Source organism: Mesorhizobium sp. M0998 (assembly GCF_040318885.1).
Taxonomy (GTDB): domain Bacteria; phylum Pseudomonadota; class Alphaproteobacteria; order Rhizobiales; family Rhizobiaceae; genus Mesorhizobium.
Genome location: NZ_JAMYND010000003.1, coordinates 115,344 through 288,865, shown reverse-complemented (window position 1 = coordinate 288,865; position 173,522 = coordinate 115,344). Strand labels below are relative to the sequence as shown.

Here is a 173,522-nt window from a genome sequence, read left to right as displayed (position 1 = left end):
AGTTCCCATCAGCCATCGCATCAAGAAATGCGCCTGGAACGACGACTATCTCATCAATGCCATCACTCATATGCGATAGCCCTGCTCGAGGGGGGAGATCCGCGCCTAGCCGCCTTCGCAAATGTCAATCCAAACCCGAAAAACCCTCTTCCTCCAGCACCTCGGTGCCGCCGAACCGGAACGGTGCGAAGGAGGCGCGGTGCAGCCGTGCCACTGGCCCGTGCAGATCGATCGCCGTGCGATGGCGGACAGTGGCGTAGCCCATATGCAGTTCGAAGCCGTAACGCGCATGATGGCTGCCGCAGCCGCACATCATGCGGTCGCGCATCACCTTGGCGACGATCGAGGCTGCGGCGATCGACTGCGAGCGCTGGTCGCCCTTGATCAGTGCTTTGCCCTCGCAGGGCAGGCCGGGCGGCACGTCGCGGCCGTCGGCCAGTGCCAGCTTCGGCCGGATTGACAGGCCGGCCACGGCACGGCGCATCGCCTCCAGGCTGGCCTTGAGGATGTTGGAGGCATCGATGCCTTCGGCGCTGACCGAGGCCATCGATACGGCGAGCGCGGAGCCGAGGATTTTCAGGAACAGCGCCTCACGCTGCAAATGCGTCAGCCGCTTGGAATCGTCGAGGCCGTCGGGGATGTTGGCGGGATCGAGCACCACCGCTGCCGCCACCACCGGCCCGGCGAGCGGGCCGCGGCCGGCCTCGTCCATCCCCGCCACCGGCCAAAGGCCTTCGGCCATCGCCCTCGTCTCGAACGAGAAGTCGGGTTTCTCGACGATTTCGAAGAGAAGCGGAGAATCGGAACGCGGGCGAGCCATGGTGCGGCGAGGTTCGCATCGGCTCCGATTCTCCGCAAGTCCCCTCCGGGTCGGGCGGGGCACCGGACCAGGAGGGGGCTACCGTCTGCAAGCCCGGGGACAGGACAGGCCGGACGGGATTTTTCGCCTGCTGCGGCCGCTTCAAGCGGCTGGCGCGAGACGCTTTGTCACAGCAGCATCAGCTGCTCGGTAGCCTTGGCGGCGGGGACGAACTGGTCGGTCCTGAGCGAGCGCCGCTCGGCGTTGAGGCCGAGCCGTTTGGCAGCTATCTCGAAACGCCGGCCGATCTGCCAGGCATAGGGACCGGAGCCTTTCATGCGCTTGCCCCATTCCGAATCGTAGTCCTTGCCGTCGCGCATCGAACGGATCAGCGACATGACGTGGCGATAGCGGTCGGGATAGTGGCGCAGCAGCCAGTCCTTGAAGATCGGCGCGACCTCCAGCGGCAGGCGCAGCAGCACATAGCCGGCCTCGCGCGCGCCCGCTGCCTGCGCCGAATCGAGGATGCGCTCCATCTCCGGGTCGGTCAGTCCGGGGATGATCGGCGCGACCATCACCGAGGCCGGAATGCCGGCATCCGAAAGCTGCCTGATCGCCTCCAGCCGCTTGGTCGGCGTCGACGCTCGCGGCTCCATCGTTCTGGCCAGCATCCTGTCCAATGTCGTCACCGACAATGCCACCTTGGCCAGCCCGCGTTCGGCCATGCGTGACAGAATGTCGATATCGCGTGTCACCAGCGCCGACTTGGTGACGATGCCGACCGGATGGCCGCGCGCCTCCAGCACTTCGAGGATCTCGCGCATGATCCGGTATTGCTTCTCGATCGGCTGATAAGGATCGGTATTGGTGCCGATGGCGATGGTGCGCGGCTGGTAATTATCCCTGGACAATTCCTTGTCGAGCAGCCGCGCCGCATCCGGCTTGGCAAACAGCTTCGATTCGAAATCCAGCCCCGGCGACAGGCCCATGAAGCTGTGCGTCGGCCGCGCGAAACAATAGACGCAGCCATGTTCGCAGCCGCGATAGGGATTGATCGAGCGGTCGAAGGAGATGTCGGGCGATTCGTTGCGCGTGATGATGGTGCGCGGCTTCTCGACCTGTACCTCGGTCTTGAACGGCGGCAGCTCCTCCAGCGAATTCCATCCATCGTCGAACACATGCCGGCTGACCGGCTCGAAACGGCCGGACGGATTGATGCCCGCCGACCTGCCGCGATTGCGGTCCGGACGGACACGCATGCCGCTCTGCTCGATCATCGCATTCGCCATTTCGGCCCTGCCAGCGCCGAAGGCTGCAATATCGGCACGCACGATCTGTTCCATCTTGGCCCTTTCCCAGGGACTGTCCGCCCGCTGTCGAATCGCTCTGCTCATGAATGTATTCCTATCGTATCGATGAGAACAAAGCAAGAACTTTCTCGCGGTGCGCCGCAAAAACTGGCGCTGCCCACCGCTTTCCGCTATTCGGCTAAACATGCTCAGCGTCCTGATCGAAACCCTGAATGACGAGGAGGGCCTTGCCCGCACGCTCGCCTCGCTGATCGGCGGCGCGGTCGAAGGCGTGGTGCGCGACGTTCTCGTCTGCGACACCGGCTCGACCGATCAGACGCACCGCGTCGCCGAACATGCCGGCTGCCACTATGTCAGCGGCGGCATCGCCGCCGGCATCAGGCAGGCCAAGGGCGACTGGCTGCTCTTGCTGGAACCGGGCGCGCGGCTGGGAGAGGGCTGGATCGACGAGGTCGCCGCCCATACCGCCAGGCAAACCATGGCGGCGCGGTTCTCGCGGGCACGCGGCAGCCGCACGCCGTTCCTGTCGCGCGTCTTTGCCGGAAATCGCGCTCTCGCCGAAGGCTTGGTGATCAGCAAGCGTCAGGCCGCGGCGCTGTCGAAGAACGCCCGCAGCGCCGAAGCGATCGCCCGCGGCCTGGCGACCAGGAGGCTCCACGCCGAGATCTGGGTCGCGCCGCGGAAGTGACGGCTTACCGTCCCGGTTATGGGAACTCCGCCCAAGCACATTTTCTGGCGGGTCGTCGTTTATTGTGCATTGCACAAAATCTGGCCGGGGGTTACCATTCCCGGCGATATGGGCGAATAGGGTTTGGGGTGTGCCGGAGCGGCGACGACTAACGTCGATGCTGTTCCCTCGACATTTTGAGGACCCCGATGACCCTTTCAAGCCCTGACAAGTCCGGCGCTGCAAGCCTCGAGGCGATCGCACGAAACGGCGGCACGCTGCGCCGCATCGCCGCCCGCATCCCGACCTATCTTTCCGACCTTCGCGAGAATCCGGCATGGCTGCCGATGTTCATGCTGGCCCGCACCATGCCGGCGCGGCGCCTGCACTGGCGCGGTGCAAAGCCCGTTCCGCCGGCGCGCAATGTCGGTGAAACGATGTTCGCCGGCGTCGATCGCGATGCCGTCGTCGGCGCGCTGCGGACGGAGGGGCTCTATTCGGGCCTGATGCTGCCGGCCGCCATCCATGAGGAGATTGTCCGCTTCGCCGAGCGCACGCCATGCTTCGGCAATTTCGACCGTCGGCTGGAATTCCTGCCCGAAAAACACGCCGATGCCGAAAAGCATTTCGGCCGCCCGCTGCTCAGCGGTCACTATTTCGAACGGGTCCTCGACTGCAACGCTGCGGTCGCCGTGCAGCGCGATCCGCTGCTTCTCGATATCGCAGCGCACTATCTCGGCAGCCAGGCCAAGCTGATCACCACCCGCGTCTGGTGGAGCTTTCCGACCGGTGGCGTCTCGGACGCCGACAAGAACATGGCCTCGCTCGGCAAATACCATTTCGACCTCGACGACTGGCGCATGCTGAAGTTCTTTTTCTACCTGGTGCCGGTCGACGCCGACACTGGGCCGCATGTCTATGTCCGCGGCTCCCATAACCGCCGCATCCTGAAGCATCAGCTGACGCTGCTGGTCGGCCATTCGGCGGAAGAGGTGCTGGGCGTCTACGGCGAGCAGAGCCCGGTCACGCTGACCGGGCCGGCCGGCCTCGGCTTTGTCGAGGATCCGTTCGGCTTCCATATGGGCACCGTGCCGACGCTCACGCCGCGGCTGATGATGGAGGTTGGCTTCGGCGTGTCGCCGCCGTCGCGCCGGCGTTTTCACGGCGAGCCGGTCATTCGCTAAACCGAGGTCGCTTGGCTGATACTTCGGTTCGTCTCAGCCGCGCCGCAAATGCTCGTCCAGCCGCGGCATGATCTCGACGAAGTTGCAGGGCATGTGCCGATAGTCGAGCTGCGGCTTCAAGATGCCGTCCCAGGCGTCCTTGCAGGCGCCGGGCGAGCCCGGCAGCACGAAAACGAAGGTGGCGTTGACGACGCCGCCGGTTGCCCGGCTCTGGATCGTCGAAGTGCCGATCTTGTCGTAGGAGATGCGGTGGAACACTTCGGAAAAGCCGTCCATGCGCTTTTCGAAGATCGGCTCCAGCGCTTCCGGCGTCACGTCGCGGCCGGTGAAGCCGGTGCCGCCGGTGGTGATGACGACATCAATCGCTTCGTCCCTTGACCAGCCCAGGACCTTGTCGCGGATCTTGTCGCGGTCGTCGGTGACGATGTCGCGGGCGGCCAGGACATGGCCGGCCTCGGCAATGCGGTCGGCCAGCGTCTGCCCGGATTTGTCGTCGGCGAGGCTGCGCGTATCGGAAACGGTCAGTACTGCGATGTGCACGGGAACGAAGGGGCGGCTCTCGTCAATCCTGGCCATGGGCATCAACCTCCGATGTCACGCTTCGCGTCGCCGCGACAAACCAGTCGGGATGGCGGCTGCGAATATCGACGGCCGCGCGCTTGGCCACATTGCCGGTCTCGAACAGCCCGAAGCAGGTGGCGCCGGAGCCGGACATCCTGGCAAAACCGGCTCCGGCCTTGTTGAGCACGGAAAGCGCCTTGCCGATCGCGGGCTGGATTGCGCGCGCCGCAGGCTCGAGATCATTGCGGGTGATCTCCAGCCAGTTGCGGATGCTGTGGAAGTCGAGGTTGCGCGGCAGCGGCGGCAGTCCCGCATTGTCGCGGCGGCCAAGCGCTTCGAACACGTCGGCCGTCGAGACGGCAGTGCCGGGATTGACGAGCACCAGACCCAGCGCCGGGAAACCCGGCACGAGCGTCAGCTCGTCGCCGATGCCGCGGGCTATCAGCGGCTTGGCTGCGAGGCACATCGGCACGTCGGCGCCGAGCGACAGGCCGATCCGCGCCAGTTCGGCATCGCCGATGTCGAGGCTCCAGGTCTGGACCAGGGCGCGCAGCACAGCCGCCGCATCGCTCGACCCGCCGCCGACACCGGACGCGACCGGCAGGTTCTTTTCGAGCCTGATGGCGACAGCCGGTGCGTGCTGGGGACCGGCCTCGCGCCGCAGTGCATCGCGGCCTCTCACCACCAGATTATTGTCGTCGACAGGCACCGCGGAGGCGTATTTGCCGGACATGGAAAACCCATCGCTGTCGGCAAGTTCCGTTTCGATGCGGTCGCCGAAGCGCGTGAACACAGCCAGGCTTTCGATCGTGTGATAGCCGTCGGCGCGCTGGCCGGTGACGTGCAGCGCGAGATTTATCTTGGCGTGCGCATGCGAAACCCGGATGCCGGCCTCGGCGTTCACTGGCTCGGCCGCGAGGGGGACGACGGTCAATCCTTGGCCAGACGGTATTCGCCGGTCTTCGGGTCCTTGACCAATGTTCCCATTGTACCGTTGGCGGCCTGCTTTTCGGTACGCCGCACCTTGGCGGTCACACGCTCGGCTTCCCTGACGAAGGAGCGGTAGCCGAAATAGGCGGCAATGCCGACGACGGCGAAGAAAATGATCTGCGGCATGTCAAACTCCTCCCTCGCAAGGCCGGCAAGGCCGCCGGTCGGGTCGGTTGATGATTTATGCTAGACGCTTTCACCGGCTTTTCAAAGCCCGAAGCGCGCCCACAGCGCGCGCTCTTCCGCCGCATCGATGACGCCGCTTGCCGCGGCGGCGGCGATATCGGGCGCCGAAAAGCTCGAGCCGAACAGGCCGAAGCGGCCGAACAGGCCGCGCGGCGCGGTGATCAGCTTGAGCTGGGTTTTCGGCCCGAAACGGCTCTTCAGCACGCTGCGCATGTCGCCGAGCGCATCGACCAGTCCGAGTTCAAGCCCCTTCTTGGCCGTCCAGAACAGGCCGGTGAACAGGTCGGGATCGTCCTTGAGCTTGCTGCCGCGCCTGTCCTTGACGAGGTCGATGAAGGTCTCGTGGACCTCGAGCTGCAGCGCCTTCAGGCGCTCGACGTCCTCCTTCTTTTCCGGCTTGAACGGGTCGAGCACCGCCTTGTTCTGGCCGGCGGTGTGGACGCGGCGCTCGATGCCGATCTTCTTCAACAGCTCCGGAAAGCCGAACGAGGCCGACACCACGCCGATCGAGCCGACGATGGAGGACGGGTCGGCAAAGATCTCGTCGCCGGCGACCGCGATCATGTAGCCGCCCGATGCCGCCACGTCCTCGACGAAAACCAGGACCTTCTTGTTCTTCTCGCTCGCCAGGTCGCGGATGCGCCTGAAGATCAGCCGCGACTGCACCGGCGAGCCGCCTGGCGAATTGATCGAGATGGCGACCGCCGGCGCGTCGAAGGAAAACAGCTTTTCGAGAAGGCCGGCGGTGGAAGCGAGCGACAGGCTCGGCCGGAACTGGCCGCCGCCGGGCATGATCGTGCCGTGCAGCCGGATGACCGGAATGGTGACGACGGCGGAGCGCCAGGATTTCGGCAGCAGGCGGTTGAAAAGGCGTTTCACGAGGGGGCGGTCTCCGGTCGATTTGCTTGACGCATGTAGGAATTCGCCGGCCAACGGCAATGCCGTCACCCCGGCAATCAGAATGGATCAGTCTCCGAAAAGCGACGCCAGCCCGTTATTGATCAGCTCTGCCCGCTCCGAAGGGCCATTGCCTGAATAGGCATGCAGCATCAGCGGTGGTTGGATCGACAGTTTGCCGCGTGCGCCGAGTGCTGCCCGGACGACGATGCGGATCGCCGCCGCTTCGGGGCGAGGATGGACGGCCAGCATCTCGGCATCGCCGAAGCGGCCGGCGATGGCATCGAGGATGGCGCCGAGCTGTTCCGGCCGGGCGATGACGGCCAGCCCGCCGCCCGGCCTGACCACCGCGGCCGCGCTGCGGATCCAGCTGTCGAACAGCCCGTCCTCCGAGACATGCGCGGCCTTTCTCAGCGGATCGGGCGTCGCGCGATCCTCGGCGGCATTGAACGGCGGGTTCATGATGACGAAATCGAAGCTGTTGTCCTCAAGTCCGGCGGCCGTTCGCGCCCGGCCCGACAGCGCGACATCGGCGACGAGCACCGAGGCGCGGTCGCTGAGATGCGCATTGCCGGGGTGGGCAAGCGTGGTGGTGGCGAAGGCCGCCATTTCCGGGGAACGCTCGACGAGCACGGCCGCGGCCCCGGGGCAGCGCGACAGGACCGCCAGGCCGGCCGCACCAGCGCCCGCGCCAAAATCGGCAAGCCGCCCGGCGAAGGAGGACGGCACGGCAGCCGCCAGCATCATCGCATCCATGCCGGCGCGGTGGCCCGCCTTTCTCGGCTGCACCAGCCAGAAGCGACCGCGATGAAAGGCATCGACCGTATGAGCCGGCATGTCCGGGACAAGGGCAGCGGGCGACGCGGACATTATTTTTGGCGGATCTCGTTAGCGATGCCGGCATCCGTCAGGATGCGCCGCGCCGCATCGGCCTTGTCGGCGTCCACCATGACACGGCGGGGCAGGATGCCGATCGAGCCGTCGAGGACGCTCATGTTCTGGTCGGCGACGAAACAGCCGATGCCGGCATCGCGCATGAGCGATTCGACAAACGAAATGATGACGGCGTCGTTGGTGCGGATGAGCTCTATCATCGGATTAGGGCCATGATCTATCGATATGGTCGAAATGGCGCCTGAAACGGCAAGAAGATGCGAGGAGAAGCGTGAAGGTCGGGGTCTTTCCCCCGGCCGAGCGGTTCGACGACGCAGCTTGCAGCCGTTTCGGCGTCCGGAGGATGTGGTCCATCTGCCCGGCTACTTTGTCGCGAAGGACTTGAAAGCCGAATGGCTTCCTGCGCCTTCGCTCCGCGTATCCGGACGGATGGCCTCACACCATTTCGATCATATCGATAGATCATGGCCCTAAACTCGCAGTTTGCGGCGTTGATGTAAACGTAGGCGTGATCATGTACCAGAGCCGGCGCGCCAATTCGCCTCTTGCCGCAGCAGTGGGTGACACCCTAGAGTCTGTCCAGGGACCATGTTGCCGTCGTGCATATCGAGGTTGGGAGTTTTGCCGTGGGTGTCGTTCTCAACATTGAAAACGGGAAGCGCGAAGCCGCCTCGATAAAGGACCTCATCGACCTGACAGCGGCCGACATGGGGCGCGTCAACAAATTGATCCTGTCGAAGGCCGGCTCCGATGTCGAGATGATCCCGGAGATTGCCAACCATCTGATCTCGTCGGGCGGCAAACGGCTGCGGCCGATGCTGACGCTCGCCGCCGCCCAGATGTTCGGCTATTCCGGCGACGGCCATGTCAAGCTCGCCACATCGGTCGAATTCATGCATACCGCGACACTTCTCCACGACGATGTTGTCGATGAAAGCGGCATGCGGCGCGGCAAAAAGACGGCGCGTATGATCTGGGGCAACCAGGCCAGTGTTCTGGTCGGCGATTTCCTGCTCGGCCAGGCGTTCCGGATGATGGTCGATGTCGCCTCGCTTGAAGCGCTCGATATCCTGTCGAGCGCTGCTTCGATCATCGCCGAAGGCGAGGTGATGCAGCTTGCCGCCGCCAAAAACCTCGAGACCACCGAGGACGAGCATTTCGCGGTGATCAAGGCCAAGACCGCGGCGCTGTTCTCGGCTGCCGCCGAGGTCGGCCCGGTCATCGCCCAGGCGACGCGCAACGATCGCGCAGCACTCCGCTCCTACGGCATGAATCTCGGCCTTGCCTTCCAGCTGATCGATGACGCGCTGGATTACGGCGGCACCAGCAAGGATCTCGGCAAGAACGTCGGCGACGATTTCCGCGAGGGCAAGGTGACGCTGCCGGTGATCCTCGCCTATCGGCGCGGCACCAAGGCCGAGCGCAGCTTCTGGAAACGCGCCATCGAGGACAATGCCGCCGACGATGCCGGGCTGGAAAAGGCCATCGGCCTGATGCTCCGCCACGGGGCGATTGCCGACACCATCGGGCGCGCCCGCCATTTCGGCGAGATAGCCCGCGACGCGCTGGCGCCGCTCGAGGCGACGCCGCAGAAGTCTGCACTGATCGACGTCATCGATTTCTGCATCAGCCGGGTGAATTGACAGGCGTCGCGGCGCGAGGCCGGGACGCCGCCTGTTCTCATCGAGCCTTTGCCGGAAGCACTATTGCTGCCAGCAAACTGACGACGATGCCGCCCGCCGCGAGCCGGAAGGCAACCTGGATGCCGTCGGCGACGGCAATTTTCAACGCATCGCCGGACAATTCGCCGATTTGGCTGTTCGCAATCGCAATCAGCACGGCCATGCCGATGGCGTTGCCGACATTGAGCGTCGTCGAAGCCATCCCCGAGGCGACGCCTTGCTGGTCATGGGCAACGCCGGAAGCGGCGGCAATCCACATTGCGGTCCAGACGATGCCTTGTCCGACGCCGGAGACGATCAGGCCGGGTACGAGGGGCAGATAGCTGCTGTCGGCAGTCGCGCCTGATACCATCAATGCTGTGCCGACCGCGCCGACGATCATGCCGCCGACCAGGGTGCTGCGCGTCGAAAAGCGCGTTGCCAGACGCTCGCCGAGTTGCGTGCCGGTGGCGATGGCGACCGACGGCACGAGAAAGGCGAGGCCCGTCTGCAAGGCAGTGAAGCCGTGCACGTTCTGCAGCAGCACGGTGAGGAAGTAGGGCAGCGCGCCGAAAGTAGCCATGTAGAGGAAGGTTATCGTCATGCCGGCGACGAGGCTGCGGTTGTGGAACACGCGCAGCGGCATCAGCGGGTCGGCGCTGTTGGCCTCGATCACGGTGAAGGCGATCAGGAAAAATGCCGCCAGTGCTGCGCTGACGATGATTGCGCCAGAGCCCCAGCCATATTCGGGCCCCTGAACCAGGGTGAAGACAAGCAGCGTCGCGCCGGCGGTGACGGTCAGCGCGCCCGGCAGATCGAAGCTGCACTGCTCGTGCCGCTTGCGATCGCGCGGGATGATGGCGAAAGCCGCGATGATGGCGATCCCGGCCAACAGCACGTTGACGTAGAAGACCGACGGCCAGCCGAAGGCGCTGGTCAGAAACCCGCCGGCAAGCGAACCGAGCGTCAGGCCGCTGGCGCCCGCGCCGCCCCAGACGGCGAGCGCCCGGTTGCGTTCCGGTCCCTCGGCGAACAGGCGGTTGATCAGCGACAACGTCGCAGGAAACAGGAACGCGGCGCCGATGCCTTGCACGGCGCGGGCCGCGATGATGATTTCCGGCGACCAGGCGAGGCCGCCGACCAGAGATGAGAGCGCGTAGAGCCAGAGCGCGAAGATGAAGACGCGGCGCTGGCCGATCAGGTCGGCGGCCCGGCCGCCGAACAGCAGGAAGCCGCCGGTGAAGACGGTGTAGGCGCTGACCACCCACTGCAGGGTCTGGCCTGAAAATCCGAGGCCGGCGCCGATCTCCGGCAACGCCACGAAGACTATGTTGAGGTCGAGCGAGATGATGAGCTGCGCGAGGCGAGCAGCGCCAGCGTTGCGCCATGTTTCGCCCTGCTTGCTCCCTGCGTTATCGCCCCGAGCGGCGCGCCTTGATCCAGTGAACTCATGCCGGTCTCCTTGTCGACAATTATTTAATGATCGACAAAGAATTGAGATTTGCAATCCGAAGTCAAGCGGATTATTTGTTGATCGACAAAAATTGGAGACCGCCATGGCGGGAAGGCCAAGGGAGTTCGACCGCGACCAGGCGCTGGAGAAAGCCCGCGACGCTTTCTGGAGACGCGGCTACGAGGGCACCTCGATGGCCGATCTCGTATCGGCGCTTGGTCTCGCATCGGCGCGCATCTATGCCGCCTTCGGCTCGAAGGAGGATCTGTTTCGCGAAGCGGTGGCACTTTACGAGGCCAATGAGGGCGGCTTCGCCACACGCGCACTGCAGGAAGAACCAAATGTCCGGCGCGTCATCGAGCGCATGCTTCGCGACGCCGTCGAAATCTATACGCGGCCGGGGCAGCCGCAGGGCTGCATGGTGGTGACGGCCGCGACCAATTGCGCCGTCGAAAATGACGCCGTGCTGCAATGGCTGGTGGAGCATCGGCTGGCGCTTACCGCATCGATCGTCGAGCGGTTGAAGCAGGCGGTGCGCGATGGCGAATTGAAGCCGGACACCGACGCCGAGACGTTGGGGGATTATTACGCCACGCTGATGCACGGCCTTTCGGTGCAGGCACGCGACGGCGTGCCGAAAAAGCGGCTGCACGATCTTGTCACCGTCGCCATGCAGGCGCTCGACGCAAGCCTTTCGCAAACGTCCTGAGTTTCAGGGCCGTGACGCTTGGCCCTCACTTGCCGGATTTCTCGGCGGCTTTCTTGGGATTGACCGCCGCCGTCGGCGGCTCGGGTGGTTCGGCAGCGACAGCTTTCGGCGGTTCCGGCTCGGTTGCCGGCGCCTCGGGGCCGGCCTTGCTGAGCGCGACCGAGATGCCGAACACCTTCCATTGCCGTTCGACCGGCGCAAACAACAGCTCGAAATTGACCTGCATCGGCACCGAGGGAAAGAAACCGGCCATATGCAACATGCCGTTGGACTCGATCTGCGGCAGCAGCGTCAATTGCGGCTCCAGCACCGCGACGCCGCCGAGGTCGATGCCGTCATTGCGGTGGCTGGCGAAGATCTCGGCAAGCTTGGCCGCATTGTTGGTCTGGAAGCCCGGCGCGCCGAGATCGCGCAGCACCGTGTAATTCCCCGTCTTGTTGGCATGGTCGAGCGCCAGCAGCGAGCCGCGCACCAGGATCAGCACGCCGTTGCGGTCGATATTGGCCGGCTTCGGCGCCTGGGGCTTGGCCGATTTCTGGATTTTCGACGTTTGCGCCAGGGCAGGCTGGACAAGCTGCGGAACGGCTGCCGTCAGCACCAAGGCGGCCAGCAACATTCTGCCCGTCGGCCGCACCGATCCCGGCAAGATTGAGGTCATGCCCGCTGCATCAGTTGAGTGTCCACGATGCGCCGACGCTGACGCCGACATCGCCACGGTTGGTGGAGGCCGACACGGCGGCGTTGAGGCGGAAATCCAGGCTCGTGCTATAGCCAAGGCCGAGCGCCAGGCCCGACTGGCCCTTGAAATGGCCAAAGCCGCCGGCCAGCGACAATTTGCCGGGCCTGTCGTCGTAACGCAATCCCGCCGTCGCCAGCGCAAGCGCCGTTCCGGCGCGGGCTTCCGAGCGGTTTTCGCTGACCTGCTCGCCAAGGTTCTGCAACCCGCCCTCCAGCGCGCTGACGCGGCCGTCGAGCAGGGCGATGTTAGCCTCGTTGATCGTGGTGCGACTGTCGAGGCTGAAAATCTGCGCGGTGTGCAGGTTGAGCGTGTTGGTATTGTTGGTGATACGCGCCTCGTGATCGGCAAGCTGGATCGTATGATTGCCGACCGTCGTGTTGAGCGCGTTGATCTGGTTGGTGTTGTTGACAATGCGCGTCTCGTGATCGGCAAGCTGCATCGTGTGGCTGCTTACCGTGGTGTTGAGCGAGGCGATCTGGGTGGTATGGGCTGCAACGTCGTCGGCCAGTCCTTCGAGTTCGTCGATGTTCACGGAAGCGGTCGCCAGATTGCCCGCGGCGTCGGACGTCACCAGGTATTTCGGTCCGCTCTGGGCCTCCCTGCTGGCTGCGCTGTTGATGCCCGACAGAGTGTAGGTGGCGCTGCTGTTGCCGATAGCCACCTGATTGGCGCGTGTCGTGGTCACACCTTGGCCTACGGCGACTGAATCGGCAAAATTGGCCGTCGCACCGGTGCCGAGGGCGGTGGCATTCACCGCATTCGCCTTGGCCGAGGCGCCAAGAGCGGTAGCGTTGGCCTGGTTAGGGCCTCCCGCACCAGCCTGAGCACGGGCGCCGATAGCCGTCGTGCTTGCATTGTTATGGTTGATGGGACCCGAGATTCCCCCGGCCCACGCATCATCGCCAAGAGCGGTACTGAGGTCTCCATCAGAAACGGCTCTACCGCCGACCGCCGTCGAGGATCCGCCCGCAGCTTGGGCGATAGTTCCGCATGCCATACCAGTGGGCGAAGCCCCGGCGCCATCTGCGCCATAATTTATATCTTCACACACAAACGCAGCCGCCGGAGTCGGCGCGAGGGCCACCAGGCCGGCTGCCGCGGCTATCACCAAAACTCCGGCCCCGCGAACCGGCACGCGGGACGACATCAGGATGCCGGCAGCCCCCAATGCAGCCGACCACTCAAAGCCTTCTACAACACGGCTCTTCATCGAATTATCCCCTTCTTTCCAGAACGGCGCCGGCCGATCGCAAAGCTCCCGATGAGATGGACCATGCATGAAGCCGGCAACGGCCGGACAGTCGGCAAATGCCTACACTTCGCGGCATTCCCCCTGTTCTTGCAGCGTTTTCAGTCCTGGCTGTTGCAATCTTGCAACGTCGGGCCGGTTGACTGACCGAAATCACGAAAACGGCCGCGCGCTCGTCAGCAGCGCCACGAGCTGGCTTTGGCGACTGGTTCCGGTTTTCCGAAAAATTCGCTCGAGATAAGTACGGGCCGATTTGACGGCGATACCGATTTCGAGGGCGGCTTCCTGTACGGAACGGCCTGAGGCAAGCACGACGGCGAGCCGGGCTTCCGCCGGCGTCAAGTCGAACAGGCCCGAAAGGATATCGGGCGACGGCACCGTCGCGCTGATGCTGACGGCAGTTGCCGCGACAAGGATATCCGCGCCCGAAAAGATGTCATGTGCGGCACGGCGCAACGGCAAAAGGTGAACGATCAGCGCAGGCCGCCCCTCAACGGCTGGGACAGGGATGGACCGCACAACGCGATGGTCGTCGTTGTGCATGATGGCTTGCTGGAAAAGCGCGTTTGCAGATAGGTCCGCAAGCACCATGCCGCCGCCGGCCTGGGGGATGAACACGTCCTTCATATCTTCCAGCAGGCGGTTGACCGTCAGCACACGGCCTGATCCGCTCATGACAGCGGCCGGCAGCCCGATTTCGCCCAGCGCCGATGCGGCGGTCCTGGCGCGTTCCATGCCAAGACGCGCGGCAACAAGGCCGGCCCGCGCCAGATGCGGACGCAGTCCGTTCAGCAGGTCGATCGCCGCTTGATCGTACTTGCCGTCCTTCAGCCAGCGCTGGAAGACGAACAGCACCAGCTCTCCGCTCGGCATGGGAATCGACGTGCAGACGGGCGATCCGACGCCGAAATTTCTTGCCCATGCGTAGATCGGGTCCCGCTCGATCTCATCGCCGGTCATGAAGTCGTCGACCCGCACAAAGCTTGCCGGCTGAGTGCTGCACATGCGCTGCACGCTCTCGGAAAATTTCCAATCTGCCATGAAAGCGTCGATCAAGGGCTCGGCCTGCGCCTCGCCGATGGCGCGAAGCGGGGAATGATCGCTGATCATGAAAATCGAGCCGCTTGCCGAGCGCGTGATCGCACTGGTCGCTTCCAACGCTCCCGGCCACTGCTCGGCGGCGAACGCTGCTTCGTAGATACGATCGACGATGGCGAAGGCTTCTTCGTCGCGCGGCACTTCCAGCATCGGCGCCCCCATGGCTGGCGAAGCAAGAATTGAAATCTCATCCTGCCACGCAAAGTTGCATGGCGGAAGCTTTCAACCGCTGGCGCTTAGGGATCGCTTACGGCGTCGGGAAATAGCACCGCGCAGGCACCGCCAAAGCGGACGCCACGCGGTCAAGAGTCGCAGTTCAGGCCCTTTCGGCATGGTTTATTAATTGCTTGACCCGATTGTGAATTCGGGCCGGGTTGAAGCACGACCCCAAAAAGGCCATGCTTTACCTGTAAAAATCGAGTCTACGGCGATCCCGCTGACGCGGAGATGGCGTTTGGCTGAAAGGGATATGATGCGGCAAGGATATGCGCGCTGGCTGACGGGGCTGGCAATCGCGACGGGCATGGCGATCTCGGCTTTGCCGGCGCATGCCAAACAGACCGCCGAGCCGGTCAGGATCACATCCTTCTCGGGGGCCTATCTCGCCGCCAGGATTGCCGACGGCGACAACGACCTCGACAGCGCCATTTCCTATTACAAGCAGGCGCTTGCGTTCGATCCGAACGATACGGGACTGCAGCAGAGCCTGATGCTGTCGCTGATCGCGCAGGGGCGCTTCGACGAATCCCTGGTCTATGCCGACAAGCTCAAGGCGGTTCCCGATGTCGAGCGCTTCTCGCGCCTGGCGCTGGCCATCGATTCCTTCCACAAGAAGGATTTCTCCAAGGCCGAATACTGGCTCAAGCTGTCGCTCGAGTCCGATCTCGACCGGCTGATCTCCGGCGTCATGACCGGCTGGGCCAAGCAGGGTGCGGGTGACGCCGGCGAGGCCATGGCTTCCATCGACAAGCTGCAAGGCCCCGACTGGTTCAGCCTGTTCAAGTCCTTCCACCGCGCCTTGATTGCCGACGCCTCCGGCCTACCCGACAGGGCGGATGCGCTCTACACCGCCACCGTGCAGGACACCGCCGCCGGCGGTGCGGCCCCCGAAACATGGATGCGCAACGCGCAGGCCTACGCCTCTTTCCTCGCCCGCAAAGGCGACAAGGCCAAGGCGCTGTCGGTGCTCGACAAAGCCGAGGCGTTTGCGCCCGGCAAGGTCGAGATTGCAGCCCTTCGCGACAAGATCAACAAGGGCGAAAAGATCGAGCCCTTCGTTGCCGGTCCGTCGGACGGCGCCTCGGAAATCCTGCTCGATCTCGCCACCGCGCTCAACCGCGGCGGCGGCGAGCCGTTCGTGCGGCTTTATCTGCAATATGCCCTGGCGCTGCGGCCCGACAACGACGCGGCGCTCGTTCAGCTTGCCGCCGTTGCCGAGCAGTTGAAAGACGGCGAGGGCGCCATCGCGCTCTATCGCCGCATTCCCGCCGGCTCGCCGCTGAAGCAGCTTTCGGACCTGCAGCTTGGCCTCAACCTTGCCGATCTCGACCGCAACGACGAGGCGATCGCTCACCTCAAGGCCATCGTCGATGCGCATCCAGACGACATGCGCGCCTATCTGGCGCTCGGCGGCGTCTATTCCTCGAAGGAGGATTTCCGCTCCGCCGCCAATCTTTACGACAAGGCAGTCGAGGTGCTGAAGACGCCGACCGCCGCCAACTGGAACATCTTCTACCAGCGCGGCATCGCCTATGAGCGGCTGAAGGAATGGCCGAAGGCCGAGCCGAATTTCCGCAAGGCGCTGGAGCTCTACCCCGACCAGCCGCAGGTCCTGAACTATCTCGGCTATTCCTGGGTCGACAAGAACATGAACCTCAAGGAAGGCCTCGCGATGATCCAGAAGGCCGTCGACCTGAGGCCGAGCGACGGCTACATCGTCGATTCGCTGGGCTGGGCCTATTACCGCCTTGGCCAGTTCGACGACGCGGTGCGCGAAATGGAACGCGCCGTTTCGTTGAAGCCGGAGGATCCGGTGCTCAACGATCACCTCGGCGACGCCTACTGGCGCGTCGGCCGCAAGCTGGAAGCCACCTTCCAGTGGAACCAGGCCCGCGACCTGAAGCCGGACCCGGATGTGCTTGCCGCCTTGCAGCAAAAGCTGATGAAAGGCCTGCCGCCGATCGAATCCAACACGGCGCAGGAAACCCCGAACGTAAAGCCCTTGCCGGCGCCCGCGCCTAAGGGGTGACCCTTCTTTCCTTCTCCCCTTGTGGGAGAAGGTGGATCGGCGCGCAGCGCCGAGACGGTTGAGGGGTGTCGGACGGATTGCCGTCGGTGCCAAGCTGGAACACCCCTCATCCGACCGAGCTTCGCTCGGCCACCTTCTCCCACAAAGGGAGAAGGGAACACCTTCAAAGGCCTGACCCCCTCTGCCTTGACGCTTGCTGGCCAGGCATCTAGGACGTGCCGGCATCCCGCCTTTCCCGCCGGAGGCCGCCGTGACCGTTGATATCCCTGCCCACATGCACCCCAGCCGCTCGTTCCAGGGGCTGATCCTGACGTTGCATAATTACTGGGCGGACTATGGCTGCGTCGTCCTCCAGCCTTACGACATGGAAGTCGGCGCCGGCACATTCCATCCGGCAACGACGTTGCGCGCGCTCGGTCCAAAACGCTGGAATGCCGCCTATGTCCAGCCCTCGCGCCGCCCCAAGGACGGCCGCTATGGCGAGAACCCGAACCGGCTGCAGCACTATTACCAATACCAGGTGATCCTGAAGCCCAATCCGCCCAATCTGCAGGAGCTTTACCTCGGCTCGCTGGCCGCGATCGGCATCGATCCGCTGCTGCATGACATCCGCTTCGTCGAGGACGACTGGGAAAGCCCGACGCTGGGCGCCTGGGGGCTCGGCTGGGAGTGCTGGTGCGACGGCATGGAGGTGTCGCAGTTCACCTATTTCCAGCAGGTCTGCGGCATCGAATGCGCACCGGTGGCGGGCGAGCTCACTTACGGGCTGGAACGGCTGGCCATGTATGTGCAGGGCGTCGACAATGTCTACGACCTCAACTTCAACGGCCGCGAAGGCGCCGACAAGGTGACCTATGGCGACGTCTTCCTGCAGGCCGAGCAGGAATATTCGCGCCACAATTTCGAATTCGCCAACACCGCAATGCTGCTCAGGCATTTCGAGGACGCCGAAGCCGAGTGCAAGGCGCTGCTCGAAGCCGGCGCGCCTGTCTCCCCCCTTGAGGGGGAGATGCCCGCGAAGCGGGCAGAGGGGGTCACCTCAGAAGGCACCACAAGTAAAACGTCGAGCACCGCACGGGCGACCCCTCCCGGCCAGACCTTGTCTGGCCACCTTCCGCTCAAGGGGGAGGGATACCACCGCCTTGTATTCCCCGCCTACGACCAGTGCATCAAGGCCAGCCACGTCTTCAATCTGCTCGACGCACGCGGCGTGATTTCGGTCACCGAGCGCCAGAGTTATATTTTGCGGGTGCGCAATCTGGCCAAGGCCTGCGGCGAGGCGTTTCTGCTGACGCAGGCGGGCGGCTTGGCGGCTTAGCTCCAGGCGGTTTCGGCAGGGGCGCTGATTGGCAACGTGCCTTGGCCGCTTGCACCGGCTATTGTCCGCAGCGCCTGCCTGACGCCGGGCATCGAGAACGTGCCATGAACTTGCGCCGTGAAGCAGGCGCTGAGCGCGAGGATCTGCAGGAATGTCGATGCCGTTCTCATGGTCGGTCAGCCAATAGCTCTCTGCCTGAGCGTTGGTCGCTTCAGCGCTGCGTTCGGTTCAGGGAAATCTTTGATCCAAGGACGGGCGGACCGGCGCGTGTCCGACAGGCGGCTGAATTTTTTCGGAAATCGCCGTTAGATGTCCCGATCGAGCTGGGAAGGGTGACAGCGGCCAGCCGAGTTGCTATGCCCCCGCTTACCTCCCCCTCGATGGGGGAGGTCGCCGCGAAGCGGCGGCTATTTTTGTCCATGAGTTCCTTCGATGCCCGACCTGCTTTTAGAACTCCGTTCGGAAGAGATTCCCGCCCGCATGCAGCGCAAGGCTGCCGGCGATCTCAGGAAGCTTTTGACCGACGGGCTGGTCGACGCCGGGCTGACCTACGAGGCGGCGCGCGAATATTGGACGCCGCGCCGGTTGACGCTCGACATTCGCGGCCTGACCGCGCGCTCGAAGGACATCAGCGAGGAGATCAAGGGGCCCTCGACCAAGGCGCCCGAGCCGGCGGTGCAGGGTTTTCTGCGCAAGGCCGGCCTTGCCTCGATTGCCGAGGCGCATGTTCATTCCGATCCGAAGAAGGGCGACTTCTACGTCGCCCATATTTCCAGGCCGGGCAGACCGGCGGAGCAGATCATCGCCGAACTGGTGCCGGGCATCATCCGCAACTTCCCCTGGCCGAAATCGATGCGCTGGGGGCCGGCTTCGGCCAAGCCCGGCTCGCTGCGCTGGGTGCGGCCGCTGCAATCGATCCTGTGCACCTTCGGCCCCGAAACCGAGGAGCCGGTGGTCGTCGATTTCGAGATCGACGGCATCCGCTCAGGCAATGTCACTTACGGCCACCGTTTTCATGCACCGGTCGCCATCACGGTGCGACGCTTCGACGATTATGTCGCCAAGCTGGAGGCGGCCAAGGTCGTGCTCGATGCCGACAGGCGCAAGGAGATTATTCTTGCCGATGCCAGGAACCTCGCCTTCGCCAGCGGGCTCGACCTCGTCGAGGACGAGGGGCTGCTGGAGGAAGTGTCGGGCCTGGTCGAATGGCCCGTCGTGCTGATGGGCGAATTCGAGCAGGATTTCTTGGCCATTCCGGCCGAGGTGATCAGGCTCACCATCCGCGCCAACCAGAAGTGTTTCGTGACGCGGCCACACGACGCGGGCGAAGAGCTCTCCAACCGCTTCATCCTGACCGCCAATATCGAGGCCAAGGATGGCGGCAAGGAGATCGCCCATGGCAATGGCAAGGTGGTGCGCGCGCGCCTGTCCGACGCGCTCTATTTCTGGAAGACCGACCAGGGCGACCTGCCGGATCTCGACCAGCTGCAGGCATCGGCGGAAAAGTTCGGGCTTGATCTAGAAAAACCGCTCGACCAGCGCATGGCCCGCCTCGACCACCTCAATGTAACGTTTCATGCCAAGCTCGGCACGCAGGGCGAGCGGGTGGAGCGGATTGCCAGGTTGGCCGAAGAATTGGCGCCGCTCGTGGCGCAGTCGATCTCCCCCCTTGAGGGGGAGATGGCCGGCAGGCCAGAGGGGGTCGCTTCGGCTGGCGCGACGCGATCTGGCCTTTCGAAGCAAGAGGAAGTTGGCGCTCCACGCGAGATGACCCCCTCTGTCGCCTTCGGCGACATCTCCCCCTCGAGGGGGGAGATTACCGCGCTGGCGCGCCGCGCCGCCGTGCTCGCCAAGGCCGACCTCACCACCGAAGTGGTTGGCGAGTTCTCGGAACTGCAAGGCGCCATGGGCCGCAAATACGCACTGCTGCAGGGCGAGCATCCTTCCGTTGCCGCGGCGATCGAGGAACACTACAAGCCGCAGGGACCGTCCGATCGCGTGCCAACTGATCCGGTTTCGGTGGCCGTGGCGCTTGCCGACAAGCTCGACACGCTGGTCGGGTTCTGGGCTATTGATGAAAAGCCGACCGGATCGAAGGACCCCTATGCGCTCAGAAGAGCGGCGCTGGGAGTGGTCAGGACTTTGGTCGAGAACGGGGTGAGACTGCCGCTCCAGCGCCAGTTTTTAAACTCGCTGTTCGGGCTTACCTTCAATCGCGGCAATCGGTTTTCGGTGGTTTGGCGAGCGGACGACGAGGGCGATTTCACTACTGGCGTTGGATCAGCCAACGATTTGATCAGTGAACGGGCAGGTTCGCTGTCCTCGGAAATACGCGGCGTCGAATTACCGGACCATTCCGCGTCTGAGATAATTGCCGATCTCCTGTCCTTCTTCCACGACCGCCTGAAAGTCTATCTCCGCGATCAGGGCGCGCGGCATGATCTGATCGACGCGGTTCTGGCGGCAGGTTCGCGCCCGATCTCCCCCCTAGAGGGGGAGATGTCGGCGCAGCCGACAGAGGGGGGCGCTGTCCCGCCAGCCTCTCATTCTGTCGCGCCCCCCTCTGCCCTGCCGGGCATCTCCCCCTCTAGGGGGGAGATCGGCCAATCGTCCAACGACGACCTCCTGCAAATCGTCCGCCGCGTCGAAGCGCTTGGCTCCTTCCTCGACAGCGAGGACGGCGGGAACCTGCTTGCCGGCACCAAGCGCGCCGCCAACATCGTGGCTGCCGAGGAGAAGAAGAACACGACGATCGCCGACCGTGTTGAGCCGGCGCTGTTCCGGGAGGGCGCCGAAAAAACCTTGTACGCCGCGGTCAATCAGGCCGAGAGGCAAGCCGGCGAAGCAATTCAAAACGAAGACTTTTCCGCCGCCATGCTGGCGCTTAGCGTGTTGCGCGAGCCGGTTGATTCATTCTTTGAGAAAGTCCTCGTAAACGATGAGGACCAGGCGGTGCGCGCCAATCGCCTGGCATTGCTCGCCCGCATCCGCGCGGCGACCGACCGGGTCGCGGATTTCTCCAAGATAGCCGGCTGACGTCCGGAAAAAAATCATCGCTTGTGGCGCTATTTCGGCTGGTCGGGAGCTGCTAGCGGGGCAGGCTGCTGCGCAGCCGGTTCAGGGGTTTTGCTGGCGACCTTTGGGTCGGCTTTGCTGTCCGCGGCGCGCGCGGCAGCGATGGCCGGCGCGACCTTGGGCGCCGGCGTTGCAAAGGCATCGCCGACGATACCGCCGCGAATGATCATCGGGCTTCCGTCGAAGCCATGACTCGGCTGGCTCGGGATCGCCGCGACCTTTTCATCGGTGACGTTTTCATTGACGTCAGGCAACTTCTCGCCGAGCGCGACGATCGACGGTGTTTTTGCCCGTTCGAGCGCGCCGGCACTTACAACCGAAGGCGTCGCCGTCGTTTGCCCGAGAAAAACCAGCGACGAGGCCTGTGCCGTGCCGGCCATAAACGCCAGACCAAGCGCTCCAACGATACGCATCGAAAGCATGATAATTCCCCTTGCCCAACAAGACGGCACCGTAGCCGAGGGCCAGTTGATGCCGGCTTGCGGGGAAACAGAGCATTTTAGCGATTTGCGATTCGCCCACGCCCGGACTTGCTCCGTCGGCGTCAGCGTATTAGGCACCCGCATCCGTGAGGTGACGACAGTGGCTGAAATTCGTGCCGTCGGCGAGGCGATGGAAAGGGCGTTGGCGCTGCTCGAGAGCGGCGATGTCGTCGCCATCCCGACCGAGACCGTCTATGGGCTGGCCGGCGACGCGACCAATGGCGTTGCCGTGGCCCGCATCTTCGAAGCCAAGGGCCGCCCTCGCTTCAACCCGCTGATCGCCCATATAGCCGACCCGGCGATGGCCGAGCGCATCGCGCTGTTCGATCCGCTGTCGGAAAGATTGGCGCAGGCATTCTGGCCGGGGCCGCTGACGCTGGTGCTGCCGCAACGGCCCGGCAACGGCATTCATCCGCTGGTCACCGCCGGTCTGGAAACGATCGCGCTGCGCATGCCGAAAGGCTTTGGCGGCGAGCTGATCGCCAGGTTCGGCCGCGCGCTGGCGGCGCCCAGCGCCAATTCCTCGGGCAGGATCAGCGCCACGACGGCCGATGCCGTGGCCGCCGATCTCGGTCCCCGGATCAAGCTTGTGGTCGATGGCGGCGCGACGCCGGTCGGGCTGGAATCGACCATCGTCAAGGTCGAAGCTGGAAAGCTGCGGCTGCTGCGGCCGGGCGGCATTGCCGCCGAAGAGATCGAAGCAGTGGCCGGGACAAAGTTGCTGCGCGGCGCTTCGGGCATCGAGGCGCCCGGCATGCTCGCCTCGCACTATGCGCCAGGTGCGGCAGTGCGGCTCAATGCTGCGGAGGTCGCACCGGGCGAAGCCTTGCTGGCCTTCGGCCGCCGCCGTGCCGAAGGCTGGCGCGATGCAGCCGCCCTGCGCAACTTGTCGGAGACCGGCGACCTGGGCGAGGCGGCAAGCAATCTCTTCGCCCATCTGCAGGATCTCGATAGCAGTCGCGCCAAAACCATCGCCGTCGAGCCGATCCCGTTCGAAGGGCTGGGCGAGGCGATCAATGACCGGCTTTCGCGCGCCGCCGCCCCGCGTGACAAGATCGCCCCGCGTGACAAGATGGATTGAGCACCATAGTTTCCACCCATGAACGACATTTCCCCCGATCTCGACCCCGCCGTCGTCGCCCGCTTTGCGGCAATCGTCGGCGACAAATATGCGCTGCGCGATCAGCGGGACATCGCGCCTTACCTCACCGAGCGGCGCGGACTTTGGCACGGCAGGACGGCTTTGGTGCTGAGGCCGGGGACCGTCGAGGAGGTCAGCAGCATCATGCGGCTGGCAACCGAAACCGGCACGCCCATCGTGCCGCAAAGCGGCAACACCGGGCTGGTCGGCGCCCAGGTGCCGGACGCATCCGGCCGCGAGATCGTGCTGTCGCTGTCGCGGCTGAACCGCATCCGCGAGATCGATACACTGTCCAACACGGTGACGGTCGAAACCGGCGTCATCCTGCAGACGCTGCAGGAAGCGGCCGATGCCGCCGACCGGCTGTTTCCGCTGTCGCTTGCCGCGCAAGGCTCCTGCCAGATCGGCGGCAATCTCTCCTCCAACGCCGGCGGCACCGGCGTGCTTGCCTACGGCAATGCGCGCGAGCTCTGCCTCGGCGTCGAAGTGGTGCTGCCGACCGGTGAAGTGTTCGACGATCTGCGCAAGCTGAAAAAAGACAATACCGGTTACGATCTGAAGAACCTGTTCGTCGGCGCCGAGGGTACGCTCGGCATCATTACCGCCGCCGTGCTCAAGCTGTTCCCCAAGCCCAAGGGGCGCGAGGTGGCGTTTGCCGGCCTGTCATCGCCGGAGGCGGCATTGTCGCTGTTCAGCCTGGCGATGGACCGTGCAGGGGCAGCGCTCACCGCCTTCGAGCTGATCGGCCAGAGGCCTTACGACTTCACGCTTGCCCACGCACAAGGCGTGGTGCGGCCGCTTGCCGGCGATTGGCCGTGGTATGTGCTGATGCAGATCTCGTCGGGCCGTTCGGCCGACGATGCGAGGGCGCTGATCGAGGAGGTGCTGGAGGCAGGCCTCGAGCAAGCGATCGTCGGCGATGCGGTGATCGCGGCAAGCATGGCCCAGGGCGATGCGTTCTGGAATTTCCGCGAGGTGCTGCCCGAGGCGCAGAAACCGGAAGGTGCCTCGATCAAGCACGACATCTCGGTGCCGGTGGCGTCAATCCCGCCCTTCATTGAAAAGGCCGCCGGCGCCGTGCAATCGGTCAGTCCCGGCGCGCGCGTCGTCTGCTTCGGCCACATGGGCGACGGGAACCTGCACTATAACATCTCCCGGCCGGCCGACGGCGATGACGAGGCGTTTCTCGGCCTTTACCACGTCATGAACAAGGCCGTGCACGACGTCGTGCGCGCGTTTCATGGCTCGATCTCGGCCGAGCACGGCATCGGCCAGTTGAAGCGGGACGAATTGATCGCGACGGCGCCGCCGATGGCGATCGAGCTGATGCGCAGGGTGAAGGCCGCCTTCGATCCGGCCGGCATCATGAATCCGGGTAAGGTTATCTGATCCTTTCGCCGGCCTGCGCCGGTTGGCATTCCGATAACCATCCGCCCCGGATCAGCAAAATTTAACCGACTTTCTTAAGCGCGAGGATAAGAAGCCCGCGCTAATGTTTCTCCACAAACGAGGCTGGGAAAACCGGCCCGGAGAACCGGAAACACCGGCTCTCAGGAGAAACAGGAAAGGCACGATATGAACACTGGACTGAAGCCAGTCTGGGCCGGGCGCAATATGCGCCTCGACCCATTCCGCCTGCCGCAGGTGGTGAGCTACGCCACGCGCGACGATTATGGCGACGTTACCTTCACCATCGACCAGCGCGGCGCGGTTATCCGCCGCACGCTGGAGATGAGCGGCGTGCCGGCGATCATCGCTCTGCCCGCCAACGCGTTTCGCGGCGTCGCCGCCCGCGCGATGGAGGATCCGGATGGCAATGTCACAGTGACGCTTGAGCTTCTGCACAATGACCCGATGCTGTCGGTGCCGCTGCTGGTCGCCGACGATCTCGACGACGTCGCCGCCGACTGGCGCGCCTGGGCCGACGCCTACCGCCTGCCGATGCTGCTGATCGAGGCCGACGGCATCGCCCGCACGCTGGAAGAATCGCTCGGCGCCGCCATCAAGGCGCTGCCGGCGCAGGACCGCCGCAAGGGTCGCGTCTCGACCATGCGCCGCCCGCGCTTCCTCGCCCGCCGCCGCGCCGGCGACCTCGGCCTCAGGCTGGTCATCGGCGGCGAAGAGCTTATTTCGCGGGAATAGCTAAACCAGCGGCTTCAGCGCCACCCAGACCGCGCCGCCGATCAGGCCGAGGAAGATCAGCCAGCCGACCTGGTTGTTCGATCTGAACAGCCTCAGGCACTGGTCCGGATCGTCGATGTCGAGCACGCCGATCTGCCGCGCCAGATTCGCGCCGGCGGCGATCAGCCCGGCAAGTGCAGGCACCGGTGCCTGTGCCGAGGCAAAGGCGATGGCGAAGCAGACCAGCGCTCCGCCATAAAGCCCGGCCAGCCAGACCTTGGTATTGTCGCCGAACAGGCGCGCCGTCGAGCGCACGCCGACGATGGCGTCGTCTTCCTTGTCCTGATGCGCATAGATCGTGTCATAGCCGATCACCCACAGGATCGAGCCGATATAGAGCATGATTGCCGGCCCATCGAGATCGCCGAACTCGACCGCCCATCCCATCAGCGCTCCCCAGGAAAAGGCAAGGCCGAGAACGAGTTGCGGCCAATTGGTGTACCGCTTCATGAACGGGTAGACGGCGACGATGACCAGCGAGCCGATGCCGAGCAAGATGGCGAAGCTGTTGAACTGCAAAAGCACGGCAAGGCCGACCAGTGCCTGCACGACAACAAACATCCAGGCCTGCCGGCGCGTGACCTTGCCGGCCGGCAGCGGCCGCGAGCGCGTGCGTTCCACCTGGTTGTCGATGTCCTCGTCGACCAAATCATTGTAGGTGCAGCCGGCGCCGCGCATGGCGAACGCGCCAAGAAAAAACAGCAGCAGATACCACGGCGACGGCAGCAGAGAGAGAAGCGGGTCCGTCGGACGCGGATAGGCGCTCGCGGCAAGCGCAGCCGACCACCAGCATGGCCACAGCAGCAATTGCCAGCCGATCGGCCGGTCCCACCGGGCAAGCTGCGCATAGGGCCACAACCGCCGCGGCAGCACGCGATAGACCCAGTGGCCGCTCGGCGCATCGGCGACGCGGCCCTGGGCCGCTTTCGACTGGACGGTTTCCATTTTGCTGGAGTGGCAGCAGAGGCGAATGCCGTCAAGCGTCAAGCAGCCCCCGCACGCTCGCCACGCGCAATCGGCGCTTCGGCAGCCAAATGTCTTGACCCGTCCCGCGCGGCGCAATAGCGCAGTCCTGGTCTTGGAATGACGAGGAATCTGGGCATGCGTGTTTTGCTGATCGGCTCTGGCGGACGAGAGCATGCGCTGGCCTGGAAGATCGCGGCGTCGCCGCTGCTGACCAAACTCTACGCGGCGCCCGGCAATCCGGGGATCGGCCACGAAGCCGAACTGGTGAGGCTCGATACTGCCGATCACGCAGCGGTGGTCCGGTTTTGCCGCGAGAATGAAATAGGCCTCGTCGTGGTCGGGCCGGAAGGGCCGCTGGTCGCCGGCATTGCCGACGACCTGCGCGCCGAGGGCATCCGCGTCTTCGGACCGTCAAAGGCAGCGGCACGGCTGGAAGGCTCGAAAGGTTTCACCAAAGACCTCTGCGCCAAATACGGCATCCCGACCGCCGCCTATGGCCGCTTCGACGATCTGGCTTCGGCCAGGACCTATGTCGAGAAGACGGGTGCGCCGATCGTCATCAAGGCCGACGGCCTCGCTGCCGGCAAGGGCGTCACCGTCGCCATGACGCTTGACGAGGCGCTGGCCGCGCTCGACGCCTGTTTTGACGGCTCCTTCGGCCAGGCCGGCGCGGAAGTGGTGGTCGAGGAGTTTCTCGTCGGCGAAGAAGCAAGTTTCTTCTGCCTGTGCGACGGCACCACCGCGCTGCCCTTCGGCACCGCGCAGGACCACAAGCGCCTCAGTGACGGCGACACCGGCCCGAACACCGGCGGTATGGGCGCCTATTCGCCGGCCCCGGTGATGACGCCGGAAATGATCGACCGAACCATGCGCGAGATCGTCGAGCCGACCATGCGCGGCATGGCTGAAACAGGCGCGCCGTTTTCCGGCGTGCTGTTCGCCGGGCTGATGATCACTGACAGCGGGCCGAAGCTGATCGAATACAATACCCGTTTCGGCGACCCGGAATGCCAGGTGCTGATGATGCGGCTGAAGGACGATCTGCTCGTCCTGCTCAACGCAGCCGCCGACGGCCAGCTGGCGCATACTTCGGTGCGCTGGCGCGACGAGGCGGCGCTCACCGTGGTGATGGCAGCCAGGGGTTATCCCGGCACGCCGGAAAGGGGCTCGGTCATCCGCGGCGTCGAGGCGGCGGCGGGTGAGGGCGTCGAGATATTTCATGCCGGCACCGCCATCAACGGCGGCGCACTCGTCGCCAATGGCGGTCGCGTGCTCAACATCACGGCGACCGGCCGCACCGTCGGCGAGGCGCAGAAGAAGGCTTACGCCGCGCTCGACCGGATCGACTGGCCGCAAGGCTTTTGCCGCCGCGACATTGGCTGGCTGGCGGTGGCGCGCGAGCAGGCGAACTGATGCTTCGGGCTGCCTTCGGCCTCAGCGCAAGCCGTGGTCGAATTCGGTCGAGACGCTGCTGACCGCATCGGCGGTGGAGACAAATCCTGGCACCGATGCCGCACGCTTTTCGTTTCGCGTCCAGGCGACATATTCGGCAATCCCGCGCAGAAGGCCCGGCGCCGCCTTCGCCGCAGGCATTTGAAAGCCGCTGCTGAACCTGGCCAGGCGCGCCCTGAATACCGCGACCATCTCCTCGACGCTTGCTGGCGTCACGCTGGCGTAAGTGATGGTGCCGCCGGCGAGCCCCGCCTCGCGTGAGAGCGGCACCGGTATCGAGGTGAGATAATCCGGCTGCACGTCGATCAGGCCGCCGAACGGCCACTGCGCGCGCAATTCCGTGGCGTTCATCGGCGCGACGCTGACGTCGATATCGTTAGGTGTGCCCGCGACCCTGTAAGGGCAGCGGAACCGGCCGCAGTTTGCTCGCGCCGAAAACTGCCAGAGCGCATAACCCTGCCAGTTGCCCATCGGAAAATGCACGCCGATGTCTGGCTTGTAGCGCGCATACCACAGCGGCAGCCGCGACAGCAGCTGGTATTTGTATCTGTTGTCGGCGATGTGCCGGGCGGTCGTTCCATTGGTGTAGAGCACCGGAAAGCGGCCGAGCCGCCGATGCACCTGACGGACGAATTCTTCGGCGTCGTCCAGCGACATCCACTGCGTCGGGTCGTCGTCCTCGATGTCGAGGGCAAGCAGGTCGTCCGGCCCGGGTTCGGCGAACTCGATGAAATGATTGGCCTGGCCGACCGGGTTGCCGGGGCGGGCGAGGTGATAGGCGCCCCATTTCAAGCCAAGCGCCTTGGCCACAACCTTGCGCGTCTGGAACAGCTCACGCGCCACCGCATGGCGCTTCCAAAGCGTCTTGCACAGCCGCACCTCGGTCTCGTCGCCGAAACAGAAATAGGGTGGCGGCATTCCGTCGGATGCCTTGTTGATGAAGCCGACAAGACGCTTGTCGGTGGCAAGCCTGGTCCAGTCGATGGAATTGTATTCGTAGGCGTCGACGACCAGCGCCCGGTCGGCATCCTTCCAAGGTTCGGAGAAATCCGAGGCCTTTGCCGGCGTCAGCGCCAGGGTAATCGCGGCCGCGACAACGAGAAGCGCTGAGCGGACAAGGGGGCGCGCCGGCGTTTTCAAACAGCAGATCCTTGCTGGCCAAAGCCAAATCCTGAACCGCCATGGTTAAGGAAATGCTTCGGGTGCCGAGTGGGCGAGTTGGAGCGCTGGCGAAGCGATCCTTGGTGCTCCTCAAGAGCAAAGCGATGGTTGCGATTGTCAGCCAAATAGCTTCAACGCTGTTGCTATGGGCAGGAACAGTGATAGCGGGCGGCTCTGAAACGAGGTGAAGCCATGCCTGCGATAATACGCGACCGCCTGGTCATCCTTGGCATCGACAATCAACGCGAAGGCTGCTGGGGCAGCGCTAACGCTACGTCGTAGCGCATCCACGATCAGCGCCGACCCGACCCGCCGCCGCTGGTATCGGGCATCGACGGCCAGCCTGCCGACCAATATCGCGGGCAGAACCGGGTAGCGTGGCAGATGTTTTGTCTGTTCGTCAGGCAAGGACGCGATTGGTATGCTCGACGCCGCCAAAGTGTAATATCCGGCGATCGCGCCGCCATCGCGATCCACGGCAACGAAGCAATTGCCGACTCGGCGTTTGACATCCTGGCTGGCTTGCTCCCGAATGTAGCGGTCGAGCGCCGGTACCCCGCAGCTGAACGCCTTGCGATCATGCGATCCGCCGAGCGGTTCGATAATGACGGCGAAAGTCACCGGGTTTCGACGACCAGCCGTTTGTGGGCGTCGGCAGCTTTGCGCAGTGCCTCATTAGGCTCGGGCGGATTGAGAATCGCCTCCATCATGGCGCGCTGATCTTCGATGGAGATACGCATGATGGTGGTGTTCTCGATAGTACGCTGGGCCGCCTCTTGAGCGGCGGCGACCACGAAGTCGCTGACGCTGCGGCCCTGGATTTCGGCGGCACGTTTCACCACGTCCAGCATATCCGGCGAAATACGGGCTTCGAGACGGGCGGTGCGGGTCTGTTGGTTTGGCATTATCGTCACCCCTGATACTGCCTTGTACGGGAAATAGCCGTACAAATCAAGTGCGTCGTCCGGCTCTAAATAATTTTGCAGACGAGCCAGCAACTGCAAAATCCGCGTGACAAAGTTTGACGTTTACGTAAAACGAGGTGGACGGGGAGCGTCGGCACGGATCTTGAGTTGACCTGCCGGACTGAGGAGAGCCGGACAGAGGAGGAGCGAGCGCCATGTATCGGGCACCGGTCGAGGAGATCGCCTTCACCCTGAAGCATGTCGCCGGCTTGAAGCCGGCGCTCGATACCGGCATCTTTGGCGAACTCGGCGAGGACCTCGTCGACGCCATTCTGGCCGAGGCCGGCCGCTTCGCCAGTGAGGAGGTGGCGCCGCTCTACAAGATCGGCGACCAGCAAGGCGCGGTGCTCGACGGCGCTGCCGTCACCACCCCGCCCGGCTGGAAGGAACTTTATCACCGCTGGATCGGCGGCGGCTGGAATGCGCTGTCCGCGCCTGAAGCGTATGGCGGCCAGGCGCTGCCGGCCATGCTCGGCGTCGCCGCGCTCGAAATGTGGAACTCCGCCTCGATGGCGTTCGGCATCGCCCCGACGCTGACCATGGCCGCGGTCGAAGCACTCGACAAGCATGGCTCGCAGGCACTCAAGGCCAAATATCTGGAAAAGCTGGTCTCCGGCGAATGGATGGGCACCATGAACCTGACCGAGCCGCAGGCAGGCTCGGACCTGAATGCCTTGCGAACCCGCGCCGAGCCGGCCGGCGACGGCACCTACCGCATCTTCGGGCAAAAAATATTCATCACCTATGGCGAGCACGATTTCACCGACAACATCATCCATATGGTGCTGGCGCGGCTGCCGGACGCGCCGGCCGGCACGCGCGGCCTGTCGTTGTTCCTGGTGCCGAAATTCCTGGTCGGAGACGATGGCGCGCTGGGCGCACGCAACGACGTCTTCTGCTCCGGGCTGGAGCACAAACTGGGCATCCACGCTTCGCCGACCTGCACGATGATTTATGGCGATGGCTTCGAAGGCACCGCGCCCGGCGCGATCGGCTGGCTGGTCGGCGGGGAGAACAAGGGCCTCGCCTGCATGTTCACCATGATGAATAATGCGCGCCTTGCCGTCGGCATTCAGGGTGTCGCGGTCGCCGAGGCGGCGACGCAGAAGGCGCTCGCCTATGCAAACGATCGCCGCCAAGGCAAGGCGGCGAGCTATCGCGGTGCCGGCATGGCGCCGATCGTGCATCACCCCGACATCCAGCGCAGTCTTCTGACCATGAAGGCGCTGACCCAGATTGCCCGTGCCATCTGCTATTCCTGCGCCCACGCCATCGATCTTGCGTCGCAGAGCGAAGATGCAAAGCACTGGCAGGAACGCGCCAATCTGTTGACGCCGCTGGCCAAGGCCTTTTCGACCGACGTCGGCGTCGAGGTCGCCTCGCTTGGGCTGCAGGTGCATGGCGGCATGGGGTTCATCGAGGAGACAGGGGCCGCAGCACTTTATCGCGACGCGCGCATCGCGCCCATTTACGAAGGCACCAATGGCATCCAGGCGATCGATCTGGTGACACGCAAGCTGCCGCTCGGCGGCGGCCGGCATGTGCATGGCTACATCGCTGAACTCAAGGCCGTTGCCGATGCGGCGCGAGCGTCGAACCTTGAAGGCTTCGGCCGCACCGCCGATCGCCTCGACCAGGCGCTCGACGAGCTCTCCCAGGCAACCCGTTTGCTGCAAGACCTGCAAGCCGAAGGCCGATCGGACGAGGCGCTGGCCGGCGCCACACCCTATCTCAGGCTGATCTCGCTTGCCGCGGGCGGGGCCTATCTGGCGCGCGGCGCGCTTGCCGACCAAAACCGCATCGCGCTTTGCCGGTTCTTCGCCGAGAACCTGCTTGGCGAAGTGGCCGCGCTCAAAGAGCGCGTCGTCGGCGGCGCCGACAGCCTTGCCGTTGCCGGCAAGGCGCTGATTTCAGCCTGAGGTTCGCACGCGCCGAAATTCACAAAGGCCCGAAATTCACAAAGGACCAATCCGTGACAGACCACATCCTCGTCGAACGCCAGGGCGCCATCCAGATCATCCGCATCAACCGTCCGGACAAGAAGAACGCCCTGACCCGCGCCATGTACGCGACGATGTCGGCGGCCCTTGCCGGGGGCGACGCCGATCCGGCGATCCGCGTCCATGTCTTTCTCGGCGTGCCCGGTGCCTTCTCGTCCGGCAACGACCTTGCCGATTTCATGATTGTCGCCTCGGGCGGTGAAGGCGGTACCGAGGTCTGGGATTTCCTGATGGCGCTGGCCAAGGTGGAAAAGCCGATGGTTTCCGGTGTCGACGGCATTGCTGTCGGTATCGGCACCACGCTCAACCTGCATTGCGACCTGACCTTCGCCACGCCGCGCACACTATTCCGGACGCCCTTCGTCGATCTCGGCCTTGTGCCGGAGGCCGGTTCGAGCCTGCTCGCGCCGCAGATCCTCGGCCGCCAAGGCGCCTTCGCGCTGCTTGGCCTCGGCGAGGGCTTTTCGGCCGAGCGCGCGAAGGCCGCCGGGCTGATCTACGAGGTGGTCGAGGAGAGGGAACTCGAAGCATCGGTATTGGCGGCGGCGGGCCAGATCGCTGCCAAACCGCCGCAAGCGCTGAAGATCGCGCGCGACCTGATGCGCGGCTCGCGCGACTCACTTGTCGAACGCATCGGCCAGGAAAGCCAGCATTTCCGCGAGCGGCTCAAATCCGACGAGGCCCGCGCAGCCTTGACGGCCTTCATGACCAGGAAGAAGGCCTAGACCTTCTGGCCTTGTCTCGCATCGTGGACCCGCCGGCAGAAACCGGCGGGTTTTCTTGCCATGATCTCTTTGTCACATCGCCATTTTTTTACATTCGGCCTGGGCCTTTGCCGAAGACGTGTCGATCATGAACGTCTTGCCTTTGGCGTCGGTCATCAACATCATGCAATGCTTGATCGGTTTCGCCATTTTCATCATTTCGGCGCTCATCTTCGCGTCGGGCATCATGGTGCCCATATGCCCATCGGGCATGATCGCCATGACCTCCCCACCCTTCATCACCGTCATTGTCCCCATCGCGTCCTCCGCAAAGGCTTGCGAAGCGAAAAGGCAGGCAAGACCGGCTATCGTGACCAACCTGAGTGAATGCATTGTTTCCTCCTGAATTTGCGCCAGCGGCGCGTTGAGCCCTTTCCTGGTTCGTTCCGGCAAGCTGGAACGTTTCACGCACACGAGATCGTGATCGTGGGAATTGGAAATCCGCCAGAAGCGGCCCGGCCTTGGCCGCCTTCATGACCAGGAAGAAGGGCTGAAAAAATGGGCAGCGGCGCTCCACCGTCGTGCCCTACGGATACAGCCTCATTTTGTCCCAACCGCCCTCGGCGTTGCGCGAAAACACGACACGGTCGTGCAGCCGGAACGGACGGTCGTGCCAGAACTCGACGGTCTGCGGCACGATGCGGAAGCCTGACCAGTGTTTTGGCCGCGGGATGTCGCCGATCGCATGGCGCGCCGTGTATTCGGCGACCGCCTTTTCCAGCGCGAAGCGGCTCTCCAGCGGCCGCGACTGTTTGGATGCCCAGGCGCCGATGCGGCTGCCGCGCGGACGCGTCGCGTAATAGGCGTCGGCTTCGGCGTCGGTGACGATCTCCACCGGGCCGCGCGCTCGCACCTGGCGGCGCAGCGATTTCCAGTGGAAGCACATTGCCGCTTTCATGCTGCCAAGGATCTCACGGCCCTTGGCGCTCTCGAAGTTCGTGTAGAAGACAAAGCCGCCCTCGTCGAACCCCTTAAGCAGCACCATACGCACATTCGGCATGCCTTCGGCATCAACGGTCGCCAGCGCCACGCTGTTGGGGTCGTTGATCTCGCTCTTCGTCGCGTCGTCGAGCCACGCCGCAAAGAGCCGGAACGGCTCCGCCGCCTCGGTAAAGTCACCGCTTGTTAACCCGGTTTCGCTCATAGTTTTTCCCAAATTTGTCGCCGGCTGGGGAGATTGCCGATTGTCGCGTATCGCGCAAGCTTTTGACAGTGGGCAATGGAGCGTTATCGCTTCGGCCAGCGCCAAAGCCATGATCGTGATAATCGTCCTGCCGCTTGCCGCCTGTGGTGGCGGCGGCTTCAGCCTGGAGCAGGCGGAGGTCGACCGCTCGGTGCTGACCTCGAGCACGCCGGCCTCAGTCACGCCGCTCGATCAGGACCGCGCCTCCGATCAGGCCACGATCCGCAACGCCGTGTCCTCCGCCGACGTCGAGCAACTGGCTGGGCAGGCCGTTCCCTGGGCGAATGCCGACACCGGCTCGCGCGGCTCCATCACCGAGCTCGCAGAATTCAGGGCTAACGGTGAGACATGCCGTCGCTTCACCGCGTCGCGCGAGAGCTTCGACGGCGTCGCGCTGTTCAAAGGCGAAGTATGCCTGGCCGGCGGCAGCGCCTGGCGAATGCAGGACTTCAAGGCGCTCTGATTTTCCGCCGGCTATATAGCGGTAAGCCACTGGAATTTCTTCCTATGCAAGCGCATATAGGAGGCGATCATGGAACCACTCCTTCTCCAGGGCAGTAAGCATGCGCGACCCCTATGAGGTGCTGGGCGTTGCCAAGAACGCATCGGCCAAGGACATAAAATCGGCGTACCGGAAGCTCGCCAAGAAGTATCATCCGGACCAGAATCCGGATCCCAAGGCAAAGGAGCGTTTTGCCGCCGCCAATCAGGCTTACGAGATCGTCGGCGACGAGAAGAACCGGGCGGCTTTCGATCGCGGTGAGATCGACGCCGAAGGCAAACCGCGGTTTCAGGGTTTCGAGAGTGCGGCCGGCGGCGCCGATCCTTTCGCCGGTTTCCGCCGGCAGCAAGGGCCGGGCGGCGCGCATTTCGAATTCCGCACGGGCCGTCCCGGTGGTGACCCGTTCGACGGCAACAGCGACATCTTTAGCCAGATCTTCGGCGATGCTTTCAGCCAGCAGCGCGGTGCCGGCATGGGCGCCGGCCGGCGGATGCCGACTGCAGCCGACCTCAACGTGACGCTGGACGTCACCATCGAGGAGGCCGCAACCGCCGAGAAAGTGACGGCGATGTTCCCCGACGGCCGCAAGATGGCGGTCAAGTTGCCGGCCTATGTCGAGGACGGCCAGACCATCCGGTTGAAAGGCCAGGGTGAGCAAGGACCGGGGCAGCCGGGCGATGCGCTGGTCAAGATCCGTTTCCGCCGGCACCCGCGCTACCGCGTCGAAGGCCGCGACCTGCATGTCGACCTGCCGGTGGAACTGGCCGATGCGGTGCATGGCGCCAAGGTGGCGGTCGAAACCCCGACCGGCAGGATTGCGGTCAACGTTCCCCCTTGGTCGAGCTCGGACAAGGTTCTGCGGCTGAAGGGCAGGGGCCTGCCGGAAAAGGCCGGCGGTCACGGCGATCTCTACGCACACGTGCGGCTGATGCTGCCGGAGGGCGGCGACGCCGAGCTCGAGGCACTGATGCGCAGGCGAAAGGGCTGACGGTCGAAAAGGCTGGCGCTTGACGTCGTAAGCGGGCGTGAGTGGTTTCATGCCGCGTCGGTTATTGACAGGAAACGAGCAACCAGCGCCAGGAGCCGCCATTTGGCCGAAGTAGGTTCAACGTCAGCTAACGCCTCAAAGGCCGACATTTGCACGCGCCATAGTTCCGCTTCGCGAACACGGTCGAGGCCAGTCGACCGACTGGCGATGAGCCAGTTCGGCGGGGGTTAGCCGCACAAGCTTGTAGGGGTCGATCGATGCAGTCGCCAGGCCAGCAAGGTGGAGGGTCGCACCGCTGACCATCACCAGCGCATCGACGCCTGCGCCATTCTCCCTCTTGCCAGCCTGCTCGACGTGGCGGGCGAAATTTACCTCCGAGCCGACCAGAAAAGAGAAATCCCGCTGGCGATCGTTGACGAACATCACCTCGCCGGAGTGTAAGCCGATCCTGATGCGGCGCGACAGGGAGCCCATTGAACGCTTCCAAGCGTTGCCGAGCGAGATTTCCGGTACCAGTTCCGCGACGGCGGCCAGCGCCTTTAGCGCCGTTTCGCTGGGCGTCATTTCGCTCCCCAGCCAGAGAGCTAGCACGCCGTCGCCTGTAAAGTTTTGAACGATCCCCCCATTGGCCACCACGACCTGGCGGGTCAACGTGAAGTGCTCGATCATGAACCGCGTGGTTTCGATCAGGCCAAGTGCGCTCGCCAAGCCGGTCGAGTCCTCCACGTCGGTAAACATGATCGTGGCGATGGCGCGCTGGAATTTCGTTTCACCCATGCCGAATGACGGGAGCACGCGGTCAGTCTGTGGATTCGTATAGGCAGTGATCGGATGCATTGGAGTCCGGCCCCCGAGCGGTTTCAAATGTCGCTCGAATATGACTGGACGGCGTAGGCGGATCGTAAGCCCGCCGTGGCGGGCACGTCAGAATTACGTCAGAAATCCATTCGGGCCCGGCTTTGGCGGCTTGCAGCCGACCTTTTAGTCAAAATTCGGCGGGACCCTCAGCTCAGCAACTTCCGGAGGTCAAGCAGCCCCGCTCCAAACTGCTGATCGAACGAAGGCACCCTTCTCTCGCAATTAGGGCTGTCCGGTAGAATCGGAACGTCAGCTTTTTTAAGCCAAGGCCATGAAACCTCCTTTGCGCCTGACTGGGTCATCTTCGCCTTAACCTCTATGCCGTTGAGCGGCCTACCGGTGGAGCGATGTTTCGACTGCAACAAAGCGGCTGCTCCCGCGACGATGGCCGAGGCTGCAGATGTTCCGCCAAATACTGTGTAGAGCCCGGCGCGGTCTCTGCTTTCGACGCCCGGTGGCTGGATTCCTTCCAGCTGTCCGCCGGAATAGCCGTGGTGGCCCGGGATGTCCGTGGTGAGCACGCCCTGCGGCGCGTATTCAACCTGGGGGAGCTTCTCGTAGATCTCGAAATTGTGGTCACGTGAACGCAGCGACTCACGGTCCAGTCGTATTTGGCAGCGTGTACACACCTCCTGGTCGTCGGACGGCGCGGAAATGGTGACGGAATTGTCGGTCGGATCGCCGCTGTAGTTGGAATATGCCGAACGTCTCGCCAGATAAGTGGCGGCCGCCACCGCAACCACGCCATTGCTTTCGCCGGCCTTGCTCGCCGGGTAAATCAGATGGTCGTAGCCATCGTTGCCGGCTGCGCAGATGATGGGGATTTCCTCGCTGATCGCCTCGAAAAGCGTCTCGAAATAATCCCAAATTGGCTTTGCCTGTTCGACCGAAGTATATCTGCTGTCGCCATATCCAGGATAGGAACGGTGCGCTCGCCATGGATCGGGTACTTCCCGGGGAAAGTGTATGACTGAAACCTTCTGGTCGCGGGCATAGAGGAACGCCAGAATGAGCTGCGCTGCGTCGGGCCGTGCTGAAATCTCGATCGGCAGGAGTTCAGCGCCTGGGGCGACCCCCCAATAAGGTATTGCGCCTTCACCGTTGCTAAATTGCCTCAACTTCGTGGGCGGGGCCGCAGGGGCGCCGACCATCAGCCCGGCGCAGGCGGTCCCGTGCGCTGAGTAGCGCATACGCGAGGTCTCAGCAGTCTCCTGAATTACGCCGCGCCCATCTTTCAGTGCTCGAAGCAGCGATTTCTGAACCTCGACTTCCTGCGCATTGTTCCTCGATTTGATCAGGCTTGCCGCCCACGCCCAGGTATCGTCGCCCACAAAGCTCTTGCTCTGCTTTTTTTCCGGCCCTCGCAAGACGAGCGGTTGCTGCTTGGGTGTGACGTAACTCAACCCGAAAGGGTGAGCGGCGAAGCTGACCGCAGAAAGGATACGAGGCTCGAGATTGGGATGGCTTGAGTTCACTCCCGTATCGATCTGGGCAATGACCTCGCCGTAACCGGGCTTGTCAGTACCCAACAAATCCCAGGCGTCGGCCTCCAGCAGGTATGCGGCCTCGTGCGGCAACCGCGCTTCAGGGATGCGCGGACGATCGCGTAAGGCGCCGATTGCGATCAGGTGCCACAGGTAGTGATACCAGTCATAACAAAGATGGCCTTCGCCCTTCTTGATGTCGTCCATCATGGCACCCACCTACCATTCGCTCTGGGCGCGTCTGATCGTTTCATCCATCGCGTCCACCAAGTACGGAGAAATGCGCGCAGCCAGTTCCTCGCCGGCATCGGTGTCGCTGGCGTAGTGCAGCCCGGCCCATTCCCTGTTCTCGGCCACCCGGCGGGCGCGCTCATAAACCGCGGTTACGCCGGCGTGCTCGGGCAGCATCCGTTGCAGAACGTTCGCCACTGCAAATGACTGAAATGAATGGTTGGACGGGTAGGAAGCGTGCGAAGGAACCGGAAGCGCCGGCCGCAGCCTCGGCTCAATGATGTTGGGCCGTGGCCGATTGAATCGATCTTTGTAGTTGAGCCCGATCTCCTCCGTGAGTTCGAGGATCGCAACGATCAATGCGCATGTCCCCTCGAAGCCCGCGAGAGTGTCTATTCCGAGCGGTGCCGTGTAGTCCAAAATCCCGAACGATGCTTGGCGGACGATCTCCTCGCGCCGCAGCGGGTCACCTTCCCTCCTCTTCTGCAGATCGATAAGCGCTTCTGTCTCCCTGAGGCTCTCTGAAGGTCCGGGCGGGGGATCGATAAGAATGTCCTCCCAGATCGCACCGAGATATTTGTTGGCGACGCTTAGTCCGATCCTGTGCAAGGCACGCTTGTCGTGCCACGCCGGCAAAGCCTCCTCGCCAGTTTCGAAAGCCGTTTGCCCCCTGCCGCGTCCCCGTCCTCGTCCGCGCCCTCTGCCCCTGCCTCGACCTCGACCTGCGCTCGGCCCCGCCAGGAAGGCTGGCGAAAGGCGCATGGCACCCTCCACAGGGTCATCAGAAATCGTTATCACGATCTGCTCTTCTTGAATCGACAGAACGCTGCTCTTGGTCATCATAGACGCGAAAGGATGCAGTTTTTCGCCGCCTCTATTTTTAATGTATTCCTCAAGAGATTTTTCAGGACTTGCGTCACCCAATATCAGCGGATATTGCCTTATGGCCGATCCACTTACTAAGAATCGGGCGCTAAACAACTTGTTATTGAGATCAATTGTCGACATCATGTCCACCCCTCAACTAAAGCTTCTAAATTTGATCCGCGCCAACTGGTGGTCGGAGCCTCGACGTAACGCCTGCGGTGCGCAGCGCTAGGGTGCGTACCTTGGCAGCGTTATCCGCGACAACCCGCTCTTGATAACCGAAACTCCGAGTACGCCTGCAATTGGATAATTCTCCTCCGAAAGCAGCTCGAGCGAGAAATCCGGCTCCCAGGCGCGCAAGCGTTCGATAGTTCGAACTGCCTCCACAGTATGCCCCAAATGCCCGTGGCAGGCAGCCGAGTATCTCAAAGCGGGTAGGTATGTGGGTTGCTGCGCAAGGACACGCTCGCCGTGACGTATCCCCTCCTCGAAGCGCCCGTTCAGAGTTGCCAAGATGCAGCACGTGGTATCGATGCAGTAACGATACAGGGGAGGCCCGCCCAGTGCACGTGCGCGCATCGCATCCTCATAGCCACGCTTCACTTCGCCGAGATAGCCGAGCGTCAAGGCACGCATGTCCCAGCAAATGGCTTGTAGCGGGTTAGCGGCTATCGCTCGATCGGCGAGTTCCAGTGCCTGTGCGTATTCACGAAAGACGAACGAATGGGCATGAGCGGCCAACGCCAGGGTGATAGGATTGAAGGGGGCCACTTCGACGGCGCGACTGGCGCATTCCCGAACCTGATCGTGAAAGGTGCCCGAGCGGCCGACCCGTCTCTCGCCAAAGCGGGTGACAAACACAAACAGCTGCCACGCCAGATACGTGCTACGCGGGTCGAGCTCATATGCTTCGGCGAGCATGCGCTCCGCCGAATCCAGGTCCGTATCGCGCATGCGGAATACCTGTCGCAGCGCTGTCAATGCAAGCCGAGACGCCCGGTGTCGGGGCTCGTCGCGGATGGACTTAGGATCGAGAACGAATTCGAGGATCGAAAACACGATCTGATTGACCAACGACATCAGCTTCAGGCTCGCCGGGCCAGTCAGGTCGGCCGGCTCGAGAAAATCCGTATGCGACCACAAGAGCCGGCTGTCACCGGGCGCAATTAATGCAAATGTCAGGCCCACTCTGTCGCCCACCACCGTTGCCCTGGTTTGCAACAGCCAGTCTGGTAGCGCAGTGTCAGGCGCTTGGGTCAGCGGTCCCTGCGCTTGAAAATCCACGACGTCGACCACTTCGAAATTCAGGATCGATCGAACCACCAGATCCAGGACAAGGTCGCTGACGGCCCTGTTAGCGGAGCCCTCCGTCCACCTGGCATCGCGAACCAGGCCCAAGCATAGCCGCGACGAATTCAGAAGTGAGGCGCTTCGCTGTCCGGACAACTGATCTGCCGCGGCAACAGGAAAGACGTTTGCTGGCACTGTGCGAGGCCGGGGCCATTGGCTTCTTTGCTCACGAAGCCAATCCTCGAACTCTGGATCGCGAATATCGAGGCCCTCAAGCAGATCACGCGTGGCAGAGCCTTCGGGTGGATCGTTCAAATCGATGCCGATCGAAGCGACGTCGAGTCGAACCACATCACGATCGGTCGAGATTAGATCAATGCCGGCGCGGCGGAGCGACTTCCGAACCTCGGACAGCTCCTGCCGCAAGCTCGCTGCACCCTGCTCCTCGCCGCGAGTGCTCCAGAGCTTGCTTTGCAGCCATTTTCGGCTCCGCGTACCGTTGGGTGCCAGGGCGAGCATGGCCAAGAGCGCTTTAGACCGTCTGCCATGCGGCGTGACGTCCGCGCCATCCGCGCTCTCAATCGCGAATGGCCCAATCAATCTAAGGAAAGGACGGCAATCCGAGTACACTAGCGGCCCCTCGCGTCCCCGCACCCTAATATAGCATCTGCTAATATAAGTCTATCTGTAATTCTCGGCTTCCGTGAGGTCAAACCTACACGTGGCAAAGGATTCGAGACGGGATTTCTGCTGTGACGGAAGGACTCGGTAGCGACATCAAGCGGTCGTTCGATGTAAGCGGTCCCATTGTCGGCTTGGGGTCATGAGCGTGCTTCGGCCACGGGCCAACGAACTTCCGCCAAAGGGTCCTCTTCCGCCGTGCCACACGGACACTAGGTGTCGGATTTTCCCACCGGCCCATGACTGCAAGGTCAAAGCGCTACAGCGTCCTTTGCACGTCCAAAGGACGCGCGGCGCTGTTGAGCAAACGCTTTTGTCCCCCGAACTGTCCGCTTTGAACGCTTGAAGGGGCACTGTGGCTGTGCGATAGGCACTCCACAAAGCAGAGAACCTTTCGGAGAGCGCTGACATGGCGGGTGGACGGGGCCTTATGGCCGGCAAGCGCGGCCTTATCCTTGGCATCGCCAACAATCGCTCGATCGCTTACGGCATCGCCAAGGCCTGTGTCGACCATGGCGCCGAGATCGCGCTGACCTATCAGGGCGAGGCGTTCAAGAAACGCGTCGAGCCGCTCGCGGCGGAACTGGGCGCGCATGTCGCCGGCCATTGCGACGTGACCGACCCGGCCAGCCTCGATGCGGTGTTCGAAAATGTCAGCAAGCACTGGGGTGGCAAGCTCGATTTCCTCGTCCACGCCATCGCCTTTTCCGACAAGGACGAACTGACCGGCCGCTATGTCGAGACGACGCGCGACAATTTCCTGCGCACCATGGATATTTCGGTCTATTCCTTCACCACCATCGCCAAACGTGCCGAGGCGCTGATGACCGACGGCGGCTCGCTGCTCACGCTGACCTATTACGGTGCGGAAAAGGTGATGCCGCACTATAACGTCATGGGTGTCGCCAAGGCGGCACTCGAAGCCAGCGTGCGCTATCTGGCCGTCGACCTCGGCGCCAAGAAGATCCGTGTCAACGCGATCTCCGCCGGCCCAATCAAGACGCTTGCCGCATCCGGCATCGGCGATTTCCGCTATATCCTGAAATGGAACGAATACAATTCGCCGTTGAAGCAGACGGTCACGCAGGAGGAGGTCGGCGATTCCGGCGTCTATTTCCTGTCCGACCTTTCGCGCGGCGTCACCGGCGAGATCCATCATGTCGATTCCGGCTATCATGTCGTCGGCATGAAGGCGGTCGACGCGCCGGATATTTCGACGGTCAAGGACTGACGCCACCGCCTGACCTCTTCCGGAAGACCTGATGTACCCGCTCGTCTATATCGTGCGCCACGGCCAGACGGCGTGGAACGCCGAGGCCCGGCTGCAGGGGCAGGCCGATACCGACCTCAACGAGCTCGGCCGCGAGCAGGCTAGCCGCAACGGGCGCAGGCTGGCCGAACTCATCGACAAGCCCGAAGATTTCGATTTTGTCGCCAGCCCGATGCGGCGCACGCGCGAGACGATGGAGCGCCTGCGCGCGGCGATGAAGCTCGATCCGTACGCCTATCGTACCGAGCCGCTGCTCGTGGAATTGAGCTTTGGCGACTGGCAGGGTTTCACCTTTGCCGAACTCGAGGCGAACAATCCCGGTTCGACCAGGCGCCGCCGCCTCGATAAATGGAATTTCCAGCCGCCCGGCGAGGGCGCCGAAAGCTACCAGATGCTGCTCGAACGGGTGAAGCCGTGGTTCGACGCGCTCGATCGCCAGACGGTCTGCGTGACCCATGGTGGCATCATGCGCGTAATGTTCCGCTTGGTACTGGGGATGTCCGAACAAGATGCGGTCAGCATGGAAGTGCCGCAGGATCGCGTGCTCAGACTGGACGGCCGGCGCCTGGAGTGGCTCTGAGACCGATGACCTAGCGTATGTTGAGATCAGGTCGGGCCGGCATCAGCTGAATATCGACGCGTCCTACTCGGTCGATCCGGTGTCCGGCAGTTCCATGTCGGTGACGACGTTCTCGCCATTCGTCACGTCGTAGGCGAGGACGATGTCCATGCCTGGCTTCAGCGCATCGAGGTCGGTTTCGGCGTTCAGCTTGTAGGACTTGCCGTCGTCCAGCGTCAGCGTCAGCGCATCCTTGTCGACCTTCTTGATCAGGCCCTCGGTCTGGCCGGCGAAGGCGGCGGTGGAAATCAACAGCGTGGCGGCAACAGCGCCAATCAGGATACGCATCATCGTCCTCTTTAATCATTGCCGGTACAGCGGCTCCGTCCAACGGAACGGAACTGAGCAGAAACCAATCGAATGTGTCAAAACTAAATCCGCGGGATCACAGTTTGACCACTGTGGAAAACGCCAATAGAAGGCAGGCGACAGCGCCGCGCGTCCTCCTGGACGCGCAAGGGGACGCTGTAGCACTTTTGATTTTGTGCATGATCCTTTCCGAAAATCGCTCCGATTTTCGGGGTCATGCGCTAGGCCGGCTCCGACGCCGGCAGGGCTGGTTCCATGTCGCACAACACGTTCGGCCATCTTTTCCGCGTCACCACCTGGGGCGAAAGCCATGGGCCGGCGCTGGGCTGCGTCGTCGACGGCTGTCCGCCAGGCATCCGCTTCACTCGCGACGAGATCCAGGCCGAACTCGACAAGCGCCGCCCCGGCCAGTCACGTTTTGTAACGCAGCGTCGCGAACCTGACGAGGTCAAGGTCCTGTCCGGCTTCATCCTCGATGAGGACGGTGAGACGATGGTCACCACCGGCACGCCGGTGTCGATGCTGATCGAGAACGTCGACCAGCGCTCCAAGGACTATGGCGACATCGCCCGCCAGTTCCGGCCGGGCCATGCCGATTACACTTACGAGGTCAAATACGGCCTGCGCGATTACCGCGGCGGCGGTCGCTCCTCGGCGCGTGAGACGGCGGCGCGGGTGGCGGCCGGGGCGCTTGCCCGCAAGGTCGTGCCCGGCATGGTGGTGCGCGGCGCGCTGGTGTCGATGGGCGATAAATCGATCGATCGCGCCAATTGGAACTGGAATTTCGTCGGCGACGCCGAAAACCCGTTCTTCACGCCTGATCCGGCGTCCGTCGCCGTCTTCACGAAATATCTGGACGGCATCCGCAAGGCGGGCTCCTCGGTCGGTGCGGTCATCGAGATCGTCGCCGACGGCGTTCCGGCGGGGCTTGGCGCGCCGATCTATGCCAAGCTCGACCAGGACATCGCCGCCGGCCTGATGTCGATCAACGCCGTCAAGGGCGTCGAGATCGGCAACGGTTTCGAGGCCGCCCGCATCACCGGCGAGGAGAATGCCGATGAGATGCGCATGGGCAATGACGGCAAGCCGGTCTTCCTGTCCAACAATGCCGGCGGCATCCTCGGCGGCATCTCGACCGGCCAGGCGATCGTCGCGCGTTTCGCCGTCAAGCCGACCTCGTCGATCCTGACGCCGCGAAAGTCGATCGACAAGGACGGTAACGACGTCGAGATCATGACCAAGGGCCGGCACGATCCATGCGTCGGCATCCGCGCCGTACCGATCGGCGAGGCGATGGTTGCCTGCGCCATTGCCGATCATTATCTGCGTCATCGGGGACAAACGGGAAGGGAGTAGGGGAGTAGGGGAGTAGGGGAGTAGGGGAGTAGGTTACGCAGCTCCCACGACAGCATTTTTTCCTTTTCCCTACTCCCGTACTGCCCTACTCCCTTACTCCCCTGTTCCCGCGAGCGAAGCGAGCACCCATGCCTTACGACCAGAAGAAAATCGTCGAAGCCCTGCGCGCCTTCGAGCGCGGCGAGATCGTCGTCGTTATGGACGATGACGGCCGCGAGAACGAGGGTGACCTGATCGTCGCCGCCGTCCATTGCACGCCGGAAAAGATGGCGTTCATCGTCCGCAACACGTCGGGCATCGTCTGCACGCCGATGCCGCGCGAGGAAGCAAAGCGGCTCAACCTGTCGCCGATGGTGGCTGACAATGATTCCGCCCACACCACCGCCTTTACCGTCAGCGTCGACTTCAAGCACGGCACCACGACCGGCATTTCGGCGGACGACCGGACGCTGACGGTGCGCAATCTCGCCAACGGCAATGTCGGCGCGTCCGATTTCGTGCGCCCCGGCCACATCTTTCCGCTGATCGCGCGCGAAGGCGGCGTGCTGATGCGTTCGGGCCATACCGAAGCCGCTGTCGACCTCTGCAAGCTCGCCGGCCTGCCGCCGGTCGGCGTCATTTCCGAGCTGGTCAATGATGACGGCACCGTTATGCGTGGCCCGCAGGTGCAGGCCTTCGCCGAAAAGCACGGGTTGAAGCAGATCTCGGTTGCCGACCTTATCGGCTACCGGCAACGCAAGGAAACGCTGGTCGAGCGCGTCGCCTGTTCCGACATCGAGACGCCGGGCGGCAAGGCGCAGGTCTTCACCTACACGCTGCCCTGGGACTCCATGCATCACGTGGCGGTCGTCTTCGGCGATATCCGCGACGGCGTCGAGGTGCCGGTGCGCCTTCATTCCGAGGACGTGGTCAGCGACGTCTTCGGCACCAGCCACAGGCTGGACGCCATCATGAAGGCAATGGGCGAGCGCCAACGCGGCGTCATCGTCTATCTGCGCGAAGGCTCGGTCGGCGTCGCCCATCAGGAGCGCAAGCGGCCGGCTGCCGGCGACCGCGAGGACCATGAAGAGGCTCGTCGCCGCGAAAACGAATGGCGCGAGATCGGCCTCGGCGCGCAAATCCTCAAGGATCTCGGCATTTCCTCGATCAATCTGATCGCCTCGCGCGAGCGCCATTATGTCGGCCTCGAAGGTTTTGGCATCCACATCGCCAAGACCGAGATTCTTTAGGCCATTCTCACGGTGCTGGTATGCGTCCGGCCCCGGCTCGGGCCGAACGCACCGGAAACTATTCCGCAGCGACCGCGGCTGCGTCGCATGCAGGCATGTCGCAGTTCGGCGCGGCAAGGCTGCGCTGGCCGGCGAGCACGATGACCAGCGCGATTGTGCCCGATGCCACCGATACCCAGAACCCGTTCTGCGCGCCGAAAGCGTCCACTACCCAGCCGGCGGCGAACGAGCCGAGCGCCATGCCGATGCCGATGCCGGTCATCACCCAGGTCACGCCCTCGGTCAGCACCGCCTCGGGCACGCGCCGTTCGATCAGGCCAAATGCCGTGATGAAGGTCGGCGAGATTGCCACGCCGCTGACGAAGACGGCCAGTGCCAGCAGCGGCACGGTGTCGGCGACGAGCAGCGGCAGCGAGGTAAGCGCAATGATGGCGATTGCGATGGCAAGCTGAATCTGCAGCGGCACTTTCAGGTTCAGGGCGCCGATGATGATGCCGACGACGAACGATCCGAGCGCGTAGACGCCGATGACGAAGCTGGCGGCGCCCGGCTGGGCAAGCTCCTTCGTGATCGCCACGGTGCTCACCTCCGTGGTGGCGAAGGTCGCGCCGATGAAGATCAGGGCCAAGGTGATGATCTGGACCGGCCGCAGCCGGATTGCCGAGCCGCCCGAACCGTGTTCCACCGGTCGGGCTCGCGGTTCGGTCGAACGCTGCAGGATGAAGGCCGTCGAACCGAAGGCGAGGAACAATGTGCTCGCGAGCACTCCCGCTTCCGGGAAAAGCGCGACGCTCAGCCCTACCGACAGCGATGCGCCGGCGATGTACACCAGTTCGTCCGCCGCCGACTCGAAGGCGAACGCCGTGTTCAACTCGGGGCGGTTGCGAAAAATCTCGGTCCAGCGTGCGCGCACCATTGCCGGTATGCTGGGCATGATGGCGGCGAGCAGCGCCGAGACGAATAGCGTCCATATCGGCCAATGCTGATTGGCCGCTGCAATCAGGATCGCAAAAGCGAGCGTGGAAATCATGGTGGTCGGCACCACAATCCGCGTCTGGCCGAGGCGGTCCACCAGTCGCGATACCTGCGGGGTGACAAAAGCGTTGGCCAGCGCATATGTCGCGGAGACGGCACCGGCCAGCCAGTATTCGCCATCGGTCTGCGACAGCATCGCGACGATCCCGATCGGAGCCATGGCCATCGGCAGCCGGGCAACGAAGCCGGCGGCGGCAAAGCCCTTGGCGCCCGACGCGCGAAAGATCTGGGAATAGGGATTTTGCATGGTCTGGCTCCTCGACAACGGCCGGTTCGGCGGTTACATACGTAGCGTATGAGTTTAAATAGATCATACGCGGCGTATGTCAATTGGCATACGAGACGTATGGTAATAGGGCCAGAGCATGCATAGACCACGCAAGGAGATGATTGCCGAAACCCGCGCCAAGCTGATCGGAGCGGCGCGCCAGGCCTTCGGCACGCTCGGCTATGCCGAAGCCTCGATGGATGACTTCACGGCATCGGCCGGGCTGACGCGCGGTGCGCTCTATCATCACTTCGGCGACAAGAAGGGCCTACTCCAGGCGGTTATCGCCGAGATCGACGCCGAAATGGCAGCCCGGCTGAAGGTCGTTTCGGCCAAGCCGGGCAATCTCTGGCAGGGCTTTGTCGACGAATGCACCGCCTATATCGAGATGGCGCTGGAGCCGGAGATCCAGCGTATCGTGCTTCGTGACGGGCCGGCGGTGCTCGGCGATCCATCGCAATGGCCAAGCCAGAGCACATGCATCCGCTCGATGACGGAGAGCCTGCAAAGACTGAGCGACGAGGGGACAATTCTCGCCGTCGATCCCGAAGCCGCGGCAAGGCTGGTCAGCGGCGCTTCGTTGCATGGGGCGCAGTGGATCGCAAATTCGAACGATCCCGAAGCGACGTCGAAGAAGGCAGTGAAGGCGTTCAAGGTTCTTCTGGAAGGGCTGCTCAATCGCACCGGCAAGCTGCCTAAGCCTGATCGATCGTCAGCGAAGCAGCCCCAGATTGACCGATCACCGGCCTGAGGTCATTCTTTTCGCCGATCCCAGGCGGCTCGCGGTGGGCTCAGCCGACGCCGGTTGCCTAAACCCTGTTGAACATCGCCTCACCAGCGCGCGAAAACATGGCCAAAGCGGCGAGGCGCGCCTATATCGGGGCATGGTCACGCGACTTTATACCCACCCGATTTTCCTCGAGCACATAACACCGCCCGGTCATCCGGAGCGGCCGGACCGTTTGCGCGCCATAGAGCGTGTGCTTGACGACGAGGCGTTCGCGGCGCTCGATCGCGTCCAGGCGCCGGAAGGCAACGAGGCAACCATCCTCTACGCACATCCGCCCGAATTCGTCAAACGGGTCCGTGCAGCGATACCGGACACCGGCATCGCCCGTATCGATGCCGACACCACCGCCAGCCCGAAGAGCTGGCAGGCGGCCGTGACCGCGATCGGCGCAGCCAACGCCGCGGTCGACGACGTCTTCACCGGCCGTGCCGAAAACGTCTTCGTCGCCGCACGGCCGCCCGGCCATCATGCCGAAAAGACCACCTCCATGGGTTTTTGCCTGTTCAACACCGCCGCGATCGCGGCACGCTACGCGCAGAAGAACCATGGCGCCGACCGTGTCGCCGTCGTCGACTGGGATGTACATCACGGCAACGGCACGCAGGACATTTTCTGGGACGATCCATCGGTGCTCTATTGCTCGACACACCAGATGCCGCTTTACCCGGGAACCGGGGCTGTGAGCGAAACCGGCGCCGGCAACATCGTCAACGCGCCGCTGGCGCCGCAGAGCGGCAGCGATAGTTTTCGCGACGCCTTTCTGTCACGCATCCTGCCGGCGCTCGACAATTTTGCGCCCGATCTCATCATCATCTCCGCCGGTTTCGATGCCCACCACCGCGATCCGCTGGCCGAGATCAACCTGACTGAGGATGATTTCGACTGGGCGACCGGCCAGTTGCTCGAACGAGCCGGGCGCCATAGCCGCAACCGGCTCGTCAGCGTGCTCGAGGGCGGCTACGATCTGCAGGGATTGGCATTTTCAGTCGCCGCCCATGTTGGGCGGCTGATGAAGGGATAGATGATGGCTGGTGAGACCAACGAGGACGTCAAGGCGATGAGCTTCGAGCAGGCGCTCGAGGCGCTGGAGAGGATCGTCGACGATCTGGAGCGCGGCGACGTTCCGCTCGACCAGTCGATCCGCATCTACGAGCGCGGCGAGGCGCTGAAGGCGCATTGCGACCGGCTGCTGAAGGCGGCCGAGGACAAGGTCGAGAAAATCAGGCTGTCGCGTGACGGCAAGCCGGTGGGGACAGAGCCGTTGGACGCGGATTGAGGCGCGGCGTCGAACGACAATTTTGCTTACCGGCTTTGGACATCATCACGATTGAGGGTAAAACTCATCCCGTTTGAAACGGCTCCAGGACGAGAGGAGATTGCGAAGGATGTGCAGAAACATCAAGACCCTGTTCAATTTCGATCCGCCGGCAACCAATGACGAGGTCCGCGATGCCGCACTTCAGTTTGTCCGCAAGCTGAGCGGAACGACGCGGCCGTCGAAACAGAACCAGCATGCGTTCGACCATGCCGTCGAGGCCATTGCCGCCTCGGCGCGCGAATTGCTCGACAGCCTCGAGACGACGCAGCATCCGCGCAATCGCGAAGAGGTGGCGGCCAAGGCGAAGGCCAAATCCGCACTTCGCTTCGCCTGAGGGGACCGCGTGAGCTTCTTTCCCGGAAACGATCCGCAGATGGGCGATGCCTTCGCCAGCGATCAGATCGAGCTGATGGTCATTCCGAATGCCAAGGATATTGGCGGATTTCAGGTTCGCCGCGCCTTGCCGACGGCCAGGCGCCGGCTGGTCGGACCCTTCATCTTCTTCGACCGCATGGGTCCAGCCGTTCTGCGAGCGGGCCAGGCGCTCGACGTGCGTCCGCACCCACATATCGGCCTGTCTACGGTGACTTACCTGTTCGACGGCAAGATCAGGCACCGCGATTCGCTCGGCACCGAGATGGTAATCCAGCCCGGGGACGTGAATTTGATGACCGCCGGCCGTGGCATCGTCCATTCGGAGCGCACGCCGGAAGAACTGCGCGGCGCGCCGATGTCGGTTTCCGGCCTGCAGACATGGCTGGCGCTGCCGGACGGCAAGGAGGAGGTCGCGCCGGTCTTCGAGAACACCGCAGCCCTGCGCCTGCCCGAAGTCGAGGCCGAGGGGGTCAGCGGCCGTGTGATCATCGGTGCGTTTTCCGGACTGCGCTCCCCGGTCGCCACCGCTTCGGACACGCTTTATGCCGATCTCAGGCTGGCGCCGGGTGCCAGCGTGAAAATCCCGGCCGATGCCGAGGAGCGCGCCATCTATACGCTGGAAGGCGAGGTTTCGATATCCGGTGACCGCTTTCCGGCCGAGCGGCTGCTGGTCTTCCGGCCCGGCGACGAAATCGTTGTCTCATCGGAACGCGGCGCCCATTTCATGCTGTTTGGCGGCGCCTCGCTCGGTTCGAAACGCTATATCTGGTGGAATTTCGTATCGTCCTCAAAGGAACGCATCGAGCAGGCGAAAGAAGAATGGAAGACAGGCCGCTTCGATATCGTTCCTGGAGACGAGCAAGAGTTCATCCCGCTGCCCGAAAGCTGATGCGCGTTACCGCCACATTTACATTCGCCGGCCAGCGGCATATTTCACGATGAACAGAAAATCTGACCAGGCTCGCAAACAGTGAACGCAAAGCCCGATACGCCGCTTCTCGACAAGGTCCGCGTCCCAGCCGATTTGCGCACGCTTGCCGAAGGCGACCTGCCGCAGCTTGCGTCAGAGCTTCGCGCCGAACTGATCGACGTCGTTTCCCACACCGGCGGCCATCTCGGCGCCGGCCTTGGCGTGGTCGAGTTGACCGTCGCGCTGCACTACGTCTTCAACACGCCGGACGACCGGCTGATCTGGGACGTCGGCCACCAGGCCTATCCGCACAAGATCCTGACCGGCCGCCGCGACCGCATCCGCACGCTGCGCCAGGAGGGCGGCCTGTCCGGCTTCACCCGTCGCGTCGAGAGCGAATACGATCCGTTCGGCGCAGCCCACTCCTCGACCTCGATTTCAGCCGGCCTCGGCATGGCGATGGCGCGCGATCTGTCCGATGGCCGCAACAATGTCATTGCCGTCATCGGCGACGGCGCCATGTCGGCCGGCATGGCCTATGAGGCGATGAACAATGCCGGCGCACTCGATGCCCGGCTGATCGTCATCTTGAACGACAACGATATGTCGATCGCTCCGCCGACCGGCGCAATGAGCGCCTATCTGGCCCGTCTGGCGTCGGGCAAGACCTATCTGGGCTTGCGCGATTTCGGCAAGAAGCTGACGTCGTATCTCGGCGAGCGCGCCGATCGCGCCATCAAGCGAGCGGTCGAGCATGCGCGCGGTTACGTCACCGGCGGCACGTTGTTCGAGGAAATGGGGTTCTACCACATCGGCCCGATCGACGGTCACAACCTCGAGCACCTGATCCCGGTGCTGAAGAACGTCCGCGACAATGCCGACGGCCCGGTGCTGATCCACGTCGTGACCCAGAAAGGCAAGGGCTACGCCCCGGCCGAGGCAGCGGCCGACAAATATCATGGCGTCAACAAATTCGACGTCATCACCGGCGCCCAGACCAAGGCGCCCGCCAATGCGCCGAGCTACACCAAGGTGTTTGCCGAAAGCCTGATCCAGGAGGCCCGAGAGGACGACCGCATCGTCGCCATCACCGCCGCCATGCCGAACGGCACCGGGCTTGACCTGTTCGGCGAAGCGTTTCCGGCGAGGACCTTCGATGTCGGCATCGCCGAGCAACATGCGGTGACCTTCGCCGCCGGTCTTGCCACGGAAGGCTTCAAGCCTTTCGCGGCGATCTACTCGACCTTTCTGCAGCGCGCCTACGACCAGGTCGTCCACGACGTGGCGATCCAGAAATTGCCGGTGCGCTTTCCGATCGATCGCGCCGGCTTCGTCGGCGCCGATGGTGCCACCCATTGCGGCGCCTTCGACACGACCTTCCTGGCGACGCTGCCCGGTTTCGTCGTCATGGCCGCGGCCGATGAGGCCGAGCTGCGCCATATGGTACGCACCGCTGCAAGCTACGATGACGGCCCGATCGCCTTCCGCTACCCGCGCGGCAACGGCGTTGGTGTCGAGATGCCGCAACGCGGCTCGGTATTGGAGATCGGCAAGGGCCGGATCGTCAGGGAGGGCACCAAGGTTGCGCTGCTTTCCTTCGGCACCAGGCTGCAGGATTGCCTGGCCGCGGCCGAGGAGCTTGGCGCGGCCGGGCTTTCGACCACGGTCGCCGATGCCCGTTTTGCCAAGCCGCTCGACGAGGACCTGATCCGGCGGCTGGCCCGTTCACACGAGGTGCTGGTGACGGTGGAAGAGGGCGCGGTCGGCGGCTTCGCCAGCCATGTGCTGCAGTTCCTGGCCCATGAAGGGCTGCTGGAGAGCGGCTTGAAGGTGCGCCCGCTGGTGCTGCCCGACACATTTGTCGACCATGCCAAGCCGGAAAAGATGTATGCCGATGCCGGGCTGGACAGCGCCGGCATCGTGCGCACCGTGTTCGTGGCGCTGGGGCATACCGCGCAGGCCCAGCGCGCCTAGTTTTTAGACGCATTTCCGGCGACGCCGAAGCGATTCAACTTGGCTGCAAGATGCTAGCCTGAATCAATATCTCAACTGCCTGAATCAAATTGCCGGCGAACAGTCGTAACCTGCTTTTTACGCTGCCGTTTGGCGATTTGCTTACCGTGTCCTTTGGCCGTTCTTCAACGCTGCCCTGCTAGAAGGCAACCAGGCAGGGGAAAGAAGACCAATGAGATCGCTTTTGGGCGGCATCGCGCTTGCGGCCATCTTCGCCGCGTCGGCCGGGGCCGAAACGCGCTACGACCGCAAACTCGAAGAGGCGGTGATGGGCATCGTCGCCGGCAAGATCGGCGAGATCCGTGGCGGCTTTTCCTACAAGCAGGCGCCGCAATTTGTCGTCATGCCAGATACCTCACCGAAGGCGTCAATTTCCGTTGACCGGCCGCGCCCGCAGGTGTTCGGCGACAGCAGCGACGGTCTGACGCCGGCCGTCGAACGGCGGGTTTCGCGGACCATATTCTAAAGCATGATCCCGAAGAGACTCTAGAAACTAGAACCACATATCCCGCACACAGCGACCATCTCTCGGCAAATCCTCGAATGCATCGAGACCATCGAAATGGTCGATCGGGAGATCGGCGACGGCCTCGGGCGGCGCAAGCCTCACATTGACGGCGATGCGGTAGCGCCCAGCCGCATCGGGATGCAAACCGCGCCAGGCCAGGACGCAAGCGCAGGTTGGGCAGAAGAGAATCTCAAGCGAAGGATGAGCCTTTCCGACGCGCCGATAGGCGCTTACGGGCCCGGCAAGGCGGATGCGTTCGTCGACATGGTCATAAGCCCAGAGCGTGCCGTAGCGACGGCAAAGTGTGCAATTGCAGGCAGTGATCGAACCGGGATCGCCCTCCAGGGTCCAGTGGGCTGCGCCGCAGTGGCAGGTTCCCGTCAGCATGTTTCCTCCTCCACGTTTCGACGGCTAAACGGCATCTCTTTCTTAGCATTGCGTCGGATCTCGTGCGAGGTTCGACAAACAGCGGAGTGGCTTGATGCGTTCACCCGTTGCCAACTATGCATTGTCTCATCGCCAATATCCTTGCCATCATCGTTGGCATTCGCCATGAAGGCCGATGACTTCCCTTCCGCCAGCCAGCATACGCCAGCGGCTCGACGAATTGCTCGTCCAGCGCGGTCTGTTTGCCAGCCGCTCGCGTGCCCGCGACGCGGTCGAGCGCGGCACCGTGACGGTCGATGGCATCGTCGCCCTCAAGCCGGGCCAGGCCGTTCTGCCTGAGTGCAACATTGTCGTTGACGATCCGGCGCAGGGTTACGTGTCGCGCGCCGCACTGAAGCTGAAGGCTGGTCTCGAGCATTTCGCCCTCGACCCCACCGGCAGCGAAGCGCTCGATGTCGGCGCCTCGACCGGGGGCTTTACGCAGGTGCTGCTCGAACGCGGCGCGGCGCATGTCACCGCGATCGATGTCGGGCACGGCCAGATGCACTCCGACATTGCCGGCGATCCGCGCGTGACGGTAATTGAAGGCCTGAATGCGCGCCAACTATCGGCCGCCGATCTCGGCGGCCGTGTGCCGGATTTCATCGTCTCGGATGTCAGCTTCATATCGCTGAAACTGGCGCTGCCGCCGGCGCTTGCCTTGGCCAGGAATGGCGCAAAAGCTGTGTTTCTGGTCAAGCCGCAATTCGAGGCCGGCCGCGAGGCGATCGGCAAGGGCGGCCTGCTTAAGGACCCCTATGATGCGGCGCGCATTGCCGGCCTGATGCAGGACTGGCTCGATGCCATTCCCGGCTGGCGCTCGCTGGGGCTTCATCTGTCACCGATAGAGGGCGGCGACGGCAACCGCGAGTTCCTGCTCGGCGGCATCAAGGACGTCGAGACCCAGAAGCGATGAGCACCCGTTTCACGATCGCAAGGTTGGGCTCGCAGGGCGACGGCATCGCCGAGACGGAAACCGGCGAGATTTTCATTCCGTTCGCGCTGCCGGGAGAGGTCGTCACCGCCGCGCGGGAGAAAGATCGCGCCACCTTGATGTCGGTCGTTGAGGCTTCGCCGTTGCGGGTCGATCCGCCGTGCCGGCATTTCGGCGCATGCGGCGGCTGCGCCGTCCAGCATCTCGAGACTGAAGCCTATCACCGGTGGAAGCGCGAAAAGGTCGTGCATGCGCTGAAGAGCAAGGGCATCGCTTGCGATGTCGGGGCGCTGGTGCCGTGCGCGCCGCACACGCGCCGCCGCGTCGTCTTCACCGCCCGGCGGAGCGAGGCGGGAATGCAGTTCGGCTTCGTTCGCGCGCTGTCATCCGAGATCATCTCGATCGAGGAATGCCCGATCTCGGCGCCGCAGATCGTCGCTGCGCTCGACCGTTTGAGGATGCTTGCCGGACTGATCTGCACCACGACCAAATCGTTCCACATGGCGGTGACGGTGACCGGTTCCGGCCTCGATGTCGCGGTTCACGATTCCGGCAAGCTCGGCGAGAACCAGCGCCGCGTCGCTTCCAACTTCGTCATCGCCGAGGGGCTGGCCAGGCTGTCGGTCGACGGCGAGATCATTATCGAACCAAACAAACCGGTCGTCCTGTTTGGTGGCGTCGCCGTCGCAGTGCCTCCGGGCGCTTTCCTGCAGGCGACCGAGGCTGCCGAACAGGCGATGGCCAACATTGTCGGCCAGCATTTCGCGCGCGCCAAAAAGGTCGCCGATCTGTTCGCCGGCTGCGGCAGCTTCGCGCTGCGCCTGGCCGCAAGATCGGAGGTTCATGCGGTGGAAGGCGATGCGGCAGCACTCGCGGCGCTCGACCGGGCATTCCGTTTCGCCAGCGGCCTGAAGCGGGTGACCGGCGAACGTCGCGACCTGTTCCGGAGGCCGCTCACATTCAAGGAGTTGAATGCCTTTGACGGCGTTGTCTTCGACCCGCCTCGCGCCGGCGCCGAGGACCAGTCGAAGCAGATCGCGCGCTCCTACGTGCCGCTCGTCGCTGCGGTGTCTTGCAATCCGGTAACGCTGGCGCGGGACCTACGCATCCTCATGGACGGCGGCTATACCCTGAAGAGCGTGACGCCGATCGACCAGTTCCTGTGGTCGCCGCATGTCGAGGCCGTGGCGCTGTTGGAGAAGCCGAGACGAAGACGCTAGCAGCCAGGGCCTGAAACGCGCACCAAAAAAGCACATTTTTAGCGCACATCGTTCAGACCGTGCTAGGGAATTGCCACGAGCACCGCAGCCTTCGAAATTTCGCCATCGTGCTTCGGCGAGGAGCGGGCGCCGTTTCTCTCGCCAAGGCGGGTCGCTGAACTGCTAGGGGTCAATACGACAGAACTGTTGGGGCTGACCGGTCTCGCGCGCAACACGCTTGCCGCCGAGTCCGGTGCGCGCAAGGTCGACGCCGCATTGAGTCCCATCGTCCGTATCCTGGCGATGGCCGGCGAGATGGCCGGTGATGAACATCGTGCGGCGATCTGGTTCAAGCATCAGCCGATCCCCGGTTGGGCCGGAAAGACCGCCTACGATCTGGTTCGCGAAGGCAAGACGGACAAGGTGCTTGCCTATCTGGAGGCAGTCCGCTCCGGCATCTATGCCTGAAACCAGGCTGACCCTGTGGCGCGCTTTTGTGCCGCGCTGGGCCGCTGTGAGCTGCTATGCTTCTTGCACGCGTTCGTATCCGGCCGCCTTCGCGGCCCTGACGAACTTGCGGTCAAAAGTCGCGAAGCCAGCGCAGTGAGCGGACTTGCCCAGATGCAGCGCATCAGCGAAATCCAACCCCTGTTCCGAGAGGTCGAGCGCGGACGACACGACCGCCCCGTCTTCCACCTCTACCGTGGGAAGCCCGCTAAACACCCGTAGCGTACGGGCGATTTCAAGCGGCGCAAAACCGTAGGCGCTGCGCAACACCCATTCGACTTCCAGCATCACCGTGACGGCGACAAAGACCGGCTGGCTATCGATCAGCGCCCGGGCGCGGGAAGACTGCGACGGGTGATCGCCCGTCAGGTAGCGGACGATCAGGTTGGTATCAATTGCGAGCATGGCGCCGCCGCGCTTCGGCGAGCACGCCCGCGTCCATTTCCTCCAACGTCTTCGGCCTGCCACTATAGCGCAGCGATCCAAACACGTCCTCTGGCCGTGTCTCGGCGAAGACTGGCGCAGGCTTCAGTAGCACGCCCTCCGGGGTATCCTCGACCAGAAGGCGTGTGCCGGCATGCCATTCCCTCCGTTTCCGGATCGCGCTGGGCAGGATGACCTGTCCCTTGGTCGAGACCGTAGTTACGAGCTTCTTTGCGGCAGCCATCTGCGCACGTCCTTATGTGTAAGACGAATGTAAGATAGTCGAAGCTCTCCGCAAATTCAAGGCGCAAGCTACTCCTACTTAAAGCGATGACAAGGCAGTGGGCGGCGGGGATTGGTTGTTCCGGAGCGGCGATAATTCGGCGTCAACTCCATCAAACCCTGGTGCCGCCGACTGTCATCTGGTTCATCCTGAGATGCGGCTGGCCGACGCCGACCGGCACGCCCTGTCCGGCCTTGCCACACATGCCGATGCCGGTGTCGAGCTTCATGTCGTTGCCGATCATCGCCACACGATGCATGGCATCCGGCCCGTTGCCGATCAGCATGGCGCCCTTGATCGGTTGCGTCACCTTGCCGTTCTCGATCATGTAGGCTTCGGTGCAGCCGAACACGAACTTGCCCGAAGTGATGTCAACCTGGCCGCCACCGAACGACACGGCATAGATGCCGTTCTTGACCGAGGCGATGATCTCGTCCGGCTCCATGTCGCCCGCTGTCATGTAGGTGTTGGTCATGCGCGGCATAGGCTCGTGCGCGTAACCTTGGCGTCGCCCGTTGCCGGTGGCTTTCATGCCCATCAGCCGGGCGTTCTGGCGGTCCTGCATGTAGCCGACCAGCTTGCCATCGTCGATCAGCACGTTATGGGCCGATGGCGTGCCCTCATCGTCGACGGTAAGCGAGCCACGCCGCTCGGGCAGGGTGCCGTCATCAACGACGGTGACGCCTTTCGCTGCCACCTGCTGGCCAAGCAGGCCGGCAAAGGCCGACGTCTTCTTGCGGTTGAAATCGCCTTCCAGCCCGTGGCCGACGGCCTCGTGCAACATGACGCCCGGCCAGCCGCTCGACAGCACGATGTCGAAAGTGCCGGCAGGTGCTGGAACCGCTTCGAGATTGACCAGCGCTTGCCGCAATGCCTCCTTGGCCGCGTGCCGCCAGCTGTCCTCGATCAGGAATTCACCAAAATCCTTGCGGCCTCCCATGCCGTAGGAGCCGCTCTCCTGGCGGTCGCCGTCGCCGACCACCACCGACACGTTGATCCTGACCAGCGGACGGATGTCGCGCACCATCTGGCCGTCGGCGCGCATGATCTCGACATGCTGCCAGGAGGCGGCGAGCGACGCCGTCACCTGCCTGACGCGCGGATCCTCGGCCCGCAGCCATGCATCGATTTCCTGAAGCAGCTTGGCCTTGGCCTCGAAGGAAGGCGAGGGGATAGGGTTTCCGTCGCCGTAGAGGTGGCGGTTGGTGCGGGCAGGCGCTGCGGCAAGCGTGCCGGAATAGCCGCTCTTCACCGTCGAAACGGCATCGGCGGCGCGCAGCAGCGAGGCTTCGGAGAGATCGCTGGAATGGGCGTAGCCGCTGGCTTCGCCGGCGACGGCGCGCAGGCCGAAACCCTGGTCGGTGTTGAAATTCGCGGTCTTCAGCTTGCCATTGTCGAACATCAGCGATTCGCTTTCGCTATATTCGAGAAACAGTTCGCCGTCGTCGGCGCCGTTAATAGTCTCGGCAACGATTTGCTTGATGCGATCGTCGGAAATGTCAAATTGGCCGATCAGGCTGTTCATGGCAGGTCCATTCGCAGGAGGATTGTTTCCCACGATGTAGGCGCGAAGGCCCGCACAGACAATCTGAAATGAGATTTGCCGTGACCTCGGCCGGTCAACATCACTGGATCGTGCTACAAGACCCAGGCTCAAGGCAGGGCGGCGAAGCCGTCGGCGAAACCCTTGAGGTCGACGGGAATGCCGATGCCCTCTTCCGGCGTCTGGAAGACGATGAAGGTGGCGGACGTACCGGTCTTCAGCGTGTCGAGCAGCGGCTTTTCCAGGATGACCTCGGCATAGCAGCCGTCCTGGAAACAGCGCACGAAATAGGCGCGGCCGATATCCTTGCCGTCGACATTGAGGCCGAGGCCGTTCGGCAACAGCACGCCGAGCGGCGCCAGCACACGCAGGATTTCGGCCTTGTTGTCGGCTGTGCGCAGCACGACGACGGAAAGACCCATTTCCGGACGGTCCTCGGCGACGACGTTCTGCATCATCACGCATTGTTCGGATGTAGCACCGGCGGGCGTATCGCAGATGATCGACCACGCCCCATGCGTTGACTTCACCGTGCCGCTTGGCTGCGCGGCATTGGCCAGGCCGGCGCCGGACAAGGCTATTGCGGCGGCAACAAAGATGACCTTCGCCAAGGTTCTCGAAAGCCAAGGGTTCATGACGGCTCCATTGCGAATCACGGCACTTTAAGCCGCACTAAACCCAAGTAAAGGACGAGACCCCGGCGATCTGCCCCGACACAGGCGACAATGCGCTTTTCAGTGCCAATTTCGCCCTAATTGCGACGGCTCCGCACGCCGCGCGGCTCATTCTACCCGGATGCCGCTCTGGTGATTCGCGGCGAGCCGTCACCGCACGAAGCCAGCGCCGCGCTTGCGCGCAAAAATGCCGCACGGGTTCCGGCGCTCCTTTCTTGCGGAGGCAAATAGAGTATGGTTTGAACCAGCCTTGAATTGTCCGGGATTCCCGTCCCGGCCATTGTTCGACATTCTTGCGGTCCGATCGCGAGGAACTGGGAGATGACGAGGGCGATGAGAAAATTCCTGGCAACCGCCAAAATCGTAGCTAGTGCCGCCGCCACGTTGTTTGCCGCTGCATCCGCTCATGCAGCCCAGCCCCAACCTTGGGAAACCAGTTTTCAGCCTCCGGCGACCGACATTATGCGGCAGATCGAGTGGTTCGGGAACTACTCGTTCGCGTTCATCATTGTGATCACCGCCTTGGTGCTTTTCCTGATTGCCTACTGCATTTTGCGGTTCCGGGCGAGCGTCAACCCGACGCCGTCGCGCACCAGCCACAACACGCTGATCGAGGTCATCTGGACTGTCGGTCCCGTCGTCATCCTGCTCTGTCTCGCCATTCCCTCGTTCCAACTGCTGACCGCGCAATACACGCCGCCGGAAGAAGCCAAGCTGACCGTCAAGGCGACCGGCAATCAGTGGAACTGGGACTACGAATACCAGGTCGACAACACGCTTTCCTTTAATTCCGCGATCCTTCAGGATGCCGACAGGGCTGCTGCCGGCAAGGAAGATCGCGCCGCGTATCCGCGCCTGCTCGCCGTCGACAATGAGATGGTGGTGCCGGTCAGCACCATGACCCGCGTGCTGGTGACGGCGACCGACGTCATTCACGCCTTTGCCATGCCGTCCTTCGGCATCAAGACCGATGCGGTGCCGGGCCGCATCAACGAGGTCTGGTTCAAGGCGGACAAGGAAGGCCTCTATTACGGCCAGTGCTCGGAACTCTGCGGCAAGGACCACGCCTTCATGCCGATCGCCATTCGCGTCGTCTCCGATGCACAATACAAGACCTGGCTGGCGGCAGCCAAAACCGACCTTCCCGGCGCCAACAAGGCGCTGATGGCCGAGGTCGATGGCACGAACAAGGTAGCGGCCGCCGGCAATTGATGCCGCGACCAGAAAAGATTCAGGGAACGGAGCCGACCATGGCGCACGCTGCAGCTCACGACGACCACGACCACAAGCCGTATCATGGCTGGGTCCGGTGGGTGTATTCGACCAACCACAAGGACATCGGTACGCTTTATCTGATCTTCGCGATCATGGCGGGCTGCATCGGTGGCGCCTTGTCGGTCGTCATGCGCATGGAATTGCAGGAGCCGGGCATCCAGATATTCACTGGCCTGGCGCAGATGGTCTACGGCATGAATGGCGACGCCGCCATCGACGGGGGCAAGAGCATGTACAATGCTTTCACCACCGCGCATGCGCTGATCATGATCTTCTTCATGGTGATGCCGGCGCTGATCGGCGGCTTTGCCAACTGGATGGTGCCGATCATGATCGGCGCGCCGGATATGGCCTTCCCGCGCATGAACAACGTCTCGTTCTGGCTGCTGCCGCCGGCTTTCATCCTGCTGATTTTCTCGGCCTTCGTCCCGAGTGCGCCCGGCGCCTACGGCGTCGGCGGCGGCTGGACGCTTTATCCGCCATTGTCGACATCGGGCCAGCCCGGACCGGCCATGGACCTGGCGATCCTGTCAATCCACATCGCCGGCGCCTCCTCGATTCTTGGCGCCATCAACTTCATCACCACCATCTTCAACATGCGCGCGCCCGGCATGACCATGCACAAGATGCCGCTTTTCGCCTGGTCTGTGCTGATTACCGCCTTCCTGCTGCTTCTGTCGTTGCCGGTGCTGGCCGGCGGCATCACCATGCTTTTGACCGACCGCAATTTCGGCACCACCTTCTTCGCCCCGGACGGCGGCGGCGATCCGATCCTGTTCCAGCACCTGTTCTGGTTCTTTGGCCATCCGGAGGTCTACATTCTGATCCTGCCGGGTTTCGGTATCATCAGCCATATCATCTCGACCTTTTCGAGGAAACCGGTGTTTGGCTATCTCGGCATGGCCTATGCGATGGTTGCCATCGGTGCGGTGGGCTTCATCGTCTGGGCCCACCACATGTACACGACGGGCCTGTCGCTCGATACCCAGCGCTATTTCGTCTTCGCCACCATGGTCATCGCGGTGCCGACGGGTGTGAAGATCTTCTCGTGGATCGCCACTATGTGGGGCGGGTCGATTTCGCTCAAGACCCCGATGCTGTGGGCGATCGGCTTCATCTTCCTGTTCACTGTTGGCGGCGTCACCGGTGTGCAGTTGGCCAATGCCGGCCTCGACCGCCCGCTGCACGATACCTATTTCGTGGTCGCGCACTTCCATTACGTGCTGTCGCTGGGCGCGGTCTTCGCGATCTTCGCCGGCTGGTACTACTGGTTCCCGAAAATGACCGGCTACATGTATTCGCCGGTGATCGCGAACACCCACTTCTGGGTCACTTTTGTCGGCGTCAACCTAGTCTTTTTCCCGCAGCACTTCCTCGGCCTTTCCGGTATGCCGCGTCGCTATATCGACTATCCGGATGCCTTCGCCGGCTGGAACATGGTGTCGTCCTACGGCTCGTACATCTCGGCTATCGGCGTCGTCATCTTCCTGTTCGGCGTCTTCGAGGCGTTCCAGAAGAAGCGGGTCGCCGGCGCCAATCCTTGGGGCGAGGGTGCGACCACGCTGGAATGGCAACTGCCTTCGCCGCCGCCGTTCCACCAGTGGGAACAGTTGCCGAAGATCAAGTAGGCGGTTGCCTCCTTTAATACGGAGCCGCCGGCCGACCGGCGGTTTTGGCCAACGGAATGATGGACTTTAAGTACGCATGGCCCTTGCCGAAGACAGACTGATTGACGAGCCGGGCTTCCGCATGTCGGAAGCGACGGCGGGCGATTTCTTCGCCCTGCTGAAGCCGCGCGTCATGTCGCTGGTGGTGTTCACTGCGTTTGTCGGCATGGTCGCCGCTCCGGTGACCATCAATCCGCTGCTGGCGGTGATCGCGATCCTGGCTATTGCCATCGGCGCCGGCGCCTCCGGTGCGCTCAACATGTGGTATGACGCAGACATCGATGCGGTGATGACGCGCACCGCCGGCCGTCCCGTGCCGGCCGGCCGTATCCGGCCAGGCGAGGCATTGAGTTTCGGGCTGGTGCTGTCGGTTCTGTCGGTGATGACGCTCGGCGTGCTGGTCAACTGGTTGGCAGCATCGCTTCTGGCCTTCACCATCTTTTTCTATGCCGTCATCTATACGATGTGGCTGAAGCGCTGGACGCCGCAGAACATCGTCATCGGCGGGGCTGCCGGTGCCATTCCGCCGGTCATAGGCTGGGCGGCGGTAACCGGATCGGTCAGCCTCGAAAGCTTGGTGCTGTTCCTGGTCATCTTCCTGTGGACGCCGCCACATTTCTGGGCGCTCGCGCTGTTCAAGTCGGAGGACTACGCCAAGGCAGGCATTCCGATGATGCCGAATGTCGCCGGTCAGGCCTCGACCAGACGCCAGATCTTTGCCTATGCGCTGGTCCTCGCGCCGGTTGGCGTGCTGCCCTGGGTTCTCGGGTTCACCACGCCGGTCTATGGCGTCGTTGCATTGCTGCTCGGCGCCGGCTTCGTCTGGTATGCGTGGAAGGTGCTGCAAATGGCCGATGACGACCGGGCGATGAAGCCGGCCAAGGCGTTGTTCGGCTATTCGCTGCTCTATCTCTTCGCCATCTTCGCCGCCTACCTTGGCGATTGTGTCGTCGCGCGCGCGCTGACCATTGGTGGAGCATGAGCATGGCCGAAAAGAAGCTTGAACTGGTCACGTTGACCGAACGTCAGCAGAAGGCCCGCCGCAATCGCTCGGCCGCAATCGGTTTCGCGCTGGCGGCGCTGGTCGTCATATTCTACGTCGCGACCATCGTGAAATTTGGTCACAGTTTCCCCGGCTCGATGTGAGCTTAACATGACCAGGCAAACAGTCACCGATCCTAAGAAGAAGAATACGAACCGCGTCGTCGCCGGCGTCTGCATCGCGTTCTTCGGCGGCATGATCGGCATGGCCTACGCCGCGGTGCCGCTCTACGCGATGTTCTGCCAGGCGACAGGCTACGGCGGCACCGTCAAACGGGCGACCCAGCAATATGCCGATCGGGTGCTCGATCGCGACATCACCATCCGCTTCGACGCCAACACCGCCGGCGTTCCCTGGCAATTCCAGCCGGTCGCTCGCTCGATCACCATCAAGATCGGCGAAACCGCCGAGGCGCATTTCAGCGCGACCAACAAATTCAGCCGTCCCATCACTGGACGCGCCACCTTCAACGTGCAGCCGGAACTGGCCGGACCTTACTTCAACAAGGTCGAGTGTTTCTGCTTCACCGACACGACGCTGAAGCCGGGCGAGACACTGGACATGCCGGTCGTCTTCTATGTCGATCCCGACATCGTCAACGCGCCGGAATTGAAGGATCTGACGACGATTACCCTGTCCTACACGATGTTCCCGGTCGACAAGACCAAGCCGGTCGCATCATCGGTGCCGGCCGACGGCCACCGCAACAAGATTTCAGATACCGAAGCAAGCCTCGGGGGTTGATATGGCAGACGCACACGCAAAACCACAACATGACTACCACCTTGTCGACCCGAGCCCGTGGCCTTTCCTGGGCTCCGTCGGGGCGCTGGTGACCGCGTTCGGCGGCGTCTGTTACATGCAATACCTCAAGGGCGGCGATTTCCCGATCTTCGGTTTCAATGTCGCCAATCCATGGCTGTTCTTCATCGGCCTGCTGATCGTCATCTACACGATGTTCGCCTGGTGGTCGGATACGATCAAGGAGGCGCATGAGGGACACCACACCCGTGTCGTGTCGCTGCATCTGCGCTACGGCATGATCATGTTCATCGCCTCCGAGGTGATGTTCTTCGTCGCCTGGTTCTGGGCCTTCTTCGACGCCAGCCTGTTTCCGGGCGAGGTCCATCAATACGCCCGTACCGCCTTCACCGGCGGCGTTTGGCCGCCCAAGGGCCTCGAAGTTCTCGACCCCTTCCATCTGCCGCTCTACAACACCGTCATCCTGCTTCTGTCGGGTACCACGGTGACCTGGGCGCACCACTCGCTCATCCACGGCGACCGCAAGGGCCTGATCAATGGGTTGGTGCTGACCGTCGGCCTCGGCATGCTGTTCACCATGGTGCAGGCCTACGAGTACATGCACGCGCCGTTCGGCTTCAGGGATTCGATCTACGGCGCCACCTTCTTCATGGCGACCGGCTTCCATGGTTTCCACGTCATCATCGGCACGATCTTCCTGTTGGTCTGCCTGATCCGCGCCATAAAGGGCGACTTCACGCCCAAGCAGCATTTCGGCTTCGAGGCCGCCGCCTGGTACTGGCACTTCGTGGACGTGGTGTGGCTGTTCCTGTTTGCCTCGATCTACGTCTGGGCATCGAACGGCGCGATGATCGAACCGCACTGAGATCGAACTGAGGAAATCGACAAGGCGGCTGCGGCGACGCGGCCGCCTTATCTTTTGCGGCAAATGCTCCTAGGATGATCCCATGAGCGACGACAAGGCGATCTGGCCACCAATCGATCCGATCTCGGCCGGCTTGCATGGCCGCTGCCCCCGCTGTGGCGAGGGCAAGCTGTTCTCCGGGTTCCTCACGGTCGGCAATCGCTGCACCAATTGCGGCCTCGATTATTCTTTCGCCGATGCTGGTGACGGGCCGGCGGTGTTCGTTATCCTGATCATCGGCTTCATCGTCGTCGGCCTGGCGTTGTGGATGGAGGTGACGCTCAATCCACCGCTTTGGCTGCATCTGCTGCTGTGGATTCCGCTGACGCTGGTGCTTTGCCTGGCGGCGCTCCGGCTGATCAAGGGCGTGCTGCTGACGCTGCAATACCGCAACAAGGCGGCCGAGGGCCGGCTGGACCGCGGCGAATGAGCGAGGCATCAGGTTCGGTGGCCGGCCGGTCGCGGCCCAAGCGCGCATTGGCGCTCGGCCTGGGTATCGTCGTGTTTTTGATCCTGCTGGCGCTCGGCACCTGGCAGGTTCAGCGCCTGCACTGGAAAGAGGGCCTTCTCCAGACGATCGACCAGCGTACGCATTCGGCGCCTGTACCATTGGCCGAGGTCGAAAAGCGGTTTGCTGCCGCCGGCGACGTGGACTACACGCCGGTGATAGTGACCGGCACTTTCCTGCATCAAGACGAGCGGCATTTCCTCGCCACCTGGGAAGGCCAGTCCGGTTTCGACGTCTTCACGCCGCTACAGCTCGACGATGGCCGTTTCGTGCTGATCAACCGCGGCTTCGTGCCTTACGATTTCAAGGATCCAGCCAAGCGGCCGCAGGAACAGGTAACGGGCAAAGTGACGGTGACGGGGCTCGCCCGTAACCCGCTGCCGGCCAAGCCCTCGATGATGCTTCCCGACAATGATCCGCAGAAGAATATCTTCTACTGGAAAGATCGTGACGCGATGGCCTCGAGCGCCGGCCTGCCGACAGGTGCGGCGCTGGTGCCGATCTTCATCGATGCGAACGCCACGCCCAACCCCGGCGGGCTGCCGGTTGGCGGTGTCACCGTCATCGACCTGCCGAACAGCCATCTGCAATATGCGATAACCTGGTACGGCCTTGCCGCCGCCCTTGCCGGCGTCCTGATCTCCTGGCTCCGCCGCCCGGCGAAAGACCAATGATCGCCGCCATTACCCTTGACAGGGCAGGGCCGCGCACCTCATTTCGCGCCTTGAGCTCAGAAGTCATAGTCCGATCAACCGGCCTACAATCAGCGTAAGATGCAATCATGCTTCACACAAAGCCGCCGCTGACCATCCGGCTCTGCCAGCCCCGCGGTTTCTGTGCGGGCGTTGACCGTGCCATCCAGATCGTCGTGCTGGCGCTGAAGAAATACGGCGCGCCGGTCTATGTCCGCCACGAGATCGTGCACAACCGCTACGTCGTCGAAGGGCTGCAAAGCCTCGGCGCGGTGTTCATCGAGGAGCTCTCCGAGATCCCGCCCGAGCATCGCCAGAGCCCGGTCGTCTTTTCGGCGCATGGCGTGCCGAAATCTGTGCCGGCCGACGCCCAGTCCCGCAACCTGTTCTATCTCGACGCGACTTGCCCGCTGGTCTCGAAAGTCCACAAGCAGGCGATGCGCCATCAGCGGCTTGGCCGCCACGTGCTCTTGATCGGCCATGCCGGGCATCCGGAGGTGATCGGCACAATGGGCCAGTTGCCGGACGGCGCGGTAACTCTGATCGAGACCGAGGCCGACGCCGCAAGCTTCGTGCCCGCAGACCCACAAGCGCTCGGCTTCGTCACCCAGACGACGCTGTCGGTCGAGGATACCGCCGGTATCATCCGCGCCCTGCAGCAGCGTTTTCCCGAGCTGCACGCGCCGGCGGCGGAATCGATCTGTTATGCCACCACCAATCGCCAGGAAGCGGTCAAGGAAACAGCGGCCGGCGCCGATCTCTTCCTGGTTGTCGGCGCACCTAACTCGTCCAACTCGCGGCGCCTGGTCGAAGTGGCCGAGCGCGCCGGCGCCTCGATGTCGCTTCTCGTGCAGCGCGCCTCCGAAATTCCGTGGAATGAGATTGCCGGCATTTCGACGCTCGGCCTGTCGGCGGGCGCCTCGGCGCCGGAGATCATCGTCGACGAGATCGTCGATGCGTTCAGGCAGCGCTTCGACGTGACCATCGAGCTGGCCGTGACGGCGACGGAGACGGAGGACTTTCCGGTGATGCGGGTGTTGCGCGATGTCGAACTGACGGCTGCCGACATGGCCTTCGTCAACGGGGCCGCGTAGCAACGATGGCGGTTTACACCGACGTCAACGAGGGCGAGCTCGGCGCATTCCTCAGGAACTATCCGGTCGGCGACCTCTTGTCCTACAAGGGCATCGCCGAAGGCACCGAAAACTCGAATTTTCTGCTGCACACCAGCAGCGGCTCCTACATCCTGACGCTTTACGAGAAGCGCGTCGACAAGGCTGACCTGCCGTTCTTTCTCGGCCTCATGGCCCACCTCGCCAGAAAGGGCATTTCGTGCCCGCTCCCGGTCACCGCACATGATGGCGGTGTGATCGGAACACTTGCCGGCCGGCCGGCGGTCATCATCACCTTTCTCGAAGGCCTGTCGCTGCGGCGGCCGACGGCTGCACATTGCGGCGAGGTCGGCAAGGCGCTGGCGGCACTGCATCTCGCCGGCGCGGATTTTCCGATGACCCGCCCCAACGCCCTTGCCATCGATGGCTGGCGCAAGCTGTGGAATGCCGCCCGCGCCCGCGCCGACGAGGTCGAGCCGGGACTGGCGGCCGAGGTCGATGCCGATTTCGCCGATTTCGAGCGGAACTGGCCGAACGGTCTGCCGCAAGGCATCATCCATGCTGATCTTTTCCCGGACAATGTGTTTTTCCTCGGCGAGAAACTGTCCGGGCTGATCGACTTCTATTTCGCCTGCAACGACCTCTATGCCTATGACGTTGCCACGTGCCTGAACGCCTGGTGCTTCGAGAAGGATTTTTCCTTCAATCTGACCAAGGGCACGGCGCTGCTTGCCGGCTACCAAAGCGTGCGGCCGTTGAGCAGTGACGAGAAAGCTGCGCTGCCGATGCTGGCGCGCGGTTCGGCGCTGCGCTTCATGCTGACCCGGCTCTACGACTGGCTGACGGTCCCGGACGGCGGCCTGGTGATGAAACGCGACCCGACCGAGTATATCCGCCGGATGCGCTTCCACCGGGCGATCAACTCTCCTTCCGAATATGGACTGACATGACCAAGCGCGTTGAAATCTTCACCGATGGTGCCTGTTCGGGCAATCCCGGGCCTGGCGGCTGGGGCGCAATCCTGCGCTTCAACGGCGCAATCAAGGAGCTCCATGGTGGCGAGGCTCTGACCACCAACAACCGCATGGAGTTGTTGGCGGCCATCTCGGCGCTCAATGCGCTCAAGGAGCCTTGCGTCGTCGATCTTTATACCGACAGCAACTACGTCAAGGACGGTATTTTCGGCTGGATCGACGGCTGGAAGCGCAACGGCTGGAAGACCGCCGCCAGGCAGCCGGTGAAGAATGCCGAGCTGTGGCAGCAGCTCGACGCTGCGCGCAACCGCCACCAGGTCACCTGGCATTGGGTCAAGGGCCATGCCGGCCATCCCGAGAACGAGCGCGCCGACGAATTGGCGCGGCTCGGCATGGCGCCATTCAAGACGAAGTCGGCGAAACCCGTGCTCGCGTCCGTGCCGCCGGAGGAAGGCACCCAGTCCAGGCAATCGGCGGCCAAGAAGGTTCGGCGCTCGACCCAGAGTTATTGATCCGGTTGAACTGGCGTGTCAGCGGATCAGAAGGGCGGTGCCGAACAGTCCGATGGCAAACACCGTATGCGACACAAGATTGAGGGCGCGGACCTGCATCGGATTGGGCCGCTTCGAAGCGGCCCAGCCGGCGCCCAGGCCGGGCGCCAGCAGAAACCACCCGGCGCCGACGGTGACGATGCCGAGCATAAAAGCCGGCAGGAAGGTCGGCGCGGTGAGCCAGGCCGTTCCGGCCAGCACGACCAGTATGACGCCGTAGACGATGCCGACAGCATAATGAAAGGCCCAGCCAAGTACTGATTCATGCGGGTAGGGCGAGGCCTCGCCAATGTCGTCATGGAAGACCTTGCCTTCCCTGAGATGCCAGACCCAGCGGCCGACCAGCCCCCAGTTCGGCCGCGGCTGAGCAAACGCCTTGTTCAGGAAAATCGCCCAGACATCCATAAGCGCGGTTGCGCCGATGCCGATCGCGACGCTGCGCCAGACGATGTCAGACATAATCGAGGTCCCCAGAAGCAAGCAGTCCCGAAGGGCCGACGCATGGTCCCGAAAAACCGGGTCGGCTTTCGGAAGGATCATGCGCCGATGCAAAGTCAGCGTCCTTTGGACGTTGAGCGCTCGAAGGCGCCCTTTGCCGTGCCTGGCCTAGGCTGTCGCCAGGACGGAAAGCTGTCCGAGAATGTGAGCCGCACCGGATTCGTCGACGCCGGGCTTTGTCTCGACATTGAGTGCGGTGACCTTGCCGTCATCGACGATCATCGAAAAACGCTTCGAGCGTAGCCCCATGCCGCCGCTGGAGAGGTCGGCGTCGAGGCCGACGGATTTGGCGAAATCGCCATTGCCATCGGCAAGATAAAGGATTTTGCCTTCACCGCCGCTGAAGCGGGCCCAGGCCCCCATAACGTGAACATCGTTGACCGAGACAACGGCGATAGTGTCGACGCCGCGCGCCAGGATGGCGTCGTAATTGTCCAGGTAGCCGGGCAGATGATTGTTGCTGCAGGTCGGCGTGAAGGCGCCTGGAACGCCAAACAGCACGACCTTCTTTCCTGAGAATATCTCGCCCGTCGTTATCGGCTTTGCACCGTCGGCGGTCATTGTCTTGAAGGTCGCATCGGGCAGTTTGTCGCCAACGGAGATCGTCATGATGGTCCTCGCTTGGAAATGGAAGGGAGTGTCCTTGCGATAGCGAATTAAGGCGCGCCCGGCAACCGTCCAGACGTTGGCATCACGGGAATGGCAACAGGCCTTCGACCGCGCCTGCGGCACTTGTCAGTGTGTAGTGCAGGCCGCCATCGGTTGGCGTTGTCGACGGCCTGTCGAGGATCGGCACAGTAAAGATCAGCTTGCCATCCTTTTCGCTGCGTGCCGGGGCACCGAACATGTAGTCGCGTTCGCCGGCAACGAAGAAGTCGGCGCCCTCGGGGCTGCCCGGAAAGCTCGCTTCGACAATCAGCGTTTCGTGGTCGCCCGGCAGTACGTTTATGCCGAAATCGGGCGTTGCCGTGGCAGGCAGGGTGGCAAGGCCTGCCTTGACCAGTGCCGCGTCCCCGGCGTTGTCCGGATCGGCGCCGGGATCGACGGTCAGCCTTGTCTGCACCGGGATGCAGATGGTTTCGCAGATGCCGAGGAAAATGTCCGCATCGATGACGGCCGGCTGGCCGGGCGCGGCAAGCGTGAACGTCACCGGCAACGAAACGGGGTGGTCGTAGCCGGCCCATTTGCCGTAGCCGTCGTCGTGGCGCTGCGGCGGCGGAAACGAAAGCGTCGCGTCGGCAATGTTGGTGCTGGCCGAGACGTCGATCTGTGGCGGCACGCCCGCATCGCCCGGATCGCGCCAATAGGTCTTCCAGCCGGGCTTCAGCGCAATGTCGAGGACGCCCTGGAGACGCCCGGCCTCATCGGCCTTGCCGCTCGTCACCAGCCGCACCCTGCCGCCTTCGCTGTTGTACCAGGCCGATGAGGAGGCTGAGGCGGGGAGGCCGGTCGCCGATCCAATGGCTACGCCAAGCAGCAGGATTTTCAAGCTTTGCATGGCAATGATTTGATCGTCTGTTGATGGCCGCACAATGATTTCATGACGCCGCCGGCATCATATTTGCGTGACCTTCGATTTACGAGCCTGATCAAATCGGGCGCCGCCCATCTTTTCGACGCCCCGGAAACGCGTTACGCTGTGGCCATGGATTTGTTGCGCCATAAAAGGACGGCCGCAGGACCCGGCTTTCTCGACGATCAGTTCCTGATTGCCATGCCCGGCATGAAGGATGACCGCTTCACGCGCTCTGTCATCTACATTTGCGCGCACAGCGACGAAGGCGCGATGGGGCTGATCATCAACCAGACGCAGCAGATGCTGTTTCCGGACCTGCTCGTGCAACTCGGCATCATGAACGAGCTGGAGGCAATTCGCCTGCCGCCACCGGCGCGCGACTTCGTCGTGCGCAATGGCGGACCGGTGGATCGTAGCCGCGGCTTCGTTCTGCATTCGGGCGACTACCGGGTGGAATCCTCGCTCGCCGTGTCCGACGATGTCTGTCTGACCGCGACCGTCGACATATTGCGCGCCATCTCCTCCGGCCGCGGACCCCGGCGGGCTCTGATGGCGCTTGGCTATGCCGGCTGGGGTGCGGGCCAGCTTGAAAACGAGATCGTCGAGAATGGCTGGCTGACTTGCCCGGCAAGTGCCGAGCTTCTGTTCGACGCCGACATCGATCGCAAATATGACCGGATCCTCGCCTCGATCGGCATTGATCTCGCGCATCTCAGCCTGGCTGCCGGTCACGCCTGAACCTCATTACGTCCTGAAACTTGTCACGCTTGGGTCAACGGATACTGTTCCTTCAGCGTCTTCAGCACCTGGTCGCCCGGCATCGGCGCGCCGAACATGAAGCTCTGCACGTACTCGCAGCCCATCTGCCGCAACTCCAGCGCATCGCTCTCGTCCGAAATGCCTTCGGCGACAACCGACAGGCCGAGTTCATGCGCCATATTGACCATGGATTTGAGCAGCACCGCACGTTTCGGCGTCGCGTCGTCGACGAAGCTCTTGTCGATCTTGATGGTGTCGAATGGAAAGCGCGTCAGATAGGCCAGCGATGAATAGCCGGTGCCGAAATCATCCAGCGACAGGCCGATGCCAAGCTGCTTCAGCTTGGTCAGCACATGGGCGGTCTGCTCGGGATTGTCCATCACCAGCGATTCGGTGAGTTCGAGCCGGAAGCAGCGCGGTTTCAGGTTCGCTCGCGCGATCACCGAGCGGACGTCGCTGACCAGGTCGCGGCGGATGAGCTGACGGCTGGACAGATTGACCGAGACCGACAGCGGCGCATCGCCGATCTGCTTTTGCCATCCCGCCAGGTCTTCGGCAGCCTGTTGCATGGCGAACAGCCCAAGCTGCACGATCAGGCCGCAGTTTTCGGCGACCGGAATGAAATCAGCCGGCGGGATCATGCCGCGACGCGGATGGTCCCAGCGCAGCAGCGCTTCGAAGCCTGCGACGCTGCCGTCCTCCAGCCGCACGATCGGCTGGTAGGCAAGCGTGAATTCGCGTCGTTCGATGGCGCGGCGCAGATCGGACTCGAACTGCAGCCGGTCGGTGCCGACGGTGCGGAAGGCGGGACGGAACGGCTCGATCCGGTCGCCGCCGAAGCGCTTGGCCTGATGCATGGCAAGCTCGGCATCCTTGACCATGTCCTCGGCCGAGGTCTGCGTGGCGGTCCAGGTGATCAGCCCGATCGAGGCCGTCAGCACGATCTCGCGCTTGGCGAAGGTGATCGGGTTGTTGATGGCGTGCTTGATGGCATCGGCAATGGCCGCGATGCGGGCCGGATCCTGCTCCGACAAAAGCATCAGCGCGAACTGGTCGCCGGCAAAGCGCGACAGCGAATCCTTCGGCTTGAGCAGTCGGTGCAGCCGCCGCGCGATAGTCAAAAGGATGGTATCGCCGGCCGAGATGCCGAGCCCGTCATTGACCTGCTTGAAGCGGTCTATGTCGATGACGAAGACGGTCGGGCGCACCTTCTCTTCGGTGCGGGCGATCGAAATGATCGCCTCCAGCCGGTTCATGAACAACTCGCGGTTGGGCAGGCCGGTCAGATTGTCGTGCACGGCGTCATGCAGCAGCCGTTCCTCGGACTTCTTCTGCTCCGTCACGTCGACCATGGTGCCGACGCAGCGGATGACCTCGCCGTCCGAGCCGATCACCGGCCGGGCGCGCAGCGAAAACCAGTGATAGTGCCCGTCGGCGCCGCGCAGGCGGAAGTTTTGCGACACCCGGCCGCGCCGGTGCTCGAGCACCACGTCGAGTGTCGTGCGAAACGTGTCGCGGTCGTCGGCATGCAGCACCGGCAGCCAGTTGCGGGCGGGCCCGCCGAGACTGTTGGGGGCAAGGCCGAGCTGACTGCTGACGTCGGGACGAGTGACGACGCGGTCGCGCAGCACGTCCCAGTCCCACACGGTATCGCCCGATCCGGCAACCGCCAGCGCCTGCCGCTCGAGATCGGAGAACAGGCCCTGATGCAGGGCGCCGCCGGCAAAAGCGTGCTGCATCACCGTGAAGCCGATCAGCAGGATGATGAGGATCAGCCCGCCGCCCAGCGCCGGCTGGGCGATATCGTTGTCCAGCATGCCGGTGATTGCCATCCACGATCCGCATAGCCACAGCAGAACCATCACCCAACTGGGCACCAGCATGATGGCGCGGTCGTAACCGCGGATACCGAGGAAGATGATCAGGCCGAGCCCGGTCAGCGCGGTGGCGGCGAAGGACAGCCTGGCAATGCCGGCGGCGACCGCCGGATCGATGATGGCGACACCGGCGATCAGCACCAGCCCGAGAATCCAGACCAGCGCGCCGTAGCTGAAATGGCCGTGCCACCGGTTGAGGTTGAGATAGGCAAACAGGAACACCACGAAGGTCGCCGCGAGCGCCACCTCCGTTCCGGCGCGCCACATCTGCTCATTGCCCGGTGAGATCTCTATGATCTTGTTGAGAAAGCCGAAATCGACGCAGATATAGGCAAGCACCGCCCAGGCTAGGGCCGCCGTTGCCGGGAACATCGAGGTCCCCTTGACGACGAAAAGAATGGTCAGGAACAGCGCCAGCAGGCCGGCAATGCCGATGACGATGCCACGAAACAGCGTGTAGGAATTGACCGAGTCCTTGTAGGATTCAGGGTCCCACAGATAGACCTGCGGCAGCTTGGGCGAGGCGAGCTCGGCGATGAAGGTAATCACCGTTCCGGGGTTCAACGTCACCCGGAACACGTCGGCGTCGGGGCTGGTCTGGCGGTCGAGCGCAAAGCCTTCGCTGGGCGTGATCGCGGCGATACGGGTCGAGCCGAGATCCGGCCAGAACAGGCCGGAATTCACCAGCCGGAAATGCGGTGCGACAATCAGCCTGTCGAGCTGCTGGTCGGTGGTATTGGCCAGCGCGAACACCGCCCAGTCACCGCTCGAGCGCGCATCATTTGCCTCGACCTCGATGCGCCGCACGATGCCGTCCGGGCCTGGCGCGGTCGACACCTGAAAATTCTCGCCCTGGTTCCGGTAGATCAAGACGGCCCCCGAAAGATCGAGCGCAACGTCGTCGCGGGCGATCTTGATCGGTTCTACGGCAAAGGCCGAGGACGCCGCGCAGAGCGTGACGATTGCCGCCAGCATAAAGGCAAGCAGCGACCCCTTGCGCAGAAAATTCGTCAAAATCAGCCCTTTGTTCCAACGCCCGGCGGATCGTCCGCGATTCGGGCGTATAGGTAATGGTCCTGCCAGATGCCGTTGATCCTGAGATAGGATCGTAGCAGTCCTTCGCGCCGGAATCCGGCTTTTTCAAGCACGCGGATCGACCGGGCGTTGTCGGGAATACAGGCAGCTTCGATCCGGTGCAATCGCAGCGTTTCGAAGGCGAAACGCGTCACCACTCTTACGGCATCGGTCATCAGGCCGCGTCCGCTGAAGCGCTCGCCGATCCAGTAGCCGATATGGCCGCTTTGGGCGACCCCGTGGCGGATATTGCCGAGGGTGATACCGCCGGCCAGCTTGCCGCTGCTTTTCTCGAAGATGAAGAAGGCGATCGCCGTCCCCTGCGCGTAGTCCTCGCGGTAGCGCCCGATACGATGCCGCCACGCCGTGCGGTCGAGTTCGTCAGGGGTCCATCGCGGCTCCCACGGCTCAAGGAAGGCGCGGCTTTCACTGCGCAGCACCGACCACTCGCGATAGTCGTTGGTCAGCGGTACGCGCAGCGTGACAAGCTCGCCCTTCAGTGCCGGCAGGTCGCGGCGAAAGAAAGGGAGCGCGAACACGACGCTCGAGTAGGCTTAGACGGCGAGCTTGCGGGCAGTGGTCTGCGTGCCCGAAAGCGAATCGAGGATCGCCTCATAGGGCGCGAGCGTACCCACCGGCCCGACGGCTGTAAGCGTCGGCTTGGTCGAAAAAAGCCGCGACGACAGGTCCGTCAGCCGCTCGACCGTCAGCGCCGACAGCCGCTCCATCAACTCTTCCTTGGCTATCGGCCTGCCGAACAGAAGCAACTGCCTGGCGATCTGCGAGGCGCGGCTGGCCGGGCTCTCGGCCGACATGATCAGCCCGGCGCGGTACTGCGCACGCGCCCGGTCGAGCTCCTCCTGCAGGATGTTTTCACCGGCCTTTTGCAGCTCGTCGATGATCACAGGCACCAGCTCGGCAATATCGCTTTGTCCGGTCGCCGCATGGACCCCGAAGACGCCCGTGTCGGAAAAACCCCAATGGAAGGCGTAGACCGAATAGCACAGGCCGCGTTTCTCGCGGACTTCCTGGAAAAGCCGCGACGACATGCCGCCGCCCAGGATCATCGACAGGACCTGGGAGGCGTAGAAATCGCGGACGTGATAGGCGCGGCCCTCGAAACCCAGCACGATCTGCGCGTCCATCAGGTCGCGGTCCTCGCGAAAATCGCCGCCGACATACTGCGCATATTGCGGGATGGTGCCGTCGGCCTTGCCGCGGAAGCTGCCGAGACGCTTTTCGACCTCCCGCACGAAATCGTCGTGCTTGATATCGCCGGCCGCCACCATCACCATGTTCTCGGCGCCGTACTGTCGTTCGATGAAGTCGTGCAGCTGCTTCGAAGTGAAGGATTTGACGGTTTCCGGCGTGCCAAGAATCGAGCGGCCGATAGTCTGGTGGCGGAAGGCGGTCTCGGTAAAGTGATCGAAAACGACGTCGTCGGGCGTATCGTGCGCGGCGCCGATCTCCTGCAGAATCACATGCTGCTCTCGTTCCAACTCCTGCGGATCGAATTCGGATTCCTGCAGGATGTCGGAAAGGATATCGACGGCCAGCGGCACGTCGTCGCTCAGAACCCTTGCATAATAGGAGGTCGTCTCGACGCTGGTGGCGGCATTGATCTCGCCGCCGACGTCCTCGATCTCCGAGGCGATCTCGAAGGCGCTTCGCCGACTGGTGCCCTTGAAAGCCATGTGCTCGAGCAAGTGCGCCATTCCGTGCTCTTCGTCACGCTCGTTGCGTGCGCCCGACTTGACCCAGGCGCCAAGGGCAACAGATTCGAGGCTTGGAAGGGTTTCGGTGGCGACTGTCAGGCCGTTCGACAGACGGCTTACCTCAACACCCATATGGCAATTACTCCCTAACGCGCCGCCCGCGTGTGGCGGCCGACATAATCTTCCACCATTTTCAGGTCGGATGGAAGTACCGTGTATTTTTCCTCGGCACTCATCAACCCGCCTAGCCATGCAGGCAGGGCAGGCGACACGCCGCTGGCGGCTTCGACGGCGGCGGGAAACTTTGCCGGGTGCGCAGTGCCCAGCACCACCATCGGCACCTCACCCGCAGCCTTGCCGGCGGCCACATGCACGGCCGCGGCGGTATGCGGGTCGAGCAGATAGCCGCTCGCCGCAAGTGTGGTGCGGATGGTGGCGGCGACCTCGTCCATGGTGGCGCGGCCGGCGTCGAATTCGGACCGGATCTTGGCGATTTCGCCGGCCTCGATGGTGAAGGCGCCGGACTGCTTGAGCCCGTTCATGTAGCGCCGCACGGCCGAGGCATCGCGGCCGGACGCTTCGAACAGCAAGCGTTCGAAGTTCGAAGACACCTGGATGTCCATCGAGGGGGACGTGGTCGAAAAGACCCCCTTCATGCGGTATTCGCCGGTTGCCAGCGTGCGCGCCAGAATATCGTTGTCGTTGGTGGCGATGATCAGCCGTTCGATCGGCAGCCCCATCTTCTTGGCGGCATAGCCGGCGAAGATGTCGCCGAAATTGCCGGTCGGCACGGTGAAGGAAACCGGCCTGTCGGGCGCGCCGAGCGACAGCGCGGAGGAGAAATAATAGACGATCTGGGCCATGATGCGGGCCCAGTTGATCGAGTTGACGCCGGACAGCGATACCCGGTCACGAAAACCGTGGTCGTTGAACATGTCCTTTACCAGGCTCTGGCAGTCGTCGAAATTGCCTTCGATCGCCAACGCATGGACGTTTGCGGCGGTCGAGGTCGTCATCTGCCGCTGCTGTACCGGCGAGACGCGGCCGTGCGGGAAAAGCACGAAGATGTCGGTGCGGTTGCGCCCGGCAAAGGCATCGATGGCGGCCCCTCCGGTGTCGCCGGAGGTGGCGCCGACAATGGTGGCGCGCTGGTCACGCTCGGCCAGCACATGGTCCATCAGCCGTGCAAGAAGCTGCATCGCCACGTCCTTGAAAGCGAGCGTCGGGCCGTGGAAGAGCTCGAGCACGAAGCTGTTCGGCCCGGTCTGCACCAGCGGGCAGACGGCCTCATGGCGGAAGGTTGCATAGGCTTCGCGCACCAGCCGTTCGAACACCGGCGCCGCGATCTCGCCGCCGAGGAACGGCGACAGCACGCGGATGGCAAGATCGGGATAGGCAAGGCCGCGCATGGCGCGGATCTCGGCTGCGGAAAAATGCGGCCAGGCGCTCGGCAGGTAGAGCCCGCCGTCGCGCGCCAGTCCGGCCAGCACCGCGTCGGAAAATCCAAGCGCGGGCGCTTCCCCGCGGGTACTCACATATTGCATCGTCACGTTTCCATTGCTGCCGGGAATTTTCGCCCGCCGCGAGGTGGTGGATTTCTGCGCTGGATCAGTCGCATTTTTGCCGCGCGGTTGATATACGTCACCGGCTTTGCGAGAGGGAAGTGCAGTTCATGGCGTTTCATTCATTCAACGGTCGTTTTGTCGCGGGTGTGGCGCTCACCGGCTTTATGCTTGCCGCCGCAGGTTGCCAATCGAGCGACAATGGAATTCTCGGCTTCGGCAAAAAGGATGCGACGCCGCCACCGCCACCCGATCCAAAGGTGCTTTCCAGCCAGTTGCAGGCCTATTGCCCGAAAGTGACGTTGCGTGACGGCACCGCCTTCTTCAATACCTACGCCAAGAGCGGTCCGAAGCCGAAGAAAAAACCCGATGTTGCCGCCGAGGAAGCCGCCCAGCCGGCAGTGGACGCGGCAGGCGTCGATCAGCCGGACGATTCCGCCAAGATCATCTATCAGGCTTCGATCACCGATGTGACCCGCGACTGCAGCCGCGCCAACGGCTCCTTGTCGATGAAGATAGCCGTCGCCGGCAAGGTCGTGCCTGGCCCGATGTTCACCCCCGGGACCATCACCATGCCGATCCGCATCGCGGTGATGCACGGCACCGAAGTTCTCTATTCGCAGCTTCACTCCTATCAGGTCCAGGTTACCGATCCTTCGAGTGCCACGCAGTTCGTCTTCACCGATTCCAACGTCGTCGTTCCGGAGCCGACGGCGAAGGACTACCAGGCATATGCCGGGTATGACGAGGGCGCTTCGAAAGTAGCGACAGACAAGCCGAGGAAGAAGAAAGCCGCCGCGACCAACTAAGCCGCTGCATTCGTGCCACGGCGGTTGGAGGCGGCCTCTCAGGCGTCCGCCGACCATTCCGACAGCGCGGCGATCACGCTTTTCAGCTCCGCCCAGCGGCGGATGACCGTTTCCGCGCCGGCCTCGGTCAGCGCATCGGCGTGGCCGGGATAGCTGTGCGCCGCGCCGGTGAAGCCGATGACGCGCATTCCCGCCGTCTTGGCGCCGGTGACGCCATGCACCGAATCCTCGATGACAAAGGTGTTCGCAGGATCGGCCTTGAGCTTTTCCGCGGCGAACCGAAACACGTCCGGCGCCGGCTTGGATTTCCCGGTCGGGGTTTCCAGCGAGGAAAAGATACGGCCGGCAAAGAACGGCAAAAGCTGCACCTTCTCCAGCATGAATTCGATCCGCTCCGAGCGCGAATTCGAACAGACGCAGCGCGGCACTGCTACCGCGGCGACAGCCTCGTGCGCCCCGTCGATGGCACGCACGTCGCTGCGCAGCCTACGATCGACCAGCTGTTCCTCCTTGTCGATCAGCGAGGCCTGGAACGGGATCCGGGACTTTTCCTCGACCCGCATCATGATGTCCTTGAAAGTCAACCCGGCATAGACCTCGGAAATCTCCTCGGCCGATATCTCGTAGCCGGCCGAGGTCAACAGCTCGGCATCGATCCGCGCGGCGATGATTTCGGAATCGACGAGCACGCCGTCGCAATCGAAGATGACAAGGTCTGGCTGGGGCATGGTGATCCGGAAAGCGGGATGAAGGGAATGCCGAGGGCTTTTTGGTCCAAACGGCTCAGGCGGCGCGGCATACACCAACAGGCCGGGCTTCGCAAATTCGGCGGGCTGCTTCACTGAATATTTACGCTGATCGGTAACCATAACGGACAGTAAACAGTAACGCGTGCCTTGGGTGTCACAATGTCTGCCGTGCGTCTTCTCGACGAGCTTTCCGATGTTCCCCAGCAATCCGAGTGGCTGGATACGATCCTGAAGGGCGACTGCGTCGCCGCGCTCGAACGGCTGCCGGAAAAGTCGATCGACGTGATCTTCGCCGATCCGCCCTATAATTTGCAGCTCGATGGCGATCTGCACCGGCCCGATCAATCCAAGGTCGATGCCGTCGACGACCATTGGGACCAGTTCGACAGTTTTGAGGCCTACGACGCCTTCACCCGCGCCTGGCTGCTGGCGGCGCGCCGTGTGTTGAAGCCCAACGGCACGATCTGGGTTATCGGCTCCTACCACAATATTTTCAGGGTCGGCGCCAAGATGCAGGACCTGGGCTTCTGGATCCTCAACGACGTCGTCTGGCGCAAGACCAATCCAATGCCGAATTTCCGTGGCCGCCGTTTCCAGAACGCGCATGAGACGATGATCTGGGCATCGCGTGACCAGAAGGGCAAGGGTTACACATTCAACTACGAGGCGCTGAAGGCGTCGAACGACGACGTCCAGATGCGCTCGGACTGGCTGTTTCCGATCTGCACCGGCGGCGAGCGCCTGAAGAACGACAATGGTGACAAATTGCATCCGACGCAGAAGCCGGAAGCGTTGCTTGCCCGCGTCATGACGGCATCGACCAGGCCGGGCGACATCGTGCTCGACCCGTTCTTCGGTTCAGGCACCACCGGGGCTGTGGCCAAGCGGCTTGGCCGCCACTTCGTCGGCATCGAGCGCGAACAAACCTATATCGATGCCGCCATGGAACGTATCGATGCGGTCCGGCCGCTGGAAGGCGCCAATTTGACGGTACTGACCGGCAAGCGCGCCGAGCCGCGCGTCGCCTTCGTCACCCTTCTCGACAATGGCCTGGTGGCGCCAGGCGCCACGCTCTACGACGCCAAGAAGCGCTGGGCGGCAAAAGTGCGCGCCGACGGCACGCTGGCCATCGGCGACAGTGCCGGGTCGATCCACAAGATCGGCGCCGAGGTCCAGGGGCTGGACGCCTGCAACGGATGGACCTTCTGGCATTATGAGCGCAGCGGCGGCCTGACCCCGATCGACGAGCTTCGCCGCATTGCTCGGCTAGGCATGGAGCGGGCGGGCGCCTGACGGCTTCCGAGTTGCGGCAGATCGGATAATGCGAAGGCTCAACCAACTCCTGGAACCGATTCAAATCACACTTTGATCCCAAGACTCTCAAGGTCCGCCCTGAGCGTCTTTGCATCGGTGAACAGCACCGACTGCCAGCCCGCCGCCTTGGCGCCGTCGACGTTCTTCTGGCTGTCGTCGATGAACAGCGTCGCTGACGGCTCGAGGCTGAACGCGGCGACGTGGTGGTCATAGATGGCGCGATCCGGCTTGATCTGGCGGATGTCGCCGGAAACGGTGACGCCGCGCGGCCGATTGAGGAAATCGAAGCGCTCGCGGGCCTCGGCGAGCGTATCTGCAGCGAAATTGGTGAGCATCGTCACGTCATGGCCGCTGTCGATCAGGCCGATCATGATGGCGACGCTGTCCTCATAGGCGTGAGGCACCATCTCGTGCCAGTGCCGGCGGAAATTGCGGATATTTTCGGCGTGCTCGGGATATTGCGCGATCGCCAGCGCTTCGGCCTCTTCCCAACTGCGGCCGCGATCCTGCTCGATGTTCCAATCATGCGTGCAGACATTGTCGAAGAACCATTTCCGTTCGTCGGGATCGGGGATCAAGCGACTGAAGGGCAGGTCCGGATCATAGTGGATCAGCACTTTGCCGATGTCGAAAACGATGTGGCGGATTTCAGTCATTCTTCTCTCTTTCAACGCGGCCGCTGCTTTTTCGTCGCGCCCGGTATCGCCGCTTCGATTACCTTTTTCATGACGCTCGGCAGCGCTTCCCCGGAAATTTCATGGGCCAGCGACCAGAAATGCCCGACCGGGGCGGCAACGTCGGTCTCCGCCTTGAACACGTCGAGTTCAAGCGCAAAATGGGTAAAGATATGGCCGATGCGTCCGGCCTGCTGCCAGTTGCCGGGGAGCGGGGCCGCCGCTTCCGTGGTAGCGCCGTCTATGCGCGCCGTCCAGCCGGTCGTCGGCACCTCAGTCATGCCGCCGAGCAGGCCTTTGTCCGCGCGCTTGCGCAGAAGGATGGCGCCGTCGCACCTGACGGCAACGAAGGCGGCACCGCGGCGTAAGGGTCTTTCGGCCTTGGGCAGGCGGACCGGAAAGCGTTCGGGGTCGCCCGAAATCGTGGCGCTGCAGTCCACCCGAACAGGGCACAGAATGCAGCGGGGCCGGCGCGGCGTGCAGATCGTCGCGCCCAGGTCCATCATCGCCTGCGCGAAGTCGCCGGGCCTTGTCGGGGGAACCATGCGTTCGACCTGGCCGCGTATCTCGCCCTTGGCTTCGCCCAGCGGCGTGGCGATCGAAAACAGCCGTGAGACGACCCGTTCGACATTGCCGTCGACGACCGCGGCTGGTCGGTCGAAGGCGATCGCTGCGATCGCCGCCGCCGTATAGGCGCCGATGCCGGGCAGTTCCTTCAAGCCGGACTCGCTGTCAGGAAAGCGGCCGCCTTGCCGCGCGACGAGATCGGCACAGGCTTTGAGGTTACGAGCGCGGGAATAATAGCCGAGCCCGGCCCAGGCCTTCATGACGTCTTCGGTCGGTGCCGCCGCCAGCGCCTGGACCGTTGGCCATTTCTCTGCGAACGCCCGAAAATAGGATTTTACCGCCTCGACCGTGGTTTGCTGCAGCATCACCTCGGAAAGCCAGACCAGATAGGGATCGGGCCGCGCTCCGCCCGCCAGCGCGCGCGGCGAAACGCGCCAGGGCAAGTCGCGGTGATGCGTGTCGTACCAGGCAAGCAGCCGGGAGGCGATCTCGACATTGTCTCCGGATACGGCCTTGCGGGTCTGGTCGTGCAGTGCCATTGATCGAGGGTCGGCCCTAATCCACTGGTGCTGAAGCTGGAGAACGCACATGGCAGGGAAAAGGCCCTTCGGCAATCCCGTTCCGGTGAGCGATCTCGCAACCGAGATCCTCGACCCAGTGCTGCGCAAACGGGCCGGTATGTCGATCGGACTGGTCCAGTCATGGGAAGAAATTGCCGGGCCGCGGCTTGCCGGCCGCTCGCGCCCGGAAAAGATCCAGTGGCCGCGCCGCATACATGAGGACGATCCTTTCGAACCGGCGGTGCTGGTGATTGCCTGCGAGGGTGTGGCGGCGCTGCATCTGCAGCACGAGACCGGCCAGATCATCAACCGGGTCAACGCCTTCCTCGGTTTCAATGCGATCGGTCGGATCAGGATCGTGCAGAAGCCGGTAATGGCGGGCAAGGACAAGCCGAAACCCAGTTTGCGGCCATTGACTGCGGCCGAGAAAGCGAAGCTGTCGGGCACCGTTGGTTTGATCGAGGACGGCGGGCTGCGCGCCTCGCTAGAGCGGCTTGGCGCCACCATTCTCGGTCAAAAGAAACCGTGATCTCGCGCTATCGTGATGGTATGCCCGGATTTGGCGATTGGAATAGGGGCGGTAATGCCTTAATTCGCGCCAACTCTCGCTTTTTGTAGACTTTGCATTGCAAAATCCAACTATTGCCAGGTGATTCGTATGATCCGTTCCTTGTCCCGCAGAAACCTTTTGACTTCGCTGGCCGCAATACCAGCGGTGGCGCTGCTTGCCGCCTGCAGCGACTCGGGCGAGAAAGCCGAGGCGCAGGATGTGAAGCCTGCGGCTCCGGAACCTGCGAAGCCGGCCGCTCCGGCCGCCGCGGCGGCGCCGGAGGCTCAGGGCACGGTCGATATGGCGGCACTGCTGAAGCCCGGCGCATTGCCCGACATGCAACTCGGCAAGGACGATGCAAAGGTCACCATAGTCGAATATGCATCGATGACCTGCCCGCATTGCGCGCATTTCGCCGAGACCACTTTTCCGGAGCTGAAGACGAAATATATCGACACCGGCAAGGCCCGTTACATACTGCGCGAGTTTCCGTTCGATCCCAGCGCCGAGGCCGGTTTCATGCTGGCGCGCTGCTCCAAGGACAACTATTTCCCGATGGTCGACGTGCTGTTCAGGCAGCAGGCGAACTGGGTTGGTGTGAACAATACCAAGGACGCACTGCTGCAAATCGCCAAGCTTGCCGGTTTTACACAGGAGTCCTTCGAGGCCTGCTTGACGGACCAGAAACTTCTGGACGATGTGAGATCCGTCCAGAAGCGCGGCGCCGACGAATTCAAGGTCGATTCCACACCGACCTTTTTCATCAACGGAAAGACCTACAAAGGGGCGATGTCGATTGCGGAAATGTCGGCCATCATCGACCCTCTGCTCTGACGTTTCGGCAGCGCCGAAGCGGCGTCGCTTCGGCGTGCGCACTTCTTTGTCTTGCCGCGGGGTCTCCTTGCAAAACCGCGGAACAGCGTTGCGAAACTTGGCTATGGGCCGGCGCGAATGAAGTTCTCGCGCCTTCGCCTGCTCGGCTTCAAATCCTTCGTCGAACCCGGCGAGTTCGTCATCGAACGCGGCCTGACCGGCATAGTCGGGCCGAACGGCTGCGGCAAGTCGAACCTGGTCGAGGCGCTGCGCTGGGTTATGGGCGAAAGCTCCTACAAGAACATGCGTGCGTCCGGCATGGACGACGTCATCTTTTCCGGCTCGGGAACGCGTCCGGCCCGCAACACCGCCGAAGTCACGCTGTTCCTCGACAATAGCGACCGCACCGCGCCGTCCGCCTTCAACGACGCCGATGAGTTGCAGGTCTCGCGCCGCATCGAGCGCGAGGCCGGCTCGCTCTACCGCATCAACGGCAAGGAGGCTCGCGCCAAGGACGTTCAGCTGCTGTTCGCCGACCAGTCGACCGGCGCCCGCTCGCCCTCGATGGTCGGCCAAGGCCGCATAGGCGAGCTGATCCAGGCAAAGCCGCAGGCGCGCCGCGCGCTGCTGGAAGAGGCGGCCGGAATTTCCGGCCTGCATACGCGCCGCCACGAAGCCGAGCTGCGGCTGAAGGCGGCGGAACAGAACCTCGAAAGGCTGGACGACGTCGTCGGCGAGCTGGAAAGCCAGATTGAAAGCCTGAAACGCCAGGCCCGCCAGGCCTCGCGCTTCAAGAACCTGTCGGCCGACATCCGCAAGGCCGAAGCGACGCTGCTGCATCTGCGCTGGACGCTGGCCAAGACGCAGGAAGGGGAAGCGCGTTCGGCGCTGGCGATTGCCACCGCGCTGGTCGGCGACCGTGCCGCCGCCCAGATGGCTGCCGCCAGGGAACAAGGTATCAACGCCCACCGGCTGCCGGACTTGCGCGATGCGGAAGCCGCTGCCGCCGCCGCCTTCCAGCGTCTGTCGATCGCCAAGGCGCAGATCGAGGAAGAGGCGGGCCGCATCCGCGCCCGCCAGGCAGAGCTCGACCGCCGACTGCAACAGCTCGATGGCGACCTTGCCCGTGAGGAGCGCATGGTCCGCGATAATGCGGATATCCTCGAACGCCTCGCCGCCGAAGAAGCCGCGCTCAATGCCGAAAACGCCGGCGCCGCCGAGCGCGAGGCCAGCACCCGCGCGGCTTTCGAGCAGGCGGCATCGACGCTTGCCTCGAGCGAGGTCAGGCTCGCCGCGCTGACCGCCGAACGGGCGGAGGCTGCCGCCTCGCGCAACCAGATCGAACGGACGCTGCGCGACACCGCTGAGCGCCGCGACCGCTTTGCCCGCCAGCTTGCCGATGTCGACCGCGAACTGTCGGAGATCGTCTCCAGGGTCGCCGGCCTGCCCGATCCCGCCGAGAAGCGGCTACTGGTCGATCAGGCGCTGGCGCTGCTCGAAAAGGCCGAGGCAGCCGCCATTGCCGCCGAACAGGCGGTCGCCGAGGCGCGTGCAGACGAAAGTGCTGCCCGCCCACCGGTTCAGGACACAAAGGCCGAGCTGGCGCGGATCGAAACCGAGGCCCGCACGCTGGCCAAGATCCTCAACGCCGCCAGCGGCGATCTATTTCCCTCGGTGCTGGAGCAGATCAGCGTCGAGCGTGGCTACGAGACGGCGCTGGGTGCCGCGCTTGGCGAAGATCTCGACGTGCCGCTCGACCGCAGTGCGCCGGTGCATTGGGGCCAGAGCGAAATCCAGCCTGCCGACGCCGCATTGCCCGAAGGCATAAGGAGCCTCGCCAGCGTTGTGCGTGCGCCGGCACAGCTGGCCCGCAGGCTGGCCCAGATCGGCATTGTCGAAGCCGCCGACGGAAGACGGCTGCAGACGCTGCTTGCTCCCGGTCAACGGCTGGTCAGCCGCGAAGGCGCGCTCTGGCGTTGGGACGGCTTCACCGCCAGCGCCGATGCCCCGACCGCCGCCGCGCAGCGGCTGGCGCAGAAAAACCGGCTGGCCGAGCTCGATGCCGAAGTAGTCCATGCCACGCGCGCCCTGCGCGAAGCTGAACAAGCCCTTGCCCGGGCCGAACAGGCGCGTGCCCAGGCGAGCGAGGCCGAACGCAACGCCCGACAGGCCGGACGCGATGCCCAGCACGGGCTCGATGCTGCCCGCAATACGCTGGCCGAGGCCGAAAGAGCCGGCGGCGAGCTGTCGAGCCGGCGTGCAGCACTTGACGAGGCGCGCGCACGCATTGTCGACAGCCATGAGGAAACGGCGGCGGCATTCGTCGAGGCGGAAATGCTGCTGCAGGACGCGCCCGATCTCGGCGATCTGCAATTGCAGCTCGAGCAGTCGGCGGCCAACGTCGCCCGCGACCGCGCCGCCCTTGCCGATGCGCGTGCCGTTCACGAGGGCCTGAGGCGGGAAGCCGAGGCACGTGCGCGTCGGCTCGATGCCATCGGCGCGGAACGGTGCAACTGGGTGGAGCGAGCCGAAAACGCCTCGACACAGATCGCGGTGCTCGGCGAACGCAAGGCGGAGGCCGAGGCCGAGCGCGAGCAACTGGCCGACGCCCCCGACGAGATCGACGCCAAGCGGCGCGCCCTGCTGTCGCAACTCGCCGAGGCCGAAAGCCTGCGCAAGGCGGCGGGCGACCGCTTGCAGGAAGCGGAGAACCGCCAGTCCGAGCTGGACAAGGCTGCGACTGCTGCCATCCAGTCGCTGGCCGAGGCGCGCGAATCCCGCGTTCGCGCCGAAGAGCGGCTGACCGCCGCCGACGAGCGTCGGCTGGAAGTCGAGGCGCGCATCCAGGAAACGCTGAACACGCCGCCGCATCTGGTGATCCGCCACACCGGCCTCGAACCCGACAGCCCGATGCCCGAAATGGCCGAGATCGAGCGTCAGCTCGACCGGCTGAAGGTCGAACGCGAACGGCTCGGTGCCGTCAATCTGCGCGCCGAGGAGGAGCAGAAGGAACTGTCGGACCGGCTGGAGACCATCGTCTCCGAGCGCGACGACATCATCGAGGCGATCCGCAAGCTGCGGCAGGCGATCCATAGCCTGAACCGCGAAGGCCGCGAGCGGCTGCTCGCCGCCTTCGAGGTGGTCAACGGCCATTTTCAACGGCTGTTTTCGCATCTGTTCGGCGGCGGCACCGCCGAGCTGCAACTGATCGAGTCCGACGATCCGCTCGAAGCGGGGCTCGAGATCCTGGCGCGTCCGCCCGGCAAGAAGCCGCAGACGATGACGCTGCTGTCCGGCGGCGAGCAGGCGTTGACGGCGATGTCGCTGATCTTCGCCGTGTTCCTGACCAACCCGGCGCCGATCTGCGTGCTCGACGAAGTCGACGCGCCGCTCGATGACCACAATGTCGAGCGTTTCTGCAATCTGATGGACGAAATGGCCGCAACCACCGAAACGCGCTTCGTCATCATCACACACAACCCGATCACCATGGCGCGCATGGACCGGCTGTTTGGGGTGACCATGGCCGAGCAAGGCGTCAGCCAACTGGTGTCGGTTGACCTGCAGGCGGCCGAAGCCATGCGCGAGGCAAGCTGACGCATCAGCTTAATGGTGGTCTCCACCTCGGCTTTCGACTATAGCACGACAAAATGGGCCGGATCTGCCGCTCCAGATACCGGCCCGGCTATGCGCGTGGAGAAGCTTGTTGCCTATACTTGTCACCGGAGCCGCGGGGTTCATTGGCAGCCACGTTTGCCACCATCTGCTCGACCGGGGAGAAGCGGTCGTCGGCGTCGACAACATGAACGACTATTACGACCTGGCGCTCAAAAAGGGGCGGCTTGCCGGCCTTCTGCCCCATAAGGATTTTTCGTTCCACCAGATCGATATTGCCGAACAGGGCGCGCTTGCAGCCGCTTTGGCCGGGCAAGGCATCGTTAGGATCGTGCACCTTGCCGCGCAGGCGGGCGTGCGCCACTCACTCGACAATCCGCGGCTCTATATCCGCTCCAATGTCATGGGCCACCTCGAAGTGCTCGAATTCTGTCGCGCCGAACCGGCATTCGAGCATCTGGTCTATGCCTCGTCGAGCTCGGTGTATGGCGGCAACCGCAGCGTGCCGTTCAGCGAAGCCGATCAGGTCGACAAGCCCGTTTCGCTTTACGCCGCCACCAAGAAAACCGATGAGTTGATGAGCCACACCTACGCCCATCTGTTCGGCATACCGCAGACCGGCCTGCGGTTTTTCACGGTCTACGGTCCCTGGGGCCGTCCCGACATGGCCTATTGGATGTTCACCCAGGCGATGCTCAAGGGCAAGCCGATCCGGGTCTTCAACAATGGCGAAATGTGGCGCGATTTCACCTACATAGACGATGTTGTGAAGGCGGTTGTCGCCGTGCTCGACAAGCCGCCGGCGGCTGACGTTCCGCCGAACAGGCTCTACAATGTCGGCAACAACCGGCCGGTGCGTCTGGGCGACTTCATCGACATTCTGGAAAGGCTGCTCAAGGTCAAGGCAATCCGCCACAACGAGCCGATGCAGGCGAGCGACGTCGAGAAGACCTACGCCGACATGACCGCGCTGGAGCGGGATTTCGGCTTCAGGCCTAGCGTTTCGATAGAGGACGGGCTGAAGAAGTTTGTCGACTGGTACCGGCCGTACTCGAAGCAGTGATTTGCACCGCTCGCCGTGATGCCTTCAAGCTGACATCTGAAGTGGGGCGCAAGTCGGTCCGCAAAAAGCATCATTTTGTCCTAACATCCTGTTAACCACATGCTCGCTGAAACGTATCCGATTAACCTTTGAGGCGCTTATGACCGCTATGTTTCGTGGCTTGCTGTTCAGTATGAGCTGTGTGGATGTGCGGATTCGGGGGCTATTTCGGTTCAGTCCGGGATGCGGAAGCTTTGCTTGCGCGCATGACGTCTGCGATCGCCCATCGCGGGCCGGATGAACAAGGGAAATTCGTAGCGCCCGAGGCTGGACTTGGGCATGCGCGGCTGTCGGTGATTGGGATTGGTGATGGCCAGCAGCCGATGTCCGACGAAACCGGCGATTTGACGGTTGCGTTCAACGGCGAGATCTTCAACTACGTGGAATTGCGCGAAGGGCTGCTGGCCAAGGGCCGACGCTTCCGCACGTCGAGCGACACAGAGGTTCTCCTGCAGCTGTATGACGAGATGGGCGAAGACTGTCTGTCGCTCCTGAACGGTGATTTCGCCTTCGCGATTTGGGATAACCGGCGGCGGCGGATGGTGCTTGCAAGAGACCGCATGGGTGTTCGGCCGCTGTTCTACACCAGCAAGGACGGGGTGCTCTACTTTGCGTCGGAGATAAAGGCCCTGCTGACGGTACCCGGCGTCTCGGCCGAAATCGATCCAATTGCACTCGACCAGATCTTTACGCTGTGGGCGCCGATCGCTCCACGCACGGCTTTCCGCAACATCCACGAGCTGGAGCCGGCAAGCGTGATGATCGCGACACAGGGGCAAGTCACGGTCAAACCATATTGGCACCTAGACTACCCGTATCCGGATAGGCCATCGAAGATCACCAATGAGGACGACGCGGCCGAGGAACTGCAGGCCCTGTTGACCGACGCGGTGAGGCTTCGGATGCGCGCCGACGTGCCGGTCGGTTCTTACCTTTCGGGCGGGCTCGATTCATCCCTCGTTTCGGCACTCGCGGCCGGCATGACTCCTCTTAAGCTGCAGACATTTTCCGTGACGTTCGACAGCGGCGAGCATGACGAAAGCGCCTTCCAGACCGAAATGGCGTCAGCACTTGGCACACGCCATCGAACCATTGCGTGTCGTGCCGGCGATATCGCCGGTGCGTTTCCCGAAGTCATCCGCTTTACCGAGCGGCCGATCATCCGCACGGCCCCAGCCCCCCTCTATCAACTGTCCGGCCTCGTTCGCCAGGCCGGTTTGAAAGTAGTGCTGACAGGCGAAGGCGCCGACGAGGTCTTTGCCGGCTATGATGTCTTCAAGGAAGCGCGGGTTCGCCGTTTCTGCGCGCGACAGCCGGCATCGCGCATAAGGCCACAACTGTTCCGCAAGCTTTATCCCTATCTGCCGGGCCTGCAACAGCAGTCCGTGGAGTACCTGGCTGCGTTCTTCGGAACCGGCAGCGCTGCCCTGGACGATCCGCTGTTCTCGCATCGGCCGCGTTTCAAGACCACATCAGCGGCGAAGATGTTCTTTTCCGGTGACCTGCGCGCGACATTGAAGGGGTATGACGCAGCCGAGGACCTGGCCAGCCGGTTGCCTGAGGCGTTTTCCCGGTGGCATCCGCTGCATCAGGCGCAATATCTAGAAACCCGCTTCCTCCTGCCGGGCTACATCCTCTCCAGCCAGGGCGATCGCATGGCCATGGCGCACGGTATCGAAGGGCGGTTCCCCTTCCTTGACCATCGCTTGGTGGAGTTTGCGGCAAGACTTCCGCCGGAGATGAAGCTGAAGGGACTGGTGGAAAAACACATATTGCGCAAAGCTGCCAAGCACCTGCTTCCGACGGCCATCCGCGAGCGCACCAAACAGCCTTACCGGGCGCCGGAAGCCCGCTCCTTCGTGGGAGCCGGAGAATTGGACTACGTACGCGACTCGCTGAGCGAGGCGAGTATCGCCTCCGGAGGACTATTCAACGCCAAGGCGGTGGCGAACCTGCACGAGAAATGCCGCTTGCAGCCAGCGTCCGGATTCCGCGACAATGCGGCTTTCGTCGGCATTTTGTCGGCGCAACTGTGGCAGAAGATTTTCACCGGCGAAAAGGTCGGTGAAGCACGAGCGGCCTGAGAAATCGAGGGAATGAAAAATCATGGTAGCAATCAAGGACAAGGTCAAAACCTTTATCGTCGACAACTTCCTGTTCGGCGACACGTCCTACGAGCTTGCAGACACCGCATCACTGATCGAGAACGGCATCATCGACTCGACGGCCGTGTTGGAGCTAGTGGCATTCATAGAGGATGATTTTGGCATAGCGATGGTCGATGCCGACATCGTACCGGCCAATCTGGATTCGATTGACCGTATCTCAGCCTTCGTCAAGGCAAAAGCAGAAGCGCTGGCAGCATAGGCGCCATCGGTGAGGAGCGTCCGTGCGGATCGAACATTTTCTGACGGCGAAGGCCGCTGCCCATCCAGCCAAAACGGCATTGATCACCGAGCACAAAAGGCTGTGCTACAAAGAGCTGGACGATCTCTCGAGCCGCTTGGCCGCCGCCCTTTTTTTGAATGGCGTCAGGCGCGACGACCGGGTGCTGATCTTCATGGACAATTGCTGGGAGGCTGCGGTTTCGATTTTCGCAGTTCTTAAAGCAGGCGCGACTTTCAGTCCGATCAACGCATCCACCAAGGCCGAAAAGCTAGCCTACATCATCGCCGATTGCGATGCCGCCGCGATCCTCACGCAAGCAAGACTGATGCCCGTGGTCGCCGAGGCGTCCGGATCCTCCGGCGAGACGTCCTCCGGCAAGACCGGCATCTTCGTGGCTTCCACCGTTGCTGCCGATAGCCAATGCCCGGCAGGGGCCACATCCCTGGCGGAGTGCTTGACGGTCCAAGTCAGGGAGATTGACCATCGCGGCGTTGACGTCGATCTTGCGATGTTGATCTACACCTCGGGCTCGACCGGCCGGCCCAAGGGTGTGATGATGACGCACCGCAATTGCGACGCGGCGGCCGACTCCATCACCAACTACCTGCGCAACTCGCCCGACGACATCATCTTGAATGTTCTGCCCCTCGCTTTCGACTACGGCCTCTATCAATTGCTGATGGCCGTCAGGCTCGGCGCCACGCTCGTGCTCGAGAAGTCCTTCGCTTTTCCCCAGGCGGTCTTTGAACGCATCCGCCAGGAAGGCGTCACCGGGCTTCCGCTCGTGCCCACGATGGCAGCGATGATCCTGCAGTTGAGGGACCTGGCGCCGGGCTTCCTGCCCAGCCTTCGCTATATTTCCAACACGGCGGCTGCCTTGCCGCCGCCTCACATAGAACGCCTTCGGTTCCTTTTCCCCGGTGTCAGGCTCTATTCGATGTATGGCCTGACGGAATGCAAGCGCTGCACCTATCTGCCGCCCGAGGAGCTCGACCGCCGGCCGGGCTCGGTCGGAATAGCCATTCCGAACACCGAAGCCTTTGTCGTCGACGACGAGGGGCAACGGGTGCCGCCGGGCGTAGCGGGTGAGCTGGTCATTCGCGGGCCGCACGTCATGCAGGGTTATTGGCGAAACGAAGCTGCGACGGCACGAGCCCTGCGCCGGGGTCCGAACCCTTGGGAGAAGGTTCTCTACACCGGCGATCTTTTCAGGGCCGATGAGGAAGGCTTTCTTTATTTCGTCGGCCGCAAGGACGACATCATAAAGTCGCGGGGAGAGAAGGTGGCGCCCAAGGAAGTGGAAGCCGTGCTTCACGCTCATCCGGGCATCGCGGAAGCGGTGGTTGTCGGTGTGCCGGATCCCGTGCTCGGGCATGCGATCGGCGCAGTTATAGTACGGTCCGACCCGGCGCTTACCGAAAAGGATATCATACGTCACTGTGCACGCCACCTTGAGGACTTCATGGTCCCCAAGGTCGTCGAGTTCCGCCGCGAGCTGCCGAAGACCGATACCGGCAAGGTCAGCCGTCGGCTTGCGGCAGAAACCATGGAGGCCGCGCAATGAATGTTCGCCCGACCGAGGATGCGCGGACCTTTCTGGCGCAGGCTCTGGCAATCGACCTGATCACCGAAACGGACCGTATCGTAACGGCCTTGCGCCAGCAGTTGCGCGGGCTTCGCAAGCGGGGCCTTGTGCTCGGTCTTTCGGGCGGGATCGATTCGAGCGTGTCGGTCGCGTTGGCGGTACGAGCCGTTGGCCCCAAGAATGTGCTTTGCCTGTTCATGCCGGAAAGCGATTCCGATCCTGAAAGTCTGCGGCTCGGCCGCCTCGTCGCCGAAACTTTCGGTGTCGAGGCTGTGACGGAGGATATCGGGCCGATCCTGCGCGCAATGGGCTGCTACAGGCGTCGCGACGCCTTCATCCGCGAATTGGTCCCGGAATACGGCGAAGGCTGGGCTTCGAAGATCGTGATCGCGAACGCCCTTGAGGGCGGGGGCTACAATATCTCGTCCCTGGTGGTGCAAGACCCGGAGGGCAAGCAGACGAAACGGAGAATGCCGCTGCCTGTCTATCTCGGCGTCGTCGCCGCTACCAATATGAAGCAGCGCACCCGCAAGCAGATTGAATACTATCATGCGGATCGCCTGAACTTCGCCGTTCTTGGAACCCCGAACCGGCTGGAATACGATCAGGGTTTCTTCGTGAAGAACGGTGACGGCGCCGCGGACGTCAAGCCGATTGCCCACCTCTATAAAACACAGGTCTATGCGCTTGCGGCCCATCTCGGTATTCCGGAAGAAATCCGCAACCGGCCTCCGACCACCGATACCTACTCGCTGGCGCAGACCCAGGAGGAGTTCTACTTCTCGCTTCCCTATGACCGTATGGATCTTTGCCTTTACGGTCTCAACAACGGCGTGGCGGCTGAGGTGGTGGGGCAGGCGGCGGGGTTGGCCGCCTCACAAGTGGAACACGTCTGGGCCGATATCATCGCCAAACGCAAGGCGACGCGTTATCTGCACATGCGTCCGCAACTCGTCGAGGAAGTCGAAGAACTCGGTACCTGACCTGCTTCGAGACCGGCCACGTCCCAGGCCGCCGTCATGGCCGAGATGGGCGGGAAGTTGCCGTTCGTCTCATCTGCGAGAACGAGCACGTTGCGCCATATCCGGACCCATGCCAGTGATGCCGTGAATGTTAAGTCTCGGCTCCGATGCCGACGTTCCGCCCGAGTTCGAAGACTGACCGCGACCGTTCTGCGGCCTTCGCATCGACAGCGCCAATGAGCGGCGTCCCACATCCCACTCCTTGTGTCCATTGGGAGGGGTCGTTGTGGACCAAGCCCTACTACCCAGGCTTGTGACGAAGCCGATCCAGCGCGTCTCGAAGTGCATTGGCGGCATCGCCACGCTCGTCAGGGGACATCAGCTCCGGTTCAAGTTCCAACCTGAAGTGCGGCAGCTCGGTCCGAACAGCACGACGAGCGGCCGCCAAATTGGCCTTCAGATCGATGACGCGGTAGGTGGCGACGGGATAGGCGATCCCCTTGACCTGGACTTGCCCCAGTTCTTCACAGTCGATTGCGTCCTTCACTTGCGCAAACGTCTCGTAGGAAATGAGGATTGTCCCCGGCGGCGCCTCCTGCTCCAGGCGCGAGGCGAGATTCACGGCGCCGCCGATTATCGTGTAGTCCATCCGGTCCTCGCTGCCGAAGTTACCGACGGTGCAGTAGTCGGTATGGATGCCGATGCGACAGCGCAGCGGTGTTTCGATCCCCATGTCCCGCCAGACTTCGGCAAGCTCGCTAATCCGCTTTTGCATTGCAAGTGCCATCTGCGCGCAAGCCAGCGCGTCCTCCTTGACGCCGCGAGTCTCGGGATCGCCGAAAAACATCAGGATCGCGTCGCCGACATATTTGTCGATCGTAGCGCCGTGATCCGAAGCAATTTTCGACATTTCCGTCAGATAGTGATTGAGGAGTTGGGTGAGATCCTCGGATTCCATTTTGTCAGTGGTCTCGGTAAAGCCCGCGATATCGGAGAAGCATATTGTCAGTTTCTTCCGCTGGCTGGCGATCCTGACCTCCTGGCGGCCGGTGAATATCGAGCGATACACTTGGGGCGCCAGATACTTCGCCAGCTTGCTGGAAAGCGCCTCCAGAACCACGGATTTCTCAGCGAGGTTCTCCTCCCTTTGCTTCAGCTCAGTGATGTCCGAATAGACGGCGACCGTGCCGCCGGCGCTGATCCGCCGCTCGCTGATCATGACCCATCGCCCGTCGCCTCGCCGCTGCACCCAAGGTTCGCCAGGGTTGCGGTGCCGCGAGAGGCGCTCGGCGACCCACTCCTCGACCCGCCCCTCGGCGTCCCTGATGTAGCCGCGCTCAGCGGATCGGCGAATGATTTGCTCGAATGTCGTGCCGGGCGTCAGTTCGGTCTCAAGACCGGTGTAGAGCAATTCGCGGTAGCGGCTGTTGCTGAGGACGAGCCGGTCCTCCCCGTCGTACAGAGCGAATCCTTCGGAGATGCTTTCGATGGCATCGATGAGCCGCTGACGAGCTTCCGCAACGTCGCGCAGGTTCTTTTCCTCGACCTCGACGGCAGTATCCCGGAAAAGTCTCAGCGCTTCGGCCATGCGCCCGATTTCGTCGCTGCCCGCGGCTGGCAGCGGCGCACGAAGGTTGCCCCCCGCAATCGCGAGCATGCCCTGGCTCACGGCCCCCAGTCGGGCGAGGAGGCTGCGGTCGACATAGAGCCAGACAACCAGAACCGAACTCAGGAGGCTGAGGAAGGCGGAGCCGAGCACAACCGCGGTGCCGTAGCGCTGGACGAGCGCGGCTTCGCGACCGGACGCAGCGATCTCCTGGTCTGCCGTGGCGACCAGGCGATCGACGCCAGCGGTGAGATTGCGCGACAGTCGATTGTTCTCGGCCAGAAGCCTTTCGCCCTGTGCCAGGACAGCAAACTCGTCCTCCCGCGCCTTGGGGATGCTGTCCTCGCCGTCGGTCAAGCCCTTGAACTCATCGACACGCTGCCGAAAGCGGGTCCGCAGCTTTTCGTCGATCTCCGTGGAAACCTTTTCAAGAGCAGTGAGCGAACGGCGTAGCGGAAAAAGGATCAACGCCAGGTCGCCCGGCGTCGGCGCGTTCGCGACCTTCACCAGCGCGTCGTTGACTGCCGAGATCTCCAGCTGCGCCTTCTGCTGGGGGATGTAGGCCGCAATCGCCTGGACCAGGTCGGCCATCGCCGCTGCGCGTCGATCGGGCGACAGCGACGTGTCGGCCGCGACCGCCCGCCATTGCGGCAGCCTGGAATCCATCACTAGGATGCCGGTGGCGACAAGGCGCTGGCTTCCGGTTGTCGTCGCGGCGAGGCGGTTCAGGAGCTCCTCCTTGCGGGCGACCACGTCGAGCCGGGCGACAACAAGAGAGTCGAGCTCCTTCAGGTTGCGCCTCAGAACAATCGCGGCTTCCTCAATCTCGGCCAAAGGCACTGTGCCCAACGTGGCATCCCGGAGGTCCGTGCGCAGGGCCTCGAGGCGGGACATCTCGAGCGCGACGGCAGCCGAGACCTCGCTGTGCTGAGCCCTGCTTGTCGCTGCCAGCACCGATGGCGCGGCAGCAGCGACCCGTTCGGCCTGGCGCGACAGCTGGAGGGAGGCGAGCGCCGACGGCACTCGATCCGTGGTAATTCGGTCCACGACGTCGCCAACCTGGAGGAAGGCATAAAGCGCCGCAGCCGTTGCCAGCACCGCAAGGGCGCTGATCCCGAAAAAGGCGAGCAACAGCCGGCCACGTATGCCGAGGCGTTCAAGCATCTCGGCGAGTCGGAACAGTCCGGCCACACTGGTCTGCATCAGACTAGACATCTCAGCCGGCACGCCGGCGATCAGCGAACCCTATTCAACCGGCACGTACTCTCCGCCGCGCCAGACGTACCAAACCCAGCTCTGCTTCGTGAGGTCGCCCTTGTCGTCGAAATCGACCCGGCCGATCACGGTGTCGAATTCCTGTTCGTGCAGTGCCGCAATGACGGCCTTCGGCTCCAGCGAACCTGCCTTCGAGACCGCCTGGGCCCAAACCTGGACCGCGCAGTAGCTCAACAGCGTGTAGCCCGCGGGTTCGAAATTCTCCGCACGGAACTGCTCAACGATCGCGGCCGCTTCGGGGCTTCGCCTCGCGTCCGCCGGGAACGTGAAGAGGGTCCCCTCCGCCGCGGGGCCGGCGATCAGGGCAAATTCCTCGGTCGCCAAAGCATCTCCGGATATGAGCTGAACCGTGTAGCCACTGTCGTGTGCAGCGCGAGCAATCAGCGCAACCTCGGCATGATACCCACCCACATATAAGGCGGAGACGCCGGCGGTCCGCAACGTAGCGACCTCGGCCGAATAGTCGTCCTTCCCGGGAATGTATGCGTCGTAAACGGCCTCAGTCACGCCCCGCTTGTGCAGCTGCTTCCTGGTCTCGTCGGCGAGACCCTTCCCATAGGTCGAGTTGTCGTGGAGGATCGCAATCTTCTTGTTGCCCCAGCGATCGGCAAGGTAGTTGCCAGCGATGAAACCTTGCGCGTCGTCGCGGCCAATGGTGCGAAAGACATTGGCACGGCCCTGTTCGGTCAGCTGCGGATTGGTCGAGCCTGGGGATATCTCAACGACGCCCGCCTCCTCGTACACTTTTGATGCGGGGATCGAGGCCCCGGAGCAATAATGCCCGACGACGAGCACGACCCCGTCAGCCACCAGCTTCTTGGCGGCCGCCACAGCTTGCTCGGGATCGCAGAAGTCGTCGACCGAGATGAGCCTCACCTTCTGGCCGAGCACGCCGCCCGCCGTGTTGACGTCGGCCACTGCCATCTCCGCGCCGCGCTGTCCCTGCTCGCCGATCCAGGCGAGCCGTCCCGTCATCGCAGCCGAGACGCCGATCAGCACCTCCGCCCGTGCGGAGCTGAACACGGCCGCGAGAACCAAGATCAGTATGGCGATGATGCGGTGCATGTGTGCACCCCCTTAACTGTAGCTTACGCCAATCCCGTCAAAGCCGACAGCCCCTTCGGCAAGCGCGACTGTCTCGGGCTGCTATTGCAGCGCACACCCAATTTGGCGAAGCAAGCATACACTGGAATGGCGTGTCATAACTTCGTTCGCTGAGGTCGGAATCGCGCGCCAAATCCGGACGTTACCACTGACCGGAGTGAGCGTCGTGATTGGGTCACGGAGCGTCATGCGACGCTCCCAACTGGATGACGGCAAAGGGTCGAACTCGGTCGTTCAGAGTGATTGGGTTTTGACCCAAGCACTCTGCAGCCAAGTGGAAACGCGCCTAAAATAAATAGTTAGAGCGGGATGCCCGCTTCAACTTGAACGCATCCCGCTCTAGCTGAAGCGGCTCCCGATAAGCCGGCTCCACTGCTCGCCCGCAAGGCCGTTCAGGAAGACTTGCGAGTTCTTCATCGCGTCCAAAAGCTCTGGATCGCGTGAATGTACCACCGTTGAGGCAACGGTCAGGAAAGCAATGCGTCGTCCAAGCATCGCCTCCAGAAGTGCAGGTTGAATACGTCCGCGCAGGCCGCTGACGCCGCGCGCGGCGGCGTGATCGATCAGGCAGTCAATCACCGGGCCCGCCTGGCCGGGGAGGGCGAAGATCTGCAGCACGCGACCAATTTCATACTTCCGTGCGTAGTAGGCGAAAGCGCCGACATTGGTGCCGACTGGCGACGTCACACAAACGTAGACAAGCTCCCCCAGATCCGGCTTTTGTGCCGCATCTGTCAGGATGTGGTCGAGTTGATCTTCCGTCCAGTCAGGCCGCAGGGCGAATTGAGCGGTAAACGGTTCGATGAGCCTGGCAAATGCATGGCTGTCGATTTCGGATGTACGAAATGTTCCGTGGCCTGCCCCGTCCACCGCCACACCCGACCAACGTCGTTCGCTGGACGTCATCCTTCTGCAGTAAAATCGGTCGACTGCACGCGCCAGCGGATTGAGCATTCGCGCAAGCGCCATGCGATTGGCGGAAAGGCTGAGCATGAAGGCCGCGGGGCGCATCACACGGACCCAGTCAAGGCTGTATTGCGGCAGGACCACGCCGCGCAGCCGGGTCCACAATTTCACGGAAATATCGTTGGCCGTCTCGCTGAAGGAGATGTCCTGCGGACCATCCAGGTAAGCTTTCAGCAAGCGGGCGCCGGCCAGCGGGTCGTGCTCATGGTCCTCGACCATGAGCGAGCTACAGATGGCCGCGCGTAGTTGTCGGCCGTTGAACGTCATCGGCAGGACGTGGACGCCGACAAATCCGGAGACGCGACCGGCGTCGTTGACATGGACAAGCGACCGGAGGTTGTCTGCGCAACCGGGCGCATCCAGATAAAACCGTTGCATGTATTCCACGAGAGAGGCCGGCGCTTCGGTCCTCTCCTTCAACAGCACGCGCTGAAACATGTTCGCAACTGCCGGGAGGTCGGCGCCTTGCAAGGCGCGAATGACGCTCAAGCCCGGCTCCCGCCACCAAAGTCCCATCCACCGAGCTTCCGGGCCAAGGCGACGCGAGGCACGAGAACATCGGGCGCGCGTTCCAACTCGACGCCCATGAAGCCGTGCAACCTCGGCCAGTTGGCATCGCCCCGGTGACCGAACGGAGTGCTGAATTGCTGCGGCAAGGTGGAACCCTTTGCTTGACCGACGAAAACCGGCGTCATTGCTGCTAGCAGATTCAGGTAAACCGATATTAAAGTCGTTGCTTTGAATGGTAGCGAACCGGGTTTGTCCGGGCCCCATAGCTGGACATCAGCAATTTTGGTTCCTGGCGGACTCTAAACGACCAGCGGCATGAGTTGCGTGCTGCGCGCCGAACCGTTTCGGCTGGCCAAAGTTTCGCGTGGCGGCTCTTGACTGGGAGCGCGGGCGTAATACGGTGAGGACAAATACCGGCTCCGACCGCCGGGCGGCAAGAATGCCTCGTATGCCTCGCCCTGCGGCGGTGGCTGCGGGGCATTGTCATTTTTGAGGCATTGCTTGAAACGGCATATCGACATCGGCATTCTCTATTCGCGGTCCGGCAACTACCGGCTGGTGTCCGAATCCTGCCGTGCGGGTGCGATGAACGCCATCGCCGACGTCAACGGCGATCTCGCTATCCCATTCGAATTCATCCCGATCGAGCGCGACCCGCAGGGCAACATCGATCGCTATGCAAGCGGCTGCGCGGACATTCTCGCCAACAGCGGCGCGCGTCACATCATTGGCTGCGTCACCTCGTGGAGCCGCAAGGAGGTCATTCCAATCCTGGAAAGGGCAGGCGGCACGCTGTGGTACGCCTGCCCGTACGAGGGCTTCGAAGCCAACGAGCATGTCGTCTACACACACGCCTGCCCCAATCAGCATCTCGTACCGCTGCTCGCCTATGTCGTGCCTCGTTTCGGCGCCGATGGCTTCCTGCTCGGTTCCAACTACATCTGGGGCTGGGAGACCAACCGCGTGGCGCGCGACCTGATTGCGGACGCTGGCGGCAAGGTGCTGGGCGAACGCTATCTGCCGCTCGGCGAGGTCGATGTTGCGCGGCTGATCGCGGAGATACAGGCGACGAGACCTGATTTCATTCTGAACAATCTCATCGGCCCTTCTTCTTATGCCTTCATCGCTGCCTATGCGGAGCTTGGCCGGCGCGACCCGCATTTCAGGCCGGAGCGTTGCCCGATCCTGTCCTGCAATCTCACGGAATGCGAATTGCCGGCGCTCAACGGGGCAGGCGATGGCCACCTTTCCGTTGGGCCCTATTTTCACGACATCTCGGGGGCGGATCGCGGTGCGGTTCCAGTGCCTTCCGTCATGCCGGCCTCATCCTTCGAGGCGGCGGCTTATGCCTCGGTGCGCATGCTCGCCGAGATCCTCACCCTTAACCCCGGTGCACAATGGACGGACCTTCCCAAGGTCTTTTCCGAAACATCATTTCGAACGCCGCTGGGCGACATCGCCATCGACCAGCAAACCCAGCATGCTACCTTGCCGGTGCTAATCGGACGTATCGATGGAACATCGTTCAAAACGGTCACACTGACGAAGGGCGTGGCACCCGATCCCTACCTTTCCCGCTATGACCGGACGGAGACGTTCGGGCGGCCACGCCTGCGGGTGGTGTCGTGAGCAAGATGGCGCGTATCCCGAACCTTGGAGGCGCCAGGGCTTTTGTCCTGCATCGTCCACATCCGACCGTGCAGGCGATCACAAGGCAATTGTCGGCCATCGGCCTTGAGGCGATTGGCTTCTGGCCGGAACTGCCGGCCGAAGCCTTGGCGGCGGACTTCGTCTTCTTCGACGTCGATCTCGGCTTTGACGAGCAATTTCCGTGGAAGCCGGGCGAGGCGCCGATGCCGCTGATAGCACTGATCGGCTCCGAGGCGCCGGGGCGCGTCGAATGGGCATTGTCGCACAAGGCCGATGCGCAGTTGCTGAAACCGGTCGGCAATGCCGGCGTCTATAGCGCACTTTTAATCGCAAGGCAGAGTTTCGAGGCGCGCAAGCTTCTGGCCAGCGAGATTGCCTCGCTTCGTCAGCGGGTCGCGGAGCGCCAGACCATCGTACGCGCGGTAGAGGTCTTGTCGAAGGGCGCCGAGGACGGCCGTGCCTATGCGCAGCTCCGCTCGCTGGCGATGAGCTGGCAAATCAGTGTCGAGGAAGCCGCGCGCAGGATCGTGGCGATGACACAAGAAGAAGGCGACGATGACCAATCCGATCGCGCCTGAGCTTTCGGCCGCCGGGCGTATGCCAGCCAAGCCTCGCGCCGGCGTCTGGCGACGTCTGCTAAAACGGCCTCTCGCTTTGCTCGGCCTCGGGATTATTGCCGTTGTCTTGGCCGGCGCCATTCTTGCACCGTGGCTGACAGGCTACGATCCAAACGAGCAGATGTTCGACGGGCTCACGCTTGAAGGCGCGCCACTGCCGCCGGGAGCCCAGTTCTGGCTGGGCACCGACCTGCTTGGCCGCGACCTGCTGACCCGTCTCCTATTCGGCGCGCGCACGTCGCTGATCATCGGCATCGTCGCCAATGGCGTGGCGCTTCTGATCGGCACGCTGGTCGGCATCACCGCCGGCTATTTCCGCGGCTGGATCGGCAGCGCGCTTATGCGCTTCACCGATTTGATGATGGCTTTCCCGGCGCTGCTGCTCGCCATCTGCCTGGCGGCGGTGCTCCAGCCGAGCCTGTGGATCGTCGCCATGGTGATCGCATTGGTGAACTGGGTGCAGACCGCCCGCGTCATCTACACCGAGACAAGTTCGCTCTCCGAACGCGAGTTCATCGATGCCGAGCGCACCATCGGCGCTAGCGCTCCACGCATCCTGTTCCGCCATATCCTGCCACATCTTTTGCCGACGATCATCGTCTGGGGCACGCTCGGTATTTCGACCACGGTGCTGCTCGAAGCGACGCTCAGCTATCTCGGCATCGGCGTGCAACCGCCGACCGCGTCATGGGGCAACATCATCTTCGAGAACCAGACCTATTTCCAGGCCGCGCCCTGGCTGGTCTTCTTTCCCGGTGCGGCGATCCTGGCACTGGCGCTGGCCTTCAACCTGATCGGTGACGCACTGCGCGACATCCTCGATCCGACGCAAAGGGGGCGGGCATGATCGCCTATCTCGGCCGCCGCGTTGTCCAGTCGGTGCTCATCTTGCTCGGCGTCTCTCTGATCACCTTTGCGCTGCTCTACCTGCTGCCCGCCGATCCCGTCCGCCAGATCGCCGGCCGCAGCGCCACACCCGAGACGGTCGAAAACATCCGCCGGCAGCTCGGCCTCGACCAGCCCTTCGTCGTCCAGTATTGGCACTATCTGACCAGCCTTCTCAGCGGCGATCTGGGGCGCTCCTACATTCAGCGCTCGGAGGTCACGGAGCTTATCGTCTCGCGGCTGCCGGCAAGCCTGCTGCTGATGGTCGGCGCCATTGCCTGCGAAGTCGTGATCGGGCTGACGATGGGCCTCATCGCCGCCGTCAAGCGTGGCACCGCCACCGACCAGTCGCTGATGGTCGCCTCCTTCGTTGGCGTCTCGGCGCCGCAATTCGTCGTCGGCCTGATGCTGCTTTATGTGTTCGCGGTGCGGCTCGGCTGGTTCCCGATCGGCGGTTACGGCACCTGGCGTCATCTGGTGCTGCCGTCGCTGACCATGGGAATTCTCGGCGCCGGCTGGTACGCCCGCATGATGCGCTCGTCGATGATCGACGTGCTGCGCCAGGACTACGTGCGTACCGCGCGTGCCAAGGGTCTTGCACGCAGCGCCATTATCCTCCGGCACGCGCTGCCCAACGCCATCCTGCCGGTCATCGCCATGATCGGCATCGATATCGGCATCTTCATGGGCGGCATCGTGGTTGTCGAAAGCGTGTTCGGCTGGCCAGGCATCGGCCAGCTAGCCTGGCAGGCCATTCAGCGCATCGACATTCCGATCATCATGGGGGTCACCCTGGTTTCGGCCTTTGCCATCGTGCTCGGCAATCTCCTGGCCGACACTGTCGCACCGTTCATCGATCCACGCATCAAGCTCAGATGAAAACCAAGAAAACCAGAGAAAGGGAACATGACATGAGAAAATATCTAATATCGACCGTGGCGGCATCGGCGCTTGCGCTGGTGCTTGGCATGACAAGCGTACGTGCCGAAGACGCCGTCGATCCGAATGCCAAGCAGGGCGGCGCGATCACCATCACCTACAAGGACGACGTCGCCACGCTCGATCCGGCCATCGGCTATGACTGGCAGAACTGGTCGATGATCAAGAGCCTGTTCGACGGGCTGATGGACTACGAGCCGGGCACCACCAACCTGCGGCCCGACCTTGCCGAGAGCTACGAGATTGCGCCCGACGGCAAGACCTTCACCTTCAAGCTGCGCCACGGAGTGAAGTTCCACAATGGCCGCGAGATGACCGCCGACGACGTGAAATATTCGCTCGACCGGGTCACCAATCCAAAGACACAGAGCCCGGGTGCCGGTTTCTTCGGCTCGATCAAAGGCTATGACAACGTCGCTGCCGGCAAGGCGGAGAGCCTGGCGGGCATAACCGTCGTCGATCCCTACACGATCAAGTTCGAGCTGACCCGGCCCGACGCCACCTTCCTGCATGTCATGGCGATCAACTTCTCGCATGTGGTGCCGAAGGAAGAAGTCGAAAAATACGGCGCAGACTTCGGCAAACATCCGGTCGGAACCGGCGCCTTCAAGCTCGCCGAATGGACGCTCGGCCAGCGCGTCGTATTCGAGCGCAACCCGGATTACTGGCACGAGGGTCTGCCGCATCTCGACAAGATCACCTTTGAGATCGGCCAGGAGCCGATCGTGGCGCTGCTGCGGCTCCAGAAAGGCGAGATCGACGTTCCCGGCGACGGCATTCCGCCGGCGAAATTCCAGGAGGTGATGGCCGATCCCGAGCAGAAGGCCCGTGTTGTCGAGGGCGGCCAGTTACACACCGGCTATATCACCATGAATACCACCATGGCGCCCTTCGACAACGTGAAGGTGCGGCAGGCGGTCAACATGGCGATCAACAAGGACCGCATCGTCCAGCTGATCAACAACCGTGCGGTGCCGGCCAATCAGCCGTTGCCGCCGTCGATGCCTGGCTATGACAAGGAATTCAAGGGCTATCCCTATGACGTGGCCAAGGCCAAGGCCTTGCTTGCCGAGGCCGGGCATCCCGACGGATTTGACACGCAGCTGTTTGCCATGAACACCGATCCCAACCCGCGCATCGCGCAGGCCATTCAGCAGGATCTGGCGGCGGTCGGCATCAAGGCCAGCATCCAGTCGCTCGCGCAGGCCAACGTCATCGCCGCCGGCGGCGACAAGGCCGGTGCGCCGATGATCTGGTCCGGCGGCATGGCCTGGATCGCCGACTTCCCCGATCCGTCGAACTTCTACGGCCCGATCCTCGGCTGTGCTGGTGCCGTCCCGGGCGGCTGGAACTGGTCGTGGTATTGCAACAAGGCGCTCGACGCCAAGGCGGCCGAAGCCGACTCCATCGTCGACCCGGCCAGGGCTGGCGAACGCGCCAAGATGTGGAGCGAGATCTACGGCAAGATCATGGAAGACGCGCCCTGGGCACCGGTCTTCAACGAGCAGCGTTTCACCATGAAATCAACCCGCATGGGTGGCGCCGACAACCTCTATGTCGACCCGGTCCACATCCCGATCAACTACGACAATGTGTATGTGACCGATGTGCAATAACTGCGACTACACCATCCACGGGCGCCACCATCATTTCGGCTGGGACAATTCCTTTGTCCCGGCCGAACGGGTGGCGCCAGGGGCGACGATCGAGTTCCAGTGCTTGGACTCGTCCGGCGGGCAGCTGACGATGGAGAGCACCATCGACGACGTTGCTTTGCTCGACTTTGCCAAGGTGAACCCGGTCACTGGGCCAATCTATGTCGACGGGGCAGAACCGGGCGATGCCCTGAAAATCACCATCGAGGCGTTCAAGCCATCAGGCTTCGGTTGGACGGCGAACATCCCGGGATTCGGTCTGCTGGCGAATGACTTCTCCCAACCGGCACTGAATATCTGGAAGTACGACGCCGCCTCGCTCGAACCGGCGCTGTTCGGCAAGAGCGGCCGGGTGCCGCTCAAGCCCTTCGCCGGCACCATCGGCAATGCCCCGGCTGAGCCGGGTCTGCATTCGGTGGTTCCGCCGCGGCGCGTGGGCGGCAACCTGGATATCCGCGATCTCGCCGCCGGCACGGTGCTCTACCTGCCCGTAGAGGTCGCGGGCGCGTTGTTCTCGGTCGGCGACACGCACGCCGCGCAAGGCGATGGCGAGGTCTGCGGCACGGCGATCGAGAGCCCCATGAACGCCGTGCTGACGCTCGATCTGGTCAAGGATGCCCGGCTGCGGACGCCGCGTTTCACAACGCCCGGTCCGGTGTCGCGGCATCTCGACGCCAAGGGCTACGAGGTGACAACCGGTATCGGGCCGGATCTGATGGACGGCGCCAGGAGTGCCGTTTCCCAGATGATCGACCTGCTCTCCGGCCGCTACGGCATGGATCCGGTAGATGCCTATATGCTCGTCTCGGTTTGCGGTGACCTGCGCATCAGCGAGATCGTCGACATGCCCAACTGGGTGGTTTCGTTCTACTTCCCCCGCTGCGTCTTTGAATGAAGGTGGAGGACATCAAACGATCCAGGCAGGCCGCCGCGGAGAGTGGCTCTCTCAGGCCGGTACTCAGCGTCTCAGGCCTGAGCGTCGCCGTGCGCGGCGAGGAGGGCGAGCGCGACGTCGTTTCCGACCTGACATTCGGCCTGACGCGCGGCGAAACGCTTTGCATCGCCGGCGAGTCCGGTTCCGGCAAGTCGATGACGGCGCTGGCCATCATGGGCTTGCTGCCGCAGCCGGCGGCACGCATCGGATCAGGCTCCATCCGGCTCGGCGATCAGGACCTCGCGGCTCTCAGCGAGAGCGGCATGCGCCGCATCCGCGGCGACCGTATTGCCATGATCTTTCAGGAACCGATGACATCGCTCAATCCGGTGCTGTCCATCGGCCGTCAGCTCACGGAGGCGATCGATGCACACACCTCGATGTCGCGCTCCAACTCGCGGCTGAGGGCGCTCGAGGCGCTGAAGGCAGTCCGAATTCCGGATGCCGAACGGCGGCTCGAGCACTATCCGCACGAACTCTCAGGCGGCATGCGCCAGCGCGTGATGATTGCCATGGCTCTGGCCCTGAACCCGGACGTGCTGATCGCCGATGAGCCGACGACCGCCCTCGATGTCACGGTTCAGGGTGAGGTGCTGGAACTGCTGCGCGACCTGCAGCGCGAGCACGGCACCAGTGTTATCCTGATCACGCACGACATGGGCGTCGTCGCCGAGATGGCGGACCGCGTCATTATCATGCGTGACGGACGGATGGTCGAGCAGGGCAGCGCGGCTGACATCTTCAATCGCCCGCAGGCCGACTATACACGCGAGCTTCTGGCCGCCGTGCCGCGCATTGGCGGCGGACGGACCGTCGAAGAACGACAAGACGCCGCCAACATGCCGGCCGAGCTTGTATCTGTCAGCGATCTTCACGTCCGCTTCGACCTGCACGGCGGCTTCTTCGGCCGCGTTGACCGCAGGGTGCACGCGGTCGAAGGCGTCAGTTTCTCGATCGCGCCGCACGAAACCCTGTCGCTGGTCGGCGAATCGGGCTGCGGCAAGTCGACGACGGCCAAGGCGATCGCCGGGCTGGTGCCCTACACCGGCAGCATTTTAATCGGCGGCCAGGACTTGTCGGCGCTCAGCCGCAAGGAGCGCAAGGCTGTCCGCCGCAATGTGCAGATGATCTTTCAGGATCCCTTCGCGTCCCTCGATCCGCGCATGCGGGTCGGCGATCTCGTCGCCGAGCCTCTGCTGATCCACGGCCTCGGCGACAGAGAGCAACGGCATGCCCAGATCGCCGCCCTGTTCGAACGCGTCGGCCTCTCGGCTGACCAGATGGAGCGCTATCCCCACGAATTCTCCGGCGGGCAGCGCCAGCGAATCTGCATTGCGCGGGCGCTGGCGCTGCGACCAAAGCTGATCATTGCCGACGAGAGCGTCTCTGCTCTCGACGTGTCGGTGCAGGCGCGCGTGTTAAGATTGCTGAAGGAGCTGCAGCGCGAATTCGGCGTCGCATATCTCTTCATCTCGCACGACATGGCGGTGGTCGAGAACATCTCCGATCGCGTGGCGGTAATGTATCTGGGGCAGATCGTCGAGATGGGCACCCGCGACCAGATCTTCTCCAACCCGCGCCATCCTTACACAAAGCGGCTGATCGAAGCCGTTCCGGTTCCCGATCCAGGCCGGCGCCGCGCCCGGTTCGCCCGTTTGGACAGCGAAATTCCAAGCGCTGTGCGGCGCATCGGTGACGAGCCCCGGAAACTCAAGCTCGAAGATGTTGGCGACGGCCACCTCGTCGCCACTTGATCGAGCTTAGGCTGCCTCGTGCAGCCAATCCCGCAGAGGCTCGGGGACAGCTGCATATGTGATGTTCGAGCGGAGGAAAATGATCGGCGATGGCGCTGCCGCGGCAGCGCCGTTCGGCGATGCCGAGTTGGCAACATCACCCGTTTACACCTGACATGTTAGCGTGCTAACGCTACATCCACATTGATTTCAACGGAGATCGTATTGGCTTCCCGCTTTGGTCTTTCGGTTGCCCTGACCACACCCTTCGACCCGTCGGGGCAGATAGCGCTCGCGCCGATGATCGCGCATGCCCGAGCCTGCCTTGGCGCCGGCTGCAGCAGCGCGACGCTGTTCGGCACCACCGGCGAAGGAGCCTCGGTCGGCACCGACGAGCGACGGATCGTCACCGAGGCCATGCTGGCGGCCGGTATTCCGCCACATCAGCTCGTCGCCGCAGTGCTGGTCGATGCAGCCGAAGATGCCGCCGATCAGGCCCGGCACGCTTTGCAGCGCGGCGTTCGCAACATTCTGCTCGCTCCGCCGAGCTACTTCAAGAATGTCGGCGAGGACGGGCTGTTCGGATGGTTTTCCGCCGTCTTCGCCGCACTCGGTCCGCTGGCGCGCGACGTGCTGCTCTATAACATCCCCTCAGTCACCATGGTGCCGCTCCCGCTTGGGCTGATCGGCCGGCTGCGCGCCGCCTTTCCCGCTGTGGTGGCCGGGGTGAAGGATTCCGGCGGGGACTGGAGCTACAGTGAGGCGCTGCTTGAGGCGCACGGCGATCTGGTGATCCTCATCGGCGACGAACGGCATCTCGCGAGAAGCGTGCGCCGCGGCGGACAGGGCGCGATTTCCGGCATGGCTAATTTTGTTACCGGCGAAATCCGGGCAATGGTCGAAAACGGGGGCGACGACCCACGCGTCGAAGACTTCGTGCTCGAATTGCTCAAATACCCGGTCACGCCGGCGGTGAAGGTCATGGTCGCGCGCAAGACCGGCGACGAGCGCTGGCTGGCGGTCCGCCCGCCCCTGGAGCCGATCGATCCGCAGGGACAGCGGCAGCTTGCCGCTGCCTTCGACAGGCTGTTTGCGACAGGGGCAGCCTGACCGACAAGGCCGGGCTGACCGACAAGGAAGCGAGCTGAAGTGGAAGACGGCAGCGAACCGATCACTCTCCGGGAGAAGGCCTATGCCAGCTTCACGCGGCATTTGCTGGCCCGCGATCTGCGGCCGGGGCAGTTCGTGTCACAGCGCGAACTGGTCGCTTTCACCGGGCTGCCGCTGGGTGCCATTCGCGAGATCGTCCCGCGTCTCGAGGCCGAGGGACTGCTGACCACCATCCCGCAGCGCGGCATGCAGATCGCGCATATCGATATCAATCTGATCCGCGAGGCGTTTCAGTTTCGGTTGTTCATGGAACGCGAGGCAGTGGCGCTATTCACGACCAGCGCTTCTGATGCCGAACTTGCCCGCATGCGGCGCGAACATGAAGAGATGCTGGCCCAAGCTCTCGGGCAGGCACCGACGCCGGAAATGGAAGCCAAGGCCCAGAACATCGACTGGGCGATGCACGACACCTTCATCAATGCGCTCGGCAACGAGATTATCGCCAAGGCCTATCTGGTCAACTCGGTGAAAATCCGGCTGATCCACCAGGAGCGTTTCCGCATCGACGGTCGTGTGGTGCCGGTGATGCGCGAACATTTGGCGGTCATCGAAGCCATGGAGAGCCGCAATCCGCAAAGAGCGGTTGAAGCGATCAGTCTGCATATCGACAATGCGCGCCGGCTGGCGCTCCAGATCTGAGGAAATATAGCCGCGCCGCGGTTTGCGGCGCATCCACAACGACAGCAACCGGGAGGAAGAAATGTCGTCCAATCTGTTCAACCCAACCAGGAGGCAACTCCTTGCCGGAACCGCGGCGCTAACCGCTGCCGGCCTTGTGGGGCTTCGCCCCGGCTTTGCCGCAGGCGTTGACTGGAAACGCTTTGCCGGGACGACGCTTGACGTCAATCTGGTGAAAAGCCCGCGCAGCGACACCATCCTGAAATATCTCGCCGAGTTCGAGGAACTGACCGGCATCAAGGTCAATGCCGAGGCAACGCCCGAGCAGCAGCAGCGCCAGAAGACGGTGATCGAGTTGAGCTCGGGCAAGCCGAGCTTCGACGTCGTGCATCTGAGCTACCACGTGCAGAAGCGCCAGTTCGAGAAGGGTGGCTGGCTGGCCGACATCGCCGGCTATCTCGCCGATCCGTCGCTCACCGACCCGGCGCTGGTCGAAAGCGACTTCGCCGAAGCCGGCATGCTGTTTGCCAAGGACGGCCAGGGCGTGCTGCGCTCGCTACCGTTCTCGGTGGACTACTGGATCCTGTATTGGAACAAGGAGCTGTTCGAGGCCAAAGCCCTCAAATACCCAGAGACCTTCGAGCAACTTGTGGCAGCCGCCGAAGCGCTGACCGACCACTCGACCAATACATACGGCTTCGTCGCCCGCGGGCTCAAGAACGCAAACACGCCGGTGTGGACGTCGCTGATGCTCGGCTACGACATGACGCCGCTAGATGACAAGGGCAAGCTGCGCACCGAGGCTCCCGAGGCGATCGAGGCTGCCGCGCTCTATCAAAGATTGATGACCAAGTCCGCCCCTCCGGGCGTTACCGGGTTCAACTGGGCCGAAGCACAGTCGGCCTTCCTGCAGGGCAAGATCGGCATGTGGCTCGACGGCGTGGGTTTTGCCCCGCCGATGGAAAATCCGGAAAAATCGAGGGTGGTCGGCAAGGTCGGTTACGGCGTGATGCCCAAGGGTCCCAAGGCGCATGCCTCGGGCACCTTCGGCGACGGGATTGGCGTTACCGCCGCCAGCGAGAAGAAGGAGGCTGCCTATCTGTTCTGCCAGTGGGCGGTATCGCCAACCATGGGCGCGCGGCTGTTGCAGGCCGGCGCCGGTGTTCCGTTCCGCAAATCCGTGCTGGAGGATCCCAAGGTGCGTGAAGGCGTCACCATGCCGGCAAGCTGGCTTGATGCCGTGGTCGGCTCGGGCAATATCAGTCGGCTGGCACTGCCGGTCATCATCCCGGTCACGGAATTCCGCGACATCTATGGCGTGGCGCTGACCAACATGATTGCCGGCGCCGATCCCGCCGCGGAGCTGAAGAAGGCCACCGAACAGTTCCAGCCGGTTCTCGACAGGAGCGAGCAGGGCTGATGTCGGCCACCACCCCAGAACAGACCGGGGTGACGATGCCGGTTATCGACGGGAGCCAGACGATCCGGCTGGCTCCCAACTACTGGCCATTCGTCGTCCCCGCACTCGTCGTCGTCGGCGCCGTCATCGTTTTCCCCTGGGCTTTCACCCTGTGGATGAGCGTCAATCGCTGGACGCTCGGCCAGTCGCGGAGTTTTGCCGGGATGGAAAACTATCTCCGCCTGGCCAGCGACCCACGTTTCTGGGAATCCCTTGTTCATACGTTGACCTACACCTTCCTCTCGGTTGCAGCGCCGATGCTGCTGGGCACCCTGGCCGCCCTGATCTTCGATGCCAGGTTTCCGCTGCGCGGCTTGCTGCGCGGCGTCTTCGTCATGCCGATGATGGCGACACCCGTTGCCGTCGCACTGGTTTGGACAATGATGTTCCATCCTCAGCTTGGCGTGCTCAACTACCTGCTGTCGCTGGTCGGCATCCCGGCCCAGGAATGGATATTCAACGCCAACACGGTCATCCCGTCGCTGGTTGCGGTCGAGACCTGGCAGTGGACGCCGCTCGTCATGCTGATCGTGCTTGGCGGGCTGGCCTCGGTGCCGCGCGAGCCCTTCGAAAGCGCCGAGATCGACGGCGCCAATGCCTGGCAGCAATTCCGCTATCTCACTCTGCCGATGATCGCGCCGTTCCTGATGATCGCGGTCATCATCCGCACCATCGATGCGCTGAAGAGCTTCGACATCATCTCCGCGATGACCCAGGGCGGGCCGGGTACGGCGTCGGAGACCATCAACATCTATCTCTACAACACCGCCTTCTCCTACTACGATATCGGCTACGGCTCGGCCATGGCCGTGGTGTTCTTCATTGTCATCGTGGTCCTGTCGTTTGTCCTGCTGATGCTGCGCCAACGCTCGCAGTGGATCGATACGGAGGGCAAATAGATGAGTTCACGGCTGCTCAACCAGATCGGTCTGTTTTTCGCTGCCCTGGTTTTCGTCTCGCCGGCGATCCTGTTCTTCCTCTGGATGATCTCGCTGTCGCTGAAATTCGAGATCGACAACGGTGCCTATCCGCCGATCCTGATCCCCGAACGCTTCGCCTGGTCGAACTATGTAAAGGTGTTCGAGGAGAACAATTTCCTGCTCTATCTCTGGAATTCGGTTCTGGTGACCGGTACGGCGACCTTGCTGGCGCTGCTGATCGGCGTACCGGCCGGCTATGGCATCGCACGGCTCAAGGCTGAACGATCGGCGGTCGTCATCATGATCGCCCGCATGACACCTGGGCTATCCTATCTCATCCCGCTGTTTCTGCTGTTCCAATGGATCGGGATACTCGGCACGCTGTGGCCGCAGATCATCATCCATCTGGTGGTGACGGTGCCGATCGTGGTGTGGGTGATGATCGGCTATTTCGAGACCACGCCGATGGAACTGGAGGAGGCGGCCAACATCGACGGCGCCAGCTCCTGGCAGGTTTTCCGGCTGGTTGCCCTGCCCATCGCCAAGCCAGGCATCGTCGTCGCCTTCATCCTGTCCGTGATCTTCTCGTGGAACAATTTCGTCTTCGGCGTCGTGCTCGCCAGCCGTGAGACGCGCACACTGCCGGTCGCCGTCTACAACATGCTGTCCTACGAGCAGGTCAGCTGGGGGCCGCTCGCCGCGGCGGCGCTGGTGGTGACGTTGCCAGTGCTGATCCTGACCATGTTCGCGCAAAGGCAGATCGTCGCGGGGCTGACCGCCGGCGCCGTCAAGGGCGGCTGAGGGCGCGTCCTGACATCACTCTTTTCCAGGAAAGATCCAATGGCATCGGTAACAATCAGCAACGTGCAGAAGGCCTTCGGGGCCACCAAGATCATTCACGACGTCAGCGTCGACATCGCCGACGGCGAATTCGTCATCCTGGTCGGCCCGTCGGGATGCGGAAAATCGACGCTGCTGCGCATGATCGCGGGCCTTGAAACGATCTCCGGCGGAAAGATCGCCATCGGCGAACGTATGGTCAACAATCTGCGCGCGCGGGACCGGAACATCGCCATGGTGTTCCAGAATTATGCGCTCTATCCGCATATGACCGTTGCCGACAACATGGGCTTTGCCCTCAAGATCAAGAAAGCCGACCCGGCCGACACCGCTGGCCGGGTCCGGAAGGCAGCCGGCATCCTCGGCCTGGAAAAGCTGCTTGACCGCTATCCGCGCCAGCTTTCGGGCGGCCAGCGCCAGCGCGTCGCCATGGGCCGCGCGATCGTACGTGACCCACAGGTCTTTCTGTTCGACGAGCCGCTCTCCAACCTCGATGCCAAGTTGCGCGTCCAGATGCGCGGCGAGATCAAGGCCCTGCACCAGCGGCTGGGTACCACGACGATCTATGTCACGCACGACCAGATCGAGGCCATGACGATGGCCGACAAGATCGTCGTGCTGCATGACGGCCTGGTCGAGCAGATCGGCGCGCCGCTGGACCTCTACGACCATCCGGCCAACCTCTTCGTTGCCGGTTTCATCGGCTCGCCCGCCATGAACTTCATTGCCGGCCGCATCGAGGAGGGCGTGTTCCGCAGCGCCGGCGGGTTGGTCCTGCCGTTGCCGGAAGGCGCCCAGCCCGCGGATGCCGCAGGACGCGAACTCGTCTACGGCATTCGACCGGAACATATCCGGGCGACGGGGCAAGGCGTGCCGGGCACGATCACGCTTCTCGAGGCGACAGGCTCGGAAATCTTCGCCAGGGTCGACTGCTCCGGTGAAGAAATTTCCTGCCTTTTCCGAGAAAGGCTTGCGCTCAGGCAGGGCGAAGGGGTGGGGATCGAGATCGACCGCGCATGTGCGCATCTGTTCGACGCAGCAACCGGTCGGCGCATCTGACCCAATGGTCTGGTGAATGCGTGGTCGGCCTTAGGTCGGCAACGCGAATTCATCGGCGACCTCGATGGCGCGGCCTTCGCTGGCCGATCTCTGGGCGGGCGAGACCCATGACGACGGCCCACCAGCCGTCTTGCAAGGTCACTTCCACTTTGCCTTGTTCGCGCACCGCAGCGGTGAAGCGGGCGTGCTCGAAATAGTCGAACCGCTATGGTCGCCTGCCTCGAGCAGCCGGGGGTCGACGGGAATCTCCAGCAGGCGTGGTCCAGGCGGATTGCGCGGACTGACGATCAACTGGGGCACTGGCGCAGGGCCAAGCTGGGTCGGCCAGAAACGGCCTGGTCCGGGAACCAGACATTCGATCTTTCCGTCGCCGCCGACAGCGCAGAGTTGCTCCTGGTAGCGGCTGCCCTCGGCAAACATGCAGAGTTTCCAGCATGGCGCGCGCGCCGCGAGGGCGCTCTCTGCGATCATTGCTGCCACAGGATGATCCGGAAACGCTTCAAAGTGAATTTTCTCGTGGGCGGTCTTCGGCACTACGGAGATCCGCGCCGGAGGTTCGCGCGCCTGAATCCGGCTGACTGACAATACGACCTGTGCTGAGGTTCAGTACGAACTACCGATCAGGGCAGATGGGATGTTCGTCCGCGTGATAGCGGCGAGGCGTGAAATCCGCGATCGTTCTGCAGTTCTGCTTTGCTGCAGAGCCGCAGCTCGACGGAGACGTTCTCGTGAACCTGTACTGCGCACCGTGCGTTTGCAGCCTTGCCGAACATCTCGCTCTTCGGGAGGCGGATACCTCCTTCGATAGCGAGCGCATCGACCGGGTGTCGAGGCAATCATGAGCCGAGCCCGCAAGATCGCAATCGCCATCGTCGCCCTTATGGTGATTCCAATGGCAGCTATTTGGAGCTGGCAATGGTTCACGCGGGGCCGGTTCGAGGAAACGACCGATAACGCCTATCTCCGCGGAGACATTACCAGCATCGCGCCGAAGCTCGCCGGTTACGTCGTCGAAGTCGACATAGACGACAATGCCAGTGTGTCAAAGGGTGCTGTCCTGTTTCGCATCGACGACAGCGACTACAAGGCCAAGGCCGAGCAGGCGAAAGCCAACGTCGCCGCCCGGCAGGCGGAAATCGCCAACATCAAGGCGACCCGTGAACTGCAGGACGCATTGATCGCGCAGGCTGAGGCGCAGAAGCAATCTGCCGCAGCCGACCTGCAATTCGCCCGCGCCAACCTGAACCGCTACGTCACGCTGCAGAAGAACGGGACCGCAAGCGATCAGAAGCTGCAGGATGCGCAGGCCGGCCATGACAAGGCAAAGGCATCGCTGGACGGTGCAGAGGCCAATCTGCTGGCTCAAAAATTGAAGCTCGGTGTCCTGGATGCACAGTTGTCCGGTGCGCAGGCAGCCCTGTCCCAGGCACAGGCAGCGCTCGACCTGGCAATGCTCGACCTGGCCAACACCGTCGTGAGGGCCCCGGTCGGCGGCATCGTCGGTAATCGCCAGATCCGTGTCGGCCGCTATGTCACCCCAGGGACAGCAGCCTTGGACATCGTTCCGGTTAACGATGTCTGGATCGTTGCCAACTTCAAGGAAACACAGCTGAAGCAGGTTGAGATCGGCCAACGGGTTCGCGTCATGGTTGATGAATATCCAGATCTGCAAATCGACGGCCTTGTCGACAGCTTCGCTCCCGGTAGCGGCGCGGCATTCAGCCTGCTGCCGCCGGACAACGCCACCGGAAACTTCATCCGCGTCGTCCAACGTGTGCCGGTCAAGATCAGGATGACGCGCAATCCGTTGCCCGGCCGCCTGGTTCCGGGACTCTCGGCTCGTGTTGCCATCACCGTCGGCACCAGGGATGCTCCGGCTGTAGCGCAGGAAATGCAGACAGGCGGGATTGCGGACGGGCGCTCAGCACAATGATGCACCTCGCCGAAACGGCGGCTGTGCAGCGCCATCCCGGTACATTGCGCGCTTGCTTGATAGCAACCGGCGTCGTGCTGGCCGCCTTCATGGACGCGGTCGCATCCACTGCACTGTCCATCGGCCGGATCGACATGCTCGGCGACACCTACGCAACGTTGGACGAACTGGCGATGATCGACGTTGTTTTCCTCGCGGCCAAGCTGACGGCGTTCCTTGTCGCTCCGCTACTTGTGACGGCAGCCAGGCCGACCGCCTGCCTGCGCGCGGCGGTTGTCGCCCTTCTGCTGGCATCCGCGGCCTTGACGTTGTCAGTGGACCTCACCTGGATTTGCATCTGCCGCATTGTCCAAGGGCTGGCTGGCGGCACAGTTCTCGTCGCCGGCCAGACACTGCTGTTCTTTCGGTTCCCGCACCGGCATCAGCCGGTCGTTCAGGCGGTTTTTGCCGTAGGCGCCGTCATGGCTCCGACGACCGTCACGCCAGCCCTGCAGGGCTGGCTTGTCGACCATCTGACCTGGGAGTGGATATTCCTGAGCATCATTCCGCTCGGCATCGTCTCCCTTGTCCTGTTGGCGGCGGACGGCGATCGGACCTTTTGGCGGAAAACCAGGTTTCCTGCCGTCAGGATATTGTTGCTCGGCATCAGCGCCGCGCTTTTGACCTACGTCCTGCTGCAAGGCAGCAGGTTCAACTGGTTCGACGACACCGACATCACCTTCCTTGCCGCAACCGGTATGACGGCTGCCGGCCTCCTGGCCGTCTGGGAGACCCGCTTTCGTTCAGAAGGCTCACTGCTGGCCATCTCGCCCCTTGGCAATCCGGACTTTCGCTTTGGCCTTCTCGTCAGCTTCGTCGCCGGCTCTGCCCTTTCAGGCAGCGCCTATCTTATTCCGGCTTTTGCCCTCAACGTGCTCGATTTTACCGCGACGGGCGCAGGAGTGCTTCTGCTGCCCAGCGGAGCCATGCTCGCGCTTGGACTTCTGTTGTCCGGCTTCGTCATCCAAAGGACCGGGATGCGCCCGATCACGCTTGCGCCATTTGGCATTCTGCTCTTCGCAGGTGCCATGTGGCTGCTGTCCGCTTCGACGAGCGGTAGCGGATCACCGGACCTGACCCTTGCTCTGCTGCTGCGAGGATTCGGCCTCGGCCTTCTGTTCGTGGCACTGACGCTGGTTACGCTGCAGGGCCTTGCCGCCAATGCGTTGCCGTTTGGCATCGGGCTGTTCAACTTCGGCAAGCAGGTGGGCGGTCTGACCGGCACAGCCCTCTTGCAAACGTATATTGATCACCAGAATGTCCACAACCGGACGATACTGGCGTCCCACCTCGTCAATGGCGATCCAGCCGTAGACCAGCGCTTGAGAGCAACTGCGAACGCTCTGGCGAACAGTGTCGACAGCACTGCGGCGACAAAGACCGCCCTGCCGCTGCTGCAGCGCGCGCTTGAGAAGCAGGTCGCCACGATCTCGTTCGACGAAGCTTTCTTCGCGCTCGTCCTGCTGTTCGCGGTCGCTGCGCCCTGTCTCATTGTCGCCAAACAATTGCTCGGCCGCCAAGCCGCTCCGCAGAACTAAAACCGCGTCCACGCCCTATACTTTGGAGCAGATGTGTTGGTCGGGAGAGGCTTCCAGATTATCTCATGAGCCGTGTTAACCGGACGAGACAGGGATGACGAATGCAGAGGTTTTTCCGGTTTCACTCTGCAGCCGACGAAGAGGCAGCCGAGCGTCTTACCTGTCCGGCTCGTATTCCCAGTGGTAGGTGTTGATGCATCGATCCGCGTCGCTCCTCGCGCGAGGCCATCGTTAGGGCCCCCGTAGCGGCGATAACTCCGCGCAATGCATGGATTTCCATGAGATGCAGCCGAGGCATGGCGGAACTAGATTTAGGCGGTGAGTTCGCCTGTCCAGATATTGAAAACAAGTGCTATATCAAGCGCTGACCGTCCCCAGGCTTTTTTGTCCGACAGGAGAAGCCAATGACAGCAGCGTCCAACTCACTTGGCGAAATCGACCCCGAAGCAACGCTTGCGCTGCAAATCATTGAGAGCATGCCCGGCCACGCGTGGGCAGCCGATGCCGCCGGAAGATTCACCTATGTCAGCCCAAACACCCTGGCGTTCCTCGGCAACACGCATGAGGGTCTCAACACTTCCGAAGACAACGACGAGTTCGGCTGGCGTCGAGCCGTCCATCCCGACGATTATGATCCTGTAGCCGCCAGATGGCGGCATTGCCTCGAAACCGGCGATCCCTATGATACCGAGCATCGCCTGCGGCGCGCCGATGGCGTCTATCGCTGGTTTCGAAGCTCAGGACGACCATTTCGCGATAGCCAGGGGCGCATCGTTCAATGGTACGGCACGACAATAGACATTGAGGACCAGAAGCGGGCCGAGTCAGCATTGCGCGACCGGGAGCGGGAACTCTCGCAGCTCGTGGATATGGTCCCGAGTCATATCTGGCGGCTCGATCCCGATGGCGAGCCGATCTTCTTCAATGGGCGCATGGTCGACTTTCTCGGCCTCGATGTAGCGGATCTGGACCGACCGGGCATGAGCCGGCTGGCGGCGATGATACAGGCCGCCGTTCATCCGGACGACGCAGCAGCATTCGGCGATGCACTTCGTGGTTGCTTCGCTACCGGTGCGAGCTTCGCCATGCGCTATCGCCTGCGCCGTGCCGATGGCGTCTATCGCTGGATGTCGAGCCGGGCGGAGCCGATGCGCGATGGCGCTGGCCGCATCGTCCAGTGGTACGGCCTCTGTCACGACATAGACGATCAGATGCACGCCGAAGCGGCGTTGCGGCAGAGCGAGCAGCAACTTCAGCACATGATCGACGCCGTGCCGGTCCGCATCTGGAGTGTGATGCCGACCGGCGGGCCGGTCTACTTCAACAAGCGATACCAGGACCATTTCCGCTCCGTTATCGCGAACTTTGACGCGCTCGGCGAGCCGGGAATCGAAACGTTGCTGTACGAGGTGATTCATCCCGAAGATGCTCCCGAGGTGCAGCGCACGTTGCTGCGGTGTTTCGAAACTGGCGGCGGCTCCGCGATGCGGTTTCGCTGGCGCGAAAAAGACGGCACCTATCGCTGGGCTGAGTGCAGGGTCGAGCCGCGACGCGATGACGACGGAACGGTCGTGCAGTGGTACGGGGTTTCTCTCGACATCGACGATGAGGTGCGCGCGCAGGCGGCGTTGCGCAAAAGTGAGCGGCGCCTTCAGCAGCTGATCGACACCGTGCCCGCTTTGATCTGGAGTACGACACGGGAAGGGACGCCTTCCTACGTCAACAAACGGTTCACCGATGTAACCGGGGCCACGCTCCACGACATCACCGCCCCGGACGGCTCGCCGTCGCTGAGCGTGATCCATCCAGACGATATCGACACCGCACGGCAGGCGATCCGCCATTCATTCGCAACGGGCGTGCCTTACGTTCAGAGATATCGCCAGAGGCGGGCCGACGGCGGCTATCGCTGGACCGAGACTCGCGCCGAGCCGCTGCGCGACGAAGATGACAGCATTCTCCAATGGTACGGCGTGAGCGTCGACATCCATGACCTGGTGACCACGCAAGCCGCATTGCACGACCGGGAACGAGAGCTCTCGCAACTCGTCAACATGGTTCCTAGCTACCTCTGGCGGCTATCTCCCAACGGTGAGCCGACCTTCTTCAACAAGCGCCTGATAGATTTTCTCGGCCTGGACATAGCGGACGCGGAAAAGCCGGACACGAGCCTGCTGGCGGCCTTCATTGCCACCGTCGTCCATCCCGACGATGCAGCCAGCCTGAAGGAAGCACTCGACAGCTGCTTTGCCACCGGCGAGCGCTTCTTCATGAAGTATCGCCTGCGCCGTGCCGATGGCGTTTATCGTTGGATGGAGGGCCGCGCGGAGCCGCTGCGGGACCAGGGTGGACGCATCGTCCAATGGTACGGCCTTACGCACGACATCGACGATCAGCTGCGCGTCGAAGAGGCGCTGCGCGAGAGAGAACGGGCTCTCTGGCAGCTCGTTGAAACACTGCCGGCAATGATCGATTGCGCCGCGCCGGATGGCGAACCGATATATCGCAGCCAGCAGCTCCGCGAATTCCTCGGATACAATCTTGAGGAATTGGACGAAGCGGGAAAGTCCCGGCTGGCTGGCACACTCGACGCCGGTGTTCATCCCGACGACCTGACAGGTGTCAAAGAGAGATATGCCGATTGTCTGTCCACAGGCGAGCCGTATGCGCGACGGCACCGTCTGCGGCGCTTCGATGGTGAATATCGCTGGGTCGAGACGCGCGCCGCGCCGATGCGCAACGCTGAAGGCGCCATAGTGCAGTGGAACGTTATCTGCCTCGACATCGAAAATGAGGTGCGGACACAAGAGGAGCTTCGGCTGGCACAAGAGAGACTTGCGCGTGCGAGCCAGGCGGCGAGCCTTGCCGAACTCTCCGCATCCATCGCTCATGAGGTGAACCAGCCGCTGGCCGCCATCGTCGCCAACTCCAACGCATGCCACCGTTGGCTGTCCGCCGAGCCCCCGAACGTCGAGCGCGCGAAGATCACGGCCGAGCGTATCATCCGCGATGCCAACTCGGCGGCGGATGTCGTCAGCCGCATCCGTGCCTTGTTCAGACCTTCGCTTGAAATGAGAACCAGCACGCCGATCCCCAGCGTCGTTGCCGAAGCACGTGACCTTATGGCCGAGGAAGCCATGCGGCGTCGCGTTCGCATGGACATCGACGTCGAAAGCAACCTTCCGCTCGTTGCGTTCGATCGCGTCCAGATCCAGCAGGTCCTGGTCAACCTCATTCGCAACGGCATGGAGGCGATGGACACCACGGCGGGCGACAAGGTTCTTGCAATGCGCGTGCGCCGGATAGAGGACACGATCCAGACCGAGGTCCGCGACCGAGGCCCGGGTCTCGAACGTCCCAACAAGATATTCGAGCCGTTCTTTACAACGAAAGGGAACGGAATGGGCATGGGGCTCGCGATCTCCCGTTCGATCATCGAGTCTCACGGCGGACGCCTTTGGGCGGAGAATAGCATGCCGCGTGGGGCGACATTCATCTTCACCCTCCCGGTTGAAGCGAAAGCTGCGCAATAACTGGCGGCGCTCAGTAAGCGCTTGGTTTTTGGCTCTCGGTGAAGGGGCGCCGCCGCCCCGTGCAATGCATGGATTTCCATGAGGTGCGGTTGGGGCGTGGCGGGATTAGGGTGGCGACGTGAGTCCGTCAGCCCAGTCCAGCTATCAAGAGCAAGTGCTACACGAAGCGCCGACAATCTCCAGAGTTTGTTTGTCCGTTAGGGGCACCCGATGACGATAGCGCCCAACTCACTTGGCGAGACCGATTCCAGCGCAACGCTCGCGTTAGCGCATGACTTGAACCGATCCGGACCGGGAAGTGGCCGACCTTTCGCGACGAATGAACCGGGCCTGATTCGCGGCAACATGATCAGCGATCTTGGAAGAGGCAGGTTGTCGCGCGTCTGGTCGCACCGTCCCCAATTCCTGCATCTGGGGCTTTTTATTACGGCCTATGTCCTGGGCTGCGGCTTCGCCCAGTCGCTCGCAATCATACCTGGAACAGGGATTTCCATTTGGCCTCCGAGCGGGCTTTTCATCGCTACTCTTGTCTTCGCCTCCAGGTATAGCTGGCCGTGGTGGGTGCTGGGGGCCTGTGTGGCAGAACTGTTCAGCAACTTCTTGTGGTTCCACACTCCGCTGCCCGCAGCCTTCCTGATCTTTGCCGGCAACGCTCTTGAAGCGGTATCCGGCGCATGGCTTGTGAACCAGACCTGCAAGCGCCCAGTTCGGCTGGAAACGTTGCGGGACGTTCTCGCATTCGTCGTACTGGCCGCTGGAATTGCGCCAGTTGCAAGCGCAACGGTGGGAAGTGCGGCGCTTGCTTGGTTTGGCATACAATCGCAAACCTTTGTGACGGCTTGGCCGCTGTGGTGGATCGGAGACGCGACGGGAGTCCTGATCGTAGCGCCACTGGCGCTGGTCGTGTTCCAGAACTGGCGCGGCAAAGCGCAGCTCTCGGCAGCGCGATGGATGGAAGCTTGCGTCCTGGGGCTGATCTTTCTTGGTATCGCCGCCCTTTCCTTGAGCGGCTATCTGCCCTTCGCCTACATCATCATGCCGCCTCTTCTTTGGGCCGCGGTGCGTTTTGAGTTCAGAGGCGCCGCCGTAGCATTGACCGTCCTCGCTCTGATCACGGCGGTATTCACGATATCCGGCGCCAGCCAATTTGCCGGCGATCCCGAGTCCCAGAAGCACAACCAGATCATGCTGCAGCTTTTTCTGGCCATCTCTGCATTTTCGGCGCTCGTCGTGGCCGCCATTTCCAGGCAGCATCAGGCGGCGGTGCTCACTTTGCGCCAAAGTGTGGAGACCTTGCGGGAGCGGGAGCGAGAACTCTCGTTGCTGGTCGAAATGATCCCCGCTCACATCGCCCGCATGGCGCCCAACGGCGAACCAACCTTCTTCAGCAAGCGCACGACAGACTATATCGGCCTCAACGACATCGCGGACTGGGACGAGCCGGGCACGAGCCGCCTGGCGACCTTGGTCGCGGCAGCCGTCCATCCCGACGATGGACCCAGGATGAGAGAATGGCTCAGCCGCTCGCTCGCCACCGGCGAACCCTATCCCATAAGGTATCGCCTGCGTCGCGCGGACGGCGTGTACCGCTGGAGGGAGGGCCGCGCCGAGCCGCTGCGGAACCAGAGTGGGACGATCGTGCAATGGTACACGGCCAGCATCGACATCGACGATGAGGTGCGCGCGCAGGAGGCATTGCGCGACCGGGAGCGGGAGCTCTCACAGCTTGTCGACATGGTTCCGAGCCACGTTTGGCGCCTGACGCCGGACGGCGAGCCGACCTTTTTCAACAAGCGAATGGTCGACTTTCTCGGCCTTGACGTAACGGATTTGGACAAACAGGGCATCAGCCGGCTGGCGGCGATGATAGCGGCCATCGTCCATCCGGACGACGCAGCAGCATTCGGCGATACGCTCAGTCACTGCCTCGCCACCGGTGAGCGCTTCTCCATGAGGTATCGCTTGCGCCGCGCCGATGGCATCTATCACTGGATGTCGAGCCGGGCGGAGCCGATGCGCGATCACGCTGGCCTGATCGCGCAGTGGTACGGCCTCTGTCACGACATAGACGATCAGATGCAAGCCGAAGAGGCCCTGCGGCGGAGCGAATTGCAGCTTCAGCAGATGATCGACGCTGTGCCGGTCCGCATTTGGAGCGCGGTGCCGACCGGCGGGCCGGTCTACTTCAACAAGCGATACCAGGACCATTTCCGCGCCGTCATCGCCAATTTCGAAACACTCGGAGAGCCGCGCATCGAGGAATTGCTGCAAGAACTGGTTCATCCCGAAGATGGTCCCGAGGTGCTGCGCACGTTGCTGAGCTGTTTCGAAACAGGCGGCGGTTCCGCGATGCGGTTTCGCTGGCGCGAAACAGATGGCTATCGCTGGGCGGAGTGCAGGGTGGAGCCGCGGCGTGATGAAGACGGGGCGGTTGTGCAATGGTACGGGGTTTCCCTCGACATCGACGAAGAGGTGCGCGCCCAGGAAGCGCTGCGACAAGCCTCCGACAAACTCGCGCAAGCCACTCAGGCTGCAAGTCTCGCCGAGCTTTCCGCTTCGATCGCGCACGAGGTGAATCAGCCGCTGGCCGCGATCGTCGCCAATTCCCATGCATGCCACCGTTGGCTGTCCGCCGCCCCTCCGAACGTCGAACGCGCGAAGATTACGGCCGAGCGCATAATCCGGGACGCCAATTCGGCGGCGGACGTCGTCGGCCGCATCCGCGCGCTGTTCAAGCAATCCACCGAGACGAGGACCAATGCGACGCTCAGCAGTGTCATCACAGAGGCACGCGACCTCGTGGCCGAGGAAGCGATGCGGCGGGGCGTTCGCACCAGCGTTGATGTCGGAAGCGACAGTCCGCTAGTCGCGTTCGATCGCGTCCAAATCCAGCAGGTTCTGGTCAATCTCATCCGCAACGGCATGGAGGCGATGGACTCTGGTGCGGATGACGGAGTTATCAGCATCCGCGTGCGCCATATCGGGGATGTTGTCCAGACCGAAGTCAGAGATCGCGGCCGGGGCATCGAGTTTCCCGACCGGATATTCGAACCGTTCTTTACCACGAAAGAGCAAGGGATGGGCATGGGACTAGCGATCTGCCGTTCGATCATCGAGTCGCACAGCGGGCGTTTATGGGTCGAGAAGAACGAACCACGTGGAGCGACGTTTATCTTCACGTTGCCGATTGAAGCGAAAGCGGCGTCATGACGACGGACGGCCAAATTGTCTTCATCGTAGATGACGATGAACGCATTCGGGAGGCGCTCAGCGAGCTGCTGGCTGCACACGGCATGTGTGCCGTAGCGTTCGGATCGGCGGGCGATTATATCCGCGCTGACAAGCCGGACGTCCCTGCCTGCCTCATCCTCGATATCGAGTTGCCGGATATTAACGGCCTCGATCTGCAGCGGCAGATTGCCGAGGGCGATCATCCACCGATCGTTTTCCTGACGGGACATGGCGATATCCCGTCCTCGGTGCGTGCGATCAAGCACGGCGCCGTGGATTTCCTGACTAAGCCCTTCAGCGATGCAGACCTCATGGCCGCAATCCATGCGGCGATTGCCCAGGATCGGGTACAGCGATCGGAGCGCGCCGAGCTGGGCGTGTTGAAGCAACGTTATCTCGAGCTGACGCCGCGCGAACGTGAGGTGCTGCCGCTGGTGGTCAGCGGTCTGCTCAACAAGCAGGCGGCCGCTGAACTGGGGATCAGCGAAGTTACGCTGGAAATTCATAGAAGGAACGTCATGCAGAAGATGGTCGCGGCGTCGCTCGCCGACCTCGTTCGCATCGCCGAGCGATTGGGAATACCGATCACGCACTCGCGCCGGGCAGGGGGGAACTGAGGGTGAGCAAGCGGAGGCCTGTCGTGGCGATTGTCGACGATGACCCAAGGCTGCTCGAGTCGCTGGAGGACCTTCTGGAGTCCGCCGGCTATGTGGCCCGCAGCTTCTCGTCGGCAGGGTCGTTACTGGTCAGCGGCCTGTCTGGATTGGACATGCTTATCACCGACATCGGGATGCCCGGCATGGACGGCTTTGAACTTCGCGACTTGGTCAAGAAGGCGCGTCCGGATCTGCCTGTGTTCCTGATCACCGGCCGCCACGAGATAGTGGATCAGCACCGCGCCAAGGGCATTGGCAGGCTTTTCCGCAAGCCGTTCGATGGCCAGGCACTGCTTGCGGCGATCGGCGACGCTTTGCGCAACCCAGAAACGGAGGCTAAACATGAGAGTTGACCAATTGCCCTTACCGAGATCGACGCCGTCATCACAGCAGCGAAGGGCTGAAGCCGAGCAGCCGCTGGTCATTATTGTCGATGATGATGCCTCTGTTCGGGAGGCGCTGTCTGAATTGATCCTGTCGGCGGGTTTCCTGCCGGTGTGCTTTACCTCAACCCGTGAATTGCTTGACGCCGACGTGTTGGAGAGCCCCGGCTGCTTGATCCTCGACGTGCGCATGCCAGGGACGAGCGGTCTCGATCTGCAGCACCATCTTGCGAAAAACGGCAACCCCAAACCCATCATCTTCCTGACCGGGCATGGCGACATCCCGATGACTGTCCAGGCGATGAAGGCCGGCGCCGTGGACTTTCTCACCAAACCGGTGCGGGATCAGACGCTGCTTGACGCTGTGATCGCCGGCATTGCGGTGGATGCCAAGCGGCGGGCGGATGCCGTGATCGTCAAGCGCAACATCGAGCGCGTCGAGACGCTGACGCCGCGCGAGCGCGAGGTCCTGCGTGAAGTGGCGCGCGGGCGCCTCAACAAGCAGATCGCCTTCGACCTCGGCATCAGTGAAGTGACGGTCAAGCTTCACCGCGGCAATGTCATGCGCAAGATGGAAGCCGCTTCCATCGGTGAGCTGATCCGGGCGTGGGAAACGCTGCCCGCGCCGATGCGCGAGGTCTAGAATTTGGCACAAGCCGATCCATGCCCCATCCAATAGGATCGCCCGGCGCGCCGGGCCATTTCAGGTGCTTTCTCAGCGCGCCCAGGCCTTCCTGCCTGTTGATACGCTCGTGCTGCTGCGGGTGATCCTGATGTACATCGGTGGTCCTGTTTGGTGTTTCGCGGCAAGGCCCGCGCCAAACATCGGTTACTACTGAGCGGCGCTCTTTGGCAGCGCCAGCCTGACCGAAAAACGCGCAACATTTCATGCAACAGCAACTGACGCCGGCCATGCCGCGTCGGTCCCCGCGCCGCTACCCAAGCCTAATTGACGTGTGTCTATAAGAGCTTGCCTTAGCCCGGCCCTATCTTCGGCGTGCCTGCCCTGCACCTTGGCATCGTATGACAGATGCCTCCGTAGAGTAGGTTCGCGGCCCGGATCGGTGCATCCTGTTCCTCGCAAGCCATCACGACCGTCGCGTTTCTACCGCTCCTCGCTCGCTCCTCCCCGAACGCGACCGCTCAGGCCGACTCGACGGTCGTGATGGTGAGCAGGACGTTCAAAGCACATGGATGGACACGATGAACAAAGACGGACTTTTCTCCGTCGGCGGATCTCGCCGCGATGTCATGTTGGCAGGCCTGATCTCTACGGCAGCCGCCGGACTGCCCCGCGCTGCTTCGGCAACGAGCCGAAAACAAAACCTTCCCTCTTCCCCCTCAATCAAAGGAACCAAGACGATGAGCACCATCACGACCAAGGATGGCACCGAAATCTACTACAAGGATTGGGGCAAGGGTCCTGTCGTCACGTTTTCGCACGGCTGGCCGCTGAATTCCGACGCCTGGGACGGCCAGATGCTCTTTCTTGCCCATAACGGCTTTCGCGTCGTTGCGCATGACCGGCGCGGCCATGGCCGATCGAGCCAGGCCACGTCCGGCAACGACATGAACGGCTATGCGGACGATCTTGCAGCCGTGATCGAGGCGCTGGATCTCCGGAACGCCACGCTGGTCGGCCATTCGACCGGAGGAGGCGAGGTTGCTCGCTATATCGGACGGCACGGGACGAAGCGGGTGGCCAAGGCTGTTCTTATCGCCGCTGTTCCGCCGATCATGGTGAAGACGCCGGCCAATCCGGAAGGCCTGCCGATCGAGGTATTCGACGGCATAAGGGCTGGCCTCGTCAAGGATCGGTCGCAGTACTACCGGGACCTCGCACCGTTGTTTTATGGCGCGAACAGGCCAGGCGCCAAGGTTTCCCAGGGGACTCTGGATCAGTTCTGGCTCTGGAGCATGCAGGCGGGTCTCGTGAACGCGTACGAAAGCGTCAAGGCGTTCTCCGAGACCGATTTTACCGAGGACCTCAAGAAATTCGACGTACCAACCCTCGTCCTGCATGGCGAAGACGACCAGATCGTCCCCGTCAAGGACTCGGCAGTCAAGTCGGCCCGATTGATCAAAGGCGCAAAGGATATCTATTACCCCGGCGCGCCCCACGGGATCACGGCCACGCACCAAGATCAGGTCAATGCTGACCTGCTCGCCTTCATCAAAGGATAGCTTCTGTCGGCTCATGTCCCGGATTGTGGAACCGAACCACTGCGCCATCGAGCTGGAGCGCTGGCAGGGGCGCGAAACATATGCTGCGCCACGGCTGCCACTCGGGCAACTGCGCCTGTGCAGCCCGGAGGCGATCGCCGGCGTTCGACACTACGTCGCGCTGTCGGGGGTCGCCGCCGCGCGCTTGTTCTGCCTTGATGGCCAAAGCGCTCTCCAAGACGTCAAACTGGCTAAGCACCGGGAGTTTATCAATCGCTAGCCGTTTGCGATTGCCGCTCATTTTGGCGGTCTCAATTAGGCGTGAAATTTTCTTGGCCAGCAGTTGCGACTATCGCAGCAGCACCGGCGCTATTTTTCGAAGGCAGGAACGAAATGGGCGTACTCTCGGGCAAGATCGCGGTGGTCACCGGCGGGAACAGCGGGATCGGACTATCGGCTGCAAAAATCTTTGCGGCCGAGGGCGCGCAAGTCGTCATTACCGGCCGCCGGCGGCAGGCGGTCGAGGAAGCGGTCGCACAGATCGGGGCAGGCGCGCTGGGCATTCAGGGAAATGTGGCCGAGGTGTCGCACCATGACGAGGTAGCGCAACAGATCCGTCAGAGGTTCGGGGCGCTCGACATCTATATGGCGAACGCCGGCATAAACACCATCACGCACTCGGCCGACGTCTCCGAGGCGGAATATGATGCGCAATTTGCCGTCAATACGCGAGGCGTCTTCTTCGGCGTCCAGAAGCTGATTCCGATCATGCGGAATGGCGGCGCAATCATCCTCACAGGCTCGCTGGCCAGCGAGAAGGTTCTGGACGGTCATGCTGTTTACGCGGGCTCGAAGGCGGCCATAAATGCCTTTGCGCGCGCTTGGGCGATCGAACTGAAGTCTCGCGGCATCCGGGTCAACGTGCTCAGCCCAGGTCCGGTGGATACGGCTATTCTCGATAAGCTAGGCATACCGTTTGAGCAGCGCGGGCTGTTTGAAAAGGCGATGGCAGAGGCAATACCCCTGGGCCGGATGGGGCAGCCGGAAGAGCTGGCAAAAGCCGCCCTGTTCCTTGCCTCGGACGCGAGCAGTTTCGTAACGGGCATCAATCTGCGGGTCGACGGCGGGATGGCAGTGCTCTGAGCCACGACTGCGATGTCGTCGCGCCAATAGACTTCCGAATAAATGGCTGAGCAATCGGTCATCCTCAAGACGATTTTCCGGGAAGCTGCCGCACGAGTCGCGCCAAATAGGTCGGAGGCGAGACGTTTTGTCGACGTGGCGCAAATTGAGCCACGTAAGCAGCAAGTCGCATTGCAGGGATCGACGCGCAAGAGAGAAGTCGGCCCGCCGATACGGCGGAAGGACCGAGGTCTCGCCCCGGTCCTTCAATTTTCTGTAGGTCGGGATCAGTGACCCCAGATGCCCTGGCCATATTCATCGTTGGGAACAGTCGGCTTGCGTACGGTTTTCGGCACCCCGATATCATTGTTCATTTTTTTGATCGAGGATGTATACATGTTGTAAGACGCAGTCGCAGGCTGCTGGGATCCGTTTGATCCATAGTGGTCGCTTCCGGCAGTGGCGCTTCCTGCTGTAATAACAAGCACGGCGACAGCAAGGACTGTCATTTTCATTTCAGTAACTCCATTGATGGCTTGGATGGTATTCACCCATACAAATATAAATGTCGTGACGCAGCGACACGATCAGACGGTCCGGCTGTTTGATCCATACGAAGGCATTGGGCGATTCAGGCCGAAGGCCAGGGACTATGTCGTTGACGAGAGGAGGCTTTGCGGCGCGCCCTCAGTGTCTGTTCCGGCGACCGCCGACAATGCACACCCGGCATAGATACCTCAATTTGCTGCAGGGCACCTGATCTCCCCGGTGACCTACCCTGCACCTTGGCATTGTATGACAGACCCTTCCGCACAATAGGTTGGCGGGCCGCGTCGGCGCATTCTCCTGAGCATTGGTCACCACAGGCGACACGGGAGAAAGCAAATGCGAAACATAACTCGAGTCCTGGCCCTCACCGCAGCGCTTGCCGCGTCGGGCGGCGGGATGGCGCAGGCCGCGAATTCTCAGCCCAAGCCGACGATCGTACTGGTGCACGGCGCCTTCGCGGAATCGTCGAGCTGGGATGCAGTCATCACCAAGCTCAGCAAAGACGGTTATGTGGCGATAGCCGCAGCTAATCCGCTCCGCGGCGTTGCCAGCGATGCGAAAGCAGTCTCAGCCATCGTCCGGTCGGTTTCCGGGCCGGTCGTGCTGGTGGGGCATTCCTATGGCGGGCCCGTCATCACCGAGGCCGCCAATGGCAATCCCAATGTGAAGGCGTTGGTCTACGTGGCGGGTTTCGCGCCCGATACGGGCGAATCGAGCCTTACGTTGTCCAGCATGTTTCCGGGTAGCACCTTGGGGAGCGCGCTTGCTCCAGTCGCGTTGCCGGACGGCGGACAAGACCTCTTCATCGAGCCGGCCAAGTTCCGCGCGCAGTTCGCCGCCGACGTTCCGCAAGAGCAGACTTTGCTGATGGCTGCCACTCAACGCCCTGTTGCGCAGGCGGCTCTGGCTGAAGCCTCGGACGTCGCCTCATGGAAGACGCTGCCGTCCTACATGATCTACGGCTCGGATGACCGCAACATCCCGGCAGCCGTCATGAGCTTCATGGCCAAGCGTGCGCACGCGGTAAAGACCGTCGTCATCGAGGGTGCGTCCCACGCGCTCATGGTTTCGCATCCCGACGAGGTCACGTCACTCATCGAGGATGCTGCTGCATCGGTCAGTCAGTAGCAGGCCGGAAACGCCCAGCATCCGATCGAGCAACGAAAATAGACACGCAACACCAGGAGACCAGACATGAAGATCGTCGTCATCGGCGGAACCGGGCTGATCGGTTCAAAGACCGTGGAGAGACTGCGAAACAAAGGCCACGACGTACTTGCGGCGTCGCCGAATTCGGGCGTCAACACCGTTACGGGAGAGGGTCTGGCGGCCGCGCTTGCCGGTGCGCAGGTCGTCATCGACCTCGCGAACTCGCCGTCGTTCGAGGAAAAGGCTGCCCTGGAGTTCTTCTCGGCATCCGGGCGTAATCTTTTTGCCGCCGAAACGGCCGCCGGCGTCCGTCATCACGTGGCGCTGTCGGTCGTCGGTACCGACCGGCTGCAGGGCATGGGCTATTTCCGCGGCAAGTTGCTTCAGGAAAAGCTGATCAGGGAGTCCGGAATTCCCTACACCATCGTTCACGCCACTCAATTCTTCGAATTCACCGCCGCCATCGCAAACACGGGCGCCGTCGGGGATACCATTCATATGTCGCCGGCCTACTTCCAACCCATGGCGGCTGATAATGTTGCCGATGCGATGGCGGACGTCGCGCTTGCCGCGCCGTTGAACGGCATGATCGAAATTGCCGGCCCGGAGCGTGTTCGCATGAGCGAACTTGTCGAGCGCTTCCTGAAGGCCACCAAGGACCCGCGCAAAGTCGTCCCGGATCCCGGCGCGCTCTACTACGGCCAAGTGGCAATCGACGATCGAACGCTGGTGCCCGGCGAGAACGCGCGCATCGGCGCCGTGCGTTTCGATGATTGGCTCAGCCGATACACACCACCGAAGTAAGTAATCATCGGATAGGCCCGCCATTCGCACAACAAGGAGACCAGACATGATCAAAACACTTCTCTGCGCCGCGCTCACCGCCGCTTCCGTCACCGCAGCAATGGCCAATGACGCCGCCAGCGTGAAGCTTGTCTACGACCAGGCTCTGCCAAACGTGCCCGGCAAGAGCATGAAAGCCGTGCTCGTCGAGTACGCGCCTGGGGGTACGTCGCCGGCTCATACCCATCCCAAATCCGCGTTCATCTATGCCACGGTCCTGCAGGGGGCGATCCGAAGCCAGGTCAATGACGGGCCGGTGAAGACTTATCGCGCCGGCGAGAGTTTCTCGGAATTCCCTGGCGACCGTCATGCCGTCAGCGAAAACGCCAGCAAGACGGAAGGCGCTCGTCTGCTTGCTATTTTCGTCGTCGACACCAGCGAGACGGAACTGACGACGAACGCGAAATGAAATCGTAGCCCCCAGGACCATCGGGGCGTACGCGAAGGGACGGTCAGTGACATGAATTCGATCGCCATCCGCACACTTGCGGGGATTTTGGTCCCCCATACTCCGCTTGTTGGCCGAGCGATCGAACATGCCCGCGCTCGATGTGAACCCTACCTGTTCAACCACGTGGTCCGATCCTGGCTTTTCGCGGCCCGGATCGGACAGATTCAGAATATCCAGCACGACGCGGAGGTTGTTGCGGTTGCAACCCTGTTGCATGACGTCACGCTCAATGAGGACTTCGCCGGGCCGCGCCGTTTCGAAGTGGAAGGCGCCGATCTCGCCCGCGCCTTCGTTCGGGAGGGCGGCTTCGACGAGCGGCGCGCCCAATTGATCTGGGACAGCGTCGCCCTCAACTCGACGCCGTCGATTGGCCTCTACAAGGAGGCTGAGGTGGCGCTGTGCACAGCCGGCATCTGCCTCGATGTCGTCGGCTTGCAATACAGCCTCGTTTCGTCAGCCGAGATTGCAAAGATCGTTGGCGAATTTCCGCGCCTCGGGATGAAGCGGCGGATGACGCGATGCTTTTGCCATATCGCCGAGATCAGGCCCGAAACCACCTACGACAACTTTGCCCGGGACTTCGGCGAGCGCTTTGTTTCAGGCTACAAGGCGACTTCGGCAGTTGATCTTGTGATGAACGCTCCCTTTGAAGAGTGACCGCAGTTTCGATCCAGGTTCTATCGACACCGGTCGGTTCAGCCTTGCCCTTCAAGTGACCCAAACGCTGTGCGTCTGTCGGATGCATGCGGCAAAGCGAATTGCCGAGGGCAGCGGTCAGGTGCCAATTTCCACCTCCTATACTTCGGTTTAGGCGCCCCAACCCAATCGAGTGGCAATACATATCATCGGCACGATAGCAACAGTTCGTCTCACCGGTCATCCTTACGGTGCAATGGATTGCAAACACCTCAAGGAGATAAGTAATGAATATTGCAGCGCCACCGGTCGCTCCGAAAGGAAAAGCCGTCGCCCAACGCGCGAGTTATGCGGAGCAGTCGCCGGAACTTCTGAAGAAATTTATTGAATTTCTTGGTGCGACGCGAGAGGGGTCGATCGAAGAGCCAATCCGCGACCTTGTTGCAGTCCGAGCCGCGCAGCTGAACGGGTGCACCTTCTGCCTCGATATGCACGTCAAACAGGCGAAGATCCATGGCGAGCGCGAACTGCGCCTTTACCACCTGGCAGCCTGGCGGGATTCGACCTTGTTCGTTCCTCGCGAGCGCGCAGCCTTGGCATGGACGGAAGTCTTGACCAAGCTGCCCGAGCAGGGTGTCCCCGACGAGATCTACGATCGGGTCAGGTCGCAGCTTTCCGAGAAGGAAATCTCCGATCTGACCTTCGTTGTCATGGCGGTCAACTCTTGGAACCGTCTGAATATCGGCTTCAAACCCGTCCCGGGCTCGGGCGATGCGAAGTTTGGCCTGAGCAAAGCAGCACTGAGCTAATCTTTGGAATGGGTCAGAATGGCGCTTGTTTGCGCGCCATTCTGACCGGCCGGACGAAGGCGCCGAGCTCGGCGACCAACACTGGAACCGATCCCAGCCCCGCGGCCGCGGCCGCGAGGCGCTCTCAGGAGGGCGTCATGCGAATTGACAGTCTGCATCCAGTAATATCGGCCCGTCTCATGGTGGTCGATGTCGACGCTCCACTCCGCAGTGCGGCACTCTCACTTTCCAGGCCCGCAATAGGCCTGGTCGTGGTGTGCCACGGCAGTGGGGAGGCGGCAGGCGTGCTGAGCAAGTCCGACCTTGTCCGCCATCTGGCGAATTCAGGGCCAACAGAAGCGCCGATTGCGGCTTTGATGAGCAGGTCCATCGTGTCCTGTGGTCCCGATGACGACCTTCATTCAGTGTGGCAGACCATGGCCGCGCGAGGCCTTCAGAATGTGCCGGTGCTCGGGGCCGACTCGAAACCGCTAGGCGTCCTCGATATCCGTGATGCGATGAAGGCGCTCTTCAAACAAGAGGAACTGCAGGAACGGCTGCTTGCCAACTACATCAGCGGGATCGGCTATCAATAGAGCATCGTCTCGCGATTGAATATACGGAAGTATGTATCGGCGTCTTCTTAGATATAATGGAAAATAAAAGCCATAAATTATAGCGTGTTGAAGCCAATAGGTGCCGACTTAGCCAGCGGGGAACGAAATGTTTCGTCCGGACATAAAAGAAGATGTCTTCGACGGCCCGCCCGATGGCCCTGGAGGTGGTATGTCCGTGCAAATGTCGACGGCCGGCATCGTCCATGACCTGGGCAATCTCATTCAGGTCGCCTCGTCGGCGTTGAACCACCTGGCCCGCGATCCGAGCATCCAAGCGGCTCCGGCGCTCGGGCCTGTAATAGCCGGCGCCAAAACGGCTTTGGAGCGGGCTGGTGGCCTTGTCCGGCAAACCATCAGCCTGGCCCGAGAGAGCCACGCGGAAATCGAATACACAAACGTAGGTGCTTGCCTGGCTGAGATCGAAACCCTCGTACGGAGCGCCTTGGATGCCAATTTCGGTCTTGAGCTTCGGGTTGGGTCCGACCTGCCTTTGGTGAGATGCGATCGCTTTGGATTGCAAAATGCGGTTCTGAATCTTCTGTTCAACGCGCGCGATGCAATGCCTGACGGCGGTTTCATCTCGATCGATGCCGGCTTGGCCTCTGAGAACTCTGCCGCCGGTCAGGTAGACATCCGCGTCGCGGACAACGGTATCGGGATGACCAGCGAGACGATGGTCTGCGCCTTCGATCCGTTCTTCACCACCAAAAGCGAAGGCCTCGGCGGCGTCGGTTTGCCGATGGTGAAGCACTTTGCCGAGCAATCAGGCGGAAGCATCGATATTCAGAGCACACTTGGGGCAGGCACGACCGTCACTCTGCGGTTGCCTGCGATGCGATAGCGGCCCGCCAATCTGCCTCCGGTGACACGTGACATACAATCGAGAGATAAAGATGGATGCACAAGTCGTTGAAAACGTCCAACAGCACCGTTTCGAGCTGCCGATCGCCGGTGATATGTTTGCGGCGGCCTATTATCGGCTCGAGGGCGGGAAGGTTGCGCTGATACACACCGAAGTCCCGTCGGAATTTTCCGGACAAGGGATCGCGTCGCAATTGGCCCAAGGAACCTTCGAACTGCTCCGCAAGACCGGCCGTAAAGCGATCTTGAAATGTCCCTTCATGAGCCGCTTTTTCGCCAAGCACCCGGACTATGCAGATGTCGTCGGCGGCTAGTCATGGGCACGAATGTTGAGGGTTTCCCAAGGATCCATCCAAATGCCTGACGAGTATGATTTGCAGAGATTCGTCAGCGCACAGGATCCGGTCTACGACGACGCGCTGGCCATTCTACGTCGAGGGATGATGTGCACTCCCTACATGGAGTTCATCTTCCCAAGGTTGGCCACAAGGCGAAGTGGTACAGCGCCTGAGCCATATGCAATCACATCGCTCGACGAAGCCAGCGCCTATCTCTCGTTTCCGATCCTCGGAGGCCGTTATCGGGAATGCGTTGGCACCCTGCAACGGCTCTCCGGCCTAAGCGCTCGCGCTGTCTTCGGTGACGTTGATGCGAAGAAGTTGCACGCGTCCCTCACGCTGTTTTCCGAAGCAAGCAACGACGAGTTCCTGCTCGAGACAATCTTCGACGTCTGGTTCGACGGTTTGCTCGATGAGGAAACGATGAACGATCTCTACTTGATATCGTAGTGGTCTGCCTGCGCCACCCGGCGTAAAGCTGTCGCGGCGCTGAGGTCACCATCCGCTGCCTTATCCCTCACACGCTGCCATCTGGCAGAGGCATGAGCTCGTGCTCTCCCGGCACGCCGGGGAAGCGGCGTTCGCGCCAATCCGCCTTTGCCTGCTCGATCCGTTCGGCTGAAGAGGAGACGAAGTTCCAAAAGATATGACGTGGCTCGGCCAGGGGCTCACCTCCTATCAGCATCAGTCTCGCCGCATGGAAGGCAGGCGCCTGGAGCACAATCTCAGCGCCGGGCGCCAGAGCTACTAATTCGGCCTCATGAAACGTACCGAACTGGCCGACAATTCCAACCTCACCGGCGACGATGTAGATCGCACGCTCACGGTGTTCGGGTTTCACCTGGTAGCGCGCACCGCTCGTGAGCACAATTTCGGCATAGACCATGTCGGAGAACGTCCTTACCGGCGAGACCAACCCGTCGGACGCGCCGGCGATCAACGTAAACTCGACGCCGTCGGCACAGATCCTCGGTATTTCGGGAGCGCCAAAATGTGCGACGTCGGCGGCAATTTCTTCATAGCGGGAGGGGAGGGCGATCCAAGCCTGAGCGCCGAAGAGATTGCTTGCCGACGCCCGGACTTCCGGTGGCGTGCGCTCGGAATGGACGATGCCCGACCCGGCCGTCATCCAGTTGACCTCGCCAGGACGGATGGTCTGCACTTTTCCCAAATTGTCGCGATGGACGATCTCGCCATCGATCAGGTAGGTCACGGCCGCAACGCCGATATGCGGATGCGGTCCCATATCGAAACCGTGACCTGCGTCGAATATAGCGGGGCCGAAATGGTCGAACAGGATGAAGGGCCCGATCATCAGGCGATCCGAGGACGGCAATACGCGCCTTATCTTCAGTCCGTCCGCAAAATCACGGATAGCTGGCTGGATGAGTGTATCGATGCCTGTGATACCGCTTTGGCGGATGGTCATGGATCTCTGTCCTTCTGCATGCCTTGTCAGCCAGGTGCTCGAACGCGCTTGAACGAAGCGGCTCGAAAGACTGTCTGAATGGCTTTGAGGAGCGCGAATTTGGAGCTCGCGTGGTGCTGTCCGGCGATGCCGCTTTCATTAAAAGCCGACACCCTCATCGACAGGATCGCGGCAAGATCTTCGGCCATTTCGGGCCTGTCGTGCAGCAGCGGCGCAAAGCTTTCCTGGTCTATGTCGTAAACCGTGACAGGGGTCATTGCCCGCAAACTCGACATCTCGCCAATACCGGCGAGCAAGCCGGTCTCGCCGAAGAAATCGCCAGGTGCAAGCCGGGAGATCTCCTGCAGTTGATCATCGTCCTCGCCAATTTGCCGGACGATGACGCCCGTCCGAACGATCATGAGCGACGGCAGCATCTCTCCCTGTCGTGCGATGATTTCGCCCTTATGGTAGGTGCGAACCGAGGCCGCTTTGGCGAGCGAACCCTGCTCGGTATCCGTTAGCGCCGAGAATACCGGTATGGAATTGATGAGTTCGATCGGGGTGAAGCCTTGGGAGGCCGCCGTCTCGTGGCCCGGCCGGTTGGTCATGGCAATCGAGCCTGAAAATGGCTCCGCCAGCAGCATGCCGGTCGACTTTGAATGGCGATAAATGAGATCGAAGATTTCGTTCCGAGCGGCACTTCGCTGGTCGATACTTGCGACGCGAAAAAACAACTCGATCTCGATAGCTGTGGCATCCAGGCTTCTGATGGTGACCGAAGGCGAAGGGTCCTGGAGGATCGAATTGCAGCTCAGCAAGACAGTGCGCATGAGGTCTACGATGATCGCCGGCGTCTTCGTTGGCGCCACCTTGACGGTTACGGCAAGTCCATGGCTCTCGTCCGGACCGCTTAGATTTGTTACCCCGATCTTGGCGAGAAGGCTGTTTGGCAGCGCCACGACATTGTGTGTCGGGGTCAGAAGTTGGGTCGACCGCCAATTGGTCTCGATAACGCGGCCTTCGGTTCCGTCGCCCAGAATGATCCAGTTTCCAAGCACGTAAGGGCGGCCGAGGTTAAGCGCGATCGCCGAAAATACGTCACCAAGCGTATTCTGGAGCGCCAGTCCCAGGATGACGGCAAACACGCCCGACGTGGCAATGAGCGTTCCGACCGGCACTGCAAAGACAAACGCCAGGATCGACAGGAACATTCCAGCGTAGACGACACCGACCACGACGTCCTGCAGGAGACGTGCCTCGCGCGGCTTTCGCTCGAAGACGAGATAGATACGGACAAATCCGATCAGCGCCCAGGCAAGGTGAACCCACCAGAGCAGCTTGACCGAGCCGATGAGGATCGCTCCTCCGGTTGTCTCGTTGTCCCCTGCGGCCTCGTACGGCACGACGCGCAGGTGGAGAACCATGGCCGACATCGCGACGAAAAAGGCGAGTTGGACGACCAGCTTCGCATTGGCGAAGCGTCTGGGGATGAGAGACCAAACGACGATCCCGGCGAGGCCGAGCAACACGATGTAGACCAGAGGAGAGTTCCACCAGTTCATGAACGATCACCGCGATGCCCGGTTCAACGTTTGGTCTCCGGCCCGGCGATCGGGCCTCTGGCGCTGGCCTTGTCTTTTTCGAGAACTGCTTCGGTGATCGAATTCGGCAGCCGTCGCGGCTTTTCGATCAGCCCGAGCACCGGCATGGCGATGATGAAGAACGCAAAATAGTAAAGCGTCGCCAGTTGGGACATGACGACGTATGCGCCTTCCGCCGGCCGGGAGCCGAGCCAGCCGAGAAAGAGGGCATTGGCAACGAACAGCCAGAAGAGCACCCTGTACCAGGGCCGATAGACCGCCGAGCGCACCTTCGAGGTGTCGAGCCACGGCACCAGGAACAGCACGGCGATCGAGCCGAACATCGCGAGCACGCCACCGAGCTTGGAATCGATCGGCCCGATATTGAAGGTGATGGCCCGCAGGATCGCATAAAACGGCAGGAAGTACCATTCCGGCACGATGTGGGCCGGCGTCTTCAGCGGATTGGCGATGCTGTTGTTGTCGGGATGGCCGAGGTAGTTCGGCAGGTAGAAGACGAAATAGGCGAAGAAGAACAGGAACACGAGGATGCCGAAGGCATCTTTGACGGTGGCATAGGGCGTGAAGTCCACGACATCGGTTTTCGATTTGACCTCGATGCCGGTCGGATTGTTCTGGCCGACGACGTGAAGCGCCCAGATATGCAAGGTCACCACGCCCACAAGCACAAATGGCAGCAGGTAATGCAGCGCAAAGAAGCGGTTCAGCGTCGGATTATCGACCGCGAAGCCGCCGAGCAAAAGCTGCTGGAGCCAGTCGCCGATCAGTGGGATGGCGGTGAAAAAGCTGGTGATGACAGTAGCGCCCCAGAACGACATCTGTCCCCAAGGCAGCACGTAGCCCATGAAGGCCGTCGCCATCATCAGCAGGAGGTTGGTGCAACCGAGCACCCACAGCAGCTCACGCGGCGCCTTGTACGAACCATAGTAGAGCCCGCGGCAGATGTGGAGGTAGACGGCAATGAAGAAGAACGACGCGCCGTTGGAATGGAGATAGCGCAGCAGCCAGCCCGAATTCACGTCGCGCATGATCTGCTCGACCGAGTTGAAGGCCAGCCCCGTATCAGGGGCGTAATGCATCGCCAGCACGATGCCGGTCAGGATCTGTGAAACCAGCATGATCGTGAGAATGCCGCCGAACGTATAGGCATAGTTCAGGTTGCGCGGGACGGGATAGACGATGAAGCTGTCATAGACCAGCCGCGGCAGCGGCAGGCGGGCGTCGAACCAACGTTCGATTCTGGTTTTGGGCGTATAGGTCGAGTGTTTGCCGCCGCTCATCGAAATGCCCCCTGCCTCAGCCGATACGGATCTTGGTGTCGGAAACGAATTGGAACACCGGTACCGCCATGTTCTCGGGTGCCGGCCCCTTCCGGACGCGGCCGGCAGTGTCGTATTGCGAACCATGGCAGGGGCAGAACCAGCCGTCGAAATCGCCTTCCTGACCATGCGGGATGCAGCCAAGATGGGTGCAGACCTGGATCATCACCACCCAGGCTTCCTTGCCCGGCATAGTTCGATTGGCGTCGGTTGCCGGCGCATCGGCCGGCAGGTTGGCGTTGCGGGCAATTGGATCCTTGAGCTCGGCGAGACTGACTGCCTGGCCGTCCTTCCTCTCTTTTTCGGTGCGGTTGCGCACGACAACCGGCTTGCCGTGCCAGTCGACGATCAGCGACGTTCCCGGCGTCAGCGAGGAGACGTCGACCTCGATCGCGGCGGGCGCCTCGACGCGCAATGTGTGCTCGGCTGTGGAGGTTTCGGAAAGGTCGGCCATGATGGCGACTCCTATTGTCGGAAGCTGCGTCATCGCGTTGGTGGCAATCGAGCAAAAGTCAGACCACGGCTTTCGCGTTTCCAGTCTGCTCGTGCCGCGCGGAATATGCCGGCCGTGGCCGGGTGTGAGCCATCGTGCCAACGGCACGTGCGTCCAATACTTTCGTTTAGGATTTCCTGAGCGAAGGACTGGCCGGGCCGGCGATGATGCCATCATGGAAGGTTCTGGATTCCTCCAGATAACCGTTGGCCGCTGAGCTGGCATACGTCCCGGCATTGCGCACGGCGATCCCGAACTTCAGTCCGACCATACCTCGGCATAGGCACGTCTAGCTGTCGGTGTCGTAGTCGTCGTCTCCGCCAAGTGCGAGTTTCTGGAGCGGTTGTCTCGCGTGGCGCGGGGCAGGTTTTCCGCTCGGCGACGACCAGTTGCGGGATTCAATCGGGTTCAGAAAAGGGAAAAGCGGTGAAACTCTACTACAGCCCTCTCGCCTGCAGCCTGGCGGACCACATCGCTCTGGAAGAGGCCGGTGTTTCCTTCGAGCGCGAAAGTGTGAACCTCAAGACCAAACGGACAGGCTCCGGGGATGATTTCACTACCGTCACGCGCAAGGGCTATGTTCCAGCCCTCGTGCTGGATAGCGGCGAAACGCTGACGGAAAATATCGCCGTCCTCGACTGGATTGCGTCGCAATACCCGCCACTGGCAGTGGCGGGGCCGTTGGGCCGTACCCGCCTTCTCGAAGCGCTGACCTACATCTCAACTGAAATACACCGAAGCTTCAAGCCGATGTGGCACCAAAGCAGCGATGCCGAAAAGGCCAGGGCGAGCGCGACGATTACGAGCCAACTCGAGTTCGTCGCTGACGGGCTCGAGACCGACTATCTGTTCGGCGACAAGCCCAGCGTCGCGGATTTTTATCTTTTCGTGATGCTGCTTTGGGCGGCCCGCTTCCAAGTCCCTGTTCCCGCGCCTTTGCAAGCCCTTCGCGTCCGAATGGCTGCCCGACCGGCCGTGCGCATCGCAATGGATCGTGAGGGCCTCGTCTGAAGCTGAGGGCGACTTCGAGCATAAGACCAGATGCAACATGTCCTCTCGCCCAAACAGAAGATCAGGAGTCATTCTCATGCTGCCGTTCCTGCGGATGCTACATCTACATCCAGCCGCTTCCAAGCGCGGGGACGGCCTAGGTCTCGAATTTCTGAGGAGGGAAATCGAGGAAACGCTTGACCTGACCGGCATTCAATCAGAGTTCGCCGCACTGCCTCCTGGCCGAGTGTTACAGTGGTTGGTCCGCCGCCCGCAGTCACCATCGAAATAGGCAACATTTCCTGTCGGCCGATGAGGCGGGCGGTCCGGTCGTTCCTGCTTGTTGGTCATTACAGAGGCTTCATCATGAATGCGAGTAAGGCTCCCGACACGGTCGATCATCGCCGCCGGCGCATTGTTGGTGCTGCAGCAATGACGTTCGCCGCCACCGAACTCGGCTTGAGCGAGCCGGCGGCCACTTGGACGGTCGAGGCGAGGGCATCTGCTACGCAAGCCACGCAGAAATCATTCGGCTCGCTCGGGCAGGTCAATGCCGGAAATCTGAGCGTCGGATATGCGGAGCTGGGGCCCGCCGAAGGTGCCCCAGTGATCCTGCTTCATGGCTGGCCTTATGACATTCACACCTACGCCGATGTCGCTCCCCTGCTTGCCGCAAAGGGGTACCGCGTGATTGTGCCCTACCTGGGCGGCTACGGCACTACGCGCTTCCTGTCGGACGAGACGATGCGCAACGGCCAGCAGTCGGCGCTCGCCGCGGATACGATCGCCCTGATGGATGCGCTGGGGATCGAAAAGGCCACGATCGCCGGCTGCGACTGGGGCGCTCGAACGGCCAATGTCGTTGCCGCGCTCTGGCCTGAGCGTTGCAAGGCGATCGTCTCGGTGAGCGGCTATCTCATCGGAAATCAGCAGGTCGGCATGGTGCCGCTGGCACCGGAGGCGGAGCTTCAATGGTGGTATCAGTATTACTTCGCCACGGATCGCGGCCGCGCCGGCTACGAGAAATACACGCGCGATTTCGCCAAACTCATCTGGCAACTCGCTTCGCCGCAGTGGAATTTCGATGATGACATCTTCCAGCGCAGCGCCGCAGCACTGGACAACCCGGATCACGTCAGCATCGTCATTCACAATTACCGTTGGAGGCTCGGCCTGGCACAGGGCGAGCCGGAATATGACGTTCTGGAAAACCGGCTGGCCGAAGCTCCCGTGATCACAGTGCCGACCATTACCCTTGAGGGCGATGCCAATGGCGCACCCCATCCCGACAGCAGTTCCTACGCCAAGAAATTCTCGGGCAGATACACGCACCGGATCATCACCGGCGGTATCGGCCACAACTTGCCTCAAGAAGCCCCGCAAGCCTTTGCCCAGGCTGTCATCGACGTCGGCGAATACTGATCAAAATCCATGACGTGCCCCCGACCGCAAGGAATAAAACGGGAAGAGTCCTGGTTCTCGGCACAGCCTCCGGTCCGCTTAGGCGAGAACAGCTCTCCCGCCGACCCAGACCGACGCGATGTTGGCCCTGGAAGCGGAGTAGACGATCTTCTGAAGGATGCCGTCGCCGTCGTCGAGTTCGTCCCACAGGTGAATTGTGCCTCTGGGCGCGGCGGTGTCGACCAGGATCGCATCGAAATGGTAGCCAGGCGAGAATCGCCCCACAGGCAAGCCGAGTGCCGCGCCACCGCCTGCCGTCGCCAGGTGGAAGGACTCGCGAAAGTCGACGCGTGCTGTTCCGGCCGTGCCGCGCGTCTCGGCCGCTAGCGCCGGGTCGGTGCCGGTTTCCAGCATGCGCGACGACATGACCGTCGCGCGCATCGCATCGAACATCGAGGCGCTCGGTCCCCCGGAAATGTCGGTGCCGAGCCCGACCTTGACACCCTTCTCGAGGGCCGCCCTCAACGGGAACACGGCGCCTGCGAAGTAGGCGTTGGAGACGGCGCAGTGCGCCACGGCCGCCTTGCGCACGCGGATCGTCTCCATGTCGGCAAGCGTAATGAAATTGGCGTGCGCGAGCACGCTGCCGGCGCGCAGCAGGCCAAAGCGATCAAGGCTAGACGTGTCGCTGATCCCGTGGCGCTGCAGCACGTAGCCATGCGCCCAGTCGCTCTCCGAGCAATGCGTCTGCACATGGCAGCCGCATTCCTGCGCAAGCGTGCCGAGCCCTTTGAGGGCGGCGTCGGTACAGGAGGGGATGAAGCGCGGCGTAATGACCGGCTTTACCCGTCCCGTGGCATTGTCCGGATGCCCATGCACGTAGTCGATCAGAGCGCGCGTGCCATCGATGGCCGCGTCCGCCGAGGTATCGCGATAATAGGCCGGGCACTCGTCGGGATTGTCCATCGCCACTTTACCGACCAGCGCACGTTGCCCACGTTCGAGGCAAATGTCGACGAGCAGCCTTGTCGCGTCCTGGTGGATGGTTGCGAAATAGAGCGCTGTGGTCGTGCCGTTAGCGATCAGGTCGTCGACCAGCAGGCCGTAGCTGCGCCGCGCGAAGGCGAGATCGGCGTAGCGCGCCTCCAGGGGAAACGTGTGTTTGTGGAGCCAGGCCTCGAGCGGCACGTCCAGCGCTCTGCCGAGCTGCGGATATTGCGGCGCGTGCACGTGAAGATCGACGAAGCCGGGCAGCAGATAACTCTGCGCCGGCAAGGTCGCCAGCGAACCGGTCCGGCGCGCGGCCTCCAGCGCCTCGTCATAGCCGGCATCATGCGGATGCAGCACCGAGGCGATGATGCCTGATTGATCGATTGCGATCAGGGCATGGAGCAACTCTTCCACGAGCCCGCGCTCCGGCGCGTGAAAGCCGCTGGCCAGAAGCGTCTTGCCGCTCAGGTCGCTCACCTGTCCTCCGCCGAAGAACAGCTACGCACTGCCGTCGCGAAGCGCCAGAGCGTGATTGCCCGTCCGTCGATGCCGATGACAATATCGGAAGGGCTGCCGCTCATGCGGCTTGCGCCGTCGTGCCGTAGGTGATGCCCTTCTCCTTCAGCCAGCGGCGATAGGCGATCGACGAGCCGTCGGCCCGCGTCGGGATTTCCGCGCGCGGCTCGAGCGGCAAAAGAAGTGGCCGCTGGTTCTCCAGGATGATGCGGTCCTGCAGGAAGATGAGCTGCTGGAACTGCACAAGTTCGGTCGTGGTCGATACGTCGTCGATCAGGAACATGACGGGGTGCGCGCGGCAGCGGTCCGGATCGAGGGGCTGCACGAACAGACAGATCACGTCCCACCGGGTAGCCGAGTTGGGGCAGGTCTTGTAGAGCATCACCGCGAAAGGATTGGCGACCCGGTACATGTATTGGGTCATGATGCCGCCGGTCGCCGAGAGTGCTGCCTGCGGCTGGAAGAATTCGCAGTTGGTCGCCCACACCTCATCCACGTCGCGGCGGATTTCGGTTGTGTAATGCCGCACTTCCGTGTGCGGCTCGGCGCCCAATATGTCGGTATGGACGAAGGGGAAATGCGCCATGTCGAGGAAATTCTCGACGATGCGCAGGCCGGACGCCTTTACCGCGATCGCTCCGCAAACGACAGGCCGGCGATCGTCCTCATAGGCCTCCGGGATCGACAGCACATCGCCGGCCGGCATGCCGAGCGTGATCCATAGATAGCCGTAGCGTTCCTTGGCCGGGACTTGGCTGCCGTCGCCGGCACGCGACACATTGACCGGGCCTGCCGTATCGCGGGCTACCAACAGATCGACGCCCAGAAGCCGGTTCGGCATCGTGCCGACCGGAATCTCGTTCAGCGCGTCAATGCAATACCATTGGTCGAGGGCCGCCTGCTCCGCAGCTCGCTTAATCGTCATTGTTGCGTCCTTCCTGTGCTATCTCACTGCCGATAGATGCGGTCCATCACGGCCCGGTGGTCGGCCATCGCCGCCTCGACATCGAAAGAGGCGAAGTCGCCTCTCGCGATAATCTGCCGGCCGTTGATGTAGGAATAGTCGACCTTGGAGGGTCCGCAAAGCACCAGCGCGGCGAGCGGGTCGCGCTCGGTGCCGGAAAGGCCGAGTTGGCTGCGTTTGACCGCGATGAAGTCGGCGCACATGCCGGGCGCGAGATGGCCGATGTCATTGCGGCCGAGCAGGGCAGCGCCACCGCGCGTCGCCATTTCGAGGGCCTCGCGCGCGGACAGCGCCGTCGGCGTGCCGCCGAAACCGCCGCGGCCGCCGGGCTTTTCGGAGAGGTAGTGGTGCGGCGCGACACGCTGAAGCATCAGCGCCAGCCGCGCTTCCATGAACAGGTTCGACGTGTCGTTCGAGGCCGAGCCGTCGACGCCAAGGCCGACCTTCACGCCCTTGTCGAGCATCTCGCGGATTTTCGCGATGCCCTGGCCGCAGCGCATGTTAGCCGACGGGCAATGGGCGACCCCGGTGCCGGTTCCGGCGAAGCGGTCGATCTCGTCGCTGGTCATGAAAATCGAGTGGGCGAACCAGACGTCGTCACCGAGCCAGCCGACGGATTCGGCGAACTCGACCGGCCGTTTGCCATAGATTTCGAGGCAGTACTTCTCCTCGAAAAGCTCTTCGGCAAGGTGCGAATGCAGGTTCACGCCCTTGTGGCTGCGCGCCAGCGATGCCGCATCGCGCATCAACTCCGGAGTCACCGAGAAAGGCGAGCAAGGAGCCAGGATGATTCGGCTCATTGAATGCCGCGACGCGTCGTGATAGCCGCCGATCAGCCGTTCGGCATCCTTCAGGATATCCTCTTCCTTTTCGACGCAGCGATCCGGCGGCAAGCCGCCCTGGCTTTCGCCGCGCGACATGGCTCCACGCGCAGCGTGGAAACGCAGACCGATATCGCGGGCCGCACCGATCGTCGCGTCGAGCGTGCAGTTGTTGGGCAAGATGTAGAGGTGATCGGAGCTGGTCGTGCAGCCCGAATGGATAAGCTCGGCCATCGCTACGCGCGCCGAGACACCTATCGCATCGTCGTCGAGCTCGGCCCAGATCGGATAGAGCGTCTTCAGCCAGACAAGCAGTTCGTCGTTCTGAGCCATCACACGGGTGAGGTTCTGGTACATATGATGATGCGTGTTCACCATGCCCGGCATGACGACATGGCCCGATAAGTCGAGCACCTCGTCGGCACTGGAGGCACTGAGTTCCGCGGTGGTGCCGACCGCTTCGATGACGTTGTCGTCGATCATCAAGGCGCCGTCGGAAATCTCGCGGCGCGTATCATCGAAGGTGGCGAGCAGATCGATGTTCTTGACAAGCAGGCGGGGCATGACGGTCTCAACACATGTCGCGGAAATAGGGTTCGCCGAGAGCAGCCGGCGCGGCCATTACCCGGCGCATGCGCTGCCAGGCAAGCACCGGCACGATGATCAGGGCGATCGTGCCGAGATAGGGCAGCATCGACAGGATCGGCGCCGCGATCGGCCAGTTGCGTGCTTGGCCGACGAAGCCGAGCGAGGTGATGAGACCGAACAGCAGAGCGGCCAGCACGGCGTTGAGGGGCCGGTAGCCTGCGAAGATGACGAGAGAGACGGCAATCCAGCCGCGGCCGGCCACGACGCCTTCCGACCAGGAGGGAACGAAGGCAAGCGTGAGGTAAGCGCCGGCGCCGGCCGCCAGCGCCGAGCCCGCGGCGACATACCAGAAGCGGATGCTTAGCACCGAAATGCCGGCGGCGTCGGCTGCCGCGGGGTTTTCGCCCACCGCGCGCATGTTCAGCCCGTGGCGCGTGCGGAACATGATGTAGTGCAGCACAACCGGCAGGACGATGTAGATCAGGTAGACAAGGATGTTCTGCGTGAAGATCGCGCGACCGAGCAGCGGGATGTCGCTAAGATAGGGAATAGCGATCGGCGCGAAGGTCGCCGGCGCCGGCATGCCGGAATAGGCGCGACCGATCGTTGCGGCCATGCCGGTGCCCATCAGCGTCAGCGCCAGGCCGCACAACACCTGGTTCGCTTTAATGACGACGGTGCCAAGAGCGAAGACGCAGCCAATGAGGAAACCGACGGCAAGCGCAAGGACGAAGCCGAGCATAGGGTGCGGCGTGGCGACGACGACCGCGATGCCAGTGATTGCACCGAGCGCCATAAGCCCTTCGACGCCAAGATTGACGACGCCGGCGCGCTCGGAGAGCGTCTCGCCCAGCGCCGCCAGCGCCAGCACGCCGCCGGCGAGAATGGAGGTCTGGATCAGTCCGGCGATCATGTCCATGGGTGTTTCCTCAGCTCGCGACCGGTTCGGTCCGCGTGATGCGGTAGTGAGCGAGTTCGTTGCCGATCGCCGTGAAGAACAGGATCAGTCCGGTGATGGCGAGCACGGCCGAGACGGTGATGCCTTGCGTCTGCAGGATGATGCCCGAATTCAGGATGACGCCCATCAAAGCCGCGCCTGCGAGCACGCCAAGTGAGGAACCGCGCGCCAGCACCGCGACCATGATGCCGAGATAGCCGAAATTGTTGGAAATGCCGCCCTGCAGGCGATGCACCGTGCCAGCTACTTCCAGCATACCGGCGATGCCGGCGATCGCTCCCGACATCAGCAGGACGACGATCAGGCGGCGGCGGAACGGCATGCCCGCATAAAGCGCCGCGCTCGGGTTCGACCCAGCGACCCGCACCTCGTAACCCCAGCGCGTGTAGTTGAGCAGTCCTGCGATGACAAAGGTGAGCAGGATCGCCAGCGGGAAACCGTAGTGCACGATACCCCAGAATTCAGGCACGTCATGCGGCAGACGTGCAGTGGTCGCGAGCGCATGGCCGCTCGGGTCGAGCCATGGTCCGGTGGCGACGTAGTAGACCATCAGCGTCGCCACGAAATTCAGAAGCAGGGTGGTGATGAGTTCGCTGACATCGGCGTAGGCGCGCGCCAGCGTCGGCACCAGTATCCAGAGCAGCCCGCCGAGCGCGCCAGCGATGAACATAACAGGCAGGATCAGCCAGGTCGGGCCGGGAATGAACAGCGCGACTGCCGTGGCGCTGAAGGCGCCGGCATAGAATTGGCCCTCCGCGCCGATGTTCCAGGCGCCGATTCTCAGCGCTACCCAGACCGACAGGCCGGTCAGGATCAGGGGAGTGACCAGAAGTCCGACATCTTCCAGCCCGAAGCTCGAGCCAAAAGTCGAGTTGAGCACCTCCCAGGCGAGTTCGACGGGAGCATTGCCGCGAGCGGCCAGAACCAGGCCGGCGACCCCCAGTGCCAGCACGATCGCCAGGGCACGTGCCGCAAAGGCAACGGAGGGCTGCGCGGATGGAACGCGCTGGAGCTTGATCGCCAAGGTCAGTGCTTCCCGGCAGCGGCCTGGGCGCCAGCACTGGACCGCATCTGCCCGCCCATCATCAGGCCGATTTCCTCGATGTCGGTGGAGGCAGTCTCCACCGCGCCCATGATCCTGCCATGGAACATTACGGCGATGCGATCCGACAGGTTGAACAGCTCTTCCAGCTCCTCGGAAATGAAGAGCACACCGACGCCGGCATCGCGCAATTCGACGAGATAGTGCATCATCGTGTTGATCGCGCCGACATCGAGGCCACGGCTCGGATAGGCGGCGATCAGAACCTTGCTTGCGATGCGCATCTCGCGGCGTGCGACGAGGCGCTGCTGATTACCGCCGGAAAGGTTGCGCATGGGCATGCCGAAATTGGGCACCGCAACGGATGCCGCTTCGGCGATCGTGCGCGCAAGAGCAGCCGCTAGGCGCGGTCGGAACGCGAAGCCCTTTGAAACAGGCGCCGACGCATATTCGCGGATTATGGCGTTGTCGGTGATTGAAAGCGCCGGCGCCAGACCGCTGTGCAGCCGGTCTTCGGGAATGTGGCCGACGCCGAACTTCGCGTAATCGACCGCGCCGGCGGTCGTGACGCCCTTTCCGCCGAGCAGTATCTGGCCCGAGTGGATCGGCCGCAAGCCGGTGACGACCTGGGTCAGCTCCTTCTGGCCGTTGCCGGCCACACCGGCGATGCCGAGAATCTCGCCGGCATGGATGTCGAGCGAAACCTCGTCGAGAAGGATGCCGCCCACGTCGTCACGCGCGACGACGGATTTGAGGCTGAGCACCGGCTCGGCGGAGATGCCGGCCGCGCCTGGCTGCCTGGCACGCAGATTGCTGAGCACGATCTCACGGCCAACCATCAGGCGCGCCAGCATCTTCTCGCCGCAGTCCGCGGTATTTTCGGTGGCCACCTTGCGGCCGCCGCGCAGCACGGTGATGCGGTCTGATATTTCCAGGACCTCGTCGAGCTTGTGGCTGATGAAGATCACCGCATTGCCCCGGGACACGAACTGCTTGAGCGCCTTGAAGAGCTCGCGCGCTTCCGCCGGAGTAAGCACTGCAGTCGGCTCGTCGAGGATCAGAACACGGGCATTGCGCGCGAGCACGCGTAGGATTTCCACGCGCTGCTGCTCGCCGGTCGAAAGATCGGCGACGCGCGCGGATGGCCGTACCGCGAGGTTCAGCTTCTCGGCCAGTGCGGCAGTCCGCGCCTCGAGCACCGACGAGCCAATACGCTTGGGCGTTTCGGACCAGCCGAGATGAATATTCTCGGCGACCGTGAAGGCGGTCACCAGCTTGAAATGCTGGTGGACCATGCCAATACCGGCGGAGATCGCATCGACTGGAGATGCGAAATGCTTGGCATAGCCGTCGACGACGATCTCACCGGCATCCGGCTGATAGATGCCGGTGAGGATGTTCATCAAGGTCGATTTGCCGGCGCCATTCTCGCCGAGCAAGGCGTGGATCTCCCCCGGCATCACGTCCAGGTCGACGTCCTGGTTGGCAACGACGCCGGGGAAATATTTGCTGATGCTCTTGAGCAGCACGAGCGGCGGTGCGCCGGAGCCAGGCTCGTAACGTCCCGGGGAGGTGGACGGCACCTCCATGCCGCCGTAGCGGTGCTCGCTCGAAGCATGATGAACTGGAACAAAATCATTCATCCCGCTTAGCTCTTTGCCTTCTGCCGCATAGTCTATCCGAAAACTCTGCAATCTTTCAGGATTACGCTTGGAGGCCGCTGACGCCTTCGATCGACCAATCCCAGTTGTAGAGTTCCTCTTCGGTCATGCGATGGCCGGCAGCCACCTTGACGTTGCCCTTGGTGTCCTTGATCTCGCCCTCGAACGGGCTCCAGCCGCCGAGAATCTTGTCGCGCACGGCATCGGCCTGCTTTGCGACCTCGGTGGGCACCGTCTCGCCCCAGGCATCGCGGTCGATACCGCCGCCCATCGGCAGGATGGTCTGCGATGGCGTCCACTTGCCTTCGAGGCGCAGGCGCACCTGGTCGACATAGAATTTCTTGAAGTCGATGGCGATCGAGGAGACGTAGGCCTTCGGCCCGTAGCGGCGGATGTCGGTATTCCACATCACGGCCTTCGCGCCGCGCTGCTCGGCCACCTGCAGATAGCCTGCTTCGTCCATGATGCCGAACAGAAGGTCGGCGCCGTTGTCGATGAGCGCGGTGCCGGCCTGGGTGGCAGCCTGCGGATCGAACCACGAGTTGATGACGATGGTCTGCATCGTGGCGTTGGGATTGACCGAACGGGCGCCCATCAGGAAGGCATTGGTGCCGGAAAAGACCGACGGAACAGGGAAGGAGGCGACGTAGCCGAGCTTGCCGCTCTTGCTCATCAGGCCCGCGGCGACACCGGTGACGTAGGTTGGGTACCAGTGGGCGAGATAGTAGGTCGAGAGATTTTCGAGCGGGTTGCGGCCATCGCATTCATAGAAGGCGACGTCCGGCGAACGCTTGGCCACGTCGTAGAGGAAGTCGCCATAGTTGGAGGTGGCAAACACCATGTTGGCACCTTCCGAGACGAACTGGCGGAAGGTGCGGGTCGCGTCGGCCGAATAGGGGATGCTTTCGACGAACAGCGTCTTCAGCTTCGGGAACGCTTCCTGCACGGCCTTCATGCCCTGGTCGTGGCTCCAGGTCCAGCCTTCATCGGTCACCGGACCGGTGTGGCCGAAGGCGATGACCGCGTTTTCCTCGGCGACGGCGGCGAGCGGCGTCTGTGCATTGGCGGGCGTGATAAGGCCGGATTTCGGCAGGAGCAGCGAGGCGCCGGCCGCGGCGCCCATGTTGAGGAAGCCTCGGCGGGAGAGATTGCGCAGGTCGATCATGCTTCGGTCCTTTGTTCCGTGTCGTGTTCAGTTCGGGAGAGACAGTTCGGTTTCCATGAGGCGGTCGATTTCTGCCGACCAGTCGGCCGACCATGCCTGCTTGATGTCGTCATCGAGCCATGCTGCGGACAGGCCAGCCAGCGCGATCCGCTTCAGTGCCGACGGCCCGAGCGCAAAATTTTCGGCGATCAGCGCGTATTCGCGGTCGAGCGTCGTGGCGAACATGGGCGGATCGTCGGAGTGGATCGTCACGGTAAGCCCGGCCTCGATCATGCGGCGGATCGCGTGGTCGGGCGCGGTGAGGTCACGCCAGACGGTGGTGGCCAGCGTCGTGCTCGGACAGCAGGTGAAGACGATGCCCATCTCCTTGCACTGCTCCATCAGCGCCGGATCGTCGACGACATGGTAGCCGTGGTCGACCCGTCTCAGGCCGAGGACGTCGACGGTATCGCGGACATAGTCCGCCGGGCCATCCTCGCCCGCATGGTTGGTGACATTGAGCCCGGCAGCCCGCGCTCGCTCGACGATGCGCGCAAACATCGGCGGCGGGTTCGGGCGTTCGTCGTAATCGAAGCCGATGCCGATCACCTCAGCCGGGCGCTCGGCCAGAACCATGTCCAGGAAGCGCTCGCCACCTGCCGCGCCGAGCGGCTTCGCATGCGCCGGTATCAGCTTTGCCATAAGCCCATAGCGCTCCTTTGCGCGGTGAAAGCCGTCGAGGATGCCTTCGAGCATAGTCGAATAGGCCACGCCATGAGCCAGATGCGCATGCGGGCTGAAGAACAGTTCGACGTAGCGCGCACCGGCTTTAGCGCAGCGCTCCAGTGCCTCGAAGGTGATGCGAGAGAAATCGTCCGCAGTCCTGATCGAGGCGCAAACCAGATCGTAAATCTTCAGGAAATCCAGCAGGTTGCCGTAGCTGTAGAGCTCCGATGTCAGTCTGCCGTCCGGCAGCGGCACCGCGTTCAGCGCCGCCAGCTCGGCGAATGTCTCCGCGGATACGGCGCCCTCGAGGTGCAAGTGCAACTCGACCTTCGGCATGAGCTGAATGAAACTTGACAACGACATCGACGCTCACTCGCCCGGATCGGCAACCCCAAAGCCGTACCTGGTTTTCTTGGGCGACGGACGGCTGCCGAGTTGTTCGATAATCGCGGCTTTTTCCAACTGTCCGATCACCTGATACGCAACAGATGTCAGGGAAACGGGGCTTGCACAAGCCAAAAAATGATGCCTAACTAGACACATTATAAAACTGCTTAAAAAATGTGCAGGCCGGGAGAAATATAGGCATGAAGCACCTACGGGAAGCGCAGAACCCTGCGCCTCCGCCTCAAACAACGCGCCTGCGCTTCATCGGCCGACTGGTGTCGTCGAGCTTTGGCGAGTTCGCCGACAGGCGTGCCGCTCGGCTCAATCTCGATCTGCTGGTGCACGAAGCCGCGGACGATTTTTTTGTCGTCCAGGTTTCGGGCCAGCCCGATCTCATCGATGCCTTCGAGATGGCATGTAGCTTGGGGCCAATCGACTGTCTGGTGATGGACTGCGAACGGGCCGAAATTTGGGAATATTCCAGAGGGAAAGACGCAGAATGACGATACAGGCTGGATGGCACCCAGTGGCGCTGTCGGGATCGATCGAGCCGGGCAGTTCGGCCGGAATCCGCCTTGGCGGAAACGAGCTGGTGGTCTGGCGCGACAACAGTGGCGCAGCGCATGTGTGGGAGGATCGCTGCCCGCATCGCGGTATGAAGCTGAGCTTCGGTTTTGTCCGCGGCGATCATATTGCCTGTCTTTATCACGGCTGGCAGTACGATGCGGCCGGCCAGTGCCGATACATTCCGGCCCACCCCGATCTCAGGGTGCCGGCGTCCATTACCGTGTCTGCCCACAGATCGGCCGAGGCGGCTGGGATAGTCTGGACGGCACTGGATCCGGCAGCAGCATTGCCCGAATTGCCTGCCTTGGCAGAGGAGGTGGTGCCGGTCCGCAGCCTGCATCTCGACAGTCCCGCCGCAATGGTGATCGATGTCGTGAGGGCCATGCCGCCCAGGCCCTTCTCCCGCGGATCCGGGCTCGCTGAGCTGAAGGCGCTGAGCGGGATGCTGTTCAGCCTGACGGTCGGCGAAGACACGCTGCTTCTTGGCCTGCAGGAACTGACCGACAAACGATCGGCCCTACACATCGTGATTGACGGACCGGCAGCCAAGTATGCCGGCAAGGGGCAGAAGCATTTCTTCGCTTGGACGAGCGAGCTGCGTCATCATCTCGAGACCGGGCGTACCGGCGCGACCTCGACGACGCGGGCTGCATGATGGCGAGGATCACGCTCTACAACTACGAGCTGGACGAAAACTGCTACAAGGTGCGGCTGGCGCTTTCCATGCTCGGCCTGGAATGGCAGACCGTTGCAGTCGATGCATTTCCGGGGGCGGAGCAGAAGACGCCGCCATTCCTGGCCATGAACCCGGCGGGCAGCCTGCCCATTCTCCGCGACGACGAGGTGACGATGTTCGGCGCCGAGTCCATCATCGTCCATCTGGCGCGCAGCCACGATTCAACGGGTGCATGGCTGCCGGCGGATGGTTCGGATTTCGCCAAGGTGATGCAGTGGCTTTTCTTCGCGGCCGGCGATCTCGGCGTTGCCAGCGCCGCGCGCCGCCATGCCATGTTCGGCGCCGGCGGCGACGAGGCTGCGCTGCGGGCCGGTGCCGCGCACGCACTCCGCGCCATGGACGACCATATGACCGCGCGGGGTTTCGAGAAGAAAGAATGGTTCGCTGCGGACCGCCCGACCATCGCCGACATCGCGCTTTTTCCGGCGTTTGCGCTGAGCCGCGATTTCGGCGTCGACCATGACGAGTATCCGGCGCTGCGCCGCTGGGTGCGTCGCTTCCGCGCGCTTCCGGGCTTCACGACCATGCCGGGCATCCCCGATTACCATTGACGCCCAACATTCGACGAGAACGAGGCAAGCAACAGAATGACCTCTCTCACGCGCTTTTCCGTCCAGCCGCTCTCGTCCATGACCCGGCGGCTGGCCGGCGTCGCTTCCGGGCGAGCCGATCCCGATCTGGTCATTGCCGGCGCACGCGTGTTGTCGACCTATTCGGAGCGCGTGCTTCCAGGCCGCGAGATCTGGTTGTCGGGAGGGCGGATCGCCGCTGTGAAGCCGGCCGGCACTTATAAGGGTGGCAGCGCCAGGATATATGACGCCAGGGGCGGCATCGTCGCCCCCGGCCTGGTCGATCCGCACATCCACATCGAATCCTCGATGGTGACGGCCTGCGCCTATGCCGAGGCGGCGCTGCTCAACGGCACCACGACCCTCTTCTGCGACAGCCACGAGATCGGCAACGTCATGGACGTTGCTGGCATCGAGGCGATGCTGGAGGACGCGCGCCTGGCGCCGTTGTCCATTTTCCTGACGGTTCCGAGCACCGTCCCGGCAACTTCGCCGTTGCTGGAAACGGCCGGTGGCGACCTGACAGCCGAGAAGATCGGCGCATTGTTCGACAAATGGCCGGAAGCCGTGGCGCTAGGCGAGAAGATGGATTTCGTGCCAGTGGCTATGGGCGATGAACGCAGCCATGCCATCCTCGCTGCGGCGCTGAGACGCGGCCGCCCGGTGTCGGGACACGTCTATGGACGCGAATTCGTGTCGGCCTATGCGGCCTCCGGCGTCACCGATACCCATGAGGCGATCGACCGCGAGATCGCCGACGACATGCTCGAGGCCGGCATCTGGCTGTTCCTGCGTGGCGGCCCGCCGACGACACCGTGGCACAGCCTGCCCGCAGCGATCAAGACGATTACGGAACTCGGAGCCTCGCATAAGCGCATCGCGGTCTGCACCGACGACCGCGATGCTGACGACCTGATGCTCTTCGGCCTGGACTGGGTGACGCGCGAGGCGATGAAGGCCGGCATGACGCCGGAGCAGGCCTGGTCGATGGGCTCGCTGCATGGCGCGACGCGCTTTGCAATGGAAGGCGAAATCGGAGGCCTCGGTGGTGGCCGCCGTGCCGACCTGGTGCTGCTCGACGACGGCTTCGATCCCGTTAGCACGTGGTATGGCGGCGAACTCGTCGTCGATGACGGCAAGATCATGCCGCTGCTCGACCAGGCCCTCTCGACCCGCTACCGCTATCCGGACACGGCCTACCACACAGTGAAGCTGCCGAAGCAGATCAAGCTGACGCCGGAGCTGCCAACCGGCAAGGTGGTGGCGCATACCATCCGCACCGAACTGCCGGGGATCACGCTCGGCCACCAGAAGATCACGCTCGATCCGTCCAACGATTGGCAGAACCATTTCGACCGCCACGGCCTGTGCTTCGTCACTGTGGTCGAGCGCCATGGCAAGTCGGACGGCAACGTCGCCTACGGGCTGCTCAGCAATTTCACGCTGCGACGCGGCGCCGTCGCATCGTCTGTCGGTCACGACAGCCACAACATCATCATCGCCGGCCTCAACGAGGCCGACATGCAGGTGGCGCTGCGGGCGATCGAGGAAACGCAAGGCGGCGTCTGTGTCGTCGTCGACGGCAAAGTGACTGCCATGGTTGAACTGCCGATCGCCGGCCTTTTGTCCGACAAGCGCGTCACTGAGGTCGCGGAGGAGGTGAAGATCCTCAAACGGGAATGGGAGGCGGCCGGCTGCTGCATTCCCTATATGGGCTTCAACCTCATCCCGCTCTCGGTCATCCCCGAAATCCGTATCACCGACAAAGGTCTCGTGCTGGTGCCGGAAATGGAGATCGTCCCCGCCTTTGAGGCCGCCTGAGTGGATCCCTTCCGACTTGGGCTGGTCTCACCGCGCATCCATTATTTCCAAATGGTCGCGCGGCTGGGCTCGGTTCGCCAGACCGCGCAGGCGCTCAACGTGGCGCCATCCTCCATCAGCCGCGTCATCAAGGGCCTGGAGGACGAACTGGGCACGCCGCTCTTCGAGCGTGTGCGCCAGCGACTGAAACTGACCAGCGCAGGCGAGCTTCTGCTCTACCACGCGCGTCAGAGCATCACCGAGTTGGCGCGCGCCTCGTCCGAGATCAATGATCTCAGTGGCCTCAACCGCGGCTCGTTGTCCGTGGCGATCGTGGAGAGCGCGGCGCGCGGGCTCGTGCCGAACGCGCTGAAGGAATTCTGGAAGCGCCACCCGCAGATATCGGTCGACGTGCATGTCGCCGGGTCGCAGCGCGCCTGCGATGCGGTTGCCGACGGCGAATGCGATCTGGCGCTTGCTTTCGACGTGCGCGTGCCGCGCAACGTGCGCAAGATCGCGAGCACGCCTCTGCCGCTGGGCGTCGTCGCTCATCCGGGCAGCCGCCTTGCCGGCCGCAAGGAAGTGAAGCTGTTCGATCTTGCCGGCGAACAGGTCATCGTCTCGGACAACAGCCTTGCTTTGGGCATTTCGATCGACGATGCGATCGGGCGCTCCATGATCGACATCACGCGACGGTCACGGACCAACTCGATCGGACTGATGACCGAGATGGTGCGCCTCAACCTCGGCGTGGTGCTTCGCACCAAGCTCGGCATCGAGCCGGAAGTGGCTGACGGATCGCTCGTTTTCGTGCCGTTGCGCGATTCTCGCATGAACCCGCACCGGCTGATGCTGCTCGCCCGGCTTGAACGCGAAATGTCGGATGCGGCCTCCGCATTCGCGGCGCTGCTGGCCCGCATGGTCGAGGCGTTGCATGATTAGTTGTTGCATTTTGCGCATCGATAAAGAGAGTAATTTGTCCCTATCTCGAACAACTGAGCTTTGCGAGACTTCCCGGCCGAAGGGGATGTCATGAAGCAGAGTGCGGTCGACGCGGTCATTCGGGGGCTTAAGCGGGCGGGAGTGAGCATCGTCTGCTATCTGCCCGATTCGTTGTTCAAGGAGCTCTACCCGGCCCTTGATGCCGATCCGGATATCCGCACGATCCGCGTCACCAACGAGGGTGAGGGCGCGGCGATATGTGGCGGGGTCTTCCTGTCGGGCAAGCGCGCGGCGCTGGTCATGGAAAATTCCGGCTTGCGCGCCTCGGTCGAGCCGCTGGCCCGCATGGGCCTTGGAGCCGGCATCCCGGTCATGATGCTGATGAGCTATCGCGGCGAGCTCGGCGAGAACAACTGGTGGGCAGTCCCGCATGGCATCACCATGGAGCCGGTGCTGAACGCGCTGCGCGTGCCGTACCGGATCGTCACGGAGGAGGCGAAGATCGAGCGCGCCATCCTTGACGCCTATTCCTGGTCCTATGCGTCCTATTACCATTCGGCTGTGGCGCTCGGCGGCGAGGTGGTGCGGTGAGACGCTTCGACTGCATGAAGGCGCTCGCCGCGCGGCTGAAGGATGAGCTGGTGGTCCTTTCGCTCGGCGGCAGCGTCGACGAGTGGTACAACGCCGCGCCGCATATGCGCGAGGCGAGCCTGTTCCAGCAGCAACTCGGCTGCGTCACGCCGCAGGCCTTCGGGCTCGCCGCCGGCCTGCCGCACCGCCGCGTCATTTCGCTCGATACGGATGGCGGCCTGCTCTTCAACCTTGGCATCCTGGCCACGCTCGGAAACGAGCAGCCGAAGAACCTCTTCGTCGTGGTCTGGGACAATGAGTGCTACCAGTCGATCGGCGGCCCGCCGACCCATACGGCGCTGGGCCGCGTCGACCTTGCCGCGATCGCGCGCGGCGCCGGCCTCGAGAACGCCCATACGGCGCGCACGGTGGAGGAGTTCGACGCACATTGTGCAAGGGGGCTCGCTGTGGATGCGCCCTATATCGTGGTCGCCAAGGTCTCGGGAACGGTCCAGCCGGACATCAAGCGCAAACACAGCGACGGCCGCGAGGACAAGTATATCTTCGTCCGCCATGTCGAGGCGAGCGAAGGCATCGTCATCATGGGCCCGAGCGAGCACAACTGACGAGATCATGGGCACCCTCGGACCTGTCGTCCCCCGACGCGCACTGAAACGCAGCTACGATTACGTGGTGGTCGGCTCGGGTTCCGGTGGCTGTGCGGTGACGCGGCGACTGGTCGATGCCGGCGCCGACGTCCTCCTGATCGAGGCCGGCCCGACGGGTCTTGGGTTCGAAGAGATCGAGGACCCCGGCAAGTGGGTGCCGCTTGGCCGCAGCACCTATGACTGGGGCTATGATTATGCTCCGACACTGAGGGTGAATGGGCGTACCATCGGCATCCCGCGCGGGCGCCTGCTTGGCGGCTCAAGCGCCATCAACGCGATGATGTGGTATCGCGGCCATCCGCAAGATTACGATGCCTGGGAGGCTGGCGGCGCCAAGGGCTGGAGCTTCGCCGACGTGCTGCCCTATTTCCGGCGCTGCGAGGACTGGCGCGACGGTGCAAGCGAGTTTCGCGGGGCGGGCGGTCCGCTCCACATCGAGCGGCCGGCGGCACTGCACCCGGTCGCGCATGCGCTGATCGATGGCGCGGCCGAGATCGGCATCCCCGTAATCGACGATCCGAACGGCCCCAGCAACGAGGGGGCGGCGGCCGCGAATTTCAACATCTGCGACGGCAAGCGCTGGAGTTCGGCGACGGGCTATCTCGTGCCGATCCTGGATCACCCGATGCTGACGGTGCTGACCGGATCCGCGGCCATCGGCCTGACGGTCGAAGGCAGCCGATGCGTCGCGGTCAAGCACCTCGTCGGCGGCGAAATCTGCGAAACGCGCGCGCAAAAGAGCATCGTGCTCGCGGCCGGGGCCATCGACACGCCACGCCTGCTGATGCTGTCGGGCATCGGCGATCCGATCGAACTGCAGCGCCTTGGCATTGCGCTCGTTCGCGCCCTGCCGGGTGTCGGCAGGAATCTTCAGGACCATCCGCTGGCGCAGGCCTGCGTCTTCCGCGCGAAACGACCGATCGGACCGATAGTGGGCAATGGCGGTGGCTCGATGGTCAACTGGAAGTCGCGGCCGGACCTGCCGCAGCCCGACCTGCATGCCTTCCCCGTCCAGGGCAACAGCGCCGAACCGGCGATCCGCGCGCGCTACGATCTATCCGGCGATGTCTTTTCCTTCGGTGCGGGCCTGATGCGCTCGAAGAGCGTCGGGCACTTGAAGTTGCTCGACGGCAAGCCCGGCGGGCCGCTCGAAATCCAACCGAACTTTCTGGCGGAACCGGAAGACCTCGACGCCATGGTCACTGCGATCGAGATGGTGATGGAGATGGCGGCTGCAAGGGCGAACGCCGGTGTCTTCCGCAACTTTGCCGCACCTGACCGCCGACTGACCCGCACCGAGACAATCGCCTTCATCCGCGAGGCGTGCACGACGTTCTTCCACACCTGCGGAACAGCCAAGATGGGCGAGGACGCGATGGCCGTCGTCGACAGCCGTCTCGCCGTGCACGGGCTGGACGGTCTGCACGTTGCCGATGCCTCGGTGATCCCAACGATCCCGACCTGCAATACCCACGCGCCCGCCACGATGATCGGCGAGCGCGCCGCCGATTTCCTGCTCGCGGCGGCAGCTTGAGGATGTCATGACCGACGGACCGCACACGGGGTACCCGCGATGACCCAAAGCCTCATCCTTGCTGCCGACACGCTGCTCACCATGGATGAAGATAACCACGCGTTGCCTGATGGCGCCGTGCTGGTCGAGGATGGTCGTATCGCCGCGGTCAGCGCACTCGCAGCATTGCGCGCTGCGTATCCGGCCGTGGCCGTGAAGAAACTCGACAATGCGGTGCTTTTGCCTGGGCTGGTCAATGCGCATGCGCATTCCGGTTTTTTGCGCGGCACGGCGGAGCACCTGCCGGTTTGGGACTGGCTGACGCTCCATATCAATCCGATGCATCGCGTGCTGCAGCCGCACGAGGCCGAGGCGGCATCGTGGCTCTGCTACGCGGAATCCGTGCTCGGCGGCACGACCACCGTCGTCGACATGTGGCGGTTCATGGAAGGCAGCGCCAGGGCGGCCGAGGCGATCGGCAACCGCCTGGTCGCCGTGCCTTACGTCGGCGAGCATCCCGACTACAACTACTTCGACACGCTCGACATGAACGAGGCGATGATCGAGGGCTGGCATCGCAAGGCGGGCGGCCGTATCAATGTGTGGGTCGGGCTGGAGCATCTGTTTTATGCCGACGAAACCGGCCAACGCCGGGCGATCGAACTCGCAAGGAAACACGACACCGGCTTCCACACGCATTGCAGCGAGGCCGAGATCGAGATCGCGGAATTTAAGCGGCGCTACGGCAAACGCCCGATGTTCGCGCTGGACGACCTTGGCTTCTTCGAAACGCCGCGCGCCATGATCGCCCACGCCGTCTGGCTCGATCGGGAAGAGATCGAGCTTATTTCCAAGCGCCGCGTTTCGGTGGCCCACAATCCTGTTTCCAACATGAAGCTGGCAAGCGGCATCGCGTTGGTGGCCGAGATGCTGAAGGCCGGCGTGCCTGTCGGGATCGGCACCGACGGCGAGAAGGAGAACAACAATTTCGATATGTTCGAAGAGATGAAGGTGACTTCGCTGCTGGGCAAGCTGAAGGACTTCGACGCCGCCGCCATGGATAGCTGGCAGGTGCTGCGCATGGCCACCATTCTCGGCGCCAGGGCGATCGGTCTCGACCACGAGATCGGCTCGATTGAAGTCGGCAAGCGCGCCGACATCATCGCGGTCCGCACCGATACGCCGCGCATGACGCCGGTCTTCCGCGACGGACCTTATTTCAACTTCCATCACAATCTTGTCCACGCCGTGCGCGGCAGCGACGTGTCTTTGACGATGGTCGATGGCGAGATCCTGGCCGAGGACGGCGCGCTGCGCACCGGCGACCTGCGCGAGATCATCGCCGAAATCCATCGCGTCGCGCCTGGCCTGTTCGCCCGGCGCGCCGCTTTCCTTGCCCAGAATTCCGGCGGCAGCCTGCAATGGACTCAATAAGGCGAGCCCCGGTCATGAAGACGACGGACAGGGCGGCACTGGACGATTGGTACGCGGTGGAGACGGTCGCCGACCTGGATGGCGCGCCGAGCCATACGCGGCTGCTCGGCCAGGACATCGAACTGGTCCGTGACATCACGGGCGAAATCACGGTTCGGGAGGTCCTGGACGACGGCAACCGCGGCCCCGCGCTGCCCGTCCGGCAGCGCTACGGCTGCGTCTGGACGACGCTGGGCCTGCCCGGGAAGGAAATCTTCGAGATCGCCGAGGCATCGGAACCCGACCGCCGCTACGTGCCCTGCGGCTGGGTGACGATGCGGGCGTCGGGTTTGCGTGTCGTAGAGAACTTCCTCGACATGGCGCATTTCCCCTTCGTGCATACCGACATTCTCGGCTCGGAGCCGCACACGGAAGTACCGGCCTATCTGAGCGAGATACGTCGCGAAGTAGACGAGGTCTGGGCGACCAATTGCACGTTTTTCCAGCCGCGCATTGCCGCCACGGAAAGCTCCGGCGCGTTCGTGCATCTGACCTATCGCGTGCCGAGCCCATTCGTGGTGATGCTCTATCGCGTGTGCCCCGTGGCGCCGGACCGGCTCGACGCAATCGCGCTGTTCATCCAGCCCATCGAGGAAGACCGCTGCCGCGCCCAGCCGGTCATGTATCTCGTCGACTCGGCTTCGACGCAGACGGCGTTGCTCAACTTCGAACAGGTCATCTTCCTGCAAGACCGGATCATCGTGGAGAACCAGCGGCCGCTGCGCCTTCCACTCGAGCCGCGGATGGAAATCCCGACCCGCGCCGACGGGTCCTCCATCGCCTACCGCCGCTGGCTGAAGGAAAAAGGCATCCGTTTCGGCACGACCGCGAGAGCCACATGACCGAATCGGGTCTCCAGGTGCTTCGCCCGACCTCCGTTGCCGAGGCGCTGTCATTGGCAGGCGAGGGCGCGTCGCAACTGGTCGCCGGGGGCACGGCGCTGCAGCTCGGCTGGGCGAAGGGCCTGCCAAAGCCGCGGCGCCTCATCGACATCGGCCGTATCGCCTGCCTGAAGGGCATCCAACTGGCCGGCGACGGGTTTCGGATCGGCACACTGACGACCCTGGGTGCCTTGGAGCGTGACCGGGCGATAGGCGAGACTTTGCCTCTGCTCGCAGCCGCAGGCCGCGCCACGGCGGGACCCGCCGTCCGCAATCTCGCAACGCTGGGCGGCAACGTCGCGGGGGGCACGGGTTGCCTTCTGCCGGCCCTGCTCGCGATCGATGCGAAGCTGGAGATCGTCTCACCGGCTGGGCGCGCCGTCGTGCCGCTCGCGCAATGGTTGGCCGACGCACCGTCAGCGGGCCTCATTGAGACGGTCATCGTTCCACCGCAGCCTGCCGCTCGCTGGACCCATCGCAAAGTCGGCCTGCGCGCCGCCTTCACCCCAAGCGTGGCCGGTGTCGCCGGGTTGATCGAAACGGCGGACGATCGTGTCACGATCGCGCGGCTCGCGGCCAGCGGCGGCGGGGAAGCAGCCCGTCTCGGTCACGCCGAAGCGCTGCTCATCGGCCGGCGCCTCCAAGAGATCGATTGGGCCGAGCTGCACGCCGCAATTCTCGAAGAGGCGCCGGCGATCGATGATGCATGGCGGTCCGACCGCTATCGGCGCAGTGTCGTGGCGAATGCGCTGGTCTTCGGGCTCGGCGGAAAGTTGTCCCAAGGAGCACATTCGCCGCGCCGGCGGACCGTGCCGTCCGGAAATCCACCTGCCGAAATTCTCGTGTCGCGATCGGAGATCGGCGCACGCTGGCACCAGCGGCCGGACGTTGCGCCGAAAATCGCAGGCAGGCTCGAATACCTGACCGACCGTCGCGAGCCCGCCATGCTGGTCGGGCGCATTCGGCGTGCCGGCATTCCCCATGCAAGGATCGTTTCCATCGATACGAGCGCGGCCGAGGCGCTGCCAGGAGTCGCGGCGGTTGTAACGCACCGCGACATTGCCGGCAGCAATGCCTTCGGCATTGTCGTGCAGGATCAGCCGGCACTGTGCTTCGACAAGGTCCGCTATTTCGGCGACGCTGTTGCTGCCGTTGCCGCTGTTGACACACGGACGGCCGAACGCGCGCTTGCTCTCGTCAGCGTCGAATACGAGCCGCTGCCAATTGTGAGCGATCCCCAACAGGCACTCGCCGCTGGGGCCGAGCCGGTCCACGCCTCAGGCAATCTGCAGTGCAGCTTCGAGTTCACGCGTGGCGATGCCGCCGCGGCTTTTGCCAAGGCAGCTCATATCGTCGAGGCTGTCTACGAAACGCCGAGCCAGATGCACGGCTTTATGGAGACGGAGGGCGGCTACGCTTTCGTCGGCACGGATGGTACCCTGAACGTCTTTGCCGGTGGGCAGCATGGCCGCCGCGACCGCATGCAGCTCTCGCGCATCCTCGGTATGCCGCAAGAGCGGATACGGGTGGTCACCAGCCCGACTGGCGGCGCTTTCGGCGGCAAGGACGAGCTGACCGTGCAGCCGGCCCTGGCCCTGCTGGCGCTGAAGACCGGACGCGCCGTGCGGCTGCATCTCGACCGGGCGGAATCCGTCATCGCGGGTACCAAGCGCAATGCCATGCACATCCATATGCGCACCGCCTGCGACGCCGAGGGTCGTCTGCTCGCCCAACAGGTGGATGTGATCGCGGATGCCGGCGCCTACGCGTCGCTCGGTCCGGGCGTGCTTGAGACGGCGCTCGAACACGCCTGCGGGCCATATGTCGTTCCCAACGTCCTCAGCTCGGGCAGGCTCGCCTATACCAATAACGGCGTCTGCGGCGCGTTTCGTGGCTTCGGTGCCAACCAGATGGCCTTCGCGGTAGAGTGCCAGCTGGACCGGCTGGCCGAAGCCCCCGGCATCGACATTATCGAGATACGGCGCCGCAATTTGCGCGAGCCTGGCACGCGAGGCCATCTCGGCCAGCAGGTCGCGCCGTCCGAACGTCTGGCCGAGATGCTGCAAGCCGCCGCTGCTGACCCGATCTGGGCCAAGCCGCGTGGTCCGTCGTTCGACGGCTCTGAGACGATCGGCGTCGGGATGGCGATGAACTATCAAGGCAATGGACTAGGCACGCTGCCGCCGGACCCGGCCGGAGGCGCGTTGCGCTTGGCTCCGGATGGCATGATCGAAGCGCTCTATGGCCTGGACGAGATGGGACAAGGCCTGCTCACCTCGGTGAAGGCCGCGGTCGCCGGAGCGCTCGGCTGCGGCCGCGACGATGTCCGGCCGGTCACCGGTGATACGGCGGCGACGCCCGAATCCGGCTCCTCCACCGCCTCGCGCGGCACTCACGTGGTTTGGCGGGTCGCGGCAGTCGCCGCACCACCTTTTACGCGCGACCTGCTGGCAGCAGCGGGCCAGCTGCTTTGCCGCGAAGCCGGGACGCTGGCGCTGGCAACCGGCGGTATCGTCGAGCGACATTCCAACAGCGGCTCACTGCTCATGAGTTTCGCCGAGCTTGCCGAGGCGTTGCCTCCCGACCGGCTGCCAGCTGCTGCCGTCAGCTTCGAGTTTCCGAAATCGGACTATCTGGAAGGCAATGCACGCCTGATCTTCGCCTTCGGCGCGACACTGGCGCGCGTTGCCGTGAGCCGCATCACCGGACAGGTACGTGTGCTCGACCTCCATCAGCACACCGCGGCCGGACCGATGCTCGATCCCGCCGCCTATCTTGGCCAGATCGAAGGCGGCGGCGTCCAGGGGCTGGGCTTCACCCTCACTGAGGACGCGGCGATGCGGGATGGCCGGTATCTTGCCGGCAACCTCGACTTCTACATGCTGCCAGGCATTGCCGACACGCCGGAAAGCTTCGCGACCTTCGCATTGGAGGATCTGGACGAGGACGACCCGTTCGGCCCGCGCGGAGTTGGTGAGCTTGGCATTGGTGCCGTGTCGCCAGCCGTCGTCAACGCGATTGCGGACGCCACAGGGGCTTGGCCCGAGCGCCTCCCGGTCGATCCTGAATGGGTACTCGACGCCCTGCAGAGGAGTGCAGCGTGAGTGGCGAGATCGCGATTACCTTTAACCTCAACGGCTGCCGCCAGGCGCTGGCCGTGCCCGCCGAGTTGCGCCTGATCGACCTGCTGCGCGATCATTTCGGCATGACTGCCGCCAAGATGGCTTGCGGCATCGGCCGCTGCGGCGCTTGTTCCGTGCTGATGGACGATCGCGCGGTCAATGGCTGTCTGCTCATGTCGTGGCAACTCGACGGGGCCACCATCATCACGCCGGAGGGTTTCGACGACCTTCCCGAAGCCATTGTCCTGCGCCAGGCTCTGGCGGCCGAAAACGCCTTCCAGTGCGGCTACTGCGCACCCGGCATTACTGTTGCGCTGACCGCTCTGCTGCTGGAGAATCCGGCTCCAGACGAGTCTCAGATCCGCACTGCGCTCGAAGGCAATATCTGCCGCTGTACCGGCTATCATTCCATCATCCGCGGTGCCCTCGCGGCGGTCGAGGCGTTCGCTTGCGGAGCACGGACATGACGGTCATCATTCGAAACGGTGCAGCCAGGCACGCAGGCGTCGAGGCGTTCCTGGCCAAACCCAGAATGCGGCACCTGATCGGCGGCGGCTGGTGCGACGCCAGCGATGGCGCAACCTTGCCCGCGACCGATCCTGCGAATGGCGACACGCTCGCGCTGCTGGCGCAAGGCACAGCCGATGACGCCGGGCGCGCCGTTGCTGCGGCGCGTGCTGCTTTCGAAGGCGAGAGCTGGCGCGACATGACACCGTCGGCACGCGGCAAGCTGCTATGGCGCATCGCCGACCTGATTGAACGCCATGCCGATGAGCTTGCAGAACTCGAGACGCTTGACCAAGGAAAGTCGCTGAAGACCTCGCGCTTCGCCGAGATTCCCGCCTCGGCCGAGCAGTTCCGCTATTTTGCCGGTTTTGCCACGAAAATCCTCGGCACGACCATCCCCACCTCCATCAGCTACCAACCGGTGGGCAGCAAGATTTTCGCCTACACGGTGCGAGAGCCGATCGGTGTCGTGGCTGCCATAACGCCCTGGAATTCGCCGCTGCTTATGGCCTCGATGAAGCTCGCCCCGGCGCTTGCCGCCGGCTGTACGATCGTGCTCAAGCCAGCTGAGGAAACGTCGCTCACCGCCCTCAGGCTGGGCGAACTGATGATCGAAGCCGGCTTGCCGGACGGCGTCGTCAATATCGTGACCGGTCTCGGTGAAACCGTGGGCGCAGCATTGGCTGCACATCCCGATGTCGATAAGGTCGCCTTCACCGGCTCGACGGAAGTCGGAAAGATGATCGTCTCCGCAGCGCGCGGCAATCTGAAGAAGCTGACGCTCGAGCTGGGCGGCAAGTCGCCGGCCATCATCATGCCCGATGCGGACATGGGGCTCGCAATCCCCGGAGTGGCTCGGGGGATCTTCGCCAATGCCGGCCAGGTCTGCGTCGCCGGCTCGCGTGTCTATGCGCATCGCTCGATCTACGACCGTCTGGCGGAGGGGCTGGCGGAAGAAGCGCGAAAGCTGCGTCTCGGACACGGGCTTGACCCGGATACCGACCTTGGTCCGCTGGTCAACGGGACCCAGGCTGCGCGCGTCGCCTTCTACGTCGGCGATGGTGCTTCCAGCGGCGCCGAGATCATCGCCGGCGGCCGGCGCTTCGACAACTTCTTCGAGCCGACCGTGGTTACCGGCGTGCGCCCGGACATGCGCATGATGCGCGAGGAAATCTTCGGCCCAGTCGTTGCCGTGACACCGTTCGACGATGTCGCGGAGGCGATAAGCCTTGCGAACGACTCGCCCTACGGCCTCGCCGCAAGCGTCTGGACCCGCGACCTATCCACTGCGCATCGCCTTGCCGCAAGTATCCGGTCGGGCACCGTCTGGATCAATTGCCATTCCTACTTCTCGCCGGAACTGCCGAAGGGCGGCCACAAGCAATCCGGTTGGGGCTATGAGAACGGCGCACCGGGCCTGGAGAACTATCTCGAGACGAAAACGGTCTGCGCGGTGATTTAGCCGCGCCTTTTCCGCGATGTTCGCGGATCGGAGGCTGACAGCCCTCCATCGGCGGACAAGGATTGATCGAAAATTGCTCGGATCCTCCTGAGGACCAGTCCCTTGGCGGCGCTGGTCCACATCGACGTTGCGCTTGACTCGTCCATATTATCCGTAATAAATCATACATATTGCCATCGAAAAAAGGCGGCAGGTCTGGGAGGACCGATGAAAATCACGGCCATCAAGGCGCGCGTCTGCAATGCGGAGATGCGCAACTGGGTCTTCGTCCGGGTCGAAACCGACGAGCCCGGGCTGTTTGGCTGGGGTGAGGCAACGCTGGAATGGAAGACCCGAGCCGTCGTTGGGGCGCTTCAGGACCTTGAGGCCCTGCTCATCGGGCAGGATCCGCGCAACGTGGAGCAGTGCTACCAGATACTTACGCGCCACGGATTTTGGCGTCTTGGCGTCGAGGGAATGTCTGCCGTCAGCGGCATCGAGATCGCGCTCTGGGACATCCTGGGCAAGTCATTGGGCGTCCCCGTCTGGCGCCTTCTGGGCGGACAGGTTCGCGACTATCTGCGCACCTATACGCATCTCGGCCTCGGAGACATGAAGGCGGTCTATGAGACCGGATCCGCGGACGCGATCGTGGAACGCGGACGCATCGTGACGCAGGCAGGCTACGATGCGGTCAAGGTCGTCTGCATTCCCTACACCCACTACGCATCGCCTGCGAAAGCCGTTGATTCTGTCGCCAACATGGTTGGCTCACTTCGCGAGGCCATAGGTCCGGACATCGACATCATGGTCGATTTCCATGGACGCCCTGCATCCGTTAACGCTGCGATGGACTACCTCAGAGCAATCGAGCCGGCCCGCATCATGTTCGCGGAAGAACCCGTGCCGCCCGAAGATGTTGCCGGACTGGCGCATATCACGGCGCGATCGGCCGTGCCGATCGCTTCCGGCGAGCGGCTGATCGGGCGTCGCGAATTCACGCACTCGATCGCAGCCCGTGCCTTCAACATTGCCCAGCCTGATATTTGCCACACTGGCGGTCTGCTGGAGACAAAGAAGATCGCGGCCATGGCGGAAACGGCAGGCATCGGCCTTGCGCCGCACAACCCGCTCGGTCCGATCGCTGGCGTCGCTGCTCTTCACTTCGGCATATCGACGCCAAACGTCGTCATTCAGGAGGAGATGTCCGGTGCCGTCGCCTGGTACGACGACGTCGTTACCTGGCCAATTCGGCGTAAACCAGGCCGCTGGGACCTGCCCGATCTGCCGGGCCTTGGCGTCACCGTCAATGAGGACGTCATCGCGCGTCACCCCTTCAAGCAGGAAGTGCTGCATGCCCGCAATGCCGTCATGCCGGACGGCACCGTGGTCGACTGGTGAATGCAATGGCAGGCCGGCTGCAAGGAAAGATCGCAATCATCACGGGCGCCGGCCAAGGCATAGGTGCCGCCACCGCCCGCGCCTTTGCAACACATAGGGCAAAGACCGTCATTGCCGAACTGAATGCGGCAAGCGGCAAAGCGGTCGCCGACGAATTGCGTGCCGGAGGCGCCGACGTATTGTTCGTCGAGACGGATGTCACGGACACATCCGCGGTCGCGGACATGGTCGCCCGCACGATCACGGCCTATGGCGGCGTCGACATTCTGGTCAACAATGCCGGTGCCAATGTCTTCTACGAACCATTGCTGATGCCGGATGAGGAATGGGAGCGCTGCCTCAAGCTCGACCTCCAGGCCGCGTGGTTCTGCGCCAAGGCGGTTTTGCCGACGATGCTGGCGAAGGGCTCGGGGTCCATCGTCAACATAGCGAGTTGCCACGCCTTCCAGATCATTCCCCATACGTTCCCGTATCCGGTCGCCAAGCATGCACTTTTGGGCCTGACCCGTTCGCTGGCCATCGAATATGCCGCACGCGGTATCCGGGTGAACGCGATCGCCCCCGGTTATATCGAGACGCCGATCGCGGAAGCCTACTGGAACACATTCCCGAACCCCGCCGAGGAGAAGCGGCGAGCCTACGACCTCCATCCGCCCAAGCGAATTGGCCGGCCGGACGAGGTTGCAATGACGGCGGTTTTCCTCGCTTCGGACGAAGCGCCGTTCATAAATGCCGAGACGATCACCATCGATGGTGGGCGCTCGGTTCTCTACCACGACTAGCAACCACCATTGAGCTCAGGGAGGATCTTCATGAAAACCACAACAAAGGCTTTGGCGACATTTGCGGTACTGGCTGCCGGACTGATGAGTGGCGCAGCAAGCGCAGACGACATCAAGATCGGCTACATCAACAAGATGGGAGACCACCCATGGTTCGTCGCCGAAGTCGGCGGCGCCAAGAAAGCGGCTGAGGCGGCAGGGGCCGCGTTCGTGTCGCAGGACGTTCAGTTCGACGCCAATTTGACGATCACGACCTTCGATACGATGGTCGGCGATGGCGTGAAAGGCATCGCCATCGTTGTCCCCGACAAGGCACTGGGACCGGTCATCGCGGAGAAAGCAAAGGCCGCAAAAATTCCCTTGGTGGCGGTGGACGACGATATCTACTACCAGGATGGCACCCAGGTCCCCTATGTCGGCATGAATGCTTACAATATCGGTGCGCGGGTGGGCGAAGAGCTTGCCAAGCTCTACAAGGCTGAAGGCTGGGCGGGCAAAGAGGTGCGCATCGCCTCGATCGAGGACCGCAAGGCCGATACCTGCATGCAGCGCAACAAGGGCGCGGAAGAAGCGTTCCTGAAGGCGGTGCCCGATTTCAAGCCGGGCAACATCGTTCGCGTCCCCTACGACAACACGATGGTCAACGCCATCGACGTGATGACCACCACACTGACGGCCAATCCCAGCGTCACGAACTGGATATTCTATTCATGCAACGATGACGGCGTGCTGGGTGGTGCGCGAGCACTGGAGAATGCTGGCTATTCCGCAGACCAGGGCATGGGGATCGGCATCGACGGGAGCCGCGCCTGCGATGCCTTCGGATCCGGAAAGCCCTCGGCGTTCCGTGGTACGATGTGGCTCAATTCGGAAAATCATGGCGCGCTGGCGGTGAAGATTCTCTTGGCCTCCATCAAGGACGGAACCAAGCTTCCCGTTCAATCCTTCACTGACCCGGAATACATCACCGCCGACAATTTTGCGTCGGACTACAAAGCCAAGCTCTGCCACTGAACCAGATATGCGTCATGCGCCGCAGTGCGCATGACGCTCTTTGGGCCGGCAGTTCGTCGACGGGCACACGGGATCGATCCTCGGGAGTGAGCTTTTGACGCAATCGGATTTCTTCTCGCTCGACAGGATATCGAAGCGCTTCGGCGTCGTGCAGGCGCTCGACAATGTCTCGATTGCCTTTCGGCCAGGAGAGGTGCTTGCCCTGGTTGGCGAGAATGGCGCCGGCAAGTCGACAATGATGCGAATTCTCGAGGGCGTGTTCGCACCGGACACCGGCACCGTGCTGCATGGCTCCACGCCGATCGTTTTCAGCGAACCGCGCGACAGCCACAGAGCCGGAATACGCGTCATCCATCAGGAGCCGGAGATCGTTCCGAACCTGACCGTGGCCGAGAACATTTTCGTCGGCGAACTGCCGCGGCTGGCAGGCGTCCTGCTCGACTGGCACAGGCTCGAGGACCAGACCGATAAGGTGCTTGCGACCTTCGGCATGCAGCAGGATATGCTGCCGCGTCAACTCTGCAGCACACTCGGTCCGGCACAGCGCCAGATGATCGAAATCATGCGCGCCATACGTGCCGGCGGCCGGCTGATCGCATTCGATGAGCCGACCTCGTCACTGACCGACGACGAAGCGCGCCGTCTGTTTTCAGTAATTCGCCGGCTGCGCGGCGAGGGCACTTCGATCGTCTACATCTCTCACAGGCTGAACGAGGTCATCGACCTTGCGGATCGCATTGTCGTGTTGCGGGACGGCCGGCTGGTCGATGATTCCCCCGCTGCCGGTGCCAGCGAGCAGACCATAGCCAAGCTCATGGTGGGCCGCGACATAGCCGATCTGTTTACGCGCGAGACGTGGCAATCGGGGCAACCGTTGCTGGAGGTGGCGGGCCTGACCACCGATCACGTCACCGATGTGAGCCTCAAGGTCCGCCGTGGCGAGGTGCTCGGCATTGCCGGCCTTATGGGTGCGGGTCGATCCGAACTGGCAAAGGCGATTGTCGGCTATGATAGGCGCCTCGACGGAACCATAACGATGAATGGTGTGCCCGTTGGCCCCAACAGTCCGCATGCAGCGATCGTGGCGGGCATCGGCTTTGCCCCAGAAGACCGCAAGCACGAGGCGCTGCTGTTGTTCCGAAGCATTCTTGATAACGCCTCGCTTTGCGTGCCCGACAGAACGTCGACCTTCGGCTTCTTCAACCGGCGCAAGGCACTGGAGATCGTCTCACCGCTTGCAGCAAAGATGTCGATCAAGGCGCCTAACCTCGACGAACAGGTTTCGAAATTATCGGGTGGCAACCAACAGAAGGTCGTTCTCGCGCGCTGGCTTGCGCGGCAGCCGATGCTTCTCATCCTCGACGAGCCGACCCGCGGCATCGACATCGGCGCCAAGGCGGAAATCTATCGCCTGATCGACGAACTCGCCGCCAGCGGCATCGGCATAATCCTGATTTCCTCGGAAATGCCGGAACTGATCGGGCTGGCCGACAGGGTGCTTGTTATGGCTGGAGGCCGGATCACGGCCGAACTTTCCCGCCCTGACATCGACGAGGCCACGATCCTGAGACATGCCATGCCTCAATCTGCAGCATCGCTTGGAGGACAAATTCAGTGAACAGCCTTGAGCTCAGGACAGCAACAACGCAAACCGGCAAAAGGCGCGCTTCCTTGCGCATCGCAGAGCGCATCGGCATTCACAACATAAGCCTTCTTGTTGCTCTCGCCATTCTCGTGCTCATTTTCGGCACCCTGAGAGGCGACGTGTTCTTCTCCAGCCGAAACCTGCTGAACATCGGTCTAGGCATTACCATCCTGGGCGTTCTGGCGATGAGCCAGACCGTGGTTATTGTCGCCGGAGGGCTCGATATTGCCGTCGGCGCAATTGTCGGTCTGACCACAGTATCGACGGCAATGGCCATCCAGGCCACCGGATCACCCGCCGCGGGCATTCTTGCCGGCCTGGTCCTGGGCGGTCTTGCCGGCCTCGTGAACGGCATCATCATCACCTATGGGCGGGTCAACGCTGTCATCGCGACTCTCGGTACGATGGCGATCTTCCGCGGCATCGCGTTCATCATGTCCGACGGGCAATCGATCGCGATTTTCAGCGAGACTTTCCGCTTCATCGGGATCGGACGAATCCTCGGCCTGCCTCTGCTGATCTGGATTCTCTTGCTGACCGCGATCGTGTTCCATCTCTTCCTTGCCCGCTCGATCGTTGGCCGCAACATCTATGCCCTGGGCGGCAATCCCGTTGTCGCACGCTTCTCCGGCATCGACATCAACCGCTACCGCGTCGGCATCTACATCATGAGTGGAGTGGCGGCCGGATTGGCCGGGATTCTGTTGGCTGCCCGTACCGGCTCCGGGCAGCCCGTATCCGGATCCCAAGGCCTGGAACTCGAGGCCATCACAGCGGCCGTTCTTGGTGGCTGCGCCTTGCAGGGCGGCAAGGGCACGATCGTCGGCGCACTGCTGGGCGTCGCCATCATTGGCGTCCTCAACAACGGAATGATACTGACGTCCGTGCCAACCTTCTATCAGTTGCTTGCCAAGGGCTCGCTGCTGATACTTGCTGTGGTAATTGCCGAGTACCACTTGAACAGGACATGACGATGGACGCGGCGATCGCTTCGACTGGCCAAGGCAAGCAGGACATTCCTGCCGCAGATGGCACCACGTCATCGCTCAAGGATCGCATCGCACGCGATCTCGGACAGCGCATCCTCGCCGGCTCCTACGCCCAGCACTCCGTCCTGCCGACGGAAGCCGAGCTTTGCGTTATCTACGGGGCGAGCCGCACCGCGCTTCGCGATGCTCTTCTGACGCTTTCGGCGAAAGGATTGATCGAGGCGCGCAAGCGGGCCGGGACGCGTGTGCGCGTGTCGAGCGAATGGAACAGGCTGGATGCACAGGTTCTGGAATGGATGCGCGATATCGAGCCCGATCTCGATTTCGTCCGAGGATTGATCGAGGCGCGGCTGGTCATTGAACCCGCTGCCGCCCAACTTGCGGCCAAGATGGCGACGTCAGGCGATCTCGCGGTCATCGAAGCGGCCTATGAAGCCATGCGCATTGCTCCGCAGGATGATCTCGCTGCGTGTCTCGATGCCGACGTCAGGTTTCATACGGCCATCCTGCGTGCCAGCCGCAACCCGGTGTTCGCCAATCTCGGCAATATGCTTGCGGCCGCCCTCAGCTTCTCCTTCCGCTTGACCACATCGGCCACCGCTAATTACCAGCAGACGCTGAGCGCGCATGGCGACGTGCTGGAGGCAATCAGGATGCGGAGGGCCGACGATGCACACGATCAGATGAAGGCGCTCATCGGGATCGCGTCGAACGACCTTCTTGCAGTGGCTCGCAAAGGCCGCCATCAACAGCCGATCGCCGCTGCCAAGGCCAGTACCGTCTGAAGCGGATGGTCGGGACGATCAAGATCAGAAGCGGAGACCTGTCTGCTGAAATCGTCCCATCGCTTGGGGCAGGTCTTGCGAGACTGGACCATGGACGCGTGCCGCTCTTCAGGCCTTGGCCGAACGGCGGGAGCAGCAACCCGTTCGACCTTGCCTGCAACCTGCTTTTGCCATGGTCAAATCGCATCTCGGGCGGCGGGTTCACATTCGACTGCAAATTCCACGAACTGCCTGCCAATGTTGCACGCGAGCCCTTTCCCATTCACGGCAATGGATTTTCGAGCGAGTGGGACGTCGACAGCGTAACGCAGGACAACGCAAAGCTGTCGCTCATCAGCAACGGGCCCGGCCCATACCGATATCGCGCCGAGGTGAGCTACGCGCTGGCCGGACAGGGGCTCGAGCTGAAACTTCGCATCGTCAATCGGGCCTCGATCAGATTGCCGTTCGGGCTTGGCATCCATCCATGGTTCCCGAGAACAGCGTTGACCACGCTTCACGCCGCGGCATCACAGGTTTGCCTCGAACGGCCCAACCATCTCCCTGAACGATATGTGGATGTCAAAACCCATCCTGACTGGGATTTCGGCGCCCCGGCCGCCTTGCCGAGCGGATGGATAAACAATGTGTTCGCTGGCTGGGATGGTGTCGCCTCCATATCTTGGCCAGAGCACAGTTGCAGCCTGCGGATTGAAGCTTCATCGCCCTTGAATTTCTACCTGGTCTATTCGCCATCGGACGAGAGCGACTTCTTCTGTTTTGAACCGGTCAGTCATGTTGTCGATGCTCATAATCGGGGTTCGATCGACAAATGGAATGGACTATCGGTGCTTGGGCCCGGCGAGAGCCTAGCAGCCCGTTGCAGTTTTGCCGTCAGTTAGGCGGTCCTCTGCGGCGCCCTCGAATTGGCGGATGTCGGCCAGCATGTCCGGTGACAACGAAGCCGGCTTTTCGTCCAAACGGAGCTTGGGAAGAGGGAACTCCGGCGAGCGGGAACCCGTGAGCCAGTTCGACGTTTGCCGGATGTCGCTGCGCAGCTCGTCTGCTTGACGGCCCACCAAATGTGCCTGGCAGGATTGGACCAATGACGGATGTTGAACCAAAAGAATTCGTGCTCGCGGGCATCGTCATGAAGCGACTGGTCTCCGGCGAACAGACGGGAGGCTTGTTGGGTCTCTTCGAAAACAGAAGCGACGGGCACACCAAAACGCCAATCCATGTTCATGCGAATGACGACGAGACGGTCTACGTCATCGAAGGGCACTTGACCGCAATTGTGGACGGTGTGGTCCGAACGCTCTCGCCCGGCGAGAGCATGTTTTTGAAGCGGGGCATCCCGCACCAGCTTATGAATCCCGGCAATCAGCTCGTTCGCTATATCCTGATAGACACGCCAAGTGTGTTCGAGCAGTTTCTCGCCGAAGGTGGCCATGAACGCAGCAAGGGAGAGGTGGTCGGGCCGCCGACGCCTGCCGATATCGAGCGGCTCAAAGTAGCCGCGCCGAAGTTTGGGATTACGCTCCTGCAGGACTGGCCGGCAAGAGAGTAGACGGCTTCGTGATGGCGGCTTGGATCGCCGCTAAAGCCGGCCCTTGCCCGAGGAACCGGTATTGGCTAGCCGTCGGCAATCCAATCCGAGAGGCTTCGCGAAAAACTTCGCGGCACGATGAGTTCGCACGCGGTCTCGCCGGTGCGCAGGAAGAGCACGGGCACGTGATGGAAGGATGTTTGCACGGCGCGGCCCGGAGCGGCGGTCGGCGCGCGCCAGTTGACGGCAATGCAGCCGGACAGAAGCCTTGCGATACGAGGGCCGGCCATTTTCAAACGAACACGACCTTCCCCGAGGGGCACGGAACAGCCGAGATCGGGGTCGACGACAAGGGCTGGCGCTTCTGTGCCTTCGTCGAGAGCCAGCCAAAGGCGGCGAGGTGCAACG

Annotated in this window: 165 protein-coding genes (1 of these 165 only partly in view); 106 read left to right on the top strand and 59 right to left on the bottom strand. The window is 62.8% G+C overall.

The window, feature by feature from the left end; genetic code table 11:
* Window positions 1-124: 124 nt before the first annotated feature.
* Both rnhB and NKH59_RS04805 read right to left on the bottom strand, forming a co-directional pair.
* Window positions 125-820: a ribonuclease HII gene (rnhB, locus tag NKH59_RS04810; protein ID WP_352501990.1), complete on the bottom strand. Its 696-nt coding sequence runs from the start codon at window positions 818-820 to the stop codon at window positions 125-127.
* Between the two features lie 167 nt (window positions 821-987).
* Window positions 988-2,142 (bottom strand): PA0069 family radical SAM protein, encoded by a 1,155-nt coding sequence (locus tag NKH59_RS04805; protein WP_254818651.1) that lies wholly within the window; start codon window positions 2,140-2,142, stop codon window positions 988-990.
* Between the two features lie 151 nt (window positions 2,143-2,293).
* On the opposite strand from NKH59_RS04805, the gene NKH59_RS04800 reads away from it, so the two are divergent.
* Both NKH59_RS04800 and NKH59_RS04795 read left to right on the top strand, forming a co-directional pair.
* The gene (locus NKH59_RS04800) at window positions 2,294-2,797 is read left to right on the top strand and encodes a glycosyltransferase (RefSeq protein ID WP_352830753.1); all 504 of its coding nucleotides are present in this window, start codon (window positions 2,294-2,296) and stop codon (window positions 2,795-2,797) included.
* 188 nt (window positions 2,798-2,985) lie between these two features.
* Window positions 2,986-3,960, top strand: coding sequence for a phytanoyl-CoA dioxygenase family protein (locus NKH59_RS04795; protein ID WP_352830751.1), 975 nt, complete (start codon window positions 2,986-2,988; stop codon window positions 3,958-3,960).
* A 33-nt stretch (window positions 3,961-3,993) separates the two neighbouring features.
* On the opposite strand, the gene moaB is transcribed toward NKH59_RS04795, so the two are convergent.
* The 6 genes from moaB to NKH59_RS04765 all read right to left on the bottom strand — a co-directional run bounded on the left by moaB (window position 3,994) and on the right by NKH59_RS04765 (window position 7,688).
* Window positions 3,994-4,536: a molybdenum cofactor biosynthesis protein B gene (moaB, locus tag NKH59_RS04790; protein WP_352540121.1), complete on the bottom strand. Its 543-nt coding sequence runs from the start codon at window positions 4,534-4,536 to the stop codon at window positions 3,994-3,996.
* Window positions 4,523-5,425 carry a 4-(cytidine 5'-diphospho)-2-C-methyl-D-erythritol kinase gene (locus NKH59_RS04785; RefSeq protein WP_353021116.1) on the bottom strand — a complete coding sequence of 301 codons (903 nt, stop codon included), beginning with the start codon at window positions 5,423-5,425 and terminating at the stop codon, window positions 4,523-4,525. Before NKH59_RS04785 ends, moaB begins: the two co-directional genes overlap by 14 nt.
* A gap of 26 nt (window positions 5,426-5,451) precedes the next feature.
* Window positions 5,452-5,637: a membrane protein gene (locus NKH59_RS04780; RefSeq protein ID WP_023674078.1), complete on the bottom strand. Its 186-nt coding sequence runs from the start codon at window positions 5,635-5,637 to the stop codon at window positions 5,452-5,454.
* Between the two features lie 81 nt (window positions 5,638-5,718).
* Entirely contained in the window at window positions 5,719-6,576 is an 858-nt protein-coding gene (locus tag NKH59_RS04775) for a S49 family peptidase (protein ID WP_352501988.1), read from the bottom strand.
* A gap of 87 nt (window positions 6,577-6,663) precedes the next feature.
* Window positions 6,664-7,464, bottom strand: a complete 801-nt coding sequence (locus NKH59_RS04770; protein WP_352681120.1) for a tRNA1(Val) (adenine(37)-N6)-methyltransferase — start codon at window positions 7,462-7,464, stop codon at window positions 6,664-6,666.
* On the bottom strand, window positions 7,464-7,688 hold the full coding sequence (locus NKH59_RS04765) for a putative signal transducing protein (RefSeq protein ID WP_023674082.1): 225 nt from the start codon (window positions 7,686-7,688) through the stop codon (window positions 7,464-7,466). Before NKH59_RS04765 ends, NKH59_RS04770 begins: the two co-directional genes overlap by 1 nt.
* 426 nt (window positions 7,689-8,114) lie before the next feature.
* Here NKH59_RS04765 and NKH59_RS04760 point away from each other — a divergent pair, with 426 nt between their 5' ends.
* Entirely contained in the window at window positions 8,115-9,131 is a 1,017-nt protein-coding gene (locus NKH59_RS04760; RefSeq protein ID WP_352969372.1) for a polyprenyl synthetase family protein, read from the top strand.
* A gap of 37 nt (window positions 9,132-9,168) precedes the next feature.
* Here the strand turns inward: NKH59_RS04760 and NKH59_RS04755 are convergent, their stop codons facing one another.
* Window positions 9,169-10,470, bottom strand: a complete 1,302-nt coding sequence (locus tag NKH59_RS04755; protein ID WP_353021094.1) for an MFS transporter — start codon at window positions 10,468-10,470, stop codon at window positions 9,169-9,171.
* 235 nt (window positions 10,471-10,705) lie between these two features.
* Between NKH59_RS04755 and NKH59_RS04750 the strand changes: the two genes are divergently transcribed.
* Window positions 10,706-11,311, top strand: a complete 606-nt coding sequence (locus NKH59_RS04750) for a TetR/AcrR family transcriptional regulator (RefSeq protein ID WP_352612358.1) — start codon at window positions 10,706-10,708, stop codon at window positions 11,309-11,311.
* Window positions 11,312-11,336: 25 nt separating this feature from the next.
* Here the strand turns inward: NKH59_RS04750 and NKH59_RS04745 are convergent, their stop codons facing one another.
* The 3 genes from NKH59_RS04745 to NKH59_RS04735 all read right to left on the bottom strand — a co-directional run bounded on the left by NKH59_RS04745 (window position 11,337) and on the right by NKH59_RS04735 (window position 14,547).
* A complete protein-coding gene (locus NKH59_RS04745; protein ID WP_352851685.1) occupies window positions 11,337-11,969 on the bottom strand; it encodes a hypothetical protein in 633 nt (210 codons plus the stop codon).
* Between the two features lie 10 nt (window positions 11,970-11,979).
* A complete protein-coding gene (locus NKH59_RS04740) occupies window positions 11,980-13,047 on the bottom strand; it encodes a YadA-like family protein (protein WP_352502062.1) in 1,068 nt (355 codons plus the stop codon).
* A gap of 405 nt (window positions 13,048-13,452) precedes the next feature.
* Complete coding sequence (locus tag NKH59_RS04735; protein WP_352768639.1) at window positions 13,453-14,547, bottom strand: helix-turn-helix transcriptional regulator; 1,095 nt, start codon at window positions 14,545-14,547, stop codon at window positions 13,453-13,455.
* Window positions 14,548-14,869: 322 nt separating this feature from the next.
* Here NKH59_RS04735 and NKH59_RS04730 point away from each other — a divergent pair, with 322 nt between their 5' ends.
* Together NKH59_RS04730 and NKH59_RS04725 are read left to right on the top strand one after the other, a co-directional pair.
* Entirely contained in the window at window positions 14,870-16,645 is a 1,776-nt protein-coding gene (locus NKH59_RS04730) for a tetratricopeptide repeat protein (RefSeq protein WP_352851690.1), read from the top strand.
* A 250-nt stretch (window positions 16,646-16,895) separates the two neighbouring features.
* A complete protein-coding gene (locus NKH59_RS04725; protein ID WP_352501983.1) occupies window positions 16,896-17,963 on the top strand; it encodes a glycine--tRNA ligase subunit alpha in 1,068 nt (355 codons plus the stop codon).
* Here the strand turns inward: NKH59_RS04725 and NKH59_RS04720 are convergent.
* Window positions 17,960-18,133, bottom strand: coding sequence for a hypothetical protein (locus NKH59_RS04720; protein ID WP_352501982.1), 174 nt, complete (start codon window positions 18,131-18,133; stop codon window positions 17,960-17,962). The two genes, NKH59_RS04725 and NKH59_RS04720, sit on opposite strands and share 4 nt — an antisense overlap.
* Before the next feature lie 262 nt (window positions 18,134-18,395).
* On the opposite strand from NKH59_RS04720, the gene glyS reads away from it, so the two are divergent.
* Complete coding sequence (gene glyS, locus NKH59_RS04715; RefSeq protein ID WP_352851684.1) at window positions 18,396-20,999, top strand: glycine--tRNA ligase subunit beta; 2,604 nt, start codon at window positions 18,396-18,398, stop codon at window positions 20,997-20,999.
* A 29-nt stretch (window positions 21,000-21,028) separates the two neighbouring features.
* On the opposite strand, the gene NKH59_RS04710 is transcribed toward glyS, so the two are convergent.
* Entirely contained in the window at window positions 21,029-21,460 is a 432-nt protein-coding gene (locus NKH59_RS04710) for a hypothetical protein (protein WP_353021092.1), read from the bottom strand.
* Window positions 21,461-21,620: 160 nt separating this feature from the next.
* Here NKH59_RS04710 and NKH59_RS04705 point away from each other — a divergent pair, with 160 nt between their 5' ends.
* The 3 genes from NKH59_RS04705 to NKH59_RS04695 all read left to right on the top strand — a co-directional run bounded on the left by NKH59_RS04705 (window position 21,621) and on the right by NKH59_RS04695 (window position 24,803).
* Window positions 21,621-22,601, top strand: coding sequence for an L-threonylcarbamoyladenylate synthase (locus NKH59_RS04705; RefSeq protein ID WP_352851682.1), 981 nt, complete (start codon window positions 21,621-21,623; stop codon window positions 22,599-22,601).
* 18 nt (window positions 22,602-22,619) lie between these two features.
* On the top strand, window positions 22,620-24,050 hold the full coding sequence (locus NKH59_RS04700) for an FAD-binding oxidoreductase (RefSeq protein WP_353021089.1): 1,431 nt from the start codon (window positions 22,620-22,622) through the stop codon (window positions 24,048-24,050).
* A gap of 186 nt (window positions 24,051-24,236) precedes the next feature.
* Window positions 24,237-24,803 (top strand): DUF6101 family protein, encoded by a 567-nt coding sequence (locus NKH59_RS04695; protein WP_023674094.1) that lies wholly within the window; start codon window positions 24,237-24,239, stop codon window positions 24,801-24,803.
* On the opposite strand, the gene ubiA is transcribed toward NKH59_RS04695, so the two are convergent.
* The gene (gene ubiA, locus NKH59_RS04690) at window positions 24,804-25,787 is read right to left on the bottom strand and encodes a 4-hydroxybenzoate octaprenyltransferase (protein WP_352470707.1); all 984 of its coding nucleotides are present in this window, start codon (window positions 25,785-25,787) and stop codon (window positions 24,804-24,806) included.
* A gap of 156 nt (window positions 25,788-25,943) precedes the next feature.
* Between ubiA and purD the strand changes: the two genes are divergently transcribed.
* A complete protein-coding gene (gene purD, locus NKH59_RS04685; RefSeq protein ID WP_352737074.1) occupies window positions 25,944-27,221 on the top strand; it encodes a phosphoribosylamine--glycine ligase in 1,278 nt (425 codons plus the stop codon).
* A gap of 21 nt (window positions 27,222-27,242) precedes the next feature.
* Here purD and NKH59_RS04680 read toward each other — a convergent pair whose 3' ends face one another.
* From NKH59_RS04680 to NKH59_RS04670, 3 genes are all read right to left on the bottom strand, one after another.
* On the bottom strand, window positions 27,243-28,400 hold the full coding sequence (locus tag NKH59_RS04680; RefSeq protein WP_353021087.1) for a glycoside hydrolase family 25 protein: 1,158 nt from the start codon (window positions 28,398-28,400) through the stop codon (window positions 27,243-27,245).
* Between the two features lie 138 nt (window positions 28,401-28,538).
* The gene (locus tag NKH59_RS04675) at window positions 28,539-29,042 is read right to left on the bottom strand and encodes a GNAT family N-acetyltransferase (RefSeq protein WP_352501976.1); all 504 of its coding nucleotides are present in this window, start codon (window positions 29,040-29,042) and stop codon (window positions 28,539-28,541) included.
* Entirely contained in the window at window positions 29,039-29,419 is a 381-nt protein-coding gene (locus NKH59_RS04670) for a type II toxin-antitoxin system TacA family antitoxin (protein ID WP_352501975.1), read from the bottom strand. Before NKH59_RS04670 ends, NKH59_RS04675 begins: the two co-directional genes overlap by 4 nt.
* 122 nt (window positions 29,420-29,541) lie before the next feature.
* On the opposite strand from NKH59_RS04670, the gene NKH59_RS04665 reads away from it, so the two are divergent.
* On the top strand, window positions 29,542-31,305 hold the full coding sequence (locus NKH59_RS04665) for an acyl-CoA dehydrogenase family protein (RefSeq protein ID WP_353021085.1): 1,764 nt from the start codon (window positions 29,542-29,544) through the stop codon (window positions 31,303-31,305).
* A 53-nt stretch (window positions 31,306-31,358) separates the two neighbouring features.
* Window positions 31,359-32,111 (top strand): crotonase/enoyl-CoA hydratase family protein, encoded by a 753-nt coding sequence (locus tag NKH59_RS04660; RefSeq protein WP_353021082.1) that lies wholly within the window; start codon window positions 31,359-31,361, stop codon window positions 32,109-32,111.
* Window positions 32,112-32,183: 72 nt separating this feature from the next.
* On the opposite strand, the gene NKH59_RS04655 is transcribed toward NKH59_RS04660, so the two are convergent.
* Entirely contained in the window at window positions 32,184-32,399 is a 216-nt protein-coding gene (locus tag NKH59_RS04655) for a hypothetical protein (RefSeq protein WP_352612388.1), read from the bottom strand.
* Window positions 32,400-32,676: 277 nt separating this feature from the next.
* Window positions 32,677-33,294: a pyridoxamine 5'-phosphate oxidase gene (pdxH, locus tag NKH59_RS04650; protein ID WP_353021079.1), complete on the bottom strand. Its 618-nt coding sequence runs from the start codon at window positions 33,292-33,294 to the stop codon at window positions 32,677-32,679.
* 40 nt (window positions 33,295-33,334) lie between these two features.
* On the opposite strand from pdxH, the gene NKH59_RS04645 reads away from it, so the two are divergent.
* Both NKH59_RS04645 and NKH59_RS04640 read left to right on the top strand, forming a co-directional pair.
* Window positions 33,335-33,796: an RT0821/Lpp0805 family surface protein gene (locus NKH59_RS04645; RefSeq protein ID WP_352612390.1), complete on the top strand. Its 462-nt coding sequence runs from the start codon at window positions 33,335-33,337 to the stop codon at window positions 33,794-33,796.
* A 100-nt stretch (window positions 33,797-33,896) separates the two neighbouring features.
* Window positions 33,897-34,823, top strand: a complete 927-nt coding sequence (locus tag NKH59_RS04640; protein WP_023716886.1) for a DnaJ C-terminal domain-containing protein — start codon at window positions 33,897-33,899, stop codon at window positions 34,821-34,823.
* A gap of 135 nt (window positions 34,824-34,958) precedes the next feature.
* On the opposite strand, the gene NKH59_RS04635 is transcribed toward NKH59_RS04640, so the two are convergent.
* The 4 genes from NKH59_RS04635 to NKH59_RS04620 all read right to left on the bottom strand — a co-directional run bounded on the left by NKH59_RS04635 (window position 34,959) and on the right by NKH59_RS04620 (window position 40,072).
* Entirely contained in the window at window positions 34,959-35,660 is a 702-nt protein-coding gene (locus NKH59_RS04635; RefSeq protein ID WP_352501968.1) for an adenylate/guanylate cyclase domain-containing protein, read from the bottom strand.
* 167 nt (window positions 35,661-35,827) lie between these two features.
* Entirely contained in the window at window positions 35,828-37,375 is a 1,548-nt protein-coding gene (locus tag NKH59_RS04630) for a S8 family serine peptidase (RefSeq protein ID WP_352612392.1), read from the bottom strand.
* Between the two features lie 9 nt (window positions 37,376-37,384).
* A complete protein-coding gene (locus tag NKH59_RS04625) occupies window positions 37,385-38,407 on the bottom strand; it encodes a phosphatase PAP2 family protein (RefSeq protein WP_352449905.1) in 1,023 nt (340 codons plus the stop codon).
* An 84-nt stretch (window positions 38,408-38,491) separates the two neighbouring features.
* The gene (locus NKH59_RS04620) at window positions 38,492-40,072 is read right to left on the bottom strand and encodes a hypothetical protein (protein ID WP_352925108.1); all 1,581 of its coding nucleotides are present in this window, start codon (window positions 40,070-40,072) and stop codon (window positions 38,492-38,494) included.
* A gap of 571 nt (window positions 40,073-40,643) precedes the next feature.
* On the opposite strand from NKH59_RS04620, the gene fabI reads away from it, so the two are divergent.
* Together fabI and NKH59_RS04610 are read left to right on the top strand one after the other, a co-directional pair.
* On the top strand, window positions 40,644-41,465 hold the full coding sequence (fabI, locus tag NKH59_RS04615; protein ID WP_352449903.1) for an enoyl-ACP reductase FabI: 822 nt from the start codon (window positions 40,644-40,646) through the stop codon (window positions 41,463-41,465).
* Window positions 41,466-41,496: 31 nt separating this feature from the next.
* Window positions 41,497-42,084 (top strand): histidine phosphatase family protein, encoded by a 588-nt coding sequence (locus NKH59_RS04610; protein ID WP_352501966.1) that lies wholly within the window; start codon window positions 41,497-41,499, stop codon window positions 42,082-42,084.
* 63 nt (window positions 42,085-42,147) lie between these two features.
* Here NKH59_RS04610 and NKH59_RS04605 read toward each other — a convergent pair whose 3' ends face one another.
* On the bottom strand, window positions 42,148-42,411 hold the full coding sequence (locus tag NKH59_RS04605; protein WP_023716902.1) for a DUF1344 domain-containing protein: 264 nt from the start codon (window positions 42,409-42,411) through the stop codon (window positions 42,148-42,150).
* A gap of 276 nt (window positions 42,412-42,687) precedes the next feature.
* On the opposite strand from NKH59_RS04605, the gene aroC reads away from it, so the two are divergent.
* On the top strand, window positions 42,688-43,788 hold the full coding sequence (aroC, locus tag NKH59_RS04600; RefSeq protein ID WP_352470666.1) for a chorismate synthase: 1,101 nt from the start codon (window positions 42,688-42,690) through the stop codon (window positions 43,786-43,788).
* 128 nt (window positions 43,789-43,916) lie between these two features.
* Window positions 43,917-45,017: a 3,4-dihydroxy-2-butanone-4-phosphate synthase gene (gene ribB, locus NKH59_RS04595; protein WP_352449900.1), complete on the top strand. Its 1,101-nt coding sequence runs from the start codon at window positions 43,917-43,919 to the stop codon at window positions 45,015-45,017.
* A gap of 58 nt (window positions 45,018-45,075) precedes the next feature.
* Here the strand turns inward: ribB and NKH59_RS04590 are convergent, their stop codons facing one another.
* The gene (locus NKH59_RS04590) at window positions 45,076-46,299 is read right to left on the bottom strand and encodes an MFS transporter (RefSeq protein WP_353021078.1); all 1,224 of its coding nucleotides are present in this window, start codon (window positions 46,297-46,299) and stop codon (window positions 45,076-45,078) included.
* 118 nt (window positions 46,300-46,417) lie between these two features.
* Here NKH59_RS04590 and NKH59_RS04585 point away from each other — a divergent pair, with 118 nt between their 5' ends.
* The 7 genes from NKH59_RS04585 (at window position 46,418) to NKH59_RS04555 (ending at window position 52,192) form a co-directional block, all read left to right on the top strand.
* Window positions 46,418-47,071 (top strand): TetR/AcrR family transcriptional regulator, encoded by a 654-nt coding sequence (locus tag NKH59_RS04585; protein ID WP_352470664.1) that lies wholly within the window; start codon window positions 46,418-46,420, stop codon window positions 47,069-47,071.
* A gap of 133 nt (window positions 47,072-47,204) precedes the next feature.
* Window positions 47,205-48,131: a histone deacetylase family protein gene (locus tag NKH59_RS04580; RefSeq protein ID WP_352470663.1), complete on the top strand. Its 927-nt coding sequence runs from the start codon at window positions 47,205-47,207 to the stop codon at window positions 48,129-48,131.
* Between the two features lie 3 nt (window positions 48,132-48,134).
* Complete coding sequence (locus NKH59_RS04575) at window positions 48,135-48,386, top strand: exodeoxyribonuclease VII small subunit (RefSeq protein ID WP_031211056.1); 252 nt, start codon at window positions 48,135-48,137, stop codon at window positions 48,384-48,386.
* 109 nt (window positions 48,387-48,495) lie between these two features.
* Entirely contained in the window at window positions 48,496-48,762 is a 267-nt protein-coding gene (locus NKH59_RS04570; RefSeq protein ID WP_023716908.1) for a DUF2277 domain-containing protein, read from the top strand.
* Between the two features lie 9 nt (window positions 48,763-48,771).
* The gene (locus NKH59_RS04565) at window positions 48,772-49,692 is read left to right on the top strand and encodes a pirin family protein (protein ID WP_352540104.1); all 921 of its coding nucleotides are present in this window, start codon (window positions 48,772-48,774) and stop codon (window positions 49,690-49,692) included.
* Window positions 49,693-49,773: 81 nt separating this feature from the next.
* Window positions 49,774-51,687: a 1-deoxy-D-xylulose-5-phosphate synthase gene (gene dxs / locus NKH59_RS04560; RefSeq protein WP_352470661.1), complete on the top strand. Its 1,914-nt coding sequence runs from the start codon at window positions 49,774-49,776 to the stop codon at window positions 51,685-51,687.
* 211 nt (window positions 51,688-51,898) lie between these two features.
* On the top strand, window positions 51,899-52,192 hold the full coding sequence (locus tag NKH59_RS04555; protein ID WP_352449894.1) for a hypothetical protein: 294 nt from the start codon (window positions 51,899-51,901) through the stop codon (window positions 52,190-52,192).
* Between the two features lie 27 nt (window positions 52,193-52,219).
* On the opposite strand, the gene NKH59_RS04550 is transcribed toward NKH59_RS04555, so the two are convergent.
* Window positions 52,220-52,621: a GFA family protein gene (locus tag NKH59_RS04550; RefSeq protein ID WP_352449893.1), complete on the bottom strand. Its 402-nt coding sequence runs from the start codon at window positions 52,619-52,621 to the stop codon at window positions 52,220-52,222.
* A gap of 175 nt (window positions 52,622-52,796) precedes the next feature.
* Here NKH59_RS04550 and NKH59_RS04545 point away from each other — a divergent pair, with 175 nt between their 5' ends.
* From NKH59_RS04545 to NKH59_RS04535, 3 genes are all read left to right on the top strand, one after another.
* The gene (locus NKH59_RS04545) at window positions 52,797-53,576 is read left to right on the top strand and encodes a TlyA family RNA methyltransferase (protein WP_352470660.1); all 780 of its coding nucleotides are present in this window, start codon (window positions 52,797-52,799) and stop codon (window positions 53,574-53,576) included.
* A complete protein-coding gene (locus NKH59_RS04540; protein WP_352540102.1) occupies window positions 53,573-54,814 on the top strand; it encodes a class I SAM-dependent RNA methyltransferase in 1,242 nt (413 codons plus the stop codon). Before NKH59_RS04545 ends, NKH59_RS04540 begins: the two co-directional genes overlap by 4 nt.
* A 96-nt stretch (window positions 54,815-54,910) precedes the next feature.
* Window positions 54,911-55,261, top strand: a complete 351-nt coding sequence (locus tag NKH59_RS04535) for an antitoxin Xre/MbcA/ParS toxin-binding domain-containing protein (RefSeq protein ID WP_502908675.1) — start codon at window positions 54,911-54,913, stop codon at window positions 55,259-55,261.
* Window positions 55,262-55,315: 54 nt separating this feature from the next.
* Here the strand turns inward: NKH59_RS04535 and NKH59_RS04530 are convergent, their stop codons facing one another.
* From NKH59_RS04530 to NKH59_RS04515, 4 genes are all read right to left on the bottom strand, one after another.
* Window positions 55,316-55,705 (bottom strand): type II toxin-antitoxin system VapC family toxin, encoded by a 390-nt coding sequence (locus NKH59_RS04530; protein WP_023674128.1) that lies wholly within the window; start codon window positions 55,703-55,705, stop codon window positions 55,316-55,318.
* Window positions 55,692-55,967 carry an AbrB/MazE/SpoVT family DNA-binding domain-containing protein gene (locus NKH59_RS04525; RefSeq protein WP_352449889.1) on the bottom strand — a complete coding sequence of 92 codons (276 nt, stop codon included), beginning with the start codon at window positions 55,965-55,967 and terminating at the stop codon, window positions 55,692-55,694. The genes NKH59_RS04530 and NKH59_RS04525 overlap by 14 nt, the downstream gene beginning before the upstream one ends.
* Before the next feature lie 151 nt (window positions 55,968-56,118).
* Window positions 56,119-57,531, bottom strand: coding sequence for a metalloprotease TldD (tldD, locus tag NKH59_RS04520; RefSeq protein WP_352501957.1), 1,413 nt, complete (start codon window positions 57,529-57,531; stop codon window positions 56,119-56,121).
* A 128-nt stretch (window positions 57,532-57,659) separates the two neighbouring features.
* Window positions 57,660-58,184: an invasion associated locus B family protein gene (locus tag NKH59_RS04515; protein ID WP_023674131.1), complete on the bottom strand. Its 525-nt coding sequence runs from the start codon at window positions 58,182-58,184 to the stop codon at window positions 57,660-57,662.
* Between the two features lie 372 nt (window positions 58,185-58,556).
* Here NKH59_RS04515 and coxB point away from each other — a divergent pair, with 372 nt between their 5' ends.
* From coxB to rnhA, 11 genes are all read left to right on the top strand, one after another.
* The gene (gene coxB / locus NKH59_RS04510) at window positions 58,557-59,435 is read left to right on the top strand and encodes a cytochrome c oxidase subunit II (protein WP_031211057.1); all 879 of its coding nucleotides are present in this window, start codon (window positions 58,557-58,559) and stop codon (window positions 59,433-59,435) included.
* A 38-nt stretch (window positions 59,436-59,473) separates the two neighbouring features.
* A complete protein-coding gene (ctaD, locus tag NKH59_RS04505; RefSeq protein WP_352470655.1) occupies window positions 59,474-61,126 on the top strand; it encodes a cytochrome c oxidase subunit I in 1,653 nt (550 codons plus the stop codon).
* 76 nt (window positions 61,127-61,202) lie between these two features.
* Window positions 61,203-62,147, top strand: a complete 945-nt coding sequence (locus NKH59_RS04500) for a heme o synthase (protein WP_352612408.1) — start codon at window positions 61,203-61,205, stop codon at window positions 62,145-62,147.
* On the top strand, window positions 62,144-62,311 hold the full coding sequence (locus NKH59_RS04495) for a cytochrome c oxidase system small membrane protein (RefSeq protein ID WP_023674135.1): 168 nt from the start codon (window positions 62,144-62,146) through the stop codon (window positions 62,309-62,311). Before NKH59_RS04500 ends, NKH59_RS04495 begins: the two co-directional genes overlap by 4 nt.
* Before the next feature lie 7 nt (window positions 62,312-62,318).
* Window positions 62,319-62,951: a cytochrome c oxidase assembly protein gene (locus NKH59_RS04490; protein ID WP_352612410.1), complete on the top strand. Its 633-nt coding sequence runs from the start codon at window positions 62,319-62,321 to the stop codon at window positions 62,949-62,951.
* A gap of 1 nt (window position 62,952) precedes the next feature.
* Window positions 62,953-63,834 carry a cytochrome c oxidase subunit 3 gene (locus NKH59_RS04485; RefSeq protein WP_352449883.1) on the top strand — a complete coding sequence of 294 codons (882 nt, stop codon included), beginning with the start codon at window positions 62,953-62,955 and terminating at the stop codon, window positions 63,832-63,834.
* An 82-nt stretch (window positions 63,835-63,916) separates the two neighbouring features.
* A complete protein-coding gene (locus tag NKH59_RS04480) occupies window positions 63,917-64,303 on the top strand; it encodes a DUF983 domain-containing protein (RefSeq protein ID WP_352470653.1) in 387 nt (128 codons plus the stop codon).
* Entirely contained in the window at window positions 64,300-65,055 is a 756-nt protein-coding gene (locus tag NKH59_RS04475) for an SURF1 family protein (RefSeq protein WP_352612413.1), read from the top strand. The genes NKH59_RS04480 and NKH59_RS04475 overlap by 4 nt, the downstream gene beginning before the upstream one ends.
* Before the next feature lie 107 nt (window positions 65,056-65,162).
* Window positions 65,163-66,167, top strand: a complete 1,005-nt coding sequence (ispH, locus tag NKH59_RS04470; RefSeq protein WP_254818458.1) for a 4-hydroxy-3-methylbut-2-enyl diphosphate reductase — start codon at window positions 65,163-65,165, stop codon at window positions 66,165-66,167.
* Between the two features lie 5 nt (window positions 66,168-66,172).
* Entirely contained in the window at window positions 66,173-67,135 is a 963-nt protein-coding gene (locus tag NKH59_RS04465; protein ID WP_352456890.1) for a homoserine kinase, read from the top strand.
* Window positions 67,132-67,671 carry a ribonuclease HI gene (gene rnhA, locus NKH59_RS04460; RefSeq protein ID WP_352501954.1) on the top strand — a complete coding sequence of 180 codons (540 nt, stop codon included), beginning with the start codon at window positions 67,132-67,134 and terminating at the stop codon, window positions 67,669-67,671. The genes NKH59_RS04465 and rnhA overlap by 4 nt, the downstream gene beginning before the upstream one ends.
* Before the next feature lie 18 nt (window positions 67,672-67,689).
* Here the strand turns inward: rnhA and NKH59_RS04455 are convergent, their stop codons facing one another.
* The 3 genes from NKH59_RS04455 to NKH59_RS04445 all read right to left on the bottom strand — a co-directional run bounded on the left by NKH59_RS04455 (window position 67,690) and on the right by NKH59_RS04445 (window position 69,706).
* The gene (locus tag NKH59_RS04455) at window positions 67,690-68,169 is read right to left on the bottom strand and encodes a DUF2938 domain-containing protein (protein WP_352612418.1); all 480 of its coding nucleotides are present in this window, start codon (window positions 68,167-68,169) and stop codon (window positions 67,690-67,692) included.
* Window positions 68,170-68,316: 147 nt separating this feature from the next.
* Window positions 68,317-68,817 carry a peroxiredoxin gene (locus NKH59_RS04450; protein WP_352612420.1) on the bottom strand — a complete coding sequence of 167 codons (501 nt, stop codon included), beginning with the start codon at window positions 68,815-68,817 and terminating at the stop codon, window positions 68,317-68,319.
* Window positions 68,818-68,899: 82 nt separating this feature from the next.
* Window positions 68,900-69,706 (bottom strand): protein-disulfide reductase DsbD domain-containing protein, encoded by an 807-nt coding sequence (locus NKH59_RS04445; protein ID WP_352612422.1) that lies wholly within the window; start codon window positions 69,704-69,706, stop codon window positions 68,900-68,902.
* A 147-nt stretch (window positions 69,707-69,853) separates the two neighbouring features.
* On the opposite strand from NKH59_RS04445, the gene NKH59_RS04440 reads away from it, so the two are divergent.
* A complete protein-coding gene (locus tag NKH59_RS04440) occupies window positions 69,854-70,462 on the top strand; it encodes a YqgE/AlgH family protein (protein WP_031211061.1) in 609 nt (202 codons plus the stop codon).
* 23 nt (window positions 70,463-70,485) lie between these two features.
* On the opposite strand, the gene NKH59_RS04435 is transcribed toward NKH59_RS04440, so the two are convergent.
* The 4 genes from NKH59_RS04435 to thrC are packed head-to-tail and all read right to left on the bottom strand — an operon-like array spanning window position 70,486 to window position 76,693.
* Complete coding sequence (locus tag NKH59_RS04435) at window positions 70,486-73,374, bottom strand: EAL domain-containing protein (RefSeq protein ID WP_352612424.1); 2,889 nt, start codon at window positions 73,372-73,374, stop codon at window positions 70,486-70,488.
* 2 nt (window positions 73,375-73,376) lie between these two features.
* Window positions 73,377-73,973, bottom strand: a complete 597-nt coding sequence (locus NKH59_RS04430; RefSeq protein WP_352470647.1) for a GNAT family N-acetyltransferase — start codon at window positions 73,971-73,973, stop codon at window positions 73,377-73,379.
* Between the two features lie 15 nt (window positions 73,974-73,988).
* Window positions 73,989-75,281 carry a M16 family metallopeptidase gene (locus NKH59_RS04425; protein ID WP_352470646.1) on the bottom strand — a complete coding sequence of 431 codons (1,293 nt, stop codon included), beginning with the start codon at window positions 75,279-75,281 and terminating at the stop codon, window positions 73,989-73,991.
* A gap of 14 nt (window positions 75,282-75,295) precedes the next feature.
* Window positions 75,296-76,693 (bottom strand): threonine synthase, encoded by a 1,398-nt coding sequence (gene thrC, locus NKH59_RS04420; protein WP_352501950.1) that lies wholly within the window; start codon window positions 76,691-76,693, stop codon window positions 75,296-75,298.
* Window positions 76,694-76,821: 128 nt separating this feature from the next.
* Between thrC and NKH59_RS04415 the strand changes: the two genes are divergently transcribed.
* The gene (locus NKH59_RS04415) at window positions 76,822-77,520 is read left to right on the top strand and encodes a hypothetical protein (protein ID WP_352612429.1); all 699 of its coding nucleotides are present in this window, start codon (window positions 76,822-76,824) and stop codon (window positions 77,518-77,520) included.
* Window positions 77,521-77,558: 38 nt separating this feature from the next.
* On the opposite strand, the gene NKH59_RS04410 is transcribed toward NKH59_RS04415, so the two are convergent.
* A complete protein-coding gene (locus NKH59_RS04410; RefSeq protein WP_023674153.1) occupies window positions 77,559-78,248 on the bottom strand; it encodes an HAD family hydrolase in 690 nt (229 codons plus the stop codon).
* 180 nt (window positions 78,249-78,428) lie between these two features.
* On the opposite strand from NKH59_RS04410, the gene NKH59_RS04405 reads away from it, so the two are divergent.
* Window positions 78,429-79,562: a site-specific DNA-methyltransferase gene (locus tag NKH59_RS04405; protein ID WP_352470643.1), complete on the top strand. Its 1,134-nt coding sequence runs from the start codon at window positions 78,429-78,431 to the stop codon at window positions 79,560-79,562.
* A gap of 65 nt (window positions 79,563-79,627) precedes the next feature.
* On the opposite strand, the gene NKH59_RS04400 is transcribed toward NKH59_RS04405, so the two are convergent.
* Window positions 79,628-80,239, bottom strand: coding sequence for an HAD family hydrolase (locus tag NKH59_RS04400; protein WP_352470642.1), 612 nt, complete (start codon window positions 80,237-80,239; stop codon window positions 79,628-79,630).
* 11 nt (window positions 80,240-80,250) lie between these two features.
* Window positions 80,251-81,363: an A/G-specific adenine glycosylase gene (mutY, locus tag NKH59_RS04395; protein ID WP_352612431.1), complete on the bottom strand. Its 1,113-nt coding sequence runs from the start codon at window positions 81,361-81,363 to the stop codon at window positions 80,251-80,253.
* A 49-nt stretch (window positions 81,364-81,412) separates the two neighbouring features.
* Between mutY and NKH59_RS04390 the strand changes: the two genes are divergently transcribed.
* From NKH59_RS04390 to nadE, 8 genes are all read left to right on the top strand, one after another.
* Window positions 81,413-81,913 (top strand): DUF721 domain-containing protein, encoded by a 501-nt coding sequence (locus NKH59_RS04390; protein ID WP_352612433.1) that lies wholly within the window; start codon window positions 81,413-81,415, stop codon window positions 81,911-81,913.
* A gap of 129 nt (window positions 81,914-82,042) precedes the next feature.
* Entirely contained in the window at window positions 82,043-82,768 is a 726-nt protein-coding gene (locus tag NKH59_RS04385) for a DsbA family protein (protein WP_023674158.1), read from the top strand.
* Between the two features lie 117 nt (window positions 82,769-82,885).
* Window positions 82,886-86,344 (top strand): chromosome segregation protein SMC, encoded by a 3,459-nt coding sequence (smc, locus tag NKH59_RS04380; protein WP_353021074.1) that lies wholly within the window; start codon window positions 82,886-82,888, stop codon window positions 86,342-86,344.
* Between the two features lie 109 nt (window positions 86,345-86,453).
* A complete protein-coding gene (locus NKH59_RS04375) occupies window positions 86,454-87,425 on the top strand; it encodes an NAD-dependent epimerase/dehydratase family protein (RefSeq protein ID WP_352470637.1) in 972 nt (323 codons plus the stop codon).
* A 185-nt stretch (window positions 87,426-87,610) separates the two neighbouring features.
* A complete protein-coding gene (asnB, locus tag NKH59_RS04370; protein WP_352470636.1) occupies window positions 87,611-89,548 on the top strand; it encodes an asparagine synthase (glutamine-hydrolyzing) in 1,938 nt (645 codons plus the stop codon).
* Window positions 89,549-89,567: 19 nt separating this feature from the next.
* Entirely contained in the window at window positions 89,568-89,831 is a 264-nt protein-coding gene (locus NKH59_RS04365; RefSeq protein ID WP_352470706.1) for an acyl carrier protein, read from the top strand.
* Window positions 89,832-89,853: 22 nt separating this feature from the next.
* A complete protein-coding gene (locus NKH59_RS04360) occupies window positions 89,854-91,416 on the top strand; it encodes a class I adenylate-forming enzyme family protein (protein ID WP_352470635.1) in 1,563 nt (520 codons plus the stop codon).
* A complete protein-coding gene (nadE, locus tag NKH59_RS04355) occupies window positions 91,413-92,420 on the top strand; it encodes an NAD(+) synthase (RefSeq protein ID WP_352470634.1) in 1,008 nt (335 codons plus the stop codon). The genes NKH59_RS04360 and nadE overlap by 4 nt, the downstream gene beginning before the upstream one ends.
* Before the next feature lie 280 nt (window positions 92,421-92,700).
* Here nadE and NKH59_RS04350 read toward each other — a convergent pair whose 3' ends face one another.
* From NKH59_RS04350 to NKH59_RS04340, 3 genes are all read right to left on the bottom strand, one after another.
* Window positions 92,701-95,169, bottom strand: a complete 2,469-nt coding sequence (locus NKH59_RS04350) for an adenylate/guanylate cyclase domain-containing protein (RefSeq protein WP_353021109.1) — start codon at window positions 95,167-95,169, stop codon at window positions 92,701-92,703.
* 81 nt (window positions 95,170-95,250) lie between these two features.
* Complete coding sequence (locus NKH59_RS04345) at window positions 95,251-96,345, bottom strand: branched-chain amino acid ABC transporter substrate-binding protein (protein ID WP_353021072.1); 1,095 nt, start codon at window positions 96,343-96,345, stop codon at window positions 95,251-95,253.
* A gap of 378 nt (window positions 96,346-96,723) precedes the next feature.
* Window positions 96,724-97,839, bottom strand: a complete 1,116-nt coding sequence (locus NKH59_RS04340) for a hypothetical protein (protein ID WP_353021070.1) — start codon at window positions 97,837-97,839, stop codon at window positions 96,724-96,726.
* A 522-nt stretch (window positions 97,840-98,361) separates the two neighbouring features.
* Between NKH59_RS04340 and NKH59_RS04335 the strand changes: the two genes are divergently transcribed.
* The 13 genes from NKH59_RS04335 to NKH59_RS04275 all read left to right on the top strand — a co-directional run bounded on the left by NKH59_RS04335 (window position 98,362) and on the right by NKH59_RS04275 (window position 112,339).
* Entirely contained in the window at window positions 98,362-99,489 is a 1,128-nt protein-coding gene (locus NKH59_RS04335; protein ID WP_352470631.1) for a transporter substrate-binding protein, read from the top strand.
* Window positions 99,486-100,088, top strand: coding sequence for an ANTAR domain-containing response regulator (locus tag NKH59_RS04330; protein WP_352455770.1), 603 nt, complete (start codon window positions 99,486-99,488; stop codon window positions 100,086-100,088). Before NKH59_RS04335 ends, NKH59_RS04330 begins: the two co-directional genes overlap by 4 nt.
* 19 nt (window positions 100,089-100,107) lie before the next feature.
* Window positions 100,108-100,974 (top strand): ABC transporter permease, encoded by an 867-nt coding sequence (locus NKH59_RS04325; RefSeq protein WP_352470704.1) that lies wholly within the window; start codon window positions 100,108-100,110, stop codon window positions 100,972-100,974.
* Entirely contained in the window at window positions 100,971-101,891 is a 921-nt protein-coding gene (locus NKH59_RS04320) for an ABC transporter permease (protein WP_352470630.1), read from the top strand. Before NKH59_RS04325 ends, NKH59_RS04320 begins: the two co-directional genes overlap by 4 nt.
* 32 nt (window positions 101,892-101,923) lie before the next feature.
* Entirely contained in the window at window positions 101,924-103,567 is a 1,644-nt protein-coding gene (locus NKH59_RS04315) for an ABC transporter substrate-binding protein (protein ID WP_352470629.1), read from the top strand.
* Window positions 103,557-104,501 (top strand): acetamidase/formamidase family protein, encoded by a 945-nt coding sequence (locus NKH59_RS04310; protein ID WP_352470628.1) that lies wholly within the window; start codon window positions 103,557-103,559, stop codon window positions 104,499-104,501. Before NKH59_RS04315 ends, NKH59_RS04310 begins: the two co-directional genes overlap by 11 nt.
* On the top strand, window positions 104,498-106,294 hold the full coding sequence (locus NKH59_RS04305) for an ABC transporter ATP-binding protein (RefSeq protein WP_352470627.1): 1,797 nt from the start codon (window positions 104,498-104,500) through the stop codon (window positions 106,292-106,294). The genes NKH59_RS04310 and NKH59_RS04305 overlap by 4 nt, the downstream gene beginning before the upstream one ends.
* Before the next feature lie 204 nt (window positions 106,295-106,498).
* Window positions 106,499-107,383: a dihydrodipicolinate synthase family protein gene (locus tag NKH59_RS04300; protein ID WP_353021068.1), complete on the top strand. Its 885-nt coding sequence runs from the start codon at window positions 106,499-106,501 to the stop codon at window positions 107,381-107,383.
* 39 nt (window positions 107,384-107,422) lie between these two features.
* Complete coding sequence (locus NKH59_RS04295; protein ID WP_352470625.1) at window positions 107,423-108,082, top strand: GntR family transcriptional regulator; 660 nt, start codon at window positions 107,423-107,425, stop codon at window positions 108,080-108,082.
* Window positions 108,083-108,143: 61 nt separating this feature from the next.
* Window positions 108,144-109,481 (top strand): extracellular solute-binding protein, encoded by a 1,338-nt coding sequence (locus NKH59_RS04290; RefSeq protein WP_352470624.1) that lies wholly within the window; start codon window positions 108,144-108,146, stop codon window positions 109,479-109,481.
* 35 nt (window positions 109,482-109,516) lie between these two features.
* Window positions 109,517-110,419 (top strand): carbohydrate ABC transporter permease, encoded by a 903-nt coding sequence (locus tag NKH59_RS04285; protein ID WP_353021106.1) that lies wholly within the window; start codon window positions 109,517-109,519, stop codon window positions 110,417-110,419.
* The gene (locus NKH59_RS04280) at window positions 110,420-111,241 is read left to right on the top strand and encodes a carbohydrate ABC transporter permease (protein ID WP_023674179.1); all 822 of its coding nucleotides are present in this window, start codon (window positions 110,420-110,422) and stop codon (window positions 111,239-111,241) included.
* Between the two features lie 39 nt (window positions 111,242-111,280).
* Complete coding sequence (locus NKH59_RS04275) at window positions 111,281-112,339, top strand: ABC transporter ATP-binding protein (protein ID WP_352612450.1); 1,059 nt, start codon at window positions 111,281-111,283, stop codon at window positions 112,337-112,339.
* A gap of 138 nt (window positions 112,340-112,477) precedes the next feature.
* Here the strand turns inward: NKH59_RS04275 and NKH59_RS04270 are convergent, their stop codons facing one another.
* Window positions 112,478-112,873: a hypothetical protein gene (locus NKH59_RS04270; RefSeq protein ID WP_352830687.1), complete on the bottom strand. Its 396-nt coding sequence runs from the start codon at window positions 112,871-112,873 to the stop codon at window positions 112,478-112,480.
* A gap of 304 nt (window positions 112,874-113,177) precedes the next feature.
* Here NKH59_RS04270 and NKH59_RS04265 point away from each other — a divergent pair, with 304 nt between their 5' ends.
* The 10 genes from NKH59_RS04265 to NKH59_RS04220 all read left to right on the top strand — a co-directional run bounded on the left by NKH59_RS04265 (window position 113,178) and on the right by NKH59_RS04220 (window position 126,958).
* A complete protein-coding gene (locus NKH59_RS04265; RefSeq protein WP_352470621.1) occupies window positions 113,178-114,272 on the top strand; it encodes an HlyD family secretion protein in 1,095 nt (364 codons plus the stop codon).
* Window positions 114,269-115,849, top strand: coding sequence for an MFS transporter (locus NKH59_RS04260; protein WP_353021066.1), 1,581 nt, complete (start codon window positions 114,269-114,271; stop codon window positions 115,847-115,849). The genes NKH59_RS04265 and NKH59_RS04260 overlap by 4 nt, the downstream gene beginning before the upstream one ends.
* Before the next feature lie 404 nt (window positions 115,850-116,253).
* Window positions 116,254-119,382: a PAS domain-containing protein gene (locus tag NKH59_RS04255; RefSeq protein ID WP_352830684.1), complete on the top strand. Its 3,129-nt coding sequence runs from the start codon at window positions 116,254-116,256 to the stop codon at window positions 119,380-119,382.
* A gap of 372 nt (window positions 119,383-119,754) precedes the next feature.
* Window positions 119,755-122,592, top strand: a complete 2,838-nt coding sequence (locus NKH59_RS04250) for a sensor histidine kinase (protein ID WP_353021103.1) — start codon at window positions 119,755-119,757, stop codon at window positions 122,590-122,592.
* A complete protein-coding gene (locus NKH59_RS04245) occupies window positions 122,589-123,230 on the top strand; it encodes a response regulator transcription factor (protein WP_352470618.1) in 642 nt (213 codons plus the stop codon). Before NKH59_RS04250 ends, NKH59_RS04245 begins: the two co-directional genes overlap by 4 nt.
* 2 nt (window positions 123,231-123,232) lie before the next feature.
* Window positions 123,233-123,622 carry a response regulator gene (locus tag NKH59_RS04240; protein WP_352470617.1) on the top strand — a complete coding sequence of 130 codons (390 nt, stop codon included), beginning with the start codon at window positions 123,233-123,235 and terminating at the stop codon, window positions 123,620-123,622.
* Window positions 123,612-124,295 (top strand): response regulator transcription factor, encoded by a 684-nt coding sequence (locus tag NKH59_RS04235; protein ID WP_031211078.1) that lies wholly within the window; start codon window positions 123,612-123,614, stop codon window positions 124,293-124,295. Before NKH59_RS04240 ends, NKH59_RS04235 begins: the two co-directional genes overlap by 11 nt.
* Window positions 124,296-124,855: 560 nt before the next feature.
* Window positions 124,856-125,836, top strand: a complete 981-nt coding sequence (locus NKH59_RS04230) for an alpha/beta fold hydrolase (protein ID WP_502893737.1) — start codon at window positions 124,856-124,858, stop codon at window positions 125,834-125,836.
* Window positions 125,837-125,849: 13 nt separating this feature from the next.
* Window positions 125,850-126,095 (top strand): hypothetical protein, encoded by a 246-nt coding sequence (locus NKH59_RS04225; RefSeq protein WP_352470615.1) that lies wholly within the window; start codon window positions 125,850-125,852, stop codon window positions 126,093-126,095.
* A gap of 113 nt (window positions 126,096-126,208) precedes the next feature.
* Window positions 126,209-126,958, top strand: a complete 750-nt coding sequence (locus tag NKH59_RS04220; protein ID WP_352993803.1) for a glucose 1-dehydrogenase — start codon at window positions 126,209-126,211, stop codon at window positions 126,956-126,958.
* A gap of 266 nt (window positions 126,959-127,224) precedes the next feature.
* Here NKH59_RS04220 and NKH59_RS04215 read toward each other — a convergent pair whose 3' ends face one another.
* A complete protein-coding gene (locus NKH59_RS04215) occupies window positions 127,225-127,452 on the bottom strand; it encodes a DUF680 domain-containing protein (RefSeq protein WP_352612459.1) in 228 nt (75 codons plus the stop codon).
* Window positions 127,453-127,822: 370 nt separating this feature from the next.
* Between NKH59_RS04215 and NKH59_RS04210 the strand changes: the two genes are divergently transcribed.
* The 9 genes from NKH59_RS04210 to NKH59_RS04170 all read left to right on the top strand — a co-directional run bounded on the left by NKH59_RS04210 (window position 127,823) and on the right by NKH59_RS04170 (window position 133,619).
* Entirely contained in the window at window positions 127,823-128,614 is a 792-nt protein-coding gene (locus NKH59_RS04210) for an alpha/beta fold hydrolase (RefSeq protein WP_353021063.1), read from the top strand.
* Between the two features lie 66 nt (window positions 128,615-128,680).
* Window positions 128,681-129,439, top strand: a complete 759-nt coding sequence (locus NKH59_RS04205; RefSeq protein WP_352470611.1) for an SDR family oxidoreductase — start codon at window positions 128,681-128,683, stop codon at window positions 129,437-129,439.
* A gap of 46 nt (window positions 129,440-129,485) precedes the next feature.
* Window positions 129,486-129,887, top strand: coding sequence for a cupin domain-containing protein (locus NKH59_RS04200; protein WP_352470610.1), 402 nt, complete (start codon window positions 129,486-129,488; stop codon window positions 129,885-129,887).
* 51 nt (window positions 129,888-129,938) lie between these two features.
* Window positions 129,939-130,586: an HD domain-containing protein gene (locus NKH59_RS04195; RefSeq protein ID WP_352470609.1), complete on the top strand. Its 648-nt coding sequence runs from the start codon at window positions 129,939-129,941 to the stop codon at window positions 130,584-130,586.
* Between the two features lie 266 nt (window positions 130,587-130,852).
* Entirely contained in the window at window positions 130,853-131,374 is a 522-nt protein-coding gene (locus NKH59_RS04190; RefSeq protein ID WP_352449835.1) for a carboxymuconolactone decarboxylase family protein, read from the top strand.
* Between the two features lie 137 nt (window positions 131,375-131,511).
* Window positions 131,512-131,949, top strand: a complete 438-nt coding sequence (locus NKH59_RS04185) for a CBS domain-containing protein (RefSeq protein WP_352470608.1) — start codon at window positions 131,512-131,514, stop codon at window positions 131,947-131,949.
* A gap of 127 nt (window positions 131,950-132,076) precedes the next feature.
* Window positions 132,077-132,811 (top strand): sensor histidine kinase, encoded by a 735-nt coding sequence (locus tag NKH59_RS04180; protein WP_352540087.1) that lies wholly within the window; start codon window positions 132,077-132,079, stop codon window positions 132,809-132,811.
* 52 nt (window positions 132,812-132,863) lie between these two features.
* Entirely contained in the window at window positions 132,864-133,145 is a 282-nt protein-coding gene (locus NKH59_RS04175; RefSeq protein ID WP_352449832.1) for a GNAT family N-acetyltransferase, read from the top strand.
* 42 nt (window positions 133,146-133,187) lie between these two features.
* The gene (locus NKH59_RS04170) at window positions 133,188-133,619 is read left to right on the top strand and encodes a DUF1810 domain-containing protein (protein ID WP_352502535.1); all 432 of its coding nucleotides are present in this window, start codon (window positions 133,188-133,190) and stop codon (window positions 133,617-133,619) included.
* Window positions 133,620-133,686: 67 nt separating this feature from the next.
* Here NKH59_RS04170 and NKH59_RS04165 read toward each other — a convergent pair whose 3' ends face one another.
* From NKH59_RS04165 to petA, 4 genes are read right to left on the bottom strand one after another with little or no spacing between them, the layout of a single operon-like run.
* Window positions 133,687-134,598, bottom strand: coding sequence for a pirin family protein (locus tag NKH59_RS04165; protein WP_352830675.1), 912 nt, complete (start codon window positions 134,596-134,598; stop codon window positions 133,687-133,689).
* Window positions 134,599-134,624: 26 nt separating this feature from the next.
* The gene (locus NKH59_RS04160; protein WP_352470603.1) at window positions 134,625-136,142 is read right to left on the bottom strand and encodes a mechanosensitive ion channel family protein; all 1,518 of its coding nucleotides are present in this window, start codon (window positions 136,140-136,142) and stop codon (window positions 134,625-134,627) included.
* A 23-nt stretch (window positions 136,143-136,165) separates the two neighbouring features.
* Window positions 136,166-137,461, bottom strand: coding sequence for a cytochrome b (locus NKH59_RS04155; protein WP_352470602.1), 1,296 nt, complete (start codon window positions 137,459-137,461; stop codon window positions 136,166-136,168).
* 16 nt (window positions 137,462-137,477) lie between these two features.
* On the bottom strand, window positions 137,478-138,059 hold the full coding sequence (petA, locus tag NKH59_RS04150; protein WP_502895671.1) for a ubiquinol-cytochrome c reductase iron-sulfur subunit: 582 nt from the start codon (window positions 138,057-138,059) through the stop codon (window positions 137,478-137,480).
* Between the two features lie 360 nt (window positions 138,060-138,419).
* Between petA and NKH59_RS04145 the strand changes: the two genes are divergently transcribed.
* Window positions 138,420-139,004, top strand: a complete 585-nt coding sequence (locus NKH59_RS04145; RefSeq protein WP_352470601.1) for a glutathione binding-like protein — start codon at window positions 138,420-138,422, stop codon at window positions 139,002-139,004.
* A gap of 345 nt (window positions 139,005-139,349) precedes the next feature.
* Window positions 139,350-140,405, top strand: a complete 1,056-nt coding sequence (locus tag NKH59_RS04140; protein WP_353021061.1) for an alpha/beta fold hydrolase — start codon at window positions 139,350-139,352, stop codon at window positions 140,403-140,405.
* 78 nt (window positions 140,406-140,483) lie between these two features.
* Here NKH59_RS04140 and guaD read toward each other — a convergent pair whose 3' ends face one another.
* The 8 genes from guaD to add all read right to left on the bottom strand — a co-directional run bounded on the left by guaD (window position 140,484) and on the right by add (window position 150,157).
* Window positions 140,484-141,851: a guanine deaminase gene (guaD, locus tag NKH59_RS04135; protein ID WP_352470600.1), complete on the bottom strand. Its 1,368-nt coding sequence runs from the start codon at window positions 141,849-141,851 to the stop codon at window positions 140,484-140,486.
* A gap of 100 nt (window positions 141,852-141,951) precedes the next feature.
* On the bottom strand, window positions 141,952-142,815 hold the full coding sequence (locus NKH59_RS04130; RefSeq protein WP_352470599.1) for an aromatic ring-hydroxylating dioxygenase subunit alpha: 864 nt from the start codon (window positions 142,813-142,815) through the stop codon (window positions 141,952-141,954).
* Window positions 142,816-142,838: 23 nt separating this feature from the next.
* The gene (locus NKH59_RS04125) at window positions 142,839-144,239 is read right to left on the bottom strand and encodes an 8-oxoguanine deaminase (protein ID WP_353021059.1); all 1,401 of its coding nucleotides are present in this window, start codon (window positions 144,237-144,239) and stop codon (window positions 142,839-142,841) included.
* 7 nt (window positions 144,240-144,246) lie between these two features.
* Window positions 144,247-145,182: an ABC transporter permease gene (locus NKH59_RS04120; RefSeq protein WP_353021057.1), complete on the bottom strand. Its 936-nt coding sequence runs from the start codon at window positions 145,180-145,182 to the stop codon at window positions 144,247-144,249.
* 10 nt (window positions 145,183-145,192) lie between these two features.
* Window positions 145,193-146,245, bottom strand: coding sequence for an ABC transporter permease (locus tag NKH59_RS04115; RefSeq protein WP_502893731.1), 1,053 nt, complete (start codon window positions 146,243-146,245; stop codon window positions 145,193-145,195).
* Between the two features lie 2 nt (window positions 146,246-146,247).
* On the bottom strand, window positions 146,248-147,852 hold the full coding sequence (locus tag NKH59_RS04110) for an ABC transporter ATP-binding protein (RefSeq protein WP_352470700.1): 1,605 nt from the start codon (window positions 147,850-147,852) through the stop codon (window positions 146,248-146,250).
* Window positions 147,853-147,967: 115 nt separating this feature from the next.
* Window positions 147,968-149,089 (bottom strand): BMP family ABC transporter substrate-binding protein, encoded by a 1,122-nt coding sequence (locus NKH59_RS04105; protein WP_352540084.1) that lies wholly within the window; start codon window positions 149,087-149,089, stop codon window positions 147,968-147,970.
* 27 nt (window positions 149,090-149,116) lie between these two features.
* Window positions 149,117-150,157 (bottom strand): adenosine deaminase, encoded by a 1,041-nt coding sequence (gene add / locus NKH59_RS04100; protein WP_352470595.1) that lies wholly within the window; start codon window positions 150,155-150,157, stop codon window positions 149,117-149,119.
* Between the two features lie 299 nt (window positions 150,158-150,456).
* Here add and NKH59_RS04095 point away from each other — a divergent pair, with 299 nt between their 5' ends.
* The 21 genes from NKH59_RS04095 to NKH59_RS03995 all read left to right on the top strand — a co-directional run bounded on the left by NKH59_RS04095 (window position 150,457) and on the right by NKH59_RS03995 (window position 173,135).
* Entirely contained in the window at window positions 150,457-150,684 is a 228-nt protein-coding gene (locus tag NKH59_RS04095; protein ID WP_352502545.1) for a hypothetical protein, read from the top strand.
* Window positions 150,681-151,403 carry a Rieske 2Fe-2S domain-containing protein gene (locus NKH59_RS04090; RefSeq protein ID WP_352470593.1) on the top strand — a complete coding sequence of 241 codons (723 nt, stop codon included), beginning with the start codon at window positions 150,681-150,683 and terminating at the stop codon, window positions 151,401-151,403. The genes NKH59_RS04095 and NKH59_RS04090 overlap by 4 nt, the downstream gene beginning before the upstream one ends.
* Entirely contained in the window at window positions 151,400-152,035 is a 636-nt protein-coding gene (locus tag NKH59_RS04085) for a glutathione S-transferase family protein (protein WP_352470592.1), read from the top strand. Before NKH59_RS04090 ends, NKH59_RS04085 begins: the two co-directional genes overlap by 4 nt.
* A gap of 36 nt (window positions 152,036-152,071) precedes the next feature.
* Window positions 152,072-153,874, top strand: a complete 1,803-nt coding sequence (locus tag NKH59_RS04080; RefSeq protein WP_352470591.1) for an adenine deaminase — start codon at window positions 152,072-152,074, stop codon at window positions 153,872-153,874.
* Window positions 153,875-154,795: a LysR family transcriptional regulator gene (locus NKH59_RS04075; protein ID WP_352470590.1), complete on the top strand. Its 921-nt coding sequence runs from the start codon at window positions 153,875-153,877 to the stop codon at window positions 154,793-154,795.
* A 90-nt stretch (window positions 154,796-154,885) separates the two neighbouring features.
* Complete coding sequence (locus NKH59_RS04070) at window positions 154,886-155,386, top strand: thiamine pyrophosphate-binding protein (RefSeq protein ID WP_352470589.1); 501 nt, start codon at window positions 154,886-154,888, stop codon at window positions 155,384-155,386.
* Complete coding sequence (locus tag NKH59_RS04065; protein ID WP_352470588.1) at window positions 155,383-155,991, top strand: thiamine pyrophosphate-dependent enzyme; 609 nt, start codon at window positions 155,383-155,385, stop codon at window positions 155,989-155,991. Before NKH59_RS04070 ends, NKH59_RS04065 begins: the two co-directional genes overlap by 4 nt.
* A gap of 7 nt (window positions 155,992-155,998) precedes the next feature.
* Window positions 155,999-157,567: a GMC family oxidoreductase gene (locus NKH59_RS04060; protein WP_353021054.1), complete on the top strand. Its 1,569-nt coding sequence runs from the start codon at window positions 155,999-156,001 to the stop codon at window positions 157,565-157,567.
* Window positions 157,568-157,606: 39 nt separating this feature from the next.
* On the top strand, window positions 157,607-158,980 hold the full coding sequence (locus NKH59_RS04055; RefSeq protein WP_352540083.1) for an amidohydrolase family protein: 1,374 nt from the start codon (window positions 157,607-157,609) through the stop codon (window positions 158,978-158,980).
* Window positions 158,981-158,994: 14 nt separating this feature from the next.
* A complete protein-coding gene (locus NKH59_RS04050; protein WP_352470585.1) occupies window positions 158,995-159,861 on the top strand; it encodes an aromatic ring-hydroxylating dioxygenase subunit alpha in 867 nt (288 codons plus the stop codon).
* On the top strand, window positions 159,858-163,004 hold the full coding sequence (locus tag NKH59_RS04045; protein WP_353021053.1) for a molybdopterin cofactor-binding domain-containing protein: 3,147 nt from the start codon (window positions 159,858-159,860) through the stop codon (window positions 163,002-163,004). The genes NKH59_RS04050 and NKH59_RS04045 overlap by 4 nt, the downstream gene beginning before the upstream one ends.
* Entirely contained in the window at window positions 163,001-163,489 is a 489-nt protein-coding gene (locus NKH59_RS04040; protein ID WP_352470583.1) for a (2Fe-2S)-binding protein, read from the top strand. The genes NKH59_RS04045 and NKH59_RS04040 overlap by 4 nt, the downstream gene beginning before the upstream one ends.
* Window positions 163,486-164,991, top strand: a complete 1,506-nt coding sequence (locus NKH59_RS04035; RefSeq protein ID WP_352470582.1) for an aldehyde dehydrogenase family protein — start codon at window positions 163,486-163,488, stop codon at window positions 164,989-164,991. Before NKH59_RS04040 ends, NKH59_RS04035 begins: the two co-directional genes overlap by 4 nt.
* Window positions 164,992-165,198: 207 nt before the next feature.
* Window positions 165,199-166,371: a galactonate dehydratase gene (gene dgoD / locus NKH59_RS04030; protein ID WP_352470581.1), complete on the top strand. Its 1,173-nt coding sequence runs from the start codon at window positions 165,199-165,201 to the stop codon at window positions 166,369-166,371.
* 5 nt (window positions 166,372-166,376) lie between these two features.
* Window positions 166,377-167,153: an SDR family oxidoreductase gene (locus NKH59_RS04025; protein ID WP_353021051.1), complete on the top strand. Its 777-nt coding sequence runs from the start codon at window positions 166,377-166,379 to the stop codon at window positions 167,151-167,153.
* Between the two features lie 30 nt (window positions 167,154-167,183).
* The gene (locus NKH59_RS04020) at window positions 167,184-168,167 is read left to right on the top strand and encodes a substrate-binding domain-containing protein (protein WP_352470579.1); all 984 of its coding nucleotides are present in this window, start codon (window positions 167,184-167,186) and stop codon (window positions 168,165-168,167) included.
* 94 nt (window positions 168,168-168,261) lie between these two features.
* Window positions 168,262-169,785 (top strand): sugar ABC transporter ATP-binding protein, encoded by a 1,524-nt coding sequence (locus NKH59_RS04015; RefSeq protein ID WP_352768608.1) that lies wholly within the window; start codon window positions 168,262-168,264, stop codon window positions 169,783-169,785.
* A gap of 53 nt (window positions 169,786-169,838) precedes the next feature.
* The gene (locus tag NKH59_RS04010; RefSeq protein ID WP_352540082.1) at window positions 169,839-170,783 is read left to right on the top strand and encodes an ABC transporter permease; all 945 of its coding nucleotides are present in this window, start codon (window positions 169,839-169,841) and stop codon (window positions 170,781-170,783) included.
* 2 nt (window positions 170,784-170,785) lie between these two features.
* The gene (locus tag NKH59_RS04005; protein ID WP_352684659.1) at window positions 170,786-171,586 is read left to right on the top strand and encodes a FadR/GntR family transcriptional regulator; all 801 of its coding nucleotides are present in this window, start codon (window positions 170,786-170,788) and stop codon (window positions 171,584-171,586) included.
* Between the two features lie 5 nt (window positions 171,587-171,591).
* On the top strand, window positions 171,592-172,467 hold the full coding sequence (locus NKH59_RS04000; RefSeq protein WP_353021049.1) for an aldose 1-epimerase: 876 nt from the start codon (window positions 171,592-171,594) through the stop codon (window positions 172,465-172,467).
* A gap of 203 nt (window positions 172,468-172,670) precedes the next feature.
* A complete protein-coding gene (locus tag NKH59_RS03995; RefSeq protein WP_353021047.1) occupies window positions 172,671-173,135 on the top strand; it encodes a cupin domain-containing protein in 465 nt (154 codons plus the stop codon).
* A gap of 65 nt (window positions 173,136-173,200) precedes the next feature.
* Here the strand turns inward: NKH59_RS03995 and NKH59_RS03990 are convergent, their stop codons facing one another.
* Window positions 173,201-173,522, bottom strand: the 3' portion of a protein-coding gene (locus tag NKH59_RS03990) for a sarcosine oxidase subunit gamma (RefSeq protein WP_353021046.1). Its footprint extends 182 nt past the window's final position; only the last 322 of its 504 coding nucleotides appear in the window; the start codon falls outside the window, past its right edge — the gene reads right to left on this strand; its stop codon occupies window positions 173,201-173,203.

Excerpts from the sequence above, each read along its gene's own strand:
- NKH59_RS04105 (WP_352540084.1), bottom strand. The coding sequence starts at position 149,089 with ATGATCGACCTGCGCAATCTCTCCCGCCGAGGCTTCCTCAACATGGGC.
- NKH59_RS04795 (WP_352830751.1), top strand. The coding sequence starts at position 2,986 with ATGACCCTTTCAAGCCCTGACAAGTCCGGCGCTGCAAGCCTCGAGGCG.
- NKH59_RS04750 (WP_352612358.1), top strand. The coding sequence starts at position 10,706 with ATGGCGGGAAGGCCAAGGGAGTTCGACCGCGACCAGGCGCTGGAGAAA.
- NKH59_RS04605 (WP_023716902.1), bottom strand. The coding sequence starts at position 42,411 with ATGCGTATCCTGATTGGCGCTGTTGCCGCCACGCTGTTGATTTCCACC.
- NKH59_RS04070 (WP_352470589.1), top strand. The coding sequence starts at position 154,886 with ATGAAGCAGAGTGCGGTCGACGCGGTCATTCGGGGGCTTAAGCGGGCG.
- NKH59_RS04640 (WP_023716886.1), top strand. The coding sequence starts at position 33,897 with ATGCGCGACCCCTATGAGGTGCTGGGCGTTGCCAAGAACGCATCGGCC.
- NKH59_RS04745 (WP_352851685.1), bottom strand. The coding sequence starts at position 11,969 with ATGACCTCAATCTTGCCGGGATCGGTGCGGCCGACGGGCAGAATGTTG.
- thrC (WP_352501950.1), bottom strand. The coding sequence starts at position 76,693 with ATGCAATATGTGAGTACCCGCGGGGAAGCGCCCGCGCTTGGATTTTCC.
- NKH59_RS04655 (WP_352612388.1), bottom strand. The coding sequence starts at position 32,399 with ATGACGGTGATGAAGGGTGGGGAGGTCATGGCGATCATGCCCGATGGG.
- NKH59_RS04735 (WP_352768639.1), bottom strand. The coding sequence starts at position 14,547 with ATGCTGGAAGTGCCGCGCGACGAAGAAGCCTTCGCCATCGTCGATCGT.
- NKH59_RS04285 (WP_353021106.1), top strand. The coding sequence starts at position 109,517 with ATGCCGGTTATCGACGGGAGCCAGACGATCCGGCTGGCTCCCAACTAC.
- NKH59_RS04090 (WP_352470593.1), top strand. The coding sequence starts at position 150,681 with ATGACGATACAGGCTGGATGGCACCCAGTGGCGCTGTCGGGATCGATC.
- NKH59_RS04160 (WP_352470603.1), bottom strand. The coding sequence starts at position 136,142 with ATGAACTGGTGGAACTCTCCTCTGGTCTACATCGTGTTGCTCGGCCTC.
- pdxH (WP_353021079.1), bottom strand. The coding sequence starts at position 33,294 with ATGAGCGAAACCGGGTTAACAAGCGGTGACTTTACCGAGGCGGCGGAG.
- NKH59_RS04765 (WP_023674082.1), bottom strand. The coding sequence starts at position 7,688 with ATGATAGAGCTCATCCGCACCAACGACGCCGTCATCATTTCGTTTGTC.
- dgoD (WP_352470581.1), top strand. The coding sequence starts at position 165,199 with ATGAAAATCACGGCCATCAAGGCGCGCGTCTGCAATGCGGAGATGCGC.
- NKH59_RS04245 (WP_352470618.1), top strand. The coding sequence starts at position 122,589 with ATGACGACGGACGGCCAAATTGTCTTCATCGTAGATGACGATGAACGC.
- NKH59_RS04495 (WP_023674135.1), top strand. The coding sequence starts at position 62,144 with ATGAGCATGGCCGAAAAGAAGCTTGAACTGGTCACGTTGACCGAACGT.
- ctaD (WP_352470655.1), top strand. The coding sequence starts at position 59,474 with ATGGCGCACGCTGCAGCTCACGACGACCACGACCACAAGCCGTATCAT.
- NKH59_RS04020 (WP_352470579.1), top strand. The coding sequence starts at position 167,184 with ATGAAAACCACAACAAAGGCTTTGGCGACATTTGCGGTACTGGCTGCC.
- aroC (WP_352470666.1), top strand. The coding sequence starts at position 42,688 with ATGTCGCACAACACGTTCGGCCATCTTTTCCGCGTCACCACCTGGGGC.
- NKH59_RS04620 (WP_352925108.1), bottom strand. The coding sequence starts at position 40,072 with ATGCTCGCCCTGGCACCCAACGGTACGCGGAGCCGAAAATGGCTGCAA.
- glyS (WP_352851684.1), top strand. The coding sequence starts at position 18,396 with ATGCCCGACCTGCTTTTAGAACTCCGTTCGGAAGAGATTCCCGCCCGC.
- NKH59_RS04060 (WP_353021054.1), top strand. The coding sequence starts at position 155,999 with ATGGGCACCCTCGGACCTGTCGTCCCCCGACGCGCACTGAAACGCAGC.
- NKH59_RS04190 (WP_352449835.1), top strand. The coding sequence starts at position 130,853 with ATGAATATTGCAGCGCCACCGGTCGCTCCGAAAGGAAAAGCCGTCGCC.
- NKH59_RS04215 (WP_352612459.1), bottom strand. The coding sequence starts at position 127,452 with ATGAAAATGACAGTCCTTGCTGTCGCCGTGCTTGTTATTACAGCAGGA.
- NKH59_RS04500 (WP_352612408.1), top strand. The coding sequence starts at position 61,203 with ATGGCCCTTGCCGAAGACAGACTGATTGACGAGCCGGGCTTCCGCATG.
- NKH59_RS04110 (WP_352470700.1), bottom strand. The coding sequence starts at position 147,852 with ATGGAGGTGCCGTCCACCTCCCCGGGACGTTACGAGCCTGGCTCCGGC.
- NKH59_RS04625 (WP_352449905.1), bottom strand. The coding sequence starts at position 38,407 with ATGATGTCGACAATTGATCTCAATAACAAGTTGTTTAGCGCCCGATTC.
- NKH59_RS04405 (WP_352470643.1), top strand. The coding sequence starts at position 78,429 with ATGTCTGCCGTGCGTCTTCTCGACGAGCTTTCCGATGTTCCCCAGCAA.
- NKH59_RS04005 (WP_352684659.1), top strand. The coding sequence starts at position 170,786 with ATGGACGCGGCGATCGCTTCGACTGGCCAAGGCAAGCAGGACATTCCT.
- asnB (WP_352470636.1), top strand. The coding sequence starts at position 87,611 with ATGTGCGGATTCGGGGGCTATTTCGGTTCAGTCCGGGATGCGGAAGCT.
- NKH59_RS04525 (WP_352449889.1), bottom strand. The coding sequence starts at position 55,967 with ATGGCTGCCGCAAAGAAGCTCGTAACTACGGTCTCGACCAAGGGACAG.
- mutY (WP_352612431.1), bottom strand. The coding sequence starts at position 81,363 with ATGGCACTGCACGACCAGACCCGCAAGGCCGTATCCGGAGACAATGTC.
- NKH59_RS04170 (WP_352502535.1), top strand. The coding sequence starts at position 133,188 with ATGCCTGACGAGTATGATTTGCAGAGATTCGTCAGCGCACAGGATCCG.
- NKH59_RS04385 (WP_023674158.1), top strand. The coding sequence starts at position 82,043 with ATGATCCGTTCCTTGTCCCGCAGAAACCTTTTGACTTCGCTGGCCGCA.
- ispH (WP_254818458.1), top strand. The coding sequence starts at position 65,163 with ATGCTTCACACAAAGCCGCCGCTGACCATCCGGCTCTGCCAGCCCCGC.
- NKH59_RS04220 (WP_352993803.1), top strand. The coding sequence starts at position 126,209 with ATGGGCGTACTCTCGGGCAAGATCGCGGTGGTCACCGGCGGGAACAGC.
- NKH59_RS04305 (WP_352470627.1), top strand. The coding sequence starts at position 104,498 with ATGAAGGTGGAGGACATCAAACGATCCAGGCAGGCCGCCGCGGAGAGT.
- nadE (WP_352470634.1), top strand. The coding sequence starts at position 91,413 with ATGAATGTTCGCCCGACCGAGGATGCGCGGACCTTTCTGGCGCAGGCT.
- NKH59_RS04055 (WP_352540083.1), top strand. The coding sequence starts at position 157,607 with ATGACCCAAAGCCTCATCCTTGCTGCCGACACGCTGCTCACCATGGAT.
- NKH59_RS04125 (WP_353021059.1), bottom strand. The coding sequence starts at position 144,239 with ATGCCCCGCCTGCTTGTCAAGAACATCGATCTGCTCGCCACCTTCGAT.
- NKH59_RS04490 (WP_352612410.1), top strand. The coding sequence starts at position 62,319 with ATGACCAGGCAAACAGTCACCGATCCTAAGAAGAAGAATACGAACCGC.
- NKH59_RS04320 (WP_352470630.1), top strand. The coding sequence starts at position 100,971 with ATGATCGCCTATCTCGGCCGCCGCGTTGTCCAGTCGGTGCTCATCTTG.
- NKH59_RS04585 (WP_352470664.1), top strand. The coding sequence starts at position 46,418 with ATGCATAGACCACGCAAGGAGATGATTGCCGAAACCCGCGCCAAGCTG.
- NKH59_RS04165 (WP_352830675.1), bottom strand. The coding sequence starts at position 134,598 with ATGACCATCCGCCAAAGCGGTATCACAGGCATCGATACACTCATCCAG.
- ubiA (WP_352470707.1), bottom strand. The coding sequence starts at position 25,787 with ATGGAAACCGTCCAGTCGAAAGCGGCCCAGGGCCGCGTCGCCGATGCG.
- NKH59_RS04225 (WP_352470615.1), top strand. The coding sequence starts at position 125,850 with ATGTCCCGGATTGTGGAACCGAACCACTGCGCCATCGAGCTGGAGCGC.
- NKH59_RS04425 (WP_352470646.1), bottom strand. The coding sequence starts at position 75,281 with ATGGGTGTTGAGGTAAGCCGTCTGTCGAACGGCCTGACAGTCGCCACC.
- NKH59_RS04770 (WP_352681120.1), bottom strand. The coding sequence starts at position 7,464 with ATGTCCGCGTCGCCCGCTGCCCTTGTCCCGGACATGCCGGCTCATACG.
- NKH59_RS04210 (WP_353021063.1), top strand. The coding sequence starts at position 127,823 with ATGCGAAACATAACTCGAGTCCTGGCCCTCACCGCAGCGCTTGCCGCG.
- NKH59_RS03995 (WP_353021047.1), top strand. The coding sequence starts at position 172,671 with ATGACGGATGTTGAACCAAAAGAATTCGTGCTCGCGGGCATCGTCATG.
- NKH59_RS04450 (WP_352612420.1), bottom strand. The coding sequence starts at position 68,817 with ATGACGATCTCCGTTGGCGACAAACTGCCCGATGCGACCTTCAAGACA.
- NKH59_RS04440 (WP_031211061.1), top strand. The coding sequence starts at position 69,854 with ATGGATTTGTTGCGCCATAAAAGGACGGCCGCAGGACCCGGCTTTCTC.
- add (WP_352470595.1), bottom strand. The coding sequence starts at position 150,157 with ATGTCGTTGTCAAGTTTCATTCAGCTCATGCCGAAGGTCGAGTTGCAC.
- smc (WP_353021074.1), top strand. The coding sequence starts at position 82,886 with ATGAAGTTCTCGCGCCTTCGCCTGCTCGGCTTCAAATCCTTCGTCGAA.
- NKH59_RS04575 (WP_031211056.1), top strand. The coding sequence starts at position 48,135 with ATGGCTGGTGAGACCAACGAGGACGTCAAGGCGATGAGCTTCGAGCAG.
- NKH59_RS04780 (WP_023674078.1), bottom strand. The coding sequence starts at position 5,637 with ATGCCGCAGATCATTTTCTTCGCCGTCGTCGGCATTGCCGCCTATTTC.
- NKH59_RS04185 (WP_352470608.1), top strand. The coding sequence starts at position 131,512 with ATGCGAATTGACAGTCTGCATCCAGTAATATCGGCCCGTCTCATGGTG.
- NKH59_RS04120 (WP_353021057.1), bottom strand. The coding sequence starts at position 145,182 with ATGGACATGATCGCCGGACTGATCCAGACCTCCATTCTCGCCGGCGGC.
- NKH59_RS04080 (WP_352470591.1), top strand. The coding sequence starts at position 152,072 with ATGACCTCTCTCACGCGCTTTTCCGTCCAGCCGCTCTCGTCCATGACC.
- NKH59_RS04555 (WP_352449894.1), top strand. The coding sequence starts at position 51,899 with ATGAGATCGCTTTTGGGCGGCATCGCGCTTGCGGCCATCTTCGCCGCG.
- NKH59_RS04445 (WP_352612422.1), bottom strand. The coding sequence starts at position 69,706 with ATGCAAAGCTTGAAAATCCTGCTGCTTGGCGTAGCCATTGGATCGGCG.
- ribB (WP_352449900.1), top strand. The coding sequence starts at position 43,917 with ATGCCTTACGACCAGAAGAAAATCGTCGAAGCCCTGCGCGCCTTCGAG.
- NKH59_RS04665 (WP_353021085.1), top strand. The coding sequence starts at position 29,542 with ATGTATCGGGCACCGGTCGAGGAGATCGCCTTCACCCTGAAGCATGTC.
- NKH59_RS04480 (WP_352470653.1), top strand. The coding sequence starts at position 63,917 with ATGAGCGACGACAAGGCGATCTGGCCACCAATCGATCCGATCTCGGCC.
- NKH59_RS04635 (WP_352501968.1), bottom strand. The coding sequence starts at position 35,660 with ATGCATCCGATCACTGCCTATACGAATCCACAGACTGACCGCGTGCTC.
- NKH59_RS04590 (WP_353021078.1), bottom strand. The coding sequence starts at position 46,299 with ATGCAAAATCCCTATTCCCAGATCTTTCGCGCGTCGGGCGCCAAGGGC.
- NKH59_RS04180 (WP_352540087.1), top strand. The coding sequence starts at position 132,077 with ATGTTTCGTCCGGACATAAAAGAAGATGTCTTCGACGGCCCGCCCGAT.
- NKH59_RS04455 (WP_352612418.1), bottom strand. The coding sequence starts at position 68,169 with ATGTCTGACATCGTCTGGCGCAGCGTCGCGATCGGCATCGGCGCAACC.
- NKH59_RS04200 (WP_352470610.1), top strand. The coding sequence starts at position 129,486 with ATGATCAAAACACTTCTCTGCGCCGCGCTCACCGCCGCTTCCGTCACC.
- NKH59_RS04310 (WP_352470628.1), top strand. The coding sequence starts at position 103,557 with ATGTGCAATAACTGCGACTACACCATCCACGGGCGCCACCATCATTTC.
- NKH59_RS04155 (WP_352470602.1), bottom strand. The coding sequence starts at position 137,461 with ATGAGCGGCGGCAAACACTCGACCTATACGCCCAAAACCAGAATCGAA.
- NKH59_RS04265 (WP_352470621.1), top strand. The coding sequence starts at position 113,178 with ATGAGCCGAGCCCGCAAGATCGCAATCGCCATCGTCGCCCTTATGGTG.
- NKH59_RS04140 (WP_353021061.1), top strand. The coding sequence starts at position 139,350 with ATGAATGCGAGTAAGGCTCCCGACACGGTCGATCATCGCCGCCGGCGC.
- NKH59_RS04000 (WP_353021049.1), top strand. The coding sequence starts at position 171,592 with ATGGTCGGGACGATCAAGATCAGAAGCGGAGACCTGTCTGCTGAAATC.
- NKH59_RS04710 (WP_353021092.1), bottom strand. The coding sequence starts at position 21,460 with ATGCTTTCGATGCGTATCGTTGGAGCGCTTGGTCTGGCGTTTATGGCC.
- NKH59_RS04045 (WP_353021053.1), top strand. The coding sequence starts at position 159,858 with ATGACCGAATCGGGTCTCCAGGTGCTTCGCCCGACCTCCGTTGCCGAG.
- NKH59_RS04545 (WP_352470660.1), top strand. The coding sequence starts at position 52,797 with ATGACTTCCCTTCCGCCAGCCAGCATACGCCAGCGGCTCGACGAATTG.
- NKH59_RS04550 (WP_352449893.1), bottom strand. The coding sequence starts at position 52,621 with ATGCTGACGGGAACCTGCCACTGCGGCGCAGCCCACTGGACCCTGGAG.
- rnhB (WP_352501990.1), bottom strand. The coding sequence starts at position 820 with ATGGCTCGCCCGCGTTCCGATTCTCCGCTTCTCTTCGAAATCGTCGAG.
- NKH59_RS04280 (WP_023674179.1), top strand. The coding sequence starts at position 110,420 with ATGAGTTCACGGCTGCTCAACCAGATCGGTCTGTTTTTCGCTGCCCTG.
- NKH59_RS04025 (WP_353021051.1), top strand. The coding sequence starts at position 166,377 with ATGGCAGGCCGGCTGCAAGGAAAGATCGCAATCATCACGGGCGCCGGC.
- moaB (WP_352540121.1), bottom strand. The coding sequence starts at position 4,536 with ATGGCCAGGATTGACGAGAGCCGCCCCTTCGTTCCCGTGCACATCGCA.
- NKH59_RS04085 (WP_352470592.1), top strand. The coding sequence starts at position 151,400 with ATGATGGCGAGGATCACGCTCTACAACTACGAGCTGGACGAAAACTGC.
- NKH59_RS04390 (WP_352612433.1), top strand. The coding sequence starts at position 81,413 with ATGGCAGGGAAAAGGCCCTTCGGCAATCCCGTTCCGGTGAGCGATCTC.
- NKH59_RS04315 (WP_352470629.1), top strand. The coding sequence starts at position 101,924 with ATGAGAAAATATCTAATATCGACCGTGGCGGCATCGGCGCTTGCGCTG.
- rnhA (WP_352501954.1), top strand. The coding sequence starts at position 67,132 with ATGACCAAGCGCGTTGAAATCTTCACCGATGGTGCCTGTTCGGGCAAT.
- NKH59_RS04805 (WP_254818651.1), bottom strand. The coding sequence starts at position 2,142 with ATGGAACAGATCGTGCGTGCCGATATTGCAGCCTTCGGCGCTGGCAGG.
- NKH59_RS04410 (WP_023674153.1), bottom strand. The coding sequence starts at position 78,248 with ATGCCCCAGCCAGACCTTGTCATCTTCGATTGCGACGGCGTGCTCGTC.
- NKH59_RS04235 (WP_031211078.1), top strand. The coding sequence starts at position 123,612 with ATGAGAGTTGACCAATTGCCCTTACCGAGATCGACGCCGTCATCACAG.
- fabI (WP_352449903.1), top strand. The coding sequence starts at position 40,644 with ATGGCGGGTGGACGGGGCCTTATGGCCGGCAAGCGCGGCCTTATCCTT.
- NKH59_RS04740 (WP_352502062.1), bottom strand. The coding sequence starts at position 13,047 with ATGGCATGCGGAACTATCGCCCAAGCTGCGGGCGGATCCTCGACGGCG.
- NKH59_RS04515 (WP_023674131.1), bottom strand. The coding sequence starts at position 58,184 with ATGAACCCTTGGCTTTCGAGAACCTTGGCGAAGGTCATCTTTGTTGCC.
- NKH59_RS04610 (WP_352501966.1), top strand. The coding sequence starts at position 41,497 with ATGTACCCGCTCGTCTATATCGTGCGCCACGGCCAGACGGCGTGGAAC.
- NKH59_RS04400 (WP_352470642.1), bottom strand. The coding sequence starts at position 80,239 with ATGACTGAAATCCGCCACATCGTTTTCGACATCGGCAAAGTGCTGATC.
- NKH59_RS04415 (WP_352612429.1), top strand. The coding sequence starts at position 76,822 with ATGGCGTTTCATTCATTCAACGGTCGTTTTGTCGCGGGTGTGGCGCTC.
- NKH59_RS04350 (WP_353021109.1), bottom strand. The coding sequence starts at position 95,169 with ATGCTTGAACGCCTCGGCATACGTGGCCGGCTGTTGCTCGCCTTTTTC.
- NKH59_RS04195 (WP_352470609.1), top strand. The coding sequence starts at position 129,939 with ATGAATTCGATCGCCATCCGCACACTTGCGGGGATTTTGGTCCCCCAT.
- NKH59_RS04130 (WP_352470599.1), bottom strand. The coding sequence starts at position 142,815 with ATGACGATTAAGCGAGCTGCGGAGCAGGCGGCCCTCGACCAATGGTAT.
- NKH59_RS04720 (WP_352501982.1), bottom strand. The coding sequence starts at position 18,133 with ATGAGAACGGCATCGACATTCCTGCAGATCCTCGCGCTCAGCGCCTGC.
- NKH59_RS04530 (WP_023674128.1), bottom strand. The coding sequence starts at position 55,705 with ATGCTCGCAATTGATACCAACCTGATCGTCCGCTACCTGACGGGCGAT.
- NKH59_RS04260 (WP_353021066.1), top strand. The coding sequence starts at position 114,269 with ATGATGCACCTCGCCGAAACGGCGGCTGTGCAGCGCCATCCCGGTACA.
- NKH59_RS04035 (WP_352470582.1), top strand. The coding sequence starts at position 163,486 with ATGACGGTCATCATTCGAAACGGTGCAGCCAGGCACGCAGGCGTCGAG.
- NKH59_RS04485 (WP_352449883.1), top strand. The coding sequence starts at position 62,953 with ATGGCAGACGCACACGCAAAACCACAACATGACTACCACCTTGTCGAC.
- NKH59_RS04730 (WP_352851690.1), top strand. The coding sequence starts at position 14,870 with ATGCGGCAAGGATATGCGCGCTGGCTGACGGGGCTGGCAATCGCGACG.
- NKH59_RS04050 (WP_352470585.1), top strand. The coding sequence starts at position 158,995 with ATGAAGACGACGGACAGGGCGGCACTGGACGATTGGTACGCGGTGGAG.
- NKH59_RS04695 (WP_023674094.1), top strand. The coding sequence starts at position 24,237 with ATGAACACTGGACTGAAGCCAGTCTGGGCCGGGCGCAATATGCGCCTC.
- NKH59_RS04230 (WP_502893737.1), top strand. The coding sequence starts at position 124,856 with ATGAACAAAGACGGACTTTTCTCCGTCGGCGGATCTCGCCGCGATGTC.
- NKH59_RS04570 (WP_023716908.1), top strand. The coding sequence starts at position 48,496 with ATGTGCAGAAACATCAAGACCCTGTTCAATTTCGATCCGCCGGCAACC.
- NKH59_RS04205 (WP_352470611.1), top strand. The coding sequence starts at position 128,681 with ATGAAGATCGTCGTCATCGGCGGAACCGGGCTGATCGGTTCAAAGACC.
- NKH59_RS04345 (WP_353021072.1), bottom strand. The coding sequence starts at position 96,345 with ATGCACCGCATCATCGCCATACTGATCTTGGTTCTCGCGGCCGTGTTC.
- NKH59_RS04580 (WP_352470663.1), top strand. The coding sequence starts at position 47,205 with ATGGTCACGCGACTTTATACCCACCCGATTTTCCTCGAGCACATAACA.
- tldD (WP_352501957.1), bottom strand. The coding sequence starts at position 57,531 with ATGAACAGCCTGATCGGCCAATTTGACATTTCCGACGATCGCATCAAG.
- NKH59_RS04175 (WP_352449832.1), top strand. The coding sequence starts at position 132,864 with ATGGATGCACAAGTCGTTGAAAACGTCCAACAGCACCGTTTCGAGCTG.
- coxB (WP_031211057.1), top strand. The coding sequence starts at position 58,557 with ATGAGAAAATTCCTGGCAACCGCCAAAATCGTAGCTAGTGCCGCCGCC.
- NKH59_RS04325 (WP_352470704.1), top strand. The coding sequence starts at position 100,108 with ATGCCAGCCAAGCCTCGCGCCGGCGTCTGGCGACGTCTGCTAAAACGG.
- NKH59_RS04540 (WP_352540102.1), top strand. The coding sequence starts at position 53,573 with ATGAGCACCCGTTTCACGATCGCAAGGTTGGGCTCGCAGGGCGACGGC.
- NKH59_RS04255 (WP_352830684.1), top strand. The coding sequence starts at position 116,254 with ATGACAGCAGCGTCCAACTCACTTGGCGAAATCGACCCCGAAGCAACG.
- purD (WP_352737074.1), top strand. The coding sequence starts at position 25,944 with ATGCGTGTTTTGCTGATCGGCTCTGGCGGACGAGAGCATGCGCTGGCC.
- NKH59_RS04800 (WP_352830753.1), top strand. The coding sequence starts at position 2,294 with ATGCTCAGCGTCCTGATCGAAACCCTGAATGACGAGGAGGGCCTTGCC.
- NKH59_RS04275 (WP_352612450.1), top strand. The coding sequence starts at position 111,281 with ATGGCATCGGTAACAATCAGCAACGTGCAGAAGGCCTTCGGGGCCACC.
- NKH59_RS04290 (WP_352470624.1), top strand. The coding sequence starts at position 108,144 with ATGTCGTCCAATCTGTTCAACCCAACCAGGAGGCAACTCCTTGCCGGA.
- NKH59_RS04700 (WP_353021089.1), top strand. The coding sequence starts at position 22,620 with ATGAACGACATTTCCCCCGATCTCGACCCCGCCGTCGTCGCCCGCTTT.
- NKH59_RS04475 (WP_352612413.1), top strand. The coding sequence starts at position 64,300 with ATGAGCGAGGCATCAGGTTCGGTGGCCGGCCGGTCGCGGCCCAAGCGC.
- NKH59_RS04465 (WP_352456890.1), top strand. The coding sequence starts at position 66,173 with ATGGCGGTTTACACCGACGTCAACGAGGGCGAGCTCGGCGCATTCCTC.
- NKH59_RS04630 (WP_352612392.1), bottom strand. The coding sequence starts at position 37,375 with ATGATGGACGACATCAAGAAGGGCGAAGGCCATCTTTGTTATGACTGG.